Genomic DNA, 230686 nt, shown 5'->3' on the forward strand with positions numbered 1-230686 from the left:
GATGGAATGTCTGGTGCTGTTGCTGCCGGTACCGGCAATAATTTTACAGCGTCCGCCTGCTTGCTGCTTCACGAAGGAGAACAGCTTCAGCTTCTCCTTATCGGTTAGGGTCGGCGATTCGCCGGTGGTTCCGCAGACTACGAGCGCAGCGGACTTTTGTTCCTCGATCAGATCATCGACCAGCCTTGAAGTTGCTTCCCAGTTGATTTCTCCTTCCCCGTCAAACGGGGTTACCATTGCGGTGATCAGTCTTCCGAAATCCACTTTGAATTCCTCCTTGTCAGCGGTGCAATTCAAACTTGGCATGCAGGGCGCGAACCGACTGCACCATATCTTCTTTTTTCACGAGAACCCAGATGGTTGTGTTGGAATCGGCAGACTGCAGAATCTGGATGTTCTGCGAGCTGAGCGCCTCGACGATATGCGCCATGATTCCCGGAACGCCGTTGATGCCCCCGCCGATGACGGAGACCTTGGCACAGCCGGACAAGCTCTTGGGACGCAGGCCCAGCTCCTGCAGCGCAGCAATCGCCTGCTCTGATTTGTCATCGAACACCGTATATACGGCCTCGGTCGGTGTCACATTGATGAAGTCCACACTGATCCCGTTATCGGCCATGCTTTTGAATATCTGCAGCTGCACGCCGGTTCCATTGCCCTCCGGACATTCCACCGAGATCTGCGTAATATTGCTGACATAGGCAACCCCTGTGACGAAACGGTCCACGACTCCATGGGATACATCACTGAAGCCCTCGGGATGGGTCACCAGCGTCCCCTCCGCTTCGGAGAAGGTCGAGCGTACACGCACCGGAATCTGGGCCTGCATGGCAATCTCCACAGCCCGTGGATGAATGACCTTGGCTCCCTGATACGCCATGTTACAAATCTCGGTGTAGCTGACATAAGTAAGCTGCCGTGCATCTTCGACAATCCGTGGATCAGCGGTGAGTATTCCGTCAACATCCGTATAGATATCTACCATATCCGCACGCAGAGCTGCTCCAAGTGCTGTAGCCGAAGTGTCGCTTCCGCCGCGGCCGAGAGTGGTGAAATCACCAGCTTCCGTCTGACCCTGGAAGCCGGTTACTATTACTACTTTATGCTCACGCAGTTCCCGTAGAATGCGTTCTGTGCGCACATCCAGGATTCTGGCATTGCCATAGCTGTTGTCGGTCAGGAATCCGGCTTGCGCCCCTGTCAGCACCGTCGACCGAATGCCCTCCTGCTCCAGCAGACCGCACAGATTGGCCGCCGAGATAATCTCCCCGCAGCACATCAGCAGATCCCGTTCCCGGTCCGGCAGTGAATTCCCGCTCTGAACCGCCAGATCAAGCAGTGTATCGGTAGCATAGGGCTCCCCCTTGCGGCCCATAGCCGAGACTACGACCACCAGGCTGAACCCGCTGGCCAGCTCCCGTTTGACATGACGGATTACGTGTTCTCTGGCCACTGGTGTGGAGAGTGAGGTTCCGCCGAATTTTTGCACCAAAATACCCATGTATAATTCCTCCATTGCTTCTTTCAGCAGACTTACTGAACCCTACGTGAAATAAATCACCCCGCGAGGCAGAAGTGTTCGTAGCCGCGATAACCTGACTCTTATTATAGCGTAAAATTGTTCGTGCCGCCCCCGGGATGAGGACGGCAGAAATGAAGCTTATGGGTCCGTCAGCTAAAATTCGCTCTTCCGGGCCAATCCTGTACTGATTATATAAGCTATGCAGTATGAAATCGTTGTACTAACATAGGCTGTAACTGGTGACCCTGCAGGGCGGCGTAACAGGCTTCGGGAATGAGATCCATTTGCGCCACCAGCGAATTCGGCTTCCCCTCGGGATTATCCTGTCCGAACGGGACGAAATAAATATGTTTGGCTACCAGGAGCTTCGCAATATTCGCAGCGTTAAGACCAAGTCCGTCATTCGTCGAGATCGCCAGCACCAGCGGACGCCCGTTGCGCATCTGCGATTTGGCTGCCATCAGCACCGGACTGTCCGTCATCGCGTTCGCCAGCTTGCTGGTTGTGTTCCCTGTGCAGGGAGCAATCGTCAGCACATCCAGCAGCTTGGAAGGACCCAGCGGCTCCGCTTCAACAATTGTAGAAATGATATCATTCCCTGTTATATCTTTCAACTGTTTTAACCAATTTTCCGAGGTTCCAAAGCGGGTGTCCGTGTTCAGTACCGAAGCAGACACAATCGGCACCACATTCGCTCCTGAGTCCATGAACCGCTGAATCTGCGGCATCACCTCAGCGAAGGTGCAGTGTGAGCCGGTAATGGCATAACCTACTGTTTTTCCGTGCCAATCCATTCATTCATCCCCCCTGATTAAAGTCTCGTCCGATATCGACTGTACCAGCGCACCTGCCATAATGATTCCGGCGCTCTTGGGGGCAACAATCCCGGGCAGGCCCGGTGCCAGCATCGCCTTGATCCCGCGCTTCTCGGCATAACGGAAGTCGCATCCGCCCGGTGCGGACGCCAAATCAATGATCACGCAGTGCGGCTGAAGCCGGGACAGGACCTGTGCGTTGATAATCATAGCGGGTATGGTGTTGAAGATCAGATCCGCCTCAGGCGCATGCAGCAGCAAATCGTCTGTCATAAAAGGCTTCCAGCCCATTTCCTCTGCCCTTGCAAAGTGCTCCTGCTTCCTGACGCCTACTTTGACCGTGGCCCCCATTCCCTGGAGGGTTCTGGCCATGGTGAAGCCGGTCCGGCCCATCCCCAGCACCATCGATGTGGAGCCGTGTATGGTAAAGTCAGTGTTCTGCACGGCCATCACCAAAGCTCCCTCCGCTGTCGGGATAGAGTTGTAGATCGCCACATCGTCCCTGTTCAGCAGCTCCACCAGCTTCAGCGAATGTCCGGCACACAGGCCGCGCAAATAGCTTTTAGCCATGCCGGTGTATACCAATGCCCGGGAAGGCAGAGCCGCGATATGCTCCTCCCTCAGTTGGAGGCGTTCTGAAGAATACAGCGCGTTAATGTAACCCTCATCATCGCAGCCGACCGCCGGCAGCACCAGCACATCCGCTTCACTTAGCAGCTCGGGCGACAACAGTTCAAGGCTTACCCCCGGGCATGGGGCATCCCATGTATCGAATCCGGCAACGCTTACGGCCGCATCCAATTCCACACATTTCCGAATCACTTCAATTTGTCTCGCGTCCCCGCCCAGGAACACGATCCTGATGCCAGTAAGCATAGGGATGACGCTCCTTTCCACAACCACATTCGACTATAGAGCATCTTATGCCGGAAGCGGCCGATGGGTGAAGAGCGGAGAGGAATTCCCGCAGCACAGATATTAATCACAGAGTTTGCTGATGTTTCAATCTATAATCAACTAAAAATGGATATGAAAGGAATGCTATGCGGAATAAATTCATTCGTTACATTGTACCAGTCCTCGCAGTTGCAGCAATCATTACAGCAGCAGTCTACTTGAATCAGACCGGTATTAGTGGCCCCAAGAGTGAACAAGCGAACTCTTTGCCGGGAAACAATAAGGCAACCCGTTCTGCACACGCCCCCAGTCCTGCCATGGCAGAGCTAAGTCCGGCGCAAATGAAAGAGGACCTGGATAAGCTTGTACAGACAATTGTCCAGATGCACCCCCGTCTGATCAACGGTTGGACCAGTGATGAGCAATCCGTTATTGACACTGCTTACGCCAACATTGAGCAATCCAAGACTCGCGGTGAATTCTATTTCATTGCAGACACTATAGTCATGCTGCTCCATGACGGGCACACGACGCTCTACCCGCTCCCGGAGGTAAATATCCTTGATTTGCCTTTATTTTGGAGCCGGGAGGGTCTGCTGGTGAAGGATAGACGGGGAGCCTTTCTGCCAGGGGATCGGATTACAGCCATTGGAGGACGCAGTGTCAAGGATCTCGAAAAGGATCTGCAGCAGCTTATTCCGGCAGAGAATGAGAGTTGGGTCAGAATGCAGGCAACCAGCCTGCTTCCTTCAGAGTGGTTCCTGCAGCATTTAGGACTGGTCACCGAAGGTACAGTCTTGATAAACGCAACAAGGGCCGGACATCAAATTTCGGAGAGCATTCCCTTGACAGCAGACAGCGGACAGAAGAAATACAATCCGTACCCGTCACATTCTGCTGCGTTCACTTTTGAAATCAAGCCTGAGCAGTCCCTGGGAATCTTCCAGATCAATGACTGTGTGTATTCAAAGGATTATAAGTTAATGGTTAAACGTTTCTTTGACGAGGTCTATACACAGCGAATCAGCAATATAGCGGTTGATTTAAGGAATAATGGAGGTGGGGATTCCAGGGTGGTTGACGAATTTCTCGCCTATACGGATGTCAGGAGCTACCGGAGCTTTGGAGGTGAGGTCCGCTTCTCCACACAAGTTAAGCAGCAATTCCCAGACTTTCCGGACGACGGTACAAGCAGGAACGAACCGGTTCCCGTCCAAAATATACAGCTCACCGATCATCCCTTCAAAGGACGCATCTATGTACTGACTTCTCCCCGTACCTTCAGCTCGGCGAACATGTTCGCACTTATCATACAAGATAACAAACTCGGTCAGATTATCGGAGAGGCGAGCGGTAATCAGCCGTCCGCTTACGGAAATGTTATCGGATTCCAGCTTCCGGCATCGGGCATCGGCTTTCAGGTCTCTTTCCAAAAATTCATTCGTCCTGATCCTTCCCGAGACCCGGCCACAGCCGTGATTCCTGATATTGAAGCCTATACAACTGCTAAAGATATTATTGATCGCAGGGATGCCCAACTGGAGAAGCTGTACGAGGTCATTGTGCAGAAACAGACTGACGGCCCTTCCAGCTAAGCGATATATTTCAAAAAAGCTTGCGGACGCGCACCTAAAGGTGCGCTTTCCGCAAGCTTTTTTATAATTCCTGTATACTATTTGCCAGTATGCCCGAAGCCGCCGGCTCCGCGGGCCGTGTCAGACAGCTCATCCACTTCCACCAGAGTCACTTCAGGCACCGCCTGGAATACCATCTGGGCGATCCGCTCGTTGCGGGCAATTGCAAACGGCTCCTGCCCCAGATTGATCAGCAGCACCTTAATTTCGCCCCGGTAATCCGCATCGATGGTGCCCGGTGTATTCAGGCAGGTGATGCCATGCTTCAAGGCCAGCCCGCTGCGCGGACGGATCTGCGCCTCCAGCCCGCCAGGCATCGCCAGAGATATGCCGGTGGGGATCAGTGTCCGCTCGCCCGGAGCAAGCACCACAGGCTCTCCTACAGCGGCATACAGGTCATACCCCGAGGCCTGCTCGGACATTTTGCAGGGCAGCAGCACATCCTCATTCCCCGGAAGCTTGTTAATTTGTACGTAATGAGGCAAGATCATCTCTCCTAACATTGGCTATCGCTTTATCGGTGGAGCCTACCATCGCCAGGGACAACGGCTGTGCGAACATAAAGTCCAGCAGAGCATTAATGTCCTCCATGGTTACAGCTCCGATTTTGGCTATCATTTCATCCAGCGTATCCTGCCGGCCGAGCATCAGCTCATTTTTGCCCATCCGGTTCATCCGGCTGCCCGTGCTCTCCAGACTGAGAATCAGGCTGCCCTTGAGCTGCTCCTTGCCTTTGCGCAGTTCGTCCTCGCTCAGGCCGTTCACCGCCAGATCGCGCAGCATCTCTTTGATCAGCTCTGTCACTTCCTTGGTCTGCTTCGGCGCTGTCCCGGCATAGACCGTGAACAAGCCGCTGTCAGCCTGGGCGCTGTGGTACGAGAAGACGGAATAGGCCAGACCGCGCTTCTCGCGGATCTCCTGGAACAGCCGCGAGCTCATGCCGCCGCCGAACGCATTGTTGAGGAGTGCCATCGGATATTGCAGCGGTCCGCCGCTGCGGACGCCCGGCAAGGAGATGCAGATGTGATTCTGCTCGGTCTTCTTTTTGTGGAACACCAGCTCCCCCTGATATGCAGGCTCAGTCAGCTCCGGCGCTTCACCATGATTTGTGAAGGAACCGAAATGCTGCTCCAGCAGCGGGATCAGACCGTCGTTAATATTACCGGCTACGCTGATCACTGTATTCTCGATGGTATACTGCTCCTTCATGTACGCACGCAGATCATCCGGCGTCATCTCCAGCAGGCGGTCCTTCAGCCCGAGAATCGTATAAGCCAGCGGGTGCTCACCGTAGGCGGCGGCACACATCAATTCATGGACAAGATCATCCGGCGTGTCCTCGCACATGGCGATTTCCTCCAGGATTACATTCTTCTCCTTGGCCAGCTCCTCGGCATCCATCCGTGAGCGGAAGAACATATCTGCCAGCACATCCACGGCAATCGGCAGATGCTCATCCAGCACCTTCGCATAAAAGCATGTATATTCCTTCGAGGTAAACGCATTGACGTTCCCGCCAATGGCATCGAACTGTTCGGCAATATCCTTGGCGCTATAGCGGTCAGTCCCCTTAAAGAGCATATGCTCGATGAAATGGGAAATCCCGTTGTTCAGCGGGTTCTCATTGCGGGAGCCCGTCTTGACCCAGATTCCGAAAGATACGGACCGGCCGGTCGGGATCTTCTCGGTCACCACCCGGAGTCCGTTCGATAATAATATTTTGTCCAATGTGTAATCCTCCTGGCACAGCCCCTGGTTCTGTCTGTATTTGTTATTCGCGCCTCTTATCCTATCAGAAATAGGGCGTTCACTCAACTTCCGCAGTCACGATACGCTCAGGAGAGAGCGTCTGACTGACGGTTCCCAGCTGCAGGCCCTTGGCTCTGATCCCCCGGATCATCCCTCTCAGCGCTTGCGAGGAGGATGCCGTCGGATGCATCAGGATCAAAGTTCCCGGCTCTACCCGGCTGCTGATCTTGGCAACAACTGATTCGGGGGACGGATTGCGCCAATCGACCGTATCCAGCGTCCACAGCACCGTCTTCAGTCCCAGTGAGGCGGCGATCTCCACCGTCTGCTGGTTAAAGTCGCCTGACGGCGGAGCAAACCACTTGTTCGTCACACCCAGGCTTTCCTTCAGCAGCTTCTGCGTCTTCTCAATCTCGGCAGTAGCACGTGTCCGGCTTAGAATACTCATCTTAGGATGCGTATACGCATGGTTCTCCACCTCATGCCCGCGCTTCAGCATCTCTGCTGCAAGCTCCTTGTTGCGGCTTAACCAGCTTCCGTCCAGAAAAAAGGTAACCTCCACCTTCTCTGCATCCAGAATGTCCAGCATCGGACGGATATACTCATTCCCCCAGGCCACATTAATCATCAGCGAGGCCATCGGCTTCGCCGGATTCCCCCGGTAAATCGGCTGCGCTCCCAGATCATCCAGTGATACCTTAGGCTTAATCTGGCGGTACAACAGCTTAAGGCCTGCTTCGGGTCCCCGCAGCAGCGCGCTCCGGTAGGTTGCCTCTACATCGACCTCCAGCCCGTTATACCCTGGTATGGCTTTCCATACCCGGTCAACTACAGCATTCACCGGCTGCGCATTCAGCGCCTCGGCCCGGCGGGTAATCTGCGCCCGCAGATCATCCTCCGCCTGATTCAGAGCATAGCTCATCACCGCTGCATCCGCCTGAGGCTTAAGCCCGGCAATCATCTCTTTCACGGGTCCGTTCGTACTACCGATTCCGATTACTACTGCGATGCAAGCCAGCACAAGCGCCGCCTTGTCCGTCTTCATGACGTTATACCTCCCCGGCACAAACGGTCTGTTCCGTCTCCGCACCAGGGTCAAGCCGTGCGGGGACGCTTTGTCCCAGCCTATGTATGAAGGGTGAAAATTATGCATACTGCATAGTTGCCACCTTCAAGCGGGTAAGGTATAGCCGTCCTGTCAGGACCTTACCGTTTCCCCATACTTGTCCAAAAAAAAGAGCCAGAACTGTACTGCTTCTGTCTCTTCTTATCTATAGTCAGGATAGCGGTGAAGCGGCAGCGTAATGCTTACGCCTTCGCTCCGCTCTCTGAAGTCAGCACCGCTTTGCGCGACAGGTTGACGCGGCCCTGCTGGTCGATCTCCGTTACCTTCACGGTAATGGTGTCGCCAATCGCCACAACATCTTCCACTTTGGCCACACGCTCAGTGGACAGCTGGGAAATATGCACAAGTCCGTCTTTGCCAGGGATCAATTCAACGAATGCGCCGAATTTCTCAATGCGTCTAACCGTACCCACATAAATCTCACCAACCACTACTTCCTTCACAATTCCTTCGATGATGCCACGGGCCTTCTGGATCATAGCTTCGTCAGAAGAACCGATAAATACGCGGCCATCCTGTTCGATGTCGATCTTCACGCCGGTTTCTTCAATGATCTTGTTGATGATTTTACCGCCGGCACCGATCACATCACGGATTTTGTCCGGATTGATATTGATGATAATGATCTTCGGAGCATATTTAGACAGGCTAGATCTTGGAGCAGCAATCGCTTCATTCATTTTACCCAGAATGAACATCCGGCCTTCTCTTGCCTGCTCAAGCGCCTCCTGCAGAATTTTGCGGTCGATGCCGTCGATTTTGATATCCATCTGAATCGCCGTTACGCCTTCTGCTGTACCTGCTACCTTGAAGTCCATATCGCCGAGGTGATCTTCCATGCCTTGAATATCGGTCAGGATGGACACATGCTCTCCGTCCTTGATCAGACCCATCGCTACACCGGCTACAGGCGCCTTGATAGGTACCCCTGCATCCATCATCGCCAGAATACTGGCACAGATGCTTGCCTGGGAGGTGGAGCCATTGGATTCAATCGCTTCGGATACCAGACGGATGGTGTACGGGAATTCAGTCTCACTTGGAATCACCTTGGACAATGCGCGTTCACCGAGTGCCCCGTGGCCGATCTCGCGGCGTCCCGGTGCTCTTAGCGGACGGGCTTCCCCTACGCTGAACGGAGGGAAGTTGTAGTGGTGCATGAAGCGCTTGGTTTCAGCCGGATCAATACCATCCAGAATCTGCACATCGCCCAGTGCACCCAGTGTACATACGCTGAGAATCTGTGTCTGGCCGCGTGTGAACAGACCGGAACCGTGCGTACGCGGCAGCAGCGCTGTATCACATTCGATCGGACGGATCTCGTCCAGCTTACGTCCATCCGGACGAACCTTGTCATGCGTGATCAGTCGTCTGACTTCATCCTTCACGATATCATGCAGGGCTTCCTTAACATCCTTAAGAAGCTCTGGGGTTTCTATGTATTTCTCTGCGAAATACGCCACCGCTTCGTTGTTCACCAGATCGATAACATCCTGACGGGCATGCTTCTCGGCAATTCTTACGGCTTCTACCAGACGGCTCTCAGCAAAAGCACGAACCTCTGTATTCACATCCGCATTAACCGCATGCAGCTTCACAGCCATCTTCTCTTTACCGGCAACGGCTACGAGCTGTTCAATCACAGCCACAATCTTGCGGACCTCGTCATGTCCGAACATGATCGCTTCAAGCATCACTTCTTCAGTCACTTCATTGGCTTCCGCTTCTACCATCATGATGGCATCCTTCGTACCGGCCACAACCACATAAATATCGCTGATTGCCTGCTGGGCTTGATCAGGGTTGATGATGAATTCTCCGTTAATCCGGCCGACAGCCACGCCGCCGATGGGTCCGTTGAACGGCACATCGGAAATACTGAGCGCAGCGGAAGTACCGATCATGGCAGCAATATCAGGCGCACAGTCCTGATCCACACTCATTACCAGGTTCAAGACTTGAACGTCATTGCGGAATCCTTCCGGGAACAATGGACGAATTGGACGGTCTGTCAGACGGCTGGACAGAATCGCTTTCTCGCTCGGACGTCCTTCACGTTTGATGAATCCGCCAGGAATTTTGCCTACTGCATATAATCTTTCCTCATAATTCACTGTAAGCGGGAAAAAATCCAGATCTTTAGGCTCACTGGATGCTGTAACCGTACACAATACTGAAGTATCTCCATAACGCACCATCACGGCTGCGTTCGCTTGTTTGGCCAGACGGCCTGTTTCCAGCACAAGGCGTCTTCCGCCCAGCTGCATTTCCACACGTTGTTCCATAAAACCCCTCCTTGAATGGTAATAATACGTTCCTGTATGTTCTACAAGCAAAAACGGCTTGTCCTCCGCAGAAGTGCTATAGCCGTTTTTGCGAATGCTATCCACTTGTCAACTGTAAAAGTTTACCCTAAATTTTCAAAAAGCAACCCGGCTGTCCCGCTGTCGCTCGTAAGAAGGACATACGGTATACAACCAGGCTGCTTTTGGGCTTAACTTATGGAAAATTAACGACGCAATCCCAGTTTTTCGATCAGGGCGCTGTAACGTCTGATGTCTTTGTTCTTCAAATACGCCAGCAGTTTACGACGTTGTCCAACCATCTTCAGCAGTCCGCGGCGGGAATGATGATCCTTCTTGTGCGTACGCAAGTGGTCAGTCAAATTAACGATGTTCTCCGTAAGGATAGCAACTTGCACCTCAGGGGATCCAGTATCGGATTCATGAGTTTTGTGCTCGTCAATCAATTGGTGTTTACGTTCTTGAGTCAATGCCATCCTGTTCACCTCCTTCATTATAATCGCCAGTAGCCTCGTCACCGTCGGTGAGAACAAGTAACCAAGCTAAGGTTCACATGCTGTCATTCCAGCAACGTTAATCAGTATAGCACCTTCACAGGCAAAAGTAAACGGCTTGTCCGGAAAGATTAGGAATGATATCCCAGCATCCCTTTGGCCGTCTCAGCATCTGCGCCGATCTGTGCAATTAAGGCATCGATGGACCCGAACTTCCGCTCAGAGCGGATATAAGAGACCAGCTCCACCTTAAGCTCCTGCCCATAAATATCTGAGGCAAAATCAAACAGGTGAACCTCAAAGCTCGGAGTGGTCACGCCTTCGTGAAATGTTGGCTTCACGCCGACATTCATCACCCCGTACAAGACCTCGTCCCGGTAAAAGACCTTGACGGCGTATACGCCCTTGGCCGGAATCACATAGCGGTCTTCGAGCTGCAGGTTCGCGGTCGGAAAGCCGATGGTCCGGCCCCGCTTCTCCCCGTGACCGACGATACCGCGCAGGTGATAACAACGTCCAAACCAGGCATTGGCCTTACCCAGTTCCCCGCTCAGCAAGCTCTTGCGGATACCCGAGCTGCTGACCTTCTCTCCTTCAAGCAGGAACGGGGCGACCGTCTCTACCTTCATCGCACCCTGTCCCAGCTCCGAAAGCGTGTCCGCATCTCCCTCGCCCCTGTAGCCGAAGCGGAAGTCGAACCCTACAACTGCAGTTATAATCTGCAGCGGAAGCAGCATTACAGAGACAAAATCCGCCGGACTCACCCGGGAGAGCTCTTCATTAAATTCAATGATATATAAAAGCTCAACACCCATCCCGGCAAGCAGCTCCTGCTTATCCTTAGAAGGGGTCAAATATCCCTCATAATCCCCCTTGCCCATAACATCCTTGGGATGGGGGTAGAAGGTCATCACCGCAGCGGGTACACCTGCCTCGCGGGCAAGAGCAACGGCTGATGTGATGACACTGGCATGCCCGAGGTGCAGTCCATCGAACTGTCCCAGAGCAACTACTTGAGGCTGCGCGTACTGTGCTGCCGCCTCAGGCAGCATCGGATAGTTTAACGTTACGGTTCTCACGCTGTTTCTCACCTACATTCGCAAATAAATTAAAGTTTAGACCTGGGCAAAGACCTTGACAGGTGCAATAGCTCCGGTAGCCTCCAAAGCATAAATACCAAGGAACTCCCCTTGCTGATCATAGAGACGGAAATCTCCGGCCTGCTTCACTTCCGGCATTACAAACCGGGCCGACAGACGCTGCCCCTGCAGGGCTGCTTTCTTCTTCTCTGCCGCAACGGTATGTCTGGGCAAATGTGAAATCGCCTCGTCGGCAGCAATCAGATGCTCATCCAGTGTGCCGCCTTCCTTGTGCTGCGCAATTTGCTCCAGAGTCAGGCAATGACTGGCCGTGATCCCGGCCGACATCGTCCGCTCCAGCTTCACCATCACACCGGGAAGATCAAGCTTACGTCCGATATCTACACAGAGGGTGCGGATATAGGTTCCCTTGGAGCATAACGCCCGGAAAGTGATCTCCGGATAATTGCCGTTCCAGACCATTTCCTGCATCTCAATCTCATAAATCTCCACTTCACGGCTCTTGCGCTCTACGGTCTTGCCTTCCCGGGCCAGTTCGTACAGACGCTTGCCGTCCACCTTCACTGCGGAATACATCGGCGGCACCTGTGAGATCACGCCCTGAAAGGAGTTCAGCACAGCCAGTACTTCGGCTTCTGTGATATGAACCTCCTCCACAGATTCCGTAATCGTGCCGGTCAGGTCCTCTGTATCGCTGGCCATTCCCAGCCGCAGTGTGGCAACATATTCCTTGGGCAGCTCCTGGATATACTCCACTACTCTAGTAGCCCGGCCCAGACAGAGCGGCAATACTCCGGTTACCTGAGGATCAAGTGTCCCGGTATGTCCAATCCGCTTCATGCCCAGAATGCGCCGCGCCTTGGCCACAACATCATGTGAAGTGAACCCTGCCGGCTTATATACAGCCAGAACTCCTGTAAGCTCACTCATAAATGACGTTTGACCTCCTCAAGCACCTGTGCCACAGCTTCTTCCAGACTTCCATTAATACGCGCGCCCGCTGCCCGGGTGTGTCCGCCGCCGCCGAAGGCTTGCGCAAGCAGCGCCACATCCACCTTACCTGCTGAACGCAGGCTGGCCTTCACCGCATGGTCATCAATGACCTTGAACAGAATGCCTACCTCTACCCCGCGGATATTCCGGGGATAGTTGACAATCCCTTCAAGATCCTCATTGGCCGCTCCAGAGTCCAGCATATCCTGAGGTGTAACATACACCCAAGCTATATCTCCTTCAGGACTAAGCTGTAATGTGCTAAGTGCGCGGTTGAGTACCTTAACCTGGGGAAGCGTCATCTCTTCCAGCAGGGTCTCTGCCAGGTCCGGTCCATTCACGCCCAGTGCCAGCAGCTCGGATACCGCCGCCATCACTTTAGGAGAAGTATTGCTGTAACGGAAACCGCCGGTATCCGTTAACAGCCCTGTATAAATGGCTGTGGCAATATCAATATCCCACTTGAGTTCAAAGGTCTTCAGCAGATCGAACAGAATCTCTGCTGTCGCTGCCGCATCCGGCTTGATGAGATTCACCGCGCCGTAGCCGTTGTTCGTTGGATGATGGTCTATATTCAAGATCAGGGCATCACTGGTGAAATGCTGCTGGGTCAGCCCTACACGCTGGAAATCAGCACAGTCCACACATATCACATGGCTGTACTGGCGGGGCAAAGAACCTTCAGACAGATTGACAATCTGATCGGCATGCCATAAGTATTCCATCCGCTGCGGAATCTGGCCTTCATTCAACATCAGATATTTTTTGCCCAGACATGAGAGAAGCCAGCCCACCGCGAGGGTGGAGCTGACTGCATCTCCGTCCGGCTGAACATGCGACACTACAAGATAATCGTCGTGTTCCAGCAGAAACTTACGCGTCTGCTGGAGACTTTGTTCATAGCTCTGCATTCGCCGTCTCCTTTATGTTCCGTAGCCTATTCGTTTTTGCCGATTTCGCCGAGCAGCTTCTCAATATGACTTCCGTAAGCAACGGATTCGTCAATCTTGAAGATCAGCTCAGGTGTATGGCGCAGGCGGATCGCTTTGCCCAGCTCCGAGCGGAGAAAGCCATTGGCCTTCTCAATCGCTCTAAGCGAGTCTGACTTCTGCTCCTCGTCCCCGAATACGCTCAGGTATACCTTGGCCTGTGACAGATCGTTCGTCACATCTACGCCAGTTACGGTTACGAACCCGACACGCGGGTCCTTCAGTCCGCTTTGGATGAGCTGGCTCAGCTCTTTCTTAATCTGCTCGCCAACCCGTCCGGCTCTGATTTTAGACATCTTCTTTCACCTCTTCGCTTAGCGCTCTACCGTTTCCATGATGAATGCTTCGATGATGTCGCCTTCGGCGAGATCATTATAGCGTTCCAAAGTTATGCCACATTCATAACCCTGTGCCACTTCTTTTGCATCATCTTTGAAACGCTTCAAGGTGTCGATCTTGCCTGTGAAGACAACAATACCGCTGCGGATCAGGCGCATTTCAGCATTGCGGGTAATTTTGCCGTCAGTAACCATACAGCCTGCGACACTGCCCACTTTGCTGATTTTGAATACGTTGCGCACTTCGGCATGGCCGATAACGTTCTCTTTATAGATAGGATCAAGCATGCCCTTCATGGCACTTTCAATCTCTTCAATGACGTTGTAGATGATGTTATGCAGACGCACATCCACCTTCTCCTGCTCAGCCGCAGCTTTCGTCTGGGCATCCGGACGAACGTTGAAGCCAATCACGATAGCATTGGAGGCTGCTGCCAGGGTAATATCGGATTCCGTGATCGCACCGGCACCGCTGTGAAGAATCTTCACGCGTACGCCTTCCACTTCGATCTTGGCCAAGGAGCCCTTCAGCGCCTCTACCGAACCCTGTACGTCACCCTTGATAATTACGTTGAGATCCTTGATCTCGCCGTCCTTGATGTGCTTGAACAGATCATCCAGCGTAACGCGGGTGTTCGTGTTCAGCTCGGACTGGCGCTGCGTAGTAGAACGTCTGTCAGCGATCGCCCGTGCTTTGCGCTCATCTTCGAAGGCCATGAACGGATCGCCCGCCTGCGGCACTTCGGTCAGACCGGTAATTTCCACTGGAGTGGAAGGTCCCGCTTCCTTGATTTTGCGTCCCTTGTCATTCACCATGGCGCGTACGCGGCCGAAGCAGTTCCCTGCTACGAATGCGTCTCCGACCTTCAGTGTACCGTTCTGCACGAGAATACGGGCAACCGGTCCACGGTTCTTGTCAAGCTCAGCTTCTATAACAGTACCGCGTGCCCGTTTGTCCGGGTTCGCCTTGTACTCGTTCACTTCGGCAACGAGCAGAATCATTTCCAGCAGCTCTTCCAGGTTAATGCGCTGCTTAGCGGACAGGTTGACGAAGATTGTATCGCCGCCCCACTCTTCCGGCACCAGCTCATAGTTGGTAAGCTCCTGCTTCACCCGGTCAGGGTCTGCGCCCGGCTTATCAATCTTGTTAACTGCAACAATGATCGGAAGTCCGGCTGCCTTGGCGTGGTTAATCGCTTCTACGGTCTGAGGCATTACGCCGTCATCTGCCGCTACAACGATAATCGTCATATCTGTGACCTGGGCACCACGGGCACGCATGGCGGTGAACGCTTCATGGCCCGGAGTATCGAGGAATGTGATTTTCTTATGATTAATCTCAGCCTGGTAGGCACCGATATGCTGCGTAATCCCGCCTGCTTCACCGCTTGAGACATTCGTGGAACGGATGGCATCAAGCAAGGTTGTTTTACCGTGGTCAACGTGACCCATGATCGTTACAACCGGCGGCCGTGTCATCAGATCGTCTTCGGAATCGTTCTCTTCCACGGTCTCGAAGCTGTCTTCGTCAACCGGAATCTTCACTTCTACTTCTACGCCGAATTCGCCGGCCAGCAGCAGAATCGTATCGATATCAAGCTCCTGGTTGATGGTGGCCATAACCCCCATCGAGATCAGCTTCTTAATTACTTCCGAAGCATCCTTGTGAAGCAGCTTCGCGGTTTCACCCACGGTCATGCTGCCACGGACAATGATCTTCTTAGGTGTATTGTCAATCTTCTCACGATATACGGTCGGCTGGTTTCTGCCGCGGTTGTTCTTGCCGCCACGGCCGCGATAGTTGCCGCCCTTGTTGTCGTCGTAACGTTTCTGGCCGCTGTTATTGCCGCCAGGTCTGCCGCCAGTGGTATTCTTCTTAGGGCCGTCGTTGCGAGAGAAACCTCCGCCTGCATTGCCTTGACCTTGCGGACGGTCACCTGTACGTGGTGCGCCGCCTTGTCCTTGCGGACGGCTGCCAGTCGAGCTGCCTTGTGGGCGGCTTCCGCTAGTTGAGCTGCCTTGTGGACGGCTTCCGCCAGTCGAGCTGCCTTGCGGACGGCTGCCAGTGGTGGAGCTGCCCTGTGGGCGGCTTCCGCCAGTAGAGCTGCCTTGCGGGCGGCTGCCAGTGGAGCTGCCTTGCGGACGGCTGCCAGTGGAGCTGCCTTGCGGGCGGCTGCCAGCCGAACTGCTTTGTGGACGGCTGCTGCTTGAACTGCCCTGCGGGCGGGAATTCTGAGCGGAGCCTGATGTTTGTGTTCTGCGGGAATCTTGTCCGCTTTGGGGCCTTGGGGACGTCGTCGATTGGTTGTTGTTTTGGTTACTGTTCATACCTACCTGCTTTTCCGATTGAATTTTGTTGGTATTCTGAGCACTGCGTACTTCGGCGGTTGCCGCACCGGTAGTAACTACCGGACGGCTGCTGGTGCCGTTGTCCCGCTTGGCTGCAGCGTTTGACTTGATGTCCTTGAAGAACTGTTCAACTTTGTTCACGGAGCCATTCTCCATGACACTCATATGATTATTCACCGGGACATCCAAACGCTTCAGAATGGTAATAATTTCTTTACTGCTCATGTTCAAAGACTTTGCGTATTCGTATACGCGCAGCTTATCCTTATTATCTTCTTTAGTCAATAACTCCACCTCCGACAGTATCTCCAAGCGTTCTGGAGATCATTTCCGCGAATCCTTTATCCGTAACGGCCAGCACCACGCGCTGGTCCTTACCAATACTTGCACCGAGTTCATCCCGGTGAAATGCGATTACTAGTGGAATATCGTAGGTTCCGCATTTATCGCGGAACTTCTTCTGGGTATTATCTGAAGCGTCACCTGCCAGGACGACCAGCTTCGCCTCTGAAGACCGCACTGCCTTAAGCACAGCCTCATCGCCGGTGACAATCTTGCCTGCTCTCATCGCAAGCCCTAAATAAGAAAGTGTCTTACTCATTGTCCTCACTATCCTTCGCTGCCAAAAACTGCTCCTCCACGGATGCAAAATCCCGGGCAAGCTGGGCATAGATTTCAGGACTGACCTGACATTTCAATGCCCGGTCAAGTGCTTTGGTCTTCTGTGCTAGCTTAAAGTATTCCAGTTTACCGCAGATATAAGCGCCACGGCCCGACTTCTTGCCTGTCAGGTCGATCAGCACCTCGCCTTCAGGCGTTCTCACCACGCGAATCAGCTCTTTCTTGGGCATCATCTCCTGGCTGGCAACGCATTTACGCAGCGGCACCTTTCTTTGCTTCATAACAAAGCACCTCCCGTCAGTCAGCATTCATTAATCGATGGAGACGGAATCCTGATGCATTTCATCATTGGACGATCTGGGTCTGCCGTATTCCTGCTCCGCCTGCGTCTCGCTCTTGATATCGATCTTCCAGCCGGTCAGCTTGGCGGCAAGACGGGCATTCTGCCCCTTGATGCCGATAGCCAGCGACAGCTGATAGTCAGGAACAATGACGCGGGCCATCTTCTCAGGTTCAAAGACTTGAACCTCAAGCACCTTGGACGGGCTAAGCGCATTGGCTACGTACTCCTGCACCAGCTCGGAATATCTGACGATATCAATCTTCTCACCGCGAAGCTCAGTCACGATGGTCTGTACACGCGTGCCTCTCGGCCCTACGCAGGAGCCCACCGGGTCCACTTCAGGATTGCGTGAGAACACGGCGATTTTGGAGCGGAAGCCGGCTTCGCGGGCAACGGAACGAATCTCCACCACCCCGTCAAAAATCTCCGGGACCTCCAGCTCGAACAGACGCTTCAGGAGACCCGGATGACTGCGGGACAGCATGATCTGCGGTCCTTTGGTCGTGTTCTCCACCTTGGTGATATAAGCCTTGATACGCTCGCTCTGCTTGAACTTCTCTCCAGGCATCAGCTCGCTCAGCGGAAGAACCGCCTCGATTTTGCCAAGATCCACATAGATGTTGCGCATATCCTGACGCTGTACAAGGCCGGTTACAATATCATCTTCCTTGTCAATAAAAGCGTTATAGATCAGGCCGCGTTCCGCTTCGCGGATACGCTGGGTAACCACCTGCTTCGCAGTCTGGGCGGCAATGCGGCCGAAATCACGCGGCGTGACTTCCTGCTCGGCGATGTCCTCCAGCTGGAAATGCGGGTTGATCTCCCGGGCAGCCAGGAGCGAGATCTCGGTCCGTGCATCGAGAACCTCCTCCACAATCAGCTTGCGGGCAAACACCTTGATTACGCCTGTGTTGCGGTTCATATCCACACGCACATTCTGCGCCGCATTGAAATTGCGTTTATAGCTGGAGATCAGCGCCGCTTCGATGGCTTCGAACAGCACATCCTTGCTGATGCCTTTCTCCCTTTCCAGTTCATTCATAGCTTCAATAAACTCCATACTCATGAAATTCCGGTCCCCCTTTCAAGACGTTAAAAAATAATGGCCAATCTCGCACTGGCGACCTTGGCGTACGGTACCACATGTTCTTTTTTGCCCGCGGAGATGAGCAGTTCCTCGTTCTCGAACGAGAGCAACCGTCCTTCGAATTCTTTGAGTCCTTGAATCGGCTCATAGACCGTTACATATACGTCCTTGCCTACTGCCTTGGCGACATCCGCGGCTTTCTTGAGCGGACGCTCAGCTCCCGGCGAGGAGACTTCAAGGAAATACGCTTCGGAGAACGGATCATTCTCATCCAGCTTCTGGCTGATATATTCGCTGATGGACCCGCAGTCATCGATATCGATGCCGCCCTCTTTGTCTACGAATACGCGCAGAAACCAGTTGGAGCCTTCCTTCACGTATTCAACGTCCACCAGTTCGAAACCATTGTCCTCGAGATAGGACCCGAGCAGCTGCTCTACCGTTTGTTTAATTTTGGATTTGGGTGTGCTCAAAAGAAGATTACCTCCACGAACTTGTCTTTTGCTATATACCAAAGATAAAGAGTGGGTTTCCCCACTCTTTACACAACGGACTTATCTCATTATTACCAAAAAAATTATACCATAGTGAGGCAGCACTGACAAGTACCAGCCCTTGACTCCCCTTTTTAAAGGACTATATATGCTATCACTTAAGCCGGTTGTCAGAACAGTGAAAGCTGGTTACTCTCCGGCAATCCCCGGAAGCAGCCCATTCCCGTGAGCAGCTCAATCACCGTTTTACTGGCCTTGGATTTCTGCTGGAAATCCTCAATGGAGAGGAATTCTCCTGCGTCCTTGGCAGCGGCGATATTAATCGCAGCATTATCCCCGATTCCCGCAAGCGAGGAGAATGGAGGAATCAGGCTGGTACCGTCTACCGTAAATTTGGTAGCGTCCGAGCGGTACAGATCAATGTTCTTGAAGGTGAAGCCGCGTGCGGTCATCTCCAGGGCCATCTCCAGGACCGGAAGCATGGCTTTTTCCTTAGGCAGCGCCTGGAAGCCCTTGGCTTCGATCTCTACCAGCTGGCGCGCAATGGCTTCGTAGCCTTTGCAGCACAGTTCGATATCGAAATCCGCCGCGCGGACCGAGAAGTAAGTCGCATAGTATTCTATCGGATGATACAGCTTGAAGAAGGCTGTCCGCACCGCTGAAATAACATAAGCCGCGGCATGCGCCTTCGGGAACATGTACTGGATTTTGAGACAGGAATCAATGTACCACTGCGGCACCTTGCAATTCTTCATCTCGTCAATCCACTCCGGCGGCAAGCCCTTCCCTTTACGCACGCTCTCCGTAATTTTGAAGGCCAGACTGGCATCCATGCCCGCCTTATAGATCAGATAGAGCATAATATCATCACGGCAGCCGATTACCGTCTTAATGTTGCAGGTGTTGTTCTTGATCAGCTCCTGGGCATTTCCCAGCCACACGCCGGTTCCATGGGACAGCCCCGAAATCTGCAGCAGATCGGCAAAGCTGGACGGCTTGGCTTCGACAAGCATCTGGCGGACGAACTTCGTCCCCATCTCCGGCACTCCATAAGTGGCTACCGGGGTGCGGATCTGATCCGGCCTTACCCCGAGCGCATCCGTAGAGTTGAACATACTCATCACCTTCGGATCATTCATTGGAATGGTCGTCGGGTCGACGCCAGTCAGATCCTGCAGCATCCGCATCATCGTCGGATCATCGTGGCCGAGAATATCGAGCTTCAGCAGGTTGGCATCGAAGGCGTGATAGTCGAAATGGGTGGTCTTCCACTCGGCTGTAACATCATCCGCCGGGAACTGCACCGGAGTGATATCTTCGATCTCCATGTAGTCCGGCAAAACAACGATACCGCCGGGATGCTGTCCTGTACTGCGCTTCACACCGGTACAGCCGGCGGCAAGCCGTCCGACCTCCGCACCGCGCCAGCGCTTCTGGTGATGCTCCTCATATTTCTTGGTGAAGCCGAAGGCAGTCTTCTCCGCCACTGTACCGATAGTTCCCGCGCGGAATACATTGTCCGGACCGAACATTGTTTTGGTAAAATTATGGGCGTTCGGCTGATACTCCCCGGAGAAGTTAAGGTCGATATCGGGAACCTTGTCCCCTTTGAAGCCCAGGAAGGTCTCAAACGGAATATCCTGTCCTTCTCCCTTAAGCTTGCCGCCGCAATCCGGGCAGTCCTTATCCGGCAAGTCAAAGCCGCTCGGCACACTTCCGTCCAGGAACCATTCACTGTGCCGGCATTCGGGATTGGTGCAAATATAGTGAGCCGGAAGCGGATTAACCTCCGAGATACCGAGGAAGGTAGCCACCACAGATGAACCTACCGATCCACGGGAGCCGACGAGATAACCGTCCTGGTTCGACTTTTTGACCAGCCGTTCCGAGATCAGATAGTTGGCGGAGAACCCGTATTTAATAATCGGGGCCAGCTCCTTCTCCAGACGGGCAACCACCACTTCAGGCAGCTCCTCGCCGTAGATCGATTTGGCTGTGTCATAGCAGGTATTGCGGATCTCATCATCCGCCCCTTCAATAATAGGCGTGAAGAGATCGCTTGGGAACAGATCGTATTCCTCGAACCGCTCAGCCAGCTCAACAGTATTCGTGACCACGACTTCCTTCGCTTTGGCTGCACCCAGGTATTCGAACTCGGCCAGCATCTCATCGGTTGTACGGAAGTGGGCATCCGGCTTGTTCTGGTCCTTCAGCGGACTGAATCCGGTAATCCCGTGGATCGTAATATCGCGGAACAGCTTATCGCGCGGCTCCAGATAGTGCACATTCCCAGTGGCTATCACCGGCTTGTTTATCTGCTCGCCAATCTCACAGATTTTGCGTACAACTCCCCGCAGGTCCTCCGGACTCGCTACGAACCCTTTATCCACCAGATGCATGTACATGGTCAGCGGCTGGATTTCCAGCACATCATAGAACTGGGCAACCTCAATCGCCTCTTCCACGGTCTTGTTCAGTACAGCCTCGAAGAACTCGCCCCGCTCACAGCCGGATATGACAAGCAGTCCGTCACGATGCTCTTCAAGCTTCGATTTGGGAATGCAGGGCACCCGCTTGTAGTACTCGGTATGCGACATGGAGATCAGCTTGTAGAGGTTCTTTTTGCCGATGGGATTCAGTGCATAGATGCCGCAGTGAAACGGCCGCACATTCGACAGGTCATTGCCTACATAGTCATTCAGCCGGTCCAGCCGGGTCATCCCCTTCATCTTCTCCGCATCGGCCAAGAGACCGTTCAGAATCCCGCCCAGTGCTATCGTATCATCCACCGCACGGTGATGGCTCTCCAGCAGTACCTTGTACTTGTCAGCAAGCGTATTGAGCCGGTGGTTCTTCATTTTGGGGAAGAGCAGACGCGCCAGCTCCAGCGTATCCAGTGAAGGATTCGGCAGCTCCGGCTGCCCCAGCTTCTTCAGAGAAGCTTGAATGAAGCCCATATCGAACCGCGCATTGTGCGCAACGAGAATGCTATCTCCTACAAACTCCACGAACTCCTCCAGTACCGGCGCGAGATCCGGGGCATCCTTGACCATTTCATCCGTAATGTTCGTCAGCTGCTGGATGTGGTAGGGGATTTTCTCATGCGGATTGACGAAGGTGGTATAACGGTCCAGCTCCTTGCCTTCGCACATCTTGATCGCCGCAAGCTCCGTGATGTTATTGCGTGTGATGGACAACCCCGTGGTCTCGATGTCGAAGACGACATAGGTTGCGGTCTTGAGCTCCAGCGGCTGCGCATTCTCCACGATATTGACCGCATCATTGACGACATTGGCCTCCACACCGTAGAGCATCTTGAGCTTATGCTTATGGGCGGCATGATTCGCATCCGGGAAGCTCTGAACATTGCCGTGGTCGGTAACTGCAAGTGCCGGGTGGCCCCATTTAGCAGCTGTTTTGACATAGGCATCAATCGGTGCTACCGCATCCATCGTGCTCATAGTCGTATGCAGGTGGAACTCCACGCGCTTCTCCTTGGCATTGTCCTTACGGGCAGGCGGCGCCGACACCTCGGTCAGATCCGAAGGAATCATCACCAGCTCGGGAATCTGCATGAACCGGTCATACTCCACTTTGCCGCGCGCCCGGACCCATTTGCCGTTAGCCAGCTGGCCCATGATCTTCAGCTCTTCCTTGGTTTTGGCGAACATCTTCATCTGCAGGGAATCTGTAAAGTCTGTGATGCAGAAGGTGAACAGCGTATTCCCGTTACGCAGCTCCTTGCTGTCCAGCCCGAAGATCGTCCCCTGGATCGTAATCTTCTTCTCTTCATCCTGAATCTCCAGAATGGAGACGGCCTGCTCCTTAATGTCATTCCCGATCTGAAGCTTAATGACCTCGCCCGGGTCCCCGGCTTCTTCAGGCTCGTCCGGCTCACTGTTCATCATCATCAGCTCTACCAGCTCACGCTGCTCCTGCTGGAGCTTCTGCTGGAATTCCTCATAGGCATCCGCTTTGTTCTTGGTCTCATCCTCAGACATCTGCAGCTTGACCTTGAGCGGGAGCGCGAAGTATTTATCATAATATTTAATAATGGCGGCTTCGATACCCTTTTTGCGGGCCAGTTCGAGCGACATCGAATCGTTCAGGCTAAGGATGAGCGTGCCGTCCTGCAGCTCCTGGCTGGAGCGCGTCAGCCAACCGTTGACGGACGGAATCTCACGCTGGACCCACTCCAGGAACATGCCCCAGTACTCCTGCACAATATCGGCTCTGCTTACAGTATCATCATATAGGAACAAGAAGCTGACCTTGGCAATATGCTGCAGCTTCTCACGCATTCTAAGGATAAATGCCCGGTAGGTCTGGGCGGGAATCAGGGTTGTCTTCGCAATCACGATATGCCAGTCATGGTTGCCGCGGCTAATCTCCACCCGTTCAATCTGTCCGTCTACAAAATAAGGATCAATCATGGCAGGCGGAATCTCCCCCTGCTTCATCAACAGCTCAAATCTCTTTCTTCTCTCCACGTTCTGCTCCATGCATTCCCCACCTAACTCGGCAATAATTGGCGTAAGACTTCGACGTCATTCTAATACTCTATTGTAAGAAAAAGCCTCCGGCTTAAAAAGCATTGGGTACTTGCGGCCCGCCGACTCCTCTCGCCAGAAGCTGATATAATAAATGAACAAATATAAGGTTACCGATTAATATGCTTTGGCAAATACAACCGTATGCTGAGCAGGCTTGCCGCAGCAAATACAGGTCTCTTTCGTTTCTGACGGGTGGAACGGAATATTACGGCTGCCTGCGCCGGTCTCTTCCTTGACCTTATCTTCACATTCCTCAGAGCCGCACCAGCCTGCAAGCGCAAAGCCGCGTTTCTCCTCCATGGAATCCTTCATCTGCTCAAGAGTGTCTACGGAATAGAAATGATCCTCACGGAATTTCAGTGCCCGCTCGTACATTTCCTGGTGGACCTGCGCAAGCATGGCATTCACTTCTTCAACCAGGTTCTCCTGCTGAATGACCTTCTTCTCGCCGCTGATCCGGGATACGAGCACGCAGACGCCATTCTCCATATCACGCGGTCCAAGCTCCAGACGGACAGGGACGCCGCGCATTTCATATTCATTGAACTTCCAGCCCGGGGTTACATCCGCACGGTCATCCACACGCACACGGATTCCGGCGCTCTTAAGCTCACCAAACAGTTCGTCGGTACGTCCGATGACTGCTTCGCGGGTCTTAGGCGGTCCGATTGGAATCATAATGACCTGTGTAGGTGCTACCTTCGGCGGCAGAGCCAGTCCGCGGTCGTCACCATGTACCATGATGAGGGAACCGATCAGACGCGTGGTAGAGCCCCACGAGGTGGTGTGTGCATGTTCCAGTACATTCTCCCGGTTCAGATATTGGATATCAAAAGCAACCGCGAACTTGGTGCCCAGATAATGGGAGGTAGCGGCCTGAACAGCCCGTCCATCCTTCATCATCGCTTCAATGGAATACGTATCCACAGCACCGGCGAACCGCTCGGATGGCGTCTTCTGTCCGGTCACTACCGGAATAGCCAGAAAGGTCTCCACGAAGTCGCGGTAGTTATCAAGCATCTTCATCGTTTCTTCGCGTGCTTCCGTCTCATTCTCATGCGCGGTATGGCCTTCCTGCCAGAGGAATTCTGTCGTACGGATGAACGGCAGGGTACGTTTCTCCCAGCGGACCACGTTGGCCCATTGATTGATCAGCACGGGAAGGTCGCGGTAAGACTGAATCCACTTGGAATACATATGGCCGAACATGGTCTCGGACGTAGGGCGGATCGCCAGACGTTCTTCCAGCACATCGCCTCCGGCCTCAGTGACCCAAGGCAGCTCCGGGTTGAAGCCCTCCACATGCTCCTTCTCCTTCTGGAAAAAGCTCTCGGGAATGAACAGCGGGAAGTAGGCGTTCCGGTGACCGGTCGCCTTCAGGCGGCGGTTCATTTCCTCCTGGATATGCTCCCAGATTTCATAGCCGTCCGGTTTGAACACGATACAGCCGCGGACCGGCGAATAATCCATCAGGTCCGCTTTTTTGATAACATCGATATACCAGCGTGAGAAATCCTCGCCCTGCGGCGTGATCTCTGTAACGAACTGCTTGTCTTTGGCCATGTGAAGAAATCCTCCTATTATTCGCCCCTCAGATTGCACATTAGCTAAGAAGCCCAATCAAATGCATCACGGGATAAAAAAGATATGACATCCGTCAGCCGCTTATGAGGCGTAAAATATCATTATACGTAACAGCGATCATCACCAGGAACAGCAGGGCAAATCCTACAAAGTGGACCATGCCTTCCCTGCTCGGGTCCACCGGCTTGCCGCGCAGTGCCTCAACACCCAGGAATACAAGCCGGCTGCCATCCAGTGCAGGAATCGGCAGAAGATTGAAGATCCCTAGATACAGGCTGAGAATAGCCGCCCAATAGGTCAAATACTGAATCCCCTGCTGGGCAATCTGCCCGGTCAATTGGAACGTGCCTACCGGCCCGGAGATATCATCCATATTAAATTTGTTGATCAGCTGCTTGAAGCCGATAAAAATCAGCTTGGTGGTGTCGACCATCGCTGTACCGGACTTGGTAATTGTCTCCCCCACTCCGGCCTTGCGGGTAGGAAGCTCCGGCGTAATTCCAACCTTGCCGCCTTGCTCTCCTTCCATTCCACGGGGAATCATGGTCACATTCAAGGTCTCTTCGCCGCGCTTCAGCGTCCAGTTCATTTCTTTGCCTTTGGAGGCTGAAGTCAGCTTGATCATCTTCTGGTAATCTCCGCCGATGGCCTGCCCGTCCACAGTGACGACGATGTCGCCCTTCTGAAGACCTGCTTCCTGTGCAGGCATTCCTACGCTGACGTCACCGATCTTCACATAGGTCGGATTCTCCACCGGGATTCCGGCCATCTGCAGATGAAGTGCAAATAGCACAAACGCCAGAATGAAGTTCATCACCGGTCCGGCCAGGATCGCTATCGCGCGCTGGCCGACGGTTTTGCTGCCGAACTGGCGGTCCTTGGGCGCAATTTGCGTCTGCTGGGTGCCTTTGATCATCATCGCCTGCGGATTCACATCATAGGTGGTCACTTCACCATCGACATCAAGGCGGATTTTCAGTTCATTCTCCAGATCCGTGAACTGCGCTTCGCCGCGGATAACATTTCTGCGCGTATCCAGGGAATCAAGGTAAATATTCTTTACCTTGTTATCCTGGCCCAGCCGGACAGCAATGGTCTGCCCGGGGCCGATCTCAACCATCTCCGGGTCTTCGCCGGCCATACGGGCGTATCCCCCGAAGGGCAGCAGGCGGAGCGTGAACTGGGTTTCACCGCGTTTATAAGAGAACAGTTTCGGACCGAAACCGATCGCAAATTCCCGTACAAGAATTCCGGCGCGTTTGGCAAAATAATAATGTCCCCATTCATGGACAGTCACCAGAACAAAGAACATAAACACCGTTAAAAAAACAACTCTTACCATCTCCATAGCGCAACATTCCCCCTTAAGGTGTAAGACCGAAGTATGTCCTCTTAATTTATCATTATTCCAAGGCAGGGCACAAGAGAATCAACAGTCCACACCTATTTTTCAGGGTACAGCCATATTCACCGTTTCCAAAGGCCTCTTATCCCTTTACAGGACAGCCGCAAGCTCCCGGGAAGCTATATCGCTACTGTGAATCTGTTCCAGACCGGGGTTCGCTTCACCCTGATGACGCTGAAGCACTTCATCAATAATCTCATCAATCCGCAGGAAGGGAATCTCACCGCGCAGGAAGCGGGCCACGGCGACCTCATTGGCTGCATTGAAGGCTGTTGTGAATGTGCCGCCCGCTATGCCGCAGTCAATAGCCATCTTCAGCGCCGGATAGCGCTCATAATCCATCTCCCGGAAGGTCAGGCTGGCTACCTGAGCCAGAGACAAACGCTTCGCAGGAGACGGCCAGCGGTCGGGATAGGTGAGCGCATATTGAATGGGAACCCGCATATCAGGAGTCCCAAGCTGAGCAATAATGCTGCTGTCGCAGAACTCCACATAGGAGTGAATGATACTCTCCGGATGCAGCACCACATCAATCTGCTCATACGGAAGGGCGAACAAATGGTGGGCTTCAATAACCTCCAGGCCTTTGTTAACCATGGTTGCCGAGTCAATAGTAATCTTGGCCCCCATGCTCCAATTGGGGTGACGCAGTGCGTCCGCTACGGTAACATTCGTAAGCTGTTCACGCTTATAATCACGGAATGAACCGCCCGAGGCAGTAATGGTAATTGAAGCCACATCCTCACGGTTCTCCCCGTTTAAGCATTGGAAAATCGCCGAATGCTCACTGTCCACTGGCAGCAGCTTCACGCCTTTGCGTCCAGCCAGCTCTGTAACCAGATGTCCGGCGGTCACCAGTGTCTCCTTATTAGCCAGTCCAATATGTCTGCCGGCTTCAATCGCCGCCAGCGTAGACTGAAGTCCTACACTGCCTACAAGCGCAGTTACGACTGTCTGTGCATCGCCTCCGGCAGCAATCTCCACCAGACCTTCACTTCCGCTATACAGCTCTACACCGGCAGGCAGACTGGATCTGATCTCCTCTGCAAGCTCCTTCGTGGATACCGATACACGGCGAGGCTTGAAACGGCGGACCTGTTCCAGCAGCAGTGAAGTATTACTTCCCGCCGCCAGTCCATCGACTTCAAAAGCTTCCGGATGCATAGCTACCACATCCAGCGTCTGGGTACCGATGGAGCCCGTGGAGCCGAGAATACTAATTCTTTTCACAGTTGCTTTCCTTCTTCCTGTCGTTAATAGTAAGGCATCAGCATTACGATATGTACGAAAGGAAATACGATGATCCAGCTGTCGCAGCGGTCCAGGATGCCACCGTGACCCGGCAAGAGTGAGCCTGAATCCTTAATACCGTACACCCGTTTATAGGCAGATTGTACAAGATCTCCAAGCTGACCCAGCACAGCGCAGGCAATTCCAATCAGCAGCGCGCGTCCGATAGTCAGCAGATCAGGAACCAGTATAGCAAACACAATCGATATGACAGCAGAAATCAATACTCCGCCAAGCGCGCCTTCTATAGTCTTATTAGGACTGATCGCAGGCCACAGCTTGTTCTTCCCGAAGCTTCTGCCGACAAAATAGGCTCCAGCATCACTGCCCCATATACAGCACAGCAGCAGGATCGTCCAGAAGAGGCCATGGCCATCTCCCGCACTGCGGGCGATTCCCATATACGAGAACCCCATTCCTATGTAAACAATGCCAGTGAACATCATCGCGGTCATTTTGATATCAAGCTTATTCTTACTGAAGACAGTGACCAGCAGGAACAGCAGCAATACCAGCCATATCCCCTGTTCCCAGGAGAATAGCTTATTCGTTCCCAGGAGATCCCAAGGAATCATAAAGCCTACTACAGAGGCATAACCAAATACAGCAGTCAGCCCGAAGGTGGCTGTACCTGTCATTTTCACAAATTCATAATAGCCGATGAGGGCCATCGCAGTCAGCAACAGCTGATACGGCCAGCCTCCCCAATAGCATAACCCTAAAAACAAGGCCCCGGCAACAATTCCGGTGATCAATCGCTGCTTCAAAGAATCCCTCTCCCATCAGGCTACTTCAATCCACCATAACGGCGTGTGCGGCGCTGATATTCAGCCACAGCCTGCATCAGATGCGACTTGTCGAACTCCGGCCAGTACGCATCCGTAAACCAAAATTCACTATAGGCGATTTGCCACAGCATAAAGTTACTGAGCCGCATCTCTCCGCTCGTACGGATGAGCAGGTCAGGATCGGGTAATCCGCTGGATGACAATCTGTTGTCAATCAGCTCTGAAGTGATCTCTTCAGGAGACAGAATTCCTGCCTGGATATCCTTGCCCAGAGCGCGCATACAGTCCTCAATCTCTTTGCGACCGCCGTAGTTCAGAGCAAAATTAAGTATAAGTCCGGTATTGCTTAGTGTGCGGGCGACCGCTTCTTCCATCGCCTTGCGGGTATGGGAAGGCAAAGCCTCCGTGTTGCCCATTACGCGCACCTGTACATTCTTCTCAATGAGTTCATCCAGTTCAATAGCCAGGAATTCTACGGGAAGGCGCATCAGGAAATCCACTTCATCCTTCGGCCGGGTCCAGTTCTCCGTAGAGAAAGCGTACAGAGTCAAAAATTCTACTCCGAGGTCATTCGCTGCAATGGTAGCACGTTTGACTGCCTTCATCCCGTTCTGATGGCCCACAACCCGGGGCATACCGCGCCGTTTCGCCCAGCGCCCGTTGCCATCCATAATTATCGCTACGTGCCGGGGAATATTATCCGGTGAAATCTCGACTGGCTCCTGCCTGTCTTTACGGCTCAGCCATTCTTGAATCCGTTTGATCATTTCCGTTTCCTCCAAGCTCTTATCAGAAAGAGACAAACCCCACCATTAACGGAGGGGCCTGAAGTCTCATGAATTTCGTTATACTTCCATAATCTCTTTTTCTTTGGACAAGAGCACTTTGTCGACTTCAGCTATGAACTTATCCGTTGATTTCTGGATATCTTCCTGATGTCCATGTGATTCATCTTCTGAAATGCCGTTCTTCTCCATCTTCTTGATGTCATCGTTGGCATCGCGGCGGATGTTGCGGATCGCTACCTTAGCTTCTTCACCGAACTTCTTGGTGAATTTCACCAGCTCAGTGCGGCGTTCTTCGGTAAGCGGAGGAATCGACAGGCGGATGATCGTACCGTCATTGGCAGGTGTAATCCCGATGTCGGATTTCATAATCGCCTTTTCGATGTCTGACATTGAAGTTTTGTCCCACGGCTGGATCAGCAGGGTCCGGGAATCCGGTGTGCTGATGTTAGCCAGCTGATTGATCGGAGTTGGAGCACCGTAATATTCAACCTGGATGCGATCCAGCAGCGACGTCGAAGCGCGTCCTGCCCGCAGCGTTGCCAAGTCACGTTTCAGCGAGAGAATCGCTTTTTCCATACGCTCTTCGGCATTCTTCTTAACCGATTGTGGCATTTAATTTACACTCCCTTTAACGATCGTCCCGATTTTTTCGCCGAGAACGACGCGTTTAATATTGCCTTGCTCTGTAATAGCAAACACAATGAGCGGTATATTATTATCCATGCAGAGTGAGGAAGCGGTAGAATCCATAACCCCCAGGTTTTTGTTCAGAATATCCATGTAAGTAAGCTGCTCGAACTTAACGGCTGTGCTGTCCTTGAACGGATCTGCTGAGTAGACGCCGTCTACCTTATTCTTGGCCATGAGGATAACCTCGGCTTCAATCTCGGCTGCTCTAAGCGCTGCCGTAGTATCTGTCGAGAAGAACGGATTCCCTGTCCCTGCGGCAAAAATAACTACGCGGCCCTTCTCCAGATGCCGGATCGCCCGGCGGCGGATATAAGGCTCAGCAATCTGCTGCATGGCGATAGAGGTCTGAACCCGGGTAGGGACATCGATCTGCTCCAGAGCGTCCTGCAATGCCAGTGAGTTCATCACTGTTGCCAGCATTCCCATATAATCGGCTGTTGCCCGGTCAATACCGCTTGCACTTCCGGCGATTCCGCGCCAGATGTTGCCACCGCCGCATACAATCGCAACCTGAACTCCAAGCTCCACGACTTCCTTGACCTGCTCTGCAATAGAGATGATCGTATCGGCATCGATGCCATAGCCATTCTGTCCGGCGAGCGATTCACCGCTTACCTTAAGGACTACTCTCTTAAATACCGGTTGTTCCAATTATATACCCTCACTTTCTACAAAAGACGGAACACTACTTGTATGTGTTCCGCTCTTTTGATGCTTGCCTGTATTCAGTTCTTATTCAATGTCATGCAGTTATTATTGTTTTACTTGTGCCATAACTTCTTCTACGAAGTTGTCGACTTTCTTCTCAAGACCTTCACCCAGTTCGAAACGAACAAAGCGGCGGATGGTGATGTTCTCGCCAATCGTGCTGATTTTTTCATTCAGCAGCTGGGAGATTGTCTTGTCCGGGTCTTTAACGAAGGATTGCTCCATCAGGCAGTATTCTTCATAGAACTTGCTGATGCGGCCTTCCACCATTTTTTCAACGATCTTCTCAGGCTTGCCTTCGTTCAGCGCTTGTGCCTTAAGAATTTCTTTTTCCTTCTCTACGTCTGCAGAAGGCACTTCTTCACGGCGGACATACAGCGGGTTCGCTGCTGCGATTTGCATAGCGATGTCGCGTGCGAATTCTCTGAAGGAATCCGTTTTGCCTACGAAGTCAGTTTCGCAGTTGATTTCCACCAGAACGCCAATACGGCCGCCAGCGTGGATATAGGATTCTACAGTACCTTCAGTAGCAATACGTCCGGCCTTGTTCGCTGCTGCGGACAGACCTTTTTCACGAAGCAATTCTGCTGCTTTGGTGATGTCGTTGTTTGCTTCTTCCAGCGCTTTCTTACAATCGAGCATTCCTGCCCCTGTTCTTTCACGAAGTTCCTTCACTGCTTTTGCATCTACTGCCATTGTTATTCCCTCCAGGGTCATAGTCGTTGTCATACGCGGGCATAAAGCGGTACTTGCTTGCATTTTAAAAAAAGGGCAGTGAGAGGTTATCCACCTGCCAACCACCCTTTTCATTTAAGTTTATGTTTTATGTTCCGGTTACTACTTAAGCTGTAGTTGTGTCTTCGCCCTGATGAGCTTCAACAACAGCATCAGCCATCTTACCAGTCAAGAGCTTCACGGCGCGGATTGCGTCGTCATTGCCTGGGATTACGTAGTCAATTTCATCCGGATCGCAGTTAGTATCAACGATAGCTACGATAGGAATACCCAATTTGCGAGCTTCTGCTACTGCAATGCGCTCTTTACGCGGGTCAATGATGAACAGCGCGCTTGGAAGACCTTTCATGTTCTTGATACCGCCCAGGAATTTCTCAAGACGATCTTTCTCTTTGCGGAGAAGGATAACTTCTTTCTTAGGCAATACTGCAAAGGTACCGTCTTCTTCCCAAGCTTCCAATTTCTTCAGGCGGTCAATACGCTTCTGAATAGTCTGGAAGTTAGTCAGGGTACCGCCGAGCCAACGCTGGTTAATGAAGAACATACCCGAACGTTCAGCTTCTTCTTTTACGGAATCCTGTGCCTGCTTCTTTGTTCCTACGAATAGGATTGTGCCGTTGTCGCCAGCGACGCTCTTTACAAAGTTGTAAGCTTCCTCTACCTTCTTGACTGTCTTTTGCAAGTCAATAATGTAAATTCCGTTTCTTTCAGTGAAGATATATCGATCCATCTTTGGGTTCCAACGACGAGTCTGGTGACCGAAGTGTACCCCAGCTTCGAGAAGCTGCTTCATGGAGATTACTGCCATCTTCACACACCTCCTAAGTTTGGTTTATTGTGTGTCTCCTCCGCCGCGCGTCATCTTTCAGCAAGACTTTCTTCAGAAGAAAGCACCCCTTGTCGAAATCAACCGGCGTGTGTTTTAACACCGTCAATTAATATATCATATTAAAACAGCCTATGCAACGATTACTTTTTTACGGTAATCAGCTTGTCAATAATGGAGTTGATGCTCTCTCCCTTGGTGAAGCTGTAGCTGCCGTATTGAATGATAGTGTTCACCTTACGGCTGTTTGCCGTCTGGAGGAACTTGTTCTTATCCTCGATAACCCCGGCTTCCGCAAGCAGATCTGCCGTCTGGGCGAGCGTAATTCCAGTGGGAATCTTAAGAGAGATTACCCCGTCCACCGCAGCCACAGGCGCTTCAGGTGTGGCCGGAGCCTCTGTAACAGGCTCAGCAGTGTTCTGCGGCTGTGCAGGAGCTGAAGGCTTGCCCGGTGTCGCTGCGGCGCTTGGCGTTGCAGCCGGCTTGGGCGGGACAGCAGGCGTAGCTGCCGGCGTTGCTGCTGGCGTCACGGAAGCCTGGGCCTCGGCCGCTTCCTCCGGGGACGGCGTTGCTGTTGCAGCAGCTTCTGCCGGATCTACAACAGTCAGGTTCAGGCTAGCCGCTTGCCGGATCAGCTCTTCTTTGGTCAGAGGCGCCGTCCGTCCGGCTATCATCAGCTGCAGCAGCAGCGCGCCGGCGATCAGCCCGATCCCTAGTCCCAGCATAAAGAACCGGTTCTTCATCATACGGATTCCTCCTGCTGCGCAAGCTGCAGGATCAGCTGCACCTCGCCCCGCTGCAGACCGGCAGTCTTGGCGATAGAATCGATTGATTTCCCTTGCTCATGCAGCTCGAACAGCCGGGGATACCGCAGCTTGATGGAGCTGACGGGTCTTGGCTTAACAGGAGGTACTGCCTCGGCAGCCTGCTCCCTGCCCTGGCGCTTCTCCGCGTGTCCGGACGAGGCTTCCCGCGAGAAGGTTGCTGACAGCTGAAGCAGTCCCTTCTCTTCTGCGGTCAGCCGCGCATCCATCAGCAGCAGGCTCTTCTGCAGCTCGCCCACCTGCTCCCGCAGTACACCGATCTCTTCCTGCAGGGCCGCCTTATTGCTCTGTGACTGTGTCTTAATACTGCCCACCAGCTTCAGCAGCTCGGAGTTCTCATGCTCGATATCGGCCATGTAGAGCTCCAGAGCCGCCTCCGTCTCCTTCAGGCTCTTCTTCTCCGAGTCTTCCTTACCCGTCCTGGCCGGCAGCCGCAGGGCATAAACAATAGCAACTGCGCCTACCAGCACGATGTATACCCATGGTTCCAAGTGTGTAATCTCCTTCTGCGTTTAATTCATAGGATGCCTTAACTGCATTTGCGGTTATTCTGTCCCAATCAGAGACTGAAATCTATACGGTGCCCTTTATAAGGATGTTCGGCATCATGGGTGTTCTCCAACTTATCCGGCTTGCGCGGATGAGGCTGACTGCCAGAGCCGCTCCCCTTGCCGCCATCCCGCAGCGCCGATTCGGCAGACTCGTCAACCTCAGTGCTGCGCAGCGAGATTTCCTGGCTATGCTTGATATTCTGGCCTGCCAATTGCTGCTGGTCGAGTGCAGGACGCTGCTGAAGGTTGTTCTGAACTTTGCCCGCATCATGGGTACGGGGCAACGCAATTTGCAGTTCCACCGGTTTCAGACTCATAAGATCCCTCTTCTCCACTCATTGGTTACAGAATCAAGGAATAGCAGGCCGCCTCGGCTGCCTGCCTGATTATACATACGGTATTATGGATATATCCCCTTCACTGTAAATGAAGGATACCCGCTCCGTCGGGTCCTTGACGAACCTGGTATATCTGCCGATTACGATCTTAGAGCCTCCATAGATCGTCTTGACGACATCAACCTTAGCTCTGCCGGTGTCCTCCAGCATGCGCTCGATCTCCAGCACACGCTCTTTAATTCTCTTTTCATCACGCATATGGGATTGCTTGGTGGCATTAAGCTTGACGCGAAGCGCCACCTTATCGGGCGATAGCTGGCCATTGTTCGCCAGCTGATTAAGCAGATACAGCGCCTTATTGGTCTTGTCCTCATTCTCAAGAAGCTGCCGGAGCTCCTGGCGCAGTTCGTTGATCTCATTTCTCAGCTCGGGAACAACGCCCACTTCAATCGCTGTAGCTGTAGACATGGTATTGCCGATGGTACGGGCGATCACACGCTCGCCTGCCTGTACGATCCCCCCGACGATTAAGCCTTTGGCCCCGTTACACAGTACATCTCGGCCAGCCCGGATGCTGGAATGCATAATACTTTGGGAGACGATAATATCCTCACCGGCCACAACATTGCCATCCTGGATGAACGAGACCTTAACATTTTTACCGGCGCTGACGAGGCCTTTATTATATCCGATGATGCCGCCCGTAATCTCGATGGACCCGCCCGATATCAGCTCGGCCCCCTCTACCCCGCCGACCACCCGGATATCTCCTGCGGATTTGACGGTGAAGCCGGTAAGCACATTGCCGCGGATGACCACCGTGCCCACGAAATCAATATTGCCTGTGCTGTAATCCACATCACCATTGATTTCATACACCGGAAATACATTGATTTTGCCCTTGTCTGTCAGCGTGACCAATCCGTCAATCGCCGAATACATGGAGGTCTCTTCCTGATCCACCACCACATTCTTGCCTACCTTGAAATGAGCCTCCTTCCCTGCCCGGAACGGAAGCTCCTCCCCGGTTACCGTTCTGCCGCTCACACCGTTCTCTGCCGGAATAACCTTGGCAATAAGCTGGCCCTTCCTTACATTATGCAGCCGGACCAGCTCTTTGTAATCCACCCTGCCATCCTCTTTCTCCAGAGGCTTGCGGTCCTCCTCCATATCAACGGTCAGCACAATGCGGCCATCCTTACCGTTGACAGCAGGCTGTCCAATCGCGATCGGCACCCGGTTCCAGAAATATTCTTCCGGGTTGCTGCTAATCCGCTGCACAATATCATGCTGGATACCGAAACGAATATTGTGACTGGACAGGAAGCTCTCAAGGTCCTCGACCGAACAGGTGAAATTCTCATCCTTCTTGATGAACTGAAGGTAAGCAATCCCCTTATCCTCCGAAAAAGTAATGCTCAGGTATTGGCTCAATACATATTGACCGATCAATTTCTGCTCCCCCTTGTCACCGTCACCCGGTTAATCATTTTGCATTAGAAGGTCCCGGTTCTTCTCAAGTGTTCCTCTTAGCCGCAAAATAGCTTTGGAATGAAGCTGGGAGATTCGCGAAGGAGACAGTGACATCACTTCCGCAATCTCGCTTAAAGATAAATCCTCATAATATAAAAGGGACACGACGGTCCGTTCTTTCACTGTTAGTTTCTCGATGCCTTTGGTTAGCGTATCCCGCAGGTAGAACTCATTCACTTTACGGTCCGGATTCTTGGCCTTGTCATCTACCAATATGGACATTCGTGTCTCTGATTCTTCTTCACGTATAGGATCTTCGAGTGAACAGAGCGACATTACTGCGACATCCTGCAGCATCGTCTGAAACTCCGTTTCCGAAATATTCAGATACTTGCTCATTTCATCGTCACTTACCGATCTCAAATACTTCTGCTCCAGCTGCTGGTAGGCATCCTCGATTTTTTTCGCTTTTTCGCGTACGGATCTGGGAACCCAGTCACTTTGCCGCAGAGAATCAAGGATCGCTCCCCGAACCCGCCACGATGCATAGGTCTGGAATTGAAGCCCCCGCTTGTAGTCGAATTTTTCGATCGCATCAATGAGTCCCATGACACCGTTGCTGGCCAAATCGTCCTTGGAGACGTTTTTGGGCAGCCCTACTGCCAGACGGCTGGACACGTAATCAACAATATGGAGATAACTCTCAATCAGCTTTTTTTTAGCTTCAGGATCGCCGTGCTCTTTCCACTGCTCCCAAAGCAGGTCTGTTTCCGACTGAGTTGCTTTACGCTCGTTCAACGGCTTTCACCCTTCCCAAAGTTTAGTCAGCGGGCAAACATGCGGCGCAAGATGACGGACTTTCGCCGCAGCACTCGCTTATTCTTCTTTCAGGTGACGAACGGCCTTGGCCAATTCTTCAGGATCTTTCATAGAGACTAGCTTCGGAGGCTGCAAAGGCGTGAACCCCCCGGGCTCTTCACTGACCGCCTCCCGTTTTGGGGTTAGCAGGTCTTTGAGCTCCTGATCCTCTTCAGGTGTACTAATATCAAGCTTCCCGCCAAGAGACTCTCCGTTATCGAACAAACCGGCTTCCGGGTCTGAGGATTCTTTTCCGATAATAAAACCCAATACCCATCTCAGGAAGAAAGCAAGCACAAACCAGATAATAAATCCGTACAGGCCCCGGATCAGGCTGGTACCCAGCAGGTTCTGTCCGTTGTTCGCAAGGAAGGTTAGTACAAATCCGATCAGTCCGGCCACAATATTCAGTAATAGTTTCCTGCTCATGGCTAAATTTCCTTCGGGCCTTTTTGAACGCTGCGGATAAAAATCACTCCGGTATTGCAGGAGATTTCTATCGTGCGCCCATAATTGCCGCCCGTGTCCTCCGCGATAAGCGGAATATGAAGGCTCTCAAGAGCAAGCTTGCAGGATTCCACATTCCGAGGCCCGATCCTCATGGTGTCACTCCCTCCGGCAAAAGCAAACATCTGCGAGCCTCCGGCCATCTTGGCCACAATCCGGCTTCTAACCGCCCCCAGCCCCAGCAGGCGGGCCAAAAGCTCAGGCACAGCAGTATCTGCGAACTTGGCGATATTCAGCTGTCCCTCCCTGGCAATCTCTGACGAGGGCAGCATGACATGAGCCATCCCCGCCAGCTTTTTACCGGGATCAAACAGAGTCAGACCTACGCAGGAGCCAAGACCGGTCGTACGAATAAGGCTGTCCTGGCTGCCTACGTTCAGATCCGCCATACCTACTTTAATGATGCTCTGCTCTTCAATCATTGTCGAACGGTACTCCTAAAGCCTTGAATATTTTGGGGAACGATTCCGGATCGGGAATAAGGAAGAATTGTCCTTCAATTTCATTTTGGCCTTCTAAAAAAGTCGTATCGATCAGCAGCGCATCATCGCCCATCTGACCGAACTGCAGCAGCCCGTAACCAAGAATCGCTCCGGCCATATCCATTGCAAGCGCCGGCACGGTCGGATACATGGTCAGGGAGGTGAAGTCCGCCAGGGAAGAGAGATAAGAGCCGGCCAGAATATTGCCGATCTCGCTTAGTGCGGATAATTCCATCTCACTCAGCTCACCGCCGCCGGAGACTTCAATGCCGGCAATCCGGCTGAGCAGGTTGCTTGCCGCCTCCGGGGTAAGAATAAAGAACAGGTTGCCCGGGGCTTCACCTTCCACACGCAGGAATACCGCGTATACCAGCTCCTCCGCTCCGCCCACCTTATCAGTGATCTCCTCGAAGCTGAGCAGCTGTACCTTAGGCACGGCCATGTCAATCGGCTTATTGAGCAGCTGGGACAAGGCAGTGGCCGCATTACCGGCCCCAATATTCCCTACTTCCTTAAGCACATCCATTTTGAAATCTTTGAAATTCTTGAATAGCTCCATAGGCTAGCCCTCCAGGCTTTCCAGCTGCACGATTTCACTCTTGTTCAGCACTTCAGACAGGTTAAGCATAATCAACAGACGGTCATCCCCAATTTTGGCTACCCCATCCAGATACTTCGCCTTGATGCCCCCTACAACATCCGGCGGTACATCGATAATGTCACGGTTCAAGTCGATGACATCATTGGCTGAATCGACAATGAAGCCTACTTCCATCTCATTCACATTGACGATAATGATCCGGGTCTGGTCGGTGTGCTCCGCTTCTTCGATACCGAATCGTCCGCGCAGATCGATAACCGGAATCACAACACCGCGCAGATTGATCACACCTTTGATAAAGGAATAGGTCTTCGGTACGCGGGTAATCGGCATCATACGTTCAATCGTCTGGACCTTCTCTACTTCAATGCCGTATTCTTCAGTGCCAAGCTTGAATACAATTACTTTGATATCTTCAGCCATGGAATGACCCTCCCTGTTCTAACCTGATTATTTGATAAAAGCATTCGGATCGATAATAAGCGCTACCTGTCCGTCTCCAAGAATCGTGGCTCCGGAAATTCCCTGCACCTCTGGGAGATACTTGCCGAGATTCTTGATTACAATTTCGTTCTGGCCAATGAAGTCCTGCACAGCCAAAGCAACCAGCCGTTCTCCCTTGCGGACAACCACGATCTCCGTCTCCTCTTCCGTGCTTTCATCATAGTCCGGAATGGAGAAGATCTTGCTCAGGGAGACCAGCGGAATATGGCTGCCCCGGAACTCCAGCATCCGGTTGCCGTGAATGGTGCGGATCTGGGATTGCTTCACAATTCCAGTCTCCACGATGGAAGAGAGCGGAATGGCATATTTCTCTGAGCCAAGCCGAACCAGCATCGCTGCAATGATCGACAGGGTCAGCGGAAGCTGAACGGAGAAATTCGTGCCTTTGCCCGGTGTGGAATAAATGGTGACGTTACCGCCCAGGGAAGAGATTTTGGATTTGACCACATCGAGACCCACGCCCCGGCCCGATACGTCAGAGATGACCTCAGCTGTACTGAATCCAGGCGCGAAGAGCAGCTGGTACGCTTCGTCATCTGTCATCGTGCTTGCCTGCTCTTGGGTAATCACACCCTTTTTGACAGCAGAGGCTAAGACGTTCTTCGGATAGATGCCCTTGCCATCCTCTTCAATCTCGATGAACACATGATTACCGCTGTGGAAGGCCCGGAGCTGGACGGTCCCGGTCTCCGGCTTCCCGGCCGCAATCCGGTCTGCAATGGATTCAATCCCGTGGTCAACCGCATTGCGCAGCAGATGCACCAGCGGATCGCCAATCTCATCAATCACCGTACGGTCAAGCTCTGTATCTGCTCCAGTGATGATTAAATCCACCTTCTTGTCCAGCGATTTCGCCAGATCGCGGATCATCCGCGGGAACCGGTTAAATACGGTGTCTACCGGAACCATGCGGAGCTTCATTACGATATTCTGCAAATCTCCGCTCACCCGGCCCATATGCTCGACCGTTTCAGTAAGATCGCCGTTCTGCACCTCGGAGGCCAGCTGCTCCAGCCGGACACGGTCAATCAGCAGCTCGCTGAACAGATTCATCAGCACGTCCAGCCGCTCAATATCCACACGGATGGTCCGGGAAGGCGACGGCGCTCCTCCTGCCCGGGCCGGGGCTGCTTTGCCGTTCTCTTCCTTGGGATGCAGAGAAGCCGCAGGGGAAGCATTACCGGCAGCAACGGGAGCGGCTTCCTGCACCGGAGCCGGAGCGGGCGCTTCAGCTGTAGCTGCCGCAGTGTCTTGTCCCATTTGGCGAAGTGACTCCTGATCAAGCGCCACAGCGGTAACCGCTTCGATCTCTGACAGATTCAGAATCATCTTCTGAATCTCACTTGCATCCTTTTGGGTTATGTAGTAGAGGGAGAATCCGTAATCGAATTTCTCCTGCTCTATGTCCTGAACCGAAGGGAAGGATTTCACGACTTCTCCTGAACGCTCCAGAAGGTCGAAGACCATGTAGGCACGTACGGCTTTGAGCTGACAGTCCTTACGGATCGCCACATCCACATACAGCACCTGATGGCCTTCCTGAAGGGATTGCTCCAGCACGGAGTACTGGAATTCATCCAGGAACACCTGGGCCGCGCTGGCATTGCCGGACGCAGCGGCAGTGACTTCAGCAGAAGCATTGCCGGCAGAAGGGACCTCTCCGCGTACGATGGCTTGCAGGGAAGAGACAATCGCTGTTACATCGGCCTTGCCCGCTCCCCCGCCGGTGATATCCTCCACCATGGATTCCAGCGCATCAATACTTTGGAACAGGGTATCAAAAATGAAGTCCTGCATCCGCAGTTTGTTATTGCGCACCAGATCGAGCACGTTCTCCATTTGGTGCGTAAGCGAAGCCAAATCTTCAAACCCCATTGTAGCCGCCATACCTTTCAAGGTATGGGCGGAGCGGAAAATCACCTGAACAATACTCAGATCCTCCGGATTCGCTTCCAGCCCCATCATGCTCTCGTTCAAAGACTGCAGATGATCATTTGACTCATCAATAAACATGGATAAGTATTGGTTCATGTCCATGAGCGGGTACCTCCCCTTCGAGTTCGCTATTCCATTATTTAACGGCTTGTACCAGCCTTGGAGCAATTTCTTGCAAAGGCAGGATGTGTCTTACACACTTCAACTCTACTGCAGACCTCGGCATTCCGTATACCACACAGGTTTCTTCACTCTCTGCAAAGGTTGATGTCACCCCCGAATCATAGAGTGCTTTCATCATACGTGCCCCGTCGCTGCCCATCCCCGTCATAATGACGGCATGACGTTCCAGCGAGGTAAGCTGCAATACCGATTCAAACAGTGTATCTACAGAAGGACGATGTCCATTACGGATCTCTTCCTTAGTAAGCTCTATCATGTATTGGCCGCCAGGCGCAGGAACCACTGTCAGGTGATAGCCCCCGGGGGCAATATACGCCGCACCCTGCCGGAGAATCATACCGTGCTCCGCTTCCGCGACCTCCAGCGCGCTGAAGGTATTCAGACGCTGGGCCAGCGACTTGGTGAAGTTAGGCGGCATATGCTGGACAATGACAATCGGTGCCGGGAAGTCACCGGGAATGTTCTCCAGGAACGCCTTCAGCGCTCTCGGACCTCCGGTTGAGCAGCCTACAGCAACCAGCTTGCGCACGCTCCGGCCTCCGCTTGCCTGGCCTCCTGTTGCTCCAGGAGGTTCTGCGAACGAGCCTGCAGCAATTTCAGCAGCCGCCCGTTGTCCAGCCCATCCGGCGCCCGGCGCCTCCTGGGAGCGGCCTTTGAACCTCTCGGGAGCCGGTTTAGGCACTGCCGGCGCTGGCTTGACTACCCGCTTCGCAGTGGGCGGCTCAGTGCGGGCTTCCGGCTTCCGTTTGTCAGCAGGCGGTTCAAGCGGCGCCCTGACCCTCGGCTTCTCCGTGCCCAGAAGCGGCGCTTTATCCGCTTCTTTCTTGGACGGCTCCAGCTTCCTTCTTACCGGTTCCACAACAGCCCGCGGAGCAGGCGGTTCAGCAGCGGGAGGAGGAGGCTCAGGCGATTTGACGGCGGAAGCGCGGGCTTCACGCCGCTCGCGCGCCAGCATCGCTTCCTTCATCTGCTCCCGGAGGGACACTCCGACAGCGATGATATCCTGGGAGTTTGAAATGGACGGCTTTCGGATGAAATCGAAAGCCCCCCACTCCAAGGCCAGAATCGTCTCCTTCATCCCCTCTTCATTGATGCCGGACAGCATAATCACCGGGAGCGGACGCTCGGCCATGATACTTTTGAGCGCCTCCAGGCCATTCATCTCAGGCATCTCCACATCCATGGTTACGAGATCCGGACGAAGCTCGTTAACCTTCTCAATCGCCTCGCGTCCGTTGGCAGCTGTCGCTGTGACTTGAAAGTCGGCATCATTCTCTATTAAATCGGAAATGATCTTGCGCATGAATGCAGAATCATCAACAACCAGAACTTTATATGGCCTCATAGCTTTTCCACCTCTGTGCCTCAAATTCAGAACAATTATCTGTTTCGTTTCAACCACTTGCTGATGAATCCCTTGATGCCTTGAACTTTAGCGGTTTCTACTGAATCCACAGCCAGATAGCTCTGCGCAAGCCTCTGCACATCCCTGGCTGCAATACTGTTCGGAAAAGCCACTGAGAATGGAATTTGTTTCTTAACGGCCTGTACTACATGCGGATCACTGCTGATGTAACCGAGGAAGGGAAGCTCAAGCTGCAGGAACCGGCTGGCCGCCATCCGGATTTTGTCACTGGTGGCCCGTGCCTCCCGTTCATCCCCTGCCTGATTGACAATCAGCCTGAACGAAACCTCAGGATGCGCATTATGAACAACCTTCATCAGAGCATATGCATCTGTAATTGCGGTAGGCTCAGGCGTGGTCACCACCAGGCAGTCATCGGCAGAAGTGATGAATTTCATCGTTTCCTTGGACAGCCCCGCCCCTGTGTCGAACAGGATGAAATCCATGGTATCGGCAATGCTTGCAATCTGTGTGGTAAAGTAATTCAGATCCGCCTCCGATAGTGTGAACAGCTCGTCCATCCCGGAGCCCCCTGCAATGAAGGGCAACGCCTGCGGTCCGAGCTGAATGATCTGTCCGATATCCGCTTCCCGCTTGAGCAGGTGGTACAGATTGTATCTGGAGGAGACACCCATAAGGACATCAATATTGGCCATGCCGATATCGGCATCGAACAGAAGCACTCTCCGTCCCATGGCCTTCAGTGCAAGCGCGAAGTTAAGGGTGAAATTCGACTTTCCGACTCCCCCCTTCCCGCTGCATACCGTGATGATCCGGGCGGAGGCACCGCTTCCGGGAGCCTGCCTTGTATCCTGGCTGGAGACCAGCCGTCTTAATGCCTGCGCCTGGTCCATCACCCGCCCCCTGTTCCCAGCAGCATGCCGCCAATCTGCTCCCCTGTGGCCATAAGAAGATCATCAGGAACATTCTGTCCGTTGGTAATATAAGAGAGCTTCAGCGGATAATCATTCAGGACATTGAACAGCGGGCCGTAGCTCCCCGTTTCATCCAGCTTCGTGAATACAACCTTATCCAGCTGGTATCTGCCGAAGTGCTCCGCGATCTTTTTCATATCGCGGCTTTTCGAGGTCAGGCTCAGCACCAGCAGGGTCTCGCTCTTAAGCTCCTTGGCCAGCAGGCTCTGCAGTTCTGCCACCAGCATTTCATTGCGGTAATTCCGTCCGGCGGTGTCCATTAACACCAGATCACAGCTCTCCAGCCGGAACATCGCCCGCTGCAGATCACCCGGCGACTGGACAACCTCCAGCGGCATGTTGAGAATGGAAGCGTAGGTTCTAAGCTGTTCAACGGCAGATATCCGGTAAGTATCCGAGGTAATCAGCCCAACCTTGCGGCCCTGCTTGAACAGCTGCTCCGCTGCCAGCTTGGCAATCGTTGTCGTCTTGCCGACCCCAGTCGGCCCGGCAATATATACAATCCGGGTATCCGGGGCAATACCGCCGGCAATGCGTCCTGACAGAAAACCATCAATCTGCTCTCTGAGCACAGCCTCGAATTGCTCCGGCCCCCAGCTGCTTCCTTCCTCACGGTAACGCTCCAGAACATGTCCGATCCATTCCTCTACGAGAACAGCGTCAGTCTCCTGGTCAATCAGGCGGCTGCGTAAGGATTCCAGCGCATCAGGCAGCTCGGCTGCCCCTGAGGAATAACGTGCGATACGTTCCATCCACTGCTTCATATCCCGGATCTCCCGCAGAACATCGCTTTCAGTGGGAGCAGTATGCTCAGGTTCAGACTGCTCTGTTGCAAGCGATTCATAGATCGCTGCAAGCTTCTTCCGGTTCTCCTCCGGCTGCGGTCCAGACGGCAGGCCTGCTGCAATATCCTCAGTGCGGATATCCGGCGGTTCCGTCTTGGCTACAGGCGGCATCACAGCGACGCCTCCGCCCTGCTCCAGCGGATCAGCCAGCGCTGCGGCAATCTCGGCAAACGACTTGGCTGCTGCCGCATCTCTTACCGTCACAGGCGGCGGGAGAGGAGGAGCAGCGGCTGAGGCAGCCTTCTGATAGGCCTCTGGCACTGCATTTCGCGGTACATTCATGGGCGGTGCAGGAATCTTCTCCTGCGCGGCCGCCTTTGTACCGTTCTCCACAGCAGCCACAACCTCAATCTTCTTTTTCGTGAACATGCCCATGAATCCGCCAACCTTTATTTCTTTGGTGCTTAAAATAACGGCATCGCTTCCAAGCTCGCTGCGGATCGAATGCATGGCGTCAGGCATCGTATCGACCACATAACGCTTCACTCTCATAAGTTCACCACCCCGACGCTTTGAATTTCAATGTTTGGCTCCAGCTCGCTGTAGGAGAGCACCGGGATATCCTGCATGGTTCGCTCAATCACCTGGCGCAGATACATGCGAATCGTTGGAGAGGTTAGTACAATCGGCTGCTGGCCGGATTGCAGGAGACGGTTGATCTGCTCCGTAAGCCGCTGATAGACGGTTTGGGTAGATACCGGATCGAGCGCCAAGTAGCTGCCCTGCTCCGTCTGCTGCACGCTCTCGGAAATTTTTTTCTCAAGTCCGGGGCCTACGGTAATGACACGCAGGGTCTCCCCCGTCTGAGAGAACTGCTGGGTAATCTGTCTGGAGAGGGATTGCCGCACATATTCAGTCAGAATGTCAGGGTCCTTGGTATACGTGCCGTAATCGGCAAGCGTCTCGAAGATGGTGACCAGATCGCGGATGGATATTTTCTCCCGCAGCAGCTTGCCCAGCACCTTCTGAATATCCCCGACGGCAAGAATGGAAGGGATCAGCTCGTCCACCAGCACAGGATAATTCTCCCTGAGGTTGTCGACCAGCTGCTTCGTCTCCTGACGGCCCAGCAATTCGTGTCCATATCGTTTGATCAGCTCGGTCAGATGTGTGGCTACAACGGAAGGCGGGTCAACCACGGTATAGCCGGATAATTCAGCCCGCTCCTTCACCGACTCATCGATCCATAGGGCAGGCAGCCCAAAGGATGGTTCAATAGTCTCAATCCCGCTAATCGACTCATCATCATAACCGGGGCTCATGGCGAGATAGTGATTAAGTAATAATTCACCGCCGCCAACGTTATTTCCTTTAATTTTGATGACATATTCATTCGGTTTTAGTTGAATATTGTCGCGAATACGAATAACCGGCACGACAAGACCCATCTCCAGTGCACATTGCCGTCGAATCATGATGATACGGTCGAGCAGATCGCCGCCCTGCCCCGTATCCGCCAAAGGAATCAGACCATAACCAAATTCGAATTCGATCGGGTCCACCGTAAGCAGATTGATGACACTTTCGGGACTTCGCACCTCTTCGATCTGCTTCTCCTCGACCAGTTGTTCATCGGCAATCTGCTGCCTGCTGGCCTTCTGCCCCATACTGTAAGCCGCGTAAGCCATCAGCCCTGCCAAAGGAAGCGTGGACAAAATCGTAATCGGGGTAAAGAAACCCAGAAACGCAATTGTCGCAGCCACTATGTATAGAAGCTTCGGATAAGACAGCAATTGTCCGGTCAGATCCTCGGCCAGATTGCCTTCCGAAGCCGCCCGGGTAACGATCAGACCGGAAGCCGTGGAGATCAGCAGGGCGGGAATCTGGCTGACCAGACCGTCACCGATGGTCAGTACAGAGTAGGTTGAGAGTGCTGTCTGGAACGACATGCCGTGAACGGTCATACCGATAATGAAGCCGCCGATCAGGTTGATAATGAGGATGATGATACTGGCAATAGCGTCACCTTTGACGAACTTACTCGCACCATCCATGGCTCCGAAGAAATCCGCCTCGCGTTCGACATTACGGCGGCGTTCCCGTGCCTGCTGCTCATTGATCATCCCCGCATTCAGATCCGCATCAATACTCATCTGCTTACCGGGCATCGCATCCAGTGTGAAGCGGGCGCCTACCTCGGCCACGCGCTCAGAACCCTTGGTGATAACAATGAACTGAACCACAACCAGGATCAGGAAGACAATGAACCCGATCGCGATCTGTCCCCTGGCAATCCAGCTTCCGAAGGTCGCTACGACCTCCCCGGCATGGCCATCAGCCAGAATCAGCTTGGTTGTGGACAGGTTCAGCGCTAAGCGGAACAGCGTGGTGATCAGGAGCAGTGAAGGAAATATTGAGAACTGCAGCGGATCTCTGGTATTCATAGCGACCAATATAATGGTCAGGGCTATCGAGATATTGATAATTAACAGTACATCCAAAAGCCAGACAGGGATGGGCAGAATCATCATCAGCACGATACCGATAATGCCCAGTAGAACTGTTAGATCTTTAGCTTTCAATGTCCTTAACCTCCCCCGGCTTATCTCCTCTTGCCTTTAAGCTTGTATACATAGGCCAGCACTTCGGCAACTGCCTGGAACAGATCAGCCGGCACTACATCACCGATCTCCGCTCTCTGGAACAATGCCCGTGCCAGCGGCTTATTCTCCATCGTTACAACACCATGCTCCTTGGCCAGCTCCCTGATGCGGAGTGCCACATAATCCTGGCCCTTGGCTATAATCTGAGGAGCCTCCATTGTGGAACCGTCATACTTCAGGGCGACTGCAAAGTGGGTCGGGTTCGTGATGATAACATCGGCCTTGGGGACCTCCTGCATCATCCGCTGCATCGCCATTCTGCGCTGACGTTCCCTGATCTTGCCTTTGATGATGGGGTCGCCCTCCATCTTTTTGTACTCATCCTTAATGTCCTGCTTCGACATCTTGAGACTCTTCTCATGCTCGTATTTCTGATAGATATAGTCCAGTACAGCCATTATAAAAAGAGCCGCTGCAATCTTGATGCCCAGGCTCATGGTCAGCTTCGCAACGAAGCTGTATGTCCCTTCCGCATCGACATGCGAGAGACGTGAAAAGCTCTCCTTCTGTCCCCAAAGCGTACTGTAGACCAGATAGGCAATCAGGATGAGCTTGAAGACAGATTTGAGGAACTCTACTACGGAACGCATGGAAAAAATATTTTTGAAGCCTTTGATGGGGTTGATCTTGCTGAACTTAGGCGTAATTCCTTCGCCCGAAGCCATAAAACCTACCTGTGCGAAGTTGGCCACAAGCGCCAGCAAGAAGGTGATGCCCAGCAGCGGAGCGAGCAGAATGAGGATCTGCAGCCCGTACTGGTTGAACAGCGCCGAGATATTCTCCGGTGTTACCTCAAGCATCATCCGGTTCTGGAATACATCTGTATACAGCTTGATAAACCGTTCTTTCATGAAGCCGCCGAAGACACTCAGTGACAGCAGCGCCGAGAAGAGGACCACTGCACCTGACATTTCAGCACTTTTGGCAACCTGCCCCTTCTTGCGGGCATCCTGCCGTTTCTTCGGAGTGGCCTTCTCTGTCTTATCTCCCCCGAACAGCTGAAGGTTCAGTTTGTATCTTGCCTGTTTTGCCAAGACAATCTCTCCTTACCGTAGCCTAAGGGCTCTTCCCAATGAGGCCAAGCAGATTGTGCATGGACTCGAACATAATCTCGAAGAGATTCTGGAACAGCGCAGCCAGCCCCGGCATCAGTATAAGAAGCAGCGCCAGACCGATAATGATTTTGAGCGGAACACCGATGACAAACACATTATATTGCGGAGCCGTTCTCGCCAGGAAGGCCAGGCCTACATCCGTCAGGAACAGTGCAGCGACCAGCGGAGCCGACATTTGGAAGGCCAGCATAAAGGATTGGGCAAAGGTGCGGATCAGAAACTCCGACAAGCTTCCGCCGATCATTTTGAGGAACAGATCATTATCTATCGGCACCCATTTATAGCTGTATACGATAGCATCCAGCAGGTAGTGGTGGCCATTCATGCTCAGGAACAGCAGCAGTGCAATCATATACTTGAAGTTGCCGATAATCGGTGCCGAAGCCCCGGTCATCGGGTCAATGACGTTCGCAATCCCGAACCCGATCTGAATATCGATAAAAGAGCCCGCAGTCTGAATCGTCATAAACATCAGGTAGGCGATAAACCCAAGCAACAGCCCGATTAATGCCTCCCTGATAATCAGGAGGATAAACCCCAGATCCTGCGGAACCGTAATATTCATGCTGCCTGAGCTGAAGATGACCATGGACACAAAAAAAGACAAACCGATTTTGAATGTTGCCGGCACGCTTTGTGACGAAAAGACAGGAACGACAACAAAAAAGGCGGTAATTCGACAAAAAATCAACAGAAAGACAGGAAAACTTTGCAGCAGGGTCTCTATATTCATAGTCTCAACCGATATACATATAGAGACTGCCCAGAATTTGACTGGTGAAATCCACCAGCTTCGTTATAATCCACGGACCGAACAGCAGTAGAGCAAGCAGTACGGCAACGATTTTGGGAACAAACGCCAGGGTCTGCTCCTGAATCTGGGTCGTGGCTTGAAAAATACTGACGATCAGTCCTACCACCAGACCAAGAATCAGCATGGGGGCGCTGGTCTCCAGCACTAAATATACGGCTTGGCCGGCCAGACCGATAATAAACTCCGCATTCATCCCATGTGCCTCCTCTTACAAGTCAGGTGTTAAAACTCAGCAGCAGTGATTTGACTACTAGGTACCAGCCGTCCACCAGCACAAAGAGCATAATTTTGAAAGGCAAAGATATCATGACCGGCGGCAGCATCATCATCCCCATGGCCATCAGGGTGCTGGACACCACAATATCAATAATAAGAAAAGGAATAAAAATCATAAAGCCCATGGTAAAAGCCTTCTTCATCTCGCCGATTGCAAAAGCAGGTACCATTACTGTTAAAGGAATATCATTATAGCTGGCTGGCTTCACTGTAGCGTTATTGCCGGTATAGTTCATGAACAGCAGCAGGTCCTTCGTGTTCGTCTGCTTGAACATAAACTCCTTAATCGGTTCCTGCGCTTTGTTCAGTGCTTCGCTCTGGGTCAGGGTGCCCTTCATATAGGGCTGTAAGGCCGTCTCGTTCACGGTTGCCAGCGTCGGCGACATAATGAACAGGGTTAAGAATAGAGCCAGTCCTACAAGCACCTGATTCGGAGGCATCTGCTGTGTACCAAGTGAGGTTCTTACGAACCCAAGTACGATCACGATCCGCGTGAAGCTGGTCATCAGCACCAGAAATGAAGGAGCAATGCTAAGCACCGTTACCAGCAGCAGGATGGAGATGGAGCTTGTCCCTCCGCTTGGGGCATCGTTGTCCCCCACCGAGATATTGATATTAGGAATCGGGTCAGCCTGAACCGGATGCAGGAGCAGCACACTGAAAATACCAAGCAGCAAAAAAGAAAGAATCAGCTTTTTTTTCATAAATCCTCCGACTCTTTCCTGAGATCCTCATCCCTGCGCAGTTCCTCCAGCTTCTCTTTGCGCTCTGGCGCCAGGGCAAGCTTGGATTGCAGCGTCTCATAGAAAGACGAAGTCTCATGAATCTCAATTTCCTGGGACGGCACCTCACCGCGCAGCTTGGACTTGATTTTGGCGATAAGCGGTGCCATGAAGTTGTCCGTTCCTGAGGCCTGGTCTTCAAAAGCGGATATAATCAGCGCCACCTCTGCCGGATCGGTGATCTTATCCATCATGGTGATGTCCTCGCCCACTCCGATCAGATAGAGGCTGCCGCCCAGCTCAATGACCTGAACCGACTTATTCGGACCCAGCCCCAGCGCACCCAGCGTACGGATGGAACGGCCGCTCATCAGAGTCTGATTGCGGCGTCCCAGAAAACGGATCAGCAGCACGATAAGAATAACAATGACTGCCAGAAAAAAAACAACCTTCAATAAATTCAGCAGGGCATTACTACTGTCTCCGAGCGTTCCGGAAGCAAATAACATACCTCGTTCCTATATACCCAGCGTTTTATTGATGGCTTCAATGACACGGTCTGCCTGGAAAGGCTTCACAATAAAGTCCTTGGCACCGGCCTGGATTGCATCAATAACCATAGCCTGCTGACCCATGGCTGAACACATAATGACTTTGGCATTGGCATCTACTTTTTTGATCTCCTTAAGGGCGGCGATTCCGTCCATTTCAGGCATGGTGATATCCATCGTGATCAGATCCGGGCGCAGTTCCTTAAATTTCTCTATAGCCTGTGAACCGTCCTGGGCTTCACCCACTACCTCAAATCCGTTCTTCGACAAAATGTCCCGGATCATCATTCTCATAAATGCTGCATCGTCCACGATTAGAATTCGGTTAGCCATTTTTACAAAATCCTCCCTAAGTATGCTTATTGTAATTTTTGTATACGGTCCCACTGGCTGACGATATCCGTAACGCGGACACCGAAGTTCTCGTCGATAACTACGACTTCCCCCTTGGCAATGAGCTTGTTGTTAACCAGAATGTCAACAGGCTCACCTGCCAGCTTGTCCAGTTCAATAATTGAACCTTGCGACATTTCCAGAATATCTTTGATCTGCTTCTGGGTCCTTCCTAATTCTACGGTTACCTTCAGTGGTATGTCCATTAATAAATTTAAATTATTTTCGTCAATATTGCCAAAAGCCCCTGCACTCAGATTCGCAAATTGTACAGGCTGCACATTTACATTACGGCCCTGTGCCGGATTCTGCGGCTGAGCCTGCGGATAGGGCGTGCCTTGCGGCGGCATTCCGTAAGGCGGCATGCCCTGCATCCCATACGCCGGCATCCCTGCCGGAGGATAATAATATCCCCCTTCCGGCATTCCCGGATAAGGCGGCATGCCCTGACCCTGCGGAGGATATTGCGGCGGGTACCCTCCCGCCTCCGGCGCTGGCATCTGCTGCTGAGCTGCAGGCGGCGCCTGCGCGGGTTCCGGTGCAGGCGCTGGTGCGGCTGCCGCAGCCGGAGGCGGTGTAGCTTCCGCAGAGGAGACTGCCGCTTCCTGGTCAGCCTGGCTGACATCGCCTAGCAGCATGGTCACCATATCCTTGGCGAATTGTACCGGTAGCAGCTGCATGATCGTGGAATCAATCAGATCACCGATCTTGAGGCGGAAGGAAATCTGGATCAGAGTCTCATCATCCGGCAGGCTGCCTACACCTTCTCCGCTGGACATGTTAAGAATATCAATGCCAGGCGGAGAAATGTTGACGAATCTGTTGAAGATCGTTGACATTGAGGTAGCGGACGAGCCCATCATCTGGTTCATCGCTTCCTGCACGGCACTGATATGAATCTCGTTCAGTTCCTCGTCTTTGGGATCTCCTTCCCCGCCGAGCATCAAGTCGGCAATGACCTGTGCATCCCGGATCTTGATCACCAGAGAATTAATTCCCTGAAAACCGTCAACATACTGTACGTGAACAGCTACATGAGGTTTGGGAAAGGCTTCCTCGAACTCTCCGCGTGTAATAATGGATACCTTAGGGGTAGTAATGTCTACCTTCTTACCCAGCAAGGTGGAGAGTGCGGTTGCCGCACTTCCGAAGGTGATATTGCCGATCTCTCCCAATGCATCCTGTTCAAAAGGTGTTAAGTAATCATCCACGGTCTTCGGTGAAGGAGCCAAATTGCCTTCCGCAGACTGTCTAAGAAGAGCATCTATCTCTTCCTGGGACAAATAATCTTTACTCGTCAAACTCTTCAACCCCTTCGCTGACAATCTCGTCTATTTGCACAGCCACACGTTCTTTGATCATCCCCGGACTTCCAATGAATTTCAGCTTGTCCCCCACCTTAATCGACAGACCGGAATCCACCGTCTTGTTAAGAGAAATCACGTCGCCGATGCTGAGCCCGAGAAATTCAGCAATGGATAAATTCGATTCGCCCAGCTCAGCCACGATGGGAAGCTGCGCCCGGTGCACTCTTGCCCGGATGGCTTCGAGCTCTACCTCATCCCGCACCTTTTTCTCAGAGACAAACCACTGGTGCACCGAGAGTCTTGACATAATCGGCTCCAGCACAACGTGCGGGATACAGAGGTTGATCATCCCCGTTGTGTCTCCTATTTTGGTACTGAGGGAGATCAGGGCAATCGTTTCATTTGGCGATACAATTTGCATAAACTGCGGATTCGTTTCCAGCGCCTCCATCCGGGGATGGATATCAAGCACCGTCTTCCAGGCTTCCTGCAGACTTTCAAAGCATCTGCTGAAAATCCTCTCCATAATGGTCGTTTCGATTTCAGTCAACGCGTTGATTTTGGAGGGTGCCGTTCCGAAGCCGCCAAGCAGACGGTCCAGCATGGCAAAAGCAATATTCGGATGCACCTCCATCACCATCCGGCCCTCCAGCGGCTCGGCCTCAAAAATATTCAATATCGTCATTTTGGGAATGGAGCGGATAAACTCGTCATAAGGGAGCTGCTCTACTTGAACGACATTGATCTGCACGAAGGTGCGCAATTGGGCCGAAAAGTACGTTGTAAGGTAGCGGGCAAAGTTATCATGAATCCGGGTTAAGCTGCGGATATGATCTTTGGAGAAGCGTACGGCCCGTTTGAAATCATAAGAGCGGATCTTTTTAGTAGTTTCTTCTTTTTTAAGTTCGTCGGCATCCATTTCACCGGATGAAAGTGCAGCAAGCAGAGCATCAATTTCGTTTTGTGATAGTACATCAACCAATTCAATCACCCCCCCATCAAAGAATTGACCCGCCTGCAGCTACATTGGTGCCATTATGAATTTGGTGAATTCAATCTGGGTAATCGAACCTTCTGTCAGGTTTTTGTTGATGATGTTCACCAGTTTGCTGCTGAACTGATCTTTGCCGCTGGCCCCATTCAGCTCCTCGGGTTTGGCATCGGCAATCGCTTTGATAATCAGCGGTGTTATTTTAATCGATTTTATCTTTTCGAATTCTTCCTTGGACGCCGCTGAATCTAATTGAAGCGCGATGTCAACTGAAAGGATGTAATCGGGATCGGCGAGATTAGTTTTGATATCCTGGATTTCGGCCGTCATCTTAACAATTTCATCAGCAGTCATCTTCTTCGTCTCCACGTTCTGGACAGCCTTGTTCACTTCATTCCCGTCACCCGGGAAAAATCTGTCCATCAGCAAGAATGCAGCAACTACGATAAGTGTAACGGCCAGCAATATCGTGATGAGCCATGGCAGCATCTTTTTCATGAAAGCTCCTCCATTGACTGGACTTTAATGGTGGCAGCGTGTGTGCCAATGTCCCTGTTATATTCCTTGATCTTGCTAATGACTTCATCGGCCTTCTCAAGCACGATCAGCCTTTTGCCGGTAACCAGCGTAATATACGTGTCCGGTGATTCTTCAACCATTTCAACCAGCAGGGCATTCAGCCACATCCCCGCCCCGTTCAATCTTGTTACCGAAATCATGACAGGCCTCCTAACCTAAATAGGGGGAGGAGCTCCTCCCCCACGACTGCAATAACATTTCCGCTGCAGGCAAAACGTTATTATTCAGCAAGTTACATATTACGGTTCAGGCTTAACGCTTCAGATTAACTACTTCCTGTAATACTTCATCGGAAGTGGTGATAATCCGCGAATTCGCCTGGAATCCACGCTGGGTAACAATCATTTCTGTGAACTCACCGGTCAGATCCACATTGGACATTTCCAGCTGGCCGGCAACGATAGTACCTGTTCCCACTTCTGGATCATTGGCAGTTGTCGGTTCCAATGCTCCTTCAGCATTTGCATTTAAGGACATACGGTACAAGTTGCCGCCGATTTTCTCAAGCCCCTGCGGATTGCTGACTTTACCCATGCCAATCTGAACACCGGATTCAGTAGTGCCGTCCGCCATCGTCTGCACAATTGTTCCGTCACTGGAGATGGAGAATGCCGTAACATCGTCACCGATCTGAATGGGTGCGCCCCCGGAGTCAACGACATGTAAGCCATCCGATGTAATCAGATTGCGGCTGGCGTCCACATGGAAATCTCCTGCACGGGTCAGGAACGGTACTTCCTGGTCACCCGTAAGCTTCACCAGAAAGAATCCGTCTCCGTCGATCCGCAGATCTGTGGGGTTATTCGTTGTCATCGCACTACCAGCTGTGTGCATAGTATCAACGGAACCGATGGATACGCCAAGACCGATCTGCTTAGCATTGACCCCGCCTTGTCCCTCTTCCCCGGGTGCCGTAACCCCGGAGACAGTCTGGCTCATAATATCCTTGAACATCACGCGCCCTGACTTGAAGCCGATAGTATTGACATTCGCAATATTATTACCAATAACATCGAGCTTGGTTTGGAATCCGCGCATACCTGAAACCCCTGAGTACATAGATCTTAACATTATTAATCGTCCTCCCGGTTATAGAGTCTTCTGACTCTTAAGAATTGAAAGATGAAGCTGGAGCGGTGGCCGCGTCAGTCGGTCGGCAGCCACATTCGGCTCTCCAGTAAGGACCAGCCGAGGTCAAGATATAATTACCGCACTGTCAATCTGCGTGAATACATTGTCTTTCATTGAATTGCCGTCCATCGCTGTAACCACTGTCCGGTTCTTTACACTTACAATCAATGCCATGTCCTTCATAAGAATCAGAGATTCTTTGCTGCCCTTAGCGGCTGCTTTATCTACCGCAGAGGAGATCTGATCCAACTGGCGGCTGCCAAGCTCAATTCCCCGCTGCTCCAGACGCTTCGCTGCATGATTGCTGAACTTCAGCATATTCTTCTGCAGCACACTCTCGAACGACGCCTCAGGACTTGATGAGCCCTTAACAGATTGCTGACGCTGCAAGGCGGAAGGATGTACAGCTGCCGGATATAATTGTCCGATAGTTATTCTGTCACTCATGATGTCTCCCCGCCGCTTGTTTCAGTCTCGCTGGCTGCCGGAGTCTCACTGGCCGCTGGTGTCTCGCTACCGGCTGGTGTCTCGCTACCGGCTGGAGTCTCGCTACCCGCTGGAGTCTCGCTACCCGCTGCAGGTGTAGTGCCGGCATTCTGAATTTGCGTAATATCCGTCAGAGCAATCCGCTCCTTGCCTACCACTGCATATTGCACACCGCTGCTGACAACAATCGATTCAACATTGCCTGATTTCGGCAATTTCGTCTCGGCATCCGTCCAGGTAATATCCTTCCCGATCAATCCTGACACAGAGCCAAGGGACTGATTCAGTGCTGTAAGCTGGGTGGATATGTTCATAAGCTGCTCTACAGATGAGAACTGAGCCATTTGAGCGATGAATTCCTTATCCTCCATCGGCTGCATCGGGTCCTGATTCTGCAGCTGGGTAATCAGTATTTTCAAGAACTGATCCTTGCCCAGTGTAGAGGTGCCTGTGGTCTTGGGTGTCTTATCATTCGCTACATAATTCCATTGGTTGCTGTTAGACACGGGAGTTGTTGCCATATCATTTCACCTCGCTTATCCTATCGATCAAATCTTGGTTGAGAATCCGCCGCTCTGGTTACTGTCCTGCTGAGCTGCTGATACCCAGTCTTTCCATTCTCCATTAAGCTCTGCGGCAAGCACGGCATCTGCCGATTCTTCCTGGCGTTCCCGTGAACGTCTGCCTTGCTGCTGTCCGCCCGCGCCTGTCTGCTGACCCTGACCTCCGGTCCACTGTGACTGAGGGGAGCTGTTGTTCTGCGTCACTTCGAGGCGCTCTACTTGAAGTCCCTGGGACTGCAAGGCCAATCGAAGCTGACTCATCTGCTGCTCAAGCATATCCTTGGTTCCGGCATGCTGGGTCATGAACTGTGCCACCAGATTACCGTTTTGCATGGAAATCTTCACATCCACTTGTCCCAGATTCTCCGGGAATAAGGTAATCGTAGCTTCAGCCACTCCACCCTTCTTGACAATCTCAAGCTTGCCGCTGATGAAGGTGTTCATCTCCTGGGCGAATTGCTGAACCGGCACTGGCGCGGCTTCCGCCTTGAGCGGTGCAGTAATTCCGTGCCGCAGGGATAATTGGCCGGCCGTTACAACCTCCGGCTCTGCGGTCGCTGCTTCGCCAGCGGGCAAAGCCTCCTCGGCTGATACGGTCTTCTTCATCGAAGCTGCCATTCCTGCAAGAACAGGAGTGGAGCCCTCATCTGCAATTACAGCTTCGGCGGTACCGGCTGCTGCTGCATCCAACATGGAACGAGTGCTAGCTGAAGCCCCTAACAACCTACGGACATCCGTTGCCAAATCTGCTTTGCTATACATTTCCACCTTGGGCTCGCTTTCCGTTGCCTGCTTAAGCGACACCGCTGGAGCATCCACAACTGCTGGAGCCTTGTTAGCCATGGACTTGTGATTAACAGGCGCACTCTCCGCCATAATAGCCGAGAATTGATTCAGCAGCGCCGCTCCTTTGGCAGCAGTCTCCTGATCCCCGCTGACAGCTGCCGTCTGAACCTGCTGAAGCAGGCTGTTCAGTTCATCTTGAACGGCAAAGCGCAGGGTTTCAGGGTTCTTGGCAAGCGGCGACAAGCTGATGGATGTATCAGCAGCAGTAGCCGAGGCATCCTGTGAACCTGTAGAGGGATTGCCGGACACAAAAGCAGATACTTGAAGCAGCCAGCCTTGAAGCGCTGCAATCAGCGCCGGATCAGCCGCAAGGCTGGTGTCCAGCTTCTCAATATCCTGCACAAGACCTTCCAGCAGATTCGTTTGCTTGACATCTGCGCTGCCTGTCTCTTCTCCCTTAGCCTGAACAGCACTCAGGAGTCCCTGCAATAATGAAGCCAAATTACCGGCTGCAGGAGTCTCAGTGCCTTTGACAGCGGTAACTCCCACCATGCTCTGCACAAGCGTCTGGGCAAATGGCGTCGCCGGATTAACCGTTCCGGTTGTTCCCTGCGTTGTGCCGCCGGATGCAGCCAGATTGCCTGCGGTTAAGGTTTGTAGAATAATACTCATCTTTTTCACCTCCCTTCAAAGGTTATTTCCCGCCCATCAGACGGTTGACAATTTTGGCTGTCTGTTTGCTGTCTTTCTTGGTCATCTCCCCCAGAATCGAGGAGCGGACCGAATCACTGACCGTATTCAGCACCGTGATGACCTTATCCGGACTAAGGCTGTACATGGAGCCAAGCAGCACTGCCGCATCCGCAGCGGGCATGCTGGTAAAGGTCTGGCCTAGCTTCTCCTGATCCAGATTAGCTGAAGGCTTGGGAGTAGCGGTACCCGCCTCTTGCTTCAGCCGGGATTGCAGGGCTGCAATAGCCATATCGGTTGAATTTGTGGTTTCTTTTAGCTTTATAGAGACATCTGCCGCTTTTTTGGCATCCATTTTTTCCAGGATGGCCGTTTTGCTTGCATTACTCATGACACTGAAGATTTGAACCATCTCATCGGTAGTCAAATTTTCCATAATCGGTGCCGCTTTGGAGGCCTTCATGCCGGCGTAGAGTTTGGCCAGATCTGTCACTTTCTTCAGATAAGGATCTTCCTCTTCCTCGGTGGCTGCGGCCGTTTCAGCGGCAGTCTTTAACTCTTCAACCTGCTTTTGAAGCGCTTCGGCCTTGGTGGTCTCCGCTGCCTTGTCTTCCTCAGCCTTCTTCAGCTTCTCCTCCTGGGCGGTAAGCTGTGCTTTGAGTTCTTTGATCGTGCTCGCGGAGCTGGCGGCTTGCTCCTTGCTCTCAGCCGGCGGATTCTCTGCGGCTTCACCCGGCGCTGCCGGGTCCGGCGGCGGATCAGGCACCCATTTCTCTATAACAGGAATTTTGTTGGCAATCGCCAGCACGTTGTTACGGATATCCATATTAAATAGGGTGAGCAGTACGCCAAGCAGTACAAGCGTGAAAATGATTGGAATCATCAAGAACAAAAAACGCTCTAATTTGCCTGCCGACCCTTCATCTTCAAATTCCATCTGATTATTTGCCACTGGCGGAAACCTCCCGGGTTAGAGGGATTTCATCGCGAAGCGGACGGTAGCCATCTCATCCAGTTCGTTTTGTTCCCGTAAACTCATATTCTGCAGAAATGCGGTTTGTGCTTTGTCTTTGGCCTTAAGCCATACCTTCTCATCCAGAACCTTAGTACTCAGGTGATCCTGCTTATTCTGAACCTCAACATGTGCCCGGCTGATATCGGAATGCTTGCGGGTAATGCACTTGTCGAGATAATCTACGTAATCCTGCATTTCGCGAAGCTTAGCCATCGGTGTCTTCTGCTGTGCTGCACTTTGCAGGGACAACATCAGCGTGCTGCGCTGGCCGATTAATTCATCAAGGCTTTTTTCCTGTGCCTGCAGTTCTCCGAGCGCGCTTGAGAGCATCCACTCTGCCTGTGTTTTTTCGTTACCCTTCAAGTCCACCACTTTTTGAAAAGTATAATGGAATCTCATGATCAATCAACTCCTCGAGAACTGTGAAATTAAAGTCTGCTGCACTTCGCTAAGGGTTACCTTCTCGTTCACTTTTTGCTTGGTGAAATCCCAGATACTGTCGATGTAATGCATCGACTCATCGATTTGCGCGTTGGAGCCCCTCTGGTAGGCTCCGATGTTAATCAGATCCTCGGAATCCTTATACACCGCCATCAGGCGCTTCACATTCTCGGCTGCTGCAATCTGCTCCTCCGGGGCGATATCCTTCATCACCCGGCTGATGCTTGCGAGAACATCGATCGCCGGAAAATGTCCTTTGTTGGCTATATTCCGGTTCAGAACAATATGTCCGTCCAAAATACCGCGTACAGCGTCTGCTATCGGCTCGTTCATATCGTCACCGTCAACCAGCACCGTGTAGAACGCGGTGATTGAGCCTGTAGGACCCGTCCCGGCCCGTTCCAGCAGCTTAGGCAGACTGGCGAACACAGAAGGTGTGTACCCTCTCATCGCAGGCGGCTCACCGACAGCCAGTCCCACCTCGCGCTGCGCCATCGCATAACGCGTTACCGAGTCCATCATGAGCATGACATTCAGACCACGGTCACGGAAGTACTCGGCAATCGTAGTAGCGATCAGCGCCCCCTTGATCCGGATCAGCGCAGGCTGATCGGAAGTAGCCACAATGACTACCGAACGCTGAAGGCCTTCAGGTCCCAGATCACGCTCAATGAAATCAAGCACCTCTCTGCCCCGTTCACCGATCAGCGCAATCACATTGACATCTGCCGAGGTGTTGCGGGCAATCATCCCCATTAAGGTACTCTTTCCAACACCCGAGCCGGCAAAAATCCCCACACGCTGCCCCTTGCCGATCGTCAAAAGTCCATCGATAGCCCGGACTCCAATGCTGATCGGCTCGGCGACCCGCGGGCGGTTAAGCGGATTGGACGGAATATTGAAGGTGGAGCTATGCGGCATTCTGGCCGGTATGAGCGAACCGTCCAGCGGCTGACCCAGACCGTCGAGAACCTTCCCGAGCAGCTCCGAGCCGACTTGAACGCTCAGCGGCTTGCCGGTGCCCACCACATCACAGCCTGGCCCGATGGCCTGCAGTTCGCCAAGCGGCATTAACAGCACCTTGTTATCACGGAACCCCACAACCTCTGCCTGAAGCGGCTTACTTCCTTTGGCAGGATAGATATAGCACACATCACCGATGCTGGCGTCAGGCCCTTCCGACTCCACCATCAGCCCGATAACCTGTGTAACTTTACCGTTAATCCTTACCGGATCGAAGTTACGCAGCTGATCTTTGTATCTTCTGCTGTCAAGCATCGTCGTCCCCATTTCCGTGTTCTTCCGAGTCCAGAGCGATTCTTAGCAGCTCTTTTTTAATTTCGGCAAGCTGGGTATCAACCCGGGCATCGATACTGCCGAAGGAAGACCGGATCACACATCCCAGATCTCTGACTGTTGAATCCGGGAGGATCTGCAGTTCAGCCTGAGAGTCCACAGCAAGCGAGAGTTCTTCGCGGGCCGCATTGACAAAAGCAAACTGTGCAGGAGACACACAGAGTGAGATCAGCCCCTGCTCGCGTTTGCGGGCCAGATTCTTACGGATCAGATCCATCGCAAATTGCGGTTCAACGGTCAGCTGCTTGTCCACGATTTTCTCAGCAATATCGCAGCTTAGCTCTACAAGAAACGGTTCCGCCTCCTGAATAATTACATCTCTTGCCCGGTAGGCTTCCTGAAGCACGGTCCGCGCTTCTTCCATCATCTCGGCGAGACGCCGGGACATCTCCTGCTCTGCTTGAGCCAGACCTTCCTGGTACCCTTGCTGATAGCCCTCGGATTTGACGGCTTCGATCAGCAGCTCATCTTGTTCTCTACGCTCGCGCCACCATTCTTCAGCTTCCGTCCGTGCTGATTCCACAATATTCTCCGCTTCCTCGGAGGCGCTGCGGACTTGACTCTCCGCGAACTCCTGAGCATCCTTCAGCATTTGCTTGCGTGACTGCTCCGCTGCCTCTCTCGCGGGGTCCTGGTAGTGTACTTCACCCGGAGGCTCTTCAGGAGCCGGCTCTTCAGTCAGACCTGCATGATGCCTGGCCTGTTCAAGACGCTTCAGCACATCTACCGGAATATATTGAGAATGCTTGATCAGCTTAGACAATAATGTCATCTCCTCCGCCACGGGCGATGATAATTTCACCAGACTCTTCGAGTCTGCGGATCGTGCCTACGATGCGGGTCTGTGCTTCTTCCACATCACGCAGCCGCACAGGTCCCATGTATTCCATTTCCTCGCGGAAGGTCTCGGCCATACGCTTGGACATATTGCGGAAGATCACATCCCGCACTTCCTCGCTGGCCACCTTGAGCGCAAGCTGCAAGTCCGCGTTGTCGATATCCTTGATAATCCGCTGAATCGAGCGGTTGTCGACATTGACGATATCCTCGAAGACGAACATACGCTTCTTGATTTCCTCGGCCAGCTCCGGGTCCTGAATTTCCAGGGAATCCAGAATGGTCCGCTCTGTACCGCGGTCTACGCCGTTCAAAATCTGTACAATCGATTCGATACCGCCTGCATTCGTATAATCCTGGGTGACTGTAGCAGACAGCTTCTGTTCCAGCACACGTTCGATTTGGGTGACCACCTCTGGAGAGGTGCTGTCCATAATCGCTATTCTTCTGGCCACCTCCGCCTGCTTCTCCTGAGGCAGGGAAGACAGAATGGAGGCCGCCTGTTCAAATTGCAGATAAGAGAGTACAAGCGCAATAGTCTGTACATTCTCGTTCTGGATGAAGTTGAGAATCTGGTTCGGATCAGCCTTACGGGCAAAATCGAAAGGTCTTACCTGCAGCGTTGCCGTCAGGCGGTTGATGACTTCGAGCGCCTTGGCCGAGCCGAGAGCTTTCTCCAGAATCTCTTTGGCGTAATTGATACCGCCCTGCGAGATATATTCCTGTGCGAGGCAGATCTGATGGAATTCGGACATAATCGACTCTTTTTCCCCGCTGTCCACCTTGCGTACATTCGCAATTTCCAGCGTCAGCTGTTCGATCTCCTCATCCCGCAGATGCTTAAATATTTGTGCCGATACTTCAGGCCCTAGTGTGATAAGCAGGATCGCCGCCTTTTGACGGCCGCTGAGTCCCTGCTGGCTAGCTTTTGCCATCTCTTCACCTCTGTTCTTCAGCAAGCCAGGTGCGGAGCAGATTCACGAATTCATCCGGCTTCTTCTTCGCCAGACTTTCCAGCTGCTTGCGGACCTGACTTTCATTCGTCACGCTATCCATATTAATTGAAGGGAACTCGGTAGGAACCTGCAGCGGAATATCTTCTTCGACCTCTTCCTCCTGCTTGTTCTTGCGGCTGCGGTAGATCAGATAGCCTCCGCCTGCACCGACCAGCAGAGCAGCCGCACCGATGGCCCAGATCATCCAGGTTGCCAGTCCGCCGGATGCGTTCTCGGCAGTGGCACCTCCAAATTGTTGCGAGAATACCGAAACTTTTTTGGTCAGGTCTGCGTCTGTATAAGTGATACCTGAATCTGCCAGGGACGCGCGGACAATGTTGACCAGAATGTTCTGTATCGCTCCTGAAGTAGCCTCATCCAAAGTTGTTTGTCCTGCAGGTGGTTCAACCGCGACATTTATGGTTAAATCTTTTACAGTATATGGACTTGCGATAATATCTTTAGTGATTCTAGTAACTTCATAGTTCCTTGTCTCCGATGATTCCTCAGAAGAAGAGGCACCTGTGTCAGCCCCCGCAGGATAACCTGCAACATCTTCAGACCCTGTACCTGCGACTCCTCCGGAAGTGTTCCCTTGGCCCGAGAATGTTTTGCTGATAATCTGCGAGCTGATCTCAATCCCCTTCATATTCTCAGCATCCACCGGTACTACGACATCTTCCTTTCTGTTCTCCTTATCGAAATTAAGCTTGGAGAACACCAGGACATCGACCTTATCGGGACCTGTGAGAGTACTCAGGAATTGCTTCACATCTCGCTTCACATCATCTTCGAATTTTTTCTTGAGTGCGAAGTTCTCTTCAACCTGGCTGGAGATCCCCGCCTGGCCGCCCTTGGCCGTCGGTTTCAGCTCCACCTCGTTGTTGGTGATTGTAATGTTGTCGATGGGAAGATTCGGGACAGCGGTCTTCACGAGATTGAAGTAGCCGTCAATATTCTCCTGGGAAGGTCTGAATCCCGGATCAAAGCTCATCACCACAGAAGCCTGTGCTTTCTCCTGATCCTCCTGTGAGGCGAATACCGTCTCCTTCGGCAGAGTAATGAGAACCTTGGCGTCTTTAATCCCCTGCATCCTTCTCATCAGCTGTTCAACTTCACCATTAAGCGCATTGTTGTATTTAACATTGAATTCACTGTCTGTAGTACCGATCATGGACGAGGATTCATTGAATACCTTGTACCCGATTGAGCCTTGCTGAACGATTCCCTGAGAACCAACAGCTATCTTGATGCGTGCAGCGTCCGTACTGGGAACTGAGATACTTTTACCATCCGGGCTTAAACGGTAAGACACCCCTGATGTATCCAAATAACTCATAACTCCCGCTGAATCGGTACTGTCCAGGTCCTGAAAGGCAACCTCGTATTCCACCTTCGATAACTGCATGGTCGTAACTACGATTATTATAATGATAATAAACAGAGTGGAGAAAAATAATATCTTCTGTTTACCGCTGAATCTGTTCCAATACTGGGTTATCTTCTCCCGGTACTGGGCCAATCTTTCATTCACAGTGTCACCCCATCCGAAACGTAGCTAGGATTATTTAGATTTGAGTTCTCATAATTTCCTGATAGGCTTCAATCACTTTGTTCCGGACTTGTGTAGTCAGCTGCAAACTCAGCAATGCCTGTTGGGACGAAATCATAGCCTCATCAATGTTGACCTCTCCCAGTACAAATTTGTTACTCATGTCTTTCGCCTGCTGTTCCTGATCTGCTACCTGGTTAAGCGCATTCTCCAGATATGAACCGAAGCTCTGTCCCGGCTCTTGCACGGCTGAGGATTCTGCAGCTACGGATTTCATAGCCAGCGGCTGAACCGCCTGGTTCCCGATCAATAAATTCTGTATCAATTCTTCTCCCCCTAGACAGTCAATTCATTCTACCGGCCGATTTCAAGCGCCTTGGTCACCATGGATTTGGATGCATTCAGCATCGTAACATTCGCTTCGTAAGAACGGGAGGCAGACAGCATGTCTACCATTTCCTTGGTCACATCCACATTCGGCATATAGACATAACCGTCAGCGTCCGCATCAGGATGGCTCGGATTATACACCGGCTTGAGCGGAGAAGAATCCTCGATAATCGATTTCACCTTGACGCCATCATTGCCGCCGCTCATCTTGGAGCCCAGTATATTCGCGAAGCTGTCAGCCTGGGTAGTTTCCAGAACTGTGAGCTTACGGCGGTAAGGTACGGCTTTGCCGTCCACCACGGAGGCTCTTGTGGTCTCGGCGTTGGCGATATTGGAGGAGATCACATCCATCCGCAGTCGCTGGGCGGTTAAAGCCGAGGCGCTAATACCAAAGCTGCTGCCAAAGTTCATTATTCATTACCCTCCCTGTACAACTGTACGCATCATTGTGATCTGACTGTTCAGCTGTTCAACATAGGAGTTGTATCTCAGCTGGTTCTCGGCGCTCAGTGCCTGTTCACGATCCATATCCACATTGTTGCCGTTGTTATTCATAGATGTAGTCTCATCGGTACTGACCACAGCGGCCGGCATACCGGTCACTGTCCCGAAGCGGAAATGACGGGAGTCTGATACTTTCGCACCCAGCGTGGCTTTAAGTCCGCTCTCCTGATCTCTCAGGAAGCTCTCAAAGCTGACATCTGAACGTTTAAAATTTGGTGTATCATTATTTGCTACATTATTAGCCAGAACACTTTGTCGTTTGGTGGCGGCATCTAGGCCTCCTTGTAATCTTTGAAAACTGACACTGTTCAGCAAACCCATAGTAATCCCCCTTCCAAACCTATCATAATGAAAAGAATTCCACAACTTTGTTCAAATCCCTGCTTATTTTCGACAAATAAAGTCATTTTTTTCACAACATATTCGTCTTAAAGTCGAACCATGTCGATGAATGATTCTTATGTCAATCTCACATACATTGATTCTCTTAGAATTTGTATATTATTACAATAAGAAATAAGCCCTATCTTTTCTGAAAAGAGAGGGCTTAAAGCATGTTTTTACAATTATTTTCCTTTTATATTACATTTTATGTTTTATTATAGAATTATTTAACTTTTTATGCATGAATTTAGAATCAAATTTGTATAACCATAATTCGAATTACCTATATTAATGATTTTATAGCTCTGCCTTCTCACAGAATATATTGGCTTAAGTCGCGGTCCTGCGCGATTCCTGCCAGTTTTTCGCGAACATACTCCGGAGTGATGACCATTGTGTCGAGCGTCAGCTCAGGCGCCTCGAACGATAGATCCTCCAGCAGCTTTTCCAGGATCGTATGAAGACGCCGTGCCCCGATGTTCTCCATATTCTGATTCACGGAGGCCGCGATCTTGGCAATTTCCTGAATGGCTTCCTTCTGGAACTGGATTTCAATGTTCTCCGTCTGCAGTAAATGCACATATTGTTTCGTAAGTGCGTTCTCAGGTTCCGTAAGAATAGATACAAAGTCCTCAAGTGTCAGACTGCTCAGCTCTACACGGATCGGGAAGCGCCCCTGAAGCTCAGGGATCAGATCTGAAGGCTTGGCAATATGAAAAGCGCCTGCGGCGATGAACAGCACGTAGTCTGTCTTCACAGGCCCGTATTTGGTCATGACTGTCGACCCCTCGACGATGGGCAGAATATCGCGCTGCACGCCTTCGCGGGATACATCGGGACCGGAGCCCTTGCCCTGGCTGGCCACCTTGTCGATCTCGTCGATGAAAATAATCCCGGATTGCTCTGCGCGTGCTACCGACTCCTGAATCATGTCGTCCGTGTCAATCAGCTTGGCCGCTTCATCCTGAATCAGCACCTTGCGGGCTTCACGGATCGGCAGCTTGCGCTTCTTCGTACGCTTCGGCAGCAGGTTCCCGAACATCTCCTGCATGTTCATACCCATCTGGTCATTGCCCTGCCCGGCGAACATATCCATCATCGAAGGCGTCGTGTCCTCGACATCAATCTCAATGACGTCATCCTCTAACTGGCCGGCGAGCAGCTTGAACTTGATCCCTCTGCGGCGTTCGCTCAGGCTTCCGTCCTCCGGCTCTTCCTTGGATTCTTCCGCCCCGCCGTTGTTCCCGCCAAAAATCATCTCAAACGGATTGCGCTGCGATTTCCCCTTTGAGGAGGAAGGGACCAGAATGGCCACAATCCGGTCATTCGCCAGCTCTTCTGCACGGTCCTTCACCTTTTCGGTGCGCTCCAGCTTCACCATACGGATAGAAGTCTCTACCAGATCACGGACCATCGACTCCACATCACGCCCCACGTAGCCGACTTCCGTAAATTTGGTCGCTTCGACTTTGATAAACGGGGCATTAACAAGCTTAGCCAGACGCCGGGCGATCTCTGTTTTACCTACACCGGTAGGGCCGATCATCAGGATATTCTTTGGCACAACCTCATCCCGCAGCTCCTCGGACAACAGACTGCGCCGATACCGGTTGCGGAGGGCAACGGCCACTGATTTCTTGGCCTGCTTTTGACCTACGATATATTTGTCAAGCTCTGTTACGATCTGGCGTGGCGTAAGCGATTGATTCACCATTGTGACTTCCTCCCTTTATATATGGCACCTTGCCTATAACTCTTCGACAATAATATTGGAATTGGTATATACACAGATCTCGGAGGCAATTTGCAGCGCTTCTCTGGCAATGTCACCGGCACCCAGATGGGAGGCATGGCGCTTGAGCGCCCGCCCGGAAGCCAGCGCAAAGTTACCGCCGGAGCCGATCGCCAGTACATCATCATCCGGCTCGATAATTTCACCATTGCCGGAGATCAGCAGCATGCCTTCCTTATCCATTACAATCATGAGCGCTTCCAGCTTGCGCAGAATGCGGTCCTGGCGCCAATCCTTGGCCAGCTCCACCGCTGCCCGCTGCAGATTGCCATGGTGCTCCTCAAGCTTCCCCTCGAACTTCTCGAACAGCGTAATCGCATCAGCAACGGAGCCTGCGAACCCGGCAATGACCTGACCTCTGTACAGGCGGCGGACCTTCTTGGCCGTCGTCTTCATAATGACACTCTCTCCGAATGTAACCTGGCCGTCACCGGCAATCGCCGCATGGCCGTTATGTCTTACCGCACAAATCGTAGTTGCATGAAAGCTGGGTAACATGATGGGCACCCTCCTCAGATTAGGTAATGCAGGTCTGAACCTATTGTGCCGGTTGTGCAGAACTATCCGCTTATGCCGGATCAGCATCCACCGGCTCCGGCTCAGCATACTTCAATTCATGGGCTGCAGCATAAGCAGCAAGGCTGTCGAGCGCCCGGTAAGCCAGACGTTCATTCTTCTCTTTTTTGCTGCGGAACCGCGTCTCAAGCTTCGGCAGCAGACCAAAATTGGCATTCATCGGCTGGAAGTGTTCAGGATCTGCCGAAGTAATATAGGCGGGCATGCTGCCCAGCACCGTATCCTCGGGGAAGATCAGGCTCTCTTCGCCAAGCGCTGCTCTCGCTGCGTTCATACCGGCGATCATACCGGAAGCCGCAGATTCTACATACCCTTCCACCCCGGTCATCTGGCCGGCAAAATACAGTCTCTCCCGGCCCTTCATCTGGTAAGTGGGCTGCAGCAGCTTGGGGGAATTAATGAAGGTATTGCGGTGCATGACCCCATAACGCACATATTCCGCTTGCTCCAGGCCCGGAATGAGTGAGAATACGCGTTTTTGCTCTCCCCACTTCAGATGGGTCTGGAAGCCAACCAGATTATACAGCGTACCGGCAGCATTATCCTGACGAAGTTGCACAACCGCGTAAGGCAGCTTGCCTGTATGAGGATTCATCAGTCCTACAGGCTTCATAGGGCCGAACAGTGCCGTCTGCTTGCCGCGTCTCATCATAATTTCAATCGGCATACAGCCTTCAAAGTAAATCTCTTTCTCAAAATCTTTGAGTGCAGCCGTCTCAGCCGAGATCAGCGCATCATAAAAAATATCGAATTCCTCTTCCGTCATCGGACAGTTCAGATAGGCGGCTTCGCCTTTATCATAGCGGGAGGCCAGATAGACCTTGCTCATATCGATGCTGTCTTTCTCTACAATCGGAGCCGCTGCATCATAGAAATAAAAATACTCTTCGCCAAGCAGTCCCTTGATCTCCGAGGACAGGGAGGGTGAAGTCAGCGGCCCGGTGGCAATAACAACAATCCCTTCCTCCGGTATATGCGTAAGTTCCTCGTTTATGACTTCCACCAGAGGGTGGTTATGCAGCATGGACGTGATTTCACCGGAGAATCCGTCCCGGTCAACAGCAAGAGCGCCTCCCGCCGGAACGGCATGCCTGTCGGCTGCACCCAGTACCAGGGAGCCCAGGCGCCGCATTTCTTCTTTTAGTACACCCACTGCATTTCCGAGGCCATTCGCCCGCAATGAGTTGCTGCAGACCAGCTCGGCGAACTGATCTGTATGATGCGCCGGTGTCTTCACGACAGGACGCATCTCATACAATCTGACCGGAACACCGCGCGAAGCGATCTGCCAGGCAGCTTCACTTCCGGCCAGACCTGCTCCGATAACGGTTACTTGTGCTTTTTCTGTCAATTTCCGTTCCTCCTGTAGCCCTATTATTCTGCTAACTCATCGCTTTCGATTACAGCCTCTGTATGATCACATAAAGTGCACTGCAGCTTGGTTCCCTGCTTGTTGCGCTTCTCTATCATCCAGGAGCCGCAAGCCGGACATGGCTTCACTGACGGCTTATCCCAGGAGACAAAGTCACAGCCCGGATATTGGTCGCAGCCGTAGAAGACACGCCCCTTCTTGCTGCGCCGCTCCACTACCTTGCCTTCATGGCATTTCGGACAGCTTACACCGATATCCTTAATGATCGGCTTGGTGTTGCGGCATTCCGGAAATCCGGAGCAGGCCAGGAATTTGCCGAACCGGCCCAGCTTATAGACCATCGGCTTGCCGCATTTCTCACACAGCTCATCGGAGACTTCATCTTCAATCTCGATTTCCTTCATTTCTTCTTCCGCATATAGGAGTCTTTTCTCAAAGGATTCATAGAACTGGGCCAGCACCTTCACCCAATCCTCCGCACCTTCCTCCACATGGTCAAGGTCCCCTTCCATATGGGCGGTGAATTCCACATTGAGAATTTCCGGGAAGAACTCTTCCATTTGCTCTATGATTAGTTCTCCAAGCTCAGTCGGCATGAACTTCTTCTCTTCAATCGCCACATACCCGCGCTTCTGGATCGTCTCCAGGGTCGGAGCATACGTACTTGGACGGCCTATACCCAGTTCCTCAAGCGTCTTGACGAGACGGGCTTCTGTATATCTTGGCGGCGGCTGGGTGAAATGCTGCTTCGGCTCAATCTCGCGCTTCTCCAGCTCATCGCCCGCCTTCAGCTGCGGCAGGAACTTCTCTTCGTCTGTTGTGCCGTCGTCATTCCCTTCCACATACACCTTCATGAAGCCCGGGAACGAGACCTTGGACCCTACCGCTCTGAATATCGCTGTACCGGCTGTAATATCTACCGACAACGTATCCAGCAGCGCGGAAGACATCTGACTGGACACAAAACGCTCCCATACCAGCTTATACAACCGGAATTGATCACGGCTCATGAATTCCTTGACCGTATCCGGCTCACGCAGTGCAGAGGTCGGACGGATCGCTTCATGCGCGTCCTGGGCGCCCGCAGCCTTCTTGGAATATTGACGCGGCGTCTCGGGAATGAACTTCTCACCGTATTTGGATTGGATCAGCTCCTTGGCTTCATCCTGGGCCGTAGTGGATATACGCGTGGAATCTGTACGCATATAAGTGATTAACCCGACAGTGCCTTCCTTGCCCAGCTCCACTCCCTCATAGAGCTGCTGTGCAACAGACATCGTCTTGGACGCGCGGAAGCCCAGCTTACGGGCAGCCTCCTGCTGCAGTGAGCTTGTCGTGAACGGAGCGGATGGATGCCGCTGTCTCTCCTTCTCTTTCACTTCTTTGACCTGGAAGGCCGCGTTCTTAATCGCTTCCAGCACTTCCTGCACATCGCTCTCTTGACCCAGTTCCTTCTTCTCGCCGTTCAGCCGGTGGAACTTGGCTTCGAATTCAGAATCCCGAATCGCTAGCCGGGCAGTAATGCTCCAGTATTCTGTAGGAATGAATTCAGAAATTTCATTCTCCCGGTCCATAACAATCTTGACCGCTACCGATTGTACCCGTCCGGCGGAGAGGCCTTTTTTGACTTTCTTCCATAATAGAGGGCTAATCTTGTAACCGACAAGCCGGTCCAGAATCCGCCGCGCCTGCTGGGCGTTCACCAGATCCATATTAATCTTGCGCGGTGTCTTGAAGGCATCCTTCACCGCCTGCTTGGTAATTTCATTGAAGACCACACGGCATTCCTGTGTGTTGTCCAAATTCAGCGCATTTGCCAAATGCCAGGCAATAGCTTCCCCTTCGCGGTCCGGGTCAGCTGCGAGATAGACTTTTTTCACTTTTTTGCTGGCATCCTTAAGTTCCTTCAAGATAGAGCCCTTGCCGCGGATCGTTATATATTTGGGATTGAACTGATTCTCCACATCCACACCGATCTGACTTTTTGGCAAATCTATGATATGCCCCATTGATGCCTTAACAATATATTTGCTGCCCAGATATTTACCAATCGTTTTCGCTTTTGATGGTGATTCTACAATAACCAACGCATCTGCCATAGGTTTTCCTCCCAAAAGTTCGTAAGCAGATCACCTCCTGAACCAGTCCTCGGACCCGGCTGTACCAGGAAGTCTATGCTTACCACAGTTACTTCTATATTAAATTACCTTATAAATTGCACCCGGTAATTGTGTTACCGCTTTTTTTATGATTAAAGATAACAGAACTGAATGCAAATGTCCAAAATCCCACCTCGTTGACGCGAGCAGCTCATCGAGTGTAAACGGGCCTTGATGCAGTATATGGTAAAGGTGCAGCTCCTCACTTGTCAATTTCTTTTCCATCAGACCGGCTGGACTCTCCTGCTCTACTGCTCCTGCTGAAGCAGATGCAGCCCCCTTGGAAGGCAGGCAGGAGACGTATTCTTCCACAATATCTGAGGCGCAGGTTACCAGCTTCGCACCTTGCTTAATTAGCTCCAGTGCCCCTCTGCTCTTGGGAGAGGTCAGCGGCCCCGGCACGGCAAACACATCCCGGCCTGCTTCAAGCGCAGCATCGGCGGTGATCAGGGACCCGCTGCGGCTGTCTGCCTCCACCACCAGTGTTCCCAGCGTCAAGCCGGCGATAATCCGGTTGCGCTGCGGGAATAACCCGGGATGACTCGGAGTTCCGATAGGATATTCGCTAAGCACCAGCCCGTTCCGCGAAATCTGCCGCTCCAGTTCACGGTTATCCGGAGGATAGACCTTATCCAATCCGGTTGCCACCACCGCAATGGTCCCTCCTGCTCCGCCTAGCGCCGCTTCATGACAGACACTGTCAATCCCCCTCGCCAGGCCGCTTACAACCGTGAGACCGGCTGCACTTAGCTGTCCCGCCAGCATCTCCCCCACCTTGCGTCCATAAGCGGTAGGCACCCGGGTCCCCACCATAGCAACAGAGGGACGGGAAGCCAGCTCCAGACGGCCTCGGTAATACAATACCCAAGGCGGCTGAGGGGTTTCCCTCAGCTGTACAGGGTAGTGATCATCCAGAATAGTGACCATCGCTACACCGCTTTCTTCCATTAAAGAGAGGCGCTTGAGCACCCATGCTTCGTTGAAGTCTGCCGCCAGCCGGGCGGATATTACACCGCTGATTCCAGCCCGCTCCCACTCCTCAGCAGAACAGGAGAAGACAGCATTCGTCAAAAGACCCGCCCGGCGGATCTTGTCGATACTTTTCCAGCCAATCCCCTCCATCTCATGCAGACCGAACAACAGCTCCCGAATTTCCATATGTATTCTCTCCCCGTGCGGAAGGTCCAGCCTTCCATATTGTCTTAAACAAAATTGTCTTAAACCAAAAAAAGCAACCTTTCATCCGCGTTATCCGGGACAAAAGGTTGCTTACCTTCGATATACATTATACCTGCTTCAGCAGGAAAAGCTGTGACAAAACAACCCCACAAAGTGTAGATTTTGCTTCGATGATAACTCAGGTACTTTGCGGGGACCCCATAACATTTCGAACTAGCGTAAGAAGCGCTCTAGTGGGTCGTGAAGGCATTCAGGATGCCGCGTTCCTCAAGCACGCTGACAAGAGTAGAGCCCATTTCAGCAGGTGTTGGAGCTACCTTAATGCCGCAGGACTCCAGCACAGCGATCTTCTCGCTCGCCGTCCCTTTACCGCCTGAAATGATTGCTCCCGCATGGCCCATCCGTTTGCCTGGAGGTGCCGTAACCCCGCCGATGAAGCCCACTACAGGCTTGGTCATGTTCTCTTTGATCCACAGCGCAGCTTCTTCCTCCGCCGTCCCGCCGATCTCACCGATCATAATGACAGCCTTGGTGCCCGGGTCTTCATTGAAAAGCTTCAGGATGTCGATAAACTCCGAGCCCTTCACCGGGTCGCCCCCGATGCCTACCGCTGAGGATTGGCCGATTCCGCGCTCCGTCAGCTGATGTACGGCCTCATAGGTCAAGGTTCCGCTTCGGGAGACTACACCGACATACCCCGGCTTATGAATATAACCCGGCATAATGCCGATTTTGCATTCTCCAGGTGTGATGACACCCGGACAGTTGGGACCGATCAGCACCGTGGAGCGGCCCTCCATGTATCTGGACACTTTGACCATATCAAGCACCGGAATGCCTTCTGTGATACAAATGACCAGGTCCATCTCCGCATCCACCGCTTCCATAATCGAATCTGCGGCAAAAGCAGGCGGTACGTAAATGACACTTGCAGTTGCACCAGTGGCTGCTTTGGCGGCAACAACCGTGTCGAAGACAGGCAGACTCTTCTCGGTAGCGTTGTCCAGGGTAATCTGAACCGTAGTCCCCCCCTTGCCCGGAGTTACACCGCCAACCATCTGTGTTCCGTAGTCCAGCGCACCTTTTGTATGAAATAAACCCGTAGCGCCGGTAATTCCCTGGGTAATGACTTTCGTATTTTTATCTACAAGAATGCTCATGCGATAGGTCACATCCTCACTTTTATTGTCGAATATTACACCAGAGCAACGATTTTGCGGGCACCGTCCGCCATGGAATCAGCAGCAACGATATTCAGTCCGGAGCCGGCGAGAATCTCCTTGCCCAGTGCCACATTCGTGCCCTCAAGACGTACGACCAGCGGCTTGGTTAAGCCAAGCTGTCTTGCCGCTTCGACTACACCGGTAGCGATGACATCACAACGCATAATACCGCCGAAAATATTAACAAAAATACCGTTCACCTTGTCATCGGACAGGATGATTTTGAAAGCCTCCGTTACCTTCTCAGTCGTCGCACCGCCCCCTACATCCAGGAAGTTGGCCGGTTCGCCGCCATAATATTTAATGATGTCCATAGTCGCCATCGCCAGGCCCGCCCCGTTCACCATACAGCCGATGTTGCCGTCAAGTGCGATGTAGCTGAGGTCGAATTTGGACGCTTCGATTTCTTTGGCATCCTCTTCGTCCAGATCACGCAGCTCCAGGATATCCTTGTGGCGGAACAGACTGTTGGAATCGAAGTTAAGCTTGGCATCAAGCGCCATCACATTACCGTCTGCAGTAACGACCAGCGGGTTGATCTCCGCAATTGAGCAATCTTTATCCACAAAAGCCAGATATAGCGCTTGCATGAACTTGACCGCTTTGTTCACCAGTTCGGGAGGAATGGCAATGCTGTAAGCCAGCTTACGCGCCTGGAAGGTCTGAAGTCCCACCGCCGGATCAACGATTTCCTTGAAAATCTTCTCGGGATGTGTAGCCGCCACCTCTTCAATCTCCGTACCGCCCTCTTCGGATGCCATCATGACGACCCGTCCGGAAGCGCGGTCCACAACCAGACCGATATAATATTCTTTGACAATCTGACAGCCTTCTTCAATCAGCAGCCGTTTCACTACCTTGCCCTCGGGTCCCGTCTGATGGGTCACCAGTGTCTTGCCGAGGATCTCGGACGCAAAGCTGCGGACCTCATCACTGTTCTTCGCCACCTTGACGCCGCCGGCTTTGCCGCGTCCGCCAGCATGAATCTGCGCTTTGACTACAACCACAGGTGTACCCAGCGCTGCGGCAGCTTCCACTGCTTCGTCCACTGTATAAGCAACTTTTCCGTTCGGTACGGCTACGCCATACTTCTTAAGTACTTCTTTTCCCTGATACTCGTGGATATTCATTCCGGAAGCCTCCTAAAGTGTTGCGGTGACCTGTGCAGGCAGCCTGCAGTCATTCCGCATTCCGTTTTGATTGTCCAAAGCCGGGTCCAGACCGGTTGTTAACCGGCAATATCCCGGTACAAGCAGAGCGCCTGCGCCTGAAGCATATGCTGCAAACGGTACGGTCCTCTGCCAGTAGCATATAGTTCCTATCACATAGTGATATCTATAATTACCTATATGCCAGAATGTGAAACCCAGAATATTGTAACATGTTTTAAAAACGCTTTCCTTAAAAACTTTCACTATTTATACATACATTTTCGCTCGGTTTCATGCCGGAATGCGAACGATTGCATTGACATCCATGCTGAAACGGCTTTACCGCCCTTATTCAGGACGGCGAAACCTATACCCTTATATGTGAGTGAGACTACGATTTCGAATTGCTAATGTTAGCTTCGTGCACCCGGTCCAAGAGATTTTTGAACTGTCCCAGCAAATCTATGAACTCTACCGGGGAGAGCTTCGTACCTTCTACCATTTTGCCGGGAATGTCCATAGCATTCTGCTGCAGCGACAAGCCTTGGGGTGTTAATGATATCAGCACCTTCCGCTCATCCTGCAAAGAACGTTCACGCAAAATTAGTCCTGCAGCCTGCAGCCGCTTGAGCAGCGGAGTCAGTGTGCCTGAATCGAGGAACAGAGCTTCACCCAGCTCCTTGACTGTACATTGCTGTCTCTCCCACAGGACCAGCATAACCAGATACTGCGAATACGTTAATCCGATCTTATCCAGATGAGGCTGGTATAGCTTCGTAAATTCACGTGAACAGGCATAAATCGTAAAGCAAAGCTGGTTCTCCAGCATAAGCTCAGGGGTTGTAGTGGATTCTTTTTGCATTTCTTCTTCACCTGCCTTTGTGACATTAGTTTATCACAATTCATCCATAATATCATGTTAATAGCGGGAAATAGATTGACTTTTATTTTAATTGTGTTAAATTAAGTTGTGTACAATACAATTTGAAAACGAACGGGAGCGATTTAATATGATGACCATCCAACAGAAAATGTACGAAACAACAGTAAAAGCCGTAGGCGGCAGACAGGGTTCTATCGAATCCGACAGCCCGAAGCTGAATCTTGCGATCAGCACACCACGAGAAATGGGCGGCGCCGGCGGTGAAGGCACGAATCCTGAGCAGCTGTTCGCAGCCGGATATTCCGCTTGCTTCGACAGCGCGCTGAACATGGTTGCACGTATAGGCAAGGTAAAGATCGAAGGCTCTGAAGTAACGGCTACCGTCAGCTTCGGTAAAGTGGAAGACGGCGGCTTCGGTATTGCCGTGAAGATGGATGTTCTGGTCAAGGGTGTTGACCGTGAGACCGCTGAACGGCTGGTACAAGAAGCTCATGGCGCATGTCCTTACTCCCGTGCTACCCGTGGTAACATCGAAGTAGAATTGAACGTGCTGTAAGAATAGCTTCACAAGTAGAAACGGCATTGCCGTCCTTTTTAAGGATAGTACCGTTTCAGCATCCAACCCCTGTCCGGCGGCCCCGGACGGGGGTTTTGGCGTGTCAGGCTTCCTCCTCCACCATGACCTGCCTGTCCAGATTGCGGTATTGGACCGCTTCGGCCAGATGGGCAGCGCCAATCTCCTCCGCTGCTTCCAGATCGGCAATCGTGCGGGCCAGCTTAATAATCCGGTCATGCGCCCGCATGCTGAGTCCGAGACTCTCGAGAATACTGCTGAGCAGCATCTCCTCTTCCGGCCGCAGTGCAGCATAACGGCGAAGCGCCGCCCCGGACAGCTCGCTGTTCCAGGAAATCGGCAGAGTCTTATATCGCTCCGCCTGAATCGCCTGAGCCCGCAGAACCTCAGAACGCATCTGTGCCGTCGAGACCGGAGGTACACTCCTGTCGCCTGCTCTTGGACGCGGCACATCAACCTGCATATCCATCCGGTCCAGCAGCGGGCCCGAGATTTTGCCCCGGTACTGGGCGATTTTGGCCGGACTGCAGCTGCACCGCTGCTCTGTACTGCCATTGCCCAGAAACCCGCACATGCAGGGATTCATGGAGCAAGCGAGCAGGAACTGGGCAGGAAAAGTGAAGGATGCCCGCGCCCGGCTGATGGTGACAATCCCATCCTCCAGCGGCTGGCGGAGCACTTCAAGCACGGTCCGGGAGAACTCGGGCAGCTCGTCCAGGAAGAGAATGCCGCGGTGCGCGAGACTCACCTCCCCCGGCTTCGGAATTCCTCCCCCGCCGATCAATCCGGCTGCCGAGATGGTATGATGCGGTGAACGAAACGGGCGCTCGCGCAGCAAGCCGCCTCCACCGTCCCTAAGCTTCCCGGCAGCACTGAATATCTTCATCACCTCAAGCGATTCTTGATCGTTAAGATCGGGAAGAATTCCGGGTAACCGCTTAATCAGCATCGTCTTGCCCGTACCTGGAGGGCCGATCAGAATAATATTGTGCATTCCCGCTGCCGCAATCGTAAGGGCACGCTTCACATGATTCTGGCCGATAACATCGCTGTAATCTTCATTCATAAGCTGCTTCATCCCAAGCAGGGAGGGAATATTCTCCGCTGGCTCAGAATGGTATCTCAAATGGTCCAGGGACAACGCCAGAACGGGCGGACGCTTCCTGGAGGACGCTTCAGCACTCACAGATACAGATACCGGAAACGGCAAATCAGCCTGCGGCAAGGGCAAGTCTGATCCGGCTGCTTCAGACTGTTCAACCGGATTCGGCGAAGGAAGCTGACCGGGCTGAGGCAGCTCCCGCAAATGCCCGGCAGTGTACACCTTCATTCCCGCGATTAATGCAGCTTCAGCCGCATTGCCGGGCGGCACCAGAACAGCATGAATCCCGGCCTGCCGCGCAGCCTGGGCCATGGATAACACCCCATTTACCGGCCGCAGACTTCCATCGAGCGCAAGCTCACCAATCAGCAGCATCTGCCCGGCTTCCGGCATAACAAGCTGGCCGCTGGTCGTCAGTATCCCCAGGGCAATCGCCAGATCAAATGCCGAGCCCTCCTTGCGCAGGTCCGCCGGGGCCAGATTAATCGTCACCCGCTGTTGGGGATAGCTGTAACCGCAATTCTTGACGGCGGACCGTACCCGCTCCACCGCTTCCCTGACTGCCGAATCCGGCAGGCCGATAATATGGGTCTGCGGCAAGCCGTTAGCCAGATCCACCTCCACTCCGATCATTACACCTTCAATGCCATACAGGCATGCACTATGCATTTTTCCGTACACAAATAAGCACCTCTTCTCCAGAAATACACCCGCAACGGGCGTTCGTTTCCAGGAAAAAAGGTGCTTCCTCTTTTTCCGTAAGCTCAATTACACTCAGTATACCTAAAACCCTACACAACATGCAAGGTTATTGCGCATATAGCGCTGCATAAAAATCGGTTTTCAATCGTCTTGCATAAATATGCAACTACGACCAAAGAATCATTTTATTCAGCCTTCTTCACTGGCTACCACCGAATCCCTTATCTGTTCAAAGGACAGCGGGGTGTAATTCCAGTGCTCCACACAAATATTAAAGTGATGATTGCCCTCATATTTCTGTCCATGAATATGACCGTGCACATTCACGTAAGGCATATGCTTGTTCATATACATCGGCTCATGCGAGAGCAGAAAAAACTCCTTGTATATCAGCGGATACTCACTGACCTCATCAAATCCGGCTTCCAGCCACCATCCCCGTCCGCGTCCACGGTCATGATTGCCAAGAATCAGTATTTTGTACCCGTTCAGGGCAGCCACAATGCTCCGTGTCTCCTCTTGATTCCTGAAAGAAAAGTCCCCCAGATGAAAAATCTTGTCTTCCTCTCTTACGACTGCATTCCAGTTCGCAACCATCACCTTGTCCATCTCTTCCGCACTGGCAAAAGGCCGCGATTCAAAATCAATGATCTGCTTGTGGCCAAAATGATGATCTGAGGTAAAAAATTCGTTGGACAAGATCGCTCCCCGCTTTCGCTAAGTGCCTGTTGCTTATTCATTCCACTTCCGTTTGGCTCTGCGCCGGTTCACATCCATTTGTATTAATTCCGCCACCGGCGGACCTTCCTCATGCTCGATCAGCCATTTGCGCATTTCCTTAATGGCCTCCACTTGCCCGTTACCCTTGTCGCGCCAGGTCAGCAGCTCAATCACATTGATGACCAGTGACAAGAGGCTGCTGTTGCTGTCTTGGGTTTTCTCAGCACGCATCTTGTGGAATAACGCTTCATTCTCCCAGTCAATCAATATCTCTTCCGCTATTGCAGGCCGCATAACGGTGAATGTCTTATTACAATTACTGCAGCATACAACGGATAAGGGCTCTGCGCCAAGTTCCGCTACTATATTATGCTCACAATTTTGGCAAGTAAAGCTTACCTGTATATTCATTGATTGATTCCTCATTCCGGCAGCCCTCCTCATGGTGGCATTAAAAGTTACACTAATGTTTACCCACTTCTTTTGAGAAATGACCCATGAAGTCCGGCATCTGTCAAGGATAATTGTTAAATTCTAACCTGTTTTTGCAAAACAGAGACAGCTAAAAGGCTTCCCGGAGATGGCGCAGGGAGGCGATGCTTAAATCCGGCTGAAGCTGTACAGCGATCACATCGAAGGCAATTGCAGCCGGCTGCAGTCCCTGCATGTGCAGGTAGACCCGGGCTGTCTCTCTCACCTGACGGATTTTGCGTGCATCAACCGATTCCTCCGCAGTGCCCTGCACGGCTGAGCCGCTCCGGCTGCGCACCTCAATGAAGACCAGAGCGCCTTCATACTCCGCGATAATATCCAGCTCTCCGCTGCGGCAGCGCCAGTTATAATCCCGGATGAGGTAGCCCCGCGAAGTCAGATACATTCGGGCCGCCTGCTCGGCAGCAGCGCCTTTCTCCTGACGGGTGTAGGTTCTGCCGTCTCCGTTATGGCTCACTTCTGTCTCCGTTCACCAGCTGTCCGGTCACTCTGGTATACATAGCTGAGAATTTCAGCCACCAGCTGATAGAGCTGAGGCGGAATCTGCTGGTCGAGATCCAGCTTCGACAGCACCTCTACCAACGCCGCATCCTCCTGCACCGCTACTCCGTTTTCCTTTGCCTTTTGCAGGATGATGTCTGCAACCGAGCCCTGCCCCTTAGCGACAACCACCGGCGCTTCGCTCTGGCCCGGAATATATTTGAGCGCCACTGCCTTCTTGAGGTTCTGCGGAACCTTCTGCTCAGACTCACTCATATGCGGTAATCCACTCCTTTGTACTCCTGAGGAGCATAATCGGACGGCTTCACCGCAGCAGCGGCCACACTCCGTTCCGGCAATGCCTCCGTACGCATGCTGGACAGCTGATAACCTATGCCTTCTACCGCCGTTTTCATCTCCTCGCGGCGGCCCTCCAGCAGCTCCAGTACCCATGGTTCATCGTTATGCAGCTTCAGGCTGACGATGCGGTCGACCACCTGTACATCGACCATCGTCTGGCCGAGCTGCTTCATGTCCAAATCGAACCACAAGCGGCAATTCGCCGCGTCGAGTTCCCCTTTGCTGCCGCGCCGCGACTGGATCTGGACGGAGGCCGTCTCCCGTCCATCCGGACCATGCAGCGGCAGGAACATCGTCACCTGCGCGAACGGCGCGGTGCGGTCTGTATTCAGCAGCAGCTGCTGGCCTGTCAGCTGCTGCACCAGCTGGCCCGCGGCTTCCTTCACCGCGGGCGGGGTCTCGCTGCTGCCCAGTACCTGCAGCAGCACGCCCTTGAGCGTACCGGCGGCATCTTCTGCGCCGCCGGACGCTGCCTGCGCGGCGGCGGTGTGCGCCCCGCCGCCGCGCAGGATCTGCTGCTCGTGCTCCGCACCGAGCAGCTTCAAGATCCGCCCCACCCAGGGGTCTGTCCCCTGGGTGGCAGCGGGTTCCCCCTGCGGCGGCGCAGCCGCAGGGGCTGCACTGCCGCCCGCCGCGCCGGAGGCGGGCGGCGCTTCGGCGAGCTGCGGCAGAGTGCCGCGCAGCTCGGAGAGCACGCCCTGCAGCTTCGCGAGCAGGGCAGGCCCCGCAGCGCTCTGCGCCTGCGCGGCAACACCAGCGCCCTCACGCACCCCAGCTGCGATTCCCGCACCTTCACGCGTTCCTGCCGCGTTCCCTGTGCTTTCTCGCACTCCAGCTGCGATTCCCGCACCTTCGCGCGCCCCTGCCGCGTTTCCTGCGCTTTCTCGCACTCCAGCTGCGTTCCCCGCACCCTCACGCGCTCCAGCCACGCTTCCCGCGCCGTCACGCGCTCCAACCGCGTTCCCCGCTCCTTCACCACGCGTTCCCGCTACAGCACCCGCACCTTCGCGCGCTCCAGCTGTGTTCCCCGCTCCTTCGCGTGCTCCAGCTGCAATTCCCGCTCCTTCACCACGCGTTCCCGCTACAGCACCCGCTCCTTCACGCGCCCCTGCCGCGTTCCCCGCTCCTTCACCACGCGTTCCCGCTACAGCACCCGCACCTTCTCGCACTCCAGCTGCGTTACCCGCACCTTCGCGCGTTCCTGCCGCGTTCCCCGCTCCTTCACCACGCGTTCCCGCTACAGCACCCGATCCAGCCGTATTCCCTGCGCCATCTCGCACTCCCGCCGCATTCCCGCTTCCTGCCGGCTCCGCATCTCCCGCCGGTACTAATGCAGCTTGTCCATTGGCACTGCCAGCAGCCTGCGAAGTACCCCCATTACCGGTTACTCCTGCCTGAGTATTCACCCCGGCAGCTCCTCCCGGAAGAGCACCGGCTGCTGGAGTATTAACAGCCAGACCGGCATTCGCTCCGCCTGTCAGCAGCCCTCCCGCAGGTCTGCTATTCCCCGCTCCTTGACCTGATCCGTCGCCGTCCGCTCCTTGCTGCACCCAAACGTTCAGCGCAGTCTCCAGCTTCGCCAGCAGATCATGCAGCTTCGGTCCGAATACAGCCTGCTGTAGCCCTTTCACCGTCTCAGCCGTTACAGGCAAGCCGCGCTTCACTGAGATTACAGCCGCCTCCAGCCACTCTGAAGCAGGGACACCTGGAGGCTTGGCATTCATGACTGCATCCAGCTTCGCTGCAGTCTCCTTGGTGAAGGCCAGCCCTCCGGCTTGCATCGCTTGAACAATCTCCCGTCCCGCCTTGGAATTGGCAAGTCCAAGCGACTCCAGCGCTTCGCCCATACTCTGCGGCGAGACCATAGCCGCCTCCCCCAGAGAGACCGGCTTAAGCACCGGCAAGCCGCCTTCTCCTGGTGCACCCACCTGCAGGTTCAACGTCTGACCGGCTGCCAGCGGTGTTTCCAGTTCAGCCCGTACCGGCGTTCCCTGAATCTGCACCACAGCTTCTTTTCCGGAATCGGATACGCTTAGCACAACGCCGCGAACAACCTGACCTTCCTTAAGCTCTACAGATTTGGCCTCCCCCGCCTTGCTGTCGCCAAGCAAACCGCGAACCAGTGATCCGATGTTCATGTTGTCCGCCTCCCTTCTTTCTATTTATATCGGTATTTCGTCTTCGTTTGTGATTATCGGGATGATACGCCAAGTGGAAACTGCTATGCCATCCTTTTAGAGGACGGCACCGTTTCAGCGAGAAATAGAAGGATAATGTAGATGTGAAACTATACATTCTTATATTTTTAGAATAAAGACAACTGTTCCTGCTCGGCAAGAATATTGCCGATGAAGCTGCGCCGGTGCATCGGAGTTACACCCAGTGCCTTGATCTGTTCACGGTGCAGCTTTGTCGCGTATCCTTTATGTACTTTGATCCCGTAATCCGGGTATAATTCCTCCCACAAGCCCTCACAGAGCCGGTCACGTGTCACCTTGGCTACAATGGATGCGGCAGCAATCGACTGGCTGTTGGCATCCCCTTTAATGATGGCACGCTGCGGCAAGGGCAGGTCCACCTTCTCCGCATCAATCAGCATATAGTCCGGCTGCTGGCTTAATCCTTCTACCGCCAGGCGCATCGCCAGACGCGAAGCCTGCTTAATGTTAATTTCATCGATTACCGCCGCCTCCACATGCCCTAAGCTTACCGCCAGCGCCTGCTCCATAATGGTCTCATACAGAGCATCCCGCTTTTTGGCCGTCAGCTTCTTCGAGTCATCCACACCCTCAATAATCAGCCCCGCCGGCAAAATCACCGCTGCGGCCACCACATCTCCGAACAAACAGCCCCGCCCCACTTCATCCACACCTGCGATGTGACGGAAGGATTGTCCCCAGCCTTCTTTTTCATAGCCAAGCATATCTATCTCACTCACTGTCTCTCCACCTGCCCATTAAAATTAAAGTAACCCTACATCTATGATCTTCCTACGAATAAATGACAGAATGCGAGTTCCATAAGAACTTCGAACTTGCGCTCATTTCCATCCAATCCCAGTCTCAGAATTTTAAAATTCTGCACTGAATACAACAATCCCTTCATTAATACTGCGCAAATCCAAAAAAGTTGTATGAATAACATCATTTCTCTTCCCACAAGCTGCCTTAACGAGGACATTCCTGCATTTCATACAACACTTTTGCTACGCCGCCCCATTCCCCGCCTACACGCAAAAAAGAGCCACCCCTCATTCACGGATGGCTCTTCCATTCCATACTACATTCTACTATTCAGGTGTCTCCAGCGTGAAACGTCCAAGCTTCCCTGCACGAAGCTCATGCAGCAGCGCGCGTGAAGCCTTCTCCAGATCCACCCGGCCGCCGCTCATCAGACAACCGCGCTTACGCCCGACTGCTTCCATAACGGCCACGATTTCGTCCGGGTTCTCTAAGTCCTCCGGCAGCTTATTGATATCGAAGCGTTCCTGGAACCGGCTTCCGTAATCCTTCACCAGATACTTCACCGCATAATAAGCGATATCCTCAATATTCAGGATTTCTTCCTTAATAGCCCCGGTTACTGCCAGCTTATAGCCTACCGTCTGGTCCTCGAACTTCGGCCAGAGAATCCCCGGCGTATCCAGCAGTTCCAGACTACCGCCAGTCTTAATCCATTGCTGGCCCTTGGTAACCCCCGGACGGTCACCGGTAATCGCAATATTTTTTCCAGCCATCCGGTTAATGAGAGTCGATTTGCCTACGTTGGGAATGCCCACAATCAGTGCCCGCATCGCACGCGGATTCATGCCCTTGGCAATTTGCCGGTCGATCTTGTCCTTCAGCAGCAGCTTCACCTGCTCGGGAATCTCTTTTATCCCGGTGCCAGTAGAAGCATCTACCGGATAGGCAACATGACCCTGCTGCTTGAAATAAGCCAGCCACTTGCGTGTAGCTTCCGGATCGGCCAGATCTGCTTTGTTTAGAATAATCAGCCTTGGCTTGTCCCGCAAAATATCGTCAATCATCGGATTACGGCTCGAGATCGGCAGACGGGAATCAAGCAGTTCTATTGCAACATCAATCAGCTTCAGCTTATCCTCGATTTGCCGTCTAGCCCTCGTCATATGACCAGGAAACCATTGAATGGCCAATGCCGTCACCTCCTTTGACTTCTGTCAGCTTAAAATAATTAATGATTTATTAATGAGATATTCTTCACCGGCCAGAAAATAAGGTCTGCACGGCCGACAATATCCCCCAGCGGCACATAACCGATCATCCGGCTGTCCGTACTGTCAGAGCGGTTATCCCCCATTACGAACACATGGCCTTCCGGCACCTTATTGTCCGTAAACTGCTCATTCGGGAAGTTCTTATTGTTGTACAAAATGTTGTTAGTATGCGCATCATCAATCGCGCTCTGGATATACGTCTCGTTCACAGGCTCTCCGTTAACTGTAACGACATCCCCTTCAACTGTGACTGTGTCGCCTGCCACACCAATGACACGTTTAATGAAATCCCGGCCCTCAGAGGGCACATGGAACACAATGACTTCCCCGCGCTCCGGCTTGCGGATATCGTAGAGAATTTCATTGACAATCACCCGTTCGCCTGTATGGAAGTTAGGCTTCATGGAAGGGCCGTCTACGATAAACGGTTTGAACAAAAGCCAGCGTATTAGAATAACCAGAACCAATGCAATCGCTATCGCTTTAATCCATTCCAGGACTTCATTCTTTGGCTTCCGTGGGCTCTGGCCGTTAGAATCAATCACTTCGCCTTGCCCTTGCTGCAAATCCTGCTGCATAGTTCACCGTCCTCTCCAATAATTGTTATCTCCACTATACAATACAAAAAAGCTCCTGCCAAAAACTCCCCCGCGATTACTCCTTCAGGAGGCCTTTTCGGAGAAGCTGTTCCTAAGGCACATATGTCTAAAAAACCCACAAAGTAATGTTTTAACTTCGATGCTTAGTCAGGTACTTTGCGGGGATCCACAATTCTGTAATCACAAGAAATAAACGAAAGGGGCTTGAATTCAAGCCCCTTTCCTTTGTCACTATTCTAGCGACGAATTTCTTTAATTCTTGCAGCTTTACCGCGCAGGTCACGAAGATAGTACAGCTTCGCACGACGCACTTTACCACGGCGAGCCACTTCGATTTTCTCGAGTTTAGGGGAGTTGACTGGGAATGTTCTTTCCACACCAACACCATAAGAGATTTTACGAACCGTAAAAGTCTCACCGATACCGCCGCCGCGACGTTTGATTACAACGCCTTCGAACAGCTGGATACGCTCACGAGTTCCTTCGATAACTTTTACATGCACCTTCAAAGTGTCACCCGGGCGAAAACTCGGGATATCTGTACGAAGTTGCTCTTGTGTAATTGCTTGTAGGATATTCATTAAGGACTTCCTCCTTCCGTACAGGTGTTCTTGCCTCTTCCGGAGAGCCATTGCTCTCCCTCATTATCCGCAGAGGACCACCGTATTCCACACAACAGAAGTAATTTTATCATAAAAGACAGGTTCATGCAACATATATTTATTCATTAAAGCGGCAGCATATCCCGTTTCTTCGCCTTCACCTTGCAATCCTTGCAGAGTCCGACCACACTTCCGTCATCCTGGGCATAAAAAACCAGCTTGCCGTTCTTCTTCTTACAGGAGGAGCACTGCTGATCCGCAGCATTCTGCTTGGCTTTACGGTGCCCTTCCATAGAAATCACATTACTGGCCTTCCCTTGCTTCGGCGCTTCAGACTGATCTTGGCTCATCCGGCTGCGGTACACGGTATAGACAACTGCACCCACCAACACAACGATCAGGAATGCTGCATACTGCATTTGGCTCATCCGCCCCTCTGACTTGTTCAGTCAAAATAGTAAACAGACCGTCTCCCGGGTCTGCTTCCGTGCCGGCCCTCCAGCTGTCACATTTCATTCTTCCGGTCCTTCATCTAACGACAGTGTACCATAATGCCTCTCTAAAATGTAGTAGCTAAGCTTACTGGACTATAGTCCAGTAGAACAACCCGCCGCCAGGCTGTTATCCAGTGTTTTCCCATAATATATAATACTGAGTATACATAAGCAAATAATCATGCCTTTAGGAGGGCCTATATAATGAAGAAACATCACAGCACAGCAATTATTGCAGCAATGGCCGTATTTTCTATTGCACTTACCGGTTGCCGGGAGCTTCCCGGCAAGGAAGCGGCGGATAACCAGCTGGAGCAGACGATCTCCAGCAGCTTCACCCAGGAAGCGGCAGAAGCTGTGAAGCAAAGTCTCAGCGATGCCAGTGCTGCTGTCGGTGACGCCACCCTGAACATAGCAGGCAGGATTGAAGAGCAAATAAACAGCAACGGAATCAGCCGGGAGTTCTCCACCTCCTTGCCTATTGCTTCTGCTTCCGTCCTTAAGCTGGATAATGCGGTGGGGGAAGTCGCAGTAGTGCCCGCTTCAGGTGACGAGATTACTGTCCAGGCCACCGTCATTGTCCATGAACAGACAGGCCACAAGCTGGTATCCGGTGTGCTGGATCATACTGAGATTTCTATTGAACATAAAGGAGACGCTCTAATCGTCTCTGCTCATGGCGAAGGCAATTCGAAGAGGAATCTCTGGGTATGGGCGCAGCATGAGTATGGTGATTCCAACTTCAGCATTAATTATGTAATCGGGATTCCAGAGACCGTTGACCGGTTTGAGATTGATAATAATGTAGGCACCGTCCAGCTCCGCGGGCTTGAGGGGACTTTTGAGATTAACAGCAATGTCGGCAGCATCATCCTTCAAGACACCGTGTTCACAGGCAAATCCAGTGTGCAGTCAAATACGGGGAGTATTGAGCTTGGGGTATCCAGTATGACAAAGGGCAGCAGCCTCAAGGCCAAGAGCGATATTGGAAGAATCTCCGCCGATCTGTCAGCATCAACCGCATGTACGGTCAAAGCCAGCAGTGAGCTCGGCCACATCTCCGGCGCCGACAACGGTACATCGAAGGATTATAACGGCGGCGGTCCGCTGGTATCGCTAACCACGCAGATCGGAGCCATATCTGTTAAGTAGATCATTCTATAGTCACGCAAAAAGCGGGCCTTCCTGATTTCCAGGAGCCCACTTTTTGTGTTGTTCAGGCTATCGTCAGATTAACGCAATTGCCAGAAGCGTGAACAGGCTTAAGGTCAGGATCTGGCTGCCGTAGCCATAGTATCCGCCATAATAGTTACCTGCGCCGCCCGGATAGAAGGCCGAAGTTTGCATTCTGCCATTGCCCTTTGTTTTCAGATACACATTATTCCGGTCCACATCCACAATAATTCCTTCATGGCGTTTGCCGTCTGTAGTCATAATGCGTACACGCTTATCCTTGCAATGGAGACAATTATAATAAGCTTCCATCTGCTGTTTCCTCCTTAATCGTGGTTCTGTATCTTATGAGGGGAGGGATAAGCCGGTAACGGCTATCGTCACGCAGCAATTGTCTATATGTAAAATAGTTGTGAAATGAAGAACTTGTGAACATTGTGTATCAATTTTGTGTAAAAAGGGGTAATATTAAAGTAACAAAATTAATTAAACGCTTACGGTTGTGAACAATCTTCTACAATCCAAAAGGAGGCAGGAATCATGAGTACAGCAGGCAGACGTTTTATTAATGAAGGAGTACTGCGGATCGCCTGGTTTATCATTTTCGCTTCGCTCACCTACACGGTGCGCAATTATACTTGGGCCATTGTATTGCTTATGGTTGTTGCCTTGTATTCACTGGTCACGGGAGTTATCATGCTTACCCGCCGGGATGGAGACAGGGGCAGGTTTTAGCTTAACCGCACACACGGGCCTTATCACCTAAATAAAAACACTTCCTACAGAGCGTGATGCGCTGACGGAAGTGTTTTTTTGCGTTACACGAAAACGGTAAAATCGGAGTAACAGGATTTGAACCTGCGACCTCACCCACCCCAAGGGTGCGCGCTACCAGGCTGCGCTATACCCCGATATTGCAAATCAACCCATTACTTCATACTTACGTTTGCCGCATCCCTAGGATTAACATACGTTCATCTAATGCAAAATATGCCGGTAAGCGGTTACTTACTGATATACTATAAATATACCTCACTAGTTCAGCAGTTTCAAATAGAGTTTACTATTTTTATTGAGTTCAATATTTTTTTCATATCCCATTAAAATTTAATGGATTTTCCGTAAAGGCTGTGCTATACTCTTGGCACAAGGAAAGGAGGTGCGTTCACATCAAGCATGACATGCTGAACGTATCCCTTACCCGGACCAACGGCTGAATGATTAAGTCTTGGTGGCGCGGGATACGGATCAAAGTTACAAACTAGCGCCTCGGGTAGAGAGACCGTCTTCGGACGGTCTTTTTTTGTTTGCCCGCACTCTTCGCACCCGGCAAACAAATAACCGCCGAAGCCAGCGAACCTGGGGTTCGTCTGTCTTCAGCGGTTATTTGTGGAATTTGCTGTATTACTGAGCCTATTGAACCTGCTTCCAGGTCTAATTCATTTCTTCGATTATAAGATTACGATTTACGATTCTTATAAAAATCAATAATATCACTTACCGTGCGGAGCGGCTCCGCCTCCTTGTGGACAGTGTCCACGGCTGGCTTGAATGATTCATGCGTATTCGTAGTCACTTCAGTCATTCCTTTCGATAATTAAGCTAGCTGCGTCTATAGCTGCATGTCTACTTGCGGCACCTCTATTCATTACCCTAGAAAAAGGGTATTGACGCACATCTGCTCGTATTTATTTCGCTGGCAAAACTTCTTCTATGCTATCCGTTCTCGTTCGTAATTCCCGTTCCCGGTTCTCAGAACACAGCAAAAAACGCCTCCCTTACGTAATATACGTTAGAAAGACGCCAGCTATGACTCTATTCAGGCCCAAATTTACAGTTCATTCTTCTTAAGGCTTGTCTGCTCCTGCAGCCGCTTCAGCGTCTGCTTGTCCTTCATTGTCAGCTCCGCTGTCTCCAGCAGATCCGGTCTGCGTTCGAGGGTACGCTGCAGCGCCTGCTCACGCCGCCACACCTCGATATTGGCATGATGTCCGCTGAGCAGCATGTCCGGCACCTTCCAGCCCCGGAACTCTGCCGGGCGGGTATAATGCGGGTACTCCAGCAGCCCGGTGCTGAAGGAGTCGGAGATGGCAGAGGTCTCATTGCCCAGTGCCCCCGGCTGCAGACGCACTACCGAATCTATTACTGTCAGAGCGGGCAGCTCACCGCCGGTCAGTACATAGTCGCCAATCGACAGCTCGTCCGTCACCAGATGCTCACGGATTCGCTCGTCATAGCCCTCATAATGACCGCAGATGAAGATCAGATGCTGCTCCTGCGCCAGCTCTTCGGCGATCTGCTGGTTATACGTCCGGCCCTGGGGGCACATCAGAATAATACGCGGCTTCACCGCCTCTGTGTTCTCAGTGTCTGTGTCCCCTTGCTCACCGCCAGCGTTACTCTGAGCCAGCACATGCTCCACCGCTGCGAAGATCGGGTCAGGCTTCAGCACCATGCCTCCCCCTCCCCCGTAAGGCGTATCGTCCACGCTGTTATGCTTGTTGCCCGAGAAGTCGCGGAAGTTCACTGTATTCAGTGAAGCAATGCCTTTCTCACGGGCCTTACCGAGAATGCTGGTGCCGAACACGCCCTCACACATATCCGGGAACAGCGTCAGCACATCGATGCGGATCATGGAAGCAGCCCTTCCATGAGGTGCACGGTGATTTTTTTGGCTGCAATATTGACGTCCAGCACTACATCGTTAATAACCGGAATCAGAATATCCTGGCCCTTCTTAGGCTTCACTACCCAGACATCATTGGCCCCGGGCTGCAGAATCTCCGTAATCGTTCCCAGCGGCTGGCTGGCATCTTCATCCGTATAGACCTCGCAGCCTACGATCTGGTGGAAGTAATACTCGTTCTCCGGCAGCTCAACCAGATTATCACTAGGCACCTTGAGCATGCTGCCTTTGTATTTCTCAACCTCATTAATGTTCGTATACCCCTTAAGCTTGGCGATATACATCCCTTTATGCTCTCTCGCCGATTCGATCGTCACCTCGAATTTCGGGCTTCCGTCTGCGGGAATCAGCAGCAGCTTGTTACCGGCCGCGAACCGCACTTCCGGGAAATCGGTATGCGACAGGATTTTGATCTCCCCGCGAATGCCGTGCGTATTCACCAGCCTGCCTACGGTTAACTCTTCTGTCATGTGTTCATCTCCTTCACGTTGATTGCGTACAGCCTATAAATTCTTATATTTTCAACAAAAAGGAGCCGGGATATACTATCCCTAGCCCCTCCTTGTGCGCATCCTTAAGATAAAATATCCACGGTAACGCGTTTATCACTTTTGACTGCTGCAGATGTGACTACGGTACGAAGCGCTTTGGCGATCCGCCCCTGCTTGCCGATGACCTTACCGACATCATCAGGATGCACGGAGAGCTCATAGACAATCAGGTGATCCTTCTCCACGGTCCGTACGGCCACATCCTCCGGATGATCCACTAAAGCCTTAGCAATAACACCAACTAATTCTTCCATAGAGGACCCTCGCAATCAGTCATTATTTCTGAAGCTTTGACTCATGGAACTTCTTCATCACGCCAGCTTTGGAAAGCAGGTTGCGGACGGTATCAGATGCTTGTGCACCTGTCTGAAGCCATTTAAGAGCCTTCTCTTCGTCAATCTTAACGACTGCCGGTACTTCGATCGGATTATAATAACCGATTTCCTCGATAAAACGGCCGTCACGAGGAGACCGGGAATCGGAAACCACTACACGGTAGAAAGGCGCTTTATGTGCTCCCATTCTTTTCAAACGAATACGTACTGCCACGAAATTCACCTCCTTAAAAGAATATCGTTATCGATCCCTCCCAAACCCTCCCTTCCCGAAGGGAGGGCCCCAAGGGCTCTGCCCTCTGGACACCCGCTAAGTGCAACTAGCGTAGGCGTTCAGACTGGCGGGACTTGGCTGGGTTCGGCGGAAGACCGCTTTTCCTCCCTGCGGGATACGCTTGACTGGCGGCGTTCCCTGGTAACGGGGGGAAGAAATTTAAACATTAAGATCAAGGTCAAAAGATTAAGGTCAAAAGACTGTTCGATCTTCTGATGTTATACTATATCAGATCTAGGGGTAAACCTAAAACTTAAAGCTAGACCTAAACATTAAACCGTAAAGATTAAGGTCAACGGAACGGGAACTTCATTCCGCCTTTACCGGCGAGGCCCTTGAGCTGCTTCATGGCGTTCTTCTTGCCGCCCTTACCGCCTCCGCCGCCCATCATGCCGGAGAACTGCTTCATCATCTTGCGCATTTCATCGAATTGCTTGATGAGCCGGTTCACCTCAGCGACGTTGGTACCGCTGCCTGCTGCAATACGCTTGCGGCGGTTGTGGTTGATGATCTCAGGCTGAGCTTTCTCGGCCTTGGTCATGGAATGAACAATGGCTTCAACGCGGCCCATCTGCTTATCGTCCACCTTCAGGTCCTTCATGCCCTTGGCCTTATTCATGCCAGGCAGCATATCCAGAATCTGATCGATCGGGCCAAGCTTCTTCACTTGATCCATCTGCTCCAGGAAATCATCGAACGTGAACTCTGCGTTACGCATCTTACGTTCCATTTCCTTGGCTTTCTCGGTATCGATGTTGGCCTGAGCCTTCTCGATCAGCGATAGCATGTCGCCCATGCCAAGTATCCGCGAAGCCATCCGCTCAGGATGGAACGGCTCCAGCGCATCGATCTTCTCGCCGAGAGCGGCGAATTTGATCGGACAGCCGGTGACCGCCTTGACGGATAATGCAGCACCACCACGGGTGTCGCCGTCAAGCTTCGTAAGCACTACGCCGGTAAGCTCCAGCTGCTTGTTGAAGCTGTCCGCCACATTCACGGCATCCTGACCGGTCATCGCATCGACAACCAGCAGTACTTCATCCGGAGTTACTACGTTATGGATCTGCTTCAGCTCTTCCATCAGCTCTTCATCAATATGCAGGCGGCCTGCGGTATCGATGATGACATAATCCAGGTTATTATCCTTCGCATGCTGAACACCTTGTCTGGCAATCTCTACCGGACTCGTCTGATCACCCAGCGAGAAGACAGGAACCTTAATCTGTTCTCCGAGCACCTGCAATTGCTTGATCGCAGCCGGACGGTAGATGTCGGCGGCTACGAGCAGCGGGCGGTGGTTGCCCTTCTGCAGCAGCTTCGCCAGCTTACCGGAAGTGGTCGTCTTCCCCGCGCCCTGCAGACCCGTCATCATGATGACCGTCGGCGGCTTGTTCGACTTAGCCAGCTTCGCCTGGCTTCCGCCCATCAGCTCCGTCAGTTCCTTGTTAACAATATCGATGATGACCATGCCTGGCGTGAAGCTGTCCATCACTTCCGTGCCAACAGACTTCTCTTTCACCTTGGACACGAAGTCCTTGACGACCTTGAAGTTAACATCGGCTTCCAGAAGGGCCAGCCGCACTTCACGCATCGCTTCGTTTACGTCATCTTCGGATACTTTTCCTTTGCCGCGCAGTTTGCTGAACACATTCTGCAATCTTCCGGTTAATCCTTCAAATGCCATAGGCGGCTCGCTCCCTTCTTCCTACTCTAACCTCTGCAGCCGGTCCATAATTTCCATGAATTGCTGCTTATATTGCTCCGGCAGCATTCCACTGTCCGGGAATCTGCGCAGTTCTTCTAAGTACTTATTTCGGTCTTCATGCTTGGACAGGAGTCCAAGCTTCTCTTCATAATTCTCAAGGACTTGCTCCGCCCGCTTGATATGCTCGTACACAGCCTGGCGGCTAATTTCAAATTCCGCTGCGATCTCCCCCAGGGAGAAATCATCATGGAAATAATATTTGAGAAACGTCTGTTGCTTGTCAGTAAGCAGCCGTTCATAGAAAGCAAATAACAGGTTGATCCGGTTGGTTTTCTCGAGCCTATTCTCCTGACTCATTAAGGGCACTCCCTTCGTCAAGGAAAAACACTTTACAGCTTCACAACGTCCCTTATGATACCGAAAACAAAGAAAGATGTCAAGTCTTTTTACTTGTCATCTTTTTCTTTGCCCAAAACCGGCATTCCCGCCCTCAAATCCAGCACCAGTACTGCCCTATGTCTCCCGCATTAATGAATAGGGAGAATGTATAACAATACAACGAAGAAGTGCAGAACGGTTCCCGCAAGCACGAATAAATGCCAGATCGCATGATGGTACGGGAAGCCGCGCCATACATAAAACACGGTGCCCAGAGTGTACAGCAGTCCGCCAATCATCAGCAGAGTCATCCCGCCGCTGGCGACGGCCTGTGACAGAGGGCTCCAGGCGATTACGATCATCCAGCCCATCGCAATGTAGAAAACGGTGGACATGAACAGGAATTTTTTGACGAAAAAAGCCTTGAAGAAAACACCGAATACCGCCACTCCCCAAGCGATGCCGAACAACGTCCAGCCCAGCGGTCCGCGGATCGCCACCAGCATAAACGGGGTGTACGTTCCGGCAATGAATAAGTAAATCGAAGAGTGGTCAAGGAATTCAAAGAAGTCCTTCGCTTTGCCGTCTCTGAAACTATGCACCATCGTTGAATTAAAATACAGGATCAGCATAGTAGCGCCGTAAATGGAGAAACTGACTACATGCCAGGCTGTGCCGTTCTGAACAGCATATACGACCAGCAGAACCAGCGCAGCAATACTTAATAGAGCGCCGATCCCGTGTGTAACCGCATTTGCTACTTCTTCCTTGCGGCTGTAAGTGTGAGTATTTGCCATACCACGATTCCTTCCGTTTGCGGTTTCCTTCTATTATAGCCGTTTCTCCAAAGTCCTTCCAGCTTGAAGTACGCCGCAGGCAGGCCGCTGCTGCATCATTCAGTCACTTTAAGAAGCCATTATTCGCAGCTGTGCTGTTGCAGCAGGGTTCTTCAAGACTTATAGCTTGTAGAGCTCGGTATACTTCGCTTCCAGATAATCCGCCAGATAATCGGGATTCAGCGGTTCGCCTGTGACTTGCTCGATAATCTGCGAAGGGGTCAGGCTCTGGCCGTAGCGGTATACCTTGTCAGTAAGCCATTCTTTGATCGGCAGCAAGTTACCGGCGGCAATCAGCTCTTCGAATTCTGGCAGTTCCTTACGCAGGGTGTTCAGCATTTGTGCCGCATACATGTTACCCAGGGAATAGGAAGCGAAATAGCCGAAGTCTCCACCGGACCAATGAACGTCCTGCAGTACGCCAAGCGCATCCGTAGGCGGTGTAATGCCTAAGTATTCCTGATACTTCGCGTTCCAGGTCTTAGGCAGATCCTTGACTTCAAGCCCTTCATTGAAAATCAGCTTCTCAATCTCATAGCGCACAATAATATGCAGGTTATACGTCAGCTCATCGGCTTCAATCCGGATGAAGGAATTGCCTACACTATTGATCGCCCGGTAAAAGTCTTCCATCTCCACGTTCGCAAGCTGCTCCGGGAAATGCTGCTGCAGATCGCCGTAGTAACGCTGCCAGAAGGCCCGGCTGCGGCCGATCATATTCTCCCACAGTCTGGACTGGGATTCATGAATTCCCATGGATGCGCCCTGTGCCAGGGGTGTACCGATCAGCTCTTCACCGAAATTCTGCTCGTACAGGGCATGTCCGCCCTCATGCAGCGAGCTGAAGATGGAGCTGGTCACATTGTCCAGCAGATAGTTCGTGGTAATGCGGACATCGCCGGGGTTCAGCCCTGTAGCGAACGGATGTACACTCTCATCCAGACGCCCTGCCTCGAAATCATAGCCCATCTGTTCGAGTAAGAAGAGGCCGAATTTCTCCTGCTGCTCCTTAGGGAAGATCTGGCTCAGGAATCCGGTGTCCGGCTTGTTCGGCGAAGCATTGATCGCTTCGGCCAGCGGCACAAGACGGCTGCGCAGACGGGTGAAGATCGCATCCACCTTCTCAACGGTCAAATCGGGCTCGTACATATCCAGCAAAGTGTCATAACGCGAGCCTTGCACACCCCAATAATCAATGAACTCTTGTTTGAAGGCCACAATCTTGGTCAGATAAGGCTCGAAGGAGACGAAATCATTATCATCCTTAGCCTCTTCCCAGATCGTCTGCGCATGGGCGGTGAGCACCGAATATTCCTCGAAGGTCTTGGAGGGAATGCTTTTGCTGCGCTGGTACTCCTTGCGGGTATCCTTCACAATCTTATTCTGATTGCTGTCCAGCTGCTCCGCTACTTCCGGGCGGCTGAAATACGCTGTGAACGCCCCGATCTCCTCCGATACCTGGAGTCTGAATGCTTCTGCACTCAGCATACCCAGCGTGGCGGAACGGATCTCTACACCTTTGCGGGGCGCGCCTGTACGCAGATCCCAGCCCAGAAGTCCAATTGCTTCATAATAGCCTTTGATTTTAGATAATAGCTCGCTGAATTTATCCCATTGTTCCCGGACTTGCTGTTCCATGTCTGAGCACCTGCCTTGTCATTTTTTTCTACTCCTCTTGATGATACTTTTTATAATCGTTATAATCAAATTCGGGCTGTATCTCTTCAAATTTGAAGTAGTTAACGGCTCACAGGCGCGGAGACAGACTCCGCTTAAATTTTGCAATTTTTGATTACAGGAAGCCCTTTATGTTCGCGGCAAGACGCAGTACAATGGATTACAGTTTAATCTTAAGGAGGCACATGGCTTATGAGTCAGGTTACAGACATTTTAGAGTTCAACAAGCATTTTGTAGAGGAAAAAGCATATGAGAGCTATCTGACCAGCCGCTTCCCGGATAAAAAAATGCTGATCATCACCTGTATGGACACACGGCTTGTTGAGCTTCTGCCCAAAGCAATGAATTTCAAGAACGGTGATGTCAAAATCATCAAAAATGCCGGAGCCATCATCTCCCAGCCGTTCGGGAGCGTCATGCGCAGCGTAATGGTTGCGCTATACGAACTGGACGCGGACGAAGTGATTGTCGTCGGCCATTATGAATGCGGCATGGCTTCCCTGAATGCTGACCATATGATTAACTCCATCAAGGAACGCGGCGTGTCCGAGGAAGTACTCAGTACTTTGGAGAATTCGGGGATTAAGCTGACCAAATGGCTGCGCGGGTTTGACAACGTAGAGGAAGGGGTAATTCAGACTGTGGAGCTGATTAAGCGCCATCCCTTACTCCCCCCAAACGTACCTATTCACGGCATGATCATCGATCCGGCTACCGGAGCGCTTGAGCTTGTCTCGGACGGATACGCGGACTAAGGCAACTCTTTGATACTGCTGTTTGCGCGGGTCCCGGACCCGCGCTTTTTTTGTGTAAATTCTTATTTATTAAAAATTGAAACCTTAGCCTCCGCTCTGCGTATTACCGGGCAATAGCCGGGTAAACTGGGTGTTACCAATACTTCTAGGAGGTTCTTGTACTCAATGAAACCAATGAAACGTGTAATGATGATTGTTATGGCCTTCACACTGTTCTTCGCCGTCACTGTTCCTGACTTCGCAGATGCCCGCCGCGGCGGGGGCTTCAAATCAGGAAGCCGGGGCTTCACGACGACCCCGAAGAAATCAACCACTGATAATGTGAAAAAAAGCGATAGCACCAAAAGCAACACCAACGGAACTGCAGCGAACGCGAACCGCGGCTTCTTCAGCGGCGGCGGACTGATGAAAGGCCTGATGATCGGCGGAATCGCCGGCTTCCTCTTCGGCGGCATGTTCGCCGGAATGGGCGCTTTGGGCAATATTATCGGATTCATGATTAACATGCTGGCCATCTACTTCGTCGTGATGCTGATTATGAACTTCTTCAAGCGCAGACAAGAAAGACGCCGTCTGGAAGAAAGAGACGGACGCTACTAATGGGTGTTACCGTTCTCAGTATGGACGAGATTATCAACGCGATCTGCCTGCATATGGCGGAACGCAAAGCCGTACGGGTCGAGGAAGTCCAGGTTGAGCTCAGCTGGGACGAGGATACCGGCTACACCGCAGAGGTCTGGATACAGGGAAGAAGCCAGTATCTGGTGGAGTCCAACATGATTGAGTCCATTCTTCGCTACGTCCACAGCGAATACGGCATCCGTGCTTATCGTGAGGATGTACGGCTTGCGCTAGACGAAGAAATTACAGCGGTTGTGAACACGTAAGCATTGCAAGACTTGATTCGAATAAAGGGATGGCCCCGGGTAGCGGGGTCATCCCTTTATTGTCCATCCATGATAATCACAAGATATAACAATTGAACTAAGACTTTTTTATGTTTTGGGATTAGCCGTGACTCCAGAGAAGTTTTGGACTTCCGGCCGCTGTTGTATGCAGATTTCTTGATTTATCCCATTTTTAACGGTTGAAATCCGCATACAAAGGCGGTCGCTTCCGCTCCTCCAGTTCCAAAATTCCCCTCCGCCACTTTTCCCTTAATTTAAGTTTTCAAGTTCAATCTATATAACTTCTCCTCCTGACGTCAGGAACCCGGCCAGTACATCCTCCCTGCTGACCCGCGCACTGCCGCTACCGTACAGCTCAGCCCAAGGCGCACGCTGCTGCCGCAGAATCGCCGCAGTTCCTTCAGAAGTGTACTCCGCATACCTGACCGTCTGCTCACCCTCAGGCTCGCCCCAGTTATCCCAGCCTTGGGGGTGGATATGCTGGCCCATCCGGCAATCCGCAAAGACTGTCTTGGCATGCTCCCGCCATGGACGTCCCAGGTATACCGGCGCTGTTCCCGGCTCAGCACTCAGATAACATTGATTGAATACATAACCGAAGGCTTGCCCTTCAGGAGTGGAGGCAGCCGTGATATAGCCTGCATGGCCTCCGCTATTCCGCAGGCTGTGCAGCGTACAATGCTCGAAGTAGGCCGTTGCTCCGCCAAAGATATAATCTACCGTTCCCTCAATATAACAGTGCTGGTACAACTGGCGGTACTGCGCATGATGCTCCCGCAGCGGAACGCCGCCGAACAGCAGACGCTCTCTGGGGGCTGGCGGCAGCGGACCGGTGAACAGCGTGTCCTGATGGCCTTTGAACGTACAATTTCGAAATACCGTCTCATCACAATGGGCGTACACCGCCACAGCCTGCCCTACCTCGCTGCCTTGTCCCGCTGTATTGGAGACGGTCAGATTCTCCAGCACCAGCTTCCTGCCGCCCAGGAACAGGGTGGGAGTGGCAAAGGTCCCGATCTCTTCCCCCTGCTCATCCAGCTCCCGGGCATAGCGGTTCATCGTGATCTCCACTTGTCCGATGCCGATGATACGGAGACAGGAGCGGTAGACCCGCACCTCCTCCTTGTACACTCCAGGCATAATGTAGAGCGTTGCCTCTGTGTCCGGGTCCAGCCGTTCCAGGGCATCGACTGCCTCCTGAATGGTAGAGTAATCGCCTAAGCCCTCCTTGCCCACCAGCATCCCTTTTCCCATCCTCTCTTAAGACTCTAAGCCTTCGTTTAAGGCCTGCTTACTTCTGTGTCAGTTTGTATGCAGCTTCGTATTCCTCGGTGATCTTTGTTCCGCCGGAATCCTTCCAGGTCTGCACGGCTTTCTTGAAGGCCGCCTCATCCGATTGGCCCATGATATATTTGAAGGTAGCATCTGTGATGATCTTTTGCAATTCCGTTCCCTGCTCATTATTGGTAGCCGAATCCAGCGGAACGGTGGGGTCAAGCACAGCGAACTTGTCATTCTCGCGGATCAGCTCATTGGCCAGCTGCTTCTCAGGGTTCGCATCCTTAAGCGTATAGGCAATCTCACTAGGTCGGCTGGAGCTGAAAGGCTGCACATCCGCCTGCCACAGCTCGGTGTTCAGAATCTTGAAGGCGCCGTTCTCATCATATTCATAGTGGGTCCCTTCGATTCCGCCCGTCATCAGCATGAACGCCTTCTCATCGATCAGGTCATTGACGAACTTCAGCAGCCGCTTGAGCTCTGCTTCAGTCTTCACCTCTGATTTTGGAAAAGCCATCAATCCGCCGATCCCGCTGCCCTCGGACCAGATATGATACTGTCCATCCCCATTCGAGATCTTGTTCACCGGCACCAGCTCCATGCCCGGCTGCAGATCCTGCGCCAGTGTTCTCAGACTGGAGATGTCCACCATCCCGGTATAGATCCCGGTCTTCCCCTGCGCGAATTGCTGCTGCTGGTCCGTTTTGGCTGTAACTGCGAAATCCTGCGCCAGGTATCCGTTCTCATAGAGCTTTTTGGAGAAATTCATCGTGTCCATATATTCCGTTGTATCGAATTCAGGGATGAACTTGCCGCTATCGTCCACCTTCCAGCCATTGGGCGTGCCAAAATAGGAGCTTAGTGTTTTGAAGCTGCTGTATTTCAGCTCTGATCTGTCTCCGAAGCCTGTCGTGTCCTTCACACCGTTGCCATCCGGGTCATCCTCTGTGAAGGCTCTGGCCACTTCATACACCTCATCCAGCGTCTTCGGAACCGGCAGACCCAGCTTATCCAGCCAGTCCTTGCGGAAGATCAGGCCGGAACGCGCCAGATTCTTCTGGAAGGGAACGCCGTACAGGACGCCTTCAATCGAAGCCGCTTCCTTCAGCTCAGGAGCAATCTTCGCCAGATTACTGAACTCTGAGAGATAAGGGCCCACATCCCAGAACAGCCCTGATTTCAGTGAGCTTCTAACCGATGAATTGGTCATCATGGTCAGGGTAACAATGTCTGCAAGCTCCCCCGAGGCCAGCGCCGTAGTGATCCGCTCTTCCTTGGAAGCATCGGGTACCCAGTTGAAGGTGATTTTGCTGTTGGTATATTCCTCAAGCAGCGATTTGATCGTATCGGTCGGCGGCGAAGCGGTGTGCAGAATATTCAGCCAGGTTAATTCAAGTGTCGAATTCAGATCCTCTGCAGCGGCAGTCTTCTCCTCTTCCTTGTCTCCGCCGCAAGCCGAGAGCATAGTGGTAGCCATTGTAGCGATTGCAATTAGCGTGACCCATCTTTTGTTCATAACACTTCTCCTTTGGTAGATGAAATAGTTAGTCTTAGCCTTAATACACGCCGTCTTCGCCCATCTTCTTGGCCAGCTTATTGGAGAGCATCACGAGAATTAACCCGACAACGCCCTTGAACATGCCTATCGTGGTGCTGAAGCTTAATTGCCCGTTCTTGAGGCCCGCCGTATAGATATAGGTATCGAAAATCTCGGCGACACTGCGGTTCAGCGAATTCAGCAGCAGATACATATGTTCGAAGCCGAGATCCAGCGTGCTGCCGATTTTGAGAATCAGCAGGGTAATAATCACGGGACGGATCGCCGGCAGTGTCACATGCCAGGTCTTGCGCAGACGGCTTGCCCCGTCCATCTCGGAGGCTTCATAGAGCTGCGGGTCCACTACAGTAATAGCTGCCAGATAGATAATGGTCGACCACCCCAGCTCCTTCCAGATAATCTGCAGGATATAGATCGTCCGCAGCCACTCCGAAGAGGTCAGGAAGCTGATTTTGGTGCCGCCGAGACTGGCGATCAGCTCATTGATAACCCCGCCATCCACCGTCAGGAACACATACGTAATAGAGACAATAATGACCCAGGACATGAAGTGCGGGATGTAGATAATCGTCTGAATCCAGTTCTTGAGATAGCGTCCCTTCAGCTCGTTCAGCATCAAGGCTACAATAATCGGCAGCGGGAAGAAGATCACAATGTTCATGGCAAACAGAATCAGGGTGTTACGCAGCAGCTGCATGAACGTAGGCTCCGTAAATAATCGGATGAAATGCTTCAGGCCAACCCACTCACTCCCGGTAATCCCCTGGAACGGCTGATAATTCTGGAATGCAATGATCAGCCCGCCCATGGGCAGATATTTGAAGATGATGAAATACAGCAGCCCGGGCAGGATCATCAGATACAGCAGCTTGTATTTGTTCAGAGCCGTAAGAGCACGTGCGCCTTTCCCCTTTTCGATAGTCAGATTTGGTGTTGCGGTGATGCTTGTTGCTTTCACATGTCAGCCTCCTTTGCTCGTTCCTGTTACGGTCTCAGCGTAAGAAATTTCTTACATTACGTATATAATCATTATGTGATAGCGTTTACAGAACCCACGTGGCTGCGCGGTTAATGCCCATCAGATCTCCTCTCAGGATTACCTGCCTAGGCTAATGATTATTCTTCGGAGACGGGCTGCACAAGGCAAGTCTGCGAATACCTCATGCCCGGATTATATACGTAATTTCTGCTCCTTGTTACAGTGAAGAGGTACTGAAAACCGAGGAGGATCACAGAATGAACCCTAGCTCACGTAGAAAAGAATCGGTCGGCGGAAGGATCTTCACCTTCGTTAATACAGCCATACTCGTTCTGATTGCGCTTGTCTGCTTATTGCCCTTCGTTAATATCATTGCCAGCTCCTTCGCGACTACCCAGGAGGTCATGGCCAAGCGGTTCATCTTATTCCCTACTACCTTCTCCCTGGATGCGTACCGCTACATTCTCTCAACGCCTACCATCTTCCGGGGACTCGGGGTATCCGTAGGTGTCACCGTTGCAGGAACCGTAGTCAGTATGCTGCTTACCGCGCTGATGGCCTACGGCTTGTCCAGGCGATACCTGCCTGCCCGTAATACCATTAACTTCATCGTCGTCTTCTCCATGCTGTTCAGCGGCGGAATGATCCCTACCTTCCTGGTCGTCAAAAGTGTCGGCCTGATCAACTCGTACGGGTCCCTGATCTTCCCGGTTGCCGTCAATGCCTTCAACATGATTATCATGCGCAACTTCTTCCAGGCGCTGCCTGACAGTCTGGAGGAGTCCGCCAAGATCGACGGGAGCAATGACTTCGGAATCTTCATGCGGATCATGCTGCCGCTGGCCCTGCCTTCCATCGCCACCATCTCCCTGTTCTATGCGGTTGCTTACTGGAATACGTACATGAACGCGATCCTCTACATGAATGATTCGGCCAAATGGCCGATCCAGGTGCTGCTGCGCCAGATCGTTATTGTGTCCAGCGGGATGCAGGCCGAGGGAACCTCGGTCGATATTGTGCCGCCAGCCCAGACGATCAAAATGGCGGTCATTGTCATCGCCACCGTGCCGATGCTGGCCGCTTATCCTTTTGTACAGAAGCACTTCACCAAGGGAGCCCTGCTCGGAGCAGTCAAAGGCTGACGGCCCGCCGTTCTTCTTCCTTCCGAATCCAAAGAGCATATACAGAAACGGTACCGCCTTGAAGCAAGGACGGTACCGTTTCTGCATGAACCCCTGATCCAGGCTCTCTCCTGACCAAGCCCCTATTCCTGCTAAAATATCTGCTGCTCCCCCTGCTTCAGCTTCCGGTAAGCGCCAGGCGTAACCTGCTCCTTCTTGCGGAAGGAGCGGATGAAATTCTGCGGATTATGGTACTGCAGCCGCTCGGCAATCTCTTTGATCGTCATATCCGTCTCCGTCAGCCACCGTTTGGCCATCTCCAGGCGGTAGTTCATGAGGTATTCGCTGAAGGCGGTGCCGTACTCTTTTTTGAAGATGCTGCTTAGATAATTCGGATTGTAATGAAGCCGCTCGCCGATCCCCTCCAGCGTAAGCTCACGGTCATATTCCGCGTGCACAATGTCGGTGATCTTATCCGAGAGACAGCGGAACTGCTTGCTGGTCTTGTCCTTCATGCTGTACATCATGGGGTAAATAACCTCCTGCACCAGCATCCGCTCCATCTCTTCGGGATTGCGGATGTCCAGCAGGCGGTGATACAGCTTATTGTTATCCTGGGTCAACAGGACGCTAACCCCCAGATGCTGCTCCAGCTGGATCAGATTATTCACGAGCCGCACCAGCATGACCTCGAATTTCAGGGTGCTCTTGTTCTTGCCCATCAGCTCCGCCAGGAACGGATAGAGCGCAGCCGTAACCTGCTCCTTGTCCCCCAGCCGGATGGCATTGAACAATTGCGTCTCCAGCTCTGCCGGATAATGCAGCGACACCGGACCGGAGACGACCATGGAGATATCCTCATAGAAGATAATCGATTCCTTACCCAGATTCAGCCGCTGATGCAATGCCTGCTTGCTCATCTCCCCGGCTTCCTTACTCTCTAACAGATTGCTGTAAAAGTTGCTGATGCCGATGCTGATCGACACCTTCAGATAATCGCGTACCGCCTTCAGCAGAGCTGCCGCATAATCCGTCACTTCCTTATTCATCCCGGCATCGCTGTACCCGGCGAAGGTCAGGATCGTAGCCTGGGTATCATCGTTCAGGATAATAGGCTGTAATCGCTGCTGTGCCGGGATAAGTTCCTCCACCATCTTATTGACGGCCAGCAGCAGGACATCCTTGTCCGAGGCCTCCCGGCCGCCCAGACTGTCCAGCTGAATCAGCATCGCAGCATAACGGTGCTTCTCTGACAGGTTATACCCGAACCGGAGCAGACTCTGCTCCAGCTCCTCGGCCGAGACGCGGCTGCGGAACAGATTAAGGATCAGCTGCGTCTCCAGCCGGGGCATTTCCGATTCGATCAGACTCTCAAGCGAAGCCTTCTCCGAGATAATCGTATCAATCGAATGCCGGATATATTCCAGCTCATTCCTGGAGTTCACCTGCGGAATAACGGGCAGGCTGCGCTTAAGCTGCTCAATCGGCTTGGTGAAATATTGGGAGATCATATAAGCCACCACCCAGATCAGGAGAATCAACAGCAGCCCCATCGCGGAGATCCCGAACTTGGTCATCTCCAGGGAGCGGGTAATCTCCGCCTGATCCAGCACGGTCAGATAGATCCAGTTATTGTACGAGGACTTGGCATAGATTAGCTTCAGACTGTCACGGCCGGAGAACTTCTGCTGGACCGTCCCTTTGTCCTCCATGGCATTGATCGTCCCGGCAAGCTGGCCGAACTGCTCCGGGGCTAACAGCCCATTGCCGGGATCAGATTCATACATCAGTTCACCATGCTTGTTCAAAATGTAGACGGCTGCGTCTTCCCCGCTGTTTATCGTGGCATTAAGGGTATGTAATGAAATGTCGGATAAGGCAATCGCCTGTTTCTTACTGGAGAACACCGGCAGTGTATTCACGAACCGGATGCCTTTGTCCGTCTTCATCCAGAAGAGGCTCTGCTCCTGATTCTCAATATACTGCTCCCGGAGCTGCTGGACCTCCCCGGCAGTGAGATTACTGAGCTTCTCATTCAGGATCTGCCAGTTCTGCACCAGACTGATTAGCGAATATTCCGTCCCTTCAGCCGCCATGGAGGCGATATAATTCAGCTGCGAATTCACATTCCGGTAGGCGATGAAGTCTTGCACGGTAATCGGATGGGTCACGACCTCCTGAAAAGAGCTGGTGGTGCTATAGGTGTTGAACGCGTATTCTATCGTTTGGATTTTGTGCTCCAGATTGTTCTTGATCTGCTCGATATAGCTCTGCTTGCTGCTGGAGAACCGCTCAACCACTGAATCGATGGTACTGATGTAGATATAGCTTCCGAAGCCGACCACCAGTCCCACGCCAAGAATTAATATAGGTATAAAGATGCCGTAGAACATTCTTCCTTTGCTCATTGTGTTTCCCCTTTGATTTGATAGACTCTACTAAATTATAGCGCTTTCATGAATGCGGTTCCATGATTATTTTCACGTGTGCAATTTGCAGACTGCCCGGTTAATACCAGGCGCGCAGCAAAAAACCGGACCAGCGATAGGCTGATCCGGTCTGTTCACATCCTGGGGCTATGAGCCTTGCTTAGAGCAAAGAAATCGTCAGCAGCTCGAACAAGACCAGCGGCATAATTACATTGCTGTTCACCGTACCGGGATACGGGTAGCCCGGGCCCGGATATCCCGGACCTGGATAGGGCTTGTAATAAGGATTGTAATATCCGCGGCCCATATCTGTGGCTATGGTTACAACCAGGTACATATTCTTACTGTCCATACCGGCAAGCGTGCCCTCATGCATCTGACCGTCAAGGGTCTGCACCTGCACTTGGTGATTCAGATACGGCTTACAGGACTGGTGAAGGGAATCGCGGACCCCGTTCAGATGCTGGACCACCGCCGGGTCTGCCTGATAGATCACCGGCGTCTGCGTGCCGGAAGAAGTTGTCGACATAGGTGTATGACCTCCGTGTAATTGGATTTGCTTCATACTATGCACCTGCCCAGTCCGGTGTGCCTAGCCTGCTCCCCGCCGTTCATTCGATCCGCATACGCAGACCAAACAGCCGTATACCGGAAAGTCCGGTATACGGCTTAGTGATCACTCATCTATAAGTGCTGTGCTCTCGGAATAAGGACAACATCACCCTGCGGGCGAATAAGATTACCTTCGCGCGAGCCCAATGTATGCTGTTTTCAACATACATTGGGCCCACATGCCTTTCGCGAGCCAATTGTATGCTGTTTTTGACATACATTGGGGCCATGTGCCTTCACGCGAGCCAATTGTATGCTGTTTTTGACATACATTGGGGCCATGTGCTTTCACGCGAGCCAATTGTATGCTGTTTTCCACATACATTGGGGCCATGTGCCTTCACGCGAGCCAATTGTATGCTGTTTTTGACATACATTGGGTTCAACGCACACCTTTTCCACAGCAGCAGGAAACTATGGGTTTCTAATATAATTAAAAAGCCACGCCAATCCCGCCCTGGCCGGCATAGGTTCCCATCACGGGTCCCATCGTGGACAGCAGAACCTCCTTGAAGGGGTGCTTCTCCAGAATACGCCGCTTGATCTCCAGCGCCAGCGTCTCACAATTGCTATGCACTATCGCGATTACTGCCTGCTCATAATCATGCTGCTTCTGGTCCAGCTTAGCCAGCAGATGAGTCAGCGCCTTAGGCAATCCGCGGGTCTTCTCGACCACTTCAACGATTCCCTCGTCACTGATCTTCAGCAGCAGCTTGATATTCAGCACGGAAGCCACCGCGCCGGAGATCCGGCTCAGCCGTCCGCCCTTGATCACATTCTCCAGAGTGTCCAGCGTGAAGTACGCCGTTGTCTCTTCGACCTTCTTCAGCACTCTGTCCTTCAGTTCAGCCAGACTTGCTGCGGTGAGTGACCATTTGGCCGCCATGGCGACAATCAGGGTCAATCCGCCGGAGAACAGCTTGGAATCTATAATTTCAATCGCATTCGGATGTCCTTCTTCCTCGTACATCTCCTTGGCAATCATTGCGGTCTGATAAGTACTGCTAATATTAGAGGACATGCAGATGACCAGAATGTCAGTGCCTGCTTCCACTTGCTTGAAGCTGTCCAGGAAGGTCTGCGGACTCGGGCTTGCAGTCGTCGGCAACTCCTTCGATTCATGCATTTTGTCATAGAAATCCTTCGCATTCATATCATCCGGCATCAGCTCATGGCCGAAATGAACCGGCAAATGAACAATGGAGATGTCATACTGCTTCGTGTATTCAGGGGGTAGATCCGAACCGCTATCCGTAATTATCTTGATGGGCATCAGAATGCTCTCCTTTCAATTCTATACCATTATAGTTACCCTTTCCGGAGATCAATAGTACAATTTATAACTTGTCAAAATCGGACTTTTGTGCTTAGTCCTACTTATGTTATGGTTGAAGCATATGGTTACAGAAATGGAGTGTATTAAGATGAGCAAGAACCGAGTATGGAACCGGGGCAAGCATAATGGCGCCGGCCTGTCCAAGAAAGCACCGGCTGCCGCAGAATCCGAGGGTGTTGCCGAGACCGCTGCGTCAGAGGACCACAGCGCCGAGGTAATAAACGAGCGGATTGATACCGTCAAGCCGATGAACCGCAGCAACTGGGTCACCCGGCCCGCCCGCGTGAAGCCGCAGAACCCGGAGCGTAAGAATTAAGCAGCTTAACAACTGACATGCTTCGCATTCTATGGAAGCACAATTCCCCCACAACCTTGCTTATCATGCAGGCACAAACGGCTACGCCGTCCTTAAGAGGATGGCGTAGCCGTTTCTGCTTGCACTAGTCGGCCGGAGAACGGTGAGCTTGTTAGAACTGGTACCATCCAAGCGGGGTATCCCGCTACAAGGATTCAGTCAGACTATCCGGCACGTACCGGTTCTCACGCATTAGCGTCCGGATTACCTTCAGCGTGTTCCGCTGAACCGGGACACCCGTTGTCCGGTGCAGCTGAAGCCAGCGCAGGGCAGCCAGTGCCTCGAATCGCTCCAGCTCAGCCGGGCTGTAGCTGCTTTGGTCGATAAAGGCCGACCGGTATACGCCAGCGAACCGCTCCCCGGCGTATACCCGGAAGAGCAGTATAGACCACGCTATATCATACCTTGGATCGCCAAGCTGAACATTCGTCCAATCGATAATGGTAAATGCCCCCGCAGCCTCCAGAATATTGCCCAGATGATAATCACCATGAATCAGCTGGTGTGCGGTAAGCTCTGCCCGCTCCGCCAGCTCCAGCGCCAGCGTTCGGATCTCCGGCTGCTCCGCCCAGGCAGGGAAGAAGTAATCTGCGAAATTATAACGCGGTACCTTCAAGCCACTGGATGAATCGATCTCCAGCTTATGTACATCAAGCAGATTAGCGGCTATGGCTGTAAGGCTGGCGGCATTTACCTTCTTGACTGGTATACCATCGAAGCTGGTTAACAGCACCTGATGGTCCTCAGCATCTAGCCCCCAGGCATACGGCCGTGAGACTGCGCAGCCCTGCCGGAGCATCTGCTCCAGCACCTGATACTGGATGGAGATGTCCGGCCGGGACTCGCGGTTCCATATTTTCAGCACAAGCTTCATTTCGGGCAGTGTAATGCCGCACACCTCCGCTTCCAGTCCCCCCTTCATCGGGGTAACGACCGCCTCTTCCAGCCTTGCCAACAGTCCCCCACTATCTTCACCCTGCTCTTGCCAGCGGATATCGCTCAGAACATTATTCATAGTTATAATTCCCCTCTCCAAAGAACAATCTACTGCTCATTAGGCTGCTGCGAATCCCTCAGACCATATTCTAGGCATCTTCCTTATTCCAATGAATAACATATTTCAACTATACAAATCAATAACAGAGAATTGAGGGATGCGAAATGGAACATTGGATTAGAGTAGAGCCGAATGTGAAGGTGTATGTGAATGATCTTAACCCGCTTGCCACCAAAACGATACTCTTCATTCATGGCTGGCCAGCAAATCACCAGATGTTCGAATACCAGTACAATCAGCTAGTGCCCATGGGCTACCGCTGCATTGGAATGGATATGAGAGGCTTCGGCCGGTCTGACAAACCGCTTGGCGGTTACGACTACAACCGTCTCGCAGATGATATCCGCTGTGTGATCGGCGCCTTGGGACTGCACAATATTACACTCGGCGGGCACTCTACCGGCGGAGCTGTAGCGATCCGGTATATGGCCCGGCACAAGGGATATGGTGTCTCCAAGCTGGCCCTGTTCGCTTCAGCAGCCCCCAGTCTGATTCAGCGGCCGGGCTTCCCTTATGGCACGACCAGAGAAGCTATAGAGCAGATTATCCAGTCCACCTATGCAGACCGGCCCAAGATGCTGAAGGATTTCGGTGATATTTTCTTCTATCAGCCGGTATCACAGCCGTTCTCGGACTGGTTCTTCTTCTTGGGACTGGAGGCGGCAAGCTGGTCCACTATCGCAGTCTCCAACGCCTGGCTGGCCGAAGAGCTGTTCAACGATCTCCCCCGGATACAGGTGCCTACCCTTATTCTGCACGGGGTTCATGATCAGGTGTGCTTCTTCCCGCTGGCCGAGGCGCAGCATCAAGGGATTAAGCATTCGGTCCTTATTCCCTTTGAGAACAGCGGCCACGGATTATTCTATGACGAACGGGACCGGTTCAACCGGGAGCTGGCGGGGTTCACGGGATAGATTTTCCGCACAGCCAGAACAGGACTGCCCGAGAAGAAATAGCTTCATGGGGCAGTCCTGTGTTGATTCGCAGGCGTAGGTGCGTGTGCGAATGAGAAGCACTACAGCTCCAGCGTCTCTCCATATGCAAGCGCCGAGCCTCGGATTCCTGCCTCCTCCAGCGCCTGAACGAAGGCCCCGGCATCCTGCTTGATCGGCGGGAAGGTATTATAGTGAACCGGAAGCACCTGCCTTGCACCCAGCCACTTCGCCGCGATAAGCGCATGCTCCGGCCCCATGGTGAAATGTCCGCCAATCGGCAGAATCGCGAGATCGATGTCATACAGCTCACCGAACATTTTCAAGTCACCGAACAGCCCTGTATCCCCTGCATGCAGTACCGTGTGTCCGTCCGCCTCAATAATAAAGCCCGCCGGTGTGCCGCCATAGATACTCTGTCTGTCTTCTAGTGTAATGCTTGAGGTGTGGAATGCATGAATCATCGTCGCCTTGGCAAAGCCCAGGTCCACCGTCCCCCCGATATTCATCCCAATCGTCTGTGCCCCTGTGGATTCAAGGTAACCGGCCAGCTCCACGATGGCTACAATCGGCGCGTTATTGCTCTTGGCAATCGGCGCAGCATCCAGCATATGATCCATATGGGCATGCGTCAGCAGCACCGCTTCTGTCTTAATATCCTCTACTGTCGTCACCGCAGCAGAATTACCGCTAATGAACGGGTCGATGATCAGCGATTTGCCGTTCACCTCAATTTGAACACAGGAATGGCCGTGGTAGGTAATTTTCATAGAATTCCTCTCCTCTTCTTGATTAGATTTCAATAGGTCCTAAGGAATGCATCGTGCAAAAACCCAAGGTTTACGATACAATGACAGCAAGTTGCTCTAAATCCAAATCCAGCAGTGCGATTGACGAATATAACATAAATTATTACGTTCGTTGTTTTTTATGATATATCTATTCCTGCCAGCTGTCAAGAGAGGTGTGAAGAAGTTGCTGTCCGTTGAGAAAACAATGCTGTTTCTGTTATCTAAGGTGAAGCAGATGGGCGCCCAGCAGATTGTCGAGATCTATGAGCAAAGGGGGTACACCTCCACCTATATCCGCAATGCCCTGTCCCGCTTGAAAAAAGAGGGCTATATCGCATCCCCGGCACGCTCCTGGTATAACGTCACTGCCGAGGGACTCGCCTACATTAAGGCGATTAACAGCAAGCCGGCCCGTTATCAGGAGCAGTGGGACCATACCTGGGATGTGGTGATGCTGGAGGTTCCCGAATCTGAACGCAAGAAGCGCGATCTGTTCCGCACAGCACTCGGGCAGCTGGGTTATGGGCTTTTATATAACAGTGTGTACATCTCACCATGGAGCTATCAGGATGAAGTCGCAGCCCAGATCCAGAAGCTGGAGCTGGAAGGCAAGGTGTCGATCCTCCAAGGCCAATTTCAGGAAGGTACCATTACACCGCTCAAAGCGCGGGCCATCTGGCAGCTGGACGACATTGAAGCCTTATACCAGAAGAAATCAGTCTGGCTGAAGGAAGAATTCGCTCCGCGATTGGCGGATACCCTTCAGGCGGGGCAGCCGTTACAGCTCTTCCTGCTATATTTGCAAATGGGAGAGGAGTTAAGCGGATTGTTCATGGCTGACCCCTATCTCCCGGATGAGCTGCTGCCGGACCATTGGCCGGGCAAACGGGTTCTCTCAGACATGAGTGAATACATGGTTAGAGCCGCTCAGGCGATACCTGCGGATTCTTCCTATGCGCCCTTCGTCCAATAAGGTATGGCAAAGAGCAGCCCGGACTCCGGGCTGCTCTTCGTATATGAACTACTCCTCACGGCTGCCGGAAGCCAGCAGCTCCCGGACCGCTTCCTTATTCGTAAGCGGGGCCCGGCAGGCGAAGTTACGGCAGACATAAGCGGTCGCTTCGCCCCGGATGGCCGGTTTATCAGCCAGATGCGGCAGCAGGCGGAGCATCTCTCCTCCGTCCCCTTCCCAGTTCACGATGAGCACCGCATCCGGCAGGTAGGTCTGCTGGACCTGAGCGAGCATGGCGTGCAGCGCGGGATCTTCTTTTTTGCCGGAGAGGACCCATTCTCTGCCGCCAGAGACCATCCCCAGATGTGCCTGCAAATACATCGCATACCCCGGCGGATACTCCGAAGCAGCGGAAGCAAGCACCGCAGCGGTGCGCTCCGCAATCTCTTTTAACTCCATATCCTGGGTAATAACCGACAGCTTCCACAAAAGCTTCGCCGCCACCGAATTCCCGGACGGAATCGCCCCGTCATACAATTCCTTCGAGCGGACCGGCAGCTTCTCCCCGTCATGCCCGGTGAAGAAGAACCCGCCGCCTTCAGTATCTAGGAACAGCTCCAGCATCCCATCCTTAAGCGTCAGCGCCCGCTCCAGATAGACCGCTTGACCTGTAGCCTCATATAATTCGCTGAGACCCCAGATCAGGAAGGCATAATCATCCACATACGCCGGGATCGCCGACTCCCCGTCACGGTAACGGGCCAGCAGCCGTCCATCTTCACGCCGCAGCTTGTCCCAGATGAAGTCCGCTGCACGTTCGGCGGCCTTGGCATATTCCGGCTTCTGGAGGGCTTTGGCCCCCAGGGCCAGCGCAGCAATCATCAGCCCGTTCCACGAGGTCAGCACCTTGTCATCCTTAAGCGGATGAATGCGCTGCTCCCGGTACTCGAACAGCTTCGTACGCCATTCCTCCATCCGGGTCCGCAGACCAAGCGGATTCATACCCATACGCTCCGCAATCTCTTCCGGCAGACCGTGAAGGAGATTCGGAATATTTTCCCCTTCGAAGTTGCCTTCCGGCGTAATCCCATACACATTGCAGTAGGAATGCATATCCTCCAGCCCAAGCGCTTCCTCAATCTCCTCACGGGAGAAGACATAGAACTTGCCTTCCACCCCTTCGGAATCGGCATCCTCCGCAGAGTAGAAAGCGCCTTCCGGCGAAGTCATATCACGCAGCACATAGGTGAAGATCTGCTCGGCAATCTCCGCATACAACGGCTTCTCCGTAAGCTGGAAGGCTTCGAGATAGACGTTCGCGAGGAGAGCGTTATCGTAGAGCATTTTCTCAAAATGCGGCACCAGCCACTCCCGGTCTGTTGAATAACGAGCGAAGCCGAAGCCCACATGATCGTACATGCCGCCCTTATACATCGACTCCAGCGTATGCTCCACCATCCGCAGCGCTTCCGGCTGATCATGCAGCTGGCTGTACGCCAGCAGGAAGGACAAATTATGCGGCGAAGGGAACTTCGGTGCACTCCCGAACCCGCCGTACTCCTCATCGAACTGCCGCCGGTACAGCTCATACGCCTCATGCAGCAGCTCCGCCCCGGGAATACCGCCTGCGGCTTCCGGGTTGTACGCATTCTTGCGGTCAAGCGTATGCAGCTCTGCTAGCAGGTCGTCGCCCAGCTTATCCAGCGCTCCACCATCCTGCTCCCACTTCGCATGAATCTGCTCCAGCACATCCATCAGCCCGATCCGCCCGAACATCTGCCGCTTCGGGAAATACGTCCCGGCATAGAACGGCTTCTTCTCCGGCGTCAACAGCACCGTCAGCGGCCACCCCCCGCTCCCCGTCAGCGCCTGACACACCGACATATACAGCGCATCAATATCCGGCCGCTCCTCGCGGTCTACTTTGATCGCTACGTAGTGATCGTTGAGAAGCTGCGCGACTTCGGTATCTTCGAAGGATTCTCGTTCCATTACGTGGCACCAATGGCACGTCGAATAGCCGACAGATAAGAAGATCGGCTTGTTATCCGCCTGCGCCTTGGAGAAAGCCTCCTCTCCCCATGGATACCAATCCACAGGGTTGTGGGCGTGTTGCAGCAGGTAGGGCGATTTTTCGTTCGCTAATCTATTGGGTGTATTATGAGTCGTCACCAGGCTTCCCCTCATTTCGGATGATTTGGGTAAAGTACGTATAGGGTTAGTTTACCCAATTTGGTGGGGGAGGGCTCAGGATATAAAAAAGACTACAAACAACGAGAAGTATTTATTAATGATCCGGAAATTCTTGGCCATTAGGGTTTCGGACTACATCGACATAAACCTATAAATCGAAGTCACTGATCTTCCATTGACCGTCTTTCATCCGATTAATTGTAAAATGATTTGTCATTACTTTATCAAGTATGGCTTGATTCTCTTGCAAATATTGTTGATTTCGTTGTACAGTTTCCACAATCATTTCATCTTTACTAACGGCTTTAACAGAGATTGATTTTAGATCATATATTTGTTTGAAACTGTGATGAGTTCCAAGAAGTTTTGCAACTTTCAAATTCAAATTATTACTTGTAACTAAGGAATTCTTTATCTTTATCTCATCCCCCTGTTCAACTTGAAGCAAGAATCGTTCAACTGCGTTTTGTGCAAGACTAGCTGCTGTGCCTAATCGCGCTTCTTTTATACTTGGGTCCCATTCTATTTCCAACCCTGATACTTCAGCAACGAGTTGAAGTGGGATATAAGTGGTTCCATTGTGACTCTCAGCACCAACAGCAGGTCTCCGTTGTTTACCATTAAGATATACAGTGGTATCTCCTGGCTTAAACCGAATTTCCTTACTTTCCATTTTCCCGGTGATTTCGAGTGTTTTCTGGTTCTCTACTACTTTGAACCCCAATCTTTCAAGTACATTGCGATAGGGTACCAATACAACTCCACTTTTCACAATAGGCGGGTTAGTGAGCTTGAATAACTCTCCATTAATACGCATTGAAGCTTTCCGCAAACCTATTTTAAAAATACCTATATTATCTGTGATTCCGATTAAATCGCCCTCATTGTCCACAAGTAATTCAGTGAGGGTCAGCCCTGAATTATTACGTAATAAACAGAACATCTCATTTCCCATCTCATCTAATCCATAAATATTACCGTTAACATCCGAAAAAAACACATGTCCTTTAGAATTCGCAACAATATTTTCAGGTGGTCCATATTTCCTCAATTTATAGCTCCATTTTATTTTTCCCGATAAATTTTTTGCGATGAGAATTGCACCTTCACCAGCTTCATAAGAGCCACCTTTCCATTGATTGGTATCATCATTATTTGTGAATGAGCTTTGTAAATTCCCCGCTATTTTCTCGCTATTAACCGGTTTGCCTTGATCATCCAATATAATCTTCTTATTGCCTATTTCAACAATGAGATACCCGTTTAAATCAGCAAAATAAATATCGTTTACATTTGTTGTGGTGCCAAAAAGACGATCCTCCGAAACCAAAATATCTATTCCATAGGTCCAATTTTTCTGTCCAGTTTTATTGTAAGAAACTATTCCCGTTTGTTCCAATACAATTATATTCTCATTATTATCCAACCAATAAATTTCTGAGAAAGGACTATTAGGTTTTACAAAGTTTAGAATTGCCCGAACTGTTTCATCTGAATTGTATATTTTTATATATCCATGCTGAGTAATAGTTCTTGGTTCTTCATCTATAATCTGAAGGGTGCTTGTTTGATCATAAAATGTAGAAATAAGCGTCCCCTTCGCAGTGCGAGATATATTTGCCCGTTCGTCAAAAAACATCCATTTTCTCTTTCCCTCTCCATCAACTGCTGTATAAATGTCATTAAAGTCCTTATAATAAACCATATTGTCCGAAAATTTATCAAAGCTAAATTGGTGTGCACTGCGAATCGTCCATTTCCATTCATATGTACCGTTGGTCAGAAAATTCAACGATGTGTTTGTCTTCTCTCCAGAACTATCATAAAGCGTTACTGGAGGTACGGTACTCTGTTCCTTGGTTAAATATTTTAATTTTGGGCTGGCTTCTGAAATTCCCATCTCTGAAAAACTAATAAATATCATGCAAAAAATAAGCAATCCTATTACTTTCCTCATAAATAATCGTCCCTTCAAAGTACTTCTTATCACTTCACTTTTTCTATTCGGGGAAACAAGATGAGCTGCTTTCAAGCCAAATGTATCACTAATTTCCAGATACTCTCCTCCCTATATAATTGGGTATTCCTTCCCATGAAGGATAGCATAAATCTATTTGTCAGTGGTATATTTTTTACTCTATTGTCATGTTTTGTTTATAAGATGTTTCAAAAGTCCAAACTAGCGAATAATTCGCTAAGATATACTTGCGTTGGAGGTGTTCAAATGTGTATCAACGTATCCGGGATTTACGCGAAGATAAGGATTTGACGCAAACTCAAATGGCGGAGTATTTGCAATGCAGCCAGCGAATTTATAGTAATTATGAACGCGGTGATGTTGATATCCCCACTGCTATTCTCATCAAGCTGGCAGACTTTCATATGACGAGTACTGACTATTTACTTAACCGAACAAACCAAAAGAAACCTTATCCCAAAAGTTAAACTAATTTTCGTAAGCGCCATAAACTAAGTTTATAGCGCTTACGAAAAACTCCGGAGGACTTAATGAAATGAAGAAACTTCTGTTTATTATATCTGTTTTCTTTCTTTTATTAGGATGCTCAAATGACAAGGTTACAAGCAACAATAATATGTCCAATAGCGATCCCGTCACTTGGCTCACAATTGATGGAAACAAATACTACTACACCACTACTTATGACAGTATGGATGAGACCACACTAGTTGATACGGGAAACGTAACTGATGAGGAAGACGGAATTCAACTTGGCCTTAAAATCTACAAAAGCAATGTCTTCGAAGAACGTTACTTCATAAAAAGCCAAGATTATGAAAACGCATGGCGAGAATATAAATTACGCGATTAACATTGTTCATATCAACACATGATTTAGACTTGTAAATCTAACCGCAAAGCCAATCCAGCGGTGAATTTTTTTGCGACTCCAGCTTCAGTTCGTTATATACTCTGGTCATACGGGCCTGTGCTTGTTCCATATCCCCTGTTAAGCGATAGAGTGCAGTTAAGTGATGCGGATTCTCGTATATTCCAGCTTTCTCCCTTAGCACCATTACCCGAATGACATCTTGAATCTCTTCAAACTGCCGTAGGAGAGCGAATATATAATCTGAAATGTCTTTCGTTATTCTCCGTTTAAGTTCCTCAATGTTCGAAACAGGGGTCAATATGTACCAATTATCGTTGTTCGTTAGCTCAGTACCGCGAATCTGCAGAACTGAACTCACGACTGTTGGAAAAGCTGGTTTCGGGTATAGATAAACTGTTCCGAATAATTCTTCCATATAGATTCCAGTATTGAAACAGAATTCAACCTCATCTTGCGCGTTCCACTTGGATGCTTGAATGTTCGCTGTCACAGAGAAGTTAGGCGAAATACGGGCAAAGTTATTGCCCCGCCTCATAAATCCTTCTCCTTTAAACAAAGGAACAATGGTTTCTTTTACAACATCCTTAAGTACTTCCTGCATTCCCACTCTCCTACCCTCCAAAACCATTCAAATCCCCAAATTCTCATTCACATACAGCTCACTAGGTTGAATTCGATGCTTACCTGTGTGCAACAGCTCTGGCAAACGCCCTATGCGCTCAGCCAAACGGGAGAGTTGTTGCTCATGAAAATAAGATAAGCCCGTATGAATCCGGTCCTGGAAAGGCTCAAGCCATCTCGTATCCAAGCTGTCCGGGCCAAAATACACCCCGAGCAGCGAGCCTGCTGTTGCACCGAAGCTGTCGGTATCATTGCCTTGCATGACCTGTTTGCATATCCCGTCACCGGCATTCTCTGCGAAGCGAAATGTATTTATCAAGGTTCCGATTTCCTGATACACCTGGCAGTGGGAATGAGTCGCGTACTTCTGATGAATACCCTGATAAGCCTCCAGCCAGTTACCTGCATTCGCTACGATCTGCAGGCAATCCGCAGTAATCTCATAGAATCGGCTCCTTCTAGGGACGAATTGCAGTGCAGTTCTTATGATTTCAAGCGGATCGCGCAGCACATGTGCGGCAGCAATTGCAGCGGCAATGAACATCGTGGAATAGATTCCCGTCCGGCGATGTGTAAAACTGGCATCACGCCAAGCCAGCTCGGCCGCAAGCGCAGGTTGACCGGGGCAGGCATAGCCGTAAGCATCTGCACGAATCGCCGCACCGCATAGTTCTGTATCTTGCACCAGGAAGTCGGGCCAAGCCTCTATTTCCGAATGATTGAATAATTCCCGGTCATGCTCCAAATAGCTAATCCCCGACCGAACCAAGATGGCCCTCTCCGGCCCCCATGTTGTACTGATCGGGAGATGATTTATCCATAAATCTCTTAGGTTCCTTTTCGTAAAACCTTCGCCGAATTGCTCTAACGCCATCATTCCCATTAAGGTGTAGTTGATATCATCATCAGGTGCCACATAGCGAATCCGCCCCCGCGCCGTTTCAAACCAGGACCAGTGACGACGATCCAACGCATGGAGAGCTTTTTCAGAAATATAATCATTCAGCGGCCATTCCCCCACAGCGGTTAACGCTTGACGTAACTCCGACAAACTGGGATTGACCTCAATCGGCTTGCCCAGCATTGAACCACAGACTGAAGCGAGGAAGCCTGCCTCTACACGCTTGGCGCTGTCCTTCAGATTCAAGACTCCGATCTGGCCTAAAGGTCTATCCGGGTCGCATTCCCGCCATATCTCCTCCAATTCATTCGGCTCATAGTAAGGCCAGTTGTCCCGCATTGGAATGTCAGCCAAGCTATGGGCGAATTCCAGATAAGCATCATAGCTTGCGGGAAGCTGTTCCAATCGGGCTAAATAACCGGAGGTCTGGTGCCCCTGTGCAAATTTATTACGTAGAACTCCCTCTAATTGATGTTTTAGAAACGCAAGTGACGGTAGCATGTTATGCCTCCTTTGTTCTGATAAATGCCAATAACTTTGAAAAATAAACAGATTTTATAATCTCACCGTTTATCGCTTCAATTTCCTTAATGAATTCAATGATTTTAGCTCTTACCTCATTTACAAAATCACTTTTAGGTATTCTAATATTTGCAAATGACCCGTAAGGTACATTTTCTAGTAATCTTTTGTCCATATGAATTAAATATCTATAAGGTATTTCACCGTTCTTCTCGCTTAAGATTAAAATCTCATTCTCCACTTCTATCTCTAACCAGGTCCAGCTATTTTCAACATATTTTAAGGCTATGTACTTATGCATACTTAAGGAGTTGCAGCCATCGACAAGCAGATCCAAATGAGTCAGAATGAGTTCAGAAAAAGTGTGCTTAACGGTTAAAGGCATATTGGAAGTAGGATAAGAGATGAACTCATGACCGCCTATAACCAGAGTAAATGCCCCATAGATCTGGTGCCACTCTTTATCAAATGTCGCTGTATCCACCGTTCTCAGTTCCTCTATCTGATCTTCAAACACCTCATACTTAATCTCAAATGTTGGGCGCTTTTCCTCCGATACCACAATCAAATCATTGTGCATTTCAGACATTAACTTCATGATCCTTTCTTCGAAACTCAAACATCATAACATCAGCTCATTGTTATATTTCAATTTGATAGAATCAGGCAGTTGATTATAAATATGCATTGGTAATCCGAAATCTTTTTTTAACACTTTTTCCTGCCCCTCCAGATACCCGCTAAGGAAATCCCAGTAAACAATAAATAAACCATCTTCATGTATAAACTCCATCCACCCATCAGCAACTAATTCTTGATTAGCATTAAAAACCATGATGTTTGAGAATTTTTCTACTTCACCATCTAAATACTTGGTTCGATGTCCTTCTATACAACAATCAGACCAATCAAATCTATAATCATCCTGGATGAGTCCATACCACTTCAAATCCTTAATTAACTGTCTCTCTACTTCAGCTTTTAATTGAATCCCCATACAGTCGGCGAAGCAGAACTGGGAATGCTCTGATGCCATCTGAGTTCCTCCCAACTATTAAGCCAGATCAATATGCTCCTCTTCACACCTGCTAAACACCACTTCAAACTCACCACTCATTATTAAATGTGAAACCACCTCTTCAATCCGCTTACGGCTGCACTCATCCACAAGCACCATGTCACTTCCCCACAAATACTTGCCGTGCAAGCACTCACCCGTCTGTTTATTCTTGTCAGCCAGCGTCTGTATGTTCCTGTATGTAAAAAATGAAGCCACCCACCTGGAACCATCTTCAAACGTTACTATGGCATCCGTGTTATCGTCATCTATGTTCCATTGTCCTTCCACCCATTCTTCAGCTTCAATCCAAATAGAATACTTCATTTCATTCACCCTAGCCCCTCCCCAATCCTGCCTCACAAAATAAACACAACCGCAATCAACACATAAGAATACCGCACATTCTTTCTCAACATTATGTATATCGTTCCGTAAAGTAGTGACATGAAGAACGCATAAGCACCCGTCGGACTGCCCTGGAGCAGAATGTGGATGAGGCCCCAAGTGAGTGCGAGGAACGTCCCGCCATAGGGCAGACCGTCTCTTTTGAAAAGCGTTTCACCGAATTTCTGCCCAAACGCAATCGTCAGCAGGATTAGCGCAGCTTCAAACAAGTAATAAACATTCTGAAAAACGAATCTCACCGCATCCTTGTATTCCTGAATCGGCTTAATGCCTTCCCATACTATAGTTGTCGCTGCAATGGCGATCACCGAAACCACAATCGCGAGCAACCATCCCCTGGCATCCGGTGTAGCGTTCAACTTCATGATGTCAAAATCGTATTTGCGCTTGGAGAGCCTGATCAGAAATACGGCCATACTCCCCCACAACAAGCAGGTAATTCCCCAGTGGATACATTGATGAAGGAGCGTATAATCAGAACTTTTCACCCCCAAGACGGATGGTAATATCATCAACAATACCACTTCAAGACCAAACCCTGCAAACGCATACAATGCTAAAGACAGATAATCGCTCGCTCCAACCTTCTTCTCTGCCATCCCGGCATCCCCCATCATCCGCATCCTCCAGTTCAACTTAATTCACCTTCATGTGGAAAAATCTCATCCCGCCACACTCACCAATCTACATCACTAATCTCCCTCATACTTCCTCATAATCCCCCGCACATAAGCCTTGAACCCATTCCGTATCTCGGGCGGCCCCAGCACTTCACACTTATCTCCAAAAGCAAGCAGCCGGTCGTAGCCATAGTCATTCGCAATAATGGGATACTTGGCCCAGCAGTGGTGTTCATCCACCCGCAGGATATGGTCGGCACCGAACCGTTCGATCACCCGATCCATGACGGAGCGGTCTAGCCGAATCGTAACCTCCACCCAGTCCTGGCTTAACCAATCTCCTCCGTCCATGGGAAGAGGGGTGAACGCTTTTGGAACGAACTGCTCCTTCGTCACCTGGAGACCGCTCATTCTGGCCAGCTTGAAGATCCGGTAGCCCTGCTTATCCAGACAATAGGCTTGCAAGTACCAGGTACTTTCCTTGAAAACCACCTGATACGGCTCCACCCGCCGTTCACTGCTCTGCCCCCGCGCATCCGTATACGCAAAAGTCAGCACAGCGTGTTCATTCATCGCCGTCTCGATCATCCCGAACAAGCTACGCAGCGAATCATTCCCTTGATTCAAGGACAGATCCATGACGAACGGCGCATTCGGTCTGCCCTCTGCATTGTCCGGGTAGAGAGCGTTCAGCTTCTCCGCCGCATACACCATTTCCCGTCTTCCAAAAAGCTGCTTATAGCTCTGCATCCCATTCTGCAGGTTCTGGATTTCTTGCGGGGTGAACACGGTTTTGCCGACTTTGTAGGATTTCATCAGGCCGACACCGCCCCATGCCCCCATGAGCGTATAGATCGGCAGGCCGGCTCTATTCAGCGTATCAATATCCCGGTAAATCGTTCGTCGGCTGACTTCGAGCCGCTCTGCTAACTCGCGCGCACTAATCTGCTCATGCTCCAGCAGGATCATAATGAGCGCAATCAAGCGATCCATTTTCATCCAAGCCACCTCCATTCAAGTATGCCATACAGGTGTCACAGATGGTAGATTATGCTTGCTTGGAATACACAAATCCCACGATCCAGGAGGAACATTGTCATGATTTCGACCAGAATTGAAACGAAAGCAGCATTCCGCATCATCGGGTACAAGACGGCTATAAGTGAAGGTGGAACGGTGCACGATCCGGCGTATTCTCCGCTCAAAACGGCTTTTTTCAAAAGCACGCTGGAGAACGGCTCCATGGCCGCCCTGCGTCCCCTGTCTGAGAGTCCATACGGCTTCGCCGCGATTGCCCAGGAGGATGGAAAGATCCTGTATATTGCAGGCGTTCAGTCGTCGAGGCCCCAGCCGGAGGCTGCGGTTGAAGTGCTTTTTCCGGGAGGAGAGTATTTGGTGTTGTCAGGCCAGGGCGGGTTGTCGCGTCTCGCATTTGACCGGCTGGAGGACGAGGCATTCGGTGATATCCTGAACGATAACTATGAGTATGTGTATACCGGACACCCGATCGCGGAGGTACTCACCAATGGTAATCCTATGGATGCCGAAGTCGAAGTATGGGTGCCGGTGAAGAAGCGGAAGGCGGATTGAGGACTCCACTAAGAGGAAATAACGTTAGGCTGTAGGTAAATGCAGCTTCGTTGCGTTGTAGCGCGTTGGATCAGCGGCACTCAGCATTTAAGGCGTGGCTGATCCAGCGCTCAACTATTAATTAAGTGTTTCGGCTTTCGCGCTGACCAGCCCAGTACGTTAAGGCGCAGGCGTATAGGATGATAAAGGCAATTATGCTTAGGACAACTGGGATAACAAAATTAATATTAAGCAGAGACATCATATTTAGCTGTACTACGGATAACAGGATAACGAACAAGAAGCTTGCTGTAATCATAAAATTCGACCAGGCACGGCGGTAAGTTTCGTCTTCTCTAAACTGCTTCTTCCCTCTGCGGATACTCCAATACTCAAATATGAACAGAAAGGTTCCTAAGACCTGCATGATCACAGGTATAAACACGATACTATAAGATTTATCTACATAGCGGTCTACGGTCCAACTGCCGTTGAAATGGACCGGAAGCTGGTCAGAAATCAGATCGTAGTTGCGCAGCACTGTTACAATACTAACCACAATAATAACAGCATGAATGAGGAACCAATGACTGGACAGGCCAACATTTCCGTTCCGCAATCCAGGTTCCATGACCGATGATTCGGGAGCAGCAGGCAGCGTCGGCAGTACGCTTTTCATTTTCAAATGATACCTAAAGTTAATAACCAGGGAGATTACGAGGATGGCGAGTGTATAGGAGATAATGACCCAACTGATTTGCCTCGAATGTTCATCGCTGTAGATCAGGCATAGGAAGCCAACAATAAATAAGATGATATGTAAAATAGCACTAATTCTAGCATATGACCTCCGCATCTGGCGCAGAGGCTCACTGTGGAATTGTTCAGCGCTGACAGTGACACCGAAACTAATCGTCTCTTTTGAGAAATAAGGCATCCTCACGATGATTATAATGGAAGGTACAAATACTAGGATAAATATTATAACAGGCAGTATCGTCATATCATTCACCTCATTCTACATGAATTATTTCACATAATCCTCTCTCGAAATTGTAATTTCCGCACAATGCAATAACCCTACCATAATATAGTATATTTGTCACATCGCACTCCTATCCATTATTTAGACAAGCCAGTGCTGCTTACCTCAGGAAAAAGGGCTATAACAAGTCACTCTTTCTCTACCCGTCACAGCCCCTATAAGGTACCCGCACCATCAGACCAATTCACTAACCGATACCTGATACAACATATCATCTGCACAGAACAGCACGAGATCTTCCCGAAAATCTTGCGTGACTGGCACAAGCGGCTCCGATTTTTCATTCAGAAACTGTATCTTGTGCCCTTTGGTCAAGCTGGATTGTTCAAGTTTCTTGATAACATATTCTCCGTGTTTGCCGTAACCGCCATCGAACAAGAAGTGATAACCATCCGTGCAGAACCCGGCCGAACCGGAGATCTCAGGATTCATAAACGTAACCTTGGGCTGACCGGGTCCTCCTGAGATGCAGCCGAGCAGAAAGTCTGTATAATAATAAAACCAGACCTCCTCTTCACGGACCACATTCAAAGCGTAACAATCAGCAATATCCGACACATGATCTTCGTACAATTTGTTGCCATGCTCATCCCAGGCTACAAGGCCATGTTCACCGACAGGCTGATCCCACCCGTTATTCCCGAACACCCCTTCGTCAAAATAACTGGTCCAGATGGTGCCTTTCTCCGTCACTTGAACATTCTGAATCCCGTCTCCCAGCAGGAACTCACGAATGGTACGTCCTGTATAATCACATACTTTGGCGTTCAGATCATATTTGCCTGCACCATAATACGTGCTGCGTGCTCCAACCAGCAGCAGATGTCTGCGAAGCGGCTGAACATAATGATAATTGAAATGCTGATCCGGGAATGTAATTTCATCGATATAATCTTTACTTTCTACCATCAGAACCTTGTAAGTATGCGGTTGCTTCAAAGCCGGTTGGACGAACATTCCTCGTTTCCGTTCCGGGATCTGGTTAATCAGCAGGACATATACGCAGCCATCTCCACCTAATTGAGCCGAGACGATCTTGAACCCTTTAGTATACATCGAAATATCTGCAAAAGGCTGCAGCGTCACCATTTTATGAAACATGCCAATTCCTCCTTAGGGCTGGTGTAAAACCATCCTCTGTTCTATTACCGTATTATGGCAGAGTAGATGGAACCAGAACATGGCGGAAGTATGGCGAAGCTATCTAAAGAGTGATCTTCAACAAGCTGTTTGCTCCCTTTTGAAACTCGTATCCGGCCGTTATTTCTTCAGTTGAACAGCCCTGTTGATGTAACAAGGTGAGCAGCTCATCCAATTGGCGATATCTCTCTCCTGAAAGGCTGACTAAAGGAAAAATCCGAATCTCCTGTTTGGTTACACGAAGTAACTCTTGAATTGCTTGCCTATGAAAATCAAAGTCCAGCCGGTCTGAATACATAAACAAAAAGTGTGCAGACAGTGTCAGATCAAATTGCTTATCCTTAAATGGGAGCGAAGGCAGTGCCGATGCGATATAACGCCCGGGATGGTTTTTCATATCCTCTGCACAATCAGTTAATGCATGGGATCTATGTTGTTTTAGTTCATCAACGGATTGGAAATAATCCCATACGTAGTTCGTTTGGGCATCTTCCATTTTGGTCATGGCGTGTTTCAAGTCGTTCATGCCTTTTGTGTAAAGATCCTCATAGTCATGAAAATAAGCGATATCCGTTGCTGTTACGTCGGCACCTAGTTTATTCGCATAGGCCGTGAACGAACATGCTCCAGCGGGGCAATCCAGAATAGACCGTCCCTTCAATTCCGTCTGTGTTAAATTAAACATGGACATATATTCTTCAAATGTACGTCCAATAAACACGATACGGCTTAAATCCAATTTAACCTCTTTGCTCATCTCAGCTCACCTTTCCTCTTCTCATCTAGTCTCAACTCAATCTTAAGCATAGCTACAAATTGCTTTTAGTAAAGCTGTTATATCTAACTATTGCGGATGGAGAAGCCTTATTGCAGTGGTGTTCATAAGAATCGAACAAGGCAAATAAAATAAGCTTATAATTTTTAGCCGAGAAGGAACTATTTGATATGCTTCTTCGTCCTTTTATGATAAAAGGAGTGAAATAAAGATGAACAGAACCAGAACTACAAAATTACTATTATTATTTTTGTTTGCACTATTGATTAGTTCGTGTCAATCCTCGACTGAACCGAGTACTGAGAATAATAGCAACACTGGGGATTGGCCTTCCTACACCTTTGAAGAATTGGTCTCGAATTCAGACTTGGTTGTTTATGGCCAAATAACTGACACTAAAAATCTTGACGGTGACCCTCCTTCACAAGAATCAAATCTGAATGTTTTGAAAGTGTTGAAAGGTGACGAAACGAATAAAACAATATCTATAAAACTAACAGACCCTTCATATTATGTTAGTTCTGATTCTAAGTATGTTATGTTCTTAGATAATACCGGCTCTTATTATACACAAAAAACGTATAACTCCCTTTTAATCGAAAAAAATGGAATTATCTCATCTAGTCTTCAAGGATTAAGCGGCGATTTTACAATAGATGAAATTCAAAATCAGATTTCTAGTCTCACCCTGTCCTCATATAGCAGCACCTGCTCATCTGGCAGCTCCGCATTATGATGAAAATGCCCAAAGAACCATTTTCCATATTCCAGTCTGGACTTAATTTCGTTGAAATACGTATGCATGGGATCAACTTCCACATTCGTATTATAGCGCTCTTTGATCCACTGAAACGCATCATAGGAGCAGGTGTGGGTTAATACATAGTCAACCTTCCACTGGTTCATCTCCAGATTGCGGATGCCTTCCTGGTACTCTTCAGGGCTTGGCATTTCGCGTTCCCACCAGGAGACGCCAGCCTTCCTGTACTCCTTGTCATGAGAAGCCGCTCCGCCAAAGGTGAAAAAGCTCTTCCCTTCGATCTCAAAAACTTGCCCGCGCATTAGATGAATGATACTGGGAGTAATGTGATGTACCTGACCCCCATTCCATTCGGAGACCGGATAAGACTCCAGCAAATCAAAGTTCTCATGGTTCCCGTCAATGAACAGGGTGGTCCATGGTTTCTCTGTAAGCCATTTTAGCCAAAAACGATCCTCTTTGTCATCTGCCCACAGCAAGCCGAAATCGCCAACGATAATGACGTAATCCTGCTTCGTCAGCGTCCTGCCTTCAGGAAAGTTCCTGGAGTTAAAGCGGCTGGCCACGCTGATGGAACCGTGAATGTCGCCTGTTATGTAGATCATGGGATGAGCTCCTTTCAGAGAGGGTTTGATTGGATTGCAAAAGCATATTTCTTCTCCTGCTTCTCCCAGGTTGCATTTATGATAAACCCTCTAAATTCCTTTTTATCTTGTTCATAGTGAGAGCTTAAGTAAGAAGCGATGTGCGTATCTAAATTGAAGCTATACACACCTTTCTTTGTAACATAGGGAACATCGGTGATTTCTTTGGATGTATATAAATAATCTCCATTATCATCAAGTAATCCATCGCTTATAGAAAGTGTGTCTGGCGGATTCGCTCCAAAATCAATTGAAATCTCCTCGCCATTTTTCAAATATGGAATGTCTGAAGGATTCTCTTTCTCGAATGCAAAGGAAAACGGTGAAGCTGTCTGACCGGATAAAGATGCCTTTTGATCACTGTTTAGAGTCGCATATTTAATATTTTCTTTTCCGCCAAGAATGGTAACGCTACTCTTAGGATTACCATCACAGCCGGTAAATGCTACAAGTAATGAGCCTAAAAGCATACTCAATAATATTTTTTTACAGCGATTAATAAGGATCATCCCCCTGTTATAGTCACCGCCAGCGTCGACCTTCCAAAACCATGGACAACACGCAGCTAAGCGAAGCCAGCCCCATCCACAGCAAGACCGAATAAGACATCCATACACTAATCATAGTATAATTGTAATTTACCAATAAAGGCCAGCCCAGCACAAATAGCAGCAACAGTGCTCTGATAATCAGCGTAACACGCGCTTTGATCTTTTGACGGCGAACCTCCTTCTCCGTGGCAAAATCGCTGCTCCCTCCCGCCAGCCGGATGAGCTTAAACGCAATACCAATTACAGTGAAAACAACTAACAACGAAGCTACTCCGTCCATTAGGATATAAGTGTCGTCATACGTGAAGGTCTTCATCGGCACCCCTCGCATCTGATCATAGATATTCTGGGCAATGAGCGTGGGTGCGGTAGAGTTCAGGTTAGCCAGAACGAACACCCCCTCCTTCCGCTGCGGATCGATGATTACTTTGGAGGAATAATTCGGGTTGCTGCCGCTGTGACGGATTACATGCGTCTCCGAGTTTTGGCTCCAGCCGAAGGCATAGCGCAGGTTTTCACTTTCATGTCCCGCTGTACGGAGGTCAAGCTCATGAGATTGCTGAATGGCTTTTTTCAGCTCATCTGGAATGTCGCTGCTTCCCATCTGGGCATTAACCCAGTGCTGCAAATCCTTCAGATTGGTCACCAAATACCCTGCGGCTATATTTCCGTAGTATCTTGGAGCATCATATGCCATGCTTTTGCCAAAAAACACCCGGTACCCCTGCGCAAGCTGCTCCGGCTTCCGTTCCTGCCCTGTCGAGAAATAGCTGTCGTTCATCCCCAGCGGCTTCAGGATGTGCTGCGTTACATAATCCTGATAGCTCATCCCTGTAACCTGTTCAATGATTGCGGCCAGAATATCATAGTTCACCGTTGCGTACTGATAGGCGCTCCCCGGATCGGTATCTAACTTAAGGCTGGACATCTTATGTATGGTTGCTGCAAGCTGCTCCTTATCTGAACCTTCAGGGATCTGGCGGATGCTCCAGGACGGTATTCCGCTGGTATGTGCGAGTAGCTGGTTAATTGAGATATTGGCCTTCTCCCCTTTATAGGTTGGAGCAAACTCTGGCAGATATTGCGAGACATCATCGGTAAAAGCCAATTCCCCTTGATCCTGTAGCATAATCACAGCCAGCGCTGTAAAGGCCTTGGTCGTTGAGCCTAGTTCAAAAAGCGACTCCGCTGTAACTGGCCTTCGTTTCTCCTTATCGGCATAGCCGTAGGTTTGGAAATCGGTCTTACCACCTCTGGCGGACAAGATCGCTACACCTGGCGTCGCTGTCTTGTCCATGATGCTCTGCACCATGCCGGACTCACTGTCAATCTTCCCTGCGGCCAAAAGAGTTCCAATCTCATGCCAGCATGCAGCCGTAGCAATGACTACAATCAGCAGCATCGCAATGCCTTTTAGCAGTATTTCTGTTCTACGCGTTGATCTCTTCATGGTTATGCTCCTTCAAGTCGGGTCATCTGGATCAATTTACACTTATCTAGTATGACGGCTTGCAGCAGCCTTTCCCTGCACTATACGTGATTAGTACTTTACCCCGACAAAAACAAGTCCATTTACGGAGTATAAAGAAAATATTTATTAGTTTGACCTTGCAGTATAGTTCAACCCTTATAGTGAAATATAGTTAAGGATGCTTTTAAACTAAATTTATAAAAGATTGTGAGAGAGGTATATTATGAGAAGTAAATGTAATGGAGAATTGTCGGGGATTGTATTCCTGCTTCTGGCACTTGGTGCCTCTGTATTTATCGGGAAAGAAATGTTGTTCGCTGTACTAGCAATAATCGTTCTATTGGCACAATTAGGGATATATACTTTCCAACGCAATAAAAGAGGTAATAGGTTCTGGGTCTATGCAGTTGCCCTAGTAACCGAGATTATATTCTTGGTCACTAATGAACCTTGGATGTTCATACTCGCTATTTTACTGCTTATCGTCGCAGGGGTATGGAATGTGTTTTTTGCGGGTGAAGTGCGTAAGAGCGGGACGGTTTTGCTAGTAGTTCGGAGAGTGTTGTACGGTATTGTGGCTGTGATTGCCAGTGTTTTTTGGATCGTTAATATCTATGCTCAGCCGATTACCCGGTCCGTTACTCTGCCAGCTGATTTAAATGTTGAAGTCAACAATGACAAGCTTGATTCTCCAACCACCATGTTGAAAAATATAGAAATTATGAATTCCTTCGGCAGCCGTACAACGGGCTCAGAAGGTCACAATCGGTTCATTGCCTGGTTACAACAGCAGGTGACGGATATGGAGCTTACGGTATACCGTGACGAGTACACTTTTGACCGCTGGGAAGAGAAGACAAGCTCTGTGATCGTAGATAACCAGGAAATCCATGTATCCTCTGCGTTTCCATACTCCGGGGAGACCGATAGCAATGGAGTAACCGGAGAACTTGTCTACACCAAACCTGGTGAGTATGAGGATGCCAAGGGTAAAATAGCCGTCGTTGAAATCAAGAACCTTGAGAGTTTCCCTATAGCACTGGTGATGAATATCCGTGGAAAATTTGGGGAGCCGGGCGGTATCCCTTCAGATGAAGGCGATCTAGTCCTTACCACAGGTTTGAAGCACGCTAAGTTGGATGAAGCAAAGGAACAGGGCGTGAAAGCAGTCATCATCGTCTGGGATGGTGTATCTGATGAAAAGGCTGAAAAGCAATACCTCCCATTCACCGAGCATTATTTCGGAATTCCGGCAGTTTGGGTCAATAAAACAGAAGGGCAGAAAGTGATCAACGCAGCTAAGGAGCATAAAGTGGGCACAGTAATTTTAGAGGCAGAAACACAGAAAAATGCGCCGACTGAATCTTTTTATGTGAAAATTGAAGGAAAGAACAAAAAGGAATCGATCATCGTTAATACGCATACCGACGGTGTGAATGTGGTAGAAGAAGACGGTGCGATTGGAATGCTCTCCATGATTCGTTACCTCCAGCAACAGGAGCAGCCAGAACGGACTATGATCTTCGCCTTTGTAACAGGACATTTCAGATTGCCTGAATTCAAAGGTACCTCGCAGGCAACCTCAACCTGGATGCAGGCACATCCTGAGCTGTGGGATGGTACAGATGGACACCTGAAAGCCGTGGCAGGACTCACTGTAGAACATCTAGGCAGCTTGGAATGGAAGGACAATGCTTCCGGACAATATGGACCCACTGGAGAAATAAGCACTGAATTTGCCTATGCAGGAAATGAAATCATGGAAGCCATTTGGATGAAAGCTGTTGAAGATAGAAGTAACACCAGGACCGTTATCCTGCGCGGACATAATAAGTTTCAATTCGGTGAGAGTCAGCCCCTGTTCAATGCCGGGATTCCAATGATTGGACTGATCCCCATGCCGGATTATCTCCTGGTAGATAGCGCAAATAGAGAAATGGATAAGTTCGATGTGAATCTGATGCGCGAACAAGTCGGGTCTCTATTGAAGGCATTACAGCTTATTGATCGTACAGAGACTACTGAGTTGGGGGCGGCAGATCGGTATTCGTTTTTCTTTGGGCGGACGAAGTAGTTGAATGGTAACAGCTAACACTGATGCCACAGGATAATGAGTGTAATTATGGTATTATTATATTCGAGTTTTTGAGTCTATCAATCTTCTTATACCGGAGGGAAACATGGATATCACTGAATTTCAACAATGGGTTAGGGAATATTACAAAAATCGTAACTGGTCGGACTTAGATATATTTGTTCGTATTGGATTTCTTGCTGAAGAAACTGGGGAAGTCGCCCGCGCAATTCGTGCGTTAGAGATTGGCAGGGATCGTCCAGATGGGGTTGCAGGCACATTTCAAGAGAATAAAGCTGAATTAACAGAAGAACTTGGAGATGTTCTAGGAAATCTCATTGTCATCGCCAATAAATATGATATATCGCTTGAAGATATCTTGATATCGCATAAACAAAAGCTTCAGGCCCGCTATTCAGAAAACTAAAATAAATGCAAAAATAGGAAGAAGGTATACATATGAAGCTTTGTGGAGTCTGTATCCTCACTGACAATGCGCCGCGTCTCGCTGCTTTTTATGAAATCGTGCTCAAGGAATCTCCGGTTGTTGAAGGGCAGCATTACGGATTCGACAATGCTCAGCTTGCGGTCCACAATCCGGGCCAAGTGAACGTGGTCAATGACAAGAATATGTCACTAATGTTCTATGTTCATGATGTCTTGGCTGAATATGACCGTCTGAAGCAAGCCATCCCCGGTATCGGGATTACCTCTCCACCTGAGCGCAGACCGTGGGGCGCTACTCCTTCTGGTTCCTTGACCCCGACGGCAATACGGTGAGCTTCATTGAGAAGAAGGATCTACCGTGATATACCAGTACACGCCGTACTTATCGACGACTTCAGCACAGCAGGAGCTCCAGGGAAGGGCGCCTAACGGAAATAACACCGTGCCGCCCTTCGCTAGCATTTCGTATGCCTTGTTCACTTCTTCTTCACGCTCAAAGTTAATCCCATAACTCATCGTTGGGCGTGATCCCTCTAGTGATGATGCGAGCATGAATATCCAAGCATTCATTCGAAATAATCTTCATATTAGGATTGCTGGGTCCAGAAGTTTCATCATATAATCCAATAATTAGTTTGGATAATTCATCTTGCACACCCCATAAACCTTCAAGATTATCGGTTTGATTATTTATTAAATGTCGACTCATTGATAAAACAACATCCTTGTATTCAATAACTGACTTTGATTCCTCTTCCAAATACTGAACAAAAGCATACATGGAACTTCGGTTTAAATTTGAATTAGTTATCTCAATCAAAAACTCCTTATCTCTACTTAAATCTATCAAATTATCATAAAATAACCTTGAGATAGGGATTTCCAGGTCTAAATCGCTTTTTTTAAATCTACGAATAATATCTTTAGCTAAGTGATTATAGCTTTCCTTATTAAAATAGATAGTAACCATATCTAATATATTTTCAGCTTGTACCTTACTCATAATTTCGATATTTGTCATTTCCACTTCAAATTCATTCTTAAGGATAAACATTTCAGCCAAGCAGTGCGCACCCATCTCTATTAATTCCTCATCATCAGAGGTATAACATTGGTTTATAAGTTCTAATACATCTTGACGATATTTGGGATAAAGTAAAAACAACATATCTTTTGTACCATGAAAGCCTGCAAAGCGATAATCTTGTTTATACATACTAATAATTCTTTCAGATGCCCATTCCTTATCTACATTAAAAGAAGGCCATAATGCAAAGAAGCTTGCAAGCCTTACTGCTGGATTTTGATCCGATACCATTTGATCAAGCGTGACTTTTAATTCTTCAAAAAAACCATAATTCCTCCAAATTAATCGAGCAATTGATTGAGCTGCTCTCCCTCTTACACAATTTAATGCGTTACTTTGTAACATGTTGAACGTATGCATTTCCTTATCTTCATTATTAGTCACATCAGGTTTTCCCATTATCGGATTCTTATGATTAATTGCAATATCTTTGATAATATCAAGGATTTCATGGGACCATGCAATATTATCTCTCTTCTCAATAATCGTGCATAAGGAGCTTGCCCTACTATAATTGTCATTATCATATAGATACTTCAATATCATTTCTTCTAATAATTCTTGAGGAATATTATTCAAGTAACTGCTATGTGCAACACCATTATAAAGTGAGTCAATATATGCGTCAGAAACCTCTTCATGAATAGATAACAATAACTTGATCATCCTTGTAGGGTTTTCAGTTACAGCATCATTAAAACTACTTGAAAATGTTGAAAGAGAGTTTTCGATAAAACCTCCTGGAATCTCTGTCCAACGTTTTCTCTGTTTGTCATTTAGCTTTTTATTTGTTAATAAAGTTCTCCATGTTCTATTATTTAAATTCTTACCTTCTATAGGGGAATTTACCGAACCACCATGTCCATTTGAATATTTGTAAATTGAGGATTCATTAAGGGATTTTCGTTTCAAAATCAAGAGTAATTCCTTGGCTTTATTACTTAAACGATTACTTGGGAGAGCTTCTAAAATATCTCTCTGAAAATCCCCCCAAAAACTCCAGTAAGCTTTATAATCTTTATTTCCTTTATTGTATTCAATTCTTCGACGATACATATCTTTTGCTCGTGGAGAAATGTAGCTTATTACCTTATTTTCTAGCATCCCAAAAACCTCTTGTTTGCATGTTTCAGAATGTCTGATTAATATCCTTTTGGCTAATAATAACTCATCACCAATACCACTTGTTTTTTCAAAAATGTTATTATCAAAATCAATACTTAAATATTCAATAATAAAATCACTATACGTATGTGGGAAATTACACATTCCATCTAATATCAATTCATTAAAGATTGCTTTGCCCTTCCCCATGTATTCATCATAGCGATTTAAAAATAAGTCCGGATCATTAGCAATTATTGCTGCATTAGCTTTTTTTATAATTCCAATACTTGCTCTCTCTAAATTTCTTCTGTAATTACTTCTAGCAGACCAATCACCATAATTTAGCATCCCATCGTCTGACGTAGGAATATACGGCAATAATATGTTGATTACATCCATTCCATTTTTTATAAATATTTCAGAATCTTCTTCTAGGAATTCATCCACATATCTATATATACTTTGACTCTGTCTCTTGAGTTGATTATTCAATAAAAATGCTAAAACTCTTATTGTTCTCATTTCACATTTTTTCAGCATTGCCTTAATGTCAATATCCGTATCAGCAAGTTGAGGATATTTGTTATAAAACTCCATACGAAGTTCAAACATCTCATCTGTATCATAATTTATATTGTGTGAAAAGCATCGAAAAAACTCCATATCATCTTCTTCTGATTTAAATAAATGTTCTACTATAAATTCAACATCTTTGACTTCATAATTTGGAGAGAGATTGATTACAAGCTTTAATGCAATATTCTTTTTTTCAGGATCACTAAACCATTTATCTAAAAACCCATGATCTCTAAGTAGTCTAATATATTGTGGTTTAGTGTAAACGACATTATTTATTATATGCTTACTGTATAAGTCATTTTCACAATTTTCTAATATATAAGTTTGAATATTTTCGTCTATAGTGTCTAACTGATTTAATATTTCAAAAAAGACAAATTTAAGACTATATCTAACCTGATCAGAAGATAACATTGTTTGACCTGCTTTAAGAAAATCTTCACTACACTGTTCGTTAAGATTCTGCAGTAGCATCTGCACCTGATATCTTTTTCCAGGGGTCTGCTGTTCTATACCTCCAATAGCCCCTAATATATCTTCAGTTTCATAATACTCAGTTAACATCTTTTCAACCAAGAAATAGTCTAATATGGACTGGTGAGCAAATGAAATCTTATTGTTTTGTATTACCAAAAAGCCGTTAGAAGATAAATTATCCAAGACTGATATATTATCATTTAGAAGCATTCGAGGAATTGAAATTCGTCCGACTTTATTAAAATGACTTACTAACTTTTCTTTTGTTATGTTTACCTCTGTTTCACTAATACCTAGTTGAGTGCAATTTCTTTTTAGTTGTAGCCACCAAGCAGTTATCAAATGATTCGCTGTTGAAAACTCATTGTAAGTATTCCCTTTGTCTAATTTACTCCAAATAAAAATATTACTTGGAATTTTAAGTATTTGTTTCAATTTGTTTGTTAACCCACTGTACTCTGAGCCAATAATATTTTGAACTGTTTCCTCATTCAACTCATTAATTATAATCTTTTTCCACTGAATTTTATTCTTATTATCGCTGTTCGAAAACAATGATTTGATATTATTATCGTTTTCCAAGTCGTATGTTCTGCAAACAAAAACAACAGATATTTTATTACTTCTTTCAAGGTTTAATTTCTCTACTTGATTAATTATCTGATCACATACCAACAGAGCATCTCTTGAATGCGCTTGAGTCCAACGTAGTGCATCCAATTGGTCTAGAATGACTACTGACCTCTCTGTTTTGGAAACACTATGAATACAATGAGCAATAGAGGCCGGCAATCCTAAATTTTCTCCCCATTTTTCAGCATTATTACCTGGAATGCGTTTGTCTAACTTTATAGCCAGATATTGTATTGTATTCTCTAAGCAATAATTAATGATATCTTCAGTGCAACCACTTTTCCCATAACCAGCTTTTCCATGTATTAATATTGAATTTCCAAATTCTATTTGTTCTCTACATTTTGCAAATTCTTGTCTATTTATTAACTTTCCTTTAAATGGAGTAAAAGAAGAACTATACTCCCTATTTAGTTCATTAATTCTAGGAATAATTCGAGTATCCTTTGCAAGTTCTTTTAGTATTATTCCTCTTTCTTCAAAAAATTTATGTATTACAGATGAATTGATCTCTTTACCATACATAGTCCCTTCAACCATCCAGGACACTAAAGTATCGTATATTTCTTCTTCATTTCCAATGAACAACAAACTTATTTTTGATATCATTATTTCCTTTAATTGAGTGTCTGGAATTTGTCGATAATGTATTCTCCGTAAATATGCTATACATTTCTTAAGATCGGAATCAAGATTAGGATTTATCCCCATTGCTTTACAGAAATTTTCAAAAAAATTATTAATCTCTTTACTCGCATCAGGAATACGACTGTGATAAAAGTCTTTTGGTGAACTACTAGTACTCTTTGCCCTAGTTATTAAGTCCTCTAATAAAGTAAAAGCTAATGGAGAGACTAGAGATACCGAAATTGTTGCATCTCTTTCTAAATGGTGTTTCCAATTTGAAAAGATCCCTTTGGCATTTGCAGTGCCAAATTCCCAATATTCTTTACTTCCACTTCTTCCTTTACACTGTTGGCCTTCTCTACTGCCATTCTTATAACCAACCCATATATCTATGCCTTGCTCATCCTCCCCGAGGGCTTCTAGAATAAAATAATCAATCTTTTCATCTAATACCTGAAGTACTTGGTACACCGCATATCTATACTCATATCTGTTACCAAGTTTATCTCCCCTGCCCCCGGTTGGATACGGCATACATTAACCCCCATAAAATAAATTTGCGTTGAATGAAAAAGATTCAACGATCAAACAATTCAATAAATTCCCATATATTCATTCTATCATTTGATTTACATATTTTAAAGAACGTTTGTTTGTACTTAAAATTAATATCCACTCCATTCTCCTACATTTTTTTGATTTAAATATTTAATTAATATGCTCATCTAAAGTCCCTTCGATGTCCCTTCGATAGTAATTTTGAACAAAAAAACCGAAGCTCCCCTACGCCCCGGTTCCTTCGCTGCTAATTTATGCCTTCGTGATTAGACTCCTTCTCCCCGCCAAACACCTCAATCATCATTAACGCACCTATTTTGTAGCCTTGAATAAAAGATAATGCCGAATGCAGCGAGCAGGATTCACTATGTAGCTCCAGCAATTCCTCGACCTGATCAAAATCCTCTTGGGGTAGCCTCTCTTTAAGCATCAGTAATGAATCAATAATCCGCTGATTAATCCTTCGTGATTCTGGATCGTTTGGCTTCATCCGCTCATTGGGACGCAAACTCCCATAATACAAATCCTCCAAAATCATGATTATCAGGCCTCCTTTGAATGTGATACGTATACTTGTGGACAATAGCTCCCTACCCATCAAGTTTAACTGATAAAGTGGGTATATATTGTTTTTTATGCAGTATTCGCATATAATCACAACCTCTACAAAAACAAGCCCATATGCCGATGTTAAAGAAAATAAAGTACTAGACTAGCGAGAACGCTTCGTTAAGCAAACGGACAGTCTAACGCAACAAAATCAACGAAAAACGCGGACATTAGCTGCCCGCGTTTCTAGTAATTAGGAATTAAATGCCTTCAACGATACGCTTAGACCGCATTGAAACTTGCTCCAATAACTCGTCTTCATCAATGGTGAGCAGTTGACGGCCTTGCATTAAGACTTTTCCGTTAACGATGGTGGTGTCCACGTCCGCACCGTTAGCGCAATATGCGAGCAGTGAATGGAGGTTGTGTACCGGCTGCAAGTGGGGTTTTCTCATATCAATCAAGATGATATCTGCCTTCTTCCCGATTTCGAGCGTGCCCACCTCATGGGCGATGCGGAGCAACTGCGCACTTCCAGCCGTCGCCATGCGAAGAGCATCCATTGCGGGAAGCTTCGTGGGGTCCCCGTAATCCAACTTTTGCAGCCATGTTGCCGCCCGGATCTCTTCGAACATGTCTAACGTGGTGGCACTGCCCGCCCCATCCGTGCCTAAGCCTATCGTAATCCCTTGGTCAGCCATATCCTTGATCGGCGCTATGCCGCAGCCAAGTTTGAGATTGCTCACTGGATTATGGGACACTCCGCCCCGCATACTCTTCAGATAACCGATATCACGGCGATTTAGATGCACGCTATGTGCGAGGAGCACATGCGCCTGTTCAAACAGACCGAGGTGATACAAATATTCGGTTGGGGTCTGATTATACTTTTCCCGAATCTGAATGACTTCCTCTTTCGTTTCGGCCAAATGAGTATGTAACGGTATGTCCTCCTGCTCCGCCAAGTCGATAAGCTCTCTAAATGGCTGCGGAGGAACTGTGTAAGGGGAATGCGGACCTAGCATGGTCGTGATTCTGCCATCCGCTGCACCGCTCCAGTGACGAACGAGATCAAGCGCCTCGGACATTCGCCGCCCTCCGTCATTTTCGAGGAAGGTGAGCCCCCGTGTTAAAGAAGCCCGCATACCGGCCTCTTCTACCGCTGCCGCGATTTCATTCATGTGAATGTACATGTCGGCGAAGGTTGTCGTACCCGATTTAATCATTTCCGCCATCGCGAGCTTTGCTCCCCAATAAATATCCTCTGGAGTCATGCGTGCTTCAGCAGGGAGCATTTTCTGGTTCAACCAATCCATAAGCTTCAAATCGTCGGAAAATCCCCGCAATAAGCTCATAGACGAGTGTTGGTGGGCGTTGATCAGCCCGGGCATTGCAGCCATACCCCCGCCATGAATGATCACATCTGCCCCAGTAGATATAATGGACTGAATGTCCGCTATGCGGTCCCCGTCGATGAGAATATCCCCGATATAGGGTTCCTCGATTCCCATGGTTAAGATGGTCGAACCTTTGATTAACGTCTTCATCGTGACAGCCTCCTTTTCTAGGGTTTATACTAAACCTTGACGTTAAGTGAGGGTCAAGAACATAAAGGGGTCTAGCTCATGAAAATAAAAGAAGTCGCTGATATGCTGAAAATATCGCAGCGCGCGATTCGGTTTTACGAAGCCAAAGGTCTCATTGCTCCTTCCAAACAAGCTGACAATCAGTACCGGAGGTTTGACGAAGAAGATATTTGGCGCTTGCAGACGATCATTGCACTCAGGGAATCAGGAATGCCGGTTAGTGAGATTCGGACTGCACTATTGGATATTGAAGCCAAAGGAAACAGTCAATTACGATATTTGTTGGAACTCCAGCGATCCGTCATGTTCACCAAGTGGGTCGAAATGCAGCAGATTATCGAGACAACAGACCAAATGATTGAAACCCTCAAGAATGACCATACCCTTCCGCTTGACGACATTTACATTCTGGCGGAGGGTTCGAGAAGACTGAGAGAACAACGGACATGGAAGGATAAGTGGGGTTATGACCGCTTAGCCGGCGTTCACGATCAGTTGGTTCAAGAGGACACACGGAAATATGGGGACTATGATGAGGCGCTGCGGCTCGTTGTGAAGTGGGTCTCGCCCATCCTTGGTGATAGGGGTTTGGACATTGGAACGGGTACGGGAAATTTAGCCGGCCGACTGATCCATGAAGGCGCGGTGATGGCTGGGGTGGATCAGTCCAACGAAATGTTAAAAGAGTGCCAGCGCAAATTTCCCGAGATGGAGACCAAGCTTGGCAATTTCCTGGCACTTCCGTACCTTGACGGGAAATTTGATTTTATTGTTTCAAGTTTTGCCCTGCATCATCTGACGAGCGGCCAAATGCTGTTAGCTGTTCAGGAGATGCGCAGGGTATTAAAACCTCACGGAAGGATCTGCATCGCGGATTTGATGATTGACGGGGAAGGAAGCACAGCGCATGAAGGTGATGAGGATTCTCTTCTACTCCCCAAGCTCATTGATTTATTAGAGGATAGCGGATGCATCACGAAACACCTAAAAGTAAATCGATTGTTGCATGTTGTTCTAGCAGTACCTATCCGGTAAAAAAACCTTACCCCTGCGTCAAGGTTCACCGTATTGTATGTGATTTACAACAACGCCCCTTTTTACCAAGCCACAACTCCATGCTCATCAAAAAAGCCGCCAGTTGGACCATCACTAGCTATTGTGGCAAGCTCCACTACAACGGAAGCTGCTTGTTCGACTGAACGATAGCCACTATTACCATTTAAATCGGTAGCTGTAAATCCAGGGCAAACGGAGTTGATTTTAATAGGAGAATCACTTAAATCTTTAGCAAAGGAAACGGTTAAAGCATTTACAGCCGTTTTAGAACTATTGTAGGCGAGTGAATTCGCCTTATAAAATTCCGACGTTGAGTCTGAATTCAAGGTTAAGGAACCTAATGCGCTGGAAAGATTAACGATTCTTCCGGCAGAAGAATTTCTGAGCAATGGAAGCATTGCTTTAGTGACAGAAAATACACCGAAAACGTTTGTCTCATAGGTATTCTTGAGAACAGACAATTCCAGTTCAACGGGAGAGGTGTTTTCTTCGAAAAACACGCCTGCATTATTAATCAAGATATCAAGCAATCCATACTCTTGCTCAATCCATTCTGCTGCGGAGAGAACGGAGCTGGGGTTCGTGACATCAAGAACCACTGTTTTAGCTTTAATTTTCTCCTTTTCCAATAACGTTACGGCCTCATGTCCTTTATTTTCGCTTCTTGCTCCTATTAAAATCTCGTACCCCATATTTCCCAATTGTCTTGCTGTCTCAAAACCGATACCTTTGTTTCCACCTGTAATTAATACGATCTTAGATTTATTCATAAAATTGCCTCCTACATTCTTGTTTTAATACGGCTGCGTTTACCGCATGAGATAAGAATATCAGGGAGACGAATACATTTCTTTGCCTACAAGCTCATTCTATTTGTTTATTTAGCTCATTTTTAAGCCCCTATAGTCATCCTTCTTCAACCTTAGCTGCCGTCTAAACTCTGACGGTGGAAGTCCGAATCTTTCCTTGAATACTTTGGAAAAGTGAGCGATATTTTCGAATCCGGTCGAAAAACAGATATCCGTAACAGATAACGCTGTTTCCGCTAACAGTTCCTTGGCTTTAACCAGCCTTCGATTGCGAACCCATTTGAGCGGGGAGGTGTTGTATATTGCTTGAAAATCCCTTTTGAACGCCGCCAGGCTTCTGCCGGACAAATAGGCCAGGTCGTTAAGGGAAACGGGATTCATGAAGTTCTCCTCCATGATCTTTGTGATGCCGCCACTGTCCTTGCTTATGGGTTGGATCATTTGATGCAACAAACGATCATTCGAATCTGCTATGTGAAACAGCAATTCCATCAGTTTCACACGAACCAGTCCTTCTTTGACTTCGTTAGGGTGCTCGAAATAGGGTTTTAACGACTCGATATAGCTTCCAATGCGGTCATTGATCGGAAAGACTGTTATCGGAACAACCTCATTCACGGGACAAACCGGTTTTAAACCGGCGAATTTGAGGAATTCATCTACTATCTTCTCGTTCAGGAAAAACATCATATAGTCGAGGATGTAATCGGAATCGGGTTCACCCGCTTTCTCGTATTCGACTCCCATTGATTTATGAATAAACATCATTTCGTTGCTCCGCATCGTATATTCTTGATCACCGAAGCGAACTGTATAGACACCCGACTTGATGATTAGCAGAAGATGATCCTGCAAAAAAAAGGTTCCTTTTATGCCTTGCGTGTAAAAGCAGAGTTCGATAACGGACATCCCATCCAGCTTCAAGCTCCCTTTTTTATTCGGAAACTTTACCAGTTCATTAGGCACCTTGACTATTTTGCTTGATCTCATAGTCATGGACGTCCCGCCCTGCTTGTACCTGCGATTGCTCTAGTTTCCATTTCTTGATCATCCTTTCGGTTATGCCAGTCTGCGCTTACGTTTCAACACTTATCCTTTTAGTATAACTGGAACCCGGCGCGAATACTTTGCTGAAAAGCTCAAACGACTTGTTCATTTAGCTCCAGACGAGCAAGTGCTAAAATAGAATGAAAATAAAGGATTAGACTGTGAAAATGTGGGTATGTATTGTTATCACTAACCAGCACAAAAGGGGAGAAATAAAGCATGGGAGTTTCTGTTTATTACACTTGTACGAGAAATCATAACCTTACGGGCAGTGAGGAGCAGGAGATCAGGGCCATCATTGATAAATACAATGCGGGTTTTGAATTGAAGGATATTGGAGAAACATTATATGTTTATGACTATGATCAGGATGAACCAACGGTGATCTTTGCAGGTTCGACAAAGCTGCCCCTTTCAAATGATTTTGAAGATACATTGAATGCGCTGTATTATTGGTTGGCCTGTTTGACGGATATTAGAAGAAGTATTTCTAGTGGGGATTGGCATGTGCATCTAGATGATACGGATGCTATTTGGGATGAGGAGACGGGTTGGCAAATGCCCGGTGATTAGTATTCTTAGGTGGAACAATCTTTTATTACCCAATCTTTTCCCCACAGGACTCTATTTAATGATTGTTATCCCATCAATATTTATTGCTACGGAAGCTGGAAGAGTATAATTTATCCCCTTTTGTTAAGAGACGAAATTCGATTGGAGTCAAAATCGTGTTTCGTCTTTTTCGTATGCAATCTTAGATATCCGCATACTGACCGTCACAACATGTCTCACTCCTCAATAGTATAAAACTAAAGGGGGAGTGATTATGACTCGTTGGGTTAGCAGATTCCTCTCAAGCATACTGGCTGTTGCGGTTCTAACATTGGGCATGCATATAGCTGCTGCTTTTGCCGTCAGCAAGGTGTCCATTACATCCATGACTGTCACCAAATCCGGCATTACGGTTAGTCCTTATAACAGTAACCCGGCATTATCCAAGGAGCAGCAAGACAAAGCGTATCGTAATTACAAAAATCTGACACGCGTCGTGATGATAGAAAAGTATGTACTGTCCAGTCAAGGAACCAAGACAAAGATAGGCATTGGTGCAGGCTTTATGTTACCCGGCGGATACATTGTCACTAATAATCACGTGGCTCCCGCCAGCTATAATGGAAAGAAATTACGATTCCAAATCACCTTTTATGCGCAAAAATCGGACGGGTATCTGCTTGGCTCACTAGTTGCTACAGATGTGAAGGAAGACCTCTCCCTGCTGAAGATTGACGCTAACAAAATCCCTAAGCCCTATCAAGACAGCTATTTCAAGAAATTCAACCTTGAGCCAAAAGCCAATGAAAAGGTGACAGTCATAGGGCACCCTACTAAGCCAATAGAAAACTCAGACACCGGTAATACCAAGAGGTACACCTGGACACCGCTCTACGGAACATTCACCGCCGATGATGTGGCCGTTATCCGGAAATCGAAAAATGCGTCAACACCCGATGTGTACACCCACTCCATGGAATTCAATGTGCAAACCTGGCCTGGAAATAGCGGCAGTGCTGTCATAGATTCGAGCGATAAAATAGTGGGGGTAATCTCCTCCACTATCCTGGGTGAACCCCGGTCCTTTGCCACCAGTTCGAAGCTTATCTTGCAGTTCATAGAAAACAACGATTTGTCTGAAGCCATTTTTGGACACGCCGCTGGCGGAGATTCTTCCTGAATCAACCCTGTGCACTGGATAAAAGCGGGACTCTTCATGAGCCCCGCCTTCTGAGTTATACGTATGTTGCTGCGCTTGTGCACGTTATTTGCGTTATAAAATGTGAACGGTGGCAACGTCCTTGCCTGCCCACAGATTGAAGCTGTACCCCGGTTCCCACAAATGCCAAGGTGCTTCGTCCACAATAAAAGCCACATCCGCGTACGTATCCCAAGTACCCTCCACTTGACTTGTGATTCTGACCAATACAGTCCAGGTATCCCCCTGCATGACCCTGTCAATGATCTCCCCATAGTCAACAACGATATCACGTATCCATTCATTTCTGGAGAATTTGCTGGGATCTCGGTGCCAGGTTATTAGAGCTTGCGCGTGTCTTATGTCGTTGATGGGGTTGCCAGCCCCAGACCGTTCATTACATAAGGACGAGCAATGTCGACGAGCACATCGGTCCGATTGTTCTCCCCGGCATTTAACCAATAATGCGCAGCGCCATAGATAGCTGAACCTGTCATCGCCGCCATGATTTTGATATGATGAATATCCGTCCCATGGCAGGTATCCCCCTTCATAAATATGCTCTCTATGGTTTGCTGCAGCAATTTCTTTATTTTATCATCGACCAGCTTAGCCATCGGATTGGAATCTATTCTGCAGATCCGATAAAAATCTATGATGTATTGGTGCGTCATGATGATCAACTGGTCACAAATATCTTCCGTAAACTCCTCTGCATTCACCACTTGCTCAGGAATCCGCTCATGAAAAGCCTGTTCTGTGACTTCGTCCAGCAAAGCATATTTATCTTCAAAATGGGCATAAAAGGTGGCGCGGTTAATGGTTGCTTCCTGAGCGATATCTTTGATCGTGATTGCATCAAAGCCTTTTCTCTGCAGCAAATCTCTGAACGCTGTTCTAATTAACTGTCGTGTGCGCAACACCCTCGGATCTTCCTGATTTACCATCCCTATATCTCCTTGTTAAACATCAATGTTCTCAATGTGTTGCCTATGCAACTTTCCTCGAACTCTGCCGGTTGAACTCTCAAGCACGCAATATTATTATCTTATCAAACAGGTGTTGCTTAAACAATCTGTGAATCATACTTATGTTCAATTTATGAGGAGGATCATTATGAAGGCTATTGCTTTGACAAGCTTTGGAATTCCCGAAGCGCTAGAAGAACTGGAAGTCCCCATTCCCGCAATCACTGACACACAGGTTCTCGTTGAAATGCGCGCCTCATCCATCAATCCCGCAGATGTTCTATTTCGCAGCGGTGCAATTCTTGAGGGTCCGTTGGCTGATAAATTTCCGGATCAATTTCAATTGCCGCTTGTTCTGGGTAATGAAGTAGCCGGCATTGTTAAAGAGGTTGGCGGGAAAGTCCGGCATTTCAAGCCGGGAGATCGTGTCATGGGAATGATTCCGAGAGGCTCCTACATGGACTATGTTGCCGTGGAGGAAGATCTCCTGGCCGTTATTCCTGAGAGTCTCTCCTTCGAAGAGGCGGGCGCCGCGCCTGCCGTTGCCCTGCCAGCCTGGCAAGCGCTGTTTGAGCATGGCCAGCTTCAACCGGGACAACGCATCCTTATTCAAGCTGGCGCTGGAGGAGTGGGACATGCGGCAGTTCAGTTAGCTAAGCAGCATGGAGCATATGTTATCGCAACTGCGAGGGACTACAACCATGATTTTGTAAAAGGACTTGGTGCTGATGAGGTAATCGATTATACGAAAACCGACTTCGCCACCCAGATCACAGAGCCTGTAGATTTCGTGTTGGATGCCGCTATGGACTCATCTACTTTCGGTACCGGGTTACCGGGAGACATCGGAAGGAAGAACTACTCGGTCATCAAAGATGGCGGGACCTATATTTCAGTGGTGGCATTCGCGCTCAATGAATACCCGAAGGTCCGCGGTATTAACGCCTATTTTTTCCAGGCAAGAGCTAACCGTACTGATTTTGAAGCCATTGTCCGCCAGATGCAAGAGAATAAATTGAATATCTATATCCATGAGGCCTATCCCTTCACTGCCCAAGGCCTGCTTCAGGCTTATCGCAAAAGCGAAGAGTCAACCAAACGCGGGAAAATCATCTTATCGAAAAATCTTGGATAAACGTCATGACTAGGGAGTGCGTGAAGAAAGCCCCATCCTCTAAGGATTAGGGCTTTCATATCTCATCCATCGCTCAATGATCGGCTGGCCGCTCAGGTGGAGCATATCATGGTGATCTTCGCAGAGGAGCCACTGAAGCTTTTTGGAGATCAGATAGTATTCATTCAGATGGCATAACTCTGGGATCAATTGGAGAATTGTTGTTGTCTTGCCCTCATAGAGCCACAGCTTATCATACCGGTCCTCGGCAATGAACCAGATGAATTCATCTTGGATAATGTCTTTTAGTTTGGAATAGTTTTTGTCTGCGAAGCTGGCGCTATACCGGGGTTCCTGCAGCCGGTTCCAGCCCCAGTGCAGTCCCTGTGTATAATGGGTCTTCATCAGAAACCGTTCCTCGATTTCACTCAACATGCGTCTCCACTGGTCTTTGCGGACTTCAAATACCCCGCTCCGGTCCAGCTTCAGCGTCTTGATTAATTCTTCGATCTCTATTCGGATAGATAGGGAATCCACAGGTTCACCTCATTTTCAGATTCATAATGGATTTAGACAGCCGTATTGGTCTCCATCCTGCTATCCCTTCTCCCCTCTCATCTGAATCACCTTATATTTAAACAGCAGCGTAATCCCCAAATTCATGAAAAAATGCACAAGGATCGGGACCAGCAGATTATCGGTCTGCACATACACCCACCCGAAGACCAGACTTGGGATGGTGATGTTCAGCAGCATCAGCGGCTTCGTGTAGTACTGGACATGCATTCCCACAAACAGCACCGTGGTGATTCCGATGGCGAGCCAGGGCTGGGGAAGGTAGAGATTCAATACATTTTGTATAATTCCCCGGAACAGAAGCTCCTCAAATAAAGCTCCTGCCAATGTAAAGGATACAATCGCAGCGAGCGAATAGTTCTGATAGCTCTTATTCGTCTCGTCAATGTAGCTGGCAGGAGTGAGTAAGGTCAGGATGATTCCGAACAACAGCAGGCTGATTGTGGGAAAGACAACGTACAGCACCATTTTCAGCGGATGCTCAAAGGATAGCAGGTCCTGCAGGGTCAGGACCCTGTAGATAACAAGGGCAAAGATAACGGCTGCGCTGATCAGGGCGAAAGCGAAGAAGACCAGCACGGCGTCTTTCGGATTGAATTCTTTTTTGGCTGGTGGCAGGGTCTCCGTTGGACGATTCATAACTTAGCTTCTCTCCTTGTCTTCCAGGTTCTACTTCTCTAAGGACAATAGGTTCATATACTTCATCACTTCTGCAATTCCCATGCACTGAAGCGTGAGCCGGGTGTTCAGCTTCTCCAGCGCAACCTGGAAGGAGCGTTCGATCTCCTGATGATCCTGTGTGTCCAAAGTACTTAAAAGACTCCTCATATTGTCTATGTAATAGACAGTCTTCCGCAAGCTGCTGATCACAAGGATCTTGCGCAGTTCAGCTAGGGAGAACATCCGGAAGCCATTCTCCGGGTTGCGCTCGGAACGGATCAGTCCCTCGGCCTCTCAGTGGCGGATCGCTGAAGTCTTCACGCCCGATAGGGCAGCAGCTTCTCCTATATTCAACGGCTCTTTCCATTCCGTATTAAGGGTTCTGGGGATATCCGAATGTCTGATCATGGCAAGGATGTCTTCGACCCGCTTTTTCTCCAGATGGATTTGGTATTGCTGCTCATTCATCATCCATAACGCCTGTTCGGCCTGCCCCTGCTTCAAGCTTCTCATCACTTCATAGGCGACAGGAATATCATACCCTTGTAATAGAACCCGGATCGTCGTAAAAGCCTGAGCATGCACCTCTCCATAGTAACGGTGGTTGCTTGGCGTTCTAGGTACAGTTGGAACCAGGTCCTGTTCCTCATATCTTCTCAGGGTGGTGGTGCTCACCTGGAGCATACCGGCAATCTGGTTAGGGGTATATCTCTCCATCTGATGAGCCCCTCCTTCAAGTCTAACCTTCAAGTGCTACGATAACATATCTGAGATATAATGCCTATTCCGTATAGGCCCGAATCTCCCAAGCCGGAAGATTGCATGAATGTTATATGCTTACTATATAACCAATTAGGGAGTGAAGATATGGATAAAATGATTACACTATCAGACGGATCAGAGATAAAGGCTGGCCTCACAGGGCCTCCCGGCGCTCCAGTTTTCATGCTCCCGGTAGCCAAAGCTTCTGTATACGGACAAGAAGCGGATCACCTTCGCCTATGGGGCGTTGATCCTGAGCTGGGAGAACATTTCGCCGATGGATTGCGAGACAAATTTCAGGTGCTGTATTTCGATTACGAGGGCCACCGGCTGCACCAGCCCAATCCGCTTGATCTGACCGCTTCAAGTATCGCCCAAGACCTGTTGACTATTGCCGATAAAATGAATGTTAGCAAGTTCAGTTACTATGGCTATTCCTGGCTGGCCCTGGCCGGACTGCAATTGGCGATCCGCACGGATCGGCTGGAGAGCTTGGTGATGGGCGGTTTCCCACCCTTGGACGGTCCCTATACAGAGATGCTGATCGTCACCAACCATACGTTCCAGATGGCACTAAACCAACCGGCTCCAGTTGATCCCGTAGAGCAGGAGGCCACTACTCCCGAGGCGACCGATTGGGACAATATCCAGATCCAAATGGTCCCGGAGCAAACCAGGCAGTTCGTTACACTGTATGAGAGTCTGTCCGATTTTAGAGATCATGACATTCAGCATCTGCTGGTGATGCCGAGACTGGCTTTTGCCGGGGAGCAGGACAAGATTGTCTACGGGGACAACTTCGGAGGCGTAACGGTGGATATTGCCGGTAAGCTCTTAGCCCGCCAATCTCTTCTGGAACAGCTCGGATGGGAAGTAGCCATTCTGAAGGGAGACAATATGGACCATACAAAAGCGATGCAGCCCGAGAACGTTCTGCCCGTTCTGAAGCCTTGGCTGATCCGACATGTGCTACGGGAGAGCTAAGCCATCCGCTCGAACATACTTTGGCGGAACAAAATCATCCTAACGGATGAATAAGATTACCTTCAAGTGAACACAATGTATGCTGTTTTCGCCATACATTTGGTCCATATGCCTGCTTGCGAGCGCAATGTATGCTGTTTTTCACATACGTTTGGTTCATATGCCTGCTTGCGAGCGTAATATATGCTGTTTTTCATATACATTCAGGCCGTATGCCTATTGCTACCGCAATGTATGCTGTTTTTCACATACATTCGCATTTGGTCCTTATGCCGCGCTGTAACATCCAATTCTATAGGTTCTAAGCCTAATTTCCGCCACATTCAGCTTAAAAGTCACTCTACGAATCATTCCAAGAACTCTTTTCCACATATCTACACACACCTTTTCCACAGCAGCACGAAACTATAGTTTCTATACGTCAAAAAAGCTCCCGTGATCACCACAGGAGCTTTCCTTCTTTTTTGCAGACAGAATGTGATTCGCCGCTTCACGCTGAATAGCTTATTGCATCCCCTGCATAATGGCATTGATAATGCCTTGCTGGGTGACGGTGTTGTTATAACGGTTGAATAGGGCGAAGCCGTGCTGTCCGTTATAACCATTGTCCCAATAGACGGGGACGGCCTTGTACTTCTTGGCGGTTGCGGTTACGGCTTTGGCATAGGCGGCGCGGTATAGATTATTACTTGAATCGTAGGATGATTTGTCAATCGAGCCGAACTCTCCGATCACCACCGGATAGCCTTGGGTCGTGAATTTATTGTACATGGATTGGAGCTGCGAGTTCAGGTAATCCTCCTGTCCCCAGGTGGATTTCTTGGCAGGGTTCGTCGCTGACGCTCCCCACTGCGTGATATTCCCTGATTCCTCACCGGCAAAATCCCAAGGGGAATAGTAGTGGGCGGAGATCATGATTCTTTTCTCGGAAGCTGGTATGGTGGATGATCTGTAGCTGTCGGTTGGCAGTACGAAGCCGTAATTGCCCGCCGTATAGTCGATGTTCGTATTCCAGCCCGGAATCAGCAGCCATCTGGCACTATTGTTGCCGCCTGTCTGTCTGACCGTATCCACGAAGATCTGATTATAGGCGTTCAGGTTGGCATAGTAAGCCAGATTCGGATTGTTGTAGTTGCCGTCAAACACCTCGTTCATCGATTCCAAAATCAGCCGCTCCCCATAATTAGCGAACTTATTCGCGATCTGCTGCCACACCTTCTGGTACTTCTGCTTAATGGCCGTCTGGTTGCCGCTGTTGACCAGAAGCCAGCTGCCCTGAACGGAATTGAAGCCGTCCCCGTGAATATTAATGACGACATACAGGCCTTCATTGTAGGCGTAATCCACGACTGCTTTCACACGGTCCAGCCATGCCGAGTTAATCGTATAACTGGGAGCGCTGCCGATATAATTCAGATAAGAGACCGGGATACGGATCGTTTTGAAGCCTGCTGCCTTGACTTTTTGGATCAACTGCGGCGTAATGGTTGGGTTATTCCAGGCAGTCTCGCTGGGAATCCCGTTCACCGAAGCTTCGAGCGAGTTGCCCAGATTCCATCCTGCACCCATCTCGCTGACAATCTGCGAAGCCTGCAACGATCTGAAGTCCGAGGTCAGCGCGGCTGACGCCTCTGCAGCAGATGCGCGGGAACCCGTGCTGCCGAGCAAGGTGGAAGCTAGTAATACTAATGCTAGGCTGTAGACTCCGTATTTTTTGATTTTGGCTAACATATTAGAACCTCCGTTCCTTAGATTGAATTCTAACGATCAGGCAAGACACAAGCAGCGCTATGGAAATCCCGAAAATCAAAAAGTATCTACGTTTAACGCCAGCAGTATTATTGTTGACCTATACCTTCTTTTCAGAATAACACCTCCGTATAATGTACTCCCCGCCAAATAACATAATTTCATTAATTAGCGGAGAATGGGTCAACAACTGCGTCGGAGGGCGCTTAAGGCTCCATCCCCCATACCAGCTGCCCGTTCACATACCCAGTAACCTGCTCGTGATCGGCGAACTGGGTACCGGCGGAGCGGAAGGAGTAGTCGTTAGCCTGATTGTAATTGGACCAGTCTTGTTTAGAGAAGCGGGTCTGGAGCTCGGCGCTCTGGCCGGGGTTCAGGGTGCCCGCAGCGCTGGTGAAGCCAATCTCCAGAGCATAATCGGCACTGGCGGCCGGGGTGTCCAGCTTCACGAAGGTCCCGGTAACGTTGGCATTTCCGATGCTGGCCCAGTCGGTCCAGAAGCTCTGCTGCTGCTCGCCGTCAATCGTGTAGTAATACCGGAGCTTCACATCGCTGAGCTGGACCGGTGCATTCCCGGTGTTGATTACTTTGAACTTGGGTGCAATTCCATTGGTCGAAGCACCGGTGCTGCCGTTGTACGACTGGATGGTCAAGTCGCCTGAAGGCAGCGGAACGCTGCTATCCTCTACGTTCACAGTAAGCACAACCTCTGTTCCGCCGCTAAAATGAAAAGTGATCGCATGCTGGCCGAGCGGCAGCGTGGAGAGATAAGCTTTGCTCAGAACAACCGCAGTGTCAGTGGCCGTGTAATCCTGGCCGGATACAAGGGTGTAGTTCCCATTCTTCAGGCTTGTCAGCTGGTGCCCGTGTAAGGTAAGCGCTACAGATATGTCCTGTGCGAGATTCGCCGCCCGGTCAAACACCGCATGGTCTGGTGAGATGGCAGCGCCTGGTGTAGTATCGATGACTTTTACTTTTAACACGGGATCTTGGCCCTGATTGAAATCCAGAACGATCGAATGCTCGCCAACAGGCAGCGTTGCCAGGAACGCCTTAGTGAGCAGCAGGGTGTTCCCGCTTACGGTATAGTCCTCGTTCTCAGTCAAAATGGCGGTACCCGAACGAAGGGCCGTTAACGTGTTGCCGTTCAGATTCATAGTGATGGTCTGGTCGGCCTGATGCGCCGGAGCTTTGTCAAATTCGATCATGGATGGCGTAATGGATGCACCCGGATGAGGGTTATTCCCCTTCAGATCAGGCAGCTCGTCGAGCGTAATGACATAATCACTCTGGTACAGGGTGGTCAGTGTAGCCGGATAATTGAAGGCCGTACTCATCAGATGCTCTCCGTACCACGGCAGGAAGTAGAGCCAGCCCGCTTTTTCATCGGTCAGATTCTGCACGCTGGGAACGGTATCGTTCTCGGTCATGGCTACCATCTTCTTGCCCCCGGTCAGATCCACCAGTTGATAGAACGTCGAGCTAATCGCATCCTCATTCGGCACGCCGGACAGTCCGTCATAGCGGTTGTAGATGGTGTTGTATTTATCGTAGCCGACAATATCCACCTGATCATCCCCCGGATACCAGGCCGGAGAAGTGCTGTACACATAACTATTATAGGTCCAGATCAGGTTGTGCAGGCCGTAGGTCTCCGTAAGCTCGGTATAGAGCTGATCCCAGAGCTGCTTGTACACCTCTGCGCCTGCCGAAGCCCACCAGAACCACGCGCCTTCCCCGTTCAGCCCGCCGTTGCCTTCTGCCTCATGATAAGGACGGAAGATCACAGGCACGTTGTTGTCCTGCAGAATCTGCAACTGCTCTGCCAAGTCCTTGATCGCCAGCTTCAAGTATTTGTACTCCTTGGTTCCGGGAATCACAGCATTGGCGGTGTTGAAATTGGTCTCGGTTGGCTTGTAGGTGGCTTCCTTCCAATCCACAAATTCCCCAAGCTGGTAGCTCGTGAAGTCGCGCGGAACCGTAAGATGCCAGCTATTGGTCGCAATCCCGCCCTTGGTATTCACCCAGTCGATCATGCGGGCGGTAGTGCCGTCCTCCCAGCCATACAGCGGATTATAGTTCATGAGGTCAAACCCGCGGACTGCCGGATACTTGCCGGTCAGATTATGAATCCAGTCGAACTCCAGCTCAGAATTGCCGTCATTGCCCCCGCCGTAGATCTCCTGTTGGCCTGAGAGCATATGCTTCCCGTACACCTCAGTCAAATAGTTCATCAGGAGCTGGGTTTCGGGCGTGGCCTGAGCGTCAGAGAGAACGGGCTGCACAATCAGGGGGTCCAGGTTCGCATGGTCCACCGTGAAGGTGTCGAAGTAAGCGAAGCCCCAGCCTGCTTTTACCTGAATAGTATTGCTGCCTTGCTTCAGCTTGTGATAGCCGAAGTTGAAATCCTTCCACGTAGTGGTGTAGGGCAGCATATACGAACCCTTGGCAGCACCGTTAACGATTAATGCCTGCTGTCTGCCATCCGGGCTCAGCTCCTGCATATAACGGGTCGAGATCGTATACATGCCGGTTGCCGGGACAGTTACGGTGTAGGTTAGCGTACCGGAGTTCTGCATCCAGACAAAACCGCTTCCCGAATAGCCGGGCTTCGGCGTTCCGTAAATCTGGGTCGTCACTTGCAGATCCGGGGTGAGCTGGGCATCCTCGCTTTCGATGGTGATCAGTGCAGGGTCAGCGCGGGCCGCAGGCGGTGCAGTAAGCCCTCCAAGCAGCAGCGTACAAGCCAGCAGCATTGTTCCTGTTCTTTTGAGCCATTTCTTCATTTTCTTCCTTCCTCCCCATGAACAAAATGGTAAAACCTTGGTTAACCTATCAGATCATGGTTGCGCTTTCATAGCTAAGATAGCATGTATCCCATAATTTGTAAATACAAATTAGTAAGTGTGCTCAACGGTATGAATTGCAGAGAGGAAGGAATGTTCAGTCTATCGCACGCGAAGGGAATGCGGAGGGAATCTAGTGGAAAAAGTACAACTATTCGAGCGCCCATGGCGTACTTGGGGGGTAGCAGTTGGATAAACTACACTTAATTTGTCCAGATTCAACGGATTTCATAGAATACGTGGAACTAAGTGCCTTTTTTCCAACTGCTTCTTGAAAAGGGAGCGGTTCGGCCGAAACAAGTGCTCTGTATCCAACTGCTATGTTCTCTAGTGTGTCGGTTGCAGGGAGGGCAGCTCTCCGGCAGCTCTCCGGCAGCTCTCCGCGATTCTAACGGAAGCTTGTCCTACCAGAATCCGCCCTCCCCTGCTCAAGGAGCAAAAACCTCCGGGTTGTCGCTCGTCCAAGCACCGATGCAGCCGATCAGGCAGGCTGTGCAGCTTCTCAGCACCCGCCCGCGCAGGCTGTCCTCATACTCTAAGACGATATTGATGCCCTGCCCCCGCCAAGCGAGAATCCGGCCGGAGAAGCCGGGCCACTCACATTCCTCATCCATCGCGGGCTGGCCGTATGCCGCCATCGCCTGTACCGGAGAGGAGCTCATTGCAAGGCTCCCGGGAAGCAGCCCGGGATAAGGAGTCTTGATCCGGTCATCCGCTCCGGGCGCGAGGAACTGAACCGAACCGATAATCCATTCTTGCGGGTCCGGATGCTGGAGTCCGGTCAGATTCTCCAGCTTGGGCCCGCGGTACAGATCAATGCGTAGGGATGATTTCGCAGTCCAGATGATATCGTCGTTGAAATAGCTTTTTGGCACGGGCGGCAGTCTCCGGACACCGTAAGGCTTCAGCAGGGCCTGGATACGCTTGGGATCATACGGCTGGCCCAGCATTTCCACCAGTTGCTCGGAGGGTTCGTTCGTGGTCATACCTGTCCTCTCCCCTTCACTTGTTCTTCTGTAATCCGCTCTTATTATAGCAAAAGCGCACTCCCAGATGAAGCTCAAGGAAGCGCGCTTACTTGCAGGTGCCATCCTAACGAAGGCTTAGTTGGCATTGCTGAATTTCAGTCCCTCCTTGCCCAGTTCAAAGCCATATGCCTGGGCCAAAGCCTGAAGCTCACTGTCATCCAGCAGCTTAATCTCCTTAACGGCATTGTCTTTGTCTCTGATGACCCGGAAATCAGCCGAGCCGTTCCCGTCATAGTAGAATTTGTTGAACTTGCCTTCATGCTGAAGGTCCGGGTCCATGAACAGGCGGATATGCTTGCCGTTGTAGAGGAAGCGGTCCTGGGCCTTGTCATACGTTAAGCCGTAGACTACGTAATCCTTCAGTGCATCGTAATTGAAATCGGTGAGAGCTCCGCTTCCATCCGACGAAGCCGCAGCCGCATCGGGCCCGCTGCTGTCTCCAGTCTCCATTGCGCTCATTTCCGCAGCGCTGTCTGGTTGCACACCGCTCACGGCTCCGCTGGACTGCTCTGCGAACGCGGACACCGCTCCTGCGATCAGAATGAGTGAAATGGCCGCCGTCAACACGGTCAATTTTTGCAATTTCATAATCGACACGATCCTTTCTTTGGTCGCATTCTTACTGAAGCCTGTATACAGGGGCGTGAACCCCCTCTGCTCTTCCGCCACCTCCAAGAGACATAACGCATAATCCGCCCTGTGCTCTGCACCCAGCTTACGGATGACTCTGGCATCACAGACCATCTCCAGCTCCCGGTTCAGATAGAAGACCATCAGCCAGACCAGCGGATTGAACCAGTGCAGGCATAGAGCCACGGACGCTGCCAGCTTCCATACCGTATCGAAATACCGGATATGCATATATTCATGGGTGAGAATATAATCCATGGCCTGTGCGTTCCCGGTATTCAGGGTCGTAGGCAGAATAATCTTCGGACGCCAGATTCCGCACGTTACCGGCGTATCCATCCGGTCAAATGTCAATATGGCAAGCTTACGCCGCAAGGGATGCCGGGCACACCAGGCCTCAATGACAGGCTCCCGCCTCTGCAGAGGCAGTGCAGTCCGCAGCTCTCTCTTGCTTCTGTAGAAGATTACCGCCAGGGTCATAAACAGTAGCGCCGCGCCGCCAAGCCATATGGCACCGAGAAGCTCCGGCCTCAGGAACGGCTGCTCAGGCTCCCCGGCTGAGAAGGCCGTGAACGCTATATCCCGGGCGAACATCCCTGTGTGCAAGGCAGAATGTTCCGGCAACTGAACTACGGCTGCTGTGTGTGTATTCACCTGATCGAGCGCAGCAGCAACCTCTATCTGAGATGATAGGTGCGGAAGAACAGGCACAGAACCCGGAATCAGCAGTCTGGCGATGACAATGCCCCACAGGACCAGGAACAGCTGTCTGGGTAATTTGTGCAGGGTCACAGACCGCAGCGCGATCACAAGAACGATTAGCACGCTTGCTGAAATACTCATCTGTAGAATATCCATCATCCCTCGCCTCAGCGCAAGCTTTCCACGATTTGCCTCAGCTTGTCGATATCCGCTTTGCTGAGGTTCTTTTCATTGAGAAATGCCGACAAGAACATCTCCGCTGAACCGCCGTACATTTTGTTGATCAGCTCCTTGGTCTCATACGTCTGCACTTGCTCCTTGGCAATCAGGGCTGTGCAGACAAACCCGGGATCTGTCCGCTCGATGGCGTCCTTGGCAATCAGCTTCTTAATTACCGTATAGGTCGTATTCCTGTTCCAGCCTGTCTCCTGGTTCAGAATGGCGGCCAGATCCCCTGCGGGCAGCTTGCCTTCCCTCCATAGAATCTCCATGACCTTCAGCTCGGAATCATACAGCTTAATCTCCATGCACCAGCCTCCCTTCGTTTGACTACTGCAGTAGTCATACCTCAATACTACTCCAGTAGTCACCTAATGTCAATTATATCCTTTTAATCCTTGTTTATTCCATGTCATTAGGCATACAAATCACTCTGAGCTGTGTACATCTCATAATATTTCCCCCGCCGGTTCATCAGTTCGGTGTGCGAGCCTGCTTCACAGATCTCCCCCTGGTCGAATACATAGATGATATCGCAGAGCCGGGTCACTCCCAGACGGTGTGAGATCATGATCGTCGTCTTGTTCTCACACAGCGCCGAGAACTCTTCATAGATCTGCGTCTCCACCTTGGGGTCCAGGCTGGCTGTCGGCTCGTCCATAATCAGAATCTCGCTGTCCGCCCGGCTGAGCGCCCTGGCAATCGCCAGCCGCTGCCATTGTCCGCCCGACAGCTCCAGATCATTGTTCTCCAGCTGGCCAAGCTGGGTGTCCAAGCCTTGGGGCAGATGATCAATGAAGGCATCCATATGGAAGATCCGCAAGGACTGCTTCTGGAACGCTTGTCCGAAATTCCCCGCCCGGATATTATCCGCGACCGAGAACTGGTATTTAATGAAATTCTGAAATACACAGACCGTCTTCCTTCTGAACGAATCAATGACATCAGCGAGCGGGTCTCCTCCGATCAGCACCTCGCCTGAGGAGGGCTTGTACAAGCCTAGCAGCACATGAATGAAGGTGGTTTTACCGCTGCCGTTTTCGCCCACTAAGGCAATTTTCTCTCCTTTATGAATCGTTAGTTCAATATGTTTCAGTGTAAGGTTCAAGCTGCCAGGGTATTTGAAATCCACCTGCTTGAACTGAATAGTTGATGCATCTGAAAGCGTCTTATGCCCCCCGCCGGCATCCTCGGGGAGGTCCAGGAAATTCAGCATATCTTCCATATATAGCGTGTAATTGTTCATGGAACTGATTTTATTCACCATACTGCTCAGAGCACCCGTTATTTCCTGCATGGCTGTAATCACCAGCATAACATCGCCTATACTCATTCGATTATCTATAACGCCCAGGCAGGTGATGAGCAGACAGATACCCAGTGCAATGTTCCGCAACAGATCGACGAGCGCTCCACCCAGCGTATAATGCAGCAGCAGCCCGAACTTCTCTCTCCATACCTCGCTTCGGATCTCTTCCGTGCGGTCATTGAAATAATCAATCAATCCGAACATACGGATCTCCTTGGCATATCTTCTGCTTGTCAGCACATCGTACATATAGTTCAACCGGCGCAGCGGCTTGCTCTGTTCAACCGCCTGGAAGTAGCTCCGCTTGCCCTGTGCATTCATCAGCAGCAGATAAGGAATGGTGGCAAGCACCGCAATTACGGGGAAATACCATTTAATATTCAACAGCAGCACTATAAAGGAGAACATGGAGAAGACGGGAAGCACGACAGACAAGGAGTTGTTGACGTAAGCCAGAATCCCCTTGTTCACATTGGACTGGACCCGCTCCAGCAGATCATAGACGGCCGGGTTCTCCAGCTCTTCCATATCAATAACAGACAGCTTCTTGTTCACCTGTCTGATGAATTCACGGTTAATGTTATACTTCAGGCGATTATTAACATGCGCAGTAATATGCTCTATCCCTTCCAGGGCAATCTTCAGCACGGTATATCCAGCGATAAGGATCAGCAGCTTGTGCGTTACGGCAGATGCGGACTGGACGATAGCGAGGCCATCGATCAGGAGCTTATAGAGCCAGGCTCCAAGCGGGGCCAGCAATGCGCTGAGCGCCATAAGCGCCAGTGACAGGTACAGATCTTTGGTGCAGAACAGCTTAATGATCAGCTTGAGGTTGCGGACATGAACCAGCATTTTCGTTGTCATATGACCTGATCTCCCGTATCGTACCATTTGGCCTGATTCCTGAAGAAGCTGCAATATTCTCCCTTCAGCTGCATCAGCTCAGCATGGGTGCCTACTTCCACGATCTCTCCCTGCTTCATAAATACGATTCTGTCGGCGAGCTTGGCAATTCCGATCCGGTGGGAGATGAGTACAACACTTTTGCCGCGAAAATATTTGCCGATATTGCGGAACTGCTGAATCTCCGACAACGCATCCAGGGAGGCAGACGGTTCATCGAAGATAATAAAATCGGCCTCGCGCATGAACGCCCGGCTGATCGCCACCTTCTGCCACTGGCCTTCCGACATCTCAATTCCGTCGGCATCGAATTTTTTGCCCAGAATCGTGTCCAGTCCCTTGGGATATTGCTGAATGACCTGGTGAATCTGGCCTTTCACCGTTGCTTCTGTGACTCTATCGTTGTCGTTGATACTCGCTACATCGCCCAGACCGACATTATCCCGGACCGAGAATTCGAATTTGGCATAATCCTGAAAAGCTGCGGTCGAGGTCTTACAGTAACTGTGGACGCTGCCTTCCGTCGGCTTCAGCAGACCGGCCATAATTTTGGCCAGAGTACTCTTGCCGCTGCCGTTCTCACCGACAAGCACAATGCTCTCCCCTCTGCCGATGTGCAGATTAATATGTTGTAACACTGCGGACGAATTACCGTATGCAAAAGAGACATCATGCAGCTCCATCGCCATCCTGTTTCTGGTTAACACCGAAGAAGGCTGGTGAGGAGTCTCTGCTGCTTGTGTCTCTGGTGTAATCAAATCTCTGAATTCCTTGATGTAGATGGTATTCTTGCGGGCTTCGGAGAAGAACTCGGCGAAGGAATTGACTCCCTCGATGATCTGTCCCTGCCCTTGAGTTAATACGATCAGCTGATCCAGGCTCAGCGTTGTCAGCGCCACAGCATAACACATCACCAGCAGCGTACTGTTCTCCAGGCCCAGCATCAGCCCGGACCATATACAGCCAATCACCGTCCATTTCAGGCTGAAGGCCATATTCATGTCTCTGATCTCATCGAATTTGGAGAGCCGCTTCGACTCCAGCCACTCAAAAATCTGAAAGCTCCTAATCTCCTTCTGGTTGCTCCGGTCTTGCATGAGACGGCTCAAATAATTCAGCTTGCGGTCCTCATGCTCCTGCCTCTTCGTTACTGCAATATGTTCCTCCGTGTTGCGCTTCACAAAATAGTTATAGAGCAGCCCAAGCACAATAAAGGCCGCTACATACATAGCCCCCAGCCTGACAATAATCCATACAGACATGCAGAAGCCGGCAATGGACCCGAAGAAATGGAATACATCGTTAACGGCATTCGTGAGCTTATACCATAAGGTATCCTTCGCCCGCTCGATTCGAAGCAGATAATCCGCCTGATCCAGCTTGTCTAAATCTGCCTGGGCAATAGCGGTGAACATCTGTCTTTGCAGCAGTGCGCCGACCTTATTCTCCAGCAATTCTATGAACAGCAGCGAAAAGGAATATTGGATATTCTTCAATGAGTATACGAGGATATAGGCAATAATGAGGATGGCAATAGACATCACCCCGGACGGATGCCCAAGGCTGACGATGATCCGCCCGATCAGAAGCAGCTCTAAGGGCTGCAGGGCGTACATTAGGATATAGAGCAGGAGGATGGATACCATCGTTACCGGCTGTTGTCTGAAAAAGATGGACAGAACCCATTTATATTCCTTCAAGCGCTCCCCCTCCCTTTGTTAGACAAGAACATGATTATATGAAATAACCATGTTCTTGTCGGGTAGTATTGAACTTGTTAAGTATGCCGAGGATCAGGGTTTACCAGTTTCCGCATTTAAAGTTTTTCTTACAGGAGTAGCTTCCGCAGTTAAAGGTTTTCGGGCAGCTGAAGCCATTAGTACACGCTGCAGGAGTGATCATAGAATCAGTGCTTGCTTTTTCAATCATAGGTCTGATATAGCTCATGTTCTCACCTCCCTTCAAGTCGCTGTCTGCCGGATTACTGCGGCACTAGCGCTTTTCTGTTCTTCTTCAGCTCAGAGACATAATATTTCGTTCTTACCTTGCAGCAGCCATCCGTATCCTGAATTGAGCCTCCGTTGGCTACTGCGAGCGCTACACACCCCTTGCCGCAAGTCCCATTCCATATACAGCTCTGGCATTGGTTCATATAATTCTGTCCCACTTGAAAGAACTTGACCAGGTTCACGAGTTCCTGAGATTCAAGCATGGAGGACAGGCTCGTCTGATTGACATTGCCGATGGCATACTGCGCGTCCGTGAACAATTGGCACAGGAACACATTACCGGAAGAATCTATTCTCGGTGTTAACGGAATCCGGTCAGCGTCTGCGGTCACTCCATTTAACAACGGGCAGGCTCCTGTAAAATCATCGGGCAGTGTGATCTTCATACCGCTGTCCATCAGCTTCACAATCTCTGGTTCCCGCTCCAGACGCTCCACCAGTGCCGACTTCTCCAGAATGTCCAGGTATAGGTTGTTCCGGTTATCTTCACTGCGGCCCAGGTTGCTGAGGCTTGCGATCTCAGCCTGGGGAATCTTAAGCTCAGCGACCATCTTCAGCAGATGAACGATGTCATCCTTATTGAAGCCCGTAAGCACGCTGCGGATCAGGATACGTTCGCTCATGCCGGCATCGAGTAAATGCGTAAGGCCCCGCATCGTCTGGTTAAAGCTGCCGCGTCCGCATAATTGATCATGAATCTCCGCGCGTGAACCATTCACACTTAGCTGTATGGCCACTTTGCAGGCCGCGAATTTCTCAGCAACCTCCCGGGTGATATAGGTGCCGTTCGTGATGACCAGCACCATGCCGAACTGCTTCTTCTGCAGTGCCTCCATGAAATTCCAGAATTCAGGATGCGAGGTTGGTTCTCCCCCGGAGATGGTGATGCTTGTATCGGGATGATCCGGCAGATCATTAATGATGTTCATGAAGGTCGGCATATCAATCTGATCCTGCAGGACGCCGGATTCGTTATAGCAATGCAGGCAGCGCAGGTTGCAGTTTGAAGTGATCTCCAGGTAGCAACCGCCTAATCGAAAGCTCTTGGCTGGGGATAACAATTCCACACAAGCACCTCATTTCCTTATTTTCACGAAACCTCTCTGCTCCAGTTCTTCAAATGCGCCAATACAGTCCGTAATAATATCGCTTAATTCAAGCTGGTCCTTCTCCAGACACTGGTCATGGAGCATACCGGCAACCTCTGATACCGTTCTTCCATTGCAGTGCTCCCATAAATACTTGGCGGTCTGATTCAAGAAGAACATCTCATGATTACGGTCCATCACCAGTGATTCCTCACCAAGATCCTCATGGATAACATTGACTTTGGACAATAACGTGCTTGCGTTCATTCACTCACATCCTTACGGGAAATAACGGATTGTGTTGCTGGATAGCCACGGCATAACGTGATTTGTTTCACATTTGAATCTATCATTGATCTCTTCCATCTCTTCTGAATTCAATATAACGCATCCTTTCACTTTATGGAACATTATGTATGTTAATGGTATAATAAGGCATGCAAACGCATTCCCTGGTTCATTTTATTGCTAGTCTATGAGGGATAACGACATTTAAAAGGAGAGATCGAATTGTTTCATGTAGGCGTGTGCGATGATGATGCCGAGGTTCTGAGCAAGGTGAAGCAGTATTTCAAGCTGCTGTCGCTGTCGACCAACTATTCATTTGATGTCCACTGCTTCTCTTCCGGCGAACAGCTGCTGCAGCATTATAAAGCCATGCAGGGAGAATACACCTATCACCTGTTGATTCTGGATGTGGAAATGTCCGGGATCAGCGGAATTGAAACCGCTCAGGCTATCCGGTCTTTGCCTGACCGCGATGTGCAAATTATCTTCCTGAGCAGCTATCCTGAATACATCATGGACAGCTTCGACGTTCAGACCTTCCAATACCTGCTCAAGCCAGTCCCCTATGAATTATTCCAAGACAAAATACTTAAGCTGTGCAGCTATATTCATTCCAGCCCGAACCGCTTCTTCACCATTAAGGTAGAGGATGATCAGGTGGTGCTGCGGCGGCCCGATATTATTGCTATTGTCAAAATTAAGCATTCCCTTGCCCAAAATAAGCTGAAGCTCATCACTGCCTCCCGGGAGTACCTCATTAATGGCACCTTGCAGAGCTATTCGGATAAGCTGGGCAATCCGTTCCTGCTGATTCACCGTTCCATAATTGTCAATCTGGAGCATGTCCGCAGATTCAACGCGAATTCCGTGGTTATGTCCAGTGATGAAGAATATCCTATTGGACGTTCCCAGTCGAAGGCCTTCAAGGATGTCTATGCCGGGTATGTGCTGGAAGAAATTCAAGGGAGAGGATAACGATGGTCTTATGGTTCAGGAGGAGGAATGAGGCCGCCCGGCTGGCGGAGTTGAATGGCCGTCTGCACAGACAGCTTGAAGCCCAGGAGCTCAGCTATCAGGATACCTTACATTCCTTCATGGACATCAAGCGAATCATTCATGATATCAACAAGCAACTGGTATACATACGCGCCTGTATTGAAGCAGGTCATGCGGCAGAGGGCGCAGATCATATTAACGGGATTTTGCAACAGATCGAGGCCTCCTGCAACACCATCACTACCGGCAACCTGGCGGTGGATGCCTTGGTCAGCCATGCGCTTAACCTCGCCTCTGACCTGAACATTGCCATGCAGCATAAGGTACAGCTCTCCGGTGCACCTGTTAACATTGAACACTACGATCTGTGCATAGTACTTGGCAACCTTCTGGATAATGCCATAGATGCTGCGAGACAGGTCCGGCCGGCTCAGAACAGATCCATTCAGCTTCATATCCATTCGAACAACAATGCCCTCGTTATCTATATTGGCAACTCCATGGCCGCTCCCGCCAGCACAGCAGCGCCATGCCGCCGGGCCCATCCTGAAATGCACGGAATCGGCTTAAGTACTATTCAACAGGTTACGGGCAAATACGGCGGGCACCTGAGAACCACCGTCAAGCCAGGGAAGTACGAAACGGTTGTTGTTCTGCCTTATGCGAAGACTGGAAGCTAAATACAGGTTGCCGCGCCGACTCGTATGGATCAAGAAGCCCGCAGCGTCAGCCTATCCGTTCCTTAGAGCGTTGCTCTCGCGTGAGCTTCTGCCTATCATCAGTTGTACCGCGATCATAAGTACAGTAACCACAGCCATGCCGATCAGCGCGGGCTGGAAGGAACCCGAGGCATCGTAGATACGGCCAACCGCGAGCGGTCCCAAAGCTCCGAGAAAATACCCGCCCCCCTGATTAAGCGACGACCAGGAGCTGGCCTCTTCCGCCCGCTCCGTCATTAAGAGCGGCAGCATTAGAGCCAGCGGGAATAATCCGCCGGCGCCAATGCCGAGCAGCACTGCGCTCAGCAGCGGTGAGGCTGAGCCCAGAAGGAGCAGCAGTCCGCTTAGCTCGAACAGACTGCACAGCACTAGCCATAACGTGCGCCGCTGGAATCTGGCCACAAGGATAGGCACGAGGATGCTTACCGGAATCTGTATCAAGGTGAACAGTGTGAGCAGATTGCCCGCTTCATGCTTGCTATACCCCATGGATGCGGCCATCGGCGCCAGCCAGGCAGTCAGCGAATAGAAGATGCTCGCCATAAGGCCGAAGAATATGGTCAGCAGCCAGGCTCTGCCGTTAGCCAAGGGCAGCCGGGCATGTGCAGTCTGCTCCTTCAGCGGCTTGGACCGCGCGGCAATCCTCCACCAGACAGGGAGAGCGGCGAGCGACAAGACTGCCCATACCGCCAGGGACAGCTGCCAGGAATTGTCCAGCCAGGTATAGACCGGAACAGCCAGCCCGGCTGCGAGTGAAGCACCCATCACCATTGAGGCGGAATACACACTGACCATAGCCGAGCGGCCGGGAAAATGACGCTTAATGAAGCCGGACAGCAGCGGTCCGGCAATTCCGATCCCTACGCCTGCTGCCAGCGCCGTCAGAATGAGACCGGAGGATGAAGACAGGAACCCGCGTGCGGCTGTCGCCGCCCCGATCAGCACCATAGCCCCGAAGATCGTGCGCTCCAGACCGAAGCGCCGGCTGATGCTCACGGCAAGGGGGGCGAATATTCCCATACACAGGACTGGCAGTGTTGTCATCAGACTGGCCTGCAGGCTGTTCATCCCCAGATCACTCTGAATGTTACCCAGCAGCGGTGAGACCGAAGTGATTACCGGACGCATATTTAATGAGGCTGCCAGCAAGGCAACGAATAATAGTAAGAAAGGCATTTCCATCACTCCATATCAGTATTTTGTATTTAGCCTGAGTATACGGCGATGTCATATATTGATCAATACTATTGTTTATATTATTATAATAGTAATTGACTATGATCTTATCCTGAAAGGAGTGAATTCCATGGAAACCCGCCACCTGCACTATTTCATGGCCGTCTGCGAAGAACTGCATTTCACACGCGCCGCTGAGGGACTGGGCATCAGCCAACCGACACTAAGCCAGCAGATTAAAGTACTGGAAGGTGAAATGGGCATGCCCCTGTTCGACCGGATCGGCAAAAAGATTGCCCTTACCGAAGCTGGTGCCCTCCTGAAGGACTACGCAGCCCGGATGATTCAGAATGAGCAGAATGCCAAGGCAGCGATTAATGAGCTGCGCTCCGACAACCGCGGCATGATCCGGCTTGGGGTGCTGCCCTCTGACCTGGACTACCGCCTAACTCCGATGCTGGTTAAATTCCATTCCGATTTTCCGAATATCCGGCTCCAGGTCTTCGCTTCAACGCTTATTCAGCAGGAGGTGCTGGAGAACAAGCTGGACATCGGCATCTGCCTTCCGGGTCCGCGTGATTCCATGCTGACTCAAGTGGACCTGGGCTGGGAGCCTTATCATCTGATTGTCCGCGAGGATCATCCTTATGCCGCCAAGAGCCACATTGAGCTGTCATCACTTCAGCAGATCCAGCTTGTAATGTACCCGCGCACCTATATCGGCAGAGAGCTGGTGGAGAATACCTGCCGGGAGGCAGGCTTCGAGCTGGAACCGATCATGGAGACCGGATCAGCCACCTCGCTGCTTCAGCTGGTCAAGGCCGGGATTGGCGGTACCATACAACCGCGCGGACTGCTTGAGGGCATGGAGAACAGCAGACTGCGCTCCATTCCGATCCTGAATACCGCCCCCTGCCGCAACCTCAGACTGATCTACCGGGCTGACCGCTACATCAGCCATGCCACCCATACCTTCATCAGCAGCCTGCGCCGGTTCCTGATCGACAATCTCCGGCTTGAGGACGGGCTTCGAACCCTTGAAAAATGATATAATAATATTGAATGGAGTTGATGGCCGATGGAATTACTGGACCCGCGTGTGGATTTTGTATTCAAACGGATATTTGGCAGCGAGAACAACAAGGATGTACTGTTGGCATTTCTTAACCGCATTTTCACCGAAGCTGGCGAGCCGCCGTTGACTGAGATTATTTTAATGAATCCATATACGGATAAAGACGATCCACTGGATAAACAGTCCATCTTTGATGTTTATGCCAGAACGTCAGAAGGTAAACTGATTGATATAGAGATGCAGCTGTTTAATAAGTACGACATAGAGAAAAGAACGCTTTTTTATTGGAGTAAACGATATGCGAGTCAACTCAGCGAGGGTGAAAAGTATCCAGAATTGAAGAAATGCGTAACGATCAATATTTTGAATTATTCGTTCTTGAAGAATAAGCAATATCATAACGTATTTCATTTGCGGGAAGACCGGACAGGGATATCCTTGATTGACGACATCGAGGTTCATTTCTTGGAATTACCGAAGCTTGATGAACTTAGTGTGCCAACTGAAGGTGGACTGATCAATTGGCTATTGTTCCTGAAAGGTGCGGATACATCACACTGGGAGGTGCTGAAGATGAATGAGCCGGGATTAGAGAAGGCGATGGATACTCTGCAATATCTGAGTCAGGATTCAGAGGCCAGACGATTGTATGAAGCGAGACAGAAGTATTTGCATGATGAGGCCTCCATGCTGGGAAGTGCCAAATTGGCAGGTATGAAGGAAGGTATCAAGGAAGGTATCAAAGAAGTAGCGAAGAATATGCTGGACTTGAATCTGGACATAATGACCATTGTAAAGGCCACTGGATTAACAGAGCAGGAGATCCATTCTTTGAGAAAGTAAAGAATGAGCATCCACACGTTGATGCTACTTACCAAACAGGGGCCATCCCAAGCAGCCATATCATGGCTTTTAGGACAGCCCCTTTTATAGAGAGGTTCAACATTAGTCATTCAAAACTTCAATCATCTGCCTTGTCTTCGCCAGCTGCTCCACAGTTAAATCATGCTGGGCAGAAGCATATACGCTAAAGACAATATCGAGCACAAATAATTGGGCAAACCTTGAGCTGGTTGCCGCACTGCGAAGTGTGGCTTCCGGGGCACGTGATGTAAATAAAGAAACATCCGCCAGCTGGGAAAGCTTGTTATTTCCAGGACGGGTAAGGCTGATTGTTTTGATCCCGTGCTCCTTGGCCCGTTTGGTTAATTGAATGACCTCGCCCGTCTCCCCGCTATACGAAATTCCCCAGAAGACAGCGTTCTCTGATTTCGTAGCCATAGCTGCCGCCAATAAATGACGGTCTGAAATAGCATATACATTTTTGCCGAGCCGCAGCCATTTCTGTGCCGCATCCTCTGCAATAATAAAAGAGGCGCCTATCCCATAAACATAAATAACCTCTGCCTGCTGTAACAGGCTCACGGCCTGCTCAATCGAATGCGCGTCCAGTTGACTGGCTGTATTCTGAAAGGTCAATATGGTATTGGACAACATTTTATCAATGATCGAATGCACCGTCTCGTTGGATTCTACATCAAAGTAGCCGACATAATTCGTATTCTCTACTTCTGCGGATAAACGGATCTTCAGGGCGGGGAAGCCCTCGATGCCCAATGAACGGCAAAAACGGACAACCGCCGCACTGCTTGCCTCCGCTTTAGCCGCTAACTCATGTATGCTCATATGCATCACTTCTTTAGCATTGGCAAGAATGTACTCCGCTACTTTTTTTTCGGATTCCGGCAGTTCATTTAATACCAGTTCAATTTGAGAAATCATACTTCCTGCTGCCAAGTTCTAAACTCCTCTCCTCAGTCTATTCTCCTTATTGTAACAAAATAGAAGGGAGTAATCATTAAGTAGCAGCCGTGAAGCTGAAGCTCCTTCCGCCTTGTCTGACGTAGTCCAATAGAGGAAGGTCCTCTTCTATCACATGACCAATCACATTAACAGCCTCATGTGCCGGCAGATCTCTTAATGCGATCTGTAATTCATGTTCATAGCGGCCATACAAATAATTATCGACGGTAATTGTTCCTCTGGGCCGCTTGTTCGTATGCATAGGCGCAATCCTTCGGGTCATTCCAAAACGCTCCTGATCTGTCCGTGCCGTCTCAGAGCGAATCACATCACGGGCAGAGTCAAGGCGGTTCCGATGGACCTTATCCCATAAGGCATAAGGTAATTCTTGGGTTACCCGCAAAGGAATAACCCCTTCCTCATACCGCTGAAATTGAATCTGAGATCCTTCTGAGAGGGTTAAATCGCCAACGAAAATTTTGTCCACTGCACAATCTTGCTCTAATTCCAGGTAGGCTAGAAAAGAAGATTGATTCCGGTGCTTCTCCAGGGTAGGCAAGCTTTGAAATAACGGTTTTCTCTTCAGCCCGTCTCCCGGAATAAAGGCCATCGTCGTAATCCCTTCCGCTTGCAGCCACCTGTTCTTCGCTATGAACGGTTCCTTATCCAGACCTGTCTCCGGGCGGGGATAATAATTATGCCAGGCTTCAATGTTCTCAAGACACATCGGATGCTCCTTCAATGCGGCTAAGAATTCCGGGGTTAAGGTGCTGGCATTTAAGGCGATTCTCATTTTGTTGGAGTAGGCGGCAATGTCACGGGCTTCAAAGCCGAAATCCATCCGCAAACCTGTAACACCAGCCTCTAGTAGAAAGGGTAACGAAAAGTTCTCCAATGCCTGCCCGGAGATATCCGCCATCAGGTCCATTCCTAACCGCCGGGCAACCTTTGCGGTCTCCAGCAATTTCTCCTTCAATGCTCCGAACTCATCCTCCGGCATATGAAGAGAGGTGAATATTTCGGTACAGCCTGCAGCCTTCATGTGTTCCATATACTTCACATTGTCTTCTAACGTGCGGTCCGCCACAAAAATTGAAATTCCGAGCACTGGAATCACCTCAATATCTCAGGGTCGCTTAATTCTGTTCTGCCATAGCCTCTTTGGGTGTACCGAAGAGATAAGTGGCGATAAATCCGCCAGCGTAAGCTGCAATTAAGCCTATTACGTATTTCAGCCATAATCCACCCGCAATCAAGGGAATTAAGGCAACTCCGGAAGGACCAATAGCAATGGCTCCAACGTTGCCGAATAAACCAATGACCGCACCACCAATCCCGCCTCCAATACAAGCTGTAACAAACGGCCGGCCTAGCGGTAAAGTAACCCCGTAAATCAATGGCTCACCGATTCCCAGAATCCCCACCGGAAGAGCACCTTTAATCATGTTCGTCAATGATTTATTCTTCTTGCAGCGAATCCATAAGGCGATGGAAGCCCCAACCTGGCCTGCACCGGCCATAGCCAGCATCGGCAGCAGCAGCGTCATCCCTGAATCATTGATCATCTCAATGTGAATCGGCGTCAACACCTGATGCAGCCCTAACATAACAAGCGGCAGGAACGCAGTTCCTAACACAAAGCCTGAGAATGCTCCGCCCACTTCTAACGTCCAGTTAATCGCTCCGATTAAATTGCTTGAGATGAATCCGGCGAACGGCATGATGAAAAAGATGGTTACCAGCCCTACAGCCAGCAAGGCGATTGTAGGTGTAACGATAATATCAACCGCATCAGGAATCACTTTACGCAAATATCTCTCAACGATGGACAGAATCCATACGGCGATGAGAACGCCGATCACCCCGCCTTGACCCGGTGTCAGAGGTGTACCCGTAAATATATTAGTAATGGTCAGGTCTGCTGTAACCCCTGTTAACAGTGTTACCCCGCCGATTACTCCCCCGAGAGCAGGCGTAGCTCCGAATTCTTTGGCAGCGTTAATACCGACATAAATCACCAGGTAACTGAAAATCGCATTTTTGATGACATTTAATATCGTCACATATTGCTGCCAGGTTGCTGTGTCTAAATTACCCGCTGTAATATTGTTCGCCAGAATAGAGCCAATACCCGCAATTAATCCGGCTCCAACGAATGCAGGGATAAGCGGGATGAATATATTTCCGATCTTCCGCAAAAAGTTTTTGAACGGCGTATCATTCTTCTTTTTTAGCTGCGCCTTCATTTGTGCGCCTTTGGCCTGTAATTGTTCAGCCGAAGTTGAAGGATCGCCCCCAGGACTGCTTGCTTCCAACACTTTACCGAATTCTTCAGCTACCTTGGTCACGACCCCAGGTCCGAGAATGACTTGATAGGTTTCATCATCCACTACTCCCAGAACCCCGTCGATTTGCTTCAAGTCCGCTTCAGCGATCCGGCTGCGGTCCACAACAGTTACACGAAGACGAGTCATGCAATGGGTGTACTCGGATACATTCGCACGGCCACCGATGGCCCCTAATATTTTGACCGCTAAATCATGATATTTACTCATGTTGTAGCCCCCTTCTTCTTATCGTATTATTGAATCGCCTGACGGACGAAGCCTTGTGATGCTTCCAGCCGCTGCACAGCTTCTTCCTTAGTTAGCCCCGCAAGAATCATCACAATGGCAATCTTCGGTTTCTGATCTGCCTGCTTCAGAACACGCTCCGCTGTTTCAGCGTCACACTCTGTCGCATCCATCACAATCCGTTTGGCACGTTCTACAAGCTTTTCATTGGTCAGCTGTACATCCACCATTAAATTTCCATATACTTTGCCCGTACGAATCATCGAAGCGGTTGATAGCATATTGCAGATTAATTTCTGCGAACTCCCCGCCTTCAAACGTGTTGACCCGGTTAATACCTCCGGTCCATTTACGACTTCAATCGCAATCCCGGCAATTCTGCCAATCGCTGAATCTTTGTTGCAGCTCACAGCTACAGTGGGTGTTCCAATAGAATTGGCATATTCTAATCCGCCGATCACATAGGGTGTGCGTCCGCTGGCGGCAATGCCGACGACAACATCTTTCGCTGTCAGCTTAATATCCTGTAGATCCTGCACCCCTAATTGTTCATTGTCCTCTGCGCCTTCGACGGCTTTGATAAACGCCCTCTCTCCCCCGGCAATTAGCCCGATGACCTCCTCAGGTGCTGTTCCAAAGGTTGGCGGACATTCAACAGCATCCAGCAGGCCGATACGCCCGCTTGTTCCAGCCCCCATGTAAATTAAGCGTCCGCCTTGTTTGATCGCCATTGTAATCACTTCCACAGCTTGCGCAATTTGCGGAATGACTTGTTTCACAGCTTGTGCGACCTTGTGATCTTCTTCATTCATCACTTCCAGAAGCTCAAGCGGTGTTAACTCATCCAGGTTCATGGTCTTCTTATTGCGGGTCTCCGTTGTCAAATGCTCTAACATGATTTCCATCATCCTTTTCCGTTTATGAAATCGCTCTCTAAATGCAGAATACCATTACTGAAATATTATTTCAACATAATTATTATTTTATTAAAATTAAATATCAATAAGGAATTGAACACATACAAAAACAAACCCCTGCGATGCACACAGGAGCTTGTTCATGTTTCCTTCTTCTATAATTCCCCTTTACGCCTCCATCAACCCTAACGCAGAATCGCTCCTTTTGTCATCCACTATTGTTAGTCAGGAACCGGACTTCAAATGGCAAAATGGGATAATATGCTGGCTATGCTATGGATGCTGCAGTCCGGCAAAAAACTCACTGCCGCACAGATTGCGGACAGTCTGGAGATCAGCGTCCGGACCGTGTAACGGTAATATCGACGCGCTTGGTGCCAGCAGTGTACCGGTGGTTGCGGAATCCGGGCATGACGGCGGAGTGTATATTCTGGACAGCTTCAGCGAGACCCCTCTGTTCTTCAACGCGTTAGAGCTGAAGGCTACTTCCGCAGCCAAGCGGAAGAGGAGCAGGAAGAAGCCGGCCCCCTTGCGGTTATCCGCATTGAAGGGGAGCCTGATACGCTGAACAAGCTATGCAGCAATTGGCATCTGCGTCACTACTTGACGGAACGGAACGACCGGGAGGCGCGGTTCCTGCTCGATGTTCCGTCCATGAACAAGTACCTGCCCAAGTATCTGCTGTCGTTCGGTACAGCGATCCGTATCCGGGAGCCGCTTGCGCTGAAGCTTCTGATTCAGGACAGAGCCCGCGAGATCAGCAGACATTACATGGACGATGCCGATTGAACTTCACTGACAAGCGGTTTGTTTAGACCTTAAACAATATAATGATCTCGGTAAGCAGAACGAGCCCGGCGGCCGATACACCCAGCGAATTAATAATCGTCAGTGCATCCGGGTAGCTCTCTTTGCGGAACTGGGAGCACAGGGAGACCGTCCATAATACGCTGAAAAATAGTCCGGCAGACCCGCAGCCCTGCTCGTTCAGGACCTGTCTTCTGCGCCGAAAGAATCTGCCGAGTCCGGCAAAAGTGAATGCCATATAAATAATAAGCTCAGCCGATGAAATGGCGATGACCTCGCCTGCAGAAAACAGATGCATCAATGCGTACTGAATGCTAAAACCCATAATTACAAGCATGTTAAAGGAAACCTTGTGAATACTCAAGCCTCTTCCCCCTCCTGCGTAAAAACGTACACAGCATTTAGATAACGCTTACATTATAATTGTAATCGTTTTCCTTTTCTGTGATTAATGACGCTTCGGGCCTATAGGAAGATATGCTTTGCGGGTCTTTGCGCCCGGGTTCTGCGCACTAAGAACCGGGCTGCTTCGGCAACAGCCCGGTTTCTTCCACAAGATGTAAGTGGTCTTGACTACATAGCTTCCAGATAATCCATCACAGCCTGAGTCTTCTTATCGCCATTCTGCTCCACAAGCAGGAGGAAATCATCCAGCTGAGTCAGCAGCCTGCTGGCCTCAATCTGCTCAGGACCTGCCTCAGAAAGGGTATTCTCATACGCAATTGCCGCTTTTAGAAGGATGACCTGGGTCTTCTTGTCGAACAGCGGTGTGTTGGGGGCTCCGTTAAACACAATCTGCTTGGAAGCTTCAAAGGCTTCCTTCATGGCGGCGGCACGGTTAGAGGTCTTATACGTCTGCACAAAGGCTTCATACTGCACCGCCCGTTCCACGACCTGGTACCAGTCCACCTGTAAAGTTCTGTTGATCATAGTGGGTTGCTCCGACTCTGCGGCCATCAGGTCAATATATACCTGGAGATCTTTGCTGAGGTACGGCTTGAATCCTTTGAAGCTCTTGTATTGAATGACCGGAACAAACCCGCCGCCGCCCCTCTCCAGCTTATAGTTCATGGCCGTCAAGTCTTGCAGTACAATCCGTGACTCGGACCGCTTCACCTTGGAGCGTGCCAACGCCATGGACATGCCGGGGGTGTATATATTTTTGATATCCAGTTGAACGACAGGCGCATTCATACGTTTGGTTGCTGTAGGAAGGTAAGCCTTTAGTGCATTCTCCAGATGCAGCACCGCCAGATTCGCTTCGAGCTGCGTCATCTGGCCGATCCGGTTAACCAGCGTAGCTTGGGCCAGGCCAATGGAAGACGGCTTTTGCAATCTCTGTTCGAATAAAGCGAAGGCTGTTGTAGGCTTCACCGCCGCTGCCTCGATCTTCTGCGGGAAAGCGCCAAGAACGGTAATTCCGGTGCTAGTCAATAACAGTGCGGAGGCAAGCATGGCTGCCAGGTTTTTGGTTAATCTCTTCGGCCTCATAAGCACACCCCTTCAATAAATAGACGTAGTGCTTATATTTTACCATACATTAACATCTGGTTTCACTGTCATAGACAACCCGATTATATGATCGCATAATAATATTATGAAATATTGCCCATGAATAGGAGAATCATCAATGAACTTATCCGAACCTTTTACAACCAGCCGTCTATACTTCCGCTTACTGAATCAATTAGACACCGATGCCGTCTACAAGCAATTCTCGGACCCGGACATGTGCAGATACTTCAGTGAGCCGCCCTGCGATTATAACGAAGCTGTGGAGATTATTGAGCATTACGCCCAGCCTGAAGGCAAAGGCCATCATCGCTATGGGATGTTTGACCGGGAGACCGGTTCCTTCATTGGCACCTGCGGCTATCATTACTGGGACGCTGAACGGAAGCAGGTGGAGATCGGTTATGACATCTGGAAGGACTATTGGGGGCAAGGTTATATGTCGGAGGCCCTGCTCCCTCCCCCATTGAGCTTTTCCAGATAATCTGTCATTTGATAGGACATATATAGCCTTAGTACCTGATCGATCTGGCGCAAATCAAGCTGAATCAGTTCGTCGATCTGGCGTAAGCGGTACCGCAGGGTGTTGCGGTGGACGAATAGTTCGTCGGCGGTCTTTTGCAGCTGCTGGTTGTTATTCAAATAGCAATAGAGGGTATGATACAAGTCGGCATGATGCTTCTCATCGAATACACGCAGGACCGTAAGCGCCGGATGGGTGACATCCCGGGAATCATGCTGCGCATGCGGGGATAACAGGTCATACAGCTGCACATCAGCATATAGCACACGCGGCTCCGCAGGCCAGACGATCCGCCCGATCTCCAGCGCCTTGAGCGCCTGCAGATAATATTTGCGGCAGTCCGTAAGGTCGGTGAATTCCCTGCTGATCCCCAGACGGAGCTGATGGCTGACGAGAAATTCCCGCAAGCTTGGATCATACTCTCTTGACCTGGACGATGCAGTATCACCCTCACTGACCCCTACCATATATTCATGGTAAAAAATCAGGCGCTCTTCCCCGAAATGCAGGTGCAGCTGATCCCTTAAATAACCAGTGTGTTTGCCGGAAGCGGAAGCCTCATACCCCGTAAGCTCCAGCACCAGAATAGACAATCTGCCCTTAGGCAGATGCACTCCGCTCCGCAGGCTCTCCTGAATAAGTACCGGTCCGTTCTCCTCATTCTCCAGCAATTCATAGATCAGCTCTTCATATTCCGCCTGGCTTGAATTCCTGTAAAAGCTGTTCTTAGCCAGCTCCGCTGCCACCAGCCCGGCCGTAAAACCCGCCAGCTCATGATCCTTCTGTTCAATCGGGCGTGTGTCGCCCAGCACAATCACATTCCCGACAGGCTTGCTGCCGATCCTAATCTTGGCGACCAGCTTGGTCACCCGGCTTCCGCTGCATTCCACTTCGTAAGCCTCCAGCGACTCTATGCCGGTCTGCACACTCTTCAGTTGGTGGACGGCAGCTATGAAATCATAGGAACAGTAGCCTTTGTGCAGATTATCGCTCCAGATGGGATCGCTAACCCCGCTACAATCCGAAGAAGCCAGAACCTTATAGCTTACATCGATGATAATTACCGGATTGCCCATCAGCTCTGCCGCCGCACAGACGATTGCATCCAGTCCTTTGCCGGCGACACAGGCCTCAAGCATCCGGCCCTTAGCCTGCTCCCGTTCAGCCTCTTCCAGGAACAGCCCCCGGATCTGATTATAGAGCTCGAATACATCTTCCCCTGCCCCGAATTCCATACGGTTCTGTCTGCTATACATCTGCTGATGCTGGCCTGAAGCTGGCTCCACAGTATCATTAATCAGCATCAGGCTGGCCTGCTCCAACCCTTCTGCGTGATCCGGTAATCCGGACCGGTAGCCTACATAAATAAATTCAGGCGCAAAATGCGTCAGGCTCTTCGTAATCAGCATCGTATCTGAATATGCTGTCGTTATTGCTTTGTTCCACTGGATATGTAGGGCTTGCTTACTAAATTGTCTGCTAATCTGTTCAAAGGTTACATTCATCGCTCTCCCCCCTTGATTATTATAGTGCGCCGCGCACAATATTCCCATTTATTTTTATATTTTCCATATATATAATCACTGGAATAGTCATGTTACATTATTCGTGACCCTATATCACAGGAGGAGATTCAGATGAGCAGCTTCGTAAAAGATGTGAATGAGATTACCAAAAGAATCAATACACCTACGACCTTCTATAATGCCGAGACACTAACTGTCTATTGGGAGACTTCGCCCGAAGTGATCCGCAGCATTCTGCCTGCCCCGCTTACGCCGGGTCCAAGACCGCTTGTGCATGCTTTTGTAGCCAACTATCCCCGCACCAGCTTCTGCGAGCCTTACCGTGAAGCTGCGGTCTTCGTTCTGGCATCGTACAACGGGCAACCGGGCACCTACTGCCTGTCCATGCCGATCAGCGATGATATCGCGATGGGCCTGGGGCGTGAGATTTACGGCTTCCCCAAGAAGATGGCCGACATCGGTCTCCAGAAGGAGGATCAGCATATAGCAGGCAGCGTCTCACGGCGGGGCACTGAATTCTTCCATGTAGAAGCTGCACTTAGCGGTAAAATGAATGCCGTAGACGGACAGCGCATCATTTCTGAACATTATGGTGATGGCCTGCCTGTCTTCAATATGAAGTATTCTAAGTCTCCAGATGGACGCGGATTTGATCTTGGACCGCTGCTGATCCGGCAGACAGCCTCAATGGATATCAGTGTGCGCACAGCGGCAGAAGTTGAGATTCACCTGCATGACTCTCCGCATGATCCTTGGGCCGAGCTGGAAGTCGTTCGTATGCTGGGCGGCATCTACACGGTCAGCAATACCGTCCTTGAACGCGGTGAGGTTCTGACTGCTGTAGATCCTGAACAGTTCCTTCCCTACTCCAACTTGCGCTGGGATTGGTGGAATTAATGGAGGTGTGCCTGTGAGAAATCCATTTGATTTGAGCGAAAAAGTAGCAGTGGTGACAGGCGCAGCCGGGGGAATAGGCGCGGAATTGGCTCAAGCTCTGGCCGGGCAAGGGGCGGATGTTGCCCTGCTGGATGTAAGAGTGGACGAGCTGGAAGCGGCGCGGCAACAGATTGAAGCCCAGGGCCGCCGGGCGCTTCCGCTCCAATGCGACGTAACCCGCAGCACGGAGATTGAATCGGTGGTAGCAAGGATGCTGGAGCATTTCGGACGGTTAGATATCCTGGTGAATAATGCCGGAGTTGCCTCCGCAGGCTCTGTCGAGGAACTGGCGGAAGCGGAATGGGACCGGGTGATGGATACCAATGTGAAGAGTATTTATCTCATGTCCAAAGCTGTGATCCCGGCCATGAAGGCACGCAAGGCGGGCCGCATTATCAACCTTGCTTCCATCTGCGGTGTGAAGGGCAGCAAGCTGGCCGCCCTGCATGCCTATAATGCCTCCAAAGGCGCTGTCGTGAATCTGACCCGCGGCATGGGTGCGACCCTTGCTCCTTACGGAATCACAGTGAATGCGATCGGACCCAGCCTGTTCCCCAGCCGGATGACCCGCGCACTGTACCAGGACCAATTTCTGGAGCAGTATAATACGCTATGCCCCATGGGCCGGCCCGGCAACCCCGATGAATTGAACGGCGCTGTCCTCTACTTCGCCTCGGATGCTTCCAGCTACACGACAGGCCAGACGCTGTATGTGGACGGGGGCTGGACAGCCGTCTGATCCTAGCATAAAGAGCTGTCTTCCTAGCCTTGGAATGGCTGGAGGGCAGCTCTAGCTTTTACAGAAAGGGACGTCCCTTATATGGAGGGCGAATCAGAACAAATCCAACATCCCATCCAGCCGGTCAATCACGTAATCATGACTGCTCACTTCACCGAAGCCGTATCTTGCATATACAAAAGGAATCCCCGCGAACCTGGCCGCCTTCCTATCCCCTTCTGTATCGCCTACATAGACAGGACTCATCAGATGATTTCTGTCCATGACCAGCTTGATATTCTCTCCCTTGGACAGTCCGGTTCTCCCCGGATTCTCGTAGTCTGTGAAATACTTCTGCAACCCATGATACGCATAACAGGCCTCAATGTACCCCGCCTGGCAGTTGCTTACGATGAACAGCTTATATTTAGCCGATAATGCCTGAAGCACCTCTTCCACCTGTTCGTATAATCTTCCGCCTTGTCTCGCCAGCACATCACATTCCATGTCACAGCAATCATCCAGCATCCTCTGCCGGGTATCCTCATCCGTATCAGGGAACAGCCTTCGACCAACCTCCGGCACCGGCAGCCCCATAATGCCTTGTAAATCTTCTATACTTACTTCATTTGCAGCTCCATTGTAGCTGTTAATCACATGATTCCATCCTGCCACTACAGTCTCCGTCGGGTCCCATAACGTACCGTCCAGATCAAAAATAATACTGTCCATTTCGCATTCCCCTCACCTTCAGATCATAGTTGTTGTTCTAGAGGCCCCGCCCAGATCAAATGCACCATATTCAGCGAATAGCTCTCTGCTCTGCGGATCTGCATCCCCGACTCCCGCACCAGTCCAAGAACATCCCGGGTCTGATGGCATCCATAGATGCGGTACAGGAGCGGATTCAGCGCCCGTTGCAGCGAAGTAACCATTAGGTTAGAACCGAGTCCATGCTCCAGGAGCAGGATGGTGCCGTCCGGCTTACACCAGCGGTTCAGCTTCACCAGCAGGTTCAGCGGGTTCTTATAGCTGCATAAGGACAGCGTGGAGACAATCGTATCGAACGAATGCGCGGCAAAGCTCATGTCTTCGATATCTGCACATATACAATCGGCATCCAGGCGGTACTGTCCGGCGGCCCGTCTAGCCTTCTCAACCATAGCTCCGCTGAAGTCCACAGCCGTGATCTTGACGCCTTGAGGATAGAACGGGAAGTTCGCCCCGGCTCCGACGGCAAGCTCCAGCAGCTCACCCTTCGCAGAACCGATTAGCTTCTGGCGCCAGCGCCGCTGCTTCGGATCTTCTCTTTTACGGTCATAGTCCGTGGCCTGCCTGTCAAAAATCCGTATCAGCCGCTCTGTATCCATCCCCACCGTTCACTCTCCTTCTTAATACAGCCGCTTCTGGTAGCTCTCCTCTATCCCGCGCCGCACCACTTCCTCTGTGAACTCCGCTGCATTCACATGAGCGGCGATGATGGCCTGAGCAGACGGGAGCGTGGCTTCAGCAGGCCAGGTGCCGGGGTCCCAGACCTGCGATCTTTTGAAGGCCTTGGCACAGTGCATATAGCATTCCTCCACCTTCACCCCGATCCCCAGCGCAGGCCGCTTGCCTCTGGCTCTCATCCGATCCAGAATAGGCTCATCCTTAATGATATAGGCTTGCCCGTTAACCCGCAGGGTCTCTTCAAGTCCCGGGATCACAAAAATCAGACCGATATGCGGATTAGCCAGGATATTCAGCAAAGAGTCCAATCTGCGGTTGCCCGGACGTTCAGGAATGACCAGATGTCCTTCATCCAGCACCAGCACCGAACCGGGCGCATCCCCGCGCGGAGAGACATCGCATGAGCCGTGTTCATCTGCTGTGGACAGAAATAATAGAGGGGACATCGCTATATAATCACGGCAGTGATGATCCAGCTGATGGATCGCTTTGCGCTTCACCACTTCACTCGGATAGCCCAGAAGCTCTCTAAGCTCATTTTCCGATGTCAGCATGTCATGAAAAGGTTTATTCATCCCGCACCCCGCTTCTGATTATTATGTTAACCGTACTCCGCCTAACGCCAGACCTTCATCCGTTCATCCAGAGTGGAAGTATGCAGCTCCAGCTGAATCCCATCCGGGTCCAGGAAATTCACCGACCAGCCGGTTCCCCGCTGAACAGGTCCTCTGACGATCTCAACGTGATGCTTCTGCAGGATGTCTACAGCATCATTGAAATCTTCCTCTGCGATATAAAAAGCTACGTGATCCATCCCGGCGAATTCGTCTAAAGGCTCCTTGGTAACCGTTCGTTCAAGCAGACAGACCCAGGCGCTGCCCCACTCCAGATAGGCATCTATCCGGCCGCGGTGTCTGACATTCATACCCAGAATGCCCTGATAGAACTCCAGAGATGCCTTAAGATCGCGTACCTTAAGTGTGATGTGACTGAATCCGGTGACTTTCATTTGATCATCTCCTCCTATCATACGTTCCTTAGTTCACTACAACCATCTCACAAACTTCTTATGTACTACTTCGATCTGATGCCGATCTGCCCATTCCTTTAGCGCCTTTATCCCTTGATCTTCCTGCTCCGGGAAGCGAAAACAGTATTTGTAAGGAACCAACAGGTGCGCTTTAGGCTTTACTGCGATCACGGGCATGAGGTGTCCTTTGATGAAAATCCGCTTAATAGCAGAGGCTTCAATCTCTACATTCTTGATCTGCAGGGCTTCCGGCCTTATCCCTATGTTGAACACTCTGCTGAAGGTCAGCAAACGATAGATCATAATTCCTGCAACGGCGGTTGCGATTCCGACGACGAGATAGACCCAAAAATACTCCAGCGGAGTAGTTCGGTCAAAGCGAAGAAAATAGCATATCCAGAATACCATAAGGGCCACCACGCTTATAGTCGCCGGCAATTCAGCAGGACGTTTACCCTTGAACACGATCCTCTTCTCCATCCCTATCCCCCTTCTCATTTATCCTGAAGAACAACAAGCTTCTTCTATCATACAGGGAAATGCTGGAATGAGGAAGGGTAGGAGGGCTGACGACATTTATCAAGCCCATATATGCTTTTTTAGCCACACGATCAGAGTCTAAGGGTTTAGACTCTCATCGACCACTTTTATTAAGCAGCATTGTTGCATTTCTTGCAGCAATTTTCTAAACAACAATGAATGAGAGCCATCTGCCATAGGATGTTCCCTCATTCATACTCTACTCTCGCAAAGTACACTAAAATTTATTCATTAAAATTTTTGACTATCCTGCGGCTACAAGATATTATGGAGGGCATAAGGGCTGACATAGATCAGGAGGACGAACCATGGATGTGTTTGCAGAGTATCTGGCGAAAATCGATAATCCGGTCCATCAGGCAACAGTGGAGGAAGTACTCGCCTGGGTGTTGCAGGAGTTCCCGCAGCTCGAACCGAGAATTGGCTGGAACCAGCCGATGTTCACCGATCACGGAACATACATTATCGGCTTCAGTGTAGCCAAAGGGCATATGGCTGTCGCCCCGGAAAAAGCAGGCATGGATCATTTCGATGAGATCCTCAAGCAAGGCGGAGTAGATCACACCAAGCTGCTGATCCGCATGAAATGGACGAATCCGGTGGATTACGGCCTGCTGAGACAGCTAATCGAGTACAATATTGCCGACAAGGCGGATTGCACAAGCTTTTGGCGGGTATAGCTGCAGCTAGTTATCCGCTCCCGGATACAGAAAAGGACATGCGCGGGTAGCATGTCCTTCTTTTTTGTCACCAAATCACGCCACTGACAATCTTGCGGTGATCTGACACATACGTTCTGAATTTATGCTCCTGTGCGGCATCCTCGAACGATTGCTTGGCAACGAACCAATATTCTTGTGGCCCATTGAACAGCAGATAGTAGCTCTGGTTCTCCCATACCCGGGTGAAAGAGCCCCATGTCATGACGGAAGCGTCCTTCTCCGGACTGAAATTGATCCCCTCTGCATCGAACAGATATTCAAAGTCCTTATTGTACCTTGTATCTGCCGACAATATCTTCGGTAAAAGCAAGGTTCGCATCACAATTGACATTCCCATGGTCAGAACCAGCGTAATCGATATGCCGAGCAGAATAACCGATTGGTTCTGAGTATACAGAATCATGCACACCGCTATAAATACCGCTTGAACGCCAATGGACAGTATGGATTTCCACGAGTGGAAATATAATGCCCGTGCCACCTTGGAAATATGCCGTCCATAATGAAAGCTGATTGTCTCCATCCTGCCACCCTCTATCTCTTCACTTCATCACTTATAGTAGTATAGCATCCAACGCGTAGAAAATCCTGTCCTGTTCACACTTCGCGTGTCTCTTCGGGATGATATAGGATTCGCTGGTAATCCCAATCCTTCGTATCCATATCGCCCAGATACATCCGTTCATGCTCCGGGACAAGCTCATATTTGATTCTAAGCTGCTCCCGGTAGTATTCACTTGGATTCTCCAGATAAGCATAATATGCCGCCCGGCACGCTTCATGCGCCGTTTGTTCGCCATTAAGCTGCTTGTGGAGGTTGTGCAGCTCTTTGAGCTTCTCTTCCGCATCCGCAGAATACAGCGAAGCGCCAAGCGTCACCTCGCCCAATTGCAGAATCTGCACCTTAACAGGTGTATCCATTGTCGTGAAGAAGGTCTTATCTGCAACAAGCTCGTCCAGCTCCTCCAACGTATATTCTGCTTCAGCAGGCAGGTTATAGACCGCTACCTTTCCGTCCTTGTATATTACAACATCGACCAGGTATACTGCGCCGCTATACTTCATGAACAGATGGATACTTTTGCCCTCCGTCGTCTGGTAGAACATTTCGCTGTTGACATAGAATTCCGTGGCTGTTGGCGAAAGGGCGATCCGGCGCGCCTCATTGCGCTGCTGCTCACTAAGAGAAATGTCATAGATATTCGTAAGCTCAGGATTCAGACGGGCCACCGTATCCTTCACATGCTGGTAATAACCCGCTTCATTGTAAATCCACTTCGCCGACTCTACCGTATACGCACCCAGTCCATGAATGGACAGCTGCTTCCCGGAGGGGACTGCCGGCGTTAACCAGCCTGAATTTATTTTGCCGGATAAGCCCTTAAGATCTGTAAGCTCCCAGCAGTTGACCATGCCGTCTTCGTACACATCTACATTAATATAGAAGTAACTTCCTCCGTTATGGATGATTCCGGGAATGGAAGTCCCTTCCACCGTCTTGATTCTTCTAATTGCCCTCATGTGAAACCCTCCTTAGCTAGGACTTGGCAAGTGGTTCGACGGCTGGCTCCGGTCCAAGCTTCACGCACAACGTTGCAATCAGGGCTATCAGGAACCCGGTGGTACATGCGATCAGGAAGCCGCCGAACCCTTCCCCCAGATAAGCAGGCAGCGTAGCCAGCCCCGGAAAAGCGAATGAAATTGCAGACGAGCCGAACATCCCGACCATCCCGCCGCCAATCGAGCCTGCAATGCAGACAATAATCATCGGCTTACGCAGCGGCAGATTGACCCCGAACATTGCAGGCTCGGTGACACCGAACAAGGCCGATATCGATGCTGACAGGCTTAAGGTGCGGAACTGCTTGTCTTTGGCTTTGATGAATACCGCAAGCGCTGCTCCTGCCTGGGCAAATGCGGCGGGACCCATCAGCGCGAGGATGGTGTCTGAACCGCCCGTGCTGATATTATTGATCGCCAGCGGCACCAGACTCCAGTGCAGTCCGAAGATGACCATCGGCTGAATGATCGCCCCCAGCACCATTCCGGCGCCGACTGAGCTGAGATTATACACTGTACGGTACCCGTCTGCCAGGGCGTCCCCGGCCAGCGCCCCCATCGGTCCGAATACCAGCAGCGTCACCGACGATACCACGATCACGGAGATCAGCGGAGTGAAGAAGCCGCGGATGACCTCCGGCAATATTTTGACACAGAATCGCTCGACATAGACCAGCAGGCCTACCGCCAGGATGATGGGAATAGCGCTTGCAGGATAATTCACCGGCTTGATGCTCATGCCCATAAACTCAATGACTTCGTTGTTCGCAAATAGTGTAGTCAGACTGGGATATAGCATAACCCCGCCTATAACGACCGCCGTAAAAGGATTCGCCCCGAATTTACGGGCTGCCGTAAACGCCAGCAGCAGCGGAAGGTAATGGAACAGGCTGTCCGCCATAGCATTCAGCACCGTATAGGTGCCTTCCGTCTTGCTTAGAAGCTCCAGCGCCACTGCACCAGCCAGAAGCCCTTTCATGATTCCTGCCGCGCTCAATATATTAACTATGGGAAGAAAAATACCAGAAATGCCGTCAATAATGATATTGACCAGACTGCGTTTGGATGGCTTCACGACTGTCTCCTCATTCACTACGTTCATATGATCCCCCTGCATTCTTACTCCACTGTAATACGAATGACCCGCAAGAGTCACTTTTCGCAAAGTACCCTCCTACGGGTCAAGCTCAACACCGGCGTTATTGCCGGCTCGGTTCTCTAGAAGACTTTGGTCGTCCATGATTCGCAGTTCCAGGTATCGGTCACGATATCACGGTAGAATTCAGGCTCATGCGAGATCAGCAGAATGCTGCCCTTATACGCTTTGAGCGCACGCTGCAATTCTTCCTTCGCATCGACATCGAGATGGTTGGTAGGCTCATCGAGTACCAGCAGATTGCTCTCCCGGTTAATCAGCTTGCACAGACGTACCTTGGCCTTCTCGCCGCCGCTCAAGACAGCGATTTTGCTCTCAATATGCTTGGTGGTCAGGCCGCATTTCGCCAGTGCTGCACGAATCTCGAATTGGGAGTAGGAAGGGAATTCGTTCCAGATCTCCTCAATACAGGTGTTATAATTGGATTCCTTCATTTCCTGCTCGAAATACCCGATCTCCAGCAGATCGCCAAGCCGGGCTGTGCCCGAGATAGGCTGGATCTGGCCGAGAATACTGCGCAGCAGCGTGGTTTTACCGATACCGTTCGCACCGACGAGAGCAATCTTCTGACCCCGCTCCATGCTCAGGTCCAGCGGACGCGACAATGGGGAATCATACCCGATTACCAGATCCTTGGTCTCAAAAACCATTTTGCCGGAGGTCCGCCCCTGCTTGAAGTTGAATTGCGGCTTCGGCTTCTCCTTGGCAATCTCGATGACCTCCATCTTATCCAGCTTCTTCTGGCGGGACATTGCCATGTTGCGGGTCGCTACGCTCGCCTTGTTGCGTGCTACGAAGTCCTTCAGATCGGCAATCTCCTGCTGCTGGCGCTTGAACGCGGATTCCAGCTGTGACTTCTTCGCTTCATACACCTGCTGGAAATATTCATAATCGCCCACGTAACGCGACAGCGACTGGTTCTCCATATGGTAGATCAGGTTGATCACGCTATTCAGGAACGGAATGTCATGCGAGATCAGAATGAAGGCATTCTCATAATCCAGCAGATAACGCTTCAGCCAGTTGATATGCTGTTCATCCAGATAGTTCGTAGGCTCATCGAGCAGCAGAATGTCCGGCTTCTCCAGCAGCAGCTTCGCCAGCAGCACCTTGGTCCGCTGACCGCCGCTGAGGTCGTTGACATCCTTGTCCAGACCGATATCGGTCAGACCGAGGCCGCGTGCGGTTTCATCGATTTTGGCATCGATCATATAGAAGTCCTGGCTGGTCAGCATGTCCTGAATCGTTCCGACATCCTCCAGCAGCTGCTCCAGCTCTTCAGGGGTCACATCCCCCATCTTGCCGTACATGTCGTTCATCTCCTGTTCCATATCGAACAGGTATTGGAAGGCCCCGCGCAGCACATCCCGGATGGATTGCCCATGCTGAAGCACCGCATGCTGATCCAGATAACCGGCGCGCATCCGCTTCGCCCATTCCACCTTGCCTTCGTCCGGTTGCAGCTTACCGGTAATGATATTCATGAAGGTGGATTTACCTTCACCATTGGCACCAATCAGACCAATATGCTCGCCCTTCAGCAGACGGAAAGAGACATCTGTGAAGATGGCCCGGTCGCCGAAGCCGTGACTTAGCTTTTCTACATTTAATATGCTCATGAAGTTACACCTTTTCCTTTATTCTATATTCTCGTCATATTATAAAGGCTAACGCGCCACAACTCCAGAAGGTTTATGAAAAAAGCGGAAAACAGTTACATAGAGTCCTTTCCGGTAGAGCTATTTCATAGTCATTAAAAATCGTTCACCATCCTGATTTATCCATATATTTTTTGCACTGCGATTTTATGGAAGTCGAGTTTCTTATAGACATGCCGTGCTCTAATATTCTTAAGATTGGTGTCGAGTACAATCTTGGGGATTCCCTGAGTTTTAATAAATAGCGAATCAGTATCCCCAAAAACTGCGCCACTTTATTCAGTTAAAGAAACCCATAAATCTTGACACCCATCTCTGCCACATCTTCTGAATTGTGCTGAAGGTTAGTTGGAAGACTATTTTCAACCTATTAGTTAATAACTCTAACGACTCACTACTCCTGCTTAATAGTAATTGCATAGCTATAACCTGTCCTATTATTTATGCATTAGATGTAAGCATATCTAAATGGAAAGGAAAAACAAAAATACTTTTATAGATATAAATATATTATTGATTGACATCTATAGTATAATAATGGTATTTTTATTGATGTAAGGTGTTTATATTTTCTATATTATTATTTATATTACCAATTTTCCCGAAAGTAGGTGGTTTATCAATTTAGTTAGATTCAAATTAAAAGTTAGTCTTGTCCACAAAAAATTGATACAAAGAGAAAGGGTGCAGTTGATAATGAATAATTCAATAAAAAGAGGAAATGCTCCAGTTACTAAAAAAATCTTATCGGTACTAATGGCATGTTCTTTATGTTTCGGACTAAGTTCTACAGCCCTTGCTTCCTCAGAATATAATGACACTATTACAATTAACGAAGATGGCGCAGTAGAAACATATATCGGTAATTATGCAACCAAAAGTATTATTACATCTGAGCTAGACGACACTCTTGCAAATGACTTAAGTGTAGATAAGATTTCTCCACAAGCTACATATTCTATCTCTAATATTAGTCAACCAAGCAGATGGAATTTATTTTCACCTGTCTCAAGTTATGTAGCTTATCCTCTCTCCGTTTCAGCCGCACAGGGAATTACAACAACTGTTAACGCCTCTGTTACAGGCGGTGGAGGAGTAGATATAAAGTTCTTGAAGGCTAACATTGCAGCAACCATTGGTGCAAGTGTGGCATTTACAACAACCCAAACCATTAGTTATCCCAATTCTACTCCAGGTACCAAAGGAAGAATCGTCTTAAGATATTCGCAAAATCAATATACGTATACTATCACTAAGTTAGGCGTAAAATACCCAGGTAGCGCTTTCACACAAGCGTACGATGAGTATTACGCTTTACAAACCGTATCACTTTAATTAATTTATGATGATTAATTGTTACAAAAAGTAGAATTAAGTAATGAATTAAAAATGAGAGTGAATACTTACTATTCACTCTCATTTTGTATTACTACTAGAAGGGTTGCGGAAATATATGAGGAAGTCTGCAATTATTATACTTATATTCTTTATCACATTGATATCAGGATGTGAGAATAACAACACAGAGATATTAACGAAAAAGTTAGATTTTAACCAAGCTATCGGAGTATATACTATTGATCTAGAGCATTCGAAGGACATGACTCCTTCAATTTTATTGGTTGGGAAAACAAACAAATTGAGAAATGATGAGCTTAACGAATTAAATAATCAAAACACTTCAATAACCTTATTAAATGAAAAAAAAGAATCCATAAAATTCAATACAGAAAATATAAAATGGCAAATTTATGATCCTAAATTGTTAGAAGAAGGATTTTCTGTAAGACTAGTTTCTAACAATATATTAGATTTAAAAGAATCATTACTTAATAAAGTTTTAATTGAACACAGAGATAATAAAAAAATAAAAAAGAATATCAATCCAATTTATTTACAATTTTATTCTGGCAAGCAAAACGGTCTCTCTATAATGGAATCACCATTTGCACCCAAAAACAAAATAGAAATAGGAAAGGAATACTCTTACGCATATAAAATTTTAGATTCTAATAAAATTATAACTAATGATATTCGATCAGAAATTATTTATCCTGATGAAGCAAGAGAATTTATTGAGATTATTAATGTTAATGTTACTCGTGATGAATATTCAGAGGATCAAATTAAAGAGGAATTTAAAGATAGTGTAGATGAAAAAAAATTAGAAAATATTGCAGTCTATGAAGTTCTATGTACATATATTATTAAGAAACGAGGAAATATTGTTTTCCAACCAGAAATCAAGCTCTTTTTTGATCAAAAAGAACAGAGTTTGGCCCCTTTTGAACCAATTTGTTTTTTTAATTTTAATGAATAATCAAAATAAAATAAAATTGGAGAAGATAAATATGTCATTTATTAAGAAGTTTTCTATAATTTTAATATCTTTAACATTGTTTTCAGGGTGTGAAGGTAAAAACTCTGATTCACCAAATAATAAAACTTTAAATGATGAAGAGTATAATTTGACAATTACTAATAACAGCCCATTATTTTTGAAAAGTGTAGTTGTGACTGTAGATGAAAAAGACGACACACACATTAATTCTCAAATTGATAGTAATATTAATGTTGGTGAAGTCGCAAAGTTCAGGATCAAGAATGGGAATCATAATTTCAAGATCACACTCAATCCGAAAAAGAACTACTCCGTAAGTAAAGAAGTCAGTGATAAATTCGAACAAGGTAAAGTAATCAATTATCAAGTAGAAATCGATAGAAATGAAGTCACAATTAATAAACAAACCGACAATGGGACATCTGGAGAGTAACCCAAGTTAGCGGAGGTAAGAATGTTAGAATTTAAGGAAATAGGAATCAGTGCAGTTAAATACGCACTCCTGAATTTTGTTCTGGTCATAACAAACTTATTGTTATATGCTTCAGGACCAAATGGGGGCGGAACCGGGGACCGGGAGGAAGGGCTGATGTTCTATCAGATGTACTTGATCTGCCTGATTGCGGGATTTGCCATCTAAGGGGTATGGTCCATTACAGCAGGTAGATATGAGAAAAAAACAAGAGGTCTAACTGCTATTCCTGTGTTATTATCCTCAGTTTTTATCACCAGTGTATTAATTTATGCTAACCGTAGGTACAAGAACCTGTATGATGGCGAGTTTGTGAATGACGCAGGGTCCAAGGTCCTGACACTCTACGCCGACACTTCCCTGTACCTCGTGTACTTCCTTCTGCTCTTCGCTGTTTGCATCAGCGTGCTTGGAATTGTTAAGCGGAACAAATTATCTATACTGGGGCTGCTGCTGAATCTATCGCTGCTAATACTCATAAACCTAATACAATTTGTATAAAACAATACTCTCCATTCTCGCAGAAATCATGGCATGCTACGATGAAGCTATGATGATCCGGAGTCAAGGAGGTGTACAAAATGTATATGGAACAAGGAAACTTGATCATACGGGAAGCAACTATGGCCGATACAGAGCTGTTATGCAACTGGTGGAACGACGGAGAAGTCATGGCGCATGCCGGATTTCCTGAGGGCTTAGGAATCACTGAACAAGAGGTGTTAATCCAATTGCAGACCGGGACAGATTCTGAACGTAAAGGACGTCTGATTCTGGAAATCGATGGTACTCCTGCAGGAGAAATGAGCTACAGTGCGGTTTCTGGACATGTGGCGGAGATTGGTATCAAAATCTGTGATTTCAACCAACAAAACAAAGGGATAGGCACACGATGTTTGGGAATGCTGATCCGCTATTTGTTTGAAGCACAGGGGTTTCACAAGATCATACTGGATACGAATCTTAAGAACACCAGAGCACAGCATGTATATGAGAAATTCGGCTTCCGGAAAATAGCGGTACGAAAGAATGCCTGGGCAGATCAGCATGGTGAATTACAGACTTTTATTGACTATGAGCTATCCCTAACGGAATGGACTCAAAATTCCTGAACGTGACTGGTCACGTTGTGTTCGGTTTTTCGCATACAAAAAAACGCCAACAGATGCATCCCTGCATTCGTTGACGTATTACCGAACCAGACTTACGTCCGGCGCATATACGCACGTACGGTAATCGGAGCGAAGACCGCCACAATCACAGCGGCTCCGATCAGGGAGTAGACCAGATCACTGCCTACCGTTCCATGGTTGACCAGTTCACGGACAGCAGTAACCAGATGCGAGATCGGATTGTTATTCACGAACCACTGAAGCCATTTCGGCATCGTATCAACCGGCACGAAGGCATTCGAGAGGAAGGTTAGCGGGAATAACACAATCATTGAGATCCCCTGTACACTGGAAGCCGTGCGGGCGATCACACCGAAAAAGGCAAAGATCCAGCTGATGGCCCAGGAGCATCCGATGACCAGAACCGCTGCCAGGGCAACCCCGCCGATGCCGCCTTCCGGCCGTAAGCCCATGATGTAGCCCATTACGAAGGTGAGTACCGTAGCAATCGTGTAACGTATAGTATCTGCTAACAGTGCTCCAGCGAGAGGGGCAATCCGGGCAATCGGCAGCGATTTGAAGCGGTCGAACACCCCTTTCTCCATGTCCTCCCGCAGCTGGACACCGGTGACGACAGAGGTCGTGATTACGGTCTGCACCAAAATTCCCGGAATGATTACCGGCAGATAACTGGCCACATCACCGGCAATCGCCCCGCCGAAAATATACGTGAACATCAAAGTGAAAATAATCGGCTGAAACGTGACGTCAAACAATTGCTCCGGTGTACGCCGGATCTTGAGCAGTCCTCTGTAGGCCATCGTAAAGGAATTACGTACCACTTGGCCGAAGCTGGTATGGTTTTTCAAATTACGGACTGCACCCGGCTTAATTAAAGTACTCATGCTAATACTCCCTCCTTCTTCTGTGTACTATCCGGGATAAACCCCGCGTCTTCCTTGACACCATGGCCGGTTAGGGTCAGGAATACTTCATCCAGCGTTGGCTTCTGCACACTCATCTCAAGCAGCGGTATGCCTGCCTCACGAAGGGCGATCAAGAGATCGGTTACCCGGTCCACGTTCCCCATCGGTGCGATAATTTTGGCTGCTTCTGCAGACAGGTTAGAGCGTACCTGAAGCACCTGCTCCACAATCTGCCGTGCCTTCAGCAACTGCTGCGGTTGGACCACCTTCAGGTGAAGCGAGGAGTTGCCCACCGAGCTCTTGAGTTCATCAACTGTTCCCTCTGCAACCACCTTACCGGTATCAATAACGGCAATCCGGTCCGCTAGCTGATCTGCTTCTTCAAGATATTGGGTCGTCAGCAGGACCGTTGATCCCGTATTCACCAGCCTGCGGATCGTCTCCCACATCTGATTGCGCGTCCGGGGATCAAGCCCTGTTGTCGGCTCATCCAGGAAAATGAGCGGCGGCTGCGCAATTAGACTGGCTGCCAGATCCAGCCGCCGGCGCATCCCGCCGGAGAAATTCTTCAGCGGGCGCTTCGCCGCTTCCGTCAAGCCGAATTCCTCCAGCAGGTCAGAAGCCTTGCTGCGCGACTCCGCACGTCCCAGGCCATGCAGCCTGGAGAAGATCACCAGGTTCTCCGTTGCGCTAAGCGATTCATCCACCGATGCATATTGACCCGTCACTCCGATTAACTGACGCACGATCTGCGGTTCTTTTGCCACATCATGTCCGAAGATACGCGCCGAACCTGCGTCAGGCCGAAGCAGGGTCGCCAGCATGCGAATTACGGTTGTCTTCCCGGCACCATTGGGACCCAGCACCCCATAGATCATTCCTGTGCCTACTTTGAGATCCACACCATCCACGGCCCGGTTACTCCCGTAGATTTTGACCAATCCTTGCGCTTCAATGGCGTAGCTGCCGCTCTGGCCTGCTGATTGTGTCTGCTTCATGCTTTATTCCTCCTTGATTGCTGAATCTATAAGGATAGTAACCGACATATTTAAACTGAATTTAAACCTCCTTATACTCTGTCCGGTTGCTGTTACCCTATCCCATTAAACCAAAAATCCGATCCTTTGGGATCGGACTTGCGGAGTACGCTTGCAGTCGTACACTCTATATGCTGTTCTCCTTAATCATAGCCGCCTTCAGCTTCGGGTAATGCCTGGTACTCTTCTTTACCTGCTACAATGTCTGCAATGAAATTCCGCAGCTCCAGCAGCTGCTCTGCATCTTCCGTTAGCTCACAATTCTCGCCAGACCAGGACCAATTCCGTGTGAAGCCGTTGACGGTGATCCTCCAGCTGTCTTCCTGGTAAGGTACCCTCGCGCAGCTCTGCTTGAGGGGTACAAGCTCCAGCTTCCCCATGATGTGAATGCCTCTCATCCGCTCATAGATGCTGCGCATTTCATCTTCAGTCAGCGTAATATCCGCCGTGGCCGTTCCGTTCATGATCAGATCTTTGACCACGGTATCCTGATACGTATTGATCTCATTCTTAGTGACCTCCCCATACCCGTAACGGACGAGAAAATCGAAATCCGCAGGCATCTCTTCAGGCATTTCTCCCAATACCTCCGGCTGCTCCGGAGCGGGATGTGCATCCTTATTGGTGCTACAGCCAACTATGAGCAGTACGGCCAGCAGCAAGTAATATATGGGCCTCACGTTGGTCACCTCCAATATGTCTATTAATACTGTATGTAATTAACAGAATGATTACGAATTAAGCTTATATGGCAAAAAAGCCGGGGCCACAGTCACCTGTGTCCGCCAGCCTAGTATATCATGCTCACCGCCAATTCTTCACTTCTACCCACGCGGCACCCGGTCCGCTCCGTTCAAACGCTGTACCCACAGCTCCTTTAAAAGGCTCCAGCAAGCTCGGGTCCCGGTCGATCAGATCATACACATTCATGATGGCCGTATTCTTCGGGTCGCTCAGATAAGCGTTATCTTCTTCTCCGGTGAACAGCCGCCAGCCGCTGTCCTCCTCACGGGTAGGGGCCTCCCGGTACATCCAGCGCACACCGCTGCCTGGCGTCAGGCATTGTCTGGTGATCATAGCCGCCTTCTCTCCGGCTTCCACCCATGCAGGGTCTCCTTGTCGCAGGATGGTCTGCGCGATATGTCTGGGTTCGAACTCTACCGGATCTCCGAGCTGGAGCGACTGGATAACCCCCGGTGTATTGGTCAACAGCCCCGTGTACCGCCCGGTAAGCGGATCTCTCCCGGTGATCTCCACCCACATCCGTTCAGCCCGTGGCTGCCCTTCAGCCGGATGGGTCAGCATGAAGTGCAATCGCACCATTCTCCCCGTGCCCTGCGCTTCCCGCTCCTGTCTGGAGGGAATAAAAAACGACTCAGGATGCAGCCTGCTCGTCTCTTCCACATCTTCCAAAGTCCATTCCATGAAGTACGCCTCCTAGTCAGTTATACTAGACTACCATTACCCGATTGTAGGAGACACTATTCATTCTGTTAGGAAGACCTGTTCGCTCCGGCTGTATACCTGCACCGTTAAGGGCGCTTTGCTTCCCGCACCGGAATCCATATTTCACTTTTAAAGGTTGGCGAGTGGGTATCCTTGCTTTCATTCCACAGCAGCTCCGGCCCTTCGACCTGCTCGTAATTGGAGGAGGGGAACCATTCGGAATAGATCCGGCCCCAGACATTCTGGAGCGTACCCGGAAAGGGACCCGCCACTTCGAACACAGCCCATGCAGATGCTGGAACCTCAAGCTTGGCGTAGGACGGCGGACATTCCTGCGTGGTAGCTACTCCGATATAATGATCCAGCTCCCCGCGTTCATCCATCCGTCCTTCCGAGAAATTCACGGATGCGCTGATCATCCCGGCCGGAATGATATTCGACAGCTCCTTCAGCTCCCCTATCATCTCCATGCTCAGACTCTGCCACATGGCAGCAATCTCCGGGTTCACCCCGCTGAACTGGATAGCTACCCTTTTCTTGAGTCCAACGATCCGAAAACTCTCTTTCTCCTCAATACGGTAATTCATTTCACTGCCTCCTCTGATGGTTAACTGAAAAGTCATTCGAGGAAAGGCCTTCAGGGGTGTCCCTGCCGTTCTTGCTTCTGAAGGCGTTACGCCATGAAGCTGCTGAAAGGCTTTTGTGAATGCATCCGGCGAAGTGTATCCATACTCCAGGGCAACATCAATAATCCGGTGCTGGCTTCCCTGCAGCTTGAAGGCAGCCAGCGTAAGACGTCTGCGGCGGATATATTCCGAGAGCGGGATACCGGCCAGGAAGGAGAACATCCGTGTAAAATGATACTCCGAGCATAATGCGTAACCCGCAGCCACTTTTACATCGATCTCTTCCTCCAGATGCTCTTCAATGTAGAAGAGTGCAGCATTCATATCTTCCAGCAGGTTCACCGTGCACCACCCTTTCCTCACCATCAGATTAACAGCTACGCAGGGAATGCATCCGACAGTTCCTGCACCATATTAACGGGTACTTTCTTATTTAAAGACAATCCGCAAATTTAGAGGCATAATGAAGCATAGAATATATACGAATAAGCTAAACAGGAAATCCCCATTACATGGTTAAAAAGGGAGGTTGCCATGAAGCTTGTCCCCAACTGCATCACGCTCAGCCGGATCGCACTGGCTCTTCTGCTGCTGTACCTGGCGCCGCTGGGCACGGGCTTCACTATAGTCTACCTCCTGTGCGGAATTACCGATCTGCTGGATGGCCCTATTGCCCGAATGACCGGTACGGATAGCAACCTCGGTGCCAAACTCGATTCCCTGGCCGACATGACACTGGCAGGCACTGCACTCTATACCTTATATCCGTTCCTTGGTCTTACCCTCGGCCTCATCCTGTGGGTCGTGCTGATTGCCGTCATCCGGGGAACCTCCATCCTGACCGCGCTGTGCAAATTCAGCACCTACGGCAGCATTCATACCTACGGTAACAAGCTTGCCGGATTGCTGCTATTCCTTACACCGATGCTGCTTCCCTATGTGAATCAGGCGATCTGGACAATAATTGTATGCTTAGTGGCCACTCTATCTGCAATCGAGGAACTGATCCTGCTTCTAATCTCAAGTGAGCTGCAGTTGGACCGCAAGGGACTGTAGTGCGGCGTTGATTAGCATTCTGCATAGCGATGAAGCAACTCCTTGACCTGCCGCCTTGTATTTACGATCAGCACTTGCTGGTGAGCTCCGGCCTGCTTGAGCCTCTCCAAGGTAGTAGCACGGCTACGTGCCTTATAGTTCCAGACCCATTTCACAAAAGCCCAATCCAGCTTCTCTGGGCAGCCTTCATTCATATCCGGCCGGGTCTGGTTATGGTACATGACACGACGCTTCACAATCCGGTAAATACATAATAAACGGGGTAAATCCAGAAAAATAATGACCTCCGCACGCCTCAGTCTGCTATCCATGGTCCTTGAATAATTACCATCTATAATCCATTGCTCCTGATTTGTATATTGCCGTACCAGTTCATCCCACTCTTCATCTGGCTTAGGGACCCAGCCCGGGTTCCAGAAAAGGGTATCCAGATGTACAACCGGCAGATGTAGAAGAGCACCAAGCTGACGGGCCAGGGTAGACTTGCCTGATCCTCCTGATCCGAGAATTAAAATCCGGTTCATAGGCTTCTCCTTGTGCATTTTGACATCATAGTGATCCATCACTCCAGCCCCAGATACTCCCTAACGGCATCCACAACAGCAGAGGCCACGCTCTCCTGGAACCCGGAGGTCCACATCTTCGCCTCGTCGCCGGGATTCGTTAAATAGCCCAGCTCCAGCAGCACCGACGGCATTACCGTATCGCGCAGAACGAAGTAATTCCCTTTCTTCACGCCGCGGTCTTTGAGACCGGTAGCTTGAATGACATGCTTATGTATTGTCTCGGCCCAAGCCAAGGATTCTTCATGATAATAAAAGGTTTCTGTACCAGATGCTGATACCTCCTCATAGGTATTGCCATGAATGGAAATGAACAGGTCTGCGGGCAGGTTATTGGCGAACTGGGGCCGGAACAGCTCTTGTGAAGAGATAAAAGCATCCCCGGTCCGGGTAAGCCGGATCTCAATCTGCGGGTCCTGCTCCACCTGGGCTGCGATTTTCTCTGACAAGCTCAGATTGAAATCCTTCTCCAGCCGTCCGCTGACGGAGACTGCCCCGGGATCTTCCCCGCCGTGTCCCGGATCTACCACAACCTTATAGACCCTGCCGAGGTAGGGTTGGCTGCTGCTCTGCGGTTGACCCGTACTTCCGGGTACACGAATGACCGAATCCTCTGCCGGGGCTGCACTTAGACCTGTATCGGCAAGCTTCCCGCCAGAACCGCTGCCGGCGCCATCGCTACATGCCGCCAGCAGCAATAGGCTGAGCCATACGGCGGCTATCAGGTACGTTTTCCTCATTCCGGTTGCTCCTTCTCGCTCACTTCCTGCACGTTGCCTACTTCCATTTCAGCATACCGGAGGCTTGATAAGCAAGACCTAATTCTCAGCAGCTTCAGGGGCGTTTTCCCCGCCAGCCTTATCCGGTGAATTCAGCAGCACCAGCCCCCCGATAATGATCAGCAGACTTATGCCGGTGAGCAGATTGAACGGATCATTCCAGATCAGGATGCCGATCAGTGCTGTCAGCGCTGTCCCCACGCCAGACCAGATGGCATAAGCCAGGCTCAGAGGTATGGTGCGAAGACTGATCGATAAGCAGTAAAAAGCCAGGCCCATTCCAAGCACTACTCCGATCGACGGCAGCACACTGCTGAATCCATCGGAGAGCTTAAGCATAGTCGTACCGAAGATTTCTGAAATAATAGCAATGCTTAACGCTAAGTAACCTCTCATCTCTACACCCCCGTTGACAGCTTCAGCAGAACCACACCGCCAATGATGAGGATTAAGCCTGCTATTTTTCGCACATTCAGACGTTCCTTATAGACCAGCACGCCAACCAATGCGGTTAACGCCGTTCCCACGCCAGACCAGATGGCATAAGCTGTCCCGAGAGGGATTTCTTTCAGCGCCAGTGACAGATTGAAGAACGCCAGGCCCATGCCAGCGACCACTGCAATGGAGGGAAGCAGCTTTTTGAAACCGTTCGATGCCTTAAGCATAGAGCTGCCGAAGACCTCACTCACAATGGCTAAGGATAGTAACACATAAGCATTCAATGGGGTTGCCTCCTTAATGAATCATTTCATATAATTTCCGGATGACCTTATCACGCATGTCATCGCTGATCTCGCCGATCCCGAATACCTCCGATAACCACAGGCCGTCTACAGCCAGCCGGACAATGGAGCCAATTACCGGGTCCAGCCCATCATTCTCGATGTTCTCTTGCCAGACGGTGTAATGCTTCCTTAATTCATCCAGCAATTCACCGTTTGTAAAAAGCGCTGCGTTAAGAGCAACATTCATGTCCTGCCCATCCTGATCAGCTTCCACGGTAGACTGCAAATAAGCACGGCTCCACTTCCCTTGCTCCCGCGTATCCTGGGCCGCCCTCTTCTGGACATCTGCAACGAAATCATTTGTGATGCCCGAAACCATACTGTAGATTAATGCGTCTTTACTCGGAAAATGGTGCAGCAGACCGCCCTTGCTCACTCCTGCTTCAGCAGCCACCGCTTCAAGTGTAAGCTTCTCAATTCCGCTATTCCTAACAATCGTTGAAGCTGCAGCCAGAATCAGACTGCGTTTGGAATTACTGTTCACAATCATCACCTCGTCATTTACTATACCGTCCAGACGGTTTGTTTGTCAAGCAGATGAATTGCAGCACAAAGCGCTCATCAGCTGATGAGCGCTCCCGCAACTTATACTGTTCAATGGATATGCCGTTACAGTTAAGACCCTGACAAAAGTCCGCGGATATAGCCGCTTAATTCCCCGGCAGTCTGCTCATGCGCAGGCAGCCCCGGATGGGTCCGCGCGCCCATCGTCTCATTCGTCACATTCGGCAGCTGGAACACCGACACATTCTTGTCGCCCGTGGATCTCATATATTCATCCACCGCACGGTATATCGTTGGCATCAAAGAGAGGCCCAGCATTCCATACACCCAGAGAAGATGCGCTTCGGGATTATAGCTTCTCAGCTTCGCCAGGAACCTCGTGACTGCGGCCTCGAAGGCGGCCAGATCCTCCTCATGATAGCTTCCGTCTTCATTCAGCCGCTGCTTATAGATACGTCCGGTGTCCTCATCCAGCCACTCGGGGGAGTTGAACGCGCCGTCATCATTGGTGCCCAGGTTGACTACTACCACATCCGGCTGCCAGGCCGCAAAATCATTCATCGCATGCGCCCCAAGCGCTTCATTACGGGAGCCGGTCAGCAGACCGCAGACCTGCTCGTAGATGTCAGGGATATTGCCTCGCGGATTGTTGTCCCAGCTGGAAAGCACACCCCATCCGCTCTGAGAGATTACCCGGAATTCAGCCTGCACGGCATCGGCAGTGATCGCTGTATAGTTATGCACGCCGCTGAACCAGGCGGGAATCCAGTCCTCTTCGCTCTTGGAACCGATGACTCCTTCACCTGAAGTGATACTGTCACCGATGAACTCCAGCCGGTACGGCTTTGCTTCAACAGGCAGGAAGCTGCCGTCTGTGCGGACCGCATGGTACTGAAGATAAGAGCCGGGATCGCCGCTCATCGCCTGGACCTCTTTTACAATCCGGATATTCTTTACCAGCTCAGGGTTCATTCCTCTGAATACGCAGATCCAGTGCCTTCCGGCATTCACCATCTGTCTGCTGACGGGAACGGAGTTGATCAGCACACTGATCCAGGACTCGTGATGATCGTAACCGGATTCTACTTCAAGCCACAGCTCGGCGGCCCGGAGGTTCACCTCTATCGCACTGCCCGTCCAGAATAACGTCAGGGGGTTAAGCGCTCCGGTCGTTCTGCCATGAATCTTCAGATGCTTGATCTCTGTCAAAGGCTGTACCTGTAACTGCAAATGGGAATAGCTGCTCATTCTAATCCCTCCTGTTTGGCGGCAATCGAGAAGCTGCGGACCTTCATCCACTTCCCGCCCACCCATTCGTCGACGGTGCCCTTCCGCGTTCTAACACAGAACTTATGCGAGGTCCCGCGGTCAAAGCCCGTTGCTTCATATAACAGGTCTTCTCCCTGCTGTCCCTTGAAATACACCTGCTTCAGGCCGAGTCTGTTCAATAATTCCTGCTTCACACTGTCTGTATATTGGCGCGAGAATTCTTTTGTCATGGTTGTTCCTCCTGCTTCGTTTATCAACGGTTCAACTTCCCGGATGCTTCTTAGAGAATAACGTATATGCGGCGAATTTTCACCTTTATTTTTCACCAAACCGCCCTTAAATCCGGTTGATTTTGAACTCGGCCCTGTAATAGAATTAATGGATTATATAGAAAAGGATGCGCATACGCAATGCCTTACAAGGAATCACGTCCGCTTCGAAAAAGGTCGATTCTGTTCTTCTCGCTGATCATGCTGGTGAAGAGTTATTTCGCCTGGTATTACTTATTCGAGGACGGTCCAACCTGGACCACCTGGCTGAAGGAAATCCCGTTCGTGCTGCTGCTGTTCTGCCTCATTGAATGGTTCGCCACGAAGCACAAGGTCGCGATCTATCTGTTCGTCAATCTGCTCATTACCGTCCTGTTCTTCTCTCTCATCGTCTATCATAATCATTTTGGAATGATTGCTACGTCCCAAGTCTTCGGTCAGGTCAAGCAGGTAGGCGCCGTCAAAAAAAGTATATTCGCTGTCGTGCATCCGCAATATATGCTTATCTTCGTAGACATCATTATCATCAGCCTGATCATGCTCAGACGGAAGAAAGCGCTGGCCTGGAAGCATTCCATGTCCCGCCCCAGCAACCGCAAGGCGGTAGCTATCCTGTTCTGTATCTCGCTTACGCTGTGCATGATGAATATCTTCCCCAATAAAGCCAGTATGAACGAGAATGTCAAGGCAGAGCAGATGGGCATTCTCAATTATGAAGCTTACGCCCTGCTGCGTGAACCCGCAGAGGAGCCTATGGACCCTGCGCAAATCTCTCAGGCTGGTATCGATAGGACAAAGGGCATTCAGCAGAAGGCTGATCCAGTCCTGTTCGGAGCTGCCAAGGGCAAGAATCTGATCATCCTGCAGATGGAGTCGCTCCAGAACTTCCTGATCAACCTGTCGGTGGACGGAACCGAAATCACGCCGAACCTGAATAAGCTGGCTGGCGGGAGCTACTATTTCCCCCGGTTCTTTCAGCAGGTAGGCCAGGGCAATACCTCGGATGCCGAATTCATCGTCAACACTTCTTTTTATGTGCCGCCGGACGGTCCAGCCACAGATAAGTATGCTCCGAAGGAGCTGCCGAGTCTGCCGAAGCTGCTGGAGGCACAGGGGTATGATACCGCGACTTTTCATACCAATAATGTAGAGTTCTGGAACCGCGGGGAGCTGTATAAGGCGCTGGGCTTCAATCAATATTATGACAAAACCTACTTCGGTGAAGAGGATGCCGTCTTCTACGGCTCCTCGGATGAAGTTCTGTACCGAAAGACCTCTGCGGAGCTTGCGCGGATGGATCAGCGTGAACAGCCCTTCTATGCCCATGTCATCTCGATGTCGTCACATAATCCGTTCTCGATCCCGGAGAGCAAATACAAGATGACCTTGCCGGAACGGTATGAGGGGACACTGGTCGGCGACTATATCCGGGCGGAGAATTATGCCGATTATGCCCTTGGCCAGTTCATAGAAGAGCTTAAGGGCAGCGGGGTATGGGACAATAGTGTAATCGTACTCTACGGCGATCACCGGGGACTGCCGATTTTCTCACTGAAGGAAGAGGATAAAGTCCTGCTGCAGGAAATCCTGGAGCATGAGTATAATGAGCGTGACCTGATTAATATACCGCTGATCATCTCAGCCACCGGCGTTACGGCACCGGCACTGAAGGAGCAATTAGGCGGCCAGGTGGACATTCTGCCGACCGTTGCCAATCTGCTTGGTGTCCCGCTGGACTATCATATCCACTTCGGACAGGATCTGCTCAACCAGACAGCGTATAACCTGCTGCCGCAGCGCTATTACCTGCCTACGGGTTCATTCGTTAATAATGAAGAGCTGTTCCTGTCAGGCAGCGGGTTCGAGGACGGCCAGCATTATACGTTATCCGGTGACGGGACGGATCTGCTTCAATCGACAGAGGATGAATTCACCCGGGCGCTGGAGCTGCTGCGCATGTCCGACAGTTATGTTACTCAGCTGCCTGACCGGGTAGTTGAAGGTCCGCCGGAGGGCGAATAAGAACTGAATAGGCACCATCCTTCACACAGCAAAGCCCGGTTCGGAGTCCTGTCTCTGAACCGGGCTTCTTTATATGCTTGGTAGGGTTAGCGCTGCTTGTCCAGAAAATCCCGCACAGCCTGACCCGCCTGAAGCGGAAGCTGCATCCAGACATACGCATGAAGCGAATCCGGGATCAGCGCAATTTCATAGCTGTCCAGCAGCTCTGCGAAGGCATTCAGACTGCTGCGGACCCGTTCATCGTTCCATTCCGCTTCGCTGGGCAGGAACAGGACCGGACATTGTATTGTCTGATAATAGTGTTCAAAGGACAGCTCCCAATACTTCTCTATGTATTCGATTCTGACACGGTTCGGACAACAATAGGTATACTTGCCGTCTGGATGCTGCTCCAGGCTATGCGTATAGAACGCACAGAAATATTCATTCCACAGGCCCTCCGCTGTCAGCTCATCCTTCTGCCCGGCTACATACAATTCAAGGCTGTCATAGCACGGTTCCTTCCATTCCTCCAGTTCTGCCCGGAGCTGCGCTTTCTTCTGATTCATCTCTTCCGCCGTACCGTTAAATATACCGTATTCTCCAAATTCGTTATTCAGCGCACCTTCACACACCAGGGATGCTACAAGCTCCGGATGAGCTGCTGCCAGACTGACCGCTACCTGCGCTCCCATGGAGCTTCCTACTACGTGGCACTTCTCCACCTGCAAATGCCTCAGTAACTGATACATATCCTCTGCCATCTCGTCAATATGATAGCCAGTCTCCGGCTTGTCCGAACGGCCATGCCCCCGGAGATCCGGTGCAAGGATGCTGTAGTCCTGCTCCAGTTGCGGGAGAACTCCATCCCACATATGCAGGTTCCCGCCGCTGAAATGAAGCAACAGGACGACAGGCTTGTCATTTAAAGAAAACTTGGCGTTTATGCTTAAATTCTTCAAAGGAATACGTTCCTCAATCATTTCCATTTCCTCCTCCATTCCCGCAATCCCTTGCGTTTGCTTTACCTTATATGTATTTGGCAGACAATGGATTAATTATATACGCGGTCCTTCTATGCTGTCACCAGACGAATAGGCACCAATCCCGCCTTCTGATCATACACAGATAGAAAAGAAGGGCGGGATGCGGAATGAATAACAGGACAGATGAAGAAGAGTGGGCGATCTTCCTGGCGGCTGTCTGCGGACAGACCTATACTCAATTTGCCAATGCAGAGGGTGCATTCGTGGTGCCGGCGGACTTCTCGGCCGTGCACAGCTTTCAGGCGAAATCGATGGGAAATGTCCGGGAGCTGTTCGGCTTCATTCTGGAATCCCCGCAGGAGATCATTGTGGCCTGGCGTGGCAGCATCTCCACAAATGATTGGCTCTCCAACATGAATGCCGCGCAAAAACCGTTCCAATACATTAAAGAGCCCTGCCTGACCCATCGGGGGTTCACCGATATCTATGCATCCGCTCGGGAGGCCATTCTCTCCGTGCTTGGCACTCTGTCCCCGGAGAAGACGCTATTTGTAACGGGCCATAGCCTTGGCGGGGCACTGGCCACTCTGTGTGCGCTGGATGTTGCTGCCAATTCTGCCTTCACCGCCCCGCGGCTGTATACCTACGGGTCTCCGCGTGTCGGGGACCCGGATTTTGCCAAGGCCTTCAGCCGTTACGTGCGCAGCAGCTACCGCTATGCCAATCTTTTTGACGTCACGACGTATGTTCCGCCAACCGTCTACAAGCTGCCCAAGCAGAAGACCAAATACTATTACACTCATGTTCAGACCCTTAAATCCCTCTCCTTCCAGAATGGCAGCCCTGAGCTGAACCATGTCATCCGTAGTTATTTCGCTGTGCTGAGGAAAACCCGGCCAGACTTCACCACTGCTCTGTGCGCTGCGAACCCCGGGTTCTGTCCGGTCCCGGAGCTGGTCACCTGATCTCCGCTCTGAGGATAGACCTTTCTACCGGTTGATCTTACGAATCTCGTCCAGCGGAATCTTCGGGGTCCGGTCCGCATTCAGCAGTCCGTTCACTTCCTGCTGCACATCCGTAACCTGAGTGTAGCAGTATCCGCAGATGTACGGGGTGTCCTTGATCGCCTGCGTGATGCTGCGGAACCGTTCAATGAAGGCTTCCGTGCTGCTGACCTGCTCCCCATAGCCCCACCCTTCGCCGGTGTCGAAGGCAATGCCGCCGAATTCACTGACTATGACAGGCTGACCCCGGTACTCGTAGCCCTGGGCCATCGCGAATTTCCAGTTATTGAACGAGGAGCTGCCGCCAAGCACGCTGCCGGAATCTGCATAACGCTCTAGCAAGACCGCTCCACTCTCCTCATAATCATGCAGGGTAATAATGTCGCTGACCGTATGCTCCCAGCCGTCATTCACAATAACCGGACGGTTCGGGTCGATGGCCTTGGTCAGATGATAGATGCCTTCCGTGAATTTCTGCTGCCGCTTGTTCGTGTAGATCTGCGGGATGCCCCAGGATTCGTTGAAAGGCACCCACGTAATGACCGAAGGATGGTTATATTGCTGCCGGACAATCTCGGTCCATTCGTTCGTGAACTGCTCCACTGCCTCATCATTGAACTCATAGGTGGCCGCCATCTCCGACCAGACCAGCAGCCCCTTCACATCACACCAGTACAGGAAGCGCGCATCTTCAATCTTCATATGCTTGCGGACACCGTTGTAGCCCATCGCGAGAATCGCGTCAATATCGGCAATCAGCGCCTCCTCCGAAGGCGGGGTCAGGTGGCTGTCCGGCCAATAGCCCTGATCCAGAATCAGCTTCTGATACACCGGCGTGTTGTTGAGCAGCACCTTGCCTTGTTCGATGGAGATTTTGCGGAGTCCGAAGTAGGAATAGACCTGGTCGATCACCTTGTCCCCCTCGTACAGAAGGAACTCTACCTCATACAGCACCGGCGAAGCGGGCGACCACGACTGGAGCTTCCACGGGCCATTCGCTTCATGGGTCAGCTCTACATCCAGCTGCTGCCAAGACCGGTCGATATGCAGCGAGACCTGCTTGAAGGTCTTCTCCTGCGTGCTGATCCGGGTCTCCAGGCGGAGATTCGGGGCTGCCACCTGGGCCTCGTATTCGAAGCGGACCGAGCGGTTATCGAGATCCGGGGTGATTTTGACAGACTTGAGATACGAAGGGGATACATACTCCAGCCACACACTTTGCCAGATTCCCGTCGTCTGCACGTAGAAGCACTCGAAATTGTCATCCACCCAGCGCTGCTTGCCCCGGGGCTGTGTGCAGCTCTGGCTGTCCTCTGCCTTGACGGTCAGACGGTTCACCGCTCCGGCACCCGTGTTCAGATAATCGGTAATATCCAGCGAGAACGCCGCATACCCGCCGCGGTGCCCCCCGGCATAGCTGCCGTTCACCCACACCTTCGCCACGTGGTCTACCGCCTGGAAGTTCAGCAGGACCCGCTTGTTGCCCATGCCCTCTTGCAGCTGCAATTCCCGCTCATACCATACATACGGATGGAACACGGTCTCACCGATTCCGCTGGCCTCCGTCTCATACGTGAATGGAACCTGAATCTTCAGATCACCCTTCAGCGCCTCGTACCACTTCTTCCGTTCACCGGCGTTGTCATCGTCATACCGGAAATCCCATTCCCCGTTCAAGCTCTGCCAGGCATCACGGACGAACTGCGGCCGCGGATAATCCTTGATATAGTGCCGGGTTGTCATGGTAATACGCACGCTCCTTATGAACAATAATTTTGTTTTAATACAATAAATATGTATTAATTATTACAGAATCCGCTGAGATGTCAATGGCGACGCAAAAAAAGAACCGAAGCCAAAGCTCCAGGTTCTTCGCTAATCCCTATGTTATTCATCCTAAGGCTCCACGCTATAAAAAATCTTCATCACCAGGTCCTGCTCATAATCGCCGAACTTTTTGCCGAACAGGTTCATGCCGCCCTTGAAGACTGCATTCTCCTTCACGCCCAGCCGCAGATCCACGTGGTTCTGCCTTGTGAGACCTAACTGTTCCAGATTAACAGCGGATAGCTCCTGGTGGTCGATGGTACTGCGTGTGTCATCTACACTCCAGGTCTTGAGTGCGCCGAACTGGGTTCCCGTATCAATCCACCACGAGGGATTCAGCTTCCCGCATCTGCCGCCGAAGTCGCCGGGCGAGGTCCAGGTCCCCACCTCCACCTGGTTAATCCAGAGCGTAATATCCGAAGGCCAGTCATTCTCGTAATTCGGTGCCTCCGAGCAGATCTCCATGGAGAACTGAATCCGGTGAAGCACCGCTCCTTGCGGAATTTCCAGCGGATAGCGGTATTCGAGATAACCTTTGCGCAGCCAGAGCAGCTGGGCCTGCACCCGGTCCGGATGAAAAAATCCCGCCGGTGAATCCTCCGAAATAATCGGACCGTTCTCACTGACCATCCCGCAGGTAGGCGCCACTTCGCAGGCTGTGAAATTGCCGATCGGCATGGATATCTCATAGCAATATTCGCCTTGACCGGCTTGCAGGCGGCGCTGCGGAGCATTGATCGTGATCTTGATGTCATCATAAATCCGGCTGCATACCTTCATCGCCCCGCGTGAAGCGGGCAACAGCTCCGTCTCAATCAGCCCTGCCTGCTCAAGCACCTTCACATTGGAGGCTGCCGTAGATACAGGAATCTCCAGCGCCTCCGCCAGCTCCGCCACATTCATTCTCCGCGTGTTAAGCAGCGCCAGCATTCTGAGTCTTAGCTCCGTAGAGAGCGCGTGTGTCACCTTCACCAGCTCATCCGCATGCTCCATGGACAACTCCAGCATATCTTTCACCCCATTTAGCTGTCCGTAATTACATATCCTGCACGAATTGCAACATTCCCCGGATCGAACTCCCGCTAACCCGAGAATATTGCATAAAATGCAGCAATTCCTTCGCATAAGGCAGTTATTCCGGACAATTCCTGCAATCTGTGCAACAATTCTCCCAACGGTGCCGCTGCTGAGATATCAAAGTTGTAAAACTTACAACAGTATAGTCGCTAAAGACATTATGTAGGTGACCGCTCACCTTTGGCAAGAGCGTAGGACTTCTGTCCAGCTTAGCTATCCAGCATCACTACTTGATCGCCCAGCCGGACCTCTCCCGGAGTGATAACGGAAGCGTAGACGCCGAACTGCTGCTTAAGCTCTTTGTATACTTGCTTCAGCAGCGAGCTGTCCCGCTCCAGCGTATCCGGGTCGGTCGTAATCATCACGCAGCGCTCACAATAGCTATCCACTTGCAGCACTGTACTGCCAATCGACAGACGGCGGCCGAGCCACTCTTCCTCCCCCAGCGAGTCCTCACTCACTTCCACCAGGAAGTTGCCCCGGAAGCGGCGCTGGTCTACAGGCTTTCCCCACATGGCTTCAAGGTTCTTCAGACTCTTGTCGGTTACCAGCAGTATGCTGGCCGCGTCTACAGACAGCAGCTGAGGATACTGTTCCTCCGGGTGCGGCGCCTTGAACGCAGACATCGTAATTTCCGTCCGGGTCAGACTCTGAATTTCCCTAAGCAGCTCCTCGTCCCAGCCGAATAAGCGGCCATCCGCAGCCGTTACACGGATATCTTCCCCTGTATATTCCGCCTTATAAGACATCATCTTCGGAATCTTGCGGGCAGTGATATACTGGGACCAGTCTTTTTTAGTCATATCATAAAAGGAACAATACCGGTCCCCCTCCACTCCGTAAGATACAACCTTACAGGCCTCCAGTGCCTCTCCTGCAAAGGATTTTACCGGATAACGGTTAATCGATTTAATCTCCCCAACTGTAACTGACACGCCCCCACCTCTTCTGTCTATAATCTGATAGCTCTGCTACTTTTACTGTAGCGGCTTTAACTTCTGAATCTCTTCTACGGAAAGCCCTGTTGCCTCGGCGATAACAGATAGCTCGATACCTAGAGCAAGCAGTTTATGAGCTGTTTCCTTCTGAGCGTCGGCCTTCCCTTCTGCTATTCCCTTTGCTATTCCCTTTGCTATTCCCTTAGCCATTCCCTCGGCCATACCCTTAGCCTCACCTTCAGACCATCCCTTGGCCTCGGCTACCTTAGCCGCTTCATACATCGACGCCTCGTCATGCAAATACCGCTGGCGTGCTTCGTATTGTCTGCGGGCCTCCTCGTTCTGACTCAGAAACTCCAGTGTGTCCATGGCTTTCTTCAGCACAGGTTCGTTCATCGTAAGCACCTCCCATTTGGATTGGTCTGCTCCCTTCAGGAATAGCAGCCAGTTTACCAGTCCGCCTTGTTCTAAGGACACCGCCTTTTCATCCAGCTTCGGCAATTCCAGAAAGTGAATCTCAATGTCGTCAAGCAAAGGAATTCCCGTGCGGTCCTCCCGCAAGTGAAAGACGTTATGGTATAGAGTATTCGGCAGCAGAGCAAAGTTTATAATGTTGATCGTCACGCATCGCTTTAACTGGTTATACGGCTGGCTCTCTTGCAACTGAGAGGAATACTGTTTGCTCCAATAATAGAGGGTCCGTTTCTCTGTATCGTATTTGTTGAACAACTGCATCTCTACATTGATAATTTCGCCCTCAGTCGTCTTGGCCCGAATGTCGAGAATGGACTGCTTATCCCGAGGAGAGTCCTTGTCGGTGTAAGGATTCAGGAGAATAATGTCACTTAGAGGGGGCTTACCCGCTTCGGCAAAGGTTCGGTTCAGAAAAGCCAGCAGTACATCACGGTTCTCTTCACTTCCAAATATCCGTTTAAACAAGAAATCATTTCGGGGATCAAGCAGCTCCATCCAGTCCAGCCTCCGTTTCGGTCTTATTATACCATTATCGCTGCCTGTTTTGCGTAAGGCAAGAGCTGAACCCTTATGAACTTGCAACAATATAATTACATACACGCAAAAAGAAAAGGACAGCCCCAAGGCTATCCTCTTCATTGCATATAATTACAGGGATTCCCGGATTACCCGCTTGTAATACAGGACCGACAGAAGGCCGAAGATGGAATACAGCACGGTATACAGCCCCATAACGACGAACATCGGAGTAAGCATCTCGGTCCCGAAGAAGAACCAGCCGGATTTTACCGCAAAATAACTGTGGCACAGGCCGATTACCAGCGGAATACCGAAATTGAACAGCTGCTTGAACCGAATGCCGCTCAGGAGATCCCCTTGGGTGAAGCCCAGCTTGCGCAGGATCGTATATCCCTCCCGCTCCTCCTCGCTCTCATCCATCTGCTTGAAATAGAGAATACAGCCGGAGGTGATCAGGAACGTCAGGCCCAGGAATCCGACAATGAACATAATGAGGCCCATATTGGTCCGCTGGTTGAACTCAAATTCATATTGCGAGAAGCTTTGCAGCTCCGGCTTGTGCTGTGTATAAATCTCATAAGCCTGCTTGGCCTGCGAGGACCCGGTAAGATTGATACCGTAATAGATTCCTTCGCCGCTCACTCTTTTTTGCTCATCCGGATCTTTATGCTGAAGCAATTCCTGGAAGACTGAATCATCCACCACGAACACCCCCAGGATCCCTCCGCCAAAATAATACGGCAGCACAGACTGCTCAGACAAACCTGTAAGCTGCTGCTTAATGACCCCACCCTTGATATACAAGTCCAATTCACCGCGATCCTTCAGCTTCAGCATGGTTTGCTTCGTAGTTGTGTAACCCATAATCCGTACCTCGCCCGGCTGCAAATCCATGTTTTTCAGACTGCTCTCACTAATCACGGTAGCCAATAGACTGGTGTCATTGTTGGAGAAATTTTTAGTATCCACGACCTCCTTAAGATCCACCTCTACCTGCACCGTTGGAATCTCCAGCGTGGTATAACCTATGCCGGCCTGATCCAGCGCCTCCCGGAATCCTGCCTCATCGGCCTTCTGAAGGAAGCCGTAATCATGCGGCGAGCTCTCACGCGCGGAGGACTCCACCGAATAATATGAGATATAGCTCAGAGAGAGCAGGCCGATCGCCAGCGCGGATACCGTGGTGATGACCGTCAGCAGCAGGGCATTCGATTTCATCCGGAACATAATGGAAGAGAGTGATAACACCTGCCGAATGGACAGGTAGCCCTTCTTCCTGCGGCGGATGAGATTGAAGAGAAAGCTGACTGAGCCTTTGTAGAACAGATAGGTTCCGATAATCACCAGGGCGAGGATGGCAATCATCGCATACATCAGCCCGTTCATACCCGTGAATCTGCCGCTGAACAGCTCCCCGGACACATAATACCCTCCGCAGATGCTGCCAATCCCGAGCAGGCCGATCACAACCTCCCACAGCGACATTCTCTGAATACGCGTCTGGGAAGTCGCCGTAGCCTTGAACAGCGACAGAATGCTCTGCGCCCGGATGAAGGTGTAATTCATGATCATAATCAGCATATACACGGCGGCAAAAACCAGCACCGTCCGCCGCAGGGCCTCGGGGGAGAAGCGCAGCGCAGCGACCTGATCGACCTCCAGGATTTTGAACAGAATCATCAGGATCAGCCGTGACATCACGAACCCTGCACCGATCCCCGCGAACATCGATCCGAAATATAGAATCAGATTCTCGGCGCTCAGCAGCACGAAGATTCTGCTCTTGGTCAGCCCGATCAGCTGGAACAGCCCGATCTCCTTACTGCGGCGCTTGATGAAGATGGTGTTCGCATACAGCAGGAAGATGGCCACAATCGCAACCAGCAGGACGGAGGACGCGCCGATGGCAGCCCCGCCTTTGATCGAACCGCTGACCTCGTGCATGGCCGGGTCGAACTGCAGCGTCACGAAGGAGAAGTACAGGGCCACACTGAAAATAAGCGCGAACACGTAGAGATAATAGTTCTTAATGTTCTTTTTGAGGTTCCGCAGGATAATATAATTCAGACTCATTGTGTGACACCGCCAAGTACGCCCTGAGTGCTGATAATATCACCCAAGAAGGATTGCCGCGATTCCTCCCCCTTGTTCAGCTGGGTGTAGATTTGCCCGTCCCGGATGAAGACGACACGGCTGCAGTAGCTTGCGGCCACAGCATCATGCGTAACCATGACAATGGTGGCTTCACGCTTGCTGTTCATGGCGGCCAGCTTGTTCAGCAGATCGGACGCAGATTTGGAATCCAAGGCTCCTGTAGGCTCATCGGCAAAAATAATGCTCGGATCATGCACGAATGCCCGCGCCGCCGATGTACGCTGCTTCTGCCCGCCGGAGATTTCCGCCGGATATTTGTCCTTCAGCTCATAGATTCCCAGCTCGCCCGCTACCTGGTCGAATTTCTGGTGCGCCTCCTTCTTGGACATGCCTGTAATCGACAGCGGCAGCATGATGTTCTCCTTGACGGTCAAGGTGTCGAGCAGATTGTAATCCTGGAAAATAAACCCGAGATGATGCTTGCGGAACTCGGCGAGCTGCTTCTCCTTCATCCCGGTGAATTCCTTGCCCTCAATTTCGATTGTGCCCTTGCTTACCCGGTCAATGGAGGACAATACGTTCAGAAGCGTCGTTTTGCCGGACCCGGACGGACCCATGATTCCGACGAATTCGCCCTTGTCCACCTGAAGATCAATGCCCCTCAGGACTTCCTGTTTATTGAATTTGTTACCATAGGTTTTATAGATTTTGTTAGCCTGCATAATAAGCATCTGTTCCCCACTCCTTTTCTATAGCTCTATCATAAGCGGGTGGATGATTATTCTCCTGCGCTTCGCCGAACAAATGGAACAGGCATGTGACACTATTGTCACATACCTGTCAGCCGCTGAAAGTCATTTTCCCTTGGAAAAGTCAGCGTAAATACACTCCCCTGCCCAAGCACGGAAGCAGCGTGAAGTCTAATCAGCAGCGGCTCCGCAACCTGCCGGGTCAGGTACAGCCCCATGCCGGTAGCTGCCCCCTCCTGGCGGAATCGCGATGAGGTGAAGCCCTTATCGTAGATCCGCAGCAGATCCCTGGGGTCAATTCCCTGTCCGCTGTCTTCAATGACAAGCACAACATGGCCGCCCTCCTCACTGCTCCGGATGAAGATATCGGAGGCTTCGCTGTATTTCACAGCATTGGTCAGGAGCTGCCGCAGCATGAAGGCCAGCCATTTACCGTCTGTCAGTACCGTTTCAGCTTCAAGCTCCACATCGAACCCGATGCGTTTGGAGATGCACCAGGATTTCAATGCCCGGATCTCCTTATTAAGAATAGGAGCAAGACCGACCTTCTCAATGAACAGATCATTGCGGATGAAGGGAATCCGCTTCTGGTGCAGCTGCTGGTCGAGCAGATGGTGAATCCGCAGCCATTCGTACATCATCTGTCTTTGCAGGGTCTCGTCCGGCAAGCGCTCTATCATCAGCTGCATAGCAGTCAGCGGAGTCTTGACCTCATGTATCCAGGCCAGCAGCTCGTCCTTCTCCGATTCCAGCAGCCCGACATTCACGGAGGATTCGCGCTTGTAACGGTCCGTCTGGGCGCTCACCGCCTCGTGGACGAGCCGCTCCATCGGACTGCCCGGCTCCAGGACCGCCTGCAGCTCATAGATCTGATCCCAAGAGGCAAGGCTCTTGTAGAACCGGGTCTCCCGGGAATACCTCAGGAAGACGAAGGCCAGGCAAAGCAGCGTATTGAGGAGCACAATGTACAGGACCGGCAGCAGCGGGATGGCAGAATCAATATAGGCCACGAATATAATAATCAGCTGGAGGGCGGCCAGCAGGAGCAGCCAGCTCCGCTTCTCGGTGATGTATTTCCTTATCATTCTGCCGCCTCTTCAGTCGCCATATACCCTTGCCCCACCTTAGTCTCTATGTAGGCATCCAGACCGAGCGGCTCCAGCTTCTTGCGCAGCCGGTTCACATTCACAGTCAGTGTATTATCGCTGACAAAATGCTCGTTGTCCCACAGGCTGGTGATGATCTCCTCACGCTCTACAATAGTGTTTTTACGCTCCAGCAGGATTTTGAGAATCAGCATCTCATTCTTGGTCAGCAGAGCCGCTCCCCCGCTGCCCGTGACTGTATTCTTCACGAACTCAATTGCCGCTCCGCGCCAGGTCTTCAGCTCCGTGCCTTCCTTGGCATAATTATAGACCCGGCGGAGGATGGCCTGAATCTTGGCAATCAGCACCTCGAAGTGGAACGGCTTCTGAATGAAATCATCGGCCCCAAGCTGCATCGACATCACCATATCGCTTGGATGGTCCCGGGAGGAGAGGAAGATAATCGGCACCTTGGAGTGGCTTCGCAGAATCCGGCACCAATGGAAGCCGTCGAACTGCGGCAGCTGGATATCAATCACCACCAGATCGGGCTTTACCTCCGAGAACTCCTGCAGTACCTTACCGAAATTTGTAATTCCGTACACCTCATAGGACCATTGGGCAAGTCTCTCCCTGATCTCCCCGAACAGGGTGATATCATCTTCGATTAGCATTATTTTGAACACAAAGGACTCTCCTTCAGAAGAAATACTATCGGACTATTATACTTCACGTTTATTATATTTGTGAAACCTCCCCTTAACCAAGTAACGTATTAGATACAAACGGCGACAAATTTGAACCTACCGAGGAGCTGATGATCATCGAAACTTTTAGCGCAATCTTCATCTTGTTATTTGGAATTGCAGTTAACTTATTTAGCTTATATGTGCGCAAAAACCCTACCTTCACCTGGCAGGCGAGTGAAAGCTGGAAAATGAAAGGTGATAGTGAACCCAGTGACGCCTATATCAGCTCCATGCGCTTCAGAGGGGCCGTGGGCTTATGGATGGGATCTTTCGTGATGGTGATGGGGATATTGACACTGTGGAGTTCTCTTAGTTAAAGGAATAGCGGACTGCAATAATGTACTATAGCGATTCGCAGCCCCGGTGTATATTCATGGAACTACTTTCACCGGAGGTCTTCATGAATATCCTTTCCTTTATCATCTATTGTATTGTGGTTACCTTCACACCCGGCCCGACCAATATTGTGATCCTCTCCTCTGTGCAACACCATGGGGCCAGGAAAACAATGGGATACGTCCTCGGAGCCACACTCGCCTTCGGACTGCTCCTTGCCGCATCCGCTCTGCTGAACCGCTTGCTTGCTGACATCCTTCCGCATATTCTCGGTGTCATGCAGATCATCGGCAGCCTGTATATGCTCTACCTCGCTTATCAGGTGTACAGGATGGGCCGTTCTGAAGCGGCAGGCCAGCAGGCCTCAGGCTTCCTCTCCGGGCTGCTGATGCAGTTCGCCAATCCGAAGGTACTGCTGTTCACGCTGACGGTTATCCCGGGTTATGTCATGCCCTACTATAGCTCGCCCGCAGCTTCCTCCATCTTCGTCATCGTCATTACGGTGATCGGTTTCCTGGCCTTCACAGCCTGGGTCGTCTTCGGCTCCGTATTCAAGAGCTTTTTGGAGCGGCATCAGATGCTGATGAATAGTATAATGGCTCTGTTTCTAGTATACTCTGCTGTAATGGTATCCGGAATTTTATAGAACGGCGGTGGTCAGGATGGAGCAATTCAATTACAGGAAGTCTGCCGAGATCCTCGCCTTATCGGCCAGCATGACGGATTTCACCTACAAAAAACATTGCCACGAAGAATACGCCGTCGGCGTTACCCTGCGTGGCATTCAGCAATATACACTGGACGGCACCCGGCAGGCTTCGCACAGGAATGGTGTCATGCTGTTTAACCCGGAGCAGGTTCATGACGGCAGCTCTTATGACCGGGCAGGCATTGACTACATCATGCTGTATATCAAGCCGGACCTGATGACAGAGATTGTGGGCCAACAGGAACTTCGCTTCGCCACTCCTATCGTCTATGACAGGGAGCTGGCGCATTGTATCTGTAATCTCAGTCACGCTGTCCAGAGCGGTGCCGATGAATCACTTAGCAGCGAACTGCTTATCCAGCTCGCCAACCGCTTGTCCCATACGGAAATACAGACCGCACGGCGGATGAACAATGCTTTTGCCACCAAAGCCAAAGAAATGATGTACTGCAGCCTGGACCATGTACTGAAACTCGACGATCTCGCGCGCGAGTTCAATCTATCCAAATACCAGTTCATCCGCGAGTTCAAAGCTCATACCGGAACCTCGCCCTATCAATTCTTCCTGAACTGCAAGGTCGAGCATGCCAAGCAATTTATCGAGAAGAATAAGGATATCTATGCCGCTGTGGCCGAATTCGGCTTCACGGACCTGACCCATCTGAACCGGCATTTCAAAAGTGTGTATGGCATCACGGCCCATGAGTATAGGCTGCATCTGCAAAATTAAGCCGGAGCCCATACGAAAGATCATCTGATGAAGCATTCCAATAAAAGAAGGGCTGCCCCCGTCATCCTCATGACTTGGACAGCCCTTCCTTATTTATTTATGGCTTGATCATCATCTCGCCGCCTTCCGGCCGGCTTGTGTAGTTATGATCCCGTGAAGCTTCCTCAATCTGATGGAACGCCCAGTGGATCATCGGCACATCGGACCATACTGGCACGGTCTCACCGTACAGCGGCCCTCTTTCCAGAATCCGGTTGAACACAGTTACCCCCTCGGCACGGGTCAAGGCTTTGTCCGGCTGGAAGCTGCCATTCAGCATCCCTTCCATATAACCGGCCTCTTTCGTTTGGCCGATTGCCTTCTCCGCCCAATGGCCAAGAGCATCGTTATAGCTGTGTTCTCCTGTACCTGAGAGTGCTTTCCAGCGCGCAATGATGACTGCCATTTCCGCTCTGGTGATGCTCTGCTCCGGTCTGAAGCTTCCGTCTGTCATGCCCTTCATTAGTCCGGCACCTGTAACCTGACGGATAGCTTCTGCTGCCCAGTGGCTGCCTGAGACATCCGAATATGGGGCTGCGTCTGCACCTTGCAGCGCCAGCACCCGGTAGAGAATCATGGCTACCTGTGCTCTGGTCAGCGCGTTCTCCGGCTTAAACGTTCCGTCCGGCATACCGACCATATAAGCGCGGTGGCTTCCGTCTGCTCCGTTGTCCAGATTAAGAATAGTGAAGGTGCTGAACTTCCCGATTGGGAAAGTCAGGCCCAGCTTGTTGTCCCCGTAAGCTACAACTGCGGGCTTCACCAATTCCCGTTCTCCGTCACTGTGCTCAATGAACACAGCCAGCTTCGACAGATAAGCTTCTCTTGCACGTGCCTCTGCCGGTACATGACTGCTGTCGAGCGGCAGGGTGATTGTTACCGGGCGGCTTGTCATATTGGTTTCAATCGTTATTGGACGATCTACTACATAGACGTTGCCATTGTTCAGTGCCTTGCGGACAATCTGCTCCGTTCTGGCCCGTTCTTCTACCTGCTTGCGCTCGCTTTCCTGTTTGACAGGAATCAGGTGGAAATACAGGTTCGGATTCAGGCCGCTGAGCGAGGCATTCGGAATGGTAATCATGCCGTTATCAGTATAGATTTCCAGGTTTAGGCCAGCGTCTTGTACAGCCTTCACTGCCGCATCCGGCAGCTCCACACGGACATCTTTTACGATATCCTGTTTGTCCGGAATAAGAATACGTACGCTTGGCGAATGGGCTGCCAAGGTCTTTTCAACCGCTTCAAGAGCTTTGGCCGTTGTAAACGTCACTTTATCGCTCTTGCTGCCATCGTTGTTTGTCGTTCTTTCAATTTCTGTTTTGGCAACAATTCCATAGCCTATGGCCTCAACATCTACTGTTATTCTCTCTATTACCGGTAAGACCGGTGTAGGTGTATTAGAAGGGACATAAGGTGTCTGAGAAGGCTCATTAGGCGCGGCTTGGCGTCTCACGGTAACCGTGTACGTTTTTTCGCTGCCATCCGTTTCCCGAACTACGATGGTTACGGTATTATCGCCTACATTCAGAGTCACCGCAGCACTAGCTTGCCCCGTCCCGGCCGCCTGGCCGTTAACCGTAATGGCTGCGTCCGGATGAGCGGCTGCCAATGTCAGTTGAAGCTCGGAGACCTTGTACTCCACATTAAGACTGTACTCGTACACGCTCGCCGTCACATTGGGTTGAATCGCACCAGCCGATGGCGTAATGCTTGCCAGACCGCTCTTGGGAACCAATGCCCGGTAAGCCGCCTGCAATGCTTCCAGTGCAGTGTCCACTTCCGCCTGCGTGGCAGTGGCGCTTGCCAGTACTGCTTGCGCGTCGGTCAGCATGGACTCGTAGCTCGCCCAGCTTGCTGGCGTGTAGGTCTCCTTGTCCAGAATAGCGGACAAGTCCACTTCCGCTTGCAGCTTGCTCTTGTCCACCACTGGTACCACAGGCACTTCCACCAGCGCTTCACGTGCTGCTGTCAGCTCCGCCAGTGCTGTATCTACTTCGGCCTGCGTAGCAGTTGGACTCGACAGCACCGCTTGCGCGGTGGTTAGCTTGGACTCGTATTCCGTCCAGCTTCCAGGTGTGTAGTCTTCCTCGGCCAGCGTGGAAGACAAGTCCACTTCCGCTTGCAGCTTGCTCTTGTCCACCACTGGTTTCAGCACCAGCGCTTCACGCGCTGCGGTCAGCTCCGCCAGCGCCGTGTCCACTTCGGCTTGCGTAGCCGTGGCGTTACCGAGCACCGCTTGCGCGGTGGTCAGCTTGGATTCGTAACTCGTCCAGCTTCCAGGTGTGTAGTCTTCCTCGTCCAATGTGGAAGACACATCCACTTCCGCTTGCAGCTTGCTCTTGTCCACCACTGGCTTCAGCACCAGTGCTTCACGCGCTGCGGTCAGCTCTGCTAGCGCCGTGTCCACTTCCGCTTGTGTAGCCGTGGAACTCGTAAGCACCGCTTGCGCAGTCGTCAGCTTGGACTCGTAACTCGTCCAGCTTCCAGTTGTGTAGTCTTCCTCATCCAATGTGGAAGACACATCCACTTCCGCTTGCAGCTTACTCTTGTCTGGCTTCAGCACCAGCGCTTCGCGCGCTGCGGTCAGCTCTGCCAGTGCCGTGTCCACTTCCGCTTGTGTAGCCGTGGAACTCGTAAGCACCGCTTGCGCGGTAGTCAGCTTGGACTCGTAACTCGTCCAGCTTCCAGGTGTATAGTCTTCCTCATTCAATGTGGAAGACAAATTCACTTCCGCTTGCAGCTTACTCTTGTCTGGCTTCAGCACCAGCGCTTCGCGCGCTGCTGTCAGCTCCGCCAGCGCCGTGTCCACTTCGGCCTGCGTGGCCGTGGAGCTCGTAAGCACTGCTTGCGCAGTCGTCAGCTTGGACTCGTAATTCGTCCAGCTTCCAGGTGTGTAGTCTTCCTCGGCCAGCGTGGAAGACAAGTCCACTTCCGCTTGCAGCTTGCTCTTGTCCACCACTGGTTTTAGCACCAGCGCTTCGCGCGCTGCGGTCAGCTCTGCCAGTGCCGTGTCCACTTCCGCTTGTGTAGCCGTGGAACTCGTAAGCACCGCTTGCGCGGTGGTCAGCTTGGACTCGTAATTCGTCCAGCTTCCAGGTGTGTAGTCTTCCTCATCCAATGTGGAAGACACATCCACTTCCGCTTGAAGCTTGCTCTTGTCTGGTTTCAGCACCAGTGCTTCACGTGCTGCGGTCAGCTCCGCCAGTGCCGTGTCCACTTCCGCTTGTGTAGCCGTGGAACTCGTAAGCACCGCTTGCGCGGTAGTCAGCTTGGACTCGTATTCCGTCCAGCTTCCAGGTGTGTAGTCTTCCTCGGCCAGCGTGGAAGACAAGTCCACTTCCGCTTGCAGCTTGCTCTTGTCCACCACTGGTTTCAGCACCAGCGCTTCACGTGCTGCGGTCAGCTCCGCCAGTGCCGTGTCCACTTCCGCTTGTGTAGCCGTGGAACTCGTAAGCACCGCTTGCGCGGTAGTCAGCTTGGACTCGTATTCCGTCCAGCTTCCAGGTGTGTAGTCTTCCTCGGCCAGCGTGGAAGACAAGTCCACTTCCGCTTGCAGCTTGCTCTTGTCTACTACAGTAATCGTTTTGGAGGCCATGTTGGTTTTTCCGTTTTTGGCCGAAGTCACTTCTACCGTGTATTTGCCATACGGCAGTGCCGCTTCCGGCTTAAAGCTCCATGTGCCATCCGCATTCACAGTAACTGTGGGAGTTCCGATGGTTTTACCGTCCTCATCTTTGATGACTGCCGTTACTGTAGCTCCAGGATCTGTCGTTCCCTGGAACTCCGGCTTGGGATCGGTTACCGTCTCTCCGCCCGGAGCTGTGACCTCAATTGCGGGCACTGGAAGATTAACCGTAATCCCCTTGGTGGCAACTGCAGATTTCACACCTTTGGTTGCTGTCGCCTCAACGGTGTACTCCCCATCGTGTAAGTCGCTGCCCGGGGTGAACGACCATGTCCCGTCTGCTTCGACGACAGCATTTCCGCCTGCGCCAGTTACGATCTGTCCATCTTTATCCCTGATTACAATTGCTACGGCAGAACCCTCTTCAGCCTCTCCTGTAATCTCAGGTTTAGGTACATTGACCGGACTTCCCGCAGGCTGGGTGATCTTAAGTGAATCAATGAATTGATCCCTTGGACTGACCGCAAACGGCTTAGCAGGGGCTCCGTAAGTGCTCTTGAGCGAACCCGTGCCATCATAGGACACGTTCACCGTTTTCCCTTTAACATCCGTACCCTCAGGCAGCGTCAAAATCAGCTTCTTGGAATCGGCAGAGTCCACTCTGTAGGTGAGGCTGCTTATAGGCACGGCTGTGCCTCCAATCTCAACAATGAAGCCTGCCAGATTGTCCGTGGTCATCTCCTGGTCGAAGGCCAGCACGATCTCATGTCCATCCTCCGCAATTTGTTCCAGCAGAGAGTTCTGAAGCTCAGGAGCCTCTGCCGCAAAAGTGAAGTATTGCCCATCCTTGAGCGTCACCTTCGCAGCATAGTGAGCTTTATTGGCAAGTGTGATTGAACTGAGCTCATACTCAGTGGCTTGTGCGAAGTCCGTGTCCGTATCGCTCACCAGCAGCTTTACGGCTCCCGGGGCAGCCGATGCAGGAATGGCGATTTCCACCTCTCCTACAGTCCCATTATTCTGAACCTTCCAGATCCGCTGGGCCAGATACCAATCCGTCGAGCCAAGCTGTTCAGTGAATTTAACAGGTTTGCCATTATCGCCCCAGATGAGGTATTGCTTATCCGCAAGCGCAGCCGTATTTCCGCTGTTTGCTTCAGCAAGTCCGCCCAGACCGATTGCGACTTGTGTGTCTTTATTAATGCTTCGGCTTTGCTTCTGGTCCAGCTCCTCCAGAATGTCTTTGCCAAGGCCCGCCACATTGTGATGATACGCCGAGTTGGCCGTCTTGCTCCACAGGAGAGTACCATCCGTACCAATGTAGTCATGGTCTAAAGTGATGCCGTATTTTACAGCAAGATATGTCTCAATCTTCGCTGCATCAGCACTTGTGATGGTGTCATATAAAATAATTTCCGCTACTTCCGCATTCAGACCGGACCAGTTATACTGGGCAGGCGCATTAGTCGCTCCAATAGACGGGGTGAAGGAGAAGGCTGGAAAAACACTCCTTGTAACAGTTGTATTTTTCCCGTCAATACTGGCGGTATGGCCCGGTGCTCCTATTTGATAATTTACAAGCTGGTGCCTGTCCCGAATCGTCGAAGCGACATAAGTGTATACATTTGTTTCACCCGGACCTGTACTTACACTGTTACCATAGCCGCCCATAACAATTACACCGTTGGAAGACTTTTGATCCGAGCTGCCAACGAGAGCCCCTGCACTTCCATCCTCCGGCCATTTGTACACCGTATACCCTGACCGGAATGTAATCGCTTTGTCACCCAGCAGCTTCGCCGACGAACTATAATGATACGCGCCTAAAGGATTGGCAAACTTCACACTCGGATTAAAATTCACTCCGCTTTCATTGTACTGCGGAACTTTTGCCCCATTAGGAAGGTCGAGCGTGAACGCCACAGGGTTAGGAGAACGATCCTGCCAGCCTGTCAATCCTCCATTTGCAGCCGCTGCGCCATCATCCGCCTTCAGCCATAATACCGGCGCCTGAAGACTTCCGCCTGGAGTTCCGCTGGCCGCGTGCACCTTCGATGTCACAACTGCCGAAGAGAAACCGCTAGCCACCAGTGTCAGCGACAGCAAGGCTTTCGCCGGCCTGCTCCACCAGCCTTTTCGTTTTGCATGAGATTCCATCTTTCACCTTCCGCCCCTTCTATAGTCCTTGTTTGAAACTCGAAGAGATAAAAAGGCAGACGGTTCCTTTGTGTTAATCGCCATCTCGAGCTCCAAACAGAACTCTTTGTAGTAGTAAATACAAATCCGGCAACTTCAACTCTGCTAACCTCTGAATCCTTACAGCAAGCTCAGCGTTCTTCCGTCCATGGCAATACCGCCATGCTTCAGCAGCAGCACTTCAAGATCGCTCTGATGAATCCCTCCTTTGACCTGCTGTTTTAAGAACTGCTGACAATGGGTCAGACTGCTCAGGGGAAGAACGCAGACGGTCACACATGCATTTAACTTAACCCGTTCCCGGACCTAAGCCATACTGGCACACAGAATAGTGCCTCCAATCATGTTAATAAGCGCATGTGAACAAAATCTGAACATTTTCGACAAATTGGTGATTTTTTCATACAAAAATCTCGTATCCCCCTATAAAATATGCGCTAAAACACTAGGCTATGGTTCGAATTTTATTTTCGTCATTTATTTTTGTCACATCTGCTGATAAAGCTTTTTACAGACAAAAACTCCGGCAGTCCGCATAACTGCAGAGCCGGAGTCTTCATTATTCTTCCATATCATAAATACCAGGACTAATCACTCTACGCCAATCCTATACATGAATGGTTCACTTGCTTGAATCTATTGTCCCACTGTCCCGGACATCTGTAATAACCTTGGTAGCAATAATCTTCCCGGCCTGATCCAGTCCTTCGATTTTGAACGGAACGCCCGCCGTCGCCGCTTGAAAAGCAAACCAAATCGTCCGGCCCTGCGACGTCTGAATCAGCTTTGCCTCGGACTTATCGGTCCCGGTCTGCTTTTGCTGAACGATAATCTGCTGAATAGACGGGTCCAGCACCTCACCGAACACCATAGGAAACGGAGTGGAGATTTGCTCCAGCTCAGGCAGCCTCATATAATTCATTGCCGACACGGAAGGGTCTCCGTCCATCCCGTAGCCCGCCCCCCAGACCCACTTCCAGCCGATCCAGGTTTTGCGGACATATTCGACTTGAAGATTGCTGCGGTCCTGATCACCCGAACGGGTCAGAAAAACAAGCTTCCCCCTGCCAACAGTCTCCTCATGTACCACCGTCATGGAATCAGACTCACGGAATAACCGTACGGCCTCCTCCGGACTTGAGCCCAGAGGAATCTGGAGCGACTGATTCATTCCCAATGAGCGGGACATCCGCTGGTCCGACCACCCGCCGGGTCTTTCATACATATATAACAATAAATAGAGTACCGCTACAGAAGCCAGAATCACTCCCGCAGCCATCCCCCATCTCCGTGTAGTTTTCATGAGTGCATCTCCTGTCCCGATTGTTTGCGCTTACAACAGCTTCCATTTAACTATAGATGATTTCGGTCCAGATTACAAAATCCCCCCATACCATATAAAAAGCCTGTAGCGCAAGCCCCTCCGGGACCCTGTCTACAGGCGGTATTTCCTTATAGTAATTGAATGGATTCCAATATACTTATTTTATTTAACTTCTGTAGCTCCGGTTACTTTACCTTCAAGCACAGCCGTTGCCTTCACATCTTCGCTGGAGAAGTACAGGTTGCCGTCGATTGTAGCATCCTTATACAGGTTGAAGCCGTTAGCTTCTACATATACATCACCTTTGATCGTACCGCCTTGAACGCGGAAGTTCTCGCTCTGTACAGTTACTTTTGGTGCTGTAAGGGTGTAAGTAGCTGTAACTTTGTGGTCTGCATCCTGTGCGTACAGGGCCAGCTTACGGTAGATTGGCTTAGCTGTATCGTTCTTGTCGTGGAATTCGCCTGCTACCACTACATCCTTGTCCACAGTCAGATCATTCAGAATAGCAACGATCCAGGTTCCTTTGTCGCTCACTGCACTAATGAAAGCATCTGCCTGGTTCACGATTGAAGCGGAGGTAACTGCATCTGCCTGTTCTGTTGCTGGTGCCGTTGTCGCTGCTGCCCCTTTGTCTGCATTGTTTTTATCCGATCCACAACCCGACAACAAAGCTACCGATACCCCTGCAACTACTAATACTTTAAATAATTTCATTTTAATTCCCCCTGTTTCTTTAAGTTAACTTTATTATATATTAAAATTTTATGAATACAACGTGATAATTTTCACGAATTTGTGTCTTTTTTCACAAACATTCATATTTACTCTCTCAACGTATCCTCCCACTCCTCTCTAAGCAGCCCCATTCGGATAGAATCATAGTATATTCCGTTATAATAACGGCATTTTCTAAGCCTGGCCTCCATCGTCATGCCCAGCTTCATTCCTGCCTTCATCATTCGCTCATTCCCGGACCAGGTGGTGTAGCCGACACGGACTAGCGGAAGGGTAGTGAATAAATGACCAATCCACAGCTTGAGAGCCCTAGTCCCATAACCGCTGCTCCAATAGGCAGGATCATAGATGACAATCCCCATTTCCAGCCAGTATGACGGCTCATGCTCCCAGTAGTAGCTGACATCACCTATAACAACTCCCTCTACTTCTATTACCCAATTGTTCACACAGCCAATAATTTCGGCTCGCTTCCTGTAATACGTCTCCCATGTAATTCGTTTGTGTTCATAATAAGGCGCATCCCATTTCTTCCATTCCGGCGCTTCCTCTTTATATGCGAGTTCCCACAGCCTGGGCAGATCCCCTTCAGCTATTGGACGAATCTGCAGTTCATGATCCTGAATCATACAATCCCTCCGTAACAGTTAATATGTTGCCAACTAATCTTATAATAACTGACTAGAGGAAGCCCCGGCTGGTAATGAATGTGTATAAGCAAATTGGACATCCCGGCGGCAGATTGAGATAATACAGAGGAATTCAACGAGCGAGTACACAGACATTTAAGTCATAAGTCATAGTTGTATTACGTGCAATTAAAAACAGTAAAAAAGACGCCTTCACACTTATAATTGTAGTCTGTGCAACTAAATCTTCCCTAATGGGTTCGAACTAAAGCAGGTAGGCCATTTTAATTGTACGAAGTACAGCTAAACCGATCAGCGGTGGTAAAAGGAGCGTTTTAGTTGTACAAAATACAATTAAGCCTGCCGCATGTACCATAATCGTTAGGGTCACGGCCACTATTCACGTTTTGGCCGTGCCTATATACGTATAAACAGAAAGGATAATCCCAATGAACCTGTCCACCCTATCGGCCGCGCTTGCGCCGTTGAATCTGCGGAGCTGCCTGATTCAGCAGCAAGGCAGGCTGATCTTCGAATATTATAGAGATCCGCGCACGGCCTCCGAGCTGGCGAAGATCAATTCCTGCACCAAGAGCATCCTCTCTGCCCTGATCTGCATCGCCATGGACCAGGGGCTGCTGCCCGGCCCTGAGGCTCCGCTCAGCGAATTCTTCCCCCAACTCCGGCGCGATAAGGATGCGCGGAAACAGGACATTACGCTCGAACAGCTGCTGACCATGTCAGCAGGCTTCCGCTGGACGGAATTCGGCGGGGCCAATTCCTTCCCGAAGATGACCCGTTCCCCCCACTGGGTGAATTATGTGCTGGAGCAGCCGATTGCGGATGAGCCGGGTACCCGGATGGAATACAATTCGGGAATCTCGCAATTGCTGTCTTCGATTCTGGTACAAGCCACAGGACAGAGCACAGCCAGCTATGCCGAACAGTTCCTCTTCGGACCGCTCGGCATCCGCGACTATGAATGGGAATCGGACCCCCAGGGCATCCATACCGGCGGCTTCGGGCTGAAGCTGCGGCCTGTAGATCTGCTGAACTTCGGACAGCTCTTTTTGCAGACGGGGGTATGGAAGGATTCGCAGATCATCTCCGGCAGTTGGGCTGCGCGTTCGGTACAGCCAGTCATGCACACAGAGCCTCCCCGCCACGGAGGGTATGGCTGGCATTGGTGGACCGATGCCCTGACCTGCAGCTCAGCCGCCGGAGAATCCAGTCTGGTAGACTACTATTACGCCCGCGGGTATGCCGGACAATTCATATATGTAGTGCCGGAGCTTCAGCTTGTTATTGTGCTGACCCAGGATAACAAACGCGGGAAGAATAATCCTCCGGTGGATGTGTTCCGTGACTATATCGTGCCTGTACTGGGATCTATTTAAGCTTGCTCCTGACCCTGCTGGCAACATACCACAAGAGCGGACACAACAAGTTGAAGAAGAATACATTGAGATACCAGACTTCATTCAGCTCGGCAACCACCGAGGGATTATCCCAGACATTCATCGCTAAGGGTATGGAGACCAGCGCCATGGGGATCAGCAGTCCCTTATAATGCTTAATTCCGAACAATTCAGCGCAGCCATGAGCTGAGACGAAGAGGGTAAGAATCAGCCGGTAAAAAATGACCATGAACCAGATGATCGTAACGATTGTCTCAATCCGCTCATAGAATCCGCCTATCGTTACCGTTTTGGCCGCGAACTGGCTGACATAAGGCATATTGGGCGGCAGGCTTTCTCCCAGCACCGCAATAATCAGCACCGTCAGCAGGAGCAAGGCGACACAGGTAATCCAAGTGCTGTGGACGAGCGCTTTTTGATAAGAGGCTTTGTCCTTAATGAATGGAACCAGGAACAAGCTTAAGGCCACCTCGCTGCTTGGATAACCCAGGAACATAACTGTGCCCTGGAATACAGGCTGAACCCCCTTCTCAAAGAGGGGCAGGAAGTTAGACCATTCCGCACCGTACAGCAGGGACAGCAGGAACAGCAGCAGCAGGAACATTGCAACCGGGAACGTAATTTCAGCAGACCGGCCGACCGCAATAATCCCTTTATACAGACAATAGACCAAGGCGAACAGAATCAGGACATATATTGCAGATGGCGGAGTCTCTATAAACAGGTCGTTGCTGGTAAAGTCCCCGAGGCTGCGGAGCGTCAGGACAAAGATAAGAAAGGGGACACAGAATATATACAGGGCCAGCATGATTTTACCGCCCGCCTTCCCCAGAACACGGCTTAGAAATTGTCCCAGGGAATCGCCGCTCATCTGGGTGTATAGCGCCACGAATAACCGGATGATCAGCAGTTGAACCAGCATGCCCAGCAGGATTGGTGCCCAGGAATCCCTACCGGACAGCCCGATGACCATAGAAGGCAGCCCCAGCAGCGCACTTCCCCAATAATGCAGCGTCAGCAGCATCATTAACTGGCGGGAGCTCATCTGTCCATCCCCTCCTTTATTAAGTCTACCCCCAGTTAGCCTAGAATGCCGCCCGGCTTCAAGAATTGCAGCAGGTTAATGAACGGCCGCAGCAGATCCGGGGTGAACCCGTCTTTAGCCGACACAATATTTAAGCCCAGTGCTATCGCGTACAGAGCATACACCAGCGTTTTCTCCCGGAGTCTGCCCCGTTTCTTGCGGTACCGGCTGAATTGCCACATCCATAACAGCATATTGATTGAGATTAGAAAAGCATTCATGCATCCGGTTCCTTAAATGGCGGATTTACGATTCTTCCTCTGCCCTTAATGATGTATTCCACAACCACCTTCACATCCATCCTGCTGAATTTCTCATTCCATTGATCCTTCCATTGACTCCAGTACCGGGGATGCTTCTGATGGAATTTGGTGCCGAAGCCAAAAATATCGACACCAAAATGGTTCTGCACATCCCTGATTCCAGTCGCAATCAGCGCCTCCGTCCGTGCAATAGCCATCACCTTCATCTTCTCCAGCGTCTCCCGGCTGTTCAAATCAAGGTTACATCCCACCTCTCCCACATTCGCCTCAATTCTTACCTTGACAGTGGCCGAGGGCTCCCCGTTTCGCACCTCAGGCTTAATGGAGGTCTTGGCATCCAGTACCTCCATTACAAAATCCCCGTCCTTGTCCGGGCAGTCCACCTTACCCACTGTCGATTTCACTTTACCCGTCACATAGTTATAGGCTTTGCTGTCTCCTTCATTCAGCCAGCCAAGCAGGATGTCATCCTTCATCACTCCGATGCCCCGATACTCAAATTTGAGCGGGCTGTTAATGGAATCTACATTTTCCTTCGTCTTCCCCTTCTCCAGATCGCCCACCAGTTTCAGACCGGTCAATACAGCCTCCTGGCCATCCAGATCAAACCATTTCATCAGGTCAAGCAGGCGTACCGCCGAAGTCGGTGCCCAATTCTTCTGCGACCCGTTCAGCGAATCATAGAGGTCTCTCGCCGGCAGCCGTTCCAGAGGTGTCATGATCGACAAGGCATCGTAAGCCGTCCCCTCCCGGACGATGGCCACATCGAAATCCGGCCGGACCTCGTGATCCCTGAACAGGAAATCCAGCGGCTTGCGGATGCCTTCCCTGGCCACAGCCTCGTCCAGCAGCAGCATGCTCAGATGGGATAGATAGACCTTACGCGGCAGCATGGTGGTCAATTTACGCAGAGCTTCCATAATCGTTGCCGACTCCGTGGCAACGACAAGGGCAGGCGGTCCTCCCGCGCCGCCGCTGCTGGCAGCCGCCAGACTGGGCGCAACAATCTGGACGGTTACCCGGTAGCCCTTGTCCGTACGGTCAATGCCAAGACCGATGGCGACCGCCAAATCGCCCAGCTCCTTGCGGCTCCAGCAGCCCGTTAACGGCATACTCATCAGAACCAGTGCGCAGATCAGGATGACCGTCCTTCTCATGGCTAGGCCCCATTCCTGGTGCGTTTATTCCGCGAGCTGGACCAATAAGGACTTCGGAAGACACCGTCTACCTGTTCGTTCTTCAGATAAGGCGCATAAGGCCGCATGTATGGAACTCCCGCAGACTCCAGGCTGCAGATATGCACGGTCAGAATGACGAACCCTACAGTAATCCCGTATATGCCGAACGAAGCCGCCGCACCCATGAACAGAAACCGGATGAGCCGGATGGGGATCGACATATTATAGGCAGGAATGACGAAGCTTGAGATCCCGGTGATCGCCACCACGATAACCATCCCGGCGGAGACAATCCCAGCGTCTACCGCGGCCTGTCCCACAATGAGAGTTCCCACAATGGATACCGCCTGACCGATGTTGCGGGGCATGCGGATTCCCGCTTCGCGTATGATTTCGAAGGTGATCTCCATCAGCGTTGCTTCAACGAATGCCGGGAACGGCACGCCCTCGCGCTGGAACATAATGCTCAGCAGCAGCCGGGTGGGCAGCAGATCCTGATGGAACGTTGTTATGGCGATGTATAGTCCGGGAGCAAAGATACTGACGATTACAGCGGTAAGCCGCAAGATCCGAATCAGACTGGAGAACAGATAAGGCTGGTAGCTGTCCTCTGCCGACTGGATGAAATCCAGGAACAGGGAGGGAACAATCATGACAAAGGGGGTTCCGTCCACCATAATGGCTACCCTGCCTTCTGCCAGCCCTGCCGTGATGCTATCCGGACGTTCTGTGTTCAGTACAGTCGGAAACACCGTGTATTTATTGCTCTGCAGATATTCTTCAATGAATTCGCCTTCCAGTACGGTCTTCAGTCCGATCTGATCGAACATCTCCGAGACCCGGTTCAGCACCTGCTGATCGGCCAGCCCTTCGATGTAGAGGATTGAAATATCCGTCTGCGTGACCTGCCCTACGGTGCGGGTTACAATTCTCAGACGCTCATCCTTCATTTTCCTGCGTATCATCGTAATATTAGTGCGCAGATCATCCGTGAAGCCTTCCTGCGGCCCCCGGATCACCGTTTCCGTCTTGGTTTCGTCGATACTCTTCTTCTCATAGCCCTGAATGGCAAGCGCAAGCGCCTCTTCGCAGCCGTCAATCAGCACCAGGACACAGCCGGATAAAATATCCTTGACCGCTCCGCTCAGGTCCCCGGTCGTTCGGACCTGTCCTGCACTCAGGATGTGGTTGCTGAAATAGTCCAGCAGGCTGAGCCCGTCCGGGGCGGGCTGTGCGGACTGAATCGCCGGAATGAACGACTCCTCCAGGACCTGATTGTTCACCATCCCGTCCAGGAAGATTAACTGAATGATTGTTTCCCGCTGTACACCGGCCCAATCCAGACGAAGCGACCGGACGCTAACATCCGAGCTATTTCCCAGTCTGCGGCTGATCAGCTCCGTATTGATGTGAGACTCCCGGCTCAGTCGCTGTGGATGCTCATTATCCAAGTGACCGGGATGTTGTTCATGAAATTTCATGTGTAGTCTCTCCCTGCTGTATCGTCGCATAGTTATGTATCCAGTGTTGCCTAAGTGGGTTTATTTCTAAACCACGAAGCAGCGGCTTTTCCAGTCAAAAAAAAGCCCTTCCCCCTGGCCAAGAGAGAAAGAGCTTATTATATACAGACGCACAAATCCCCGCTGCCTGATTGCTTAAGGCCCGGGGATTCATGTGTTGATTACGCTATTCAATTCAATCATTTCCTCCAAGTAACAAAAGCCATATCCCTGACATGGTGATTGTTCTCAATTTCATGTTCACTTCATGCTTCCGTGTTGCCCGTTCGCTCCATTCCGGAGTGTTGCTCCATGTCCTGCATATGGGGTGGATTCCCGCGTACACGATTTCACGAAAAACGTTTTCACGGACGTTTTCCCTACTGTGAGGAATCGCAGTTGTACGCTTCGCTAACCTTTTTCATTGGAATCACGCTCTTTCTTCCGCAAGAGACTTCTCCTGCTTGAATGATAAGCTTCGTTCTTCTTCTAAAAAAGATTTGTTCCTGGATTCCCGCATACCCACGATCTGCCAGAAGATGTTATCATCCACCTTCTTCATCAGCAGCCGATTCCGGCATGCTTCGCTAACGCTAGTACATCGGGGCTCTCTCCTTTCCTTCATTCATTGCTAAATTTAGGAATGAGACCATCACCTGCGGTACCACTTGTAATGCTTGGTGCTCTTGATGCTGTGGTTCCTGTGGTGATGTCTACATTATACCTGAGAAACGCTTAAATTTAAACTTTCAAAAACCTGCATATCCCCGCAGAATCTGCGATATTCCAGTAGGATTGCAAATAAAATGCCCATCTCTAAACATTGCTCCGTTTACGGATTATTTGCTCCTGTTAGCTGCTAATTTTTATGTATGCGCTATCATTTCACATGAAAATGAATGGCCAGCCTGAGGAATTCCTTCCCCGGACTGGCCGGTATGTCTACAGGGTGAGACTATGATTTCTATGCTTGCGGCTGAATACCACCAGCAGATAAATTCCATAGAGCAAATACAGAATATTAAGAATGGAGACGATGAGTACCTCATGCTCGAGATTCTCATTGCTGACCATGGCCAGTGCATCGTAGATAAAATGGAACGCGATCAGCGGAACAATATTCCGGCCTGTCTCCATCAGCAAGGCGAGCACACAGCCCAGCAGCAGCGCATTGATAACCTGGAGAATCGTATGTATGATATCATTTCCGCCAAAGGCGTTGGCCATATGCAGAACCCCGAAGAAGATGGAGGAGAACACAATATAAAAGACCGGCCCTTTGGATTTCAGAACATTCCAGATCACACCTCTGAAAATAGCTTCCTCGGTATAGCCCACCAGCAGGGTCATAATGACGATACTGATGATTTCAGGCGCTCCCAGTTCAACGTTGATTCCATTCATCAGCGGCTGGGCCACCGCAATAATAAGCAGCGGGATGTAGAACAGCACCGCCCGGGACGGACCGGCCTCAAGCCTGCGGAAGCCGAAGCTGACGAGCGAAGAATCCTTTCTTTTCATATAAAGGGTTACAATAATGCCCATAACCAGGAAGGCGCAGGCCTGGGCATTCCGTATCCCCATATCGCCGAATTCCATAATCGTGGCTACAGCGGAGGCAACGGATACAGCCAGAGTCAGGACCACTCCCCATACCAGCGAGTATACGAGCGGATGTCCTTGTGCAGCAGTGTTTTTCATTTCAGATCTCCTTTATAGTAGGCTAACGTATTGCCGCTTCAGGACAATAATGGTCTAATTGTATGCTATGATGCCAAATTATACGATATCTATATAATCTTCCAGTGGGCATTGCGGTCTGTACATGCTATAATCTCTGAATCCTGCAATGAGAATGGAACAACAACATGAACAGTCCTATCAAGATCTTCAAAGTGACCGTGCAGCTGGAAAAGGATGAATATGGTCTTGAGGTCAGCCATTGGCGTCTGCTGGTGGAAACGAACCGCTATTACGAGATCAAGCCGGAGAGCGGACCGGTTAAACGGATCTACAAAGAAAAATTGAATACGGTAATGGATGACACCAAATCCTATACAGACGGCTATCTGGCCTGTTCAGCGTTCTGTAACGAGGACCGTATAGATGATATGCATACTGAAATGCTGCATGCGCTCCAGATGAAAATCAAGGCGTATATGGCGGAGCTTCATTTGAACCAGCAGGCCATAGAGCTGCAGTTCAAGAGTCCAAGGTCTATCAGAGGCTGGAAGTAGACACCTGTCTCGCCTTCGCCTACAACACAAAAAACCGGAGAAGTCCGCAGGCTACTGCAACTTTTCCGGTTTTTTTGGCCTTGCTATTCCGTTACAGCAGTCCTGCGTTCTTCATCGCGTGTTCCCGGCCAGTAATCAATGGCTAACGAGATAAGAAGCATCCAGAATCAGGGCGACCCGGCCGTTGCCCAGGATCGTTGCCCCGGACAGATGATTCATCGTCCCCAGATACGCGCCCAGGGACTTGATGACCACCTCCTGGTTGCCGATGATCTCATCGACTGCGAACGCAGCGATCCGGTCAACAGATCTTACAATCACGAGCGGAATCGTCTTGGAACGCCGCTCTGTGCGCGGGTAATGCAGCTTGTCTCTGAGCCAGGAGAGCGGAACAATCCGCCCGTGGTTGATAATCGCCTGCTCCCCTTGAACGACCTGTATCTCTTCGGGGGAGATCCGCACAATCTCAGCCACATTATACATCGGTAGAATCAGAACACGCCCGGACACCTTGACCAGCAGCCCCTTGATAATAGCCAGTGTAAGCGGCAGACGGATTGTAAACAGAGTCCCTACCCCCGGCTCGGTCTGAATATCTATGATTCCGTTGAGACGTCCAATCTGACTGCGGACAATATCCATCCCCACACCCCGCCCAGACACTTCACTGACCTCGGAGGCTGTGGAGAAGCCTGGCTCGAAGATCAGACTAACAGCTTCCTGCGCGGTTAAATACCCTGCCTGCTCTTCTGTAATGATCCCTTTGCTGAGCGCAGAGGCTGTAATCCGGGCGGCATCGATGCCCTGTCCGTCATCCTCCAGACGAATCACGACCTGGTTCTCCTCATGAAAAGAAGTAAGCGTAATTCTGCCCTTCGGAGCCTTGCCCTGCTGCACGCGCACCTCTGGACTCTCGATTCCATGATCGGCGCTGTTACGGATCAAGTGGATTAGCGGATCACTCAGCTCTTCAATGATCATCCGGTCCAGCTCGGTCTCGCCTCCCTGAATCTGCAGCTCAATGTCCTTGCCCAGCTTCTGGGCCAGATCTCTGACCAGCCGCGGGAAACGGTTGAACAGCTGGTCGATCGGCAGCATCCGGGTCTTCATGACCCCTTCCTGGAGCTCCTTAATAATCCCGCCCATATGATCCGATATAGAGCCGATATCAGGCAGAACCTTGGCGGGATCCGTACGTTGTCCATTAGCGCTCAGATCGGCCAGAGAGGTCTGCTCGATCAGCAGCTCCCCCACCAGATTCATCAGATGGTCCAGCCGCTCCACACTCACCCGGACGGTTGACTGTACCTCATGGGATTTCCCCTTGCCTGGAGTAGAGGACGGAGGTTCTGCAGACACCGGTCCGGCCGTGGTCTGGACGCCAGTTCCGGCAGCAGGTGCGGGCACGAATGGCGTAATGACAATGCTCTCGACATCGGTCTCCCCTGCCAGCTGCTCGGACACCTGCCGGAGCTCGCGCGGGGAAGCAGCGACTACAGCAAATTGGCTGTAGCGGGCATCTTCATCGGCTCCCGGCGCCGCCGGGGGCGCCAGGGCAGCAGCAATCACCGGCCCGCAGACCTCTTCGATACGCTGCAAGAGGATATAATGCCGGGCCGCCTTCATCTGGCAGTCCTCTCTCAAGGTGACTACCAGAGCCAGCAGCGAGTAGCCCGCTGCCATGGCCTCTTCCGCCTGAAGCAGCTCCGCTGCATTTAAGACCGGAAGCAGCACCGGCTGAAGTTCAGCCGGCTTATTAATCAGCGCCTTGATCTCCGCAACCACAGCTGAGCAGTCTGTAAAGCTCTCCCCGCTGACATACTGAGTGCGCAGCAGCTTCATCGCATCCAGCGCCCGGAAGAGCGTATCAATCAGATGGCCGGTAATCTCCGGCTTCTTCTCCCGCACCCACTCCAGCGCATACTCCACCTCATGCGTGAGATCGCTCATCTCGCGGAAGCCCATCGTGGAGGCTGAGCCCTTGATCGTATGGGCTGCGCGGAAGATCGTCTGAATCAGCTCAGCGGTTGGAGCATGCTCCAGCGCAAGCAGGGACTGGTCGATCCGCTCTAATTGCTCGTTCAGCTCTTCTATGAATATATCGCGGTAAGCCGACAGTTCCATCATCATTGCTTGTTCCCCTTTTTACCCGCCCAATATTTCTTCGAGCTTCAGAATACCGATCAGCTGGTCATCCCGCTGCCCCACTCCGTGGAACACCGCATCGCGGCTGCGGTTATGTCCGCCTGCCGGCGGATGAATCTCGGCGTACGTAGTCACCTTGTTCACCTTATCTACAATCAGTCCGACGAATTCCTCGCGGTAGTTAACCACAATAATTCTTGTGCTCCGGGTATAAGGCTCATCCGCCATTCCCAGCAGATTGCGCAGGCTCATGACACAGACCACCTTGCCGCGCAGATTGACTACACCTTTGACTTCATTCCGGCTGAAGGGGATATCTGTAATGCTGAGCATTTTGATAATCTCATGAATCTCTTCAATCCGGATGGCACAGGTCTCGGCTCCTACCGCAAGCTCGATGTATTGTTCCTTCTGTAAGGATGACATGGCTTCACCTTCCGTCTGTTGAATTAATGGGTCTTGAATGCGGCAGCGGACTTGGCCAGATCCTCGGATAACAGCGCCAGGGCCTGGCAGGTAGCCGCCGTCTCTTCAGAAGCCGCTGCTGATTCCTCGCTGGAGGCCGCAATGGATTGAACCGAGTCCATCACCTCAGCAGCCTGTGCTGATTCCTCTTCGCAGGCGGCAGCAATCTCGTTGACCTTAAGTGAGGAGGTGTTGACCATCTTAATAATCTGCTCGAAGGCCTGGCTGGTCATCGAAGACTGCTCTACGCTCTCAGCGACTGCCCTCACACTCTGCTTCGTATTCTCCTGCATGACCTTGATAATCTTCGTAATCTCCTTCGTGGCATCGCTGCTGCGTTCGGCCAGCTTGCGGACCTCGTCCGCCACCACGGCGAAGCCGCGCCCCTGTTCTCCGGCACGCGCCGCTTCAATCGCTGCGTTCAGGGCCAGGAGATTGGTCTGCTCGGCGATATCGTCGATCACTTCGATGATATCCCCGATTTTGCTGGAATCGTCTTCAAGCTGCTTCATCTGGTGATTCACCGTCTGCATTCCTTGCAGCGAAGTCTCCACCACATATCCGCCTTCCCGGGCGGTCCGCACGGTATCATTGGAGAGCTCTGCCGCTTCCTCGGCACTGGAGGCCACAGAATCAATCGCCAGCGACAGCTCCTTGAACAGCTCGGTGATATTGGTCGCTGCCGCCGACTGATTGGTGCTGGTGCTCGCAATCTCCTGGGTGCTGGCTGAGATCTGTTCGGAAGAGGCTGCAACGCTCTGTGAATTCATCACAATTCCATTGATTAGATCCTTCAGGTTATGAACCATCCGGTTCAGGGCTGTGGCAAGCTGTCCGACTTCATCCTTAGTAGATATATCCGCTTGCTGCGTCAGATTTCCATTAGCCACTTCTGTAGCTACATGCAGCATCTGCATCAGGGGTCTGGAGATCGATCTTGCGATCAGGTAGCCGATCATAATACTGAGGATAACCGCCGCAATGACTACCGAGATTGTAAGGATGAACGCCGAGGAATAAGCGGATTGTGAATGGTTGTTCGCCTCATCTGCCAGCTCAACATTCACTTTGATCAGACCATCCAGATTGTTCAGCACATTCTGCCCCTGGACGGT

General features: G+C 50.5%; 234 protein-coding genes and 1 tRNA gene (2 of these 235 only partly in view). 47 read left to right on the forward strand and 188 right to left on the reverse strand.

The features are described from left to right. From dapA to dpsA, 4 genes are all read right to left on the reverse strand, one after another. Positions 1–264, reverse strand: the 5' portion of a protein-coding gene (gene dapA, locus MKX51_RS17365; RefSeq protein WP_340940112.1) for a 4-hydroxy-tetrahydrodipicolinate synthase. It extends 612 nt beyond the left edge of the window; the window shows 264 of its 876 coding nt (coding positions 1–264); the start codon lies at positions 262–264; its stop codon lies beyond the left edge, outside the window. A 16-nt stretch (positions 265–280) separates the two neighbouring features. Further along, positions 281–1501 (reverse strand): aspartate kinase, encoded by a 1221-nt coding sequence (gene dapG / locus MKX51_RS17370; RefSeq protein WP_036692638.1) that lies wholly within the window; start codon positions 1499–1501, stop codon positions 281–283. 218 nt (positions 1502–1719) lie between these two features. Continuing rightward, entirely contained in the window at positions 1720–2316 is a 597-nt protein-coding gene (locus tag MKX51_RS17375) for a dipicolinate synthase subunit B (RefSeq protein WP_340940111.1), read from the reverse strand. Continuing rightward, positions 2317–3213: a dipicolinate synthase subunit DpsA gene (dpsA, locus tag MKX51_RS17380; RefSeq protein ID WP_340993273.1), complete on the reverse strand. Its 897-nt coding sequence runs from the start codon at positions 3211–3213 to the stop codon at positions 2317–2319. It lies immediately after the preceding gene. A gap of 167 nt (positions 3214–3380) precedes the next feature. On the opposite strand from dpsA, the gene MKX51_RS17385 reads away from it, so the two are divergent. Then, positions 3381–4829, forward strand: coding sequence for a S41 family peptidase (locus MKX51_RS17385; protein WP_340993274.1), 1449 nt, complete (start codon positions 3381–3383; stop codon positions 4827–4829). A 77-nt stretch (positions 4830–4906) separates the two neighbouring features. Here MKX51_RS17385 and dut read toward each other — a convergent pair whose 3' ends face one another. The 69 genes from dut to MKX51_RS17730 all read right to left on the reverse strand — a co-directional run bounded on the left by dut (position 4907) and on the right by MKX51_RS17730 (position 74457). Next, a complete protein-coding gene (dut, locus tag MKX51_RS17390) occupies positions 4907–5359 on the reverse strand; it encodes a dUTP diphosphatase (protein WP_036724736.1) in 453 nt (150 codons plus the stop codon). Further along, on the reverse strand, positions 5331–6596 hold the full coding sequence (locus MKX51_RS17395) for a M16 family metallopeptidase (protein WP_340940109.1): 1266 nt from the start codon (positions 6594–6596) through the stop codon (positions 5331–5333). Before MKX51_RS17395 ends, dut begins: the two co-directional genes overlap by 29 nt. Positions 6597–6675: 79 nt before the next feature. Next, entirely contained in the window at positions 6676–7662 is a 987-nt protein-coding gene (locus MKX51_RS17400; protein WP_340993275.1) for a polysaccharide deacetylase family protein, read from the reverse strand. 263 nt (positions 7663–7925) lie between these two features. Then, positions 7926–10028: a polyribonucleotide nucleotidyltransferase gene (gene pnp / locus MKX51_RS17405; protein WP_340993276.1), complete on the reverse strand. Its 2103-nt coding sequence runs from the start codon at positions 10026–10028 to the stop codon at positions 7926–7928. Positions 10029–10252: 224 nt separating this feature from the next. Further along, positions 10253–10522 (reverse strand): 30S ribosomal protein S15, encoded by a 270-nt coding sequence (rpsO, locus tag MKX51_RS17410; protein WP_019910460.1) that lies wholly within the window; start codon positions 10520–10522, stop codon positions 10253–10255. A 149-nt stretch (positions 10523–10671) separates the two neighbouring features. Beyond that, on the reverse strand, positions 10672–11619 hold the full coding sequence (locus MKX51_RS17415; RefSeq protein ID WP_340940104.1) for a bifunctional riboflavin kinase/FAD synthetase: 948 nt from the start codon (positions 11617–11619) through the stop codon (positions 10672–10674). A 36-nt stretch (positions 11620–11655) separates the two neighbouring features. Beyond that, entirely contained in the window at positions 11656–12570 is a 915-nt protein-coding gene (gene truB, locus MKX51_RS17420) for a tRNA pseudouridine(55) synthase TruB (RefSeq protein WP_340993277.1), read from the reverse strand. Beyond that, positions 12567–13544, reverse strand: coding sequence for a DHH family phosphoesterase (locus tag MKX51_RS17425; protein ID WP_340940102.1), 978 nt, complete (start codon positions 13542–13544; stop codon positions 12567–12569). Before MKX51_RS17425 ends, truB begins: the two co-directional genes overlap by 4 nt. A 26-nt stretch (positions 13545–13570) precedes the next feature. Continuing rightward, entirely contained in the window at positions 13571–13918 is a 348-nt protein-coding gene (gene rbfA, locus MKX51_RS17430) for a 30S ribosome-binding factor RbfA (RefSeq protein WP_036692621.1), read from the reverse strand. Between the two features lie 18 nt (positions 13919–13936). Beyond that, on the reverse strand, positions 13937–16594 hold the full coding sequence (gene infB / locus MKX51_RS17435) for a translation initiation factor IF-2 (protein ID WP_340995636.1): 2658 nt from the start codon (positions 16592–16594) through the stop codon (positions 13937–13939). Then, on the reverse strand, positions 16587–16910 hold the full coding sequence (locus MKX51_RS17440) for a YlxQ family RNA-binding protein (RefSeq protein WP_036724725.1): 324 nt from the start codon (positions 16908–16910) through the stop codon (positions 16587–16589). The genes infB and MKX51_RS17440 overlap by 8 nt, the downstream gene beginning before the upstream one ends. After that, positions 16903–17211 (reverse strand): RNase P modulator RnpM, encoded by a 309-nt coding sequence (gene rnpM, locus MKX51_RS17445; RefSeq protein WP_036692616.1) that lies wholly within the window; start codon positions 17209–17211, stop codon positions 16903–16905. The genes MKX51_RS17440 and rnpM overlap by 8 nt, the downstream gene beginning before the upstream one ends. Positions 17212–17241: 30 nt before the next feature. Then, positions 17242–18339: a transcription termination factor NusA gene (gene nusA, locus MKX51_RS17450; protein ID WP_036692613.1), complete on the reverse strand. Its 1098-nt coding sequence runs from the start codon at positions 18337–18339 to the stop codon at positions 17242–17244. A 26-nt stretch (positions 18340–18365) separates the two neighbouring features. After that, complete coding sequence (gene rimP / locus MKX51_RS17455) at positions 18366–18833, reverse strand: ribosome maturation factor RimP (protein ID WP_340940101.1); 468 nt, start codon at positions 18831–18833, stop codon at positions 18366–18368. Positions 18834–19024: 191 nt separating this feature from the next. Then, a complete protein-coding gene (locus MKX51_RS17460) occupies positions 19025–23356 on the reverse strand; it encodes a PolC-type DNA polymerase III (RefSeq protein WP_340940100.1) in 4332 nt (1443 codons plus the stop codon). A 165-nt stretch (positions 23357–23521) separates the two neighbouring features. Beyond that, positions 23522–24970 (reverse strand): proline--tRNA ligase, encoded by a 1449-nt coding sequence (proS, locus tag MKX51_RS17465; protein ID WP_036724718.1) that lies wholly within the window; start codon positions 24968–24970, stop codon positions 23522–23524. A gap of 94 nt (positions 24971–25064) precedes the next feature. Next, positions 25065–26339, reverse strand: a complete 1275-nt coding sequence (gene rseP, locus MKX51_RS17470) for an RIP metalloprotease RseP (RefSeq protein ID WP_076078643.1) — start codon at positions 26337–26339, stop codon at positions 25065–25067. 147 nt (positions 26340–26486) lie between these two features. Then, a complete protein-coding gene (locus MKX51_RS17475; RefSeq protein WP_036724716.1) occupies positions 26487–27626 on the reverse strand; it encodes a 1-deoxy-D-xylulose-5-phosphate reductoisomerase in 1140 nt (379 codons plus the stop codon). A gap of 23 nt (positions 27627–27649) precedes the next feature. Then, positions 27650–28453, reverse strand: coding sequence for a phosphatidate cytidylyltransferase (locus tag MKX51_RS17480; protein ID WP_340993278.1), 804 nt, complete (start codon positions 28451–28453; stop codon positions 27650–27652). A gap of 20 nt (positions 28454–28473) precedes the next feature. Then, a complete protein-coding gene (locus MKX51_RS17485) occupies positions 28474–29241 on the reverse strand; it encodes an isoprenyl transferase (RefSeq protein WP_340940097.1) in 768 nt (255 codons plus the stop codon). Positions 29242–29319: 78 nt separating this feature from the next. Further along, a complete protein-coding gene (frr, locus tag MKX51_RS17490; protein ID WP_036724711.1) occupies positions 29320–29874 on the reverse strand; it encodes a ribosome recycling factor in 555 nt (184 codons plus the stop codon). Next, the gene (gene pyrH, locus MKX51_RS17495; protein ID WP_076078638.1) at positions 29875–30603 is read right to left on the reverse strand and encodes a UMP kinase; all 729 of its coding nucleotides are present in this window, start codon (positions 30601–30603) and stop codon (positions 29875–29877) included. It lies immediately after the preceding gene. Between the two features lie 102 nt (positions 30604–30705). After that, positions 30706–31356, reverse strand: a complete 651-nt coding sequence (tsf, locus tag MKX51_RS17500; RefSeq protein WP_036724710.1) for a translation elongation factor Ts — start codon at positions 31354–31356, stop codon at positions 30706–30708. A 145-nt stretch (positions 31357–31501) separates the two neighbouring features. Further along, positions 31502–32203, reverse strand: a complete 702-nt coding sequence (rpsB, locus tag MKX51_RS17505; protein ID WP_036692565.1) for a 30S ribosomal protein S2 — start codon at positions 32201–32203, stop codon at positions 31502–31504. A gap of 161 nt (positions 32204–32364) precedes the next feature. Next, entirely contained in the window at positions 32365–32967 is a 603-nt protein-coding gene (locus MKX51_RS17510) for a hypothetical protein (protein WP_340993279.1), read from the reverse strand. After that, positions 32964–33536 (reverse strand): hypothetical protein, encoded by a 573-nt coding sequence (locus MKX51_RS17515; protein WP_340993280.1) that lies wholly within the window; start codon positions 33534–33536, stop codon positions 32964–32966. The genes MKX51_RS17510 and MKX51_RS17515 overlap by 4 nt, the downstream gene beginning before the upstream one ends. 68 nt (positions 33537–33604) lie before the next feature. Then, entirely contained in the window at positions 33605–33913 is a 309-nt protein-coding gene (locus tag MKX51_RS17520; protein ID WP_340993281.1) for a hypothetical protein, read from the reverse strand. Between the two features lie 69 nt (positions 33914–33982). After that, complete coding sequence (locus tag MKX51_RS17525; RefSeq protein WP_340993282.1) at positions 33983–35386, reverse strand: DUF342 domain-containing protein; 1404 nt, start codon at positions 35384–35386, stop codon at positions 33983–33985. A 30-nt stretch (positions 35387–35416) separates the two neighbouring features. Continuing rightward, positions 35417–36205 carry a FliA/WhiG family RNA polymerase sigma factor gene (locus MKX51_RS17530; protein WP_339310136.1) on the reverse strand — a complete coding sequence of 263 codons (789 nt, stop codon included), beginning with the start codon at positions 36203–36205 and terminating at the stop codon, positions 35417–35419. Positions 36206–36283: 78 nt separating this feature from the next. Next, positions 36284–36694, reverse strand: coding sequence for a hypothetical protein (locus MKX51_RS17535; protein ID WP_340993283.1), 411 nt, complete (start codon positions 36692–36694; stop codon positions 36284–36286). 2 nt (positions 36695–36696) lie between these two features. Then, positions 36697–37194: a chemotaxis protein CheD gene (locus tag MKX51_RS17540; RefSeq protein ID WP_036724701.1), complete on the reverse strand. Its 498-nt coding sequence runs from the start codon at positions 37192–37194 to the stop codon at positions 36697–36699. Next, positions 37187–37813: a chemotaxis protein CheC gene (locus MKX51_RS17545; RefSeq protein WP_339310138.1), complete on the reverse strand. Its 627-nt coding sequence runs from the start codon at positions 37811–37813 to the stop codon at positions 37187–37189. The genes MKX51_RS17540 and MKX51_RS17545 overlap by 8 nt, the downstream gene beginning before the upstream one ends. Positions 37814–37816: 3 nt before the next feature. Further along, positions 37817–38278 carry a chemotaxis protein CheW gene (locus MKX51_RS17550; protein WP_036692546.1) on the reverse strand — a complete coding sequence of 154 codons (462 nt, stop codon included), beginning with the start codon at positions 38276–38278 and terminating at the stop codon, positions 37817–37819. A 27-nt stretch (positions 38279–38305) separates the two neighbouring features. Then, entirely contained in the window at positions 38306–40396 is a 2091-nt protein-coding gene (locus tag MKX51_RS17555; protein WP_340993284.1) for a chemotaxis protein CheA, read from the reverse strand. 34 nt (positions 40397–40430) lie between these two features. Next, on the reverse strand, positions 40431–41822 hold the full coding sequence (locus MKX51_RS17560; protein ID WP_340993285.1) for a protein-glutamate methylesterase/protein-glutamine glutaminase: 1392 nt from the start codon (positions 41820–41822) through the stop codon (positions 40431–40433). A 35-nt stretch (positions 41823–41857) separates the two neighbouring features. Further along, positions 41858–42739, reverse strand: a complete 882-nt coding sequence (locus tag MKX51_RS17565) for a MinD/ParA family protein (RefSeq protein WP_340993286.1) — start codon at positions 42737–42739, stop codon at positions 41858–41860. Then, positions 42736–44154: a flagellar biosynthesis protein FlhF gene (gene flhF / locus MKX51_RS17570; RefSeq protein WP_340993287.1), complete on the reverse strand. Its 1419-nt coding sequence runs from the start codon at positions 44152–44154 to the stop codon at positions 42736–42738. Before flhF ends, MKX51_RS17565 begins: the two co-directional genes overlap by 4 nt. Continuing rightward, positions 44151–46184 carry a flagellar biosynthesis protein FlhA gene (flhA, locus tag MKX51_RS17575; RefSeq protein ID WP_340993288.1) on the reverse strand — a complete coding sequence of 678 codons (2034 nt, stop codon included), beginning with the start codon at positions 46182–46184 and terminating at the stop codon, positions 44151–44153. Before flhA ends, flhF begins: the two co-directional genes overlap by 4 nt. Before the next feature lie 20 nt (positions 46185–46204). Next, the gene (flhB, locus tag MKX51_RS17580) at positions 46205–47299 is read right to left on the reverse strand and encodes a flagellar biosynthesis protein FlhB (protein WP_339310144.1); all 1095 of its coding nucleotides are present in this window, start codon (positions 47297–47299) and stop codon (positions 46205–46207) included. 22 nt (positions 47300–47321) lie between these two features. Continuing rightward, entirely contained in the window at positions 47322–48113 is a 792-nt protein-coding gene (gene fliR / locus MKX51_RS17585; protein ID WP_339310146.1) for a flagellar biosynthetic protein FliR, read from the reverse strand. A gap of 4 nt (positions 48114–48117) precedes the next feature. Next, positions 48118–48387, reverse strand: coding sequence for a flagellar biosynthesis protein FliQ (fliQ, locus tag MKX51_RS17590; RefSeq protein ID WP_036692523.1), 270 nt, complete (start codon positions 48385–48387; stop codon positions 48118–48120). Between the two features lie 22 nt (positions 48388–48409). Continuing rightward, complete coding sequence (gene fliP / locus MKX51_RS17595) at positions 48410–49174, reverse strand: flagellar type III secretion system pore protein FliP (RefSeq protein WP_339310147.1); 765 nt, start codon at positions 49172–49174, stop codon at positions 48410–48412. Beyond that, the gene (locus tag MKX51_RS17600) at positions 49171–49701 is read right to left on the reverse strand and encodes a flagellar biosynthetic protein FliO (RefSeq protein ID WP_339310149.1); all 531 of its coding nucleotides are present in this window, start codon (positions 49699–49701) and stop codon (positions 49171–49173) included. The genes fliP and MKX51_RS17600 overlap by 4 nt, the downstream gene beginning before the upstream one ends. Positions 49702–49710: 9 nt before the next feature. After that, positions 49711–50076 (reverse strand): response regulator, encoded by a 366-nt coding sequence (locus MKX51_RS17605; protein ID WP_036692515.1) that lies wholly within the window; start codon positions 50074–50076, stop codon positions 49711–49713. Positions 50077–50102: 26 nt separating this feature from the next. Then, positions 50103–51437, reverse strand: a complete 1335-nt coding sequence (fliY, locus tag MKX51_RS17610) for a flagellar motor switch phosphatase FliY (protein WP_340940082.1) — start codon at positions 51435–51437, stop codon at positions 50103–50105. Beyond that, positions 51427–52425, reverse strand: coding sequence for a flagellar motor switch protein FliM (gene fliM, locus MKX51_RS17615; RefSeq protein ID WP_036692509.1), 999 nt, complete (start codon positions 52423–52425; stop codon positions 51427–51429). The genes fliY and fliM overlap by 11 nt, the downstream gene beginning before the upstream one ends. Before the next feature lie 39 nt (positions 52426–52464). Next, a complete protein-coding gene (locus MKX51_RS17620) occupies positions 52465–52932 on the reverse strand; it encodes a flagellar basal body-associated FliL family protein (RefSeq protein WP_076078616.1) in 468 nt (155 codons plus the stop codon). Next, positions 52929–53153 (reverse strand): flagellar FlbD family protein, encoded by a 225-nt coding sequence (locus MKX51_RS17625; protein ID WP_036724671.1) that lies wholly within the window; start codon positions 53151–53153, stop codon positions 52929–52931. Before MKX51_RS17625 ends, MKX51_RS17620 begins: the two co-directional genes overlap by 4 nt. Positions 53154–53265: 112 nt before the next feature. After that, positions 53266–54084, reverse strand: coding sequence for a flagellar basal body rod protein FlgG (flgG, locus tag MKX51_RS17630; protein ID WP_340993289.1), 819 nt, complete (start codon positions 54082–54084; stop codon positions 53266–53268). A 123-nt stretch (positions 54085–54207) separates the two neighbouring features. Continuing rightward, a complete protein-coding gene (locus MKX51_RS17635) occupies positions 54208–54591 on the reverse strand; it encodes a TIGR02530 family flagellar biosynthesis protein (RefSeq protein WP_076158282.1) in 384 nt (127 codons plus the stop codon). Beyond that, a complete protein-coding gene (locus tag MKX51_RS17640) occupies positions 54588–55151 on the reverse strand; it encodes a flagellar hook capping FlgD N-terminal domain-containing protein (protein ID WP_340993290.1) in 564 nt (187 codons plus the stop codon). Before MKX51_RS17640 ends, MKX51_RS17635 begins: the two co-directional genes overlap by 4 nt. Before the next feature lie 27 nt (positions 55152–55178). Further along, entirely contained in the window at positions 55179–56651 is a 1473-nt protein-coding gene (locus tag MKX51_RS17645) for a flagellar hook-length control protein FliK (RefSeq protein WP_339310152.1), read from the reverse strand. A gap of 22 nt (positions 56652–56673) precedes the next feature. Beyond that, positions 56674–57621, reverse strand: a complete 948-nt coding sequence (locus MKX51_RS17650; RefSeq protein ID WP_339310153.1) for a MotE family protein — start codon at positions 57619–57621, stop codon at positions 56674–56676. An 18-nt stretch (positions 57622–57639) separates the two neighbouring features. Next, complete coding sequence (gene fliJ / locus MKX51_RS17655) at positions 57640–58083, reverse strand: flagellar export protein FliJ (RefSeq protein WP_340993291.1); 444 nt, start codon at positions 58081–58083, stop codon at positions 57640–57642. Positions 58084–58089: 6 nt separating this feature from the next. Beyond that, complete coding sequence (gene fliI / locus MKX51_RS17660; RefSeq protein ID WP_036692488.1) at positions 58090–59403, reverse strand: flagellar protein export ATPase FliI; 1314 nt, start codon at positions 59401–59403, stop codon at positions 58090–58092. Continuing rightward, on the reverse strand, positions 59396–60244 hold the full coding sequence (locus MKX51_RS17665) for a FliH/SctL family protein (RefSeq protein ID WP_339310156.1): 849 nt from the start codon (positions 60242–60244) through the stop codon (positions 59396–59398). The genes fliI and MKX51_RS17665 overlap by 8 nt, the downstream gene beginning before the upstream one ends. Beyond that, the gene (gene fliG, locus MKX51_RS17670; protein WP_036692485.1) at positions 60237–61253 is read right to left on the reverse strand and encodes a flagellar motor switch protein FliG; all 1017 of its coding nucleotides are present in this window, start codon (positions 61251–61253) and stop codon (positions 60237–60239) included. Before fliG ends, MKX51_RS17665 begins: the two co-directional genes overlap by 8 nt. Before the next feature lie 4 nt (positions 61254–61257). Further along, on the reverse strand, positions 61258–62847 hold the full coding sequence (fliF, locus tag MKX51_RS17675) for a flagellar basal-body MS-ring/collar protein FliF (RefSeq protein ID WP_339310157.1): 1590 nt from the start codon (positions 62845–62847) through the stop codon (positions 61258–61260). A gap of 34 nt (positions 62848–62881) precedes the next feature. Beyond that, positions 62882–63190, reverse strand: coding sequence for a flagellar hook-basal body complex protein FliE (gene fliE, locus MKX51_RS17680; protein ID WP_036724654.1), 309 nt, complete (start codon positions 63188–63190; stop codon positions 62882–62884). A 29-nt stretch (positions 63191–63219) separates the two neighbouring features. After that, positions 63220–63666: a flagellar basal body rod protein FlgC gene (gene flgC / locus MKX51_RS17685; RefSeq protein ID WP_036692480.1), complete on the reverse strand. Its 447-nt coding sequence runs from the start codon at positions 63664–63666 to the stop codon at positions 63220–63222. Positions 63667–63672: 6 nt separating this feature from the next. Next, a complete protein-coding gene (gene flgB, locus MKX51_RS17690) occupies positions 63673–64080 on the reverse strand; it encodes a flagellar basal body rod protein FlgB (RefSeq protein ID WP_036724652.1) in 408 nt (135 codons plus the stop codon). A gap of 376 nt (positions 64081–64456) precedes the next feature. Beyond that, positions 64457–65857: an ATP-dependent protease ATPase subunit HslU gene (hslU, locus tag MKX51_RS17695; RefSeq protein WP_036724651.1), complete on the reverse strand. Its 1401-nt coding sequence runs from the start codon at positions 65855–65857 to the stop codon at positions 64457–64459. Between the two features lie 33 nt (positions 65858–65890). Next, complete coding sequence (gene hslV / locus MKX51_RS17700; RefSeq protein WP_036724650.1) at positions 65891–66433, reverse strand: ATP-dependent protease subunit HslV; 543 nt, start codon at positions 66431–66433, stop codon at positions 65891–65893. A gap of 70 nt (positions 66434–66503) precedes the next feature. Beyond that, entirely contained in the window at positions 66504–67862 is a 1359-nt protein-coding gene (trmFO, locus tag MKX51_RS17705) for an FADH(2)-oxidizing methylenetetrahydrofolate--tRNA-(uracil(54)-C(5))-methyltransferase TrmFO (RefSeq protein ID WP_340993292.1), read from the reverse strand. 23 nt (positions 67863–67885) lie between these two features. Further along, positions 67886–69982 carry a type I DNA topoisomerase gene (topA, locus tag MKX51_RS17710; RefSeq protein ID WP_340993293.1) on the reverse strand — a complete coding sequence of 699 codons (2097 nt, stop codon included), beginning with the start codon at positions 69980–69982 and terminating at the stop codon, positions 67886–67888. Between the two features lie 99 nt (positions 69983–70081). Then, on the reverse strand, positions 70082–71200 hold the full coding sequence (dprA, locus tag MKX51_RS17715; RefSeq protein ID WP_340993294.1) for a DNA-processing protein DprA: 1119 nt from the start codon (positions 71198–71200) through the stop codon (positions 70082–70084). A 251-nt stretch (positions 71201–71451) separates the two neighbouring features. Beyond that, positions 71452–72381 (reverse strand): succinate--CoA ligase subunit alpha, encoded by a 930-nt coding sequence (gene sucD, locus MKX51_RS17720; protein ID WP_340993295.1) that lies wholly within the window; start codon positions 72379–72381, stop codon positions 71452–71454. Positions 72382–72416: 35 nt separating this feature from the next. Continuing rightward, positions 72417–73574: an ADP-forming succinate--CoA ligase subunit beta gene (gene sucC / locus MKX51_RS17725; protein WP_340940063.1), complete on the reverse strand. Its 1158-nt coding sequence runs from the start codon at positions 73572–73574 to the stop codon at positions 72417–72419. A 412-nt stretch (positions 73575–73986) separates the two neighbouring features. Continuing rightward, entirely contained in the window at positions 73987–74457 is a 471-nt protein-coding gene (locus tag MKX51_RS17730; RefSeq protein ID WP_340940061.1) for a MarR family winged helix-turn-helix transcriptional regulator, read from the reverse strand. Positions 74458–74605: 148 nt separating this feature from the next. On the opposite strand from MKX51_RS17730, the gene MKX51_RS17735 reads away from it, so the two are divergent. Continuing rightward, positions 74606–75034 carry an organic hydroperoxide resistance protein gene (locus MKX51_RS17735; RefSeq protein ID WP_340993296.1) on the forward strand — a complete coding sequence of 143 codons (429 nt, stop codon included), beginning with the start codon at positions 74606–74608 and terminating at the stop codon, positions 75032–75034. Positions 75035–75137: 103 nt separating this feature from the next. On the opposite strand, the gene MKX51_RS17740 is transcribed toward MKX51_RS17735, so the two are convergent. The 11 genes from MKX51_RS17740 to MKX51_RS17790 all read right to left on the reverse strand — a co-directional run bounded on the left by MKX51_RS17740 (position 75138) and on the right by MKX51_RS17790 (position 84762). Continuing rightward, on the reverse strand, positions 75138–76835 hold the full coding sequence (locus tag MKX51_RS17740; RefSeq protein ID WP_340993297.1) for a YifB family Mg chelatase-like AAA ATPase: 1698 nt from the start codon (positions 76833–76835) through the stop codon (positions 75138–75140). Positions 76836–77045: 210 nt separating this feature from the next. Then, complete coding sequence (locus MKX51_RS17745) at positions 77046–77555, reverse strand: phosphoesterase (protein WP_340993298.1); 510 nt, start codon at positions 77553–77555, stop codon at positions 77046–77048. Positions 77556–77588: 33 nt separating this feature from the next. Further along, positions 77589–77870: a hypothetical protein gene (locus tag MKX51_RS17750; protein ID WP_340993299.1), complete on the reverse strand. Its 282-nt coding sequence runs from the start codon at positions 77868–77870 to the stop codon at positions 77589–77591. Positions 77871–78138: 268 nt separating this feature from the next. Then, on the reverse strand, positions 78139–78525 hold the full coding sequence (locus MKX51_RS17755; RefSeq protein WP_340993300.1) for a YraN family protein: 387 nt from the start codon (positions 78523–78525) through the stop codon (positions 78139–78141). Further along, on the reverse strand, positions 78522–78824 hold the full coding sequence (locus MKX51_RS17760) for an EscU/YscU/HrcU family type III secretion system export apparatus switch protein (RefSeq protein ID WP_036692460.1): 303 nt from the start codon (positions 78822–78824) through the stop codon (positions 78522–78524). Before MKX51_RS17760 ends, MKX51_RS17755 begins: the two co-directional genes overlap by 4 nt. Beyond that, a complete protein-coding gene (locus MKX51_RS17765; protein WP_340993301.1) occupies positions 78821–81046 on the reverse strand; it encodes a DNA ligase in 2226 nt (741 codons plus the stop codon). The genes MKX51_RS17760 and MKX51_RS17765 overlap by 4 nt, the downstream gene beginning before the upstream one ends. A 167-nt stretch (positions 81047–81213) precedes the next feature. After that, a complete protein-coding gene (locus MKX51_RS17770; RefSeq protein ID WP_339314898.1) occupies positions 81214–81831 on the reverse strand; it encodes a ribonuclease HII in 618 nt (205 codons plus the stop codon). Positions 81832–82197: 366 nt separating this feature from the next. Continuing rightward, positions 82198–83061, reverse strand: coding sequence for a ribosome biogenesis GTPase YlqF (ylqF, locus tag MKX51_RS17775; RefSeq protein WP_340940047.1), 864 nt, complete (start codon positions 83059–83061; stop codon positions 82198–82200). Positions 83062–83099: 38 nt separating this feature from the next. Further along, a complete protein-coding gene (gene lepB / locus MKX51_RS17780) occupies positions 83100–83720 on the reverse strand; it encodes a signal peptidase I (RefSeq protein ID WP_340993302.1) in 621 nt (206 codons plus the stop codon). A gap of 257 nt (positions 83721–83977) precedes the next feature. Further along, on the reverse strand, positions 83978–84322 hold the full coding sequence (gene rplS / locus MKX51_RS17785) for a 50S ribosomal protein L19 (RefSeq protein ID WP_173133107.1): 345 nt from the start codon (positions 84320–84322) through the stop codon (positions 83978–83980). Between the two features lie 146 nt (positions 84323–84468). Next, positions 84469–84762: a hypothetical protein gene (locus MKX51_RS17790; RefSeq protein WP_340993303.1), complete on the reverse strand. Its 294-nt coding sequence runs from the start codon at positions 84760–84762 to the stop codon at positions 84469–84471. Positions 84763–85041: 279 nt separating this feature from the next. Between MKX51_RS17790 and MKX51_RS17795 the strand changes: the two genes are divergently transcribed. Beyond that, entirely contained in the window at positions 85042–85989 is a 948-nt protein-coding gene (locus MKX51_RS17795) for a hypothetical protein (RefSeq protein ID WP_340993304.1), read from the forward strand. Positions 85990–86064: 75 nt separating this feature from the next. On the opposite strand, the gene MKX51_RS17800 is transcribed toward MKX51_RS17795, so the two are convergent. Beyond that, positions 86065–86322, reverse strand: a complete 258-nt coding sequence (locus MKX51_RS17800) for a hypothetical protein (RefSeq protein ID WP_076078592.1) — start codon at positions 86320–86322, stop codon at positions 86065–86067. Positions 86323–86550: 228 nt separating this feature from the next. Between MKX51_RS17800 and MKX51_RS17805 the strand changes: the two genes are divergently transcribed. After that, the gene (locus tag MKX51_RS17805) at positions 86551–86745 is read left to right on the forward strand and encodes a hypothetical protein (RefSeq protein WP_340940043.1); all 195 of its coding nucleotides are present in this window, start codon (positions 86551–86553) and stop codon (positions 86743–86745) included. Positions 86746–86847: 102 nt separating this feature from the next. Here the strand turns inward: MKX51_RS17805 and MKX51_RS17810 are convergent. The 9 genes from MKX51_RS17810 to MKX51_RS17850 all read right to left on the reverse strand — a co-directional run bounded on the left by MKX51_RS17810 (position 86848) and on the right by MKX51_RS17850 (position 94413). Then, positions 86848–86921, reverse strand: a tRNA-Pro gene (locus tag MKX51_RS17810). A gap of 920 nt (positions 86922–87841) precedes the next feature. Beyond that, the gene (trmD, locus tag MKX51_RS17815; RefSeq protein ID WP_340995637.1) at positions 87842–88642 is read right to left on the reverse strand and encodes a tRNA (guanosine(37)-N1)-methyltransferase TrmD; all 801 of its coding nucleotides are present in this window, start codon (positions 88640–88642) and stop codon (positions 87842–87844) included. Continuing rightward, positions 88642–89166: a ribosome maturation factor RimM gene (rimM, locus tag MKX51_RS17820; protein WP_076078589.1), complete on the reverse strand. Its 525-nt coding sequence runs from the start codon at positions 89164–89166 to the stop codon at positions 88642–88644. Before rimM ends, trmD begins: the two co-directional genes overlap by 1 nt. A 104-nt stretch (positions 89167–89270) precedes the next feature. Continuing rightward, positions 89271–89501, reverse strand: coding sequence for a KH domain-containing protein (locus MKX51_RS17825; RefSeq protein ID WP_020432321.1), 231 nt, complete (start codon positions 89499–89501; stop codon positions 89271–89273). A gap of 22 nt (positions 89502–89523) precedes the next feature. Beyond that, a complete protein-coding gene (rpsP, locus tag MKX51_RS17830; RefSeq protein WP_036701203.1) occupies positions 89524–89796 on the reverse strand; it encodes a 30S ribosomal protein S16 in 273 nt (90 codons plus the stop codon). A 352-nt stretch (positions 89797–90148) separates the two neighbouring features. Next, a complete protein-coding gene (gene ffh / locus MKX51_RS17835) occupies positions 90149–91540 on the reverse strand; it encodes a signal recognition particle protein (protein ID WP_036701200.1) in 1392 nt (463 codons plus the stop codon). A 21-nt stretch (positions 91541–91561) separates the two neighbouring features. Further along, positions 91562–91918, reverse strand: coding sequence for a putative DNA-binding protein (locus MKX51_RS17840; protein ID WP_036733556.1), 357 nt, complete (start codon positions 91916–91918; stop codon positions 91562–91564). 170 nt (positions 91919–92088) lie between these two features. Continuing rightward, positions 92089–92736, reverse strand: coding sequence for a PAQR family membrane homeostasis protein TrhA (gene trhA, locus MKX51_RS17845; RefSeq protein ID WP_340993305.1), 648 nt, complete (start codon positions 92734–92736; stop codon positions 92089–92091). Positions 92737–92895: 159 nt separating this feature from the next. Beyond that, complete coding sequence (locus MKX51_RS17850) at positions 92896–94413, reverse strand: carboxypeptidase M32 (RefSeq protein WP_340993306.1); 1518 nt, start codon at positions 94411–94413, stop codon at positions 92896–92898. Between the two features lie 231 nt (positions 94414–94644). Between MKX51_RS17850 and MKX51_RS17855 the strand changes: the two genes are divergently transcribed. The 3 genes from MKX51_RS17855 to MKX51_RS17865 all read left to right on the forward strand — a co-directional run bounded on the left by MKX51_RS17855 (position 94645) and on the right by MKX51_RS17865 (position 96095). Beyond that, complete coding sequence (locus tag MKX51_RS17855; protein ID WP_036733547.1) at positions 94645–95208, forward strand: beta-class carbonic anhydrase; 564 nt, start codon at positions 94645–94647, stop codon at positions 95206–95208. Between the two features lie 165 nt (positions 95209–95373). Further along, positions 95374–95808, forward strand: coding sequence for a hypothetical protein (locus MKX51_RS17860; RefSeq protein ID WP_340940038.1), 435 nt, complete (start codon positions 95374–95376; stop codon positions 95806–95808). Further along, positions 95808–96095 carry a YxcD family protein gene (locus MKX51_RS17865; protein WP_340993307.1) on the forward strand — a complete coding sequence of 96 codons (288 nt, stop codon included), beginning with the start codon at positions 95808–95810 and terminating at the stop codon, positions 96093–96095. Before MKX51_RS17860 ends, MKX51_RS17865 begins: the two co-directional genes overlap by 1 nt. Positions 96096–96389: 294 nt before the next feature. Here the strand turns inward: MKX51_RS17865 and MKX51_RS17870 are convergent, their stop codons facing one another. Genes MKX51_RS17870 through MKX51_RS17880 form a run of 3 tightly spaced genes read right to left on the reverse strand, consistent with a single transcriptional unit; the run spans position 96390 to position 99808 of the window. Then, the gene (locus tag MKX51_RS17870; protein ID WP_340993308.1) at positions 96390–97358 is read right to left on the reverse strand and encodes a pectinesterase family protein; all 969 of its coding nucleotides are present in this window, start codon (positions 97356–97358) and stop codon (positions 96390–96392) included. A 49-nt stretch (positions 97359–97407) separates the two neighbouring features. Beyond that, positions 97408–98910, reverse strand: coding sequence for an extracellular solute-binding protein (locus MKX51_RS17875; protein WP_340993309.1), 1503 nt, complete (start codon positions 98908–98910; stop codon positions 97408–97410). 40 nt (positions 98911–98950) lie between these two features. Further along, positions 98951–99808: an ABC transporter permease gene (locus MKX51_RS17880; RefSeq protein ID WP_445322072.1), complete on the reverse strand. Its 858-nt coding sequence runs from the start codon at positions 99806–99808 to the stop codon at positions 98951–98953. 380 nt (positions 99809–100188) lie between these two features. On the opposite strand from MKX51_RS17880, the gene MKX51_RS17885 reads away from it, so the two are divergent. After that, positions 100189–101073 (forward strand): carbohydrate ABC transporter permease, encoded by an 885-nt coding sequence (locus tag MKX51_RS17885; protein WP_340940032.1) that lies wholly within the window; start codon positions 100189–100191, stop codon positions 101071–101073. A 131-nt stretch (positions 101074–101204) separates the two neighbouring features. Here MKX51_RS17885 and MKX51_RS17890 read toward each other — a convergent pair whose 3' ends face one another. From MKX51_RS17890 to MKX51_RS17900, 3 genes are all read right to left on the reverse strand, one after another. Then, positions 101205–103460, reverse strand: a complete 2256-nt coding sequence (locus MKX51_RS17890; protein WP_340940031.1) for an AraC family transcriptional regulator — start codon at positions 103458–103460, stop codon at positions 101205–101207. Positions 103461–103641: 181 nt separating this feature from the next. Further along, entirely contained in the window at positions 103642–104010 is a 369-nt protein-coding gene (locus MKX51_RS17895) for a hypothetical protein (RefSeq protein WP_340753135.1), read from the reverse strand. Between the two features lie 516 nt (positions 104011–104526). Then, positions 104527–105366 (reverse strand): DegV family protein, encoded by an 840-nt coding sequence (locus MKX51_RS17900; protein WP_036733524.1) that lies wholly within the window; start codon positions 105364–105366, stop codon positions 104527–104529. A gap of 151 nt (positions 105367–105517) precedes the next feature. On the opposite strand from MKX51_RS17900, the gene MKX51_RS17905 reads away from it, so the two are divergent. After that, positions 105518–105745 (forward strand): hypothetical protein, encoded by a 228-nt coding sequence (locus MKX51_RS17905; RefSeq protein ID WP_340940027.1) that lies wholly within the window; start codon positions 105518–105520, stop codon positions 105743–105745. A gap of 184 nt (positions 105746–105929) precedes the next feature. Here the strand turns inward: MKX51_RS17905 and MKX51_RS17910 are convergent, their stop codons facing one another. Beyond that, positions 105930–106799: an aminoglycoside phosphotransferase family protein gene (locus tag MKX51_RS17910; protein WP_340993310.1), complete on the reverse strand. Its 870-nt coding sequence runs from the start codon at positions 106797–106799 to the stop codon at positions 105930–105932. Between the two features lie 146 nt (positions 106800–106945). Between MKX51_RS17910 and MKX51_RS17915 the strand changes: the two genes are divergently transcribed. Continuing rightward, positions 106946–107755: an alpha/beta fold hydrolase gene (locus MKX51_RS17915; RefSeq protein WP_340993311.1), complete on the forward strand. Its 810-nt coding sequence runs from the start codon at positions 106946–106948 to the stop codon at positions 107753–107755. Positions 107756–107856: 101 nt separating this feature from the next. On the opposite strand, the gene MKX51_RS17920 is transcribed toward MKX51_RS17915, so the two are convergent. Next, positions 107857–108543 (reverse strand): metal-dependent hydrolase, encoded by a 687-nt coding sequence (locus MKX51_RS17920; protein WP_340993312.1) that lies wholly within the window; start codon positions 108541–108543, stop codon positions 107857–107859. Between the two features lie 205 nt (positions 108544–108748). Between MKX51_RS17920 and MKX51_RS17925 the strand changes: the two genes are divergently transcribed. Beyond that, positions 108749–109537 (forward strand): PaaX family transcriptional regulator C-terminal domain-containing protein, encoded by a 789-nt coding sequence (locus MKX51_RS17925; RefSeq protein ID WP_340993313.1) that lies wholly within the window; start codon positions 108749–108751, stop codon positions 109535–109537. A 48-nt stretch (positions 109538–109585) separates the two neighbouring features. Here the strand turns inward: MKX51_RS17925 and MKX51_RS17930 are convergent, their stop codons facing one another. After that, entirely contained in the window at positions 109586–111688 is a 2103-nt protein-coding gene (locus tag MKX51_RS17930; protein ID WP_445322012.1) for a thioredoxin domain-containing protein, read from the reverse strand. A 169-nt stretch (positions 111689–111857) separates the two neighbouring features. Then, on the reverse strand, positions 111858–113666 hold the full coding sequence (locus tag MKX51_RS17935) for a copper amine oxidase N-terminal domain-containing protein (protein WP_340993315.1): 1809 nt from the start codon (positions 113664–113666) through the stop codon (positions 111858–111860). Between the two features lie 269 nt (positions 113667–113935). Between MKX51_RS17935 and MKX51_RS17940 the strand changes: the two genes are divergently transcribed. After that, positions 113936–114154, forward strand: coding sequence for a helix-turn-helix domain-containing protein (locus MKX51_RS17940; protein ID WP_076160374.1), 219 nt, complete (start codon positions 113936–113938; stop codon positions 114152–114154). Positions 114155–114222: 68 nt separating this feature from the next. Continuing rightward, on the forward strand, positions 114223–114540 hold the full coding sequence (locus MKX51_RS17945) for a hypothetical protein (protein ID WP_340993316.1): 318 nt from the start codon (positions 114223–114225) through the stop codon (positions 114538–114540). A 37-nt stretch (positions 114541–114577) separates the two neighbouring features. On the opposite strand, the gene MKX51_RS17950 is transcribed toward MKX51_RS17945, so the two are convergent. From MKX51_RS17950 to MKX51_RS17980, 7 genes are all read right to left on the reverse strand, one after another. Then, complete coding sequence (locus MKX51_RS17950; protein ID WP_340993317.1) at positions 114578–115162, reverse strand: DUF4304 domain-containing protein; 585 nt, start codon at positions 115160–115162, stop codon at positions 114578–114580. Between the two features lie 27 nt (positions 115163–115189). After that, a complete protein-coding gene (locus MKX51_RS17955) occupies positions 115190–116584 on the reverse strand; it encodes an ADP-ribosylglycohydrolase family protein (RefSeq protein WP_340993318.1) in 1395 nt (464 codons plus the stop codon). Between the two features lies 1 nt (position 116585). Beyond that, positions 116586–117194, reverse strand: coding sequence for a hypothetical protein (locus tag MKX51_RS17960; RefSeq protein ID WP_340993319.1), 609 nt, complete (start codon positions 117192–117194; stop codon positions 116586–116588). A gap of 33 nt (positions 117195–117227) precedes the next feature. Continuing rightward, the gene (locus tag MKX51_RS17965) at positions 117228–117641 is read right to left on the reverse strand and encodes a hypothetical protein (RefSeq protein WP_340993320.1); all 414 of its coding nucleotides are present in this window, start codon (positions 117639–117641) and stop codon (positions 117228–117230) included. An 18-nt stretch (positions 117642–117659) separates the two neighbouring features. Then, a complete protein-coding gene (locus tag MKX51_RS17970; protein WP_340944507.1) occupies positions 117660–117989 on the reverse strand; it encodes a hypothetical protein in 330 nt (109 codons plus the stop codon). A 32-nt stretch (positions 117990–118021) separates the two neighbouring features. Then, positions 118022–118687, reverse strand: a complete 666-nt coding sequence (locus MKX51_RS17975) for a hypothetical protein (RefSeq protein ID WP_340993321.1) — start codon at positions 118685–118687, stop codon at positions 118022–118024. Between the two features lie 75 nt (positions 118688–118762). Further along, positions 118763–119689, reverse strand: coding sequence for a helix-turn-helix transcriptional regulator (locus MKX51_RS17980; RefSeq protein ID WP_340993322.1), 927 nt, complete (start codon positions 119687–119689; stop codon positions 118763–118765). Positions 119690–119788: 99 nt separating this feature from the next. Here MKX51_RS17980 and MKX51_RS17985 point away from each other — a divergent pair, with 99 nt between their 5' ends. After that, on the forward strand, positions 119789–120280 hold the full coding sequence (locus tag MKX51_RS17985) for a GyrI-like domain-containing protein (RefSeq protein ID WP_340993323.1): 492 nt from the start codon (positions 119789–119791) through the stop codon (positions 120278–120280). 121 nt (positions 120281–120401) lie between these two features. Here MKX51_RS17985 and MKX51_RS17990 read toward each other — a convergent pair whose 3' ends face one another. The 3 genes from MKX51_RS17990 to MKX51_RS18000 all read right to left on the reverse strand — a co-directional run bounded on the left by MKX51_RS17990 (position 120402) and on the right by MKX51_RS18000 (position 123201). Continuing rightward, a complete protein-coding gene (locus MKX51_RS17990; protein ID WP_340993324.1) occupies positions 120402–121262 on the reverse strand; it encodes a DUF1648 domain-containing protein in 861 nt (286 codons plus the stop codon). A 216-nt stretch (positions 121263–121478) separates the two neighbouring features. Then, positions 121479–122405 carry a hypothetical protein gene (locus MKX51_RS17995; protein WP_340993325.1) on the reverse strand — a complete coding sequence of 309 codons (927 nt, stop codon included), beginning with the start codon at positions 122403–122405 and terminating at the stop codon, positions 121479–121481. A 103-nt stretch (positions 122406–122508) separates the two neighbouring features. Beyond that, on the reverse strand, positions 122509–123201 hold the full coding sequence (locus tag MKX51_RS18000; protein WP_340993326.1) for a class I SAM-dependent methyltransferase: 693 nt from the start codon (positions 123199–123201) through the stop codon (positions 122509–122511). Positions 123202–123430: 229 nt separating this feature from the next. Between MKX51_RS18000 and MKX51_RS18005 the strand changes: the two genes are divergently transcribed. Continuing rightward, a complete protein-coding gene (locus tag MKX51_RS18005; RefSeq protein WP_340993327.1) occupies positions 123431–123955 on the forward strand; it encodes a hypothetical protein in 525 nt (174 codons plus the stop codon). On the opposite strand, the gene MKX51_RS18010 is transcribed toward MKX51_RS18005, so the two are convergent. The 3 genes from MKX51_RS18010 to MKX51_RS18020 are packed head-to-tail and all read right to left on the reverse strand — an operon-like array spanning position 123889 to position 126624. Beyond that, positions 123889–124584 (reverse strand): metallophosphoesterase family protein, encoded by a 696-nt coding sequence (locus tag MKX51_RS18010; RefSeq protein WP_340993328.1) that lies wholly within the window; start codon positions 124582–124584, stop codon positions 123889–123891. The genes MKX51_RS18005 and MKX51_RS18010 overlap by 67 nt on opposite strands. A gap of 14 nt (positions 124585–124598) precedes the next feature. Then, positions 124599–125132: a hypothetical protein gene (locus MKX51_RS18015; protein ID WP_340993329.1), complete on the reverse strand. Its 534-nt coding sequence runs from the start codon at positions 125130–125132 to the stop codon at positions 124599–124601. A gap of 13 nt (positions 125133–125145) precedes the next feature. Beyond that, positions 125146–126624 (reverse strand): serine hydrolase domain-containing protein, encoded by a 1479-nt coding sequence (locus MKX51_RS18020; RefSeq protein WP_340993330.1) that lies wholly within the window; start codon positions 126622–126624, stop codon positions 125146–125148. 244 nt (positions 126625–126868) lie between these two features. Here MKX51_RS18020 and MKX51_RS18025 point away from each other — a divergent pair, with 244 nt between their 5' ends. The 3 genes from MKX51_RS18025 to MKX51_RS18035 all read left to right on the forward strand — a co-directional run bounded on the left by MKX51_RS18025 (position 126869) and on the right by MKX51_RS18035 (position 129499). Further along, positions 126869–128719, forward strand: a complete 1851-nt coding sequence (locus MKX51_RS18025) for a PA domain-containing protein (protein ID WP_340993331.1) — start codon at positions 126869–126871, stop codon at positions 128717–128719. 106 nt (positions 128720–128825) lie between these two features. Further along, positions 128826–129146 carry a MazG-like family protein gene (locus MKX51_RS18030; RefSeq protein WP_340993332.1) on the forward strand — a complete coding sequence of 107 codons (321 nt, stop codon included), beginning with the start codon at positions 128826–128828 and terminating at the stop codon, positions 129144–129146. Positions 129147–129178: 32 nt separating this feature from the next. Further along, a complete protein-coding gene (locus MKX51_RS18035; RefSeq protein WP_340939995.1) occupies positions 129179–129499 on the forward strand; it encodes a VOC family protein in 321 nt (106 codons plus the stop codon). A gap of 166 nt (positions 129500–129665) precedes the next feature. Here MKX51_RS18035 and MKX51_RS18040 read toward each other — a convergent pair whose 3' ends face one another. The 3 genes from MKX51_RS18040 to MKX51_RS18050 all read right to left on the reverse strand — a co-directional run bounded on the left by MKX51_RS18040 (position 129666) and on the right by MKX51_RS18050 (position 136330). After that, positions 129666–134210 (reverse strand): hypothetical protein, encoded by a 4545-nt coding sequence (locus tag MKX51_RS18040; RefSeq protein ID WP_340993333.1) that lies wholly within the window; start codon positions 134208–134210, stop codon positions 129666–129668. Between the two features lie 271 nt (positions 134211–134481). Further along, positions 134482–134772 carry a DUF6809 family protein gene (locus MKX51_RS18045; RefSeq protein ID WP_340993334.1) on the reverse strand — a complete coding sequence of 97 codons (291 nt, stop codon included), beginning with the start codon at positions 134770–134772 and terminating at the stop codon, positions 134482–134484. 271 nt (positions 134773–135043) lie between these two features. Continuing rightward, complete coding sequence (locus MKX51_RS18050) at positions 135044–136330, reverse strand: amidohydrolase (protein ID WP_340993335.1); 1287 nt, start codon at positions 136328–136330, stop codon at positions 135044–135046. Positions 136331–136408: 78 nt separating this feature from the next. On the opposite strand from MKX51_RS18050, the gene MKX51_RS18055 reads away from it, so the two are divergent. Further along, positions 136409–137404: a MerR family transcriptional regulator gene (locus MKX51_RS18055; protein ID WP_340993336.1), complete on the forward strand. Its 996-nt coding sequence runs from the start codon at positions 136409–136411 to the stop codon at positions 137402–137404. 62 nt (positions 137405–137466) lie between these two features. Here the strand turns inward: MKX51_RS18055 and MKX51_RS18060 are convergent, their stop codons facing one another. Together MKX51_RS18060 and MKX51_RS18065 are read right to left on the reverse strand one after the other, a co-directional pair. Further along, positions 137467–138195, reverse strand: coding sequence for an SDR family oxidoreductase (locus MKX51_RS18060; RefSeq protein ID WP_340993337.1), 729 nt, complete (start codon positions 138193–138195; stop codon positions 137467–137469). Between the two features lie 111 nt (positions 138196–138306). Next, positions 138307–139230, reverse strand: a complete 924-nt coding sequence (locus tag MKX51_RS18065; protein ID WP_340993338.1) for a helix-turn-helix domain-containing protein — start codon at positions 139228–139230, stop codon at positions 138307–138309. 270 nt (positions 139231–139500) lie between these two features. On the opposite strand from MKX51_RS18065, the gene MKX51_RS18070 reads away from it, so the two are divergent. Together MKX51_RS18070 and MKX51_RS18075 are read left to right on the forward strand one after the other, a co-directional pair. Next, positions 139501–139854 carry a hypothetical protein gene (locus MKX51_RS18070; protein WP_340993339.1) on the forward strand — a complete coding sequence of 118 codons (354 nt, stop codon included), beginning with the start codon at positions 139501–139503 and terminating at the stop codon, positions 139852–139854. 253 nt (positions 139855–140107) lie between these two features. After that, the gene (locus MKX51_RS18075; protein WP_340993340.1) at positions 140108–141013 is read left to right on the forward strand and encodes a serine protease; all 906 of its coding nucleotides are present in this window, start codon (positions 140108–140110) and stop codon (positions 141011–141013) included. A 93-nt stretch (positions 141014–141106) separates the two neighbouring features. Here MKX51_RS18075 and MKX51_RS18080 read toward each other — a convergent pair whose 3' ends face one another. After that, entirely contained in the window at positions 141107–141259 is a 153-nt protein-coding gene (locus MKX51_RS18080; RefSeq protein ID WP_340993341.1) for a hypothetical protein, read from the reverse strand. 131 nt (positions 141260–141390) lie between these two features. Then, positions 141391–141978: a TetR/AcrR family transcriptional regulator gene (locus MKX51_RS18085; protein WP_340993342.1), complete on the reverse strand. Its 588-nt coding sequence runs from the start codon at positions 141976–141978 to the stop codon at positions 141391–141393. 169 nt (positions 141979–142147) lie between these two features. On the opposite strand from MKX51_RS18085, the gene MKX51_RS18090 reads away from it, so the two are divergent. Further along, on the forward strand, positions 142148–143134 hold the full coding sequence (locus MKX51_RS18090; protein ID WP_340993343.1) for an NADP-dependent oxidoreductase: 987 nt from the start codon (positions 142148–142150) through the stop codon (positions 143132–143134). A gap of 39 nt (positions 143135–143173) precedes the next feature. Here the strand turns inward: MKX51_RS18090 and MKX51_RS18095 are convergent, their stop codons facing one another. The 4 genes from MKX51_RS18095 to MKX51_RS33230 all read right to left on the reverse strand — a co-directional run bounded on the left by MKX51_RS18095 (position 143174) and on the right by MKX51_RS33230 (position 145066). Further along, positions 143174–143650: a DUF6756 family protein gene (locus tag MKX51_RS18095; protein WP_340993344.1), complete on the reverse strand. Its 477-nt coding sequence runs from the start codon at positions 143648–143650 to the stop codon at positions 143174–143176. Between the two features lie 60 nt (positions 143651–143710). Next, positions 143711–144328, reverse strand: a complete 618-nt coding sequence (locus MKX51_RS18100; RefSeq protein ID WP_340993345.1) for a CPBP family intramembrane glutamic endopeptidase — start codon at positions 144326–144328, stop codon at positions 143711–143713. Positions 144329–144358: 30 nt separating this feature from the next. Beyond that, complete coding sequence (locus MKX51_RS33225) at positions 144359–144496, reverse strand: hypothetical protein (RefSeq protein ID WP_445322013.1); 138 nt, start codon at positions 144494–144496, stop codon at positions 144359–144361. Between the two features lie 147 nt (positions 144497–144643). Then, positions 144644–145066: a MerR family DNA-binding transcriptional regulator gene (locus MKX51_RS33230; RefSeq protein ID WP_445322014.1), complete on the reverse strand. Its 423-nt coding sequence runs from the start codon at positions 145064–145066 to the stop codon at positions 144644–144646. 150 nt (positions 145067–145216) lie between these two features. Here MKX51_RS33230 and MKX51_RS18110 point away from each other — a divergent pair, with 150 nt between their 5' ends. Beyond that, on the forward strand, positions 145217–146095 hold the full coding sequence (locus MKX51_RS18110) for an alpha/beta fold hydrolase (protein WP_340993346.1): 879 nt from the start codon (positions 145217–145219) through the stop codon (positions 146093–146095). A gap of 504 nt (positions 146096–146599) precedes the next feature. Here the strand turns inward: MKX51_RS18110 and MKX51_RS18115 are convergent. From MKX51_RS18115 to MKX51_RS18155, 9 genes are all read right to left on the reverse strand, one after another. After that, the gene (locus tag MKX51_RS18115) at positions 146600–147826 is read right to left on the reverse strand and encodes a glycoside hydrolase family 5 protein (protein WP_340993347.1); all 1227 of its coding nucleotides are present in this window, start codon (positions 147824–147826) and stop codon (positions 146600–146602) included. Positions 147827–148050: 224 nt separating this feature from the next. Then, the gene (locus tag MKX51_RS18120) at positions 148051–150630 is read right to left on the reverse strand and encodes a glycosyl hydrolase (RefSeq protein ID WP_340993349.1); all 2580 of its coding nucleotides are present in this window, start codon (positions 150628–150630) and stop codon (positions 148051–148053) included. A gap of 488 nt (positions 150631–151118) precedes the next feature. Next, complete coding sequence (locus MKX51_RS18125; protein ID WP_340939963.1) at positions 151119–151676, reverse strand: hypothetical protein; 558 nt, start codon at positions 151674–151676, stop codon at positions 151119–151121. A gap of 117 nt (positions 151677–151793) precedes the next feature. Beyond that, positions 151794–153191, reverse strand: a complete 1398-nt coding sequence (locus tag MKX51_RS18130; protein ID WP_340993350.1) for a M56 family metallopeptidase — start codon at positions 153189–153191, stop codon at positions 151794–151796. Between the two features lie 26 nt (positions 153192–153217). Next, the gene (locus MKX51_RS18135) at positions 153218–153577 is read right to left on the reverse strand and encodes a BlaI/MecI/CopY family transcriptional regulator (RefSeq protein ID WP_340939960.1); all 360 of its coding nucleotides are present in this window, start codon (positions 153575–153577) and stop codon (positions 153218–153220) included. Between the two features lie 107 nt (positions 153578–153684). Continuing rightward, entirely contained in the window at positions 153685–155445 is a 1761-nt protein-coding gene (locus MKX51_RS18140; protein ID WP_340993351.1) for an ABC transporter ATP-binding protein, read from the reverse strand. Then, on the reverse strand, positions 155442–157184 hold the full coding sequence (locus MKX51_RS18145; protein WP_340993352.1) for an ABC transporter ATP-binding protein: 1743 nt from the start codon (positions 157182–157184) through the stop codon (positions 155442–155444). The genes MKX51_RS18140 and MKX51_RS18145 overlap by 4 nt, the downstream gene beginning before the upstream one ends. Positions 157185–157465: 281 nt before the next feature. Continuing rightward, positions 157466–158560 carry a radical SAM/SPASM domain-containing protein gene (locus MKX51_RS18150; protein ID WP_340993353.1) on the reverse strand — a complete coding sequence of 365 codons (1095 nt, stop codon included), beginning with the start codon at positions 158558–158560 and terminating at the stop codon, positions 157466–157468. Between the two features lie 9 nt (positions 158561–158569). After that, a complete protein-coding gene (locus tag MKX51_RS18155; protein WP_209869574.1) occupies positions 158570–158848 on the reverse strand; it encodes a PqqD family protein in 279 nt (92 codons plus the stop codon). Positions 158849–159091: 243 nt separating this feature from the next. On the opposite strand from MKX51_RS18155, the gene MKX51_RS18160 reads away from it, so the two are divergent. Next, entirely contained in the window at positions 159092–159844 is a 753-nt protein-coding gene (locus MKX51_RS18160; RefSeq protein ID WP_340939954.1) for a LytR/AlgR family response regulator transcription factor, read from the forward strand. Between the two features lie 2 nt (positions 159845–159846). Beyond that, on the forward strand, positions 159847–160545 hold the full coding sequence (locus tag MKX51_RS18165; RefSeq protein ID WP_340993354.1) for a sensor histidine kinase: 699 nt from the start codon (positions 159847–159849) through the stop codon (positions 160543–160545). Positions 160546–160596: 51 nt separating this feature from the next. Here the strand turns inward: MKX51_RS18165 and MKX51_RS18170 are convergent, their stop codons facing one another. Further along, a complete protein-coding gene (locus MKX51_RS18170; RefSeq protein ID WP_340993355.1) occupies positions 160597–161760 on the reverse strand; it encodes an MFS transporter in 1164 nt (387 codons plus the stop codon). Positions 161761–161890: 130 nt separating this feature from the next. On the opposite strand from MKX51_RS18170, the gene MKX51_RS18175 reads away from it, so the two are divergent. After that, the gene (locus MKX51_RS18175; RefSeq protein WP_340993356.1) at positions 161891–162808 is read left to right on the forward strand and encodes a LysR family transcriptional regulator; all 918 of its coding nucleotides are present in this window, start codon (positions 161891–161893) and stop codon (positions 162806–162808) included. 30 nt (positions 162809–162838) lie between these two features. After that, a complete protein-coding gene (locus MKX51_RS18180; protein WP_340939948.1) occupies positions 162839–163678 on the forward strand; it encodes an Rpn family recombination-promoting nuclease/putative transposase in 840 nt (279 codons plus the stop codon). A 102-nt stretch (positions 163679–163780) separates the two neighbouring features. Here MKX51_RS18180 and MKX51_RS18185 read toward each other — a convergent pair whose 3' ends face one another. The 4 genes from MKX51_RS18185 to murQ all read right to left on the reverse strand — a co-directional run bounded on the left by MKX51_RS18185 (position 163781) and on the right by murQ (position 168107). Further along, on the reverse strand, positions 163781–164632 hold the full coding sequence (locus MKX51_RS18185; RefSeq protein WP_340939946.1) for a MurR/RpiR family transcriptional regulator: 852 nt from the start codon (positions 164630–164632) through the stop codon (positions 163781–163783). Positions 164633–164693: 61 nt separating this feature from the next. Next, complete coding sequence (locus tag MKX51_RS18190) at positions 164694–165746, reverse strand: MupG family TIM beta-alpha barrel fold protein (RefSeq protein ID WP_340993357.1); 1053 nt, start codon at positions 165744–165746, stop codon at positions 164694–164696. A gap of 28 nt (positions 165747–165774) precedes the next feature. After that, positions 165775–167193 carry a PTS transporter subunit EIIC gene (locus MKX51_RS18195; RefSeq protein ID WP_340993358.1) on the reverse strand — a complete coding sequence of 473 codons (1419 nt, stop codon included), beginning with the start codon at positions 167191–167193 and terminating at the stop codon, positions 165775–165777. Between the two features lie 26 nt (positions 167194–167219). Next, the gene (gene murQ, locus MKX51_RS18200) at positions 167220–168107 is read right to left on the reverse strand and encodes an N-acetylmuramic acid 6-phosphate etherase (protein ID WP_340993359.1); all 888 of its coding nucleotides are present in this window, start codon (positions 168105–168107) and stop codon (positions 167220–167222) included. A 264-nt stretch (positions 168108–168371) separates the two neighbouring features. Here murQ and MKX51_RS18205 point away from each other — a divergent pair, with 264 nt between their 5' ends. From MKX51_RS18205 to MKX51_RS18215, 3 genes are read left to right on the forward strand one after another with little or no spacing between them, the layout of a single operon-like run. Then, a complete protein-coding gene (locus tag MKX51_RS18205) occupies positions 168372–168482 on the forward strand; it encodes an HTH domain-containing protein (RefSeq protein ID WP_340993360.1) in 111 nt (36 codons plus the stop codon). Between the two features lie 37 nt (positions 168483–168519). Then, positions 168520–168696 (forward strand): hypothetical protein, encoded by a 177-nt coding sequence (locus MKX51_RS18210; protein ID WP_340993361.1) that lies wholly within the window; start codon positions 168520–168522, stop codon positions 168694–168696. Positions 168697–168731: 35 nt separating this feature from the next. Next, entirely contained in the window at positions 168732–168917 is a 186-nt protein-coding gene (locus tag MKX51_RS18215; RefSeq protein WP_445322015.1) for a hypothetical protein, read from the forward strand. A gap of 22 nt (positions 168918–168939) precedes the next feature. On the opposite strand, the gene MKX51_RS18220 is transcribed toward MKX51_RS18215, so the two are convergent. Together MKX51_RS18220 and MKX51_RS18225 are read right to left on the reverse strand one after the other, a co-directional pair. Then, a complete protein-coding gene (locus MKX51_RS18220) occupies positions 168940–169299 on the reverse strand; it encodes a hypothetical protein (protein ID WP_340939940.1) in 360 nt (119 codons plus the stop codon). Positions 169300–169508: 209 nt separating this feature from the next. Beyond that, positions 169509–170426 (reverse strand): hypothetical protein, encoded by a 918-nt coding sequence (locus MKX51_RS18225; RefSeq protein ID WP_340993362.1) that lies wholly within the window; start codon positions 170424–170426, stop codon positions 169509–169511. Positions 170427–170565: 139 nt separating this feature from the next. On the opposite strand from MKX51_RS18225, the gene MKX51_RS18230 reads away from it, so the two are divergent. Continuing rightward, positions 170566–170931 carry a GNAT family N-acetyltransferase gene (locus MKX51_RS18230; protein ID WP_340993363.1) on the forward strand — a complete coding sequence of 122 codons (366 nt, stop codon included), beginning with the start codon at positions 170566–170568 and terminating at the stop codon, positions 170929–170931. Here the strand turns inward: MKX51_RS18230 and MKX51_RS18235 are convergent. Next, entirely contained in the window at positions 170883–172475 is a 1593-nt protein-coding gene (locus MKX51_RS18235) for a PucR family transcriptional regulator (RefSeq protein WP_340993364.1), read from the reverse strand. The genes MKX51_RS18230 and MKX51_RS18235 overlap by 49 nt on opposite strands. Positions 172476–172607: 132 nt before the next feature. On the opposite strand from MKX51_RS18235, the gene MKX51_RS18240 reads away from it, so the two are divergent. Together MKX51_RS18240 and MKX51_RS18245 are read left to right on the forward strand one after the other, a co-directional pair. Continuing rightward, positions 172608–173393, forward strand: coding sequence for an acetoacetate decarboxylase family protein (locus MKX51_RS18240; protein WP_340993365.1), 786 nt, complete (start codon positions 172608–172610; stop codon positions 173391–173393). A 13-nt stretch (positions 173394–173406) separates the two neighbouring features. Next, complete coding sequence (locus MKX51_RS18245; RefSeq protein ID WP_340993366.1) at positions 173407–174171, forward strand: SDR family NAD(P)-dependent oxidoreductase; 765 nt, start codon at positions 173407–173409, stop codon at positions 174169–174171. Between the two features lie 93 nt (positions 174172–174264). On the opposite strand, the gene MKX51_RS18250 is transcribed toward MKX51_RS18245, so the two are convergent. From MKX51_RS18250 to MKX51_RS18270, 5 genes are read right to left on the reverse strand one after another with little or no spacing between them, the layout of a single operon-like run. Further along, positions 174265–174882: an HAD family hydrolase gene (locus MKX51_RS18250; RefSeq protein ID WP_340993367.1), complete on the reverse strand. Its 618-nt coding sequence runs from the start codon at positions 174880–174882 to the stop codon at positions 174265–174267. Between the two features lie 23 nt (positions 174883–174905). After that, positions 174906–175520: a class I SAM-dependent methyltransferase gene (locus MKX51_RS18255; protein ID WP_340995639.1), complete on the reverse strand. Its 615-nt coding sequence runs from the start codon at positions 175518–175520 to the stop codon at positions 174906–174908. A 21-nt stretch (positions 175521–175541) separates the two neighbouring features. Further along, complete coding sequence (locus MKX51_RS18260; protein ID WP_340993368.1) at positions 175542–176174, reverse strand: pyridoxamine 5'-phosphate oxidase family protein; 633 nt, start codon at positions 176172–176174, stop codon at positions 175542–175544. Between the two features lie 41 nt (positions 176175–176215). After that, a complete protein-coding gene (locus tag MKX51_RS18265; protein ID WP_340939924.1) occupies positions 176216–176608 on the reverse strand; it encodes a VOC family protein in 393 nt (130 codons plus the stop codon). A 36-nt stretch (positions 176609–176644) separates the two neighbouring features. Further along, a complete protein-coding gene (locus MKX51_RS18270) occupies positions 176645–177109 on the reverse strand; it encodes a hypothetical protein (RefSeq protein WP_340993369.1) in 465 nt (154 codons plus the stop codon). Between the two features lie 368 nt (positions 177110–177477). Between MKX51_RS18270 and MKX51_RS18275 the strand changes: the two genes are divergently transcribed. Beyond that, positions 177478–177849 (forward strand): iron chaperone, encoded by a 372-nt coding sequence (locus MKX51_RS18275; protein ID WP_340993370.1) that lies wholly within the window; start codon positions 177478–177480, stop codon positions 177847–177849. 67 nt (positions 177850–177916) lie between these two features. On the opposite strand, the gene MKX51_RS18280 is transcribed toward MKX51_RS18275, so the two are convergent. The 4 genes from MKX51_RS18280 to MKX51_RS18295 form a co-directional block, all read right to left on the reverse strand. Next, positions 177917–178414, reverse strand: a complete 498-nt coding sequence (locus MKX51_RS18280) for a YcxB family protein (RefSeq protein WP_340939918.1) — start codon at positions 178412–178414, stop codon at positions 177917–177919. Between the two features lie 74 nt (positions 178415–178488). After that, positions 178489–179412: a DUF7638 domain-containing protein gene (locus MKX51_RS18285; RefSeq protein WP_340993371.1), complete on the reverse strand. Its 924-nt coding sequence runs from the start codon at positions 179410–179412 to the stop codon at positions 178489–178491. A gap of 16 nt (positions 179413–179428) precedes the next feature. Beyond that, on the reverse strand, positions 179429–180553 hold the full coding sequence (locus MKX51_RS18290) for a PTS transporter subunit EIIC (protein WP_340993372.1): 1125 nt from the start codon (positions 180551–180553) through the stop codon (positions 179429–179431). A gap of 116 nt (positions 180554–180669) precedes the next feature. Next, positions 180670–182226 carry an ABC-F family ATP-binding cassette domain-containing protein gene (locus tag MKX51_RS18295; protein ID WP_340993373.1) on the reverse strand — a complete coding sequence of 519 codons (1557 nt, stop codon included), beginning with the start codon at positions 182224–182226 and terminating at the stop codon, positions 180670–180672. Between the two features lie 735 nt (positions 182227–182961). Between MKX51_RS18295 and MKX51_RS18300 the strand changes: the two genes are divergently transcribed. The 5 genes from MKX51_RS18300 (at position 182962) to MKX51_RS18320 (ending at position 186190) form a co-directional block, all read left to right on the forward strand. Next, entirely contained in the window at positions 182962–183600 is a 639-nt protein-coding gene (locus tag MKX51_RS18300) for a hypothetical protein (RefSeq protein ID WP_340939915.1), read from the forward strand. A gap of 118 nt (positions 183601–183718) precedes the next feature. Continuing rightward, positions 183719–184585 carry a hypothetical protein gene (locus MKX51_RS18305; protein WP_340993374.1) on the forward strand — a complete coding sequence of 289 codons (867 nt, stop codon included), beginning with the start codon at positions 183719–183721 and terminating at the stop codon, positions 184583–184585. A 31-nt stretch (positions 184586–184616) separates the two neighbouring features. After that, entirely contained in the window at positions 184617–185039 is a 423-nt protein-coding gene (locus tag MKX51_RS18310) for a hypothetical protein (protein WP_340993375.1), read from the forward strand. 21 nt (positions 185040–185060) lie between these two features. After that, positions 185061–185246, forward strand: coding sequence for a hypothetical protein (locus tag MKX51_RS18315; RefSeq protein WP_340993376.1), 186 nt, complete (start codon positions 185061–185063; stop codon positions 185244–185246). A gap of 413 nt (positions 185247–185659) precedes the next feature. Further along, a complete protein-coding gene (locus tag MKX51_RS18320; RefSeq protein ID WP_340993377.1) occupies positions 185660–186190 on the forward strand; it encodes a GNAT family N-acetyltransferase in 531 nt (176 codons plus the stop codon). 92 nt (positions 186191–186282) lie between these two features. Here the strand turns inward: MKX51_RS18320 and MKX51_RS18325 are convergent, their stop codons facing one another. From MKX51_RS18325 to MKX51_RS18345, 5 genes are all read right to left on the reverse strand, one after another. Then, positions 186283–187095 (reverse strand): ABC transporter permease, encoded by an 813-nt coding sequence (locus MKX51_RS18325; protein ID WP_340993378.1) that lies wholly within the window; start codon positions 187093–187095, stop codon positions 186283–186285. Beyond that, the gene (locus MKX51_RS18330) at positions 187092–188114 is read right to left on the reverse strand and encodes an ATP-binding cassette domain-containing protein (protein WP_340993379.1); all 1023 of its coding nucleotides are present in this window, start codon (positions 188112–188114) and stop codon (positions 187092–187094) included. The genes MKX51_RS18325 and MKX51_RS18330 overlap by 4 nt, the downstream gene beginning before the upstream one ends. 182 nt (positions 188115–188296) lie before the next feature. Then, the gene (locus tag MKX51_RS18335; protein WP_340993380.1) at positions 188297–188833 is read right to left on the reverse strand and encodes a hypothetical protein; all 537 of its coding nucleotides are present in this window, start codon (positions 188831–188833) and stop codon (positions 188297–188299) included. A gap of 124 nt (positions 188834–188957) precedes the next feature. Beyond that, on the reverse strand, positions 188958–189578 hold the full coding sequence (locus MKX51_RS18340) for an immunity protein Imm33 domain-containing protein (protein WP_340993381.1): 621 nt from the start codon (positions 189576–189578) through the stop codon (positions 188958–188960). Positions 189579–189685: 107 nt separating this feature from the next. Continuing rightward, positions 189686–190567, reverse strand: a complete 882-nt coding sequence (locus MKX51_RS18345; protein ID WP_340993382.1) for an AraC family transcriptional regulator — start codon at positions 190565–190567, stop codon at positions 189686–189688. Between the two features lie 192 nt (positions 190568–190759). Here MKX51_RS18345 and MKX51_RS18350 point away from each other — a divergent pair, with 192 nt between their 5' ends. Further along, positions 190760–191281, forward strand: a complete 522-nt coding sequence (locus tag MKX51_RS18350) for a CDP-alcohol phosphatidyltransferase family protein (RefSeq protein WP_340993383.1) — start codon at positions 190760–190762, stop codon at positions 191279–191281. A gap of 11 nt (positions 191282–191292) precedes the next feature. Here MKX51_RS18350 and MKX51_RS18355 read toward each other — a convergent pair whose 3' ends face one another. From MKX51_RS18355 to MKX51_RS18385, 7 genes are all read right to left on the reverse strand, one after another. After that, positions 191293–191805 (reverse strand): DNA topology modulation protein, encoded by a 513-nt coding sequence (locus MKX51_RS18355; RefSeq protein ID WP_340993384.1) that lies wholly within the window; start codon positions 191803–191805, stop codon positions 191293–191295. Positions 191806–191843: 38 nt separating this feature from the next. Then, complete coding sequence (locus tag MKX51_RS18360; protein ID WP_340993385.1) at positions 191844–192584, reverse strand: N-acetylmuramoyl-L-alanine amidase family protein; 741 nt, start codon at positions 192582–192584, stop codon at positions 191844–191846. A 78-nt stretch (positions 192585–192662) separates the two neighbouring features. Beyond that, positions 192663–193019 carry a DMT family transporter gene (locus tag MKX51_RS18365; RefSeq protein WP_340993386.1) on the reverse strand — a complete coding sequence of 119 codons (357 nt, stop codon included), beginning with the start codon at positions 193017–193019 and terminating at the stop codon, positions 192663–192665. A gap of 2 nt (positions 193020–193021) precedes the next feature. Beyond that, positions 193022–193345 (reverse strand): DMT family transporter, encoded by a 324-nt coding sequence (locus tag MKX51_RS18370; RefSeq protein ID WP_036733186.1) that lies wholly within the window; start codon positions 193343–193345, stop codon positions 193022–193024. A 13-nt stretch (positions 193346–193358) separates the two neighbouring features. Continuing rightward, positions 193359–193892 (reverse strand): TetR/AcrR family transcriptional regulator, encoded by a 534-nt coding sequence (locus MKX51_RS18375; RefSeq protein WP_340939900.1) that lies wholly within the window; start codon positions 193890–193892, stop codon positions 193359–193361. A 131-nt stretch (positions 193893–194023) separates the two neighbouring features. Beyond that, positions 194024–195160, reverse strand: a complete 1137-nt coding sequence (locus MKX51_RS18380) for an SGNH/GDSL hydrolase family protein (RefSeq protein ID WP_340993387.1) — start codon at positions 195158–195160, stop codon at positions 194024–194026. Further along, positions 195157–195411 carry a hypothetical protein gene (locus MKX51_RS18385; protein WP_340993388.1) on the reverse strand — a complete coding sequence of 85 codons (255 nt, stop codon included), beginning with the start codon at positions 195409–195411 and terminating at the stop codon, positions 195157–195159. The genes MKX51_RS18380 and MKX51_RS18385 overlap by 4 nt, the downstream gene beginning before the upstream one ends. A gap of 180 nt (positions 195412–195591) precedes the next feature. Between MKX51_RS18385 and MKX51_RS18390 the strand changes: the two genes are divergently transcribed. Next, entirely contained in the window at positions 195592–197472 is a 1881-nt protein-coding gene (locus MKX51_RS18390) for an LTA synthase family protein (RefSeq protein ID WP_340993389.1), read from the forward strand. 86 nt (positions 197473–197558) lie between these two features. Here MKX51_RS18390 and MKX51_RS18395 read toward each other — a convergent pair whose 3' ends face one another. Beyond that, positions 197559–198434 (reverse strand): alpha/beta fold hydrolase, encoded by an 876-nt coding sequence (locus tag MKX51_RS18395; protein ID WP_340993390.1) that lies wholly within the window; start codon positions 198432–198434, stop codon positions 197559–197561. A 170-nt stretch (positions 198435–198604) separates the two neighbouring features. Between MKX51_RS18395 and MKX51_RS18400 the strand changes: the two genes are divergently transcribed. Further along, positions 198605–199402: a lipase family protein gene (locus tag MKX51_RS18400; RefSeq protein ID WP_340993391.1), complete on the forward strand. Its 798-nt coding sequence runs from the start codon at positions 198605–198607 to the stop codon at positions 199400–199402. Positions 199403–199426: 24 nt separating this feature from the next. Here MKX51_RS18400 and MKX51_RS18405 read toward each other — a convergent pair whose 3' ends face one another. The 8 genes from MKX51_RS18405 to MKX51_RS18440 form a co-directional block, all read right to left on the reverse strand. Next, positions 199427–201184 (reverse strand): glycoside hydrolase family 2 protein, encoded by a 1758-nt coding sequence (locus MKX51_RS18405; RefSeq protein ID WP_340993392.1) that lies wholly within the window; start codon positions 201182–201184, stop codon positions 199427–199429. Positions 201185–201337: 153 nt separating this feature from the next. Continuing rightward, positions 201338–202276, reverse strand: a complete 939-nt coding sequence (locus MKX51_RS18410; protein WP_340993393.1) for an ArsR/SmtB family transcription factor — start codon at positions 202274–202276, stop codon at positions 201338–201340. Between the two features lie 278 nt (positions 202277–202554). Beyond that, on the reverse strand, positions 202555–203280 hold the full coding sequence (locus MKX51_RS18415; RefSeq protein WP_340993394.1) for an MOSC domain-containing protein: 726 nt from the start codon (positions 203278–203280) through the stop codon (positions 202555–202557). Positions 203281–203322: 42 nt separating this feature from the next. Further along, a complete protein-coding gene (locus MKX51_RS18420) occupies positions 203323–204252 on the reverse strand; it encodes an Rpn family recombination-promoting nuclease/putative transposase (protein ID WP_340993395.1) in 930 nt (309 codons plus the stop codon). Between the two features lie 153 nt (positions 204253–204405). Then, entirely contained in the window at positions 204406–206349 is a 1944-nt protein-coding gene (locus tag MKX51_RS18425; protein WP_340993396.1) for an ABC transporter permease, read from the reverse strand. Continuing rightward, positions 206346–207101 carry an ABC transporter ATP-binding protein gene (locus MKX51_RS18430; protein ID WP_340753012.1) on the reverse strand — a complete coding sequence of 252 codons (756 nt, stop codon included), beginning with the start codon at positions 207099–207101 and terminating at the stop codon, positions 206346–206348. The genes MKX51_RS18425 and MKX51_RS18430 overlap by 4 nt, the downstream gene beginning before the upstream one ends. A 98-nt stretch (positions 207102–207199) precedes the next feature. Continuing rightward, positions 207200–208204, reverse strand: coding sequence for a sensor histidine kinase (locus MKX51_RS18435; RefSeq protein ID WP_340993397.1), 1005 nt, complete (start codon positions 208202–208204; stop codon positions 207200–207202). Beyond that, positions 208201–208890 carry a response regulator transcription factor gene (locus tag MKX51_RS18440; RefSeq protein ID WP_340939881.1) on the reverse strand — a complete coding sequence of 230 codons (690 nt, stop codon included), beginning with the start codon at positions 208888–208890 and terminating at the stop codon, positions 208201–208203. Before MKX51_RS18440 ends, MKX51_RS18435 begins: the two co-directional genes overlap by 4 nt. A 131-nt stretch (positions 208891–209021) precedes the next feature. Here MKX51_RS18440 and MKX51_RS18445 point away from each other — a divergent pair, with 131 nt between their 5' ends. The 3 genes from MKX51_RS18445 to MKX51_RS18455 all read left to right on the forward strand — a co-directional run bounded on the left by MKX51_RS18445 (position 209022) and on the right by MKX51_RS18455 (position 210728). Continuing rightward, positions 209022–209270 carry a DUF6199 family natural product biosynthesis protein gene (locus MKX51_RS18445; RefSeq protein ID WP_340939879.1) on the forward strand — a complete coding sequence of 83 codons (249 nt, stop codon included), beginning with the start codon at positions 209022–209024 and terminating at the stop codon, positions 209268–209270. 83 nt (positions 209271–209353) lie between these two features. Next, positions 209354–209935: a LysE family translocator gene (locus MKX51_RS18450; protein ID WP_340993398.1), complete on the forward strand. Its 582-nt coding sequence runs from the start codon at positions 209354–209356 to the stop codon at positions 209933–209935. A 16-nt stretch (positions 209936–209951) separates the two neighbouring features. Beyond that, on the forward strand, positions 209952–210728 hold the full coding sequence (locus MKX51_RS18455; protein WP_340993399.1) for a helix-turn-helix domain-containing protein: 777 nt from the start codon (positions 209952–209954) through the stop codon (positions 210726–210728). Positions 210729–210825: 97 nt separating this feature from the next. Here MKX51_RS18455 and MKX51_RS18460 read toward each other — a convergent pair whose 3' ends face one another. The 5 genes from MKX51_RS18460 to MKX51_RS18480 form a co-directional block, all read right to left on the reverse strand. Continuing rightward, positions 210826–216552, reverse strand: coding sequence for an S-layer homology domain-containing protein (locus MKX51_RS18460; protein ID WP_340993400.1), 5727 nt, complete (start codon positions 216550–216552; stop codon positions 210826–210828). A 159-nt stretch (positions 216553–216711) separates the two neighbouring features. Beyond that, positions 216712–216867 carry a hypothetical protein gene (locus MKX51_RS18465; protein ID WP_340939871.1) on the reverse strand — a complete coding sequence of 52 codons (156 nt, stop codon included), beginning with the start codon at positions 216865–216867 and terminating at the stop codon, positions 216712–216714. 346 nt (positions 216868–217213) lie between these two features. Further along, positions 217214–217894 carry a hypothetical protein gene (locus MKX51_RS18470; protein WP_340993401.1) on the reverse strand — a complete coding sequence of 227 codons (681 nt, stop codon included), beginning with the start codon at positions 217892–217894 and terminating at the stop codon, positions 217214–217216. Between the two features lie 183 nt (positions 217895–218077). Beyond that, positions 218078–218632: a hypothetical protein gene (locus tag MKX51_RS18475; RefSeq protein ID WP_340939866.1), complete on the reverse strand. Its 555-nt coding sequence runs from the start codon at positions 218630–218632 to the stop codon at positions 218078–218080. A gap of 107 nt (positions 218633–218739) precedes the next feature. Further along, positions 218740–219282, reverse strand: a complete 543-nt coding sequence (locus MKX51_RS18480; RefSeq protein WP_340993402.1) for a GNAT family N-acetyltransferase — start codon at positions 219280–219282, stop codon at positions 218740–218742. Between the two features lie 449 nt (positions 219283–219731). Here MKX51_RS18480 and MKX51_RS18485 point away from each other — a divergent pair, with 449 nt between their 5' ends. Further along, positions 219732–220679, forward strand: coding sequence for a serine hydrolase domain-containing protein (locus MKX51_RS18485; protein WP_340993403.1), 948 nt, complete (start codon positions 219732–219734; stop codon positions 220677–220679). Here the strand turns inward: MKX51_RS18485 and MKX51_RS18490 are convergent. The 5 genes from MKX51_RS18490 to MKX51_RS18510 form a co-directional block, all read right to left on the reverse strand. Continuing rightward, positions 220672–221745: a GerAB/ArcD/ProY family transporter gene (locus MKX51_RS18490; protein ID WP_340993404.1), complete on the reverse strand. Its 1074-nt coding sequence runs from the start codon at positions 221743–221745 to the stop codon at positions 220672–220674. The two genes, MKX51_RS18485 and MKX51_RS18490, sit on opposite strands and share 8 nt — an antisense overlap. Positions 221746–221780: 35 nt before the next feature. Next, positions 221781–222005, reverse strand: coding sequence for a hypothetical protein (locus tag MKX51_RS18495; protein WP_340939855.1), 225 nt, complete (start codon positions 222003–222005; stop codon positions 221781–221783). Next, complete coding sequence (locus MKX51_RS18500) at positions 222002–223204, reverse strand: Ger(x)C family spore germination protein (protein ID WP_340993405.1); 1203 nt, start codon at positions 223202–223204, stop codon at positions 222002–222004. The genes MKX51_RS18495 and MKX51_RS18500 overlap by 4 nt, the downstream gene beginning before the upstream one ends. Before the next feature lie 2 nt (positions 223205–223206). Then, positions 223207–224706: a spore germination protein gene (locus tag MKX51_RS18505; RefSeq protein WP_340993406.1), complete on the reverse strand. Its 1500-nt coding sequence runs from the start codon at positions 224704–224706 to the stop codon at positions 223207–223209. 960 nt (positions 224707–225666) lie between these two features. Further along, a complete protein-coding gene (locus MKX51_RS18510; RefSeq protein WP_340939846.1) occupies positions 225667–226425 on the reverse strand; it encodes a CPBP family intramembrane glutamic endopeptidase in 759 nt (252 codons plus the stop codon). 167 nt (positions 226426–226592) lie between these two features. Between MKX51_RS18510 and MKX51_RS18515 the strand changes: the two genes are divergently transcribed. Next, positions 226593–226961, forward strand: coding sequence for a hypothetical protein (locus MKX51_RS18515; protein ID WP_340993407.1), 369 nt, complete (start codon positions 226593–226595; stop codon positions 226959–226961). A 135-nt stretch (positions 226962–227096) separates the two neighbouring features. Here MKX51_RS18515 and MKX51_RS18520 read toward each other — a convergent pair whose 3' ends face one another. The 3 genes in view from MKX51_RS18520 to MKX51_RS18530 are tightly spaced (at most 23 nt apart) and all read right to left on the reverse strand, a layout consistent with a single transcriptional unit that may run on beyond the window. Then, complete coding sequence (locus tag MKX51_RS18520; protein ID WP_340993408.1) at positions 227097–229091, reverse strand: chemotaxis protein CheA; 1995 nt, start codon at positions 229089–229091, stop codon at positions 227097–227099. Between the two features lie 15 nt (positions 229092–229106). After that, positions 229107–229532, reverse strand: a complete 426-nt coding sequence (locus MKX51_RS18525; protein WP_036700854.1) for a chemotaxis protein CheW — start codon at positions 229530–229532, stop codon at positions 229107–229109. Between the two features lie 23 nt (positions 229533–229555). After that, a protein-coding gene (locus MKX51_RS18530) for a methyl-accepting chemotaxis protein (protein ID WP_340939836.1) crosses the window boundary here: on the reverse strand, positions 229556–230686 show its 3' portion. It continues 459 nt past the right edge of the window; 1131 of the gene's 1590 nt are visible here — the last part of the coding sequence; the start codon falls outside the window, past its right edge; it ends in the stop codon at positions 229556–229558.

Origin of the sequence: Paenibacillus sp. FSL M7-0420, from assembly GCF_038002345.1 — a bacterium.
In the GTDB taxonomy this organism is placed as follows: Bacteria; Bacillota; Bacilli; order Paenibacillales; family Paenibacillaceae; genus Paenibacillus_AQ.

Bases quoted from the DNA above. Each gene is read 5' to 3' on its own strand.
- MKX51_RS18390 (WP_340993389.1), top strand. From the start codon at position 195,592: ATGCCTTACAAGGAATCACGTCCGCTTCGAAAAAGGTCGATTCTGTTC.
- rpsO (WP_019910460.1), bottom strand. From the start codon at position 10,522: ATGGCATTGACTCAAGAACGTAAACACCAATTGATTGACGAGCACAAA.
- MKX51_RS17600 (WP_339310149.1), bottom strand. From the start codon at position 49,701: ATGTTATTTGCTTCCGGAACGCTCGGAGACAGTAGTAATGCCCTGCTG.
- MKX51_RS18155 (WP_209869574.1), bottom strand. From the start codon at position 158,848: ATGAACGCAAGCACGTTATTGTCCAAAGTCAATGTTATCCATGAGGAT.
- MKX51_RS18515 (WP_340993407.1), top strand. From the start codon at position 226,593: ATGAACAGTCCTATCAAGATCTTCAAAGTGACCGTGCAGCTGGAAAAG.
- MKX51_RS17905 (WP_340940027.1), top strand. From the start codon at position 105,518: ATGAGCAAGAACCGAGTATGGAACCGGGGCAAGCATAATGGCGCCGGC.
- MKX51_RS17855 (WP_036733547.1), top strand. From the start codon at position 94,645: ATGAGTCAGGTTACAGACATTTTAGAGTTCAACAAGCATTTTGTAGAG.
- MKX51_RS17375 (WP_340940111.1), bottom strand. From the start codon at position 2,316: ATGGATTGGCACGGAAAAACAGTAGGTTATGCCATTACCGGCTCACAC.
- MKX51_RS18260 (WP_340993368.1), bottom strand. From the start codon at position 176,174: ATGAATAAACCTTTTCATGACATGCTGACATCGGAAAATGAGCTTAGA.
- MKX51_RS17520 (WP_340993281.1), bottom strand. From the start codon at position 33,913: ATGAGTCTGAAACCGGTGGAACTGCAAATTGCGTTGCCCCGTACCCAT.
- MKX51_RS18455 (WP_340993399.1), top strand. From the start codon at position 209,952: ATGGAGCAATTCAATTACAGGAAGTCTGCCGAGATCCTCGCCTTATCG.
- MKX51_RS18240 (WP_340993365.1), top strand. From the start codon at position 172,608: ATGAGCAGCTTCGTAAAAGATGTGAATGAGATTACCAAAAGAATCAAT.
- MKX51_RS18120 (WP_340993349.1), bottom strand. From the start codon at position 150,630: ATGAAGAAATGGCTCAAAAGAACAGGAACAATGCTGCTGGCTTGTACG.
- dut (WP_036724736.1), bottom strand. From the start codon at position 5,359: ATGATCTTGCCTCATTACGTACAAATTAACAAGCTTCCGGGGAATGAG.
- MKX51_RS17735 (WP_340993296.1), top strand. From the start codon at position 74,606: ATGATGACCATCCAACAGAAAATGTACGAAACAACAGTAAAAGCCGTA.
- MKX51_RS17625 (WP_036724671.1), bottom strand. From the start codon at position 53,153: ATGATTTCGGTAACAAGATTGAACGGGGCGGGGATGTGGCTGAATGCC.
- MKX51_RS17790 (WP_340993303.1), bottom strand. From the start codon at position 84,762: ATGCAGTATGCAGCATTCCTGATCGTTGTGTTGGTGGGTGCAGTTGTC.
- MKX51_RS17400 (WP_340993275.1), bottom strand. From the start codon at position 7,662: ATGAAGACGGACAAGGCGGCGCTTGTGCTGGCTTGCATCGCAGTAGTA.
- MKX51_RS17955 (WP_340993318.1), bottom strand. From the start codon at position 116,584: ATGCTACCGTCACTTGCGTTTCTAAAACATCAATTAGAGGGAGTTCTA.
- MKX51_RS18230 (WP_340993363.1), top strand. From the start codon at position 170,566: ATGAACTTATCCGAACCTTTTACAACCAGCCGTCTATACTTCCGCTTA.
- MKX51_RS18100 (WP_340993345.1), bottom strand. From the start codon at position 144,328: ATGAATCGTCCAACGGAGACCCTGCCACCAGCCAAAAAAGAATTCAAT.
- MKX51_RS18040 (WP_340993333.1), bottom strand. From the start codon at position 134,210: ATGCCGTATCCAACCGGGGGCAGGGGAGATAAACTTGGTAACAGATAT.
- MKX51_RS17980 (WP_340993322.1), bottom strand. From the start codon at position 119,689: ATGAAAATGGATCGCTTGATTGCGCTCATTATGATCCTGCTGGAGCAT.
- MKX51_RS17555 (WP_340993284.1), bottom strand. From the start codon at position 40,396: ATGGACATGAACCAATACTTATCCATGTTTATTGATGAGTCAAATGAT.
- MKX51_RS18070 (WP_340993339.1), top strand. From the start codon at position 139,501: ATGGGAGTTTCTGTTTATTACACTTGTACGAGAAATCATAACCTTACG.
- MKX51_RS18255 (WP_340995639.1), bottom strand. From the start codon at position 175,520: ATGGATACAGAGCGGCTGATACGGATTTTTGACAGGCAGGCCACGGAC.
- MKX51_RS18320 (WP_340993377.1), top strand. From the start codon at position 185,660: ATGTATATGGAACAAGGAAACTTGATCATACGGGAAGCAACTATGGCC.
- MKX51_RS18010 (WP_340993328.1), bottom strand. From the start codon at position 124,584: ATGATCTACATAACAGGCGACATTCACGGTTCCATCAGCGTGGCCAGC.
- MKX51_RS18400 (WP_340993391.1), top strand. From the start codon at position 198,605: ATGAATAACAGGACAGATGAAGAAGAGTGGGCGATCTTCCTGGCGGCT.
- MKX51_RS18475 (WP_340939866.1), bottom strand. From the start codon at position 218,632: ATGAAATTATTTAAAGTATTAGTAGTTGCAGGGGTATCGGTAGCTTTG.
- MKX51_RS17975 (WP_340993321.1), bottom strand. From the start codon at position 118,687: ATGATGGGGGATGCCGGGATGGCAGAGAAGAAGGTTGGAGCGAGCGAT.
- rimM (WP_076078589.1), bottom strand. From the start codon at position 89,166: ATGACAGAAGAGTTAACCGTAGGCAGGCTGGTGAATACGCACGGCATT.
- rpsB (WP_036692565.1), bottom strand. From the start codon at position 32,203: ATGGCAGTAATCTCCATGAAGCAGCTTCTCGAAGCTGGGGTACACTTC.
- MKX51_RS18365 (WP_340993386.1), bottom strand. From the start codon at position 193,019: ATGAGAGGTTACTTAGCGTTAAGCATTGCTATTATTTCAGAAATCTTC.
- nusA (WP_036692613.1), bottom strand. From the start codon at position 18,339: ATGAGTATGGAGTTTATTGAAGCTATGAATGAACTGGAAAGGGAGAAA.
- MKX51_RS17385 (WP_340993274.1), top strand. From the start codon at position 3,381: ATGCGGAATAAATTCATTCGTTACATTGTACCAGTCCTCGCAGTTGCA.
- MKX51_RS17915 (WP_340993311.1), top strand. From the start codon at position 106,946: ATGGAACATTGGATTAGAGTAGAGCCGAATGTGAAGGTGTATGTGAAT.
- MKX51_RS18205 (WP_340993360.1), top strand. From the start codon at position 168,372: ATGGCAAAATGGGATAATATGCTGGCTATGCTATGGATGCTGCAGTCC.
- MKX51_RS18395 (WP_340993390.1), bottom strand. From the start codon at position 198,434: ATGATTGAGGAACGTATTCCTTTGAAGAATTTAAGCATAAACGCCAAG.
- MKX51_RS18020 (WP_340993330.1), bottom strand. From the start codon at position 126,624: ATGAAGAGATCAACGCGTAGAACAGAAATACTGCTAAAAGGCATTGCG.
- MKX51_RS17995 (WP_340993325.1), bottom strand. From the start codon at position 122,405: ATGTTTCATAAAATGGTGACGCTGCAGCCTTTTGCAGATATTTCGATG.
- MKX51_RS33230 (WP_445322014.1), bottom strand. From the start codon at position 145,066: ATGGAGAGATATACCCCTAACCAGATTGCCGGTATGCTCCAGGTGAGC.
- MKX51_RS17990 (WP_340993324.1), bottom strand. From the start codon at position 121,262: ATGACGATACTGCCTGTTATAATATTTATCCTAGTATTTGTACCTTCC.
- MKX51_RS17840 (WP_036733556.1), bottom strand. From the start codon at position 91,918: ATGAGTCAGGAGAATAGGCTCGAGAAAACCAACCGGATCAACCTGTTA.
- MKX51_RS18500 (WP_340993405.1), bottom strand. From the start codon at position 223,204: ATGAGAAGGACGGTCATCCTGATCTGCGCACTGGTTCTGATGAGTATG.
- MKX51_RS18300 (WP_340939915.1), top strand. From the start codon at position 182,962: ATGAATAATTCAATAAAAAGAGGAAATGCTCCAGTTACTAAAAAAATC.
- MKX51_RS18470 (WP_340993401.1), bottom strand. From the start codon at position 217,894: ATGAAAACTACACGGAGATGGGGGATGGCTGCGGGAGTGATTCTGGCT.
- MKX51_RS18325 (WP_340993378.1), bottom strand. From the start codon at position 187,095: ATGAGTACTTTAATTAAGCCGGGTGCAGTCCGTAATTTGAAAAACCAT.
- dapG (WP_036692638.1), bottom strand. From the start codon at position 1,501: ATGGGTATTTTGGTGCAAAAATTCGGCGGAACCTCACTCTCCACACCA.
- MKX51_RS17805 (WP_340940043.1), top strand. From the start codon at position 86,551: ATGAGTACAGCAGGCAGACGTTTTATTAATGAAGGAGTACTGCGGATC.
- sucC (WP_340940063.1), bottom strand. From the start codon at position 73,574: ATGAATATCCACGAGTATCAGGGAAAAGAAGTACTTAAGAAGTATGGC.
- MKX51_RS18180 (WP_340939948.1), top strand. From the start codon at position 162,839: ATGGAATTACTGGACCCGCGTGTGGATTTTGTATTCAAACGGATATTT.
- MKX51_RS17945 (WP_340993316.1), top strand. From the start codon at position 114,223: ATGAAGAAACTTCTGTTTATTATATCTGTTTTCTTTCTTTTATTAGGA.
- MKX51_RS18115 (WP_340993347.1), bottom strand. From the start codon at position 147,826: ATGTTAGCCAAAATCAAAAAATACGGAGTCTACAGCCTAGCATTAGTA.
- MKX51_RS18445 (WP_340939879.1), top strand. From the start codon at position 209,022: ATGATCATCGAAACTTTTAGCGCAATCTTCATCTTGTTATTTGGAATT.
- MKX51_RS17865 (WP_340993307.1), top strand. From the start codon at position 95,808: ATGGGTGTTACCGTTCTCAGTATGGACGAGATTATCAACGCGATCTGC.
- MKX51_RS17970 (WP_340944507.1), bottom strand. From the start codon at position 117,989: ATGAAGTATTCTATTTGGATTGAAGCTGAAGAATGGGTGGAAGGACAA.
- truB (WP_340993277.1), bottom strand. From the start codon at position 12,570: ATGAGTGAGCTTACAGGAGTTCTGGCTGTATATAAGCCGGCAGGGTTC.
- pnp (WP_340993276.1), bottom strand. From the start codon at position 10,028: ATGGAACAACGTGTGGAAATGCAGCTGGGCGGAAGACGCCTTGTGCTG.
- rnpM (WP_036692616.1), bottom strand. From the start codon at position 17,211: ATGAAGCAAAGAAAGGTGCCGCTGCGTAAATGCGTTGCCAGCCAGGAG.
- MKX51_RS17770 (WP_339314898.1), bottom strand. From the start codon at position 81,831: ATGCTTGGCTATGAAAAAGAAGGCTGGGGACAATCCTTCCGTCACATC.
- MKX51_RS18130 (WP_340993350.1), bottom strand. From the start codon at position 153,191: ATGAGTATTTCAGCAAGCGTGCTAATCGTTCTTGTGATCGCGCTGCGG.
- MKX51_RS18285 (WP_340993371.1), bottom strand. From the start codon at position 179,412: ATGAGGGCAATTAGAAGAATCAAGACGGTGGAAGGGACTTCCATTCCC.
- rbfA (WP_036692621.1), bottom strand. From the start codon at position 13,918: ATGTCTAAAATCAGAGCCGGACGGGTTGGCGAGCAGATTAAGAAAGAG.
- MKX51_RS18225 (WP_340993362.1), bottom strand. From the start codon at position 170,426: ATGAGGCCGAAGAGATTAACCAAAAACCTGGCAGCCATGCTTGCCTCC.
- MKX51_RS18140 (WP_340993351.1), bottom strand. From the start codon at position 155,445: ATGACAACGAAAATGCTGGTTCATGTCCGCAACCTCAAGCTGATCATT.
- MKX51_RS17875 (WP_340993309.1), bottom strand. From the start codon at position 98,910: ATGAACAAAAGATGGGTCACGCTAATTGCAATCGCTACAATGGCTACC.
- MKX51_RS18485 (WP_340993403.1), top strand. From the start codon at position 219,732: ATGAACCTGTCCACCCTATCGGCCGCGCTTGCGCCGTTGAATCTGCGG.
- MKX51_RS18525 (WP_036700854.1), bottom strand. From the start codon at position 229,532: ATGTCATCCTTACAGAAGGAACAATACATCGAGCTTGCGGTAGGAGCC.
- MKX51_RS17440 (WP_036724725.1), bottom strand. From the start codon at position 16,910: ATGAGTAAGACACTTTCTTATTTAGGGCTTGCGATGAGAGCAGGCAAG.
- MKX51_RS18135 (WP_340939960.1), bottom strand. From the start codon at position 153,577: ATGGAGATTAAGCTGTATGATTCCGAGCTGAAGGTCATGGAGATTCTA.
- MKX51_RS17900 (WP_036733524.1), bottom strand. From the start codon at position 105,366: ATGCCCATCAAGATAATTACGGATAGCGGTTCGGATCTACCCCCTGAA.
- lepB (WP_340993302.1), bottom strand. From the start codon at position 83,720: ATGCAGCAGGATTTGCAGCAAGGGCAAGGCGAAGTGATTGATTCTAAC.
- MKX51_RS17645 (WP_339310152.1), bottom strand. From the start codon at position 56,651: ATGAGTATTATTCTACAAACCTTAACCGCAGGCAATCTGGCTGCATCC.
- MKX51_RS18035 (WP_340939995.1), top strand. From the start codon at position 129,179: ATGAAGCTTTGTGGAGTCTGTATCCTCACTGACAATGCGCCGCGTCTC.
- MKX51_RS17825 (WP_020432321.1), bottom strand. From the start codon at position 89,501: ATGGAAGAATTAGTTGGTGTTATTGCTAAGGCTTTAGTGGATCATCCG.
- MKX51_RS17850 (WP_340993306.1), bottom strand. From the start codon at position 94,413: ATGGAACAGCAAGTCCGGGAACAATGGGATAAATTCAGCGAGCTATTA.
- fliG (WP_036692485.1), bottom strand. From the start codon at position 61,253: ATGGCAAAAGCTAGCCAGCAGGGACTCAGCGGCCGTCAAAAGGCGGCG.
- MKX51_RS18315 (WP_340993376.1), top strand. From the start codon at position 185,061: ATGTTAGAATTTAAGGAAATAGGAATCAGTGCAGTTAAATACGCACTC.
- MKX51_RS18430 (WP_340753012.1), bottom strand. From the start codon at position 207,101: ATGCTTATTATGCAGGCTAACAAAATCTATAAAACCTATGGTAACAAA.
- rseP (WP_076078643.1), bottom strand. From the start codon at position 26,339: ATGGAGATGGTAAGAGTTGTTTTTTTAACGGTGTTTATGTTCTTTGTT.
- MKX51_RS18480 (WP_340993402.1), bottom strand. From the start codon at position 219,282: ATGATTCAGGATCATGAACTGCAGATTCGTCCAATAGCTGAAGGGGAT.
- MKX51_RS18050 (WP_340993335.1), bottom strand. From the start codon at position 136,330: ATGAAGACGTTAATCAAAGGTTCGACCATCTTAACCATGGGAATCGAG.
- MKX51_RS18355 (WP_340993384.1), bottom strand. From the start codon at position 191,805: ATGAACCGGATTTTAATTCTCGGATCAGGAGGATCAGGCAAGTCTACC.
- MKX51_RS17960 (WP_340993319.1), bottom strand. From the start codon at position 117,194: ATGTCTGAAATGCACAATGATTTGATTGTGGTATCGGAGGAAAAGCGC.
- MKX51_RS17425 (WP_340940102.1), bottom strand. From the start codon at position 13,544: ATGCAGAGCTATGAACAAAGTCTCCAGCAGACGCGTAAGTTTCTGCTG.
- MKX51_RS17965 (WP_340993320.1), bottom strand. From the start codon at position 117,641: ATGGCATCAGAGCATTCCCAGTTCTGCTTCGCCGACTGTATGGGGATT.
- MKX51_RS17935 (WP_340993315.1), bottom strand. From the start codon at position 113,666: ATGAGGAAAGTAATAGGATTGCTTATTTTTTGCATGATATTTATTAGT.
- MKX51_RS18195 (WP_340993358.1), bottom strand. From the start codon at position 167,193: ATGAGTAAATATCATGATTTAGCGGTCAAAATATTAGGGGCCATCGGT.
- rplS (WP_173133107.1), bottom strand. From the start codon at position 84,322: ATGAATATCCTACAAGCAATTACACAAGAGCAACTTCGTACAGATATC.
- fliQ (WP_036692523.1), bottom strand. From the start codon at position 48,387: ATGAATGCGGAGTTTATTATCGGTCTGGCCGGCCAAGCCGTATATTTA.
- MKX51_RS18490 (WP_340993404.1), bottom strand. From the start codon at position 221,745: ATGAGCTCCCGCCAGTTAATGATGCTGCTGACGCTGCATTATTGGGGA.
- MKX51_RS18000 (WP_340993326.1), bottom strand. From the start codon at position 123,201: ATGAGCAAAGAGGTTAAATTGGATTTAAGCCGTATCGTGTTTATTGGA.
- MKX51_RS18450 (WP_340993398.1), top strand. From the start codon at position 209,354: ATGAATATCCTTTCCTTTATCATCTATTGTATTGTGGTTACCTTCACA.
- MKX51_RS18310 (WP_340993375.1), top strand. From the start codon at position 184,617: ATGTCATTTATTAAGAAGTTTTCTATAATTTTAATATCTTTAACATTG.
- tsf (WP_036724710.1), bottom strand. From the start codon at position 31,356: ATGGCAGTAGATGCAAAAGCAGTGAAGGAACTTCGTGAAAGAACAGGG.
- flgB (WP_036724652.1), bottom strand. From the start codon at position 64,080: ATGGGTTTGCTGAACAGTGTCAGTTTTCAAAGATTACAAGGAGGCCTA.
- MKX51_RS18420 (WP_340993395.1), bottom strand. From the start codon at position 204,252: ATGGAGCTGCTTGATCCCCGAAATGATTTCTTGTTTAAACGGATATTT.
- MKX51_RS17800 (WP_076078592.1), bottom strand. From the start codon at position 86,322: ATGGAAGCTTATTATAATTGTCTCCATTGCAAGGATAAGCGTGTACGC.
- flhF (WP_340993287.1), bottom strand. From the start codon at position 44,154: ATGAGAGTGAAGCGTTATGTGGTCGATACGATGCCTGACGCCATGCAT.
- MKX51_RS18510 (WP_340939846.1), bottom strand. From the start codon at position 226,425: ATGAAAAACACTGCTGCACAAGGACATCCGCTCGTATACTCGCTGGTA.
- MKX51_RS18360 (WP_340993385.1), bottom strand. From the start codon at position 192,584: ATGAGGAAAACGTACCTGATAGCCGCCGTATGGCTCAGCCTATTGCTG.
- frr (WP_036724711.1), bottom strand. From the start codon at position 29,874: ATGCCACAATCGGTTAAGAAGAATGCCGAAGAGCGTATGGAAAAAGCG.
- MKX51_RS18090 (WP_340993343.1), top strand. From the start codon at position 142,148: ATGAAGGCTATTGCTTTGACAAGCTTTGGAATTCCCGAAGCGCTAGAA.
- MKX51_RS17730 (WP_340940061.1), bottom strand. From the start codon at position 74,457: ATGCAAAAAGAATCCACTACAACCCCTGAGCTTATGCTGGAGAACCAG.
- fliI (WP_036692488.1), bottom strand. From the start codon at position 59,403: ATGCTTGACAGCAGAAGATACAAAGATCAGCTGCGTAACTTCGATCCG.
- sucD (WP_340993295.1), bottom strand. From the start codon at position 72,381: ATGAGCATTCTTGTAGATAAAAATACGAAAGTCATTACCCAGGGAATT.
- MKX51_RS18265 (WP_340939924.1), bottom strand. From the start codon at position 176,608: ATGAAAGTCACCGGATTCAGTCACATCACACTTAAGGTACGCGATCTT.
- MKX51_RS17870 (WP_340993308.1), bottom strand. From the start codon at position 97,358: ATGCTGGTGGGCAAGGAGGGCTTAGGCGATTACTCTACCATTCAGGAG.
- MKX51_RS17985 (WP_340993323.1), top strand. From the start codon at position 119,789: ATGATTTCGACCAGAATTGAAACGAAAGCAGCATTCCGCATCATCGGG.
- MKX51_RS17620 (WP_076078616.1), bottom strand. From the start codon at position 52,932: ATGAAAAAGATGCTGCCATGGCTCATCACGATATTGCTGGCCGTTACA.
- MKX51_RS18075 (WP_340993340.1), top strand. From the start codon at position 140,108: ATGACTCGTTGGGTTAGCAGATTCCTCTCAAGCATACTGGCTGTTGCG.
- MKX51_RS17535 (WP_340993283.1), bottom strand. From the start codon at position 36,694: ATGAGCAGGAAACTATTACTGAATATTGTGGCCGGACTGATCGGATTT.
- MKX51_RS17765 (WP_340993301.1), bottom strand. From the start codon at position 81,046: ATGAACATCGGATCACTGGTTCGCGGTTTGCTTGGCGACAGCAAGGCG.
- MKX51_RS18410 (WP_340993393.1), bottom strand. From the start codon at position 202,276: ATGCTGGAGTTGTCCATGGAGCATGCGGATGAGCTGGTGAAGGTGACA.
- MKX51_RS17895 (WP_340753135.1), bottom strand. From the start codon at position 104,010: ATGTCGACAACTTCTTCCGGCACGCAGACGCCGGTGATCTATCAGGCA.
- MKX51_RS17860 (WP_340940038.1), top strand. From the start codon at position 95,374: ATGAAACCAATGAAACGTGTAATGATGATTGTTATGGCCTTCACACTG.
- MKX51_RS18065 (WP_340993338.1), bottom strand. From the start codon at position 139,230: ATGACTATGAGATCAAGCAAAATAGTCAAGGTGCCTAATGAACTGGTA.
- MKX51_RS17880 (WP_445322072.1), bottom strand. From the start codon at position 99,808: ATGATCCTGCCCGGGCTGCTGTATTTCATCATCTTCAAATATCTGCCC.
- MKX51_RS18460 (WP_340993400.1), bottom strand. From the start codon at position 216,552: ATGGAATCTCATGCAAAACGAAAAGGCTGGTGGAGCAGGCCGGCGAAA.
- MKX51_RS18235 (WP_340993364.1), bottom strand. From the start codon at position 172,475: ATGAATGTAACCTTTGAACAGATTAGCAGACAATTTAGTAAGCAAGCC.
- MKX51_RS17550 (WP_036692546.1), bottom strand. From the start codon at position 38,278: ATGGCTGAAGATATCAAAGTAATTGTATTCAAGCTTGGCACTGAAGAA.
- MKX51_RS18280 (WP_340939918.1), bottom strand. From the start codon at position 178,414: ATGGAGACAATCAGCTTTCATTATGGACGGCATATTTCCAAGGTGGCA.
- MKX51_RS18015 (WP_340993329.1), bottom strand. From the start codon at position 125,132: ATGATCCTTATTAATCGCTGTAAAAAAATATTATTGAGTATGCTTTTA.
- MKX51_RS18060 (WP_340993337.1), bottom strand. From the start codon at position 138,195: ATGAATAAATCTAAGATCGTATTAATTACAGGTGGAAACAAAGGTATC.
- MKX51_RS18110 (WP_340993346.1), top strand. From the start codon at position 145,217: ATGGATAAAATGATTACACTATCAGACGGATCAGAGATAAAGGCTGGC.
- MKX51_RS18520 (WP_340993408.1), bottom strand. From the start codon at position 229,091: ATGATGATGGAACTGTCGGCTTACCGCGATATATTCATAGAAGAGCTG.
- MKX51_RS18350 (WP_340993383.1), top strand. From the start codon at position 190,760: ATGAAGCTTGTCCCCAACTGCATCACGCTCAGCCGGATCGCACTGGCT.
- MKX51_RS17760 (WP_036692460.1), bottom strand. From the start codon at position 78,824: ATGAGTGAGTCTGAGCAGAAGGTTCCGCAGAACCTCAAGAAGGCAGTG.
- dpsA (WP_340993273.1), bottom strand. From the start codon at position 3,213: ATGCTTACTGGCATCAGGATCGTGTTCCTGGGCGGGGACGCGAGACAA.
- MKX51_RS18275 (WP_340993370.1), top strand. From the start codon at position 177,478: ATGGATGTGTTTGCAGAGTATCTGGCGAAAATCGATAATCCGGTCCAT.
- fliJ (WP_340993291.1), bottom strand. From the start codon at position 58,083: ATGAGATTCCATTATACTTTTCAAAAAGTGGTGGACTTGAAGGGTAAC.
- MKX51_RS17640 (WP_340993290.1), bottom strand. From the start codon at position 55,151: ATGGCAACAACTCCCGTGTCTAACAGCAACCAATGGAATTATGTAGCG.
- MKX51_RS18505 (WP_340993406.1), bottom strand. From the start codon at position 224,706: ATGAAATTTCATGAACAACATCCCGGTCACTTGGATAATGAGCATCCA.
- MKX51_RS17950 (WP_340993317.1), bottom strand. From the start codon at position 115,162: ATGCAGGAAGTACTTAAGGATGTTGTAAAAGAAACCATTGTTCCTTTG.
- MKX51_RS18025 (WP_340993331.1), top strand. From the start codon at position 126,869: ATGAGAAGTAAATGTAATGGAGAATTGTCGGGGATTGTATTCCTGCTT.
- MKX51_RS17890 (WP_340940031.1), bottom strand. From the start codon at position 103,460: ATGAGCAAAGGAAGAATGTTCTACGGCATCTTTATACCTATATTAATT.
- MKX51_RS18305 (WP_340993374.1), top strand. From the start codon at position 183,719: ATGAGGAAGTCTGCAATTATTATACTTATATTCTTTATCACATTGATA.
- MKX51_RS18425 (WP_340993396.1), bottom strand. From the start codon at position 206,349: ATGAGTCTGAATTATATTATCCTGCGGAACCTCAAAAAGAACATTAAG.
- MKX51_RS18290 (WP_340993372.1), bottom strand. From the start codon at position 180,553: ATGAACGTAGTGAATGAGGAGACAGTCGTGAAGCCATCCAAACGCAGT.
- ffh (WP_036701200.1), bottom strand. From the start codon at position 91,540: ATGGCATTTGAAGGATTAACCGGAAGATTGCAGAATGTGTTCAGCAAA.
- proS (WP_036724718.1), bottom strand. From the start codon at position 24,970: ATGGCCAAAGACAAGCAGTTCGTTACAGAGATCACGCCGCAGGGCGAG.
- MKX51_RS17545 (WP_339310138.1), bottom strand. From the start codon at position 37,813: ATGGAGCTATTCAAGAATTTCAAAGATTTCAAAATGGATGTGCTTAAG.
- hslU (WP_036724651.1), bottom strand. From the start codon at position 65,857: ATGGTGAATCAATCGCTTACGCCACGCCAGATCGTAACAGAGCTTGAC.
- MKX51_RS18330 (WP_340993379.1), bottom strand. From the start codon at position 188,114: ATGAAGCAGACACAATCAGCAGGCCAGAGCGGCAGCTACGCCATTGAA.
- MKX51_RS17485 (WP_340940097.1), bottom strand. From the start codon at position 29,241: ATGATCAAACGGATTCAAGAATGGCTGAGCCGTAAAGACAGGCAGGAG.
- MKX51_RS18270 (WP_340993369.1), bottom strand. From the start codon at position 177,109: ATGGAGAAGAGGATCGTGTTCAAGGGTAAACGTCCTGCTGAATTGCCG.
- MKX51_RS18170 (WP_340993355.1), bottom strand. From the start codon at position 161,760: ATGCCTTTCTTACTATTATTCGTTGCCTTGCTGGCAGCCTCATTAAAT.
- MKX51_RS18005 (WP_340993327.1), top strand. From the start codon at position 123,431: ATGAACAGAACCAGAACTACAAAATTACTATTATTATTTTTGTTTGCA.
- MKX51_RS18055 (WP_340993336.1), top strand. From the start codon at position 136,409: ATGAAAATAAAAGAAGTCGCTGATATGCTGAAAATATCGCAGCGCGCG.
- MKX51_RS18165 (WP_340993354.1), top strand. From the start codon at position 159,847: ATGGTCTTATGGTTCAGGAGGAGGAATGAGGCCGCCCGGCTGGCGGAG.
- MKX51_RS18030 (WP_340993332.1), top strand. From the start codon at position 128,826: ATGGATATCACTGAATTTCAACAATGGGTTAGGGAATATTACAAAAAT.
- MKX51_RS18385 (WP_340993388.1), bottom strand. From the start codon at position 195,411: ATGACAAAAGAATTCTCGCGCCAATATACAGACAGTGTGAAGCAGGAA.
- MKX51_RS18405 (WP_340993392.1), bottom strand. From the start codon at position 201,184: ATGACAACCCGGCACTATATCAAGGATTATCCGCGGCCGCAGTTCGTC.
- hslV (WP_036724650.1), bottom strand. From the start codon at position 66,433: ATGTTACCCAGCTTTCATGCAACTACGATTTGTGCGGTAAGACATAAC.
- MKX51_RS18340 (WP_340993381.1), bottom strand. From the start codon at position 189,578: ATGGAATGGACTTTGGAAGATGTGGAAGAGACGAGCAGGCTGCATCCT.
- MKX51_RS17510 (WP_340993279.1), bottom strand. From the start codon at position 32,967: ATGATGAAGAACCGGTTCTTTATGCTGGGACTAGGGATCGGGCTGATC.
- topA (WP_340993293.1), bottom strand. From the start codon at position 69,982: ATGGCAGATGCGTTGGTTATTGTAGAATCACCATCAAAAGCGAAAACG.
- flgG (WP_340993289.1), bottom strand. From the start codon at position 54,084: ATGTTAAGATCTATGTACTCAGGGGTTTCAGGTATGCGCGGATTCCAA.
- MKX51_RS18175 (WP_340993356.1), top strand. From the start codon at position 161,891: ATGGAAACCCGCCACCTGCACTATTTCATGGCCGTCTGCGAAGAACTG.
- MKX51_RS17605 (WP_036692515.1), bottom strand. From the start codon at position 50,076: ATGGCTAACCGAATTCTAATCGTGGACGATGCAGCATTTATGAGAATG.
- MKX51_RS18380 (WP_340993387.1), bottom strand. From the start codon at position 195,160: ATGAGCAGCTATTCCCATTTGCAGTTACAGGTACAGCCTTTGACAGAG.
- MKX51_RS17910 (WP_340993310.1), bottom strand. From the start codon at position 106,799: ATGAATAATGTTCTGAGCGATATCCGCTGGCAAGAGCAGGGTGAAGAT.
- MKX51_RS17460 (WP_340940100.1), bottom strand. From the start codon at position 23,356: ATGGAGCAGAACGTGGAGAGAAGAAAGAGATTTGAGCTGTTGATGAAG.
- MKX51_RS17795 (WP_340993304.1), top strand. From the start codon at position 85,042: ATGAAGAAACATCACAGCACAGCAATTATTGCAGCAATGGCCGTATTT.
- MKX51_RS18045 (WP_340993334.1), bottom strand. From the start codon at position 134,772: ATGATTTTGGAGGATTTGTATTATGGGAGTTTGCGTCCCAATGAGCGG.
- fliP (WP_339310147.1), bottom strand. From the start codon at position 49,174: ATGAAAAAAAAGCTGATTCTTTCTTTTTTGCTGCTTGGTATTTTCAGT.
- MKX51_RS18085 (WP_340993342.1), bottom strand. From the start codon at position 141,978: ATGGTAAATCAGGAAGATCCGAGGGTGTTGCGCACACGACAGTTAATT.
- trhA (WP_340993305.1), bottom strand. From the start codon at position 92,736: ATGGCAAATACTCACACTTACAGCCGCAAGGAAGAAGTAGCAAATGCG.
- MKX51_RS17750 (WP_340993299.1), bottom strand. From the start codon at position 77,870: ATGCGGCCTGCAATAGCGGAAGAGATATTGATTGACTGGGAGAATGAA.
- MKX51_RS17635 (WP_076158282.1), bottom strand. From the start codon at position 54,591: ATGAGTGACAGAATAACTATCGGACAATTATATCCGGCAGCTGTACAT.
- dprA (WP_340993294.1), bottom strand. From the start codon at position 71,200: ATGGAAATTCGGGAGCTGTTGTTCGGTCTGCATGAGATGGAGGGGATT.
- flgC (WP_036692480.1), bottom strand. From the start codon at position 63,666: ATGAACTTTGGCAGCAGCTTTGGTATTAGCGCCTCGGCTTTAACCGCC.
- MKX51_RS18295 (WP_340993373.1), bottom strand. From the start codon at position 182,226: ATGAGCATATTAAATGTAGAAAAGCTAAGTCACGGCTTCGGCGACCGG.
- MKX51_RS18495 (WP_340939855.1), bottom strand. From the start codon at position 222,005: ATGAATGCTTTTCTAATCTCAATCAATATGCTGTTATGGATGTGGCAA.
- fliR (WP_339310146.1), bottom strand. From the start codon at position 48,113: ATGAATATAGAGACCCTGCTGCAAAGTTTTCCTGTCTTTCTGTTGATT.
- MKX51_RS17920 (WP_340993312.1), bottom strand. From the start codon at position 108,543: ATGAAAATTACCTACCACGGCCATTCCTGTGTTCAAATTGAGGTGAAC.
- MKX51_RS18250 (WP_340993367.1), bottom strand. From the start codon at position 174,882: ATGGACAGTATTATTTTTGATCTGGACGGTACGTTATGGGACCCGACG.
- MKX51_RS18125 (WP_340939963.1), bottom strand. From the start codon at position 151,676: ATGACCACGAACGAACCCTCCGAGCAACTGGTGGAAATGCTGGGCCAG.
- MKX51_RS17885 (WP_340940032.1), top strand. From the start codon at position 100,189: ATGAACCCTAGCTCACGTAGAAAAGAATCGGTCGGCGGAAGGATCTTC.
- MKX51_RS18435 (WP_340993397.1), bottom strand. From the start codon at position 208,204: ATGATAAGGAAATACATCACCGAGAAGCGGAGCTGGCTGCTCCTGCTG.
- MKX51_RS17560 (WP_340993285.1), bottom strand. From the start codon at position 41,822: ATGAGGCCATATAAAGTTCTGGTTGTTGATGATTCTGCATTCATGCGC.
- MKX51_RS17540 (WP_036724701.1), bottom strand. From the start codon at position 37,194: ATGATTGAAGAGCAGAGCATCATTAAAGTAGGTATGGCGGATCTGAAC.
- murQ (WP_340993359.1), bottom strand. From the start codon at position 168,107: ATGTTAGAGCATTTGACAACGGAGACCCGCAATAAGAAGACCATGAAC.